General features: G+C 68.8%; 170 protein-coding genes and 10 pseudogenes. 71 read left to right on the forward strand and 109 right to left on the reverse strand.

Going from position 1 to position 182,625, the window contains the following annotated elements; all coding sequences use genetic code 11:
• The first annotated feature begins 169 nt into the window (after window positions 1–169).
• Entirely contained in the window at window positions 170–1,036 is an 867-nt protein-coding gene (locus tag ACIQI8_RS42270) for an alpha/beta hydrolase fold domain-containing protein (RefSeq protein WP_402363593.1), read from the forward strand.
• Window positions 1,037–1,748: 712 nt separating this feature from the next.
• Here ACIQI8_RS42270 and ACIQI8_RS42275 read toward each other — a convergent pair.
• The 4 genes from ACIQI8_RS42275 to ACIQI8_RS42290 all read right to left on the reverse strand — a co-directional run bounded on the left by ACIQI8_RS42275 (window position 1,749) and on the right by ACIQI8_RS42290 (window position 6,174).
• On the reverse strand, window positions 1,749–2,543 hold the full coding sequence (locus ACIQI8_RS42275) for a TetR/AcrR family transcriptional regulator C-terminal domain-containing protein (protein WP_402363596.1): 795 nt from the start codon (window positions 2,541–2,543) through the stop codon (window positions 1,749–1,751).
• 283 nt (window positions 2,544–2,826) lie between these two features.
• Window positions 2,827–4,419, reverse strand: a complete 1,593-nt coding sequence (locus ACIQI8_RS42280) for an FAD-dependent oxidoreductase (protein WP_402363599.1) — start codon at window positions 4,417–4,419, stop codon at window positions 2,827–2,829.
• Complete coding sequence (locus ACIQI8_RS42285; RefSeq protein ID WP_402363602.1) at window positions 4,416–5,321, reverse strand: alpha/beta fold hydrolase; 906 nt, start codon at window positions 5,319–5,321, stop codon at window positions 4,416–4,418. The genes ACIQI8_RS42280 and ACIQI8_RS42285 overlap by 4 nt, the downstream gene beginning before the upstream one ends.
• Before the next feature lie 19 nt (window positions 5,322–5,340).
• On the reverse strand, window positions 5,341–6,174 hold the full coding sequence (locus ACIQI8_RS42290) for an alpha/beta fold hydrolase (RefSeq protein WP_402363605.1): 834 nt from the start codon (window positions 6,172–6,174) through the stop codon (window positions 5,341–5,343).
• A 126-nt stretch (window positions 6,175–6,300) separates the two neighbouring features.
• Here ACIQI8_RS42290 and ACIQI8_RS42295 point away from each other — a divergent pair.
• The 3 genes and pseudogenes from ACIQI8_RS42295 to ACIQI8_RS42305 all read left to right on the forward strand — a co-directional run.
• A pseudogene (locus ACIQI8_RS42295) lies at window positions 6,301–6,549 on the forward strand (ABC transporter substrate-binding protein); the annotation flags it as partial.
• A 55-nt stretch (window positions 6,550–6,604) separates the two neighbouring features.
• A complete protein-coding gene (locus ACIQI8_RS42300) occupies window positions 6,605–6,787 on the forward strand; it encodes a hypothetical protein (RefSeq protein ID WP_402363608.1) in 183 nt (60 codons plus the stop codon).
• Window positions 6,788–7,128: 341 nt separating this feature from the next.
• Entirely contained in the window at window positions 7,129–7,572 is a 444-nt protein-coding gene (locus ACIQI8_RS42305) for an SDR family NAD(P)-dependent oxidoreductase (RefSeq protein WP_402364069.1), read from the forward strand.
• Here the strand turns inward: ACIQI8_RS42305 and ACIQI8_RS42310 are convergent.
• From ACIQI8_RS42310 to ACIQI8_RS42330, 5 genes and pseudogenes are all read right to left on the reverse strand, one after another.
• A pseudogene (locus ACIQI8_RS42310) lies at window positions 7,541–7,821 on the reverse strand (hypothetical protein); the annotation flags it as partial. The gene ACIQI8_RS42305 and the pseudogene ACIQI8_RS42310 overlap by 32 nt on opposite strands.
• Window positions 7,822–7,974: 153 nt before the next feature.
• A complete protein-coding gene (locus tag ACIQI8_RS42315) occupies window positions 7,975–8,421 on the reverse strand; it encodes a hypothetical protein (RefSeq protein WP_402363611.1) in 447 nt (148 codons plus the stop codon).
• Window positions 8,422–8,546: 125 nt separating this feature from the next.
• A pseudogene (locus ACIQI8_RS42320) lies at window positions 8,547–9,425 on the reverse strand (haloalkane dehalogenase); the annotation flags it as partial.
• Window positions 9,426–9,450: 25 nt separating this feature from the next.
• Window positions 9,451–9,855 carry a pyridoxamine 5'-phosphate oxidase family protein gene (locus tag ACIQI8_RS42325; protein ID WP_402363614.1) on the reverse strand — a complete coding sequence of 135 codons (405 nt, stop codon included), beginning with the start codon at window positions 9,853–9,855 and terminating at the stop codon, window positions 9,451–9,453.
• Window positions 9,852–10,544: an NAD(P)-dependent oxidoreductase gene (locus ACIQI8_RS42330; RefSeq protein WP_402363617.1), complete on the reverse strand. Its 693-nt coding sequence runs from the start codon at window positions 10,542–10,544 to the stop codon at window positions 9,852–9,854. Before ACIQI8_RS42330 ends, ACIQI8_RS42325 begins: the two co-directional genes overlap by 4 nt.
• A gap of 76 nt (window positions 10,545–10,620) precedes the next feature.
• Here ACIQI8_RS42330 and ACIQI8_RS42335 point away from each other — a divergent pair, with 76 nt between their 5' ends.
• Window positions 10,621–11,277: a TetR/AcrR family transcriptional regulator gene (locus ACIQI8_RS42335; protein WP_402363620.1), complete on the forward strand. Its 657-nt coding sequence runs from the start codon at window positions 10,621–10,623 to the stop codon at window positions 11,275–11,277.
• Window positions 11,278–11,300: 23 nt separating this feature from the next.
• Here ACIQI8_RS42335 and ACIQI8_RS42340 read toward each other — a convergent pair whose 3' ends face one another.
• The 4 genes from ACIQI8_RS42340 to ACIQI8_RS42355 all read right to left on the reverse strand — a co-directional run bounded on the left by ACIQI8_RS42340 (window position 11,301) and on the right by ACIQI8_RS42355 (window position 14,196).
• Window positions 11,301–11,498: a hypothetical protein gene (locus ACIQI8_RS42340; protein ID WP_402363622.1), complete on the reverse strand. Its 198-nt coding sequence runs from the start codon at window positions 11,496–11,498 to the stop codon at window positions 11,301–11,303.
• 55 nt (window positions 11,499–11,553) lie between these two features.
• Entirely contained in the window at window positions 11,554–12,303 is a 750-nt protein-coding gene (locus ACIQI8_RS42345; protein ID WP_402363625.1) for a hypothetical protein, read from the reverse strand.
• A gap of 169 nt (window positions 12,304–12,472) precedes the next feature.
• A complete protein-coding gene (locus tag ACIQI8_RS42350; RefSeq protein WP_402363627.1) occupies window positions 12,473–12,988 on the reverse strand; it encodes a hypothetical protein in 516 nt (171 codons plus the stop codon).
• 485 nt (window positions 12,989–13,473) lie between these two features.
• A complete protein-coding gene (locus ACIQI8_RS42355) occupies window positions 13,474–14,196 on the reverse strand; it encodes a hypothetical protein (protein ID WP_402363630.1) in 723 nt (240 codons plus the stop codon).
• A gap of 331 nt (window positions 14,197–14,527) precedes the next feature.
• On the opposite strand from ACIQI8_RS42355, the gene ACIQI8_RS42360 reads away from it, so the two are divergent.
• From ACIQI8_RS42360 to ACIQI8_RS42370, 3 genes are read left to right on the forward strand one after another with little or no spacing between them, the layout of a single operon-like run.
• Window positions 14,528–14,656: a hypothetical protein gene (locus ACIQI8_RS42360; RefSeq protein WP_402363636.1), complete on the forward strand. Its 129-nt coding sequence runs from the start codon at window positions 14,528–14,530 to the stop codon at window positions 14,654–14,656.
• 54 nt (window positions 14,657–14,710) lie between these two features.
• Window positions 14,711–15,214: a helicase associated domain-containing protein gene (locus tag ACIQI8_RS42365; protein WP_402363639.1), complete on the forward strand. Its 504-nt coding sequence runs from the start codon at window positions 14,711–14,713 to the stop codon at window positions 15,212–15,214.
• Window positions 15,211–15,819 carry a hypothetical protein gene (locus ACIQI8_RS42370; RefSeq protein WP_402363642.1) on the forward strand — a complete coding sequence of 203 codons (609 nt, stop codon included), beginning with the start codon at window positions 15,211–15,213 and terminating at the stop codon, window positions 15,817–15,819. The genes ACIQI8_RS42365 and ACIQI8_RS42370 overlap by 4 nt, the downstream gene beginning before the upstream one ends.
• A gap of 2 nt (window positions 15,820–15,821) precedes the next feature.
• Here ACIQI8_RS42370 and ACIQI8_RS42375 read toward each other — a convergent pair whose 3' ends face one another.
• From ACIQI8_RS42375 to ACIQI8_RS42390, 4 genes are all read right to left on the reverse strand, one after another.
• On the reverse strand, window positions 15,822–16,298 hold the full coding sequence (locus ACIQI8_RS42375; protein ID WP_402363645.1) for a hypothetical protein: 477 nt from the start codon (window positions 16,296–16,298) through the stop codon (window positions 15,822–15,824).
• 123 nt (window positions 16,299–16,421) lie between these two features.
• Window positions 16,422–17,378, reverse strand: coding sequence for an ArsR/SmtB family transcription factor (locus ACIQI8_RS42380; RefSeq protein WP_402363648.1), 957 nt, complete (start codon window positions 17,376–17,378; stop codon window positions 16,422–16,424).
• 988 nt (window positions 17,379–18,366) lie between these two features.
• Window positions 18,367–18,663, reverse strand: a complete 297-nt coding sequence (locus ACIQI8_RS42385) for a nuclear transport factor 2 family protein (protein WP_402363651.1) — start codon at window positions 18,661–18,663, stop codon at window positions 18,367–18,369.
• 186 nt (window positions 18,664–18,849) lie between these two features.
• On the reverse strand, window positions 18,850–20,613 hold the full coding sequence (locus ACIQI8_RS42390) for a SpoIIE family protein phosphatase (RefSeq protein ID WP_402363654.1): 1,764 nt from the start codon (window positions 20,611–20,613) through the stop codon (window positions 18,850–18,852).
• A 325-nt stretch (window positions 20,614–20,938) separates the two neighbouring features.
• On the opposite strand from ACIQI8_RS42390, the gene ACIQI8_RS42395 reads away from it, so the two are divergent.
• The 6 genes and pseudogenes from ACIQI8_RS42395 to ACIQI8_RS42420 all read left to right on the forward strand — a co-directional run.
• Window positions 20,939–21,379: a hypothetical protein gene (locus ACIQI8_RS42395; protein ID WP_402363657.1), complete on the forward strand. Its 441-nt coding sequence runs from the start codon at window positions 20,939–20,941 to the stop codon at window positions 21,377–21,379.
• A gap of 443 nt (window positions 21,380–21,822) precedes the next feature.
• Window positions 21,823–22,041 carry a hypothetical protein gene (locus ACIQI8_RS42400; RefSeq protein ID WP_402363660.1) on the forward strand — a complete coding sequence of 73 codons (219 nt, stop codon included), beginning with the start codon at window positions 21,823–21,825 and terminating at the stop codon, window positions 22,039–22,041.
• Between the two features lie 949 nt (window positions 22,042–22,990).
• Window positions 22,991–24,844 (forward strand): M1 family aminopeptidase, encoded by a 1,854-nt coding sequence (locus ACIQI8_RS42405; RefSeq protein ID WP_402363662.1) that lies wholly within the window; start codon window positions 22,991–22,993, stop codon window positions 24,842–24,844.
• An 82-nt stretch (window positions 24,845–24,926) separates the two neighbouring features.
• Window positions 24,927–25,013 (forward strand): annotated as a pseudogene (locus ACIQI8_RS42410) (MarR family transcriptional regulator); the annotation flags it as partial.
• Between the two features lie 61 nt (window positions 25,014–25,074).
• Window positions 25,075–25,293, forward strand: a complete 219-nt coding sequence (locus ACIQI8_RS42415) for a hypothetical protein (RefSeq protein ID WP_402363665.1) — start codon at window positions 25,075–25,077, stop codon at window positions 25,291–25,293.
• A 109-nt stretch (window positions 25,294–25,402) separates the two neighbouring features.
• A pseudogene (locus tag ACIQI8_RS42420) lies at window positions 25,403–25,528 on the forward strand (IS5/IS1182 family transposase); the annotation flags it as partial.
• Between the two features lie 393 nt (window positions 25,529–25,921).
• On the opposite strand, the gene ACIQI8_RS42425 reads toward ACIQI8_RS42420, so the two are convergent.
• Both ACIQI8_RS42425 and ACIQI8_RS42430 read right to left on the reverse strand, forming a co-directional pair.
• Window positions 25,922–26,854 carry a UTP--glucose-1-phosphate uridylyltransferase gene (locus tag ACIQI8_RS42425; protein ID WP_402363668.1) on the reverse strand — a complete coding sequence of 311 codons (933 nt, stop codon included), beginning with the start codon at window positions 26,852–26,854 and terminating at the stop codon, window positions 25,922–25,924.
• A 114-nt stretch (window positions 26,855–26,968) separates the two neighbouring features.
• On the reverse strand, window positions 26,969–27,193 hold the full coding sequence (locus ACIQI8_RS42430) for a hypothetical protein (RefSeq protein WP_402363671.1): 225 nt from the start codon (window positions 27,191–27,193) through the stop codon (window positions 26,969–26,971).
• Between the two features lie 147 nt (window positions 27,194–27,340).
• On the opposite strand from ACIQI8_RS42430, the pseudogene ACIQI8_RS42435 reads away from it, so the two are divergent.
• Window positions 27,341–27,769, forward strand: a pseudogene (locus tag ACIQI8_RS42435) (ATP-binding protein); the annotation flags it as partial.
• A 27-nt stretch (window positions 27,770–27,796) separates the two neighbouring features.
• Here the strand turns inward: ACIQI8_RS42435 and ACIQI8_RS42440 are convergent.
• The 10 genes from ACIQI8_RS42440 to ACIQI8_RS42485 all read right to left on the reverse strand — a co-directional run bounded on the left by ACIQI8_RS42440 (window position 27,797) and on the right by ACIQI8_RS42485 (window position 38,085).
• A complete protein-coding gene (locus tag ACIQI8_RS42440; protein WP_402363674.1) occupies window positions 27,797–28,297 on the reverse strand; it encodes a GNAT family N-acetyltransferase in 501 nt (166 codons plus the stop codon).
• A 524-nt stretch (window positions 28,298–28,821) separates the two neighbouring features.
• On the reverse strand, window positions 28,822–29,154 hold the full coding sequence (locus ACIQI8_RS42445; protein ID WP_402363677.1) for a 4Fe-4S dicluster domain-containing protein: 333 nt from the start codon (window positions 29,152–29,154) through the stop codon (window positions 28,822–28,824).
• Window positions 29,151–30,755, reverse strand: coding sequence for an FAD-dependent oxidoreductase (locus ACIQI8_RS42450; protein ID WP_402363680.1), 1,605 nt, complete (start codon window positions 30,753–30,755; stop codon window positions 29,151–29,153). The genes ACIQI8_RS42445 and ACIQI8_RS42450 overlap by 4 nt, the downstream gene beginning before the upstream one ends.
• 38 nt (window positions 30,756–30,793) lie before the next feature.
• Window positions 30,794–31,609: an ABC transporter permease gene (locus tag ACIQI8_RS42455; RefSeq protein ID WP_402363683.1), complete on the reverse strand. Its 816-nt coding sequence runs from the start codon at window positions 31,607–31,609 to the stop codon at window positions 30,794–30,796.
• Entirely contained in the window at window positions 31,606–32,361 is a 756-nt protein-coding gene (locus tag ACIQI8_RS42460; RefSeq protein ID WP_402363686.1) for an ABC transporter ATP-binding protein, read from the reverse strand. The genes ACIQI8_RS42455 and ACIQI8_RS42460 overlap by 4 nt, the downstream gene beginning before the upstream one ends.
• Window positions 32,345–33,706, reverse strand: a complete 1,362-nt coding sequence (locus ACIQI8_RS42465; RefSeq protein WP_402363690.1) for an LLM class flavin-dependent oxidoreductase — start codon at window positions 33,704–33,706, stop codon at window positions 32,345–32,347. Before ACIQI8_RS42465 ends, ACIQI8_RS42460 begins: the two co-directional genes overlap by 17 nt.
• Window positions 33,703–34,758 (reverse strand): aliphatic sulfonate ABC transporter substrate-binding protein, encoded by a 1,056-nt coding sequence (locus ACIQI8_RS42470; protein ID WP_402363693.1) that lies wholly within the window; start codon window positions 34,756–34,758, stop codon window positions 33,703–33,705. The genes ACIQI8_RS42465 and ACIQI8_RS42470 overlap by 4 nt, the downstream gene beginning before the upstream one ends.
• 58 nt (window positions 34,759–34,816) lie before the next feature.
• On the reverse strand, window positions 34,817–35,548 hold the full coding sequence (locus tag ACIQI8_RS42475; RefSeq protein ID WP_402363696.1) for an ABC transporter ATP-binding protein: 732 nt from the start codon (window positions 35,546–35,548) through the stop codon (window positions 34,817–34,819).
• Window positions 35,545–36,435, reverse strand: a complete 891-nt coding sequence (locus ACIQI8_RS42480; protein WP_402363699.1) for an ABC transporter permease — start codon at window positions 36,433–36,435, stop codon at window positions 35,545–35,547. Before ACIQI8_RS42480 ends, ACIQI8_RS42475 begins: the two co-directional genes overlap by 4 nt.
• Before the next feature lie 870 nt (window positions 36,436–37,305).
• Window positions 37,306–38,085 carry a hypothetical protein gene (locus ACIQI8_RS42485; RefSeq protein ID WP_402363702.1) on the reverse strand — a complete coding sequence of 260 codons (780 nt, stop codon included), beginning with the start codon at window positions 38,083–38,085 and terminating at the stop codon, window positions 37,306–37,308.
• Between the two features lie 209 nt (window positions 38,086–38,294).
• On the opposite strand from ACIQI8_RS42485, the pseudogene ACIQI8_RS42490 reads away from it, so the two are divergent.
• Window positions 38,295–38,712 (forward strand): annotated as a pseudogene (locus tag ACIQI8_RS42490) (serine hydrolase); the annotation flags it as partial.
• A gap of 1,131 nt (window positions 38,713–39,843) precedes the next feature.
• Here the strand turns inward: ACIQI8_RS42490 and ACIQI8_RS42495 are convergent.
• Window positions 39,844–40,821, reverse strand: coding sequence for a cupin domain-containing protein (locus tag ACIQI8_RS42495; RefSeq protein WP_402363705.1), 978 nt, complete (start codon window positions 40,819–40,821; stop codon window positions 39,844–39,846).
• Between the two features lie 46 nt (window positions 40,822–40,867).
• On the opposite strand from ACIQI8_RS42495, the gene ACIQI8_RS42500 reads away from it, so the two are divergent.
• Window positions 40,868–41,728 (forward strand): NAD(P)H-binding protein, encoded by an 861-nt coding sequence (locus ACIQI8_RS42500; protein WP_402363707.1) that lies wholly within the window; start codon window positions 40,868–40,870, stop codon window positions 41,726–41,728.
• A 696-nt stretch (window positions 41,729–42,424) separates the two neighbouring features.
• Here ACIQI8_RS42500 and ACIQI8_RS42505 read toward each other — a convergent pair.
• Entirely contained in the window at window positions 42,425–43,369 is a 945-nt protein-coding gene (locus ACIQI8_RS42505) for an alpha/beta fold hydrolase (protein WP_402363710.1), read from the reverse strand.
• Between the two features lie 116 nt (window positions 43,370–43,485).
• On the opposite strand from ACIQI8_RS42505, the gene ACIQI8_RS42510 reads away from it, so the two are divergent.
• From ACIQI8_RS42510 to ACIQI8_RS42520, 3 genes are all read left to right on the forward strand, one after another.
• Complete coding sequence (locus ACIQI8_RS42510) at window positions 43,486–44,466, forward strand: helix-turn-helix transcriptional regulator (RefSeq protein ID WP_402364072.1); 981 nt, start codon at window positions 43,486–43,488, stop codon at window positions 44,464–44,466.
• 674 nt (window positions 44,467–45,140) lie between these two features.
• On the forward strand, window positions 45,141–45,614 hold the full coding sequence (locus tag ACIQI8_RS42515) for a hypothetical protein (RefSeq protein ID WP_402363713.1): 474 nt from the start codon (window positions 45,141–45,143) through the stop codon (window positions 45,612–45,614).
• Window positions 45,615–45,878: 264 nt separating this feature from the next.
• Entirely contained in the window at window positions 45,879–46,217 is a 339-nt protein-coding gene (locus ACIQI8_RS42520; protein WP_402363716.1) for a hypothetical protein, read from the forward strand.
• A 98-nt stretch (window positions 46,218–46,315) separates the two neighbouring features.
• Here ACIQI8_RS42520 and ACIQI8_RS42525 read toward each other — a convergent pair whose 3' ends face one another.
• Both ACIQI8_RS42525 and ACIQI8_RS42530 read right to left on the reverse strand, forming a co-directional pair.
• A complete protein-coding gene (locus ACIQI8_RS42525; RefSeq protein ID WP_402363719.1) occupies window positions 46,316–46,762 on the reverse strand; it encodes a hypothetical protein in 447 nt (148 codons plus the stop codon).
• An 832-nt stretch (window positions 46,763–47,594) separates the two neighbouring features.
• Complete coding sequence (locus ACIQI8_RS42530) at window positions 47,595–47,792, reverse strand: hypothetical protein (protein WP_402363722.1); 198 nt, start codon at window positions 47,790–47,792, stop codon at window positions 47,595–47,597.
• Here ACIQI8_RS42530 and ACIQI8_RS42535 point away from each other — a divergent pair.
• The 4 genes from ACIQI8_RS42535 to ACIQI8_RS42550 all read left to right on the forward strand — a co-directional run bounded on the left by ACIQI8_RS42535 (window position 47,791) and on the right by ACIQI8_RS42550 (window position 49,566).
• Window positions 47,791–48,339, forward strand: coding sequence for a carbon-nitrogen hydrolase family protein (locus ACIQI8_RS42535; protein ID WP_402363725.1), 549 nt, complete (start codon window positions 47,791–47,793; stop codon window positions 48,337–48,339). The two genes, ACIQI8_RS42530 and ACIQI8_RS42535, sit on opposite strands and share 2 nt — an antisense overlap.
• 6 nt (window positions 48,340–48,345) lie before the next feature.
• On the forward strand, window positions 48,346–48,588 hold the full coding sequence (locus ACIQI8_RS42540) for a hypothetical protein (RefSeq protein ID WP_402363728.1): 243 nt from the start codon (window positions 48,346–48,348) through the stop codon (window positions 48,586–48,588).
• 36 nt (window positions 48,589–48,624) lie between these two features.
• Window positions 48,625–49,113, forward strand: a complete 489-nt coding sequence (locus ACIQI8_RS42545; protein ID WP_402363730.1) for a hypothetical protein — start codon at window positions 48,625–48,627, stop codon at window positions 49,111–49,113.
• 75 nt (window positions 49,114–49,188) lie between these two features.
• Window positions 49,189–49,566 carry a hypothetical protein gene (locus ACIQI8_RS42550; RefSeq protein WP_402363733.1) on the forward strand — a complete coding sequence of 126 codons (378 nt, stop codon included), beginning with the start codon at window positions 49,189–49,191 and terminating at the stop codon, window positions 49,564–49,566.
• Between the two features lie 4 nt (window positions 49,567–49,570).
• Here ACIQI8_RS42550 and ACIQI8_RS42555 read toward each other — a convergent pair whose 3' ends face one another.
• The 3 genes from ACIQI8_RS42555 to ACIQI8_RS42565 all read right to left on the reverse strand — a co-directional run bounded on the left by ACIQI8_RS42555 (window position 49,571) and on the right by ACIQI8_RS42565 (window position 51,000).
• Complete coding sequence (locus ACIQI8_RS42555) at window positions 49,571–49,783, reverse strand: hypothetical protein (protein ID WP_402363736.1); 213 nt, start codon at window positions 49,781–49,783, stop codon at window positions 49,571–49,573.
• 59 nt (window positions 49,784–49,842) lie between these two features.
• The gene (locus ACIQI8_RS42560; protein ID WP_402363739.1) at window positions 49,843–50,394 is read right to left on the reverse strand and encodes a hypothetical protein; all 552 of its coding nucleotides are present in this window, start codon (window positions 50,392–50,394) and stop codon (window positions 49,843–49,845) included.
• A 294-nt stretch (window positions 50,395–50,688) separates the two neighbouring features.
• A complete protein-coding gene (locus ACIQI8_RS42565) occupies window positions 50,689–51,000 on the reverse strand; it encodes a site-specific integrase (RefSeq protein ID WP_402364075.1) in 312 nt (103 codons plus the stop codon).
• A 598-nt stretch (window positions 51,001–51,598) separates the two neighbouring features.
• On the opposite strand from ACIQI8_RS42565, the gene ACIQI8_RS42570 reads away from it, so the two are divergent.
• Together ACIQI8_RS42570 and ACIQI8_RS42575 are read left to right on the forward strand one after the other, a co-directional pair.
• Window positions 51,599–52,252 (forward strand): hypothetical protein, encoded by a 654-nt coding sequence (locus ACIQI8_RS42570; protein ID WP_402364078.1) that lies wholly within the window; start codon window positions 51,599–51,601, stop codon window positions 52,250–52,252.
• A gap of 190 nt (window positions 52,253–52,442) precedes the next feature.
• Window positions 52,443–52,634 carry a hypothetical protein gene (locus ACIQI8_RS42575; protein ID WP_402363741.1) on the forward strand — a complete coding sequence of 64 codons (192 nt, stop codon included), beginning with the start codon at window positions 52,443–52,445 and terminating at the stop codon, window positions 52,632–52,634.
• A gap of 175 nt (window positions 52,635–52,809) precedes the next feature.
• Here ACIQI8_RS42575 and ACIQI8_RS42580 read toward each other — a convergent pair whose 3' ends face one another.
• From ACIQI8_RS42580 to ACIQI8_RS42615, 8 genes and pseudogenes are all read right to left on the reverse strand, one after another.
• Window positions 52,810–53,985: a zinc-dependent alcohol dehydrogenase gene (locus tag ACIQI8_RS42580; protein WP_402363744.1), complete on the reverse strand. Its 1,176-nt coding sequence runs from the start codon at window positions 53,983–53,985 to the stop codon at window positions 52,810–52,812.
• Window positions 53,982–54,917 (reverse strand): SRPBCC family protein, encoded by a 936-nt coding sequence (locus ACIQI8_RS42585; protein ID WP_402363747.1) that lies wholly within the window; start codon window positions 54,915–54,917, stop codon window positions 53,982–53,984. The genes ACIQI8_RS42580 and ACIQI8_RS42585 overlap by 4 nt, the downstream gene beginning before the upstream one ends.
• A gap of 91 nt (window positions 54,918–55,008) precedes the next feature.
• Window positions 55,009–56,184, reverse strand: a complete 1,176-nt coding sequence (locus ACIQI8_RS42590) for a glutathione-independent formaldehyde dehydrogenase (RefSeq protein WP_402363750.1) — start codon at window positions 56,182–56,184, stop codon at window positions 55,009–55,011.
• A 301-nt stretch (window positions 56,185–56,485) separates the two neighbouring features.
• A pseudogene (locus tag ACIQI8_RS42595) lies at window positions 56,486–56,716 on the reverse strand (hypothetical protein); the annotation flags it as partial.
• A 937-nt stretch (window positions 56,717–57,653) separates the two neighbouring features.
• Window positions 57,654–57,920 carry an NUDIX hydrolase gene (locus ACIQI8_RS42600; protein WP_402363753.1) on the reverse strand — a complete coding sequence of 89 codons (267 nt, stop codon included), beginning with the start codon at window positions 57,918–57,920 and terminating at the stop codon, window positions 57,654–57,656.
• A 46-nt stretch (window positions 57,921–57,966) separates the two neighbouring features.
• Complete coding sequence (locus ACIQI8_RS42605; RefSeq protein WP_402363756.1) at window positions 57,967–58,416, reverse strand: hypothetical protein; 450 nt, start codon at window positions 58,414–58,416, stop codon at window positions 57,967–57,969.
• 222 nt (window positions 58,417–58,638) lie between these two features.
• Window positions 58,639–59,247 carry a CGNR zinc finger domain-containing protein gene (locus tag ACIQI8_RS42610; protein ID WP_402363759.1) on the reverse strand — a complete coding sequence of 203 codons (609 nt, stop codon included), beginning with the start codon at window positions 59,245–59,247 and terminating at the stop codon, window positions 58,639–58,641.
• A 52-nt stretch (window positions 59,248–59,299) separates the two neighbouring features.
• On the reverse strand, window positions 59,300–60,154 hold the full coding sequence (locus ACIQI8_RS42615) for an MBL fold metallo-hydrolase (RefSeq protein ID WP_402363762.1): 855 nt from the start codon (window positions 60,152–60,154) through the stop codon (window positions 59,300–59,302).
• A gap of 904 nt (window positions 60,155–61,058) precedes the next feature.
• Between ACIQI8_RS42615 and ACIQI8_RS42620 the strand changes: the two genes are divergently transcribed.
• Window positions 61,059–61,601: an EF-hand domain-containing protein gene (locus tag ACIQI8_RS42620; protein WP_402363765.1), complete on the forward strand. Its 543-nt coding sequence runs from the start codon at window positions 61,059–61,061 to the stop codon at window positions 61,599–61,601.
• Window positions 61,602–61,750: 149 nt separating this feature from the next.
• On the opposite strand, the gene ACIQI8_RS42625 is transcribed toward ACIQI8_RS42620, so the two are convergent.
• From ACIQI8_RS42625 to ACIQI8_RS42640, 4 genes are all read right to left on the reverse strand, one after another.
• Entirely contained in the window at window positions 61,751–63,229 is a 1,479-nt protein-coding gene (locus ACIQI8_RS42625; RefSeq protein WP_402363768.1) for a hypothetical protein, read from the reverse strand.
• Between the two features lie 754 nt (window positions 63,230–63,983).
• A complete protein-coding gene (gene lpdA / locus ACIQI8_RS42630; RefSeq protein ID WP_402363771.1) occupies window positions 63,984–65,396 on the reverse strand; it encodes a dihydrolipoyl dehydrogenase in 1,413 nt (470 codons plus the stop codon).
• Window positions 65,397–66,107: 711 nt separating this feature from the next.
• Window positions 66,108–66,617 carry a winged helix-turn-helix transcriptional regulator gene (locus ACIQI8_RS42635; protein ID WP_402363774.1) on the reverse strand — a complete coding sequence of 170 codons (510 nt, stop codon included), beginning with the start codon at window positions 66,615–66,617 and terminating at the stop codon, window positions 66,108–66,110.
• Window positions 66,618–66,728: 111 nt separating this feature from the next.
• Window positions 66,729–67,097: a hypothetical protein gene (locus ACIQI8_RS42640; protein WP_402363777.1), complete on the reverse strand. Its 369-nt coding sequence runs from the start codon at window positions 67,095–67,097 to the stop codon at window positions 66,729–66,731.
• A gap of 596 nt (window positions 67,098–67,693) precedes the next feature.
• Between ACIQI8_RS42640 and ACIQI8_RS42645 the strand changes: the two genes are divergently transcribed.
• The 3 genes from ACIQI8_RS42645 to ACIQI8_RS42655 all read left to right on the forward strand — a co-directional run bounded on the left by ACIQI8_RS42645 (window position 67,694) and on the right by ACIQI8_RS42655 (window position 71,641).
• Window positions 67,694–68,224: a SigE family RNA polymerase sigma factor gene (locus ACIQI8_RS42645; protein ID WP_402363780.1), complete on the forward strand. Its 531-nt coding sequence runs from the start codon at window positions 67,694–67,696 to the stop codon at window positions 68,222–68,224.
• Window positions 68,221–69,006 (forward strand): hypothetical protein, encoded by a 786-nt coding sequence (locus ACIQI8_RS42650; RefSeq protein WP_402363783.1) that lies wholly within the window; start codon window positions 68,221–68,223, stop codon window positions 69,004–69,006. The genes ACIQI8_RS42645 and ACIQI8_RS42650 overlap by 4 nt, the downstream gene beginning before the upstream one ends.
• 127 nt (window positions 69,007–69,133) lie before the next feature.
• A complete protein-coding gene (locus ACIQI8_RS42655; protein ID WP_402363786.1) occupies window positions 69,134–71,641 on the forward strand; it encodes a non-reducing end alpha-L-arabinofuranosidase family hydrolase in 2,508 nt (835 codons plus the stop codon).
• 467 nt (window positions 71,642–72,108) lie between these two features.
• Here the strand turns inward: ACIQI8_RS42655 and ACIQI8_RS42660 are convergent, their stop codons facing one another.
• The 3 genes from ACIQI8_RS42660 to ACIQI8_RS42670 form a co-directional block, all read right to left on the reverse strand.
• Entirely contained in the window at window positions 72,109–73,965 is a 1,857-nt protein-coding gene (locus ACIQI8_RS42660) for an RICIN domain-containing protein (protein WP_402363789.1), read from the reverse strand.
• A gap of 135 nt (window positions 73,966–74,100) precedes the next feature.
• Window positions 74,101–74,232 carry a hypothetical protein gene (locus ACIQI8_RS42665; RefSeq protein ID WP_402363792.1) on the reverse strand — a complete coding sequence of 44 codons (132 nt, stop codon included), beginning with the start codon at window positions 74,230–74,232 and terminating at the stop codon, window positions 74,101–74,103.
• A gap of 277 nt (window positions 74,233–74,509) precedes the next feature.
• A complete protein-coding gene (locus ACIQI8_RS42670) occupies window positions 74,510–76,699 on the reverse strand; it encodes a WD40/YVTN/BNR-like repeat-containing protein (RefSeq protein ID WP_402363794.1) in 2,190 nt (729 codons plus the stop codon).
• An 885-nt stretch (window positions 76,700–77,584) separates the two neighbouring features.
• Between ACIQI8_RS42670 and ACIQI8_RS42675 the strand changes: the two genes are divergently transcribed.
• Window positions 77,585–79,345, forward strand: coding sequence for a S8 family peptidase (locus tag ACIQI8_RS42675; RefSeq protein WP_402363797.1), 1,761 nt, complete (start codon window positions 77,585–77,587; stop codon window positions 79,343–79,345).
• 580 nt (window positions 79,346–79,925) lie between these two features.
• Here ACIQI8_RS42675 and ACIQI8_RS42680 read toward each other — a convergent pair.
• Window positions 79,926–80,264: a MerR family transcriptional regulator gene (locus ACIQI8_RS42680; RefSeq protein ID WP_402363800.1), complete on the reverse strand. Its 339-nt coding sequence runs from the start codon at window positions 80,262–80,264 to the stop codon at window positions 79,926–79,928.
• A 1,019-nt stretch (window positions 80,265–81,283) separates the two neighbouring features.
• Here ACIQI8_RS42680 and ACIQI8_RS42685 point away from each other — a divergent pair.
• Window positions 81,284–81,643, forward strand: coding sequence for a hypothetical protein (locus ACIQI8_RS42685; protein WP_402363803.1), 360 nt, complete (start codon window positions 81,284–81,286; stop codon window positions 81,641–81,643).
• A gap of 116 nt (window positions 81,644–81,759) precedes the next feature.
• Here the strand turns inward: ACIQI8_RS42685 and ACIQI8_RS42690 are convergent, their stop codons facing one another.
• From ACIQI8_RS42690 to ACIQI8_RS42705, 4 genes are all read right to left on the reverse strand, one after another.
• Window positions 81,760–82,068, reverse strand: coding sequence for an SCO5918 family protein (locus ACIQI8_RS42690; RefSeq protein WP_402363806.1), 309 nt, complete (start codon window positions 82,066–82,068; stop codon window positions 81,760–81,762).
• A 49-nt stretch (window positions 82,069–82,117) separates the two neighbouring features.
• The gene (locus ACIQI8_RS42695; protein ID WP_402363808.1) at window positions 82,118–82,522 is read right to left on the reverse strand and encodes a CBS domain-containing protein; all 405 of its coding nucleotides are present in this window, start codon (window positions 82,520–82,522) and stop codon (window positions 82,118–82,120) included.
• A gap of 46 nt (window positions 82,523–82,568) precedes the next feature.
• A complete protein-coding gene (locus ACIQI8_RS42700) occupies window positions 82,569–84,062 on the reverse strand; it encodes a DEAD/DEAH box helicase (RefSeq protein WP_402363811.1) in 1,494 nt (497 codons plus the stop codon).
• A gap of 360 nt (window positions 84,063–84,422) precedes the next feature.
• Complete coding sequence (locus ACIQI8_RS42705; RefSeq protein WP_023586116.1) at window positions 84,423–84,626, reverse strand: cold-shock protein; 204 nt, start codon at window positions 84,624–84,626, stop codon at window positions 84,423–84,425.
• A gap of 971 nt (window positions 84,627–85,597) precedes the next feature.
• Between ACIQI8_RS42705 and ACIQI8_RS42710 the strand changes: the two genes are divergently transcribed.
• Window positions 85,598–86,212: a hypothetical protein gene (locus ACIQI8_RS42710; RefSeq protein WP_402363815.1), complete on the forward strand. Its 615-nt coding sequence runs from the start codon at window positions 85,598–85,600 to the stop codon at window positions 86,210–86,212.
• Window positions 86,213–86,563: 351 nt separating this feature from the next.
• Here the strand turns inward: ACIQI8_RS42710 and ACIQI8_RS42715 are convergent, their stop codons facing one another.
• The 3 genes from ACIQI8_RS42715 to ACIQI8_RS42725 form a co-directional block, all read right to left on the reverse strand.
• Entirely contained in the window at window positions 86,564–87,913 is a 1,350-nt protein-coding gene (locus ACIQI8_RS42715; RefSeq protein ID WP_402363818.1) for an RICIN domain-containing protein, read from the reverse strand.
• A 475-nt stretch (window positions 87,914–88,388) separates the two neighbouring features.
• Window positions 88,389–89,489 (reverse strand): TolB family protein, encoded by a 1,101-nt coding sequence (locus ACIQI8_RS42720; protein ID WP_402363821.1) that lies wholly within the window; start codon window positions 89,487–89,489, stop codon window positions 88,389–88,391.
• A gap of 814 nt (window positions 89,490–90,303) precedes the next feature.
• Window positions 90,304–91,575 carry a YncE family protein gene (locus tag ACIQI8_RS42725; RefSeq protein WP_402363824.1) on the reverse strand — a complete coding sequence of 424 codons (1,272 nt, stop codon included), beginning with the start codon at window positions 91,573–91,575 and terminating at the stop codon, window positions 90,304–90,306.
• A 446-nt stretch (window positions 91,576–92,021) separates the two neighbouring features.
• Between ACIQI8_RS42725 and ACIQI8_RS42730 the strand changes: the two genes are divergently transcribed.
• From ACIQI8_RS42730 to ACIQI8_RS42740, 3 genes are all read left to right on the forward strand, one after another.
• The gene (locus ACIQI8_RS42730; protein ID WP_402363827.1) at window positions 92,022–92,444 is read left to right on the forward strand and encodes a DUF4259 domain-containing protein; all 423 of its coding nucleotides are present in this window, start codon (window positions 92,022–92,024) and stop codon (window positions 92,442–92,444) included.
• A gap of 453 nt (window positions 92,445–92,897) precedes the next feature.
• Window positions 92,898–95,030 carry a glycoside hydrolase family 2 TIM barrel-domain containing protein gene (locus tag ACIQI8_RS42735; RefSeq protein WP_402363830.1) on the forward strand — a complete coding sequence of 711 codons (2,133 nt, stop codon included), beginning with the start codon at window positions 92,898–92,900 and terminating at the stop codon, window positions 95,028–95,030.
• Between the two features lie 262 nt (window positions 95,031–95,292).
• On the forward strand, window positions 95,293–95,646 hold the full coding sequence (locus tag ACIQI8_RS42740) for a hypothetical protein (protein ID WP_402363833.1): 354 nt from the start codon (window positions 95,293–95,295) through the stop codon (window positions 95,644–95,646).
• A 68-nt stretch (window positions 95,647–95,714) separates the two neighbouring features.
• Here the strand turns inward: ACIQI8_RS42740 and ACIQI8_RS42745 are convergent, their stop codons facing one another.
• The 6 genes from ACIQI8_RS42745 to ACIQI8_RS42770 form a co-directional block, all read right to left on the reverse strand.
• Window positions 95,715–96,161 (reverse strand): hypothetical protein, encoded by a 447-nt coding sequence (locus ACIQI8_RS42745; RefSeq protein WP_402363836.1) that lies wholly within the window; start codon window positions 96,159–96,161, stop codon window positions 95,715–95,717.
• A gap of 263 nt (window positions 96,162–96,424) precedes the next feature.
• Window positions 96,425–97,018: a hypothetical protein gene (locus tag ACIQI8_RS42750; protein WP_402363839.1), complete on the reverse strand. Its 594-nt coding sequence runs from the start codon at window positions 97,016–97,018 to the stop codon at window positions 96,425–96,427.
• 27 nt (window positions 97,019–97,045) lie between these two features.
• Window positions 97,046–97,312 (reverse strand): hypothetical protein, encoded by a 267-nt coding sequence (locus ACIQI8_RS42755; RefSeq protein WP_402363842.1) that lies wholly within the window; start codon window positions 97,310–97,312, stop codon window positions 97,046–97,048.
• Between the two features lie 274 nt (window positions 97,313–97,586).
• Window positions 97,587–97,679, reverse strand: coding sequence for an LPXTG cell wall anchor domain-containing protein (locus ACIQI8_RS42760; protein WP_402364080.1), 93 nt, complete (start codon window positions 97,677–97,679; stop codon window positions 97,587–97,589).
• Between the two features lie 388 nt (window positions 97,680–98,067).
• A complete protein-coding gene (locus ACIQI8_RS42765; RefSeq protein ID WP_402363845.1) occupies window positions 98,068–98,292 on the reverse strand; it encodes a helix-turn-helix domain-containing protein in 225 nt (74 codons plus the stop codon).
• On the reverse strand, window positions 98,289–98,867 hold the full coding sequence (locus tag ACIQI8_RS42770) for a Uma2 family endonuclease (RefSeq protein WP_402363848.1): 579 nt from the start codon (window positions 98,865–98,867) through the stop codon (window positions 98,289–98,291). The genes ACIQI8_RS42765 and ACIQI8_RS42770 overlap by 4 nt, the downstream gene beginning before the upstream one ends.
• A gap of 389 nt (window positions 98,868–99,256) precedes the next feature.
• Here ACIQI8_RS42770 and ACIQI8_RS42775 point away from each other — a divergent pair, with 389 nt between their 5' ends.
• From ACIQI8_RS42775 to ACIQI8_RS42785, 3 genes are all read left to right on the forward strand, one after another.
• The gene (locus ACIQI8_RS42775) at window positions 99,257–101,368 is read left to right on the forward strand and encodes an MMPL family transporter (protein ID WP_402363851.1); all 2,112 of its coding nucleotides are present in this window, start codon (window positions 99,257–99,259) and stop codon (window positions 101,366–101,368) included.
• Between the two features lie 233 nt (window positions 101,369–101,601).
• Window positions 101,602–102,855, forward strand: a complete 1,254-nt coding sequence (locus tag ACIQI8_RS42780) for a sensor histidine kinase (protein ID WP_402363854.1) — start codon at window positions 101,602–101,604, stop codon at window positions 102,853–102,855.
• Window positions 102,852–103,523, forward strand: a complete 672-nt coding sequence (locus ACIQI8_RS42785) for a response regulator (protein WP_402363857.1) — start codon at window positions 102,852–102,854, stop codon at window positions 103,521–103,523. Before ACIQI8_RS42780 ends, ACIQI8_RS42785 begins: the two co-directional genes overlap by 4 nt.
• A gap of 103 nt (window positions 103,524–103,626) precedes the next feature.
• Here ACIQI8_RS42785 and ACIQI8_RS42790 read toward each other — a convergent pair whose 3' ends face one another.
• The gene (locus tag ACIQI8_RS42790) at window positions 103,627–105,012 is read right to left on the reverse strand and encodes an FG-GAP-like repeat-containing protein (RefSeq protein ID WP_402363859.1); all 1,386 of its coding nucleotides are present in this window, start codon (window positions 105,010–105,012) and stop codon (window positions 103,627–103,629) included.
• A 298-nt stretch (window positions 105,013–105,310) separates the two neighbouring features.
• Window positions 105,311–105,889, reverse strand: a complete 579-nt coding sequence (locus ACIQI8_RS42795; protein WP_402363862.1) for a DsbA family protein — start codon at window positions 105,887–105,889, stop codon at window positions 105,311–105,313.
• A 631-nt stretch (window positions 105,890–106,520) separates the two neighbouring features.
• Between ACIQI8_RS42795 and ACIQI8_RS42800 the strand changes: the two genes are divergently transcribed.
• Window positions 106,521–108,902, forward strand: a complete 2,382-nt coding sequence (locus tag ACIQI8_RS42800; RefSeq protein WP_402363865.1) for a Helicase associated domain protein — start codon at window positions 106,521–106,523, stop codon at window positions 108,900–108,902.
• A 95-nt stretch (window positions 108,903–108,997) separates the two neighbouring features.
• Here the strand turns inward: ACIQI8_RS42800 and tpg are convergent, their stop codons facing one another.
• The 5 genes from tpg to ACIQI8_RS42825 all read right to left on the reverse strand — a co-directional run bounded on the left by tpg (window position 108,998) and on the right by ACIQI8_RS42825 (window position 113,692).
• Window positions 108,998–109,558: a telomere-protecting terminal protein Tpg gene (gene tpg / locus ACIQI8_RS42805; protein ID WP_402363868.1), complete on the reverse strand. Its 561-nt coding sequence runs from the start codon at window positions 109,556–109,558 to the stop codon at window positions 108,998–109,000.
• A 3-nt stretch (window positions 109,559–109,561) separates the two neighbouring features.
• Window positions 109,562–111,667, reverse strand: a complete 2,106-nt coding sequence (gene tap / locus ACIQI8_RS42810) for a telomere-associated protein Tap (protein ID WP_402363871.1) — start codon at window positions 111,665–111,667, stop codon at window positions 109,562–109,564.
• Window positions 111,668–111,939: 272 nt separating this feature from the next.
• A complete protein-coding gene (locus ACIQI8_RS42815) occupies window positions 111,940–112,443 on the reverse strand; it encodes an AAA family ATPase (RefSeq protein ID WP_402363874.1) in 504 nt (167 codons plus the stop codon).
• 144 nt (window positions 112,444–112,587) lie between these two features.
• The gene (gene cutA, locus ACIQI8_RS42820) at window positions 112,588–112,935 is read right to left on the reverse strand and encodes a divalent cation tolerance protein CutA (protein WP_402363877.1); all 348 of its coding nucleotides are present in this window, start codon (window positions 112,933–112,935) and stop codon (window positions 112,588–112,590) included.
• Window positions 112,936–112,954: 19 nt separating this feature from the next.
• Entirely contained in the window at window positions 112,955–113,692 is a 738-nt protein-coding gene (locus ACIQI8_RS42825; protein ID WP_402363880.1) for an SDR family NAD(P)-dependent oxidoreductase, read from the reverse strand.
• Between the two features lie 84 nt (window positions 113,693–113,776).
• On the opposite strand from ACIQI8_RS42825, the gene ACIQI8_RS42830 reads away from it, so the two are divergent.
• Window positions 113,777–114,418, forward strand: coding sequence for a TetR/AcrR family transcriptional regulator (locus ACIQI8_RS42830; protein ID WP_402363883.1), 642 nt, complete (start codon window positions 113,777–113,779; stop codon window positions 114,416–114,418).
• 284 nt (window positions 114,419–114,702) lie between these two features.
• On the opposite strand, the gene ACIQI8_RS42835 is transcribed toward ACIQI8_RS42830, so the two are convergent.
• The 5 genes from ACIQI8_RS42835 to ACIQI8_RS42855 all read right to left on the reverse strand — a co-directional run bounded on the left by ACIQI8_RS42835 (window position 114,703) and on the right by ACIQI8_RS42855 (window position 119,866).
• Window positions 114,703–115,326, reverse strand: coding sequence for a GTP-binding protein (locus ACIQI8_RS42835; protein WP_402363886.1), 624 nt, complete (start codon window positions 115,324–115,326; stop codon window positions 114,703–114,705).
• Window positions 115,307–115,705, reverse strand: coding sequence for a DUF742 domain-containing protein (locus ACIQI8_RS42840; RefSeq protein ID WP_402363889.1), 399 nt, complete (start codon window positions 115,703–115,705; stop codon window positions 115,307–115,309). The genes ACIQI8_RS42835 and ACIQI8_RS42840 overlap by 20 nt, the downstream gene beginning before the upstream one ends.
• Window positions 115,702–116,133 (reverse strand): roadblock/LC7 domain-containing protein, encoded by a 432-nt coding sequence (locus ACIQI8_RS42845; protein ID WP_402363892.1) that lies wholly within the window; start codon window positions 116,131–116,133, stop codon window positions 115,702–115,704. The genes ACIQI8_RS42840 and ACIQI8_RS42845 overlap by 4 nt, the downstream gene beginning before the upstream one ends.
• Window positions 116,130–118,628, reverse strand: coding sequence for a nitrate- and nitrite sensing domain-containing protein (locus tag ACIQI8_RS42850; protein ID WP_402363894.1), 2,499 nt, complete (start codon window positions 118,626–118,628; stop codon window positions 116,130–116,132). Before ACIQI8_RS42850 ends, ACIQI8_RS42845 begins: the two co-directional genes overlap by 4 nt.
• A 404-nt stretch (window positions 118,629–119,032) precedes the next feature.
• Window positions 119,033–119,866: a PIG-L family deacetylase gene (locus ACIQI8_RS42855; protein ID WP_402363897.1), complete on the reverse strand. Its 834-nt coding sequence runs from the start codon at window positions 119,864–119,866 to the stop codon at window positions 119,033–119,035.
• Between the two features lie 887 nt (window positions 119,867–120,753).
• Between ACIQI8_RS42855 and ACIQI8_RS42860 the strand changes: the two genes are divergently transcribed.
• The 3 genes from ACIQI8_RS42860 to ACIQI8_RS42870 all read left to right on the forward strand — a co-directional run bounded on the left by ACIQI8_RS42860 (window position 120,754) and on the right by ACIQI8_RS42870 (window position 123,247).
• A complete protein-coding gene (locus ACIQI8_RS42860; RefSeq protein ID WP_402363900.1) occupies window positions 120,754–121,605 on the forward strand; it encodes a MarR family transcriptional regulator in 852 nt (283 codons plus the stop codon).
• A gap of 365 nt (window positions 121,606–121,970) precedes the next feature.
• Window positions 121,971–122,519 (forward strand): SigE family RNA polymerase sigma factor, encoded by a 549-nt coding sequence (locus ACIQI8_RS42865; RefSeq protein ID WP_402364083.1) that lies wholly within the window; start codon window positions 121,971–121,973, stop codon window positions 122,517–122,519.
• Window positions 122,516–123,247: a SecDF P1 head subdomain-containing protein gene (locus ACIQI8_RS42870; RefSeq protein ID WP_402363903.1), complete on the forward strand. Its 732-nt coding sequence runs from the start codon at window positions 122,516–122,518 to the stop codon at window positions 123,245–123,247. The genes ACIQI8_RS42865 and ACIQI8_RS42870 overlap by 4 nt, the downstream gene beginning before the upstream one ends.
• 81 nt (window positions 123,248–123,328) lie before the next feature.
• On the opposite strand, the gene ACIQI8_RS42875 is transcribed toward ACIQI8_RS42870, so the two are convergent.
• A complete protein-coding gene (locus ACIQI8_RS42875) occupies window positions 123,329–124,264 on the reverse strand; it encodes a GlxA family transcriptional regulator (RefSeq protein WP_402363906.1) in 936 nt (311 codons plus the stop codon).
• A 126-nt stretch (window positions 124,265–124,390) separates the two neighbouring features.
• Here ACIQI8_RS42875 and ACIQI8_RS42880 point away from each other — a divergent pair, with 126 nt between their 5' ends.
• Entirely contained in the window at window positions 124,391–125,434 is a 1,044-nt protein-coding gene (locus tag ACIQI8_RS42880; RefSeq protein ID WP_402363909.1) for a saccharopine dehydrogenase family protein, read from the forward strand.
• Window positions 125,435–125,466: 32 nt separating this feature from the next.
• Here ACIQI8_RS42880 and ACIQI8_RS42885 read toward each other — a convergent pair whose 3' ends face one another.
• Window positions 125,467–125,787 (reverse strand): hypothetical protein, encoded by a 321-nt coding sequence (locus tag ACIQI8_RS42885; protein WP_402363912.1) that lies wholly within the window; start codon window positions 125,785–125,787, stop codon window positions 125,467–125,469.
• A gap of 172 nt (window positions 125,788–125,959) precedes the next feature.
• Here ACIQI8_RS42885 and ACIQI8_RS42890 point away from each other — a divergent pair, with 172 nt between their 5' ends.
• Both ACIQI8_RS42890 and ACIQI8_RS42895 read left to right on the forward strand, forming a co-directional pair.
• The gene (locus ACIQI8_RS42890) at window positions 125,960–126,082 is read left to right on the forward strand and encodes an aldehyde dehydrogenase family protein (protein WP_402363915.1); all 123 of its coding nucleotides are present in this window, start codon (window positions 125,960–125,962) and stop codon (window positions 126,080–126,082) included.
• 171 nt (window positions 126,083–126,253) lie between these two features.
• Complete coding sequence (locus tag ACIQI8_RS42895) at window positions 126,254–127,060, forward strand: ABC transporter ATP-binding protein (RefSeq protein WP_402363918.1); 807 nt, start codon at window positions 126,254–126,256, stop codon at window positions 127,058–127,060.
• On the opposite strand, the gene ACIQI8_RS42900 is transcribed toward ACIQI8_RS42895, so the two are convergent.
• Genes ACIQI8_RS42900 through ACIQI8_RS42925 form a run of 6 tightly spaced genes read right to left on the reverse strand, consistent with a single transcriptional unit; the run spans window position 127,057 to window position 135,549 of the window.
• Complete coding sequence (locus tag ACIQI8_RS42900) at window positions 127,057–128,532, reverse strand: class I adenylate-forming enzyme family protein (protein WP_402363921.1); 1,476 nt, start codon at window positions 128,530–128,532, stop codon at window positions 127,057–127,059. The genes ACIQI8_RS42895 and ACIQI8_RS42900 overlap by 4 nt on opposite strands.
• Window positions 128,525–130,069, reverse strand: coding sequence for an NAD(P)-binding domain-containing protein (locus tag ACIQI8_RS42905; protein ID WP_402363923.1), 1,545 nt, complete (start codon window positions 130,067–130,069; stop codon window positions 128,525–128,527). The genes ACIQI8_RS42900 and ACIQI8_RS42905 overlap by 8 nt, the downstream gene beginning before the upstream one ends.
• Before the next feature lie 49 nt (window positions 130,070–130,118).
• On the reverse strand, window positions 130,119–131,471 hold the full coding sequence (locus ACIQI8_RS42910; RefSeq protein ID WP_402363926.1) for a cation:proton antiporter: 1,353 nt from the start codon (window positions 131,469–131,471) through the stop codon (window positions 130,119–130,121).
• A gap of 18 nt (window positions 131,472–131,489) precedes the next feature.
• Window positions 131,490–132,851: a cytochrome P450 gene (locus ACIQI8_RS42915; RefSeq protein ID WP_402363929.1), complete on the reverse strand. Its 1,362-nt coding sequence runs from the start codon at window positions 132,849–132,851 to the stop codon at window positions 131,490–131,492.
• 50 nt (window positions 132,852–132,901) lie between these two features.
• Entirely contained in the window at window positions 132,902–133,972 is a 1,071-nt protein-coding gene (locus ACIQI8_RS42920) for an alpha-hydroxy acid oxidase (protein WP_402363932.1), read from the reverse strand.
• Entirely contained in the window at window positions 133,969–135,549 is a 1,581-nt protein-coding gene (locus tag ACIQI8_RS42925) for an FAD-dependent oxidoreductase (protein ID WP_402363935.1), read from the reverse strand. The genes ACIQI8_RS42920 and ACIQI8_RS42925 overlap by 4 nt, the downstream gene beginning before the upstream one ends.
• Window positions 135,550–135,611: 62 nt before the next feature.
• On the opposite strand from ACIQI8_RS42925, the gene ACIQI8_RS42930 reads away from it, so the two are divergent.
• Window positions 135,612–137,129, forward strand: a complete 1,518-nt coding sequence (locus ACIQI8_RS42930) for an aromatic amino acid ammonia-lyase (RefSeq protein WP_402363938.1) — start codon at window positions 135,612–135,614, stop codon at window positions 137,127–137,129.
• Here the strand turns inward: ACIQI8_RS42930 and ACIQI8_RS42935 are convergent.
• From ACIQI8_RS42935 to ACIQI8_RS42945, 3 genes are all read right to left on the reverse strand, one after another.
• Window positions 137,035–138,363 (reverse strand): sensor histidine kinase, encoded by a 1,329-nt coding sequence (locus tag ACIQI8_RS42935; protein WP_402363941.1) that lies wholly within the window; start codon window positions 138,361–138,363, stop codon window positions 137,035–137,037. The genes ACIQI8_RS42930 and ACIQI8_RS42935 overlap by 95 nt on opposite strands.
• A complete protein-coding gene (locus ACIQI8_RS42940; protein WP_402363944.1) occupies window positions 138,360–139,040 on the reverse strand; it encodes a response regulator transcription factor in 681 nt (226 codons plus the stop codon). The genes ACIQI8_RS42935 and ACIQI8_RS42940 overlap by 4 nt, the downstream gene beginning before the upstream one ends.
• 453 nt (window positions 139,041–139,493) lie before the next feature.
• The gene (locus tag ACIQI8_RS42945; RefSeq protein ID WP_402363946.1) at window positions 139,494–140,180 is read right to left on the reverse strand and encodes a GAF and ANTAR domain-containing protein; all 687 of its coding nucleotides are present in this window, start codon (window positions 140,178–140,180) and stop codon (window positions 139,494–139,496) included.
• A 296-nt stretch (window positions 140,181–140,476) separates the two neighbouring features.
• Here ACIQI8_RS42945 and ACIQI8_RS42950 point away from each other — a divergent pair, with 296 nt between their 5' ends.
• The 4 genes from ACIQI8_RS42950 (at window position 140,477) to ACIQI8_RS42965 (ending at window position 143,414) form a co-directional block, all read left to right on the forward strand.
• A complete protein-coding gene (locus ACIQI8_RS42950; RefSeq protein ID WP_402363949.1) occupies window positions 140,477–141,394 on the forward strand; it encodes an NADP-dependent oxidoreductase in 918 nt (305 codons plus the stop codon).
• Between the two features lie 114 nt (window positions 141,395–141,508).
• On the forward strand, window positions 141,509–141,811 hold the full coding sequence (locus ACIQI8_RS42955) for a DUF1778 domain-containing protein (protein ID WP_402363952.1): 303 nt from the start codon (window positions 141,509–141,511) through the stop codon (window positions 141,809–141,811).
• Window positions 141,808–142,197: a fic family toxin-antitoxin system, toxin component gene (locus tag ACIQI8_RS42960; protein WP_402363956.1), complete on the forward strand. Its 390-nt coding sequence runs from the start codon at window positions 141,808–141,810 to the stop codon at window positions 142,195–142,197. The genes ACIQI8_RS42955 and ACIQI8_RS42960 overlap by 4 nt, the downstream gene beginning before the upstream one ends.
• Window positions 142,198–142,580: 383 nt before the next feature.
• On the forward strand, window positions 142,581–143,414 hold the full coding sequence (locus ACIQI8_RS42965) for an NAD(P)H-binding protein (RefSeq protein ID WP_402363958.1): 834 nt from the start codon (window positions 142,581–142,583) through the stop codon (window positions 143,412–143,414).
• A 239-nt stretch (window positions 143,415–143,653) separates the two neighbouring features.
• Here the strand turns inward: ACIQI8_RS42965 and ACIQI8_RS42970 are convergent.
• Window positions 143,654–143,856, reverse strand: a pseudogene (locus ACIQI8_RS42970) (MFS transporter); the annotation flags it as partial.
• A gap of 143 nt (window positions 143,857–143,999) precedes the next feature.
• On the opposite strand from ACIQI8_RS42970, the gene ACIQI8_RS42975 reads away from it, so the two are divergent.
• The 3 genes from ACIQI8_RS42975 to ACIQI8_RS42985 all read left to right on the forward strand — a co-directional run bounded on the left by ACIQI8_RS42975 (window position 144,000) and on the right by ACIQI8_RS42985 (window position 145,299).
• Window positions 144,000–144,638, forward strand: coding sequence for a glyoxalase (locus ACIQI8_RS42975; protein ID WP_402363961.1), 639 nt, complete (start codon window positions 144,000–144,002; stop codon window positions 144,636–144,638).
• 93 nt (window positions 144,639–144,731) lie between these two features.
• The gene (locus ACIQI8_RS42980; RefSeq protein WP_402363964.1) at window positions 144,732–144,986 is read left to right on the forward strand and encodes a hypothetical protein; all 255 of its coding nucleotides are present in this window, start codon (window positions 144,732–144,734) and stop codon (window positions 144,984–144,986) included.
• Between the two features lie 190 nt (window positions 144,987–145,176).
• Window positions 145,177–145,299 carry a hypothetical protein gene (locus ACIQI8_RS42985; RefSeq protein ID WP_402363967.1) on the forward strand — a complete coding sequence of 41 codons (123 nt, stop codon included), beginning with the start codon at window positions 145,177–145,179 and terminating at the stop codon, window positions 145,297–145,299.
• Between the two features lie 269 nt (window positions 145,300–145,568).
• Here the strand turns inward: ACIQI8_RS42985 and ACIQI8_RS42990 are convergent, their stop codons facing one another.
• Window positions 145,569–146,342 (reverse strand): maleylpyruvate isomerase family mycothiol-dependent enzyme, encoded by a 774-nt coding sequence (locus ACIQI8_RS42990; RefSeq protein WP_402363970.1) that lies wholly within the window; start codon window positions 146,340–146,342, stop codon window positions 145,569–145,571.
• Window positions 146,343–146,914: 572 nt separating this feature from the next.
• Between ACIQI8_RS42990 and ACIQI8_RS42995 the strand changes: the two genes are divergently transcribed.
• Window positions 146,915–149,128, forward strand: coding sequence for an MMPL family transporter (locus ACIQI8_RS42995; protein ID WP_402363973.1), 2,214 nt, complete (start codon window positions 146,915–146,917; stop codon window positions 149,126–149,128).
• Between the two features lie 17 nt (window positions 149,129–149,145).
• On the opposite strand, the pseudogene ACIQI8_RS43000 reads toward ACIQI8_RS42995, so the two are convergent.
• A pseudogene (locus ACIQI8_RS43000) lies at window positions 149,146–149,238 on the reverse strand (arsenite S-adenosylmethyltransferase); the annotation flags it as partial.
• A gap of 61 nt (window positions 149,239–149,299) precedes the next feature.
• Between ACIQI8_RS43000 and ACIQI8_RS43005 the strand changes: the two are divergent.
• Both ACIQI8_RS43005 and ACIQI8_RS43010 read left to right on the forward strand, forming a co-directional pair.
• The gene (locus ACIQI8_RS43005) at window positions 149,300–149,758 is read left to right on the forward strand and encodes a MarR family winged helix-turn-helix transcriptional regulator (protein WP_402363975.1); all 459 of its coding nucleotides are present in this window, start codon (window positions 149,300–149,302) and stop codon (window positions 149,756–149,758) included.
• A 548-nt stretch (window positions 149,759–150,306) separates the two neighbouring features.
• Window positions 150,307–150,600 carry a DUF1330 domain-containing protein gene (locus ACIQI8_RS43010; RefSeq protein WP_402363977.1) on the forward strand — a complete coding sequence of 98 codons (294 nt, stop codon included), beginning with the start codon at window positions 150,307–150,309 and terminating at the stop codon, window positions 150,598–150,600.
• A 333-nt stretch (window positions 150,601–150,933) separates the two neighbouring features.
• Here the strand turns inward: ACIQI8_RS43010 and ACIQI8_RS43015 are convergent, their stop codons facing one another.
• The gene (locus tag ACIQI8_RS43015) at window positions 150,934–152,055 is read right to left on the reverse strand and encodes a fatty acid desaturase family protein (protein ID WP_402363980.1); all 1,122 of its coding nucleotides are present in this window, start codon (window positions 152,053–152,055) and stop codon (window positions 150,934–150,936) included.
• Between the two features lie 7 nt (window positions 152,056–152,062).
• The gene (locus ACIQI8_RS43020) at window positions 152,063–153,118 is read right to left on the reverse strand and encodes a ferredoxin reductase (protein ID WP_402363983.1); all 1,056 of its coding nucleotides are present in this window, start codon (window positions 153,116–153,118) and stop codon (window positions 152,063–152,065) included.
• Window positions 153,119–153,205: 87 nt separating this feature from the next.
• Here ACIQI8_RS43020 and ACIQI8_RS43025 point away from each other — a divergent pair, with 87 nt between their 5' ends.
• On the forward strand, window positions 153,206–154,345 hold the full coding sequence (locus ACIQI8_RS43025) for a PucR family transcriptional regulator (protein WP_402363985.1): 1,140 nt from the start codon (window positions 153,206–153,208) through the stop codon (window positions 154,343–154,345).
• A 147-nt stretch (window positions 154,346–154,492) separates the two neighbouring features.
• Window positions 154,493–154,831: a thioredoxin family protein gene (locus ACIQI8_RS43030; protein ID WP_402363988.1), complete on the forward strand. Its 339-nt coding sequence runs from the start codon at window positions 154,493–154,495 to the stop codon at window positions 154,829–154,831.
• A 144-nt stretch (window positions 154,832–154,975) separates the two neighbouring features.
• Here ACIQI8_RS43030 and lexA read toward each other — a convergent pair whose 3' ends face one another.
• Window positions 154,976–155,662 carry a transcriptional repressor LexA gene (gene lexA, locus ACIQI8_RS43035; RefSeq protein ID WP_402363991.1) on the reverse strand — a complete coding sequence of 229 codons (687 nt, stop codon included), beginning with the start codon at window positions 155,660–155,662 and terminating at the stop codon, window positions 154,976–154,978.
• 174 nt (window positions 155,663–155,836) lie between these two features.
• On the opposite strand from lexA, the gene ACIQI8_RS43040 reads away from it, so the two are divergent.
• From ACIQI8_RS43040 to ACIQI8_RS43060, 5 genes are all read left to right on the forward strand, one after another.
• Window positions 155,837–156,289 (forward strand): hypothetical protein, encoded by a 453-nt coding sequence (locus ACIQI8_RS43040; RefSeq protein WP_402363993.1) that lies wholly within the window; start codon window positions 155,837–155,839, stop codon window positions 156,287–156,289.
• A gap of 117 nt (window positions 156,290–156,406) precedes the next feature.
• Window positions 156,407–157,774: an alkaline phosphatase PhoX gene (locus tag ACIQI8_RS43045; protein WP_402363995.1), complete on the forward strand. Its 1,368-nt coding sequence runs from the start codon at window positions 156,407–156,409 to the stop codon at window positions 157,772–157,774.
• A 380-nt stretch (window positions 157,775–158,154) separates the two neighbouring features.
• Window positions 158,155–158,280 (forward strand): hypothetical protein, encoded by a 126-nt coding sequence (locus ACIQI8_RS43050; protein WP_402363998.1) that lies wholly within the window; start codon window positions 158,155–158,157, stop codon window positions 158,278–158,280.
• A gap of 18 nt (window positions 158,281–158,298) precedes the next feature.
• Window positions 158,299–158,487, forward strand: coding sequence for a hypothetical protein (locus ACIQI8_RS43055; RefSeq protein WP_402364001.1), 189 nt, complete (start codon window positions 158,299–158,301; stop codon window positions 158,485–158,487).
• A gap of 314 nt (window positions 158,488–158,801) precedes the next feature.
• The gene (locus ACIQI8_RS43060; RefSeq protein ID WP_402364004.1) at window positions 158,802–159,305 is read left to right on the forward strand and encodes a MarR family winged helix-turn-helix transcriptional regulator; all 504 of its coding nucleotides are present in this window, start codon (window positions 158,802–158,804) and stop codon (window positions 159,303–159,305) included.
• Between the two features lie 9 nt (window positions 159,306–159,314).
• Here ACIQI8_RS43060 and ACIQI8_RS43065 read toward each other — a convergent pair whose 3' ends face one another.
• The 7 genes from ACIQI8_RS43065 to ACIQI8_RS43095 form a co-directional block, all read right to left on the reverse strand.
• Window positions 159,315–160,502, reverse strand: coding sequence for a PP2C family protein-serine/threonine phosphatase (locus ACIQI8_RS43065; RefSeq protein WP_402364007.1), 1,188 nt, complete (start codon window positions 160,500–160,502; stop codon window positions 159,315–159,317).
• A 49-nt stretch (window positions 160,503–160,551) separates the two neighbouring features.
• Window positions 160,552–162,306: a PP2C family protein-serine/threonine phosphatase gene (locus tag ACIQI8_RS43070; protein ID WP_402364010.1), complete on the reverse strand. Its 1,755-nt coding sequence runs from the start codon at window positions 162,304–162,306 to the stop codon at window positions 160,552–160,554.
• Window positions 162,303–163,376 (reverse strand): SpoIIE family protein phosphatase, encoded by a 1,074-nt coding sequence (locus ACIQI8_RS43075; RefSeq protein ID WP_402364013.1) that lies wholly within the window; start codon window positions 163,374–163,376, stop codon window positions 162,303–162,305. Before ACIQI8_RS43075 ends, ACIQI8_RS43070 begins: the two co-directional genes overlap by 4 nt.
• Window positions 163,373–163,816, reverse strand: coding sequence for an anti-sigma regulatory factor (locus tag ACIQI8_RS43080; RefSeq protein ID WP_402364086.1), 444 nt, complete (start codon window positions 163,814–163,816; stop codon window positions 163,373–163,375). The genes ACIQI8_RS43075 and ACIQI8_RS43080 overlap by 4 nt, the downstream gene beginning before the upstream one ends.
• Entirely contained in the window at window positions 163,816–164,235 is a 420-nt protein-coding gene (locus ACIQI8_RS43085; protein WP_402364016.1) for an STAS domain-containing protein, read from the reverse strand. Before ACIQI8_RS43085 ends, ACIQI8_RS43080 begins: the two co-directional genes overlap by 1 nt.
• Window positions 164,232–165,128: an STAS domain-containing protein gene (locus ACIQI8_RS43090; RefSeq protein ID WP_402364019.1), complete on the reverse strand. Its 897-nt coding sequence runs from the start codon at window positions 165,126–165,128 to the stop codon at window positions 164,232–164,234. The genes ACIQI8_RS43085 and ACIQI8_RS43090 overlap by 4 nt, the downstream gene beginning before the upstream one ends.
• 133 nt (window positions 165,129–165,261) lie before the next feature.
• A complete protein-coding gene (locus ACIQI8_RS43095; protein WP_402364022.1) occupies window positions 165,262–166,434 on the reverse strand; it encodes a PP2C family protein-serine/threonine phosphatase in 1,173 nt (390 codons plus the stop codon).
• A gap of 198 nt (window positions 166,435–166,632) precedes the next feature.
• Between ACIQI8_RS43095 and ACIQI8_RS43100 the strand changes: the two genes are divergently transcribed.
• Window positions 166,633–167,067: a MarR family winged helix-turn-helix transcriptional regulator gene (locus tag ACIQI8_RS43100; protein ID WP_402364025.1), complete on the forward strand. Its 435-nt coding sequence runs from the start codon at window positions 166,633–166,635 to the stop codon at window positions 167,065–167,067.
• Window positions 167,068–167,395: 328 nt separating this feature from the next.
• Here ACIQI8_RS43100 and ACIQI8_RS43105 read toward each other — a convergent pair whose 3' ends face one another.
• On the reverse strand, window positions 167,396–167,605 hold the full coding sequence (locus tag ACIQI8_RS43105) for a DUF6000 family protein (RefSeq protein ID WP_402364028.1): 210 nt from the start codon (window positions 167,603–167,605) through the stop codon (window positions 167,396–167,398).
• Window positions 167,606–168,107: 502 nt separating this feature from the next.
• Window positions 168,108–168,311 (reverse strand): cold-shock protein, encoded by a 204-nt coding sequence (locus ACIQI8_RS43110; RefSeq protein ID WP_124004789.1) that lies wholly within the window; start codon window positions 168,309–168,311, stop codon window positions 168,108–168,110.
• A 525-nt stretch (window positions 168,312–168,836) separates the two neighbouring features.
• Here ACIQI8_RS43110 and ACIQI8_RS43115 point away from each other — a divergent pair.
• A complete protein-coding gene (locus tag ACIQI8_RS43115; RefSeq protein WP_402364031.1) occupies window positions 168,837–172,673 on the forward strand; it encodes a S8 family peptidase in 3,837 nt (1,278 codons plus the stop codon).
• Window positions 172,674–172,762: 89 nt separating this feature from the next.
• Window positions 172,763–173,764, forward strand: a complete 1,002-nt coding sequence (locus ACIQI8_RS43120) for a helix-turn-helix domain-containing protein (protein WP_402364034.1) — start codon at window positions 172,763–172,765, stop codon at window positions 173,762–173,764.
• A gap of 190 nt (window positions 173,765–173,954) precedes the next feature.
• Here ACIQI8_RS43120 and uvrA read toward each other — a convergent pair whose 3' ends face one another.
• Both uvrA and ACIQI8_RS43130 read right to left on the reverse strand, forming a co-directional pair.
• Complete coding sequence (gene uvrA / locus ACIQI8_RS43125; RefSeq protein ID WP_402364037.1) at window positions 173,955–176,423, reverse strand: excinuclease ABC subunit UvrA; 2,469 nt, start codon at window positions 176,421–176,423, stop codon at window positions 173,955–173,957.
• Window positions 176,424–177,003: 580 nt separating this feature from the next.
• On the reverse strand, window positions 177,004–177,417 hold the full coding sequence (locus ACIQI8_RS43130; RefSeq protein WP_402364089.1) for a DUF6193 family natural product biosynthesis protein: 414 nt from the start codon (window positions 177,415–177,417) through the stop codon (window positions 177,004–177,006).
• Between the two features lie 249 nt (window positions 177,418–177,666).
• On the opposite strand from ACIQI8_RS43130, the gene ACIQI8_RS43135 reads away from it, so the two are divergent.
• Both ACIQI8_RS43135 and ACIQI8_RS43140 read left to right on the forward strand, forming a co-directional pair.
• Window positions 177,667–178,440 carry a class I SAM-dependent methyltransferase gene (locus ACIQI8_RS43135; RefSeq protein ID WP_402364040.1) on the forward strand — a complete coding sequence of 258 codons (774 nt, stop codon included), beginning with the start codon at window positions 177,667–177,669 and terminating at the stop codon, window positions 178,438–178,440.
• Between the two features lie 36 nt (window positions 178,441–178,476).
• Entirely contained in the window at window positions 178,477–178,761 is a 285-nt protein-coding gene (locus ACIQI8_RS43140; protein ID WP_402364043.1) for a hypothetical protein, read from the forward strand.
• Between the two features lie 106 nt (window positions 178,762–178,867).
• Here ACIQI8_RS43140 and ACIQI8_RS43145 read toward each other — a convergent pair whose 3' ends face one another.
• The 4 genes from ACIQI8_RS43145 to ACIQI8_RS43160 all read right to left on the reverse strand — a co-directional run bounded on the left by ACIQI8_RS43145 (window position 178,868) and on the right by ACIQI8_RS43160 (window position 181,100).
• Complete coding sequence (locus tag ACIQI8_RS43145; protein WP_402364046.1) at window positions 178,868–179,719, reverse strand: class I SAM-dependent methyltransferase; 852 nt, start codon at window positions 179,717–179,719, stop codon at window positions 178,868–178,870.
• Window positions 179,720–179,813: 94 nt separating this feature from the next.
• Window positions 179,814–180,389 (reverse strand): HutD family protein, encoded by a 576-nt coding sequence (locus ACIQI8_RS43150; protein WP_402364049.1) that lies wholly within the window; start codon window positions 180,387–180,389, stop codon window positions 179,814–179,816.
• Window positions 180,367–180,489 (reverse strand): hypothetical protein, encoded by a 123-nt coding sequence (locus ACIQI8_RS43155; RefSeq protein WP_402364052.1) that lies wholly within the window; start codon window positions 180,487–180,489, stop codon window positions 180,367–180,369. The genes ACIQI8_RS43150 and ACIQI8_RS43155 overlap by 23 nt, the downstream gene beginning before the upstream one ends.
• 227 nt (window positions 180,490–180,716) lie before the next feature.
• A complete protein-coding gene (locus ACIQI8_RS43160; protein WP_402364055.1) occupies window positions 180,717–181,100 on the reverse strand; it encodes a hypothetical protein in 384 nt (127 codons plus the stop codon).
• A gap of 423 nt (window positions 181,101–181,523) precedes the next feature.
• On the opposite strand from ACIQI8_RS43160, the gene ACIQI8_RS43165 reads away from it, so the two are divergent.
• Window positions 181,524–182,309 (forward strand): SDR family NAD(P)-dependent oxidoreductase, encoded by a 786-nt coding sequence (locus ACIQI8_RS43165; RefSeq protein ID WP_402364057.1) that lies wholly within the window; start codon window positions 181,524–181,526, stop codon window positions 182,307–182,309.
• The last annotated feature ends 316 nt before the right edge of the window (window positions 182,310–182,625 follow it).

A 182,625-nucleotide genomic window follows, 5' to 3' on the forward strand; every position in this document is an offset into this window, starting at 1 on the left:
GAGACCGTCATGGGATGTGACGGGCGCGGTCGGAATTGCTGGCCGGACGTATCGCTCGGGGCCCGGACGGACGATGTGGTCGATCGACGCAGCGGCCCACCGTAGCGCAATAACGGCAACGATGTAACCGTTATGATGGTCGGCGAAGCGGATAGAAGGAGAGCCAGACATGAGCAGTCCCCAGATGCACGTAGTCGCCACGTTCATGCGGTTGGCCCTCAAAGGCAAGGCGGCCCCGGACCCGCTGGTCGCGTCGACGGAGCCACCTCGTCCGCCCGCCAAACTGGTAAAGCGGCACGACGTGGGATCGCGCCGCATCGACGGTTTCGAATGCCACACCGTCAGCCCGCGCGGGCGCCGGGCGCAACGAGCGGTCGTCTACCTGCACGGTGGCGCCTACATCAGACACCTCTCGCCCCGGCACTGGCAGTTGATCTCGCAGCTCGCGGATGCCGGTGCACGAGTCGAGGTGGCGCACTACGGGCTGGCGCCGAAGTACACCTACCGTGACGCCTATCCCTTCGTCACTGCCGTCTACCGCGACCTGCTCGGCGACCTGGAGGCCGGCCAGGTCACGATCATGGGCGACTCCGCCGGCGCGGGCTTGGCTCTGGGCGTGGCGCAGAGCCTGGCCGGCTCGGGTCTGCCCCAGCCGGCCCGAGTAGTACTGATCTCCCCCTGGCTGGATATCACTCTGACCAACCCTGCGATTCCCGAAATCGAAGCCCGAGATCCGTTCCTCACCACCAGCAGCCTGCTCGCGGCCGGACGTAGTTGGGCCGGCGGGGACGACCCCGCCCAACCCCGGCTCAGTCCCGTCAATGGCCCGCTTGCCCCCCTGGCGCCCATCGACGCCTACATCGGCACTCGCGACTTGTGCTACCCGGACGTCCGGCGCCTGGAAGAACGGGCTGCCACGGAAGAGGCGTCCGTGAATGTCATCGTGTGCGACGGCGCGGTCCATGCCTACCCACTCGTCCCCGCCCCCGAGGGGCGTACCGCGGCCCGCGCCATCGTGCGGTCCGCCGCCTCCTGAGCGGGTTGAGAGGCAATCATCTGCCGACGTCGGGCGAGCACTGGCACCGCTGTTCCTGGGCGGTGTTGCACACCGGCCAGCAGTCGGCCACCGCGGTCAGCTGGCTCTGGCGACCGAGTGGCGGCTCAGCACGGGTGAGGTCGTGTGGCTCACGACCTCGGTCCAGATCGGTTTCCCACTAGGCGCGACTGTCTCAAGCGCCCTCGGTCTCGCCGACCGCCGGCCTCCGCACCTGGCGCTGGCTGCATGTGCTCTGGGCGCCGCCGTCTCGACCCTCGCGCTCGCGACGGTGGCCGGGCCTGGGGGCCGGAATCGCGCTCCGGCCGCTCACGGGCGCGAGCCTGGCCGCGGTGCGCTTCGCGCGTTCCCAGTCTCCGGTCGGCGAACGCAAACTGGCCGCATATACGGCGGAAGGCTTCGGCTCACGTCGGTGCGTTGGTGGTTCCGGGAGAGCAAGCCCCAGGCACTGGCCCGCTGGGCTGGCCTCGACGGTTTGCACGTGTCCCGGCATGCGATGTGGACCGTCGAGCCGCCAGCCGCTCTCACTCGCTCCCGGCCACCGGCTGGGACGCTGAACGTGTGCCCGCTGCTCCGCCGACCCTCGCGCACGCATGCTTCACACAGCATGCCGCGATCAGCGTAGACCGCTGCGGCTCGGCCCCGGCATGCTGTGTGGCTTCGGCACCGCCCGGTAGGAGGCCCGAACGACGTCTCAGCTGCGGGCGGCAAGCCTGGCTTCGACGCCGTCGAGAAGTGACTGCAGTCCGAAGGACACATACGGGCGACGGGTGGCTGCGAGGGCGGCGCCCATCGCGAACGTGACGACACTTTGGGCGGCTTGCTCGGCGTCCCGCCTGGTGAGGCCGGCTGCCTGGCAGACCGCGAGCAGGTGCTCGTCATGGCGGTCCCTGGCCAGGCCGTCGAGAGGCTGGACGGTCATGGCGGCCAGCAGCCAGGGGTGCCTGAGAAGCATCGACCGCAGGTTGTCGGCCATGGCCATGAGGACCGGACGCCACTCGACGCCGTCGAGAGCGGAGAGATGTGTCTGCCCCCAGACGGTGTCAGCGGCCAGCAGGAGCACATCGTGTCGGCTCTTGACGTGCCAGTAGAGTGCCGCTGCGGTGATGCCGAGACGGCTGCCGAGTCTTCGCATGGTCAGACTTTCGATGCCACCCTCGTCCAGAAGGGCGATGGCCGCCTGGACGATCTGCGCTTCGTCCAGGGCGTCGCGGGGCATCCCCGCGGTAGTCGCCATGGGGCTGCTCACGGCACCTGGCCATCGCGCCGAGGAGGAAGGTGTGTCGTGCGCGTCTCCCTGGAGGGCGAGGGTGAGGAGGGCGTGGTCGCGGGCCGGGCCGTCGAGCAGCCAGTCGATCTCGGCGAGCGGATGGGGTGTGTCCGGCGAGCGGTAGGGCGTGCCGTGCAGGAAGACGGCGCGGATCCCGGCCTGGAGCAGTCCCTCGACGGCCGCGTCGGCGTGCTGGGGCGACAGGGCGCGTTGTGACACCAGTCGCCCAGGGTGGTGGTACCGCAGTTGAGCTGGTTCAGGGCGCCGGCGAAATTGCCGATGTGCATGGCGGCCGGGGTGTAGTGCAGATGAGCGTTGACCAGGCCGAGGATCAGAACGCGGCCGGACAAGCCGACGACCTCGGCGTAGGGCGCCTGGACGGTCTCGCCGACGGCGGCGATGGTCTCGCCGTCGACGAGGATGCCGGCATGCTCGCCGTCCGGCCCATCCGGCCCGTCCAGCTTCGTCGTGACGACCCGCGCGCCGCGCAGCAGTATGCGGCTCATTCAGTGGCCCGCGGACCGGGGGAGGTGTGGCTCGGCTGGGACATGGTGCGGGTCCTTGCCTGTGGCGTCATTGCCTGCACGGCGGCTTGTGTGGTGGTGAGGAAATTGGACGTGGCGATGTGTCCGATGTAGCCGTCGGGACGGATCAGCAGCAGCGTGTCGTCGGTCAGGCCGTAGGCCTTCCGCAGCGTGCTCTCGGGGTCGGAGAAGGCGCGGCCGTCGCCCGCGGCCGATCCGACCGTCAGCCGCTCCAGCTGAGCGCCCGTCGTCGGCCAGTCGAGGAGTTCGAGGTCCCGGGCGGCGCCGGGGCCATAGGCGATGGCGGTGAAGTGCGGCCCCTGGAAGAGGGTGAACAAGCGGGTCTCGGCGCCGTCGGCGCCGAGCAGCCGGGCGTCCGGGGCGCGGTCGCCCACGCGCAGCGTGCTGGTCTCGCCACTGTCGCCGGGGGCGAGGGGGCCGCCGTAGTAGGTCAGGGAGAGCTGCTGCTCGTCCTTTCCGCGCTTCATGCTGGAGGGGTCGAGCTTGGCGATGCCGCCCCACTTCTCCGTGGACAGTCCCAGGACCCCGGCGGCGATCGGCTGCCGCTCGGCCTCGTAGGTGCTCAGCAGGGCCGGGTCGGCTCCGGCGAGGACCTGGCCGAGCTTCCAGCCGAGGTTGTAGCCGTCCTGCATACCGGTGTTCAGGCCCTGGGCACCGGCGGGGGTGTGGACATGCGCGGCGTCGCCGACGAGGAAGACCCGTCCGCGGCCGTAGTGCTCCGCAAGACGGATGTTGGGCCGGAACACCGACGTCCAGTGGATCTCGTGCAGCTGGATGCGCCGGTTGCGGGTGTGGGAGTGGATCCGGTCGACGAGGGCGCCGATCTCCTGGGGCGGCTTCTCGTCGGGCGTGAGCCGGATCATCCACTGGAACATGTCGCTGTGGGGCAGAGGGCAGGCGGCGATGAGCTTGCCGCCGAGGCCGGGCCACATGTGCCACCGGTTGCGGGCCAGGCCACTTACGGAGGCATCCACGATCAGCACGCGGTCGGCCTCGTCCGTCGTCCCCAGGAAACCGATGTCGAGCTGCTTGCGCACCGCACTGGAGCCGCCGTCGGCCCCCACGACATAGCGGGCGACGATCTCCTCGACCCCGTCCGCGCCCACCACCGTGGCGACCACCGTGTCCTCGTCCTGCGTCAGCTCAGTCAGTTCCTTGCCGAACTCGATCTCGCGGCCGAGCTCACCGAGCCGGGCGTGCAGGGTGCGGTCCGTGCGGAACTGCGGGATCAGCCAGGTGTTCGGGTACGGGACGTCCGGGGTGGCCTCTTTTTCGGGGAACATCTTCCACGGCACACCGAGGGGTCCTGCATGCAGCCCGAGCCTGGGATAGTCGCCGCCGCCGGCCAGCACGTCATCGAGAGCGCCGAGGTCCTCGAGGACTTCGAGGCTGCGGGGCTGGATGCCCTTGGCGCGCGAACCGTCGAAAGCGTGGGGGGACTTGTCGATGATCCGGACGTCGAGTCCGCGGCGTACGAGGTCGATCGCCAAGGCGGAGCCAGATGGGCCGGCACCGATGATTAGTACGTCGATGGCCTGCGGCCTCTTCATGAGTCGAGCCTTTCGGTGCGTGCGGACACGAACGGGACGAGCTGGTCGGCGACGTCGCGAGGTCGTTCGAAGGGGGCCATGTGCCCGCATTTGTTGATTACGTGATGTTTCTGAGGCTTCAGCAGAGCACGTGCCGTGTCGAAGTGCGCCAGCGGCGTGACGTTGTCCTCGTCGCCCCACAGCAGCAGCGTCGGAATGCCCAGGGCCCCCGTCCGCCGGAACAGGTCGTCACGGCCGGTGAAAGGCACGTGCTGCAGGGTGTCGAAGAACGCGTAGAGCGAGCCCTCGAAGCGGAAGGCGTCGAGGACCATCTCGGTCATCTTCGCGCCGAGCTCGGGGTCGCGGACGTTGTGTCCCATGTGCCCCTGGAGCAGCTCAAGGCCGCGCCGGCGGGCGATGAGGCCGGCCAGCGCGTCGTTGCGCAGCAGCCGGTCGGGGGAGGTCAACCGCGGTTTCGCGAGACCGGCAGGTCCCACGATGGTGAGCGTGGACAGCGATGAGCGGTACTGGGCGGCGTACGTCATGCTGACCAGCGCACCCATGGAGGTGCCGACCAAATGCAGGGGCCGCGCCGTCAGGCCGAGACGGTCCGTCAGCTCGGCCAGCTGCCGCGCGAACAGCGTCTCGTCGTAGCGCGCCCGCACCCGGTCGGAGTAGCCGCGACCATAGGCGCTACAGGCCAGCGTGCGCAGCCCGCGGGCGTGCAACTCCCCGACGAGGCCGTCCCAGTAAAACAGCGGGATGGTCAGACCGCCCGCCATCAGGACCACGTCCCCGTCCTCGGGCCCCGTCAACTCGTAGTGGGTGACGCCGTCGGACAGCTCGATGAAACTGCCGCGCAGCGCCCCCCGCGAGTCGGCGGTGAGCTTGCGGTCCTCGCCCGAGGCGACGAAGTACTTCATGGAACGGGCCTCCTTGCCCTCAGTTCACGGGGGTGTCGGCGCGGGAGCCGAGGAACTTCGCGATCGCGTCCGCGACCCACTGCGGTTCCTCCTCCGGCAGCAGATGTCCGCCGTGGGGGTGGACGAGCTCCTGGGCGCCGGGGATGTCACGGGTGAAGTGCTGGCCGTCGATGCTCGCGCTGCGCAGCACCAGCGTGGGCACCGTGATACGGGGGATCTGCGCGCTGCGGTCCGGCTGGTCGGTGTTGCAGAAGTCGACGAAGGCCGAGCGGTTGCCGGGGCGGCTCATGAGCTGATGGGCACGGTCCACCATGGCGTCGTCCACGATCTGCGAATGCGGCCCGACGGCCTCGCGCAGGCTGCGTTCGAGTGCCCCGCGCGGCATCACCCGCCTCAGCAGGGGTCGCAGCAGCGGGTTGCGGGTCAGGCGCATCCCCGCGGGCACCGTCTTCTCCGGGTAGCCGGTGGCATTGACCAGGACCAGGCCGGTCAGCCGCTCCGGATGATCCAGTGCGAGGTTCCAGGCGATGTTGCCGCCCAGAGAATTGCCGGCCACCGCGTAGCGCGGCACGCCCAGCGCCTCCAGGAAGCCGGCCACCGTCGCGGCGTACACCGGGATGCGGTAGTCGCGGTCCTTGCGCGGGCCCGTCAGTCCGAACGCCGGCAGGTCGGGACGGATGACATCGAACGCATCCGACAGCAGATCCGTCGCGCGGTCGAAGTGCTGCAGGGATGAGGCGCTGCCGTGCAGCAGGACGAGTGCCGGGCCGCGCCCAGCACGCTTGTAGTGGATCCGCAGGCCGTCCACCTCGACGAACCGGGAATCAGGCTGGGGCTCAGACCAGGTACTCATAATGGATACACTGTTACCGATAAGGCGGTCGTGTCAAGTGGAAGTCGTGCACGTCACGACCACGGGGATCTTGAGCGAGGAGACGGGCGCCAATGGAGTAGCCCCCGATCCCGCTACTGAAGTTGCGTGAACTGGCCGATCTCCCCCACCGTCCAGAAGGCCTCCTTCGACGGCTGGTCCGTGCGCACCGACGTCACTCCCACCGGCGGACTGCGGCCCACCTGGGAGTACCCCAACGCCCACCTCGACCAGTTCTCGCGCTTCATGGCCGCCCGCGGCGAAGCCGAACGCTGGCGGCACACCTTCAACCTCTACTTCGGTGAGGTCCAGGGTGCCCCCACTCCTGGCTGGCTCGGCCTGCACCCCGGCCAGTAACCCACGACGCCACACCGCTTCGCGGCCGCCGAAGGCCCAGCACTTCGTCCGCGACGTGACCTTCGACGAGGACGCCTGCCGCGCCCGCACCGGCAGCCTGCCCCGGGCCCTCGCCACCTTCCGCAGCCTGGCGATCAGCCTCGTCCACCTCGCCGGGTGGAGGAACAACGGCGCCGCCCACGACCATCACCGCAACCATCCCGCCGACGCCATACGCGAACTCGGTCTCACCGGATGAGCACGCATCACGCCTGGGGCCAGAGCTGACACCGAGACCGGGCTCAGCCCCTGGCAGGATCTCGTGTTGCTCGACCTCACCGAAATTTCTGCGGCGAGCCGCCCAACGCGTTCCACGAACGCACCGTCAGGCGTTGCTGCTTCCCACCGACACAATCATGTCCGAACCCAGCGCTTTCCGGGACGCACCAGCGGGCCTAGAGCCAATGCCGTTGCTTTACGGGTTGGCGGGTTGGGGTCGTTTGATGCTGACTGCAGGCGTCCCGGTGCGGATGGGCTGGGGCCAGGTGTGGTGCTCGGACCGTTTGAGCCGGTAGTTGGACATCGGCCTGCTCCGAGGACCTGTTCCAGGCGAACGACCGCATTGCACGACAAGCCGGCGACACGACCATCCTGATCAACAACGGGGCCATCTACCCCAAAGGCGACCTGCTGACGGCGCCGGCCGAAGACATCACGGCGACCATCGCCACCAACCTGCTCGGCCCGATCCATCTGACCCGCGCGCTCGCCCCCGCGCTCCGCTCCGCCAAGGGCGCGCTCGTCAATATTGGCTCCGTACTCAGCTGGTTCGCCATCGGCAAGGCCCACAGCGTCTCCAAGGCCGGTCTGTGGATGGCAACCAACGCCTTCCGACTCGAACTCGCGCCCTCCGACGTCGCCGCCGCGATCTTCGACGCCGTCGAAGCCGGAGACCACGAACTCATCGTCGACGAGCTGACCACACAGGTGCACACCGCCCTCTCAGCACCGGTCACCGCTCTCTACCCGGCTCTCGCGCAGTAGCCGGAGCTTGAACGCGCCTCGCCGTCGTGATGAGGGAGAGGCCGGTTCCGGCGAGGCATCCGTCATGAGGTGCGGCCGGCACCGGATCTTCCTCATCCCGTGCCGGATGGTCTGGATCAGACGTTCCGGGGTCGTGAACGCTGTGTTGGTGAGCCAGTCGCGTCGCAGCAGGGACCAGATGCCCTCGACCGCATTGAGGCCCGGTGCATAGGTCGGCAATTGGCAGACGGGAAGCCAGTCCTGTCGGGCGATGAACTGCCGCATCCCGTGCGGTCGGCCTTCTCACAGATCCTGAGATCGAGCGGACCGTCGACGCGTTCGGCCGACCGGTCCGCCCACCGCTTCTGGGCCCCGGTGTCCTAGCTCAGACACCAGCCGCAAAGTAGCGATCCGCCTCTGGGGTCAGCTGTCGCCGGGTGCCGCTGCTAGGTTGAGGGTCTTGTGCACGACGCCGCCCGACACTTTGACGGCGACGGCGATCTCGCGGATTGACTGGTCTTCGGCTCGGCGGGCGAGGATCACGCGCTGTTTGTCGTCGTCCACGACGGGGCGCCGGCCTCCGACGCGACCGCGTGCGCGGGCGGATTCCAGGCCATTCTTCGTTTTCGTCACGATGTCGCGGCGTCGGTCTTCGGCAAGGGCGAGGGCCAGGTCGAGGATGAGTGAGCGTTCGGTGTGCTCGCCGGTTGTTATGCCGTCCAGCACCTTGACCGCGGTGCCACGCTGGAAGGGGTCGTTGAGGACGATCAGTGTCAGCTCTCGGAGTCGGCCGTGCTGGGGTCCGAAGTCACCTGCATGAGACCGTGCGTTGATGGAAGAGTCATGTCGGCATGGCGTCGTTGTCGTCACGCGTGTGGGGCGTCCGACAGGTCCCGTTCGCTGCGTTGGATGGTGAGGGCGATCGCGGCGCGTACATCCGTCAGCGGCAGCCCAGCCGGCCGGGGGACGATCGGCACCATCGTGATCGAGGACACCTACTGACCCGCCAACCCGTGGCGGTCGGCCCAGGTGTTGATCGCCGCGGCCAGCTCCTCGGGGCGGTCCTCCGGGGAGTGGTGGCCGGCGAGGCCGTGACGGGAGACCTCCAGGCCAGCGATGTTCTCCTCGCACCAGGCCACGGCCCCTTGGTCGGTCATCGCGCCCGGGCCCGGCTCGAACGCGGCGAGCAGCTTGGGGACTTCGGGGCTGGCGGCCAGCCAGGCGGCGTAGCGCTCGACGCGGGCCACGATGTCGGCGGGCTCGGCGTCCAGCGGCATCATGCGCGTCCACGCCAGTACCGGGCGGCGGCTGTGCGGGGTCGGGAAGGGGCGGCGGTAGACCTCCAGGTCGGCAGGGTCGAGCGGGGAGGCGAGCGTGTCCGGGAGCCCTTCGATGAGCATGGACTTCTCCAGGATCATCTCCTCGCCCACCCCGGGGGTGCGCAGGAGGATAAACAACTCCCGCCCGGCCGCCGGGAATTCGTTACCGACCAGCGGCTTGACGATTGTCTCGGTGAAGGCGAGGCCGCGGACGCGGCCCGGGAGGCGGGCGGCGCGGTCGAAGGCGAGCGCGCCGCCCCAGTCGTGGCCGACGAGGACGGCCTCGGCAAGGCCGAGGGCGTCGAACCAGACGTCGAGGTAGCGGGCGTGGTCGTCGAAGGAGTAGGCGAGGTCGGGCTTGCCGGAGTCGCCCATGCCGATGAGATCGGGGGCCAGAAGGCGGCGGCCGGGCGCGGCCACACCGGGCAGGACGTTCCGCCACAGGTGGGAGGAGGTGGGGTTGCCGTGGAGGAAGACGAACGGCAGCCCGTCGGGGTCGCCGGACTCGCGGTAGTGGAGAGTGGAGTCGAGGACGGGGAGGTTGGGCACGGCGGTGTCACTTCGCTTTCTGGACGGGGATTCAGAGGTTGAGGCTCAGGACACGGTCGACGGCGATCTCGACGACGACCAGGTCCAGCAGGGCGGGCGGGACCGCGCGGTAGCGGACGGTGTAGCGGTGGACCGCCTCGGCCAAGCGCGCGGGGTCGTCGGTGACGGCGGCCCGGCCTTCGAGGGTGACCCAGCGGAAGCCATCCGCCTGGCAGAGCGCGACACGGGCCGTCGGGCCGCCCGCCACCACGTTTTGGGCCTTGCGCGCTCCCGCCCGGGTGGTCACCCGGACAGGGCCGGTGGCCGCGTCGAAGGTGAAGCGGACAGGGGTTACGTGCGGGGTGCCGTCGGGGCGGAGGGTGGTGAGGGTGGCCGTGTGGGGGCGAGTAAGGAACGCCCGTGTGGCGGCCGGGAGTTCGACGGTCGCCCGGCTCACTTCTTCTTCACGCCCTCCTTCCAGATCAGCTTGGCGATGTTCGGCTTCACAGCCGTGGTGATGACGCCCATGGCCGCACGGACGTACCGCCGCTCCTCCAGCTCGCGCAGCATGCTCGCGGCGAGGTCGGCACGGGCGGTGAAGACGCCGTCGGCGCTGGTCTCGGCGGTGTGGTAGTCCGTGACGACGGGGTGATCGAAGAGGCCCGAGGGCCGGACGAGGGTCCAGTCGAGGTCCGTCTGACGGATCACGGCCTCCATGCGGCGCACGTCCTCGTGGAGGGTGCGGCCGAGGCGTCGGTTCACCAGGGGGTCGAGCACGTGGTTGAAGAAGTGCGCGCCGGTGGGACGCCAGTTTCGGTCGGCGATGCTGGAGCTGACGGCGAGCAGCCGCTTGATGCTGTGGCGGGGCATGGCTCCGGTGATGGCCGTGGCGCTCGCCGAGTACGTGGTGATGGTCTCCTTGCTGAAGCGCGCGCCCAATGCGGACAGGACGGCGTCCGTCCCGCCGATCGCGGCGTCGACAGCCGCCGGGTCGGTGGCGTCGGCGACGGCCACAGCGAGGCCCGGCCGCGTGGGGAGGGAGCCGGGGCGGCGGGTCACGGCGACGACCTCGTGGCCGGCGGCGAGGGCCTGGTCGGTGAGGTGGCGGCCGGTCGGTCCATTGGCGCCGAAGACTGCGATACGCATGGCGTCGGGTCATCCCTTCATGTGGTTACCGGAACGCCCTTGACTGTGCCGATAACGAAAAGCAGGCTCAACGCTGATGAATAACGCCGCCCCTGCCCCCGCCCGCACCCGAGGCCGCCCCTGCGGTAACCCGCCGACCCGCGAGTCGATCGTCTCGACGGCCCGGGCGCTGTTCCTGGAGCGCGGCTACCGGGGCACCACTCTGCGCGCGGTAGCGGGGGCCGCCGGGGTCGACCCGGCGCTGATCGCGTACCACTTCGGCTCGAAGAAGAGCCTGTTCGCGGACGTGATGCAGTTCCAGTGCGCCAATGCGCTGGCGGTGGACGACGTCCTCGGCGGTGACCCGGCCACCCTCCCCGACCGCTTGATCGACGCGGTGACGGACCTGTGGGAGGACGCCGAGTTCGTACAGCTCACCGCCCAGGGCGAGGAGGCGGCCGAGGTGATCCGCGAATACCTGGAACGCGAGCTGCTGGCCCGGCTTGTTGAATTTCTCGGCGGCCGGGACGCAACCGCCCGCGCCACGGCCGTGGTGACGATCCTCGGCGGCCTCATCTACACCCGCTACCTCAACCCCCTCCCCACCCCCGCCGCCCTCACCCCGTCCGAGACCCGCCACATCCTCACCCCGGCGCTGCGCGCGGCACTGACCCCGAGGCCGCGCACCGCGGCAACCACCCGAGCGGCCCGTCGGGGCTCACCGACCTCCGCTGGAGGCGCCGTCCGGCCTTGACGACCTCAGCACATCCGGTGCGGCTACCCCTGTGGGTAGCGGTGCAGGGAGGTTTTCGGGATGCCGGTCTTGGTGCTCATTTCCCCGTCGCTGCTGCCCCGGGCCTTGAGCAGGCGCGCATACTCGATCTTGTCGGTGGGGTGGGCGACAGGGCGGCCGACGCGGCGGCCGGCTGCTTCTGCGACGGCGCGGACGTGGGCAAGCCCCACCGTGTCCTTCAAGGAGCACCTCGTCCAGGCCCGCTCCCCCGGGCCGTCCCCTCGATTCCGGGTGCCGTCATCGCGCGAGCCGGGCCGTGTGAGACCGATCATGCTCCAGCCTCCGCATCTCGACAGCCGGGCGCGGCGGAAAGCGCACGTCGTTTGACCCGGGCGCTCCGGTGGGCATGCAGCCGCAGCGCAGCCCAGCGAAGGGAGGACATGGCACCGGCGGCACCCAGGACGCCGAGGAACTCCGGCAGCGCGGCAGTGAAGATGCTCCTGCCCGGCCCACCTCTCGGCGAGAACTGCCGATGCCGGTCCGGCGGCGGGTGTGCTCGGAACCCAGCCGCTTGAGCTTGCGCCGTACCCGCTCCCCGTACGCCGCCGGACCCGGCGCGCCGGCCAGCACGGCTGCCTCCGCCCACGTATTGGGCTGCCAGTGCGCCCAGGCCAGCGCCACCCTCCGTTCCCGCGGGTCCAAAACATCGAGAATCACGGCCAGCCGCGGGTCGTCCAGCGCCGCGCCGAGCGCCAGATCCTCGACCGATGGGCTGGCGGTCACCAGGTCATGCAGGGTGAAGCCGTCCGCGCCGAGCAGGGTGTCCAGCAGCAGCACCCTTCGATGGCCGGCCTTGCGACGCCACAGCGGGACCAACTGCCGGTGGCTGCGGTGGATCTGGGCCTGCAGCCAACCCCATCCGCCGCGCACGATGCCCTTCTCCACCGGCCAACTGAGCAGTGTGGTGTCCGCGGCTTTCCGCCATTGCGGCCCGGTGCGCCGCGCCAGGAGCAGAGCGGCCTCATCGAGAAGCGGGCCAGGCTTCATGGCCGGGATGTTTACCTCGCGCTCGGACCACATCCGTTGGGGACGGACATGTCGATGCGTACGGGTGTCCCGTCCACGTGCTCGGCTGCCGCTCCGCATCCGCCAGTGCCGAGCATGGCCCACTCGCCGCACAAGGCTTGCGGACAGGCCCTGTTCTCAAGAGCCGGGGCTACCACCAGGGGGTGCAGGTGATGCCGCTGACGGGCGAGGCGCTGGTTATCTGGGCGCAGACACGGAAGGCCCGACTCGACGAGCTGCTGGTCGGGTAGGCCGCGGTCGTGAGCCTGGCGCCGCTCGCGGTCGTGGTGAACGGGCCGCACTGGATCCACGACCTCTTGTTGGGGTCGTTGGTGACATCCATCCAGACCCATCCGATCGCGCTGGGGCCCCAAACGCTGGAGCTGGTGGTCAGGACGCCCCACCCCATCTCTCTGCCGCCGACGTTGCCGGCCTGCATCGCGTACGAGGCCACGGCCCACGGCCTGCCTCCGAAATCGGCGATCACGGCTCCCGCCCCACCGACACCGCGACCGCTGAGACTGTCCGGGATGTCGGTGAAACCCTGTGCCCCTCCCGTGCAGTCCGACGGCGCGGCCTGAGCTGCAGCGGAAGAACCCGCCACAAGCCCTGCTCCGAGCACGAGCGCGGCCGTGCCCACGCTGAAAATCCGGCGGATGCTGCGCATCTCTTCTCCTTGGTCGAAGCTGTAGCGGCCGGAAGGCCCCCGAGTCAGCGCCTCGAACCGTAGACCGTGCCTGGGACGTCGCGTCCCTGACAGATGTCAGGGTGGTGAGGGTGCGTGCCGGGCGGCGGGGTGCGGGTGACCGTCGGGGGCAGGCCAGGCTGTCAGCCGAGTGGGGCCCTGGTCGACGGGAGTTTGACCCCGCCGGTTGGCCCAGGTCCGGCACGGTGTCCACTCGGCCGGGACGTGATGCTCGGGAGGTCGGGGATGCGGCTGGCGCAGGCCGCGCACTGACGGTAGACGAGCCGCTCGTTGACGAGCCACGCGGCCGGGTCCCCCGTGTCGTCGACGTCGACCAAGACCGGTCTGGCCTCCCCTTCCAGCCCGACGGACGGTTGAGATGAAGGTTGGCGCCGCGCTGGCCGCACCCGCATCCCGGCTCGCACAGCGTGCCGTCACCGTATAAATCTTCCGTTTGACGCGCAGTATCAAAGAATCCCGACCGAGTCGGCGAACCAGTGGCCGAGGAGATCGATCCACGTCCAGCCCTTGGCCGCGCCACCCGCGCCCAGGAACAGGCAGGCAACGACGACGCCCACGACGACTGGCGCGCCGGTCTCCACCACCACGTCGTCGGGTTCATCGACGATCAGAACACCGACAGATAGGGCCAGGATGAGGGTGATGGCCAGCGCGGCGAGAGCGACAACGGAGTACAGCACGAGCTTCCAGACGGCCGGGCCGGGCGTGGCCTGGACGCCCGCAGCGAAGCCCGAGGCCACCGTCAGCGCCACCAGGAACGGGGCCAGGAACGGAGCCAGGAACAGAGCAGTGGCCGAGGCCCACTCCCTGATGTCACTGCGCGAAGGAATGAGCAAAGGAATGAACGAAGCCACGCCTTCCAGCGGAATACTCATGAAGGACAGGGTCCTTGTCTCCTCAGTGCCTTGGCCCTTCGTCGTGCGGTGTGCGGCCCGGGTGACCCCTACGGTGACCTGCATTGCCGCCCCGGGAACGCCCTGCTCGGGGCTCGGGGACGGCTCGTCCCGCAGTCGCTCCACCTGGCCGCGCAGCACATGGACTTCACGCCGCAGCTGCCGGACCTCGTGCTGCCGCTCGGTCAGCTCGCTCTCGATCTGCCGGATGTAATCCTGGGCGTGCGCCAGCTGCCCCTGCTGCCTGGCGGCCGTCGCGCGCACCTCGTCGCACACCGTCTCGGCAGCCTCCGCTCGCCCAAGAACGTGGTCGAATTCCCGCTGCAGTTCACTCAGCCGACCGGCAAGCTCTGTCAGCTCCGCAGCGGTTGCCCGGCGCTGCTCCTCACTCCGGGCGTACTCATCCTTGACCCGCTCGGCCTCCTCGATCCAGTACCGCGCACGAGTATCCGGATGAGGGCTGGCCTTCTGCGCCGCGCGGCGCAGCGCGGTGAGCTCCGTGAACTCTTCCTGCGGCAGCGGAAATCCTCGGCCCTCCAGGAAGGCCCCGAACCCCTCGACGAAGTCGGCCGGAGCGACCCGATCGCCCCTGAGGTATCGCGAGACCGTGGACGGCGAAAAGTTCGCGGCGAGGGCGAGAGCATTCTGTGTGGCGGCCCGCGCCTACTTCGCCGACCACTGGACACTGTGCGCGCCCTGGGACGCGATGGCGCTGGACCGGTCGGTGGGACAGTGACTGTCCATCCGCCGCGCCGGCGCGTTGGCCAAACACCTCGAGTAGGACGCCGCGTTGAAGGCGATCGACCCGGACTGGAATCCAGAGGGGCCCACGGACTGGCAGCGGCACTACGCCGCCGTGCGCGAGATGCTCGTCGAGGAGAGCGTGCTCGCCTACGTCGAACCCGGGGTCACTGTGCACGGGATGGATGTCGGCCGGTGGCTGGAGCGACAGCGCAGGCACGACGTCTGGCACGCGCTGAGAGACGGGCAGCGCGAACGACTGGAACAGCTCGGCCTCGCACCACTGCCTCCGCAAAAGGAAGCCCTCGCGCCGGGCTCCACGGGTGGTCCTGGTGCGTTCGAGCGGGGCATTGAGGCCCTCCGGCAGTACAAGAACCGCGAAGGTCACCTGACCGTGCCCAGAGGCCACAAGGAGCGGCTTGAGGACGGCACCGAAGTCCAGCTCGGTGTATTCCTCTCGAACAACAAGTCGAGGCGCGGCAAGCTCACCGCCGACAAGCTCCGACTACTCGCGGACCTCGGGCTGGCATGTGCAGAGGAAGCAGCTGCGTGAACACCGGGGACAGCTCTGAGGAGCAGCGCGTGCAGGCGGCCGTGCGGCGGCACCGCCGGCACATGGACGCTCTCTGGGCGGAGAAAGCCATCTCGCACGTCCTTGCCGCCCCGCAGGTACAGCGTGCAGGAGCGGAAATCCAGGAGGCGGAGACACGGTTCGGCCTGGAGCTGCAGGCCCTCCTCCAGCCCTTCCAGGACCGCTACGAGCAGGCAGTGCGTGACGGCGACACAGCCGTGCTCGCCTTGATCTGCCCGGGCGAGCACGGTCGTTGGGGTCGGATCTGCGTCCTGGACGAAGGCTACGAGACGTCGTTGGAGGAACCCCACTGGGGGCACGACGCCGAGGGCCGGCCCATCGTGTGCCTGGTGTCCATTGACAATCAACTTAGTCCACACGCGCAGGGCGGCGGTGACTGGAGCGGAATCAAGGAACTCTGGATGGCCGACGAGCCGACTCACGACGATTTCTTCGGAGCGGCGAGGGACTGGAAACGGCGCATCAGCCACCGCGCCAGTCCCCAACCCTACTCAGACGTCGTAGCCTTCGGCCCGCAGTGCTGCGACAACCACACCACGCCCCTGGATACGCCCAACCTCTGCTGATGTCACGGCCAGGTGATCGAGGGACTGTCGAGGCTCAGAATGACGCCGCCCGAGCTGTTGAAGGCCCTGAACTTCGTGTACGCCGACAGCCTCGTGAACTTCGAGGCGTCGGCGAACACATCGGGAGACAAGGTCTCGCTGCACGACCTGGCGCTGGTGGAGCGCACCAGCGCACCCGTTGCGGCGTCCACGAGATAGACGCGGTAGCTGGCGCACGACGAAGGATGGGCGTCGACGAAACTCCAACCGTCGAACGTCGTGCCCGTGCCGAGATAGATGCAGGGCGTCACATTCCAACCGCCCGACGTGTAGGGAGTCCGGCATTGCGCCTCCTCCGTGGCCGGTCCCATCTGTTCGTGCCCGGCGCTAACGGCGGTGGGATAGGCGGCCGCGGTCAGCGCACCGGCGGCGGGAGCGCCCAGCAAGGTGCCCGCGGTCAGCACGACGGAACCAAGGGCAGCGGCGAGATGAGTCTTCATGCAGTCTCCAGGGTGGGATGGGCCGGTTGCGGCTCCACATCCTGGGCAGCTCGGCCCCCTGCGGCCCACCTCTTAAGTCACGGCTTAAAGGGGCCGGGACGGCAGGCGCGGTGTCCTCGGGTCTCACGGTTCCGTCAGGGCTCCGGTCCGCAGCAGGGCCAGCCCGAGTGGGGTGATGAGGTGCAGCACAGATCCGCCTCGGCGGCTGGTGGTGATGAGGTCCGTGTTCCGCAGCACTGTCGCGTGCTGACTGGCCGCTGCGGCCGTGACGTTGAGGCGGCGGGCCAGTTCGCTGGTCGTGCAGCCTTCCACGGTCACATGCAGGGCGGCGGCTCGCGTGCGCCCGAGCAGAGACTCCAGATTCCGCACGGCGGCGCCGTCCGCTTCTGCCGGTTCGGTACCGGTCAGCGACCTACGGAGAGCCGGCACGGTCAGGCGGGGTGGCTGGGCCGTATCGAGCGGGTCCCACAGAAGGCTCACTGGGTGTTTCGAGAAGACCATGGGTGTGATGATCAGTCCCCTTCCCCGGAGACGTACCTCGACTTGGCGCGGGTAGGGAGCTTCGAGCACCGGCGGACGCCAGCGGACCAGTGGTGCGCACACCGAACGCAGCAGCAGATCGATACCTCCCTCCAGCATCAGGTTCGCGCAACGGGCGGACAGCGCGACCAGTTCGGCTCGTCCTCGATGCCAGTAGGGCTCCACGGTCAGTCGATGACAGGCACGCACGGCCTCGGCGAGCTCCCGCCGCGCGTCACGGTCGCCCTCGGACACCCGTCTGGCCCATGGCAGGTGTCCGAGGTGGAAGTCGAGACCCTCGAACTCGCGTCGCAGCCGGGACACCGGGGCGTGCAGCAGGTTGTCCACAGCGTGGTCCAGCGAATGCACATCACCCATCAGGGCCAGCAGGTCAAGCCCGGGACCGCGCACGGGAACCAGGGACGTCAGGGGGCGCGTAGCCGCCCCCATGCGGCCCGCGACCGCTGACCGCCACGAGCGGAAGTGCGGAAGCTCCCGGTTCTCTTTCAGCAGCTCCAGGCTGTAGTAGACCTCCGCCGCGACGCCGATAGTCGCGGCCACCCGTGTACGGGCAAGGTCTTCCGCCGTGAAGTGAATGCGTAACACCGACCGGCCCCCTGCCATCGAAGTAGAGCGCGTGAGCGCACCCGCAGCATGCCCCAATCCGCCGCGCCCGAGCCGCCAAGCCAGGCAGCAGATGGTGGACGGCGTCGGCCAGGAGGCCGCTCATCGAGAATGACAGCTCCCGGCCCTCCTTGATGACGGTGGATGGCAGATGCACAACCGCCCCGATCACGGCGGTACCGGCCGGTCAGGCGGCGCGAGGTTGTGGACGCCTAGGTTCGGTGTCAATCGCCTAGATTGGATGTCAGGGCGACTGGTTTCACTGTCCAAGGACACGGGCCGAGCCGCTCTCGGGCCTCGCTCGCGGGGCGGTCCGCTGATGAGGATTCTTGAAATTGGCTCTGTCCGCAGTTCCGTGAATCCCCAGGTCAGCGAAGTGAGCGAGGGATCGTTTCGCCAGAGTATGTCCCGGCATGGCGAGCAATACGGTCGAGGCTGTGCTGTTTCCCGGGATCGATGTGCGAGTGGAGCGCAACAGCCGCTCCTCCGACGTCCTGGTGGTGGAGGCGGTGTCCACCGCTCGCCCCGGCCGATTTCCGGACTGCCGGAAACAGGCGAGGCGCACGCACAGCTCGTGTCAACGCGGCCTGGATGAAAGGCCGTTGGGCTCTCACCGGGTCATCGTCCGGCTGCGGGTCCACCGGTACTTCTGCGACCGGAAGAGCTGTTCCCGCAAGACGTTCGTGGAGCAGGTGCCGGGCCTGTCCGAGCGGCACCGCCGTCCAGCACCGGGCTGACGGGCTGGCTGCGCTCGATCGCGATCGAGCTCGGCGGACGTCGGGCCGCGCGATTGTGCCGCCGCCTGCGGCTGGTCGCGGGCCGGACCCGGCTGCTGAGGCTGCTGACGGCGCCGGCAGTGCCGGACCGCGCGCCGCGGGTGCTGGGGGTCGACGCAACGACCTGGCCCACATGTTCGAGGACGAAGTCAACAACCCCTCCAAGTCAGCGCCTGCTGCCCCCGCCACCGTGCAAGGCGAACCGGCGGCCGGGCCGGGACGCTCCTTAACCTGACGAAATGGGCGCTCAGATGTGCGGTGTCGCCGTCGACGGCGACGATGTGGTCAGCGGTCATGTGGCGACTAGACACGTTCGTCGGTACAGGCAGCATCCGCTCGTTCAACGCGGTCTCCACCATGGCCCGCCCGGTAAGCGCAGCCCCCATCGGACCCTGGTCTGGTACGCCGCAGTCGGGCGGCCCGGGCCCGCACACACCCCACGCCACACACCCTGCACTGGACTGACCACCCGGCCGACTCCGGCGGCCTCGGCGAACGATGTCGAGATCGTCTGCATCCCGACGAGACCCCCTGGCTCAACCACATCGAGGCCAGAGCAGGCCAGTCTGATCCGCCGCTACATCATCTAGCGAATCCGCCATGCCGACTGAGGAACTTCGACGGCCCCCTCCTCACTCGATCTGCCTCCCGCGCGGGTCGGGCGGGTCATAGGGAAGGGGGGTACGCAACGCGATCATGGCGACGTCGTCATCGTTGTCGCTGGGGCGGACTTGGTCCAGCAGCAAGTCGCAGAATGAGTCGAGGGGTCGGTGGGCGAGGGAGGCCGCGTGTCGGCGCAGCCGGTCCAGCCCATGATCGATGGAGTGGTGCGGGGATTCGACCAGTCCGTCGGTGTAGAGCAGGAGTGTGGCCTGGGGTGGCAGGACGGTGACGGCGTCGGGGCGAGGTCTGGTGACTCCGGTGCCGAGGAGTATGCCGTGAGCTTCGTCGAGGTAGCGGGTCTGACCGTCGTGGGTTATGAGCAGGGGCGGCGGGTGGCCGGCGTTCGTCCAGGTGAGGCGCCACAGTGTGTCGTCGCCGAGTGTGAGCCTGGCGAGGATCATGGTCGCCATGGGTACCTCGGCTATGTGCATCACTGCCTCGTCGAGCTGAGTGACGACGGCGCTGGGTGTGGCCTCGGGTTGGGACCAGGCGAAGGCGCGCAGCATGTTGCGGACCTGTGCCATGCCGGCTGCGGCGTCGAGATCGTGCCCGACGACGTCGCCGATGGCCAGTGCGTGGGCGTGATCGGCCAGAGCGAAGGCGTCGTACCAGTCGCCGCCCACGGATGAGGCGTCCGGAGCGGGGACGTAGCGCGCGGTCATTTCCAGTCCGGGCAGGACGGGAAGCTGGGGCAGCAGGTGGCGTTGCATGGTCTCGGCGACTTTGCGCTGGCGCTGGTACAGGCGCGCGTTGTCCAGCGCCAGGCCCGCCCGGCGGGTGAGGTCCTCCAGCAGCGGCAGGTCGGCAGGGGTGAAGGCGTCATGACGCTGGGCTCGGCCCAGAGTCAGGGCGCCGAGTACGTCGCGCAGTCCGCGAATGGGTGCGATGGCGGCGGAGTGCATACCTGTCGCGGTGAACAGGCGCTGCTGTTCGACCGCGATGCCGGAGTCGGGAGGACCTTGGTAGGTGGCGGGGCCGGCGAGGGAAGAGGCGGCGCCCCGCAGGGCTCGTGACAGGGGCATCGGAGACTCCGCCGGCAGCGGAGGCATCGGGCCCTGCAAGTCGTCCCGTTCGACGAGCATGCCGTCCTTGTGCCCCATCACGAGCACGCGTCGCACTTCATCACGTTCGGTGAGCAGGTCGAACACGGCCCAGTCCGCGAGCCGGGGCACGGTAAGGGTCGCTAGTCGGTGCAGCGCCTCGTCCGCGTCCAGGGTGGATGTGAGGCGCGTGGTCGTCTCCGCCAGCAGGGTAAGGCGGTCCAGCTCCGTCAGCGGCGCGGAGTACCCGCCGTCGCTGTGGCGAACGTTCGGCTGCTCCGGCGCGTACAGCATTGCCAGTGCACCTGTCCCGCCCGGACCGGGTGAGTAAGGCGTGACCAGCCATGACAACTGGACGAGAGTGCCGTCCCCCCGGGCGAACCACTCGGCCTCGCCATGCCTGGTGTCCCCCGTGAGGAGCGCCTTCCTGATCCGGCAGCGCGTGCGCGGCACCGAGTGTCCGTATCTGTCTCTGTGCAGCAGGTCGTGAAAGTCCTGGCCGACGAGTTCTGAGGCTTCCCTGCCAAGCAGGCTTTGGGCCGCGCTGTTGACCGCGACAATGAGGCCATCGTCATCGACCGCGAGGGCGGAGGCTCGCAGGCTTTCCAGCGTCCCGTTGAGCTGGGCGCCAGAACGCGCCTGATGGCCGGGCAGGGGATGACTTCCCCGGCCGGGAGCGGCGACGCCGTCCATGTCCCTCCTCTGTTCAAGCCCGAAACCAGCCGAGTACCCCAACCGGACTCCCCCATGCACCGAGCGCTCGTCTCCCCTACTGCGACTGCTCGAACACATCCTGGTGGCACAGGAGGAGGCCGTCCTTGCAGTCCCGGGTGCCGGTCGCGAGAGATGAGGAAGACCCGGGGGTACTTTCCTGCAGGGGCGGGTGCGGAAGCACAACGAGGGGCCGGTGACGCTGTTCAGCCAAAGGTCCTTTAGGGGGCAGAGAATGAGGATTGTTGCAGTTCATGGGGTAGGTAATTACTAGTCTGGCCATGGGCTCGACACGGCGGCCGAAGCCTTGGCAGGGATTGGGCGGAAAGCTCTGTCGAGCGCTGCGGCCCTGCCACGGGACCAGACTCAAGGGGAATGCGAACTGTCGGTTGCTTACTACGCAGATCTGCTCAGCGGTGCAGCCAGCCAAGGCCAAGAAGACCTGGAGTCTCTCGACGATTATGAACTGGCCCTTGTCGCAGCCTGGCTGAAAGAGTGTGGCCTGCCGGACGCGACAGCAGCCGGGCGTGCCACAGCCCCCCTGCGTCAGGCTCTGGCATGGCTGGCCAAGACCCGCGGTCTGGGTCAGCCAGCCACCGAATGGTTCGTTGCCCTTTTCTTCCGTGAAGTAGCCAGCTATCTGCGCAATCCCGCGCGCGGGCAGGTCCGCGCCCGAGTTGCCGAGATTCTGGCTGCCCGACAACCACAGGTCGTGATCGCCCACTCACTCGGCTCCGTCGTTGCGTAGAAGACTCTCTGGGAGCACCGCGAGCTGCGCGTCGACTTGCTGGCAACCCTCGGCTCGCCGCTGGCTCTGTCGGTACGCCGTCTTCCCCCCGACTGCAGCCCACGCCCATCGAGCAGCGGGGCCAGCGCCCTCCAGGCGTGAGCCGCTTGGTGAACCTGGCCGACCCTGGCGACCTCGTAGCCCTTCCCCCTAATGGCATCGAGCGCTCTTTCCACGACGTCGACCAGGATCAGCCCAAGACGCAGGCAATCCACCTCTTCGACCTTCACAGGGTCGTCAACTATCTCGCCACTCCACAACTGCGCGGCCCCTTGGAGGAGTACGCATAGCTGAATCCCGGTGCGATGCCCGGCCGACATCAGCCCCGGCGAGCCAGCGGGGCGACTGCTGGGTCTGCCGCAGGTTTGGGTGACAGATTGAGGTTGCGGACGGGCTGTAGGAGATTGCGAAGCCGAGCCCACGGCGGCCCTGAGCCGGGGCTGCCCTTTCTCTCCCTGCACACCACCGTCGTCCTGCTCACCAGCTTCGCCCTCGGCCTGGTGGCGGGTGGTCTGACGGCGCTCAGCGGAGCACCCGGAGCGGGTTCGGGACTGGCAGCTGCCGGCTCGGCTGTCCCCGTGCTGCGCTCGCTCATCGGGCCACCCGCGGGCGCATGTCGGTGAGAGACCATGCCATGCCGCAGGGGCTACTTCAGAGAGCCGTCGGCATTGCCCGACGTGTTCGCTTCTTGATGGGGAGCGGAGGCGGGCAGGGGAACGGAGAACTATACGGCTTTACCTTCCTCGGCGAGCAAGGTATCCCAGGTCGAGGCCAGTTGGAGCAGGGCAAGTCCGCGGCCCGACTCGTCATCGAAATCCTCCATGCCGAGCCACGAGGTCTGCGTACGGGCTGACCGCCGGGGCGCCGCGTTCCTGGCGAAGCCACGGGCGGGAATTGGCGACGGTTCGAATAATCCGCTCCACCAGTTTCGTACGCATGAACGCGAGGGTGAGCGGCGGACAGTGAAGGCGGATGCGCCGAAGGCCGGGCCGGGCCGCGTCATCGACGGCGCCGCGAATGTCGCCCTGCGGGCTCCCATCGTTGACCTGGTCCGCGAGCGGGAGGCCGGCGGTGACGCAGTCACCCGGCCGGGCGGGCGGCCGCGCCGCGCTCGCCGCCGACCGGCCACCCCCGACTCTCCCTCACGGTCACCGCCGGTCCGGTCCACTGTCGGGTCAAGGCGCTCCTGAACAAGCCCGCCTCACTGGCCGCCTGCTTCCCGGCGCCTTGACGGGGCCTCTCCTCGCCTGTGTGGTCCTGTCGGCCACGGCTTCCCTGGACGCTGCTGCCGATCTTCACAGCGGCATCGAGGTCGCCCAGGGCGAGAGCGGCCATCCGACGGGCCACGGCCGCGCCATCTCACGGCACACGACGCCGGCGACTGATCCCGGCCCACCAGATCCACGCAGGGTGAATCGGCCTCCGAACTGGTATGCACATCCCCATCGCACCTCCCATGTGGCATGCTCCCGTCAATAGATCCACGCAGCCCACGGTCACCCGCCGACGCACCCCAGCCGGTGGGTGGCCGCCGAGCAGACCGGGATCCCGGTCGCCCCAAAGGAGTTACGCGTGAGAACCACCCCCCACAGATCCGTCGCCGCGCGCGCCCTCGCCGTCGCCGCGCTGGCCGCCGTGTCCCTGCTCCCCGTCCACCCGGCGTCCGCCGCCACCGACGTCGCCGCGGCCTGCACGCCGACCCAGGCGGTCGTCAACGGCGGTTTCGAGAGCGGCACTTCGCCCTGGACACAGTCGTCCACGAGTGTGATCACCAGCCGTTCCGGCCAGTCCGCGCACGGCGGTGCCAGCTTCGCCTGGCTCGACGGCACCGGCGGCACGCACACCGACACGCTCTCGCAGAGCGTGACGATCCCGTCCGGCTGCAGCACCGCCACTCTGTCGTTCTGGCTGCACATCGACACCGCCGAGACCACCTCGTCCACGGCCTACGACAAGCTGACGGCCAAGATCGGCAGCACTACGCTGGCGACCTACTCCAACCTCGACAAGGCCACGGGGTACGTGAAGAAGACCCTCGACGTGTCGTCGTTCGCGGGGCAGACCGTCACCCTCGCCTTCACCGGTACCGAGGACTCCAGCCTCCAGACCAGCTTCGTCCTCGACGACATCGCCCTCGACACCTCCGGCGACACCACCCCGCCGGCGGACTCGACACGGACGCCGGCAGCGCCCTCGTACACGGTGAATCTGAGCAGCAACACCTCCGGCACCGTCTGGACCGGCCACGAGACCGCGACCTTCACCAACGCCTCCTCGACCGCGCTGAGCGAGGTGTACCTGCGGCTGTGGGACAACTACCACGGCACCTGCGCCGCGATGCCGATCACGGTCACCAACGTCAGCGGCGGTACGGCCGGTTCACTGTCGGTCGCCTGCACGGCGCTCCAGATCACCCTGCCGACGCCTCTGACGCAGGGTCAGTCCGCCACGATCGGTTTCGATCTGGGCATCACCGTGCCCAGCGGCGCCGACCGGTTCGGTCATGACGGCGCGTTCAACAACATCGGCAACGCGCTGCCCGTGCTCGCAGTGAAGGACGGTTCGGGCTGGCACCTGGACCCGTACACCAACAACGGCGAGTCGTTCTACTCCCTGGCCGCCGACTTCAAGGTGACGCTGGACCACCCGAGTTCGCTCCTGGTCCCGGCCACCGGCACCTCGACGGACACCCCGGGCTCCAGCGGGCGCACCGTCACCACGGCGACCGCGACGAAGGTCCGTGACTTCGCCTGGGCGGCAGGCCCGTTCAGCAAGATCTCCGGCACCTCGGCAGCCGGGACGGCCATCAACATCTACTCCGTCTCGGGCATCAGCTCCTCCGACGCCCAGTCGATGCTGAGCACGGCCAAGACGGCAGTCGACGCCCACGCCGGCCGCTTCGGGGCCTACCCCTACAGCGAGTTGGACGCCGTCATCGACAACAACTACTGGTTCGGCGGCATGGAGTACCCGGGCTTCGTCCTCGACCTCGTCAGCACCACCGCGCTCACCCACGAGATCGGCCACCAGTGGTGGTACGGCATCGTCGGCGACGACGAGTACAACAACCCCTGGCTGGACGAGGCGTTCACCGACTACGCCACCGACCTCGCCCTCGGCAAGACCGGCACCAACTGCTGGAACAGCGTCTCCTGGGCCTCCTCAGCGGAGAAGATCACCAACTCCATGGCCTACTGGGACGCCCACTCCTCCCGGTACTCCACCGTCGTCTACGGCTACGGCAAGTGCGCCCTGCACGATCTGCGGCGGCTGATCGGTGACACGGCGATGACCAACCTGCTGAAGAGCTACGCGAGTTCACACTGGTACGGCGTCTCTACCACCGCCGAGTTCAAGGCAGCGGCCCAGGCGGCGACCAGCACGGATCTCACGTCCTTCTGGAATACGCACCGTATCGACGGCTGAGCCGACGAAGGTCAGCCGACCGGGACGAGGAAGGTCAGCACCGAGCCGTCCCCCTCGATCAGGGGGGCGAGCACGGTGTTGAGCCCTGACCAGCCGTGAGGCCGTCATCAAGCGGTGGGAGGGCGCGCTGCGCGAGAGGGTGGGCAGTCTCGGCGCCGAGACCCCGGCAGCGGACGGCGGAACTCGCCGACCGTGAGCCGGTCCGGGTGGACTATCCACAGAAGGAACTCATGGCGAGACTCCTGGCGGACACCTGCGAGATCTGCGGAAACAAGGGCAACGTGCAAGTACACCGCGTCCGCGCCCTCGCCGATCTTGCACATGTCGGATGGCAGCCTTCCGACTGGGCGCGCGTCATGCTCCATCGGCGACGTAAAACCGTCGTGGCCCCTGACATCGGCCACGACCGTATCCATTCGGAAAGGCCAGCCAGACCACTCACGCCGTAGTCACTGGAGAGCCGGATGACCGGGAACCCGTCATGTCCGGTTCGGCGGGAGGCCGCGCGGAAGGGGACTCGCCCCACGGTGAGCATCTTGCCGCGCGGCCGACCCAACGTCGTGGCTGTCCGACTACCGCAGACTCAGCCCCCCTTATGAGCGCCATCCCCACAACTACCTGGCCTTCCGCGGTCTTGCCGCCGCCCTCTGCTGCTACAAACGGTTCGTCCGCCTCGCCACGTAGGACACGGTCTAAAACTGACGATCATCGTTGACACGTGGGTCCCCGATCACTACAGAGATCCACATGTCGAGGTCAACCCCACCGCCCCGCCGCTTGAGCCTGGCGGTGGTACGCCACGTCGAAGAGGTAACCGCGAACGTCGCGTTGTCCTGCCGGTACTGCAGGATCAACCAGCAGGCGTACTGCACCTGATACCGCCGATACCTGGCCGAGGGAGTCGAGGGCCTACGCACCCGTTCCACGGCGCCGCCACCGCCGACCGTCTACTGCTGCCAGCCGCCGAGAGCGACGGCATAGCCGACGCGGACCTGGTCCTGTCAGCCAATGAGCTCGCCCTGAATGCCGCTCGCTACCACATATCGCCGTGGCCGGGCGGCCGAAGGGAGCAGCGGATCAAGTGGTGGTGTTCTCCGTACCGGATGCGGAGTTCTCGCCGTCGCCGAGTTCGCGGGCCAGGTGGTGCAGGATGGGCCCGTACTCGGGGTGCGCGAGGGCGAAGGCCATCTGGGCGACGAGGTAGTCGGCCGGGTTGCCGGTGTCGTACCAGCGGCCCTGGATTACCTGGCCGTACACGGCGCGGCTGGCGGCGTAGGCGTTGATGGCGTCGGTCAGGTAGACCTCACCGGTTTTGTGCTCGTGCCAGCGCCTGGTCTGTTCGCGCAGTTCGTCGATGATGCCGGGGGTGATGACGTAGCCGCCGATGGCTGCGTACGCCGAGGGGGCGTCGGCGGGCTTGGGCTTTTCGACCAGGCCGGTGATGCGGAGCAGGCCGTCGTCGAGGTCCTCCTTGACCACGGGCACGCCGTAGCGCTGGGAGTCGCTCTTCGCCATGGGCAGCAGGGCCAGGACGGGGCAGTTGGTCGCCTCGTACGCGCGGACCAGCTGCTGAGCACGGGGTACATCGGCCACGAACACGTCGTCGGGCCAGAGCACCAGCATGGGCTCGTCGCCGAAGTTACGGGAGGCGTTGAGCACCGGGGTGCCGTTGCCGTACGGGCCCTGCTGGTAGAGGTAGGTGATGTGGCCCCGGCGGGCCAGTTCGGCGACCTCTTCCACCGCGTCTGCATATGCGGTCTTGCCGTCCGCGCGCAGCTGCTCGACCAGAGCGGGGTTGGGCTGGAAGTGGTCCTGGATCAGAGACTTGCCGCCGGAGACGACGATGGTGATGTCCGTGATGCCGGATGCCACCAGTTCGCGCACCGTGTGCTCGATCACCGGCTTGTCGCCGACCGGCAGCATTTCCTTCGGGATGGCCTTGGTCAGGGGCAGAAGGCGGGAGCCGAGTCCGGCGGCGGGGATCACAGCCCTGCGAATCGTCGGGGGCATCAGGTCTCTCTCGGTCGAACGGCACGTCGCGCCGGCCGGCGCGACGTACTGCGACGCTACCAACGCTCCTGCCCCCGGCCGGGCGGCAGCCGCTGATCCTGTTCCCGGTGGTGCTCACCGGCACAGGAAGGAACCGGTGTACTTCGTCACCGCGAAGTACCCGTTGGTGGCGATCGCCTGGATGACCTGAGCCCGCACCCGCTTGCGCAGTTCTGTGAAGAAGTCCTCGGTGAGCCGTTCGTCCTCCTCGGCGGAGGCGGAGCACTGGTTGTGCCCGACCTCGTAAAACCACATGAAGGGCTCGGGATCGGTAAAGTGCAGTTGGTCCTGCCAGGTCACCTTCTTCACCTGCTCGAAGGCGTCCGCAACGCCACAGGCGTACCGACACGGTTGGAAGGTCTTCTTCCAGGGGCCTAGTCCGCTGCCAGGTCAGTGACAGGCAGTCAGCCGGTGGACCAGGCACGCAGTTGTGCCGCGGCCTCCGCCCCCGCCGTGATCCACACCCTGGCCACCTGCGAGTGGGTGAAGAAGGCCCAGCCCCTCTGCCTGATCGGTGCCTCCGGCACCGGCAAGTCGCACCTGCTGATCGCATTGGGTACCGACGCCGCGATGGCCGGCTTCCGGGTGAAGTACATCCTGGCGACGAAGCTCGTGAACGAGCTGGGCTACATGGAACTCGACCGTCATGGCGCCGAGTTGATGTTCCAGGCGTTGACGGAACGGGAGGAGACCAAGGCCCTCGCCATCGCCTCCAACGAGTCCTTCAGCGGCTGGACCAGGACGTTCACCGACCCCAGGTTCTGCACCGCCATCGTCGACCGGCTCACCTTGAACGGCACGATCATCGAGACCGGAACCGACTCCTACCGCCTCGCCCCCACCCGGAGCAAAGCCGAGCAGTCAGCAGCCACATGAGTCCGCTACTGCGCCTGGAAACCCCCCTCATACCAGGACTGATGGCCGGTTCAACGAGTACACCGTGACAGGGTTTCCCGACAGTTCGTCCTTACGAAGAGGGGTGAAACCGAGCCTCTCAGCCACCCGCACCGAGGCGGTATTACCCGGCCGGATCATGGCGGTGAAGTAGTCCGGGTCCAAGACCGCGAATCCCCACTCCCTGCATGCGCGAGCCGCCTCGGTGGCATAGCCGTGACCCCACGCTTCGGCCTTCAGGGTCCACCCGAGTTCCACTTCGCCGAACACTTCCCAAAAGTTCAGGCCGCACCGGCCGATGAACTCCCCGCTGGACTTCAGCTCGACCGCGCACAACCCGTGCCCACGTTCAGCCCACTGGCGCTCGATCAACTCCAACCGCTCCAGAGCCTGCTGGTGGGAGTAGGCACCGACGAACTTGTTCACGCGTTCGTCCTCGTGGAGTGCCACGAACACGTCGGCATCCTCGACCCGCAGAGGCCGCAGCAGGAGCCGTTCAGTCTCGATCATTCGACCAAGCCTATCCACCCAGGAATTCGTGGGGGAAAGCGGTGCCGGACGGTCTCGGATCCGGGCTGCAGACGGGAGGTGATGATGCGGGGGTCGATGCCGCCGGCACGATCGACTTCCATACGACCGGCCTTCCCTCCGAGGATCCTCTGTCATGCCCCCGGTGCACCTGACTAACCGTCAGGTGTTGAGAGGTCTCGCACGGTACGAGCCAGGCCGCTGCTTGAGCAGCAGGCGATGGCTGATCATCAGCGGGTATCCCACCAGCAGGGCCGGTTGGATCAGGGGCAAAGTCACGTCGGCGGATGGCCAGTCGTCTCCGGTTGGGCCACTGCCCGGGATGCTGAGGCGTGGCGACACGCGGACGCGTCGACGCGCGCCACATCCACGTACAACCTGCGGTTCAGCGGCACCGGGGTGCTCACGTCAGCATGTCTACCAGGCAATTCGGGAGCCGATCGTTGCTGGTGCATGACTCTTCCGGACGGACGTCACGTCGTCGACGCCAGGCTCGGCGCCGGTTCTCAGTCGGGGTATCGGGGCCCTACGGCCGTGCGGGCGCCGAGCGCCCTTCCCCTCCCCCAGCCGAGTTCGCGGCGGTATCCGCCGAGGAGGCCGGACTCCTCCAGCTCCCGCACGTCGTGGAATCGCGAACCGGGTGCGACGGCGGTCACCAGTGGCGCGACGAACAGCGCGTCGGTGGGGCAGTACGCCTCGCACTGGAAGCAGGTCTGGCAGTCGTCCTGCCTCGCGAGCACCGGAACGCCGTCCGGGCCGCGGTCGAACACGCGCGTGGGGCACACCTCGATGCACAGGTCGCAGCTGATGCAACGGTCCGGTTCGACGATCTCGATCACGCGGCTCGACCTCCCGCCACGACCGCCGTGCGCGGCGCGGACTCCGGACGGCTCCACACCTCGTCCAACCCGCCCGTGAGCAGCCGGTAGTGCTGGGCAGGGTCCCGTTCCGGCCGGTCGATGCGCTTGTGCATGCCGCGCGACTCGGTCCGTTGCAGGGCCGCGTGGTACATCCATCGCCCGTGGGCCACCATCGCGGCCGCCTCCCTCGCGCGGAACACCTCCTCGCCGCTCGCGCCCAGCCCCTCGCGCACCGCCGACCACGTCTCGTGCAGGGAGCGCAGGGCCGGGCCCAGTCGGTCCGCGTGCCGCAGGTAGTTCAGGTCGTACGGCAGCACCTGCCGCTGGACGTCGGCGACCACCTCGCGATGGTCGACGGAGACGACGCCGGTCGGCCGCAGGCCGGCCGTGCCCACCGGTCGCAGCCGGCGGCCGGGGCGGGCTCGCCGGGTGGCGAAGTCGGCGGCTCCCCGGCCCGCCCAGCTGCCGGAGGAGGCGGCCCACGCGGCGTTGTGGCTGCCGCCTCCGGTGAACCCGCCGCAGATCAGCTCGCGCGTCGCGGTGTCGCCGGCCGCGTACAGGCCGGGGACGTCGGTCGAGCAGTCGTGGTCCGCGATCCGTACCCCGCCGGTCCCTCGTACGGTGCCCTCGGCCAGCAGGGTGATCTCGAACAGGTCGGTGAATGGATCGATCCCCAGCCGGTCGAAGACCAGGAAGGTGTTCGGCTGTCCCTTGCGCATGGCGCGCTGGTCGTCCGGTGTGGCCCGGTCGAAGCGGGCGTAGACCGGTTCATGCAGCAGCGCCCGGGCGATCGCGGACCGACCGCCCTGGCTGGCCGCGCCTTCGAGCACCGAACCGTCGGCGTGGTAGAAGTTCGCCCAGGAGTAGTAGGCGGTCTTGGTCAGTGACGTGCCCTTGGGGGCGATGGCGTAGGCGTTGGAGAACTCCATCCCGGACAGCCGCGCTCCCGCCTCCACGGCGAGCAGCGCGCCGTCCCCGGTGTTGACGTCGCAGCCGAGGGTCTTGGACCGGAAGGCGCAGCCGCCGGCGGCGAGCACCACCGCGCCCGCCTCGATGCGGACGCTCTCACCGGTCCTGCGGTCAAGTGCCCGCGCGCCCGACACGACTCCGTCGGCATCGGCCAGCAGCTCCAGCGCCGGGGTGTGGTCGAGGATGCGCACACCCAGACGCTGTACGCGGGTCCGCTGCCGGCGCATGTACTCGGGGCCCTGAAGGTCGCCGCGGAGCTGCCGGCCCCGGTCGTCCACGGGGAAGGGGTAGCGCTGCACCCGGGCGAGTTCGTCCATGCGAGCGTGGGTCTCGTCGAGAACCCGTGTCATCCAGTCCCGGTCGGCGAGGTGGCCGCCGAGGCCCTCCCGGGCGGCCATGGCGGCCTCGCGCAACTCGGGGACGTCGTCGACGTACCAGATGCCGGTGCCCACCGAGGCGGTCGCGCCGCTCGCACCGGTGTAGCCCTTGTCGGCCAGGACGACGGTGGCGCCGGTCTCGGCGGCCTTGATCGCGGCCCAGGTACCGGCGGGGCCACCGCCGACCACCAACACGTCGGCGGTCAGGGTCTGTTCGGAATCGGGACTCGTCATGGCATGCGTTCCTTCCCGGGGACGGGGACGGTGGGGAGTCAGGGCTTGAGGCGGCCGCCGGCGAACAGGCTGGCGGACCACGCCGAGAGCGCGGCGGCGAGGGACCAGACCGTGAGCAGGGCCCAGACCGCGCCGACGTCGCCCTGGCCCAGGAAGCCGATCCGCTCGACCTGGACCAGCCAGAAGACCGGGTCGAGATGGCTCAGGACGTCCCAGAGGGGCGGGAGTTGGTGGACCGAGTAGAAGACACCGCCGAGGAAGCCCAGCGGCAGCAGGAGGATCGACTCCATGGAGTAGACGTGGTCGAGCGACTTGGCGAGGCTGCCCGCGATCACGCCGACCTGCGCGGCCACCAGGAGCACGCCGAGGGTGCCGAACAGCAGGACGAAGGGGCGGGCGACACTGCCGCCCCCGGTGAGTGGCAGGGCCACGGCCACGACTCCCGTGCCCACGACGGCGCCTCTCGCGACACCGCCGCCCACCAGGGCCGCGTTGATCTCCCACCAGCGCAGCGGACTGGCGAACACGTCGTGGATGTACCGGTCGCGCCGGGCCTCGAAGAGACTGGTCGTCCCGTTGAAGAAGCCGACGTTGACGATCGCCTGGGCGAGCAGGCCGGGCACGATGAACCGGCCGTAGGAGACGCCGTCGACCGTGTCGACGTGCCCGCCGAGGGCGGAGCCGAAGACGATGACGAACAGCACGGTCGACAGCACCGGGCCGATGACGCTGTAGCGCCAGATGGTCAGGAAGCGCAGGACCTCGCGCTCCAACAGCCACAGGAACGGAGACCGTTCGGGCCGGAAGGGCTCGTCGTACGAGGGAAGGGCCGCCTGTTCCGGGGTGCCGGTCACGCCACCTCCTCCCCCGTGATCACCCGGTCGTAGACCTCCGACATGTCCCGCGCCGCGTAGCGGCTGCGCAGGGCGGCCGCGGAGCCGCGGTCGACGATCCGGCCGGCCCGCAGCAGCGCGATCTCGTCGCACAACGTCTCCGCCTCCTCCAGGTAGTGGGTCGTCAGCAGGACGGTGGTGCCGGCCGCGTTGAGGGACTTGACGAGCCGCCAGATCTCCGAGCGCAGTTCCACGTCGACGCCGGCCGTCGGCTCGTCGAGGATGAGCAGGCGGGGCCGGTGCATGAGCGCCCGGGCGATGACGAGCCGGCGCTGCATGCCTCCGGACAGTTCGTAGGCGCGTGCGTCCGCCTTGCGGTCGAGACGGAACACCGCCAGCAGTTCGTCGGCGCGCCGCACCGCCGCCTTCCGGCCGATGCCGTGGTAGCCGGCGTGGTAGACGAGGATCTGCCGGATCGACAGGAAACGGTCGACGTTGATCTCCTGCTCGGCCAGGCCGAGCAGCCGGCGCGCCTCGCGGCTGCGATGGTCGTGGCCGAAGACGGTGAGCGTGCCGGTGGTGGGCCGGACGATGTTGCACATCGAGCCGATCAGCGTGGTCTTGCCCGCGCCGTTAGGCCCCAGCAGGCCGAAGAAGGCTCCGTCGGGGATCTCCAGGTCCAGCCCGGTGACCGCGGTGAAGCCGTCCTCGTACGTCTTGCTGAGCCCGTGGACGCGCAGGGCCGGCGGTTCGCCGTCAGTGGCCGGACACATGTGTCCCCGCCCGGTGGAACTGGTTGGCCGGCACCGGCAGTCCGTAGTGCTCGCGCAGTGTCGTGCCCTCGTACTCCGCGCGGAACAGGCCCTTGCCTCGCAGGATGGGCAGCACGTGCTCGATGAACGCCTCCAGGCCCGAGGGGAGGGCCGGCGCCATGATGTTGAAGCCGTCGGCGGCACCGCCCTCGAACCAGGTGATGATCGCGTCCGCGACCTGTTCGGGCGTACCGACGAACTCGAAGTGGCCACGACCGCCGCCGAGCCGGGAAATGATCTGACGTACCGTCAGTTTCTCTCGCACGGCGAGCTCGATGATCAGTTCGGAGCGGCTCTGCGTGCCCTCCAACTTCGGTCGCGCCAGGATGAAGTCAGGGAGCGGGGCGTCGAGTTCGAACACCGACGGCTCGGTCTCGAAGACCGCGGCCAGCTGGCGCAGCCCGTACTCGGGTACGCGCAGTTCGTCGAACCGCCGCGCCAGCGCCTGTGCCTCCTCCTCGGTCGATCCGATGTACGGGACGATCCCCGGCAGCACGATCACCCCGTCCGGATCACGGCCCGCCGCTCGGGTCCTGGCCTTGATGTCGGCGTAGAAGGCGGCCGCCCGCTCATAGGTCCGGTGGGCGGTGAAGATCGCCTCGGCGTGCCTGGCCGCGAAGTCCTTGCCGTCCTGCGAGGAGCCGGCCTGCACGAGCAGCGGATAGCCCTGAGGCGGACGCGCGACGTTGAGCGGGCCGGCCACCGAGAAGTGCCTGCCCCGGTGGTCGATCCGGTGGAGCCGGTCCAGGTCGGCGTAGCGCCCGGTGACCTGGTCCGCCACGACGGCCTCGGACTCCCAGCTGTCCCACAGCGCCTTGGCGACGTGCAGGAACTCGTCGGCGCGGGCGTACCGTTCGGCGTGGGCCGGGCGGTCCACGAGGCCGAAGTTGGCCGCCTCGTCGGCGCCCGCCGAGGTGACGATGTTCCAGCCGGCCCGGCCACCACTGACATGGTCGACGGAGGCGAGGCGACGGGCGAGGTTGTAGGGCTCGTTGTACGTCGACGACACCGTGGCGATGAGGCCGATCCTGCTCGTCGCCTGGGACAGGGCGGTCAGCAGCGTCAGTGGTTCGAGCTGACCCGGCGGCCGGAACTCGCCGGTGCCGTTCAGGGCCGGGCCGTCCGCCAGGAACAACGAGTCGAACTTGGCGCTCTCGGCCAACTGGGCGAGCCTGACCCAGTGTTGGAGGTCGAAGTCGGCCCGCGGATCGCTGTGCGGGAGCCGCCAGGCGGCCTCGTGATGGCCTGCCTCCATGAGGAAGGCGTTGAGGTGGAGCCGGCGGCGCCCGGCCCGCCCGAGGCTCATGAGGTGACCTTCAGCTTCGAACTGTCGTAGCCGGCCGGGAGGAGGTTGTCGGTGATCGAGGCGACGTCGACCGTCTTGGTGATCTGGCCCGCCTCGAGGAAGGCGTCGGCGAGCTTCTGCTCCGCCGCGATGTCCGACTTCTCCACCGGTGTGACCCGGTTCTCGAACGTTTCCAGGGAGGCCTTCGCGTCGGCAAGGGGGATGCCCTCCTCCTTGGATATCGCCTCCGCGTACTTGTCCTCGTGCTTGATGGCCCAGGCGAACTCGTGGGCCAGTCGCTTCAGGACGTCCGTGAGGGCTGCCCGCTTCGTCTTGTCGTTCAGCGACTTCTCGCTCGCGACGTAGTAGCTGCTCGTCTGGTCGATGGGCGGCAGGCCCTTGGCCAGGATCCGCGCACCGCCCTTGACCGCGATCGCCGACTGGGGGTTCCAGATCGACCAGGCGTCCACCTTGCCGGTGTTGAACGCGGTGGCGCCGGCGGCCGGGTCGAGGAAGACCAGCTTCACGTCCTTGGGACTGAGACCGACGCTTTTCAGTGCGTTCAGGGCCAGGCCGTGGGCCGAACTGCCCTGCGGGACGGCGAGCTTCTTGCCCTTGAGGTCCCCCAGGGTCTTCAGCGTCGAGCCCTTGGGCACGATGATGTTCTCGTTGGCCTGGTCGGGCTTGAGCGAGCGGTTGACGGCGACGACCTTGAAGCCGAACTCCTTCGCTGCGCCGGTGATCGGCGGCACGTCGCCGACGCTGCCCAGGTCGATGTCGCCCGACGCGGCGGCCTGCACGAGCGGCGGCCCGTAGGTGAAGCGGGCGAACTTCACCTTGTAGGGCGCGTTGTCGAAGACGCCGGTGATCTTCGCCAGCTCCTGGCTGCCGTCGCCTCCGTTGTCCCCGATGGTGAAGGTGTAGTTCTTCCACTCGGGGTGGGCGTCGGCGCTCGATCCGCTCACGTCGCTCAGCGGTGCTGCCGCCTCCGTCTCCGTTCCGCAGGCGACGAGGGGGCCCGCGAGGGCGAGCAGGCCGAGGGCGCCGACTGTCCGGGAGATTCTTGTGGGCATCGTTCTCACATGCTTTCTGTGCGGGGACGGGAGGAAGCGGGGGGTGACTTGCGTGGATTCAGTGCTGGTTGGCGAGGCCGAGGTCTGCAAGGAGTGCGGAGCGCAGCTCCTCGCGGGCGACACTCGCCTCGCGGTCGGCGGCCGTGAGGTCGATGACGTGGGAGGTGCCGATGCGTCCGTCGCTCATGACGACGACGCGGTCGGCCAGCGCGATCGCCTCGTCGACGTCGTGGGTGACGAGCAGCATGGCCGCGTGGTGTTTGCTGCGAAGCGCCCGTACGAGGTCGTGCATGCGCAGCCGGGTGATCGCGTCGAGCGCCGCGAACGGCTCGTCGAGCAACACGAGTTCGGGCTCCGACACCAAGGCCCGTGCGAGCGAGACCCGTTGGGCCTCGCCGCCGGAGAGCTCTTTGGGCCAGGCCCTCTCGCGGCCCGACAGTCCCACCTCGGCCAGTACGTCGAGGGCGCGCCGGTCGGCGTCCGCCCCGTGCAGGCCGAGAGTGACGTTGCGCAGTACTCGCTGCCACGGCAGCAGCCGGTCGGCCTGGAAGACGATCGCCCGCCTGGCCGGGACCTCCACCCGCCCGCCGGCTGGACGGTCGAGGCCGGCGAGCAGGCGCAGGAGGGTGCTCTTGCCGCAGCCGGAGGGGCCGAGCAAAACCACCAACTCCTCGTCGGCGATGGTGAGATCGAGCTGGTCGAGGACGGCCCGGTCGCCGAACCGGCGCACGACCTTCTCCACGACGGCACCGGCCTGCTGCCGGGGCTGCGTCTGGGCAGTGGTGCTCATGACGCCTCATAACTGGGACGCCACCGCAGCAGCACCCGCTCGAGAACCCGGACGAACTGGTCGGCTAGCAGACCAAGGAGCGAGTAGATGACCAGCCCCACGAAGACCTGGCCGGTCTGGAGATAGGTCTGCCCCTGGGTGATGAGAAAGCCGAGGCCCTTGTCGGCGTTGACCGTCTCGGCCGCGACGAGGCCCAGGACGCTGTAGGCGAGCGAGAACCGCAGGCCGACCAGGAATCCCGGCAGGGCCCCGGGAACCAGCACCCGTGTCACCAGGCGCCAGTTGCCCGCCCCCGTCGTCCGCGCCATCTCGATCAGCCGCTGGTCGACACCGCGGATCGCGGCGAAGAGGTTGACGTACATCGGGACGCCGGCGCCGAAAGAGATCAGCAGCACCTTCGTGAGCTCGTCGATGCCGAACCACACGATCATCAGCGGCAGCACCGCCAGCAGCGGGATCGTGTTCAGGATCTGCACGACACCGTTGAACAGGTACTCACCGCTGCGCAGCAGCCCGCCCAGCACCCCGCTGACGATGCCCACCGTCAGACCGACGGCGAGTCCGATACCGGCGCGTTGCAGCGAGATGGCCAGGTCCGGGCCGAGGACGCCCTGTTGCCACAGGTCGACGGCGGAATTGACGATCGAGGTCGGCGCCGGAGCGTAGGTCTTCTTCAGCGCTCCCGCTCTGGCGAGGATCTCCCAGGCGATGAGGATGACGACCGGGGTGGTGTAGATGCCCAGCGGCCAGCGCAGCCGCTCGCGGAGTGTGCTCAGCGGGGTCCGGCGACGGGCGTCGAGCGGCAGGAAGACCTCGCGTCCCGCCGTACCCGTGGCTTGTGCGGCCGTCGGGGCGACGACCGGCCTCTTGATGCTGACCTCGGTCATACGAACGCCCCGATACGGTCGGTGAGTTCGCGGATGGTAGGAGGCATGAGGAGATCTCTCCTGAGGGATGGGGCGCGGGCGAGTTGTCGGGTGAAGGCCGTGCGACCGTGCCGGTACAGCGCGCGCTGTCCGGATGGCCTGCACACGTCCCGCCGCAGGCACGTCACTTGCACGACGCAGGAGTGAGCGGGAGCAGGGAGACAAGAGGGGTCGGCAGAAGGGCGGTCGCCCGCCAAAACCGCACTCCGTCAGGGAGACATCGCCACGGAGGAGGGTCCGCACCGCCTTCTCGGCGGTACGCCTTCCCCCCGCGACGGCCGCGGCCGAGGGCCGCTCAGCGGATCAGCGATCCGCCGGGGGAATCAACGACAACAGAACGCGCTGGAGACGTGCGCCAGGTCGATGTGGCGCCTCCGGGTCAAATCCACACGCGGGGTCATAGCAGGTGAGTTGAGCAGAGACCTGCCCCGTCGGTCAATGAATTCCGGACAGGTCTCACAATGCGGAAACATGGATACGGTCCCGGCCCGCCGCGGCCGGTTGGCACCGTGTCACCTGTGTGAACAGCCGGCCGCCACGCCGCATCCCTCGGGCAGGATGTCCCCGTGCTCATCGTCATCGGCGGCCTGCCCGCCACCGGCAAAACCACGCTGGCCCGGCTCCCGAGAGCGTCGCCGCCCCTGGTCCGGAGTCTCGGGATGACCGTGAACCCGCGTGCACCAGCCGGGCGTTGGACGGGGTGGACGTCGCTACGAACGCCGGCCAGGTCGAGGCCGAGGCGAGAACCCGCGTGTGCGGTGCGCAACCCCGAGGCCGCGTCAACGGCCAACGCCGGCCCGTACGTTGCGTACGAGGCCGGCATCGTCGGCGCTACTTCAGGTTGAGCGTGTCGCCGGCCGACACCTTGCGGGAGGTGGTTGTGGTGCCGGGGAAGTACCAGCGCCAGTTGCCTGCCGAGGTGACGGTCACCTTGGTCGTCAGTTTCCCGACGGTGCCCGTCGTCACGGTCTTGACCGTGCTGTAGTGCGCGGCGCCCTTCTTCCTGAACTGGAGCTTGACCTTCTGCCCGGGGTACCCGTGGTACTTGAGGTCTTCCCAGTTGGCCCGCGAGAGCTTGCCGGTGACGGTCACCTTGGCGTTCTTGGCAGCCTTCTCGGGTGCGATGACCGTGGTGAGCTGGACGGCCCGCTTGACCTTGTAGTCGGCGATGTCGTCGGAGATCCAGTAGTCGCCGTCATTCGCCTTCACGGTGGCGTTGACCTGCCAGACACCGGCGACCGTGTTGGAATTGATGTCGTCGCTGTCGGCGATCCAGCCGGGGTCAATGGTCAGCGTGGCCCGGCACACCGATGTCGTCGCGCTCTTCTTTGTGCAGGAAGAGTCGTCGTTCCAGGTCGCGAAGGTGTAAGCGCTCGTCTTGTTGAAGGTGCTCACGTCCGTGAGGCCCTTCGCGCCCGAGTTGTCCTTGACCGTGATGTCGACCGGGTAGCGGATCGTCTTCGCGACGCCAACGATGACGTTGCCGCCGCCGTTGACGACGGTCTTCACCACCCGGACGTCACCCCGCCCCTCCGCATGCGCCCCGGTCGCCGTCGTAAGCACCAGGACCGCCGCGCCGCCGGCCGCGGCCCAGGCCGTTCTGCCCCTCATGATCCTCCCCTTGTCGTGTGCGTGCCAGGAGAGGCTATGCGATCAGCCAGTGCAGCCATCACAGGGCAGCACCCGTGACGCGGTGCCGAACGGGTGGCTGTTGACGCGCACGGTCGGCACCTCGGGCCACCACGATGCTTGCATCCCCCTCGCGGGTTTGGGAGCCGTGGTGCCGATCCGGGCGGGCCCCCGACTTCGTCGCCTGGGCCGCCTGGAAGACGACGTTCGGCGGGGTCGGCGGCGCGCTGGTCTCCACACCCGCCGACCTCACCCGCTTCATCACCGCGCTCGTCCACGGTCATCTGCTGCCCGCGGACCAACTCGCCGACGCGGCGGACGGTGGCCGCCGACCCAGACCGGCTCTGGCCCGGCGCCCGTTACGGCCTCGGCCTCATCGCCTCCCCGCTGCGCTGCGGCGGCCTGAGGTGGGGACACGCGGGGACCGTGCCGGGAGGTCACCGCGCGCTCACCGCGGTCGGGCCGGGCGGACGGAGCGTCGCCGTCGCGCTCAATCAGGTGCCGGACACCCTCCAGGCCGGACAGGACTGCCAGGAAGTGGCCCAAAACGCCCTGTGTGAAGGGCGGTCTTCCGCAGGAAGACATCCAACAGAAGGGGAACATCAGTGATCCGCCCAGCCCGCTCATGCTGCCCGCCACGGCCCTCCCGGCCCAAGCAGCCGCCTCCGACTCCCTCGCCTGTACTGAACTTGATCGGGTGATGTCGGGTTGTTCGCCGGACGGTGCGCAGGTGGCCTCGGTGGTCCTGGTGCGGTGACCACCCCCTGGCTTCCGCTTGCAGCACCTCTCAGTGCAGTACCAGGTGGCACCAGCGATCTGCTATCTCGGCCGGCATCTCGATGGCGCTGGAGGCGAACGGAGTGTCCGGCTTGTGAGATTCGCGAACACTGGGATCGATTGGCTGCCGCTGAGCAGGCGTGGCTCACGGAAATGTGGCCGGGCTGCGTGCCTGATGGCCCACCACCAGGCGAGGTCCTGCCACCGGAGGACGGGCGCCTGGAATTCTGGATTCGTGATCCCCTCTTCGGTCCGGTGCACTGACATCCAGCCACGCTCGGTTTCCTCTTCCTCGCCGCGGCGGGTGTCACATTCACCCGCCGCGCCATAGGAGCTGGACTACGCCACGAGGCGCAGCCACGCATCTGATCGGGCCATCACCTTCCTCGGGCGTCGGGTCTCCCGTGCATGCCGCCGAGGATCCCGTCGTCCATATCCAAGGGGGGTGTCTGGGAACGGGTCAGAGGCCGGAGGGTCGCGTAATCAGTAGGTAGCTACTGAGCAAAGAGGGGCGACAGTTTTCGAGACGGCCTGGGGCGGGGACGGCAGAACAATGAGAGACCGTCAGGCTCAGGGTTCGGCCGGCTAGTGCCTGCCGTATGGCCGCGGGAGCTTCGCGAACAGCGCCGCGGGGAGATGGATGTGCTCGGTATGTGCTGGTAGGCGCCCAGGCGGCTGGTGGTGGCACGCCGCGCGATCGGTGTGTGGGGCGCCAAGCTACCGTGTACGGCATTGTCATGCCATGCCGTTTGCGCAGCTCAGAGTGGGTGTAAGGCTATGTGATGCGCTACTGCGACGGTCGTCGATGCACGTCTCTGGCGTGGTGTGTGGGCCCTGCTTGCATGCCCTGATCGATGAAGGACCCATTCCGGGCCAGCTCATACCCCTCGTGCGGGATGAGCGACCCGCGCGGGGCCGCCTGTACGTCTGTGACACACGCGTGCCCAGAGCGACCGCTCCGGCTCACCGTTGAGCATCCGGCGCCCGGACGCCGCCAGAGGGGTGCTCCGGGCCGGCGGGCTTACTCTCGTCCCTGCCCCGGGCGGCGGCTCGGTGCTCTGTGCGCCACCGTCCCGGGGAGCGGCCGTGGCGGCGCCGGAACGCGGTGGCGAAGGCGTACTCGTTGCTGTAACCGACGTCTGCGGCGATCACTGCGAGGGTGTCGTCGGTGCCGATCAGCGCGTCCTCGGCGCGCGTCATTCGCAGCCCGGTCAGATACCGGGCCGGTGGAACGCCCACGACGCGGCCGAACTGCGCCGCGAAGCCGGCCCGTGACAGGCCCGCCAGCTGCGCCATTGCCGGGAGGGTCCAGTTGTGGGCGGGGTTGGCGTGCAGTGCCTCCAGCACGCGCCGCAGGTGCGCGGAGTCGAGCGCCCGGTACCAGCCGGGTGCGGCCTCCGCGGTCTGCCACCAAGCCCGAAGCGTGTAGACGAGGTTCACGTCCAACAGCCGGTCGAGCAGCACCTGCTGCCCTTCCGCGTCCTTCGCGGCTTCCGCCGCGAGCAGTTCCACTGCTGCCCGGTGGGCCGGGGTCTGGTCGGCTGCGCGCACGATCGCGAACGGAGGGAGACTGCGCAACAGGGCCTCGCCCACGCTTCCGGAGAGCACGTACGCGCCGCACATCACGATGGCCGACGCATCACCCACAGGCCCCGGCGCCGATCCGGCCTCTCGTGCCTGCCCGATCGGCACCGCGTCGGCCCCCGGCGCGCTGACCAGCGCGTAGGGAGCACCCGCAGTCGCCAGCAGCACATCACCCGCCTCGACACGGGCGGCCTCCTGGCCTTCTCGCTCGACCCAACCGGATCCGTGGAGGAGGAGGTGCGCGGTGAGCGGACGGGTGCCGGCAAACTGCAATCCCCACGGCTCCACGCGATGCAGCACGGAGAACACCGCGCCTTCCGCACGAGCGCGCGACAGCTCGTTGCTCAGAATGTCCACCCCACCCAGAGTAGACGAACACGAATGTTTCCAAGCGTTACAGGCATTGGATGACCTGCTGCGGACTCCTATCGTCGGTGGCATGTCTACTCATGTCATCCTCGGCGGCACCGGCAAAGTCGGACGCCGCCTCACTCGGGCCCTTCGCGAGGCAGGCCACACCCCGCGCGCGGTGAGCCGCAGCACACCGCTGCGATTCGACTGGCGAGACGAGGCCAGCTGGCCGACCGTACTCGACGGCGCCGACGGCGTGTTCATCATCGGACCCGGGTCCGCCGCGGACTGGAGCAACACACTCGGCAGATTCCTCCACGCCGCTGTTGATGCCGGCGTTGAACACGCCGTACTGCTGTCGGCGCGAGGAGTCGAATTCCACCCGGGCGGAGCCGTGGACACCGCGGAAAAGGCACTCCAGGCCGGCCCGCTGGCGTGGACGATCCTGCGCCCCACCCACTTCGCGCAGAACTTCACTGAAGCGATGTTCACCCCGCTCGACGGACAGATCATCGCCCCGGTCGCCGACGGCGCAGAGCCCTTCATCGACGTCGACGACATCGCCGAGGTCGGCGCGGTCGTCCTCGCCGGGCGCGGCTATGACGGCCGCGTGCTCGAGCTCTCCGGTCCCGAGGCAATCACCTTCACGGAGGCCGCCGAGACGCTCGAGCGAGTGACCGGAACATCGGTGCGCTTCTCCACCGAGAGCGACGACGAGCACATCGCCCGGCTCCGGGCGGCCGGCACCCCCGACGGGTACGTCCAGTGGCGGATGGCGATGCTCCGCGGCATCCGTACCGGTGCGGACGCCTACCTCTCCACCGGCGTCGAGGAGGTTCTGGGCCGTCCTGCCACCGGTTTCGCCGACTGGGCCGCCCGGGAAGCCGTTGCGGTGACGGTGACCGCGCCCTGATGACCGCGGCGGGTGGGCCACAGGTCCGGTGGGGTGGGCGGCCCTGTCCGAAGTGAGGCCCCAGCTGCTCGACGGCTGTCTCACCGGCACCGGTCTGGCCCTCGACGCGTGACCAGCTGGGCATCTGCCACCCGCACGCATGATCAGGAGCATCGCGTCGCCTGGAGGAGGTTCCCGCCCGACGAATCGAGTGAGCCCATGAGCGACGACGTCCTCTCTGTCATCCCGACCGACCCGCACTGGCAGCCCGCGGCTGAACGTACTGCGTCGATCGTGGAGGACCTGGCCCCCGGGCTCCCGGCGACGTCGACGTCGAGATCGACGTCACCTGGCACGACACTCACCGTTGTCGACTGTGGTCAGAATCTGCAGAAGATCGGTTGCCCCCACTGCGGCACCTCGATCGACACCGAGTGGTGGGGGCGACCTACTCGAAGCCCACTGCGACGACGGCTTCGCAACCCTCGCCGTGACGGTCCCCCTGCTGCGGCACCGCGACCTCGCTGGACGCACTGGACTACGACTGGCTCTGTGGCTTCGCTCGATTCGAGATCGCCAGCTGGAACCCCCGAGCGCGCCTGATTCAGCGACGAGGAACTGAACGCCATCGGGGACGCACTCGGACATCCAGTGCAGCAATCAGGGCCCACACCTGAAACACCTCAGCCCGTGAGACCCGACATCACGAGTTCAAGTTCAGTAGCCCTGCCGTTCCAGCCATTCCGAAATCACCTGGTTGGTTTCTTCTGGCATTTCCTCCTGGATCCAGTGACCGCAGTCCAGGCCGACCACGTCCACGTTGGGCACGAACTCTGCCAGTCTTTCGAATCTCGGGATCGCGAAGTCCTGGTCACCGTAGATCATGAGGGCGGGCTGCTTGATGATCGGGTCCACGTCCGCCAGCAAGCGCCAGTTGCGGTCGAGGTTCCTGTACCAGTTGATGCCGCCCGTGAATCCAGACGTCTCGAACGCGGACACGTAGACGGCCAGATCACTGTCGCTCATGATGGGCTCACCGAGTGGTGTTTCCGCCTTGGCGAGGTTAATAAATGCCATGCCCGGCTCAGGGGGTGCGGGGGGCACGTTCTTCCGGTAGAGGTTGCGGAGGAACTGGGAGGGGTTGGCATCAAATGCGGCGTCCGCGACGCCCGGTTGCCGGTTGAAGTGGACGAAGTAGAAGTCGCCGCCGAGGAAGGTTTCCATGACCTCTATCCACGGCATTTCTCCGCGCTCCTGGTAAGGCAGGCTCAGGTTGATCACCTTGTTCACCCGGTCAGGGTGCAACAGGGCCAGTCCCCAGACGACGAACGCACCCCAGTCATGGCCGACGAAGGTGGCGTCCTCGTAGCCGTAGTGGTCCAGGAGCGCGACGAGGTCACCCGTCAGGTGTTCGATGTCGTAGTCCGTCACCTCGGTCGGGCGGGATGAGTTGCCATAACCCCGCTGGTTCGGCGCGATGACGTGGTAGCCAGCCGCTGCGAGGACGGGCATCAGGTGACGCCAGGAGAAGGCGTGCTCCGGCCAGCCGTGGCAGAGCACGATGGGCTTGCCCTTGTTTTCTCGGCCTGCCTCGAAGACTTCGAGCTCCACACCGTTGACCTGGATGAGGGTGGGCTCGGGAAATTCTGCTTGATTGAACACTGCATTTCCTCGCTGGGGGTGTTCGCTGGCGGTCGACCTCCTCGATGAGGCCATGTCGCCATCGTGCTCCCCAAACCGGTCACCCCATGACCGGTTTTTCTGAGAGTTTTGTCAGTATGCGATCCGATCGGCTGGTGGCCATACTCCTCTTGCTCCAACGGCGCGAGCAGGTGACAGCCGCGGAGGTCTCCCGAGAGCTGGACGTCTCCGAGCGCACCGCCCGCCGTGACCTCGACGCCCTGGCCATGGCCGGGGTGCCCGTGTACTCCGTACAGGGCCGAGGTGGCGGCTGGCGCCTGGTGGGCGGTGCTCGTACCGACCTGTCCGGGTTGACCGCCAGTGAGGCACGCGCCCTGTTCCTGGCTGTCGGTCCGGCCTCGGATGCGACGCCGGCGATGAAGGCAGCTCTGCGCAAGCTCGTCCATGCTCTACCGAAGCCCTTCCAGGTGCAGGCCGAGGCAGCGGCGGCGTCGCTGGTCGTAGACCCGCAGCGATGGGGGGCGAGCCGGATCGAGCACCAGCCGCCTCGCTTCCTCGACGAACTCCAGGACGCGGTGATCAACGGCGTCCAGGTGTCGCTCGGCTACGTCGACAGCAAAGGCGTCGAAACCCGGAGAACCGTCCAGCCGCTGGGCATCGTCGCCAAAGGTCCTGTGTGGTACCTCGTCTCCAACACCGAGACCGGCCGACGGCTCTTCCGGATCGACCGCGTGTCGTCGGCCGACCCGACCGGCGACCCTGTGCACCGCCCCGGGGACTTCGACCTAGCCGAAAGCTGGAATGAGATCGCCAAAGAGGTCGATCGCAAACGCATGCCGCTGGAGGTCCAGGCGGTATGCACACCCGACGGGATAGGCATACTCCGGATGGCGCTCGGCGACCGGCTCAACGTGGGAGGTTCCACGGCCGACGGCCGCATCGAGGTCGTGATCCGCGGCCCCAATGAGTCCATCCTCGCCGGCGAGCTCTCCGGACTGTTCGAATGGGTCGAGGTGACCGGCCCGCCGGAGGTCCGAGACCACCTGGCCTTGATCGGCAACGCCCTCGTCGAACGATACGGCCGGCCGTGCACCAGCGGAGACCTTCACCCGTCTTGAAGCGGACGAGGCAGAGCTTCGAGAACAGTTCCCCTCGAGAGGGTGGGTTTGTCCGTTCCGGCAATCGCCTGGTCACGAGTCGGCGGGTCTGCCGACCTGGCTCGCTGCGGGTGGACTGGACCGTCTCGTGCCAGGTCAGCATCGCCACGCACTCGGCGCGCTTCCGGGGTCAAGGTCGCGACGGGCGATGCAGGTTGTGGCGGCGGCTGGCGCCTCGTAGGCGAGGATTCGCCTGGCGGTGCTCGGCCAGGGCGTCTACGGCCGTCGACATCGACAGCCTGCCACGGGCCCGCGGGCTCAGGGCCTGTGTCACATCCTCTTTCCGCAGGTCACAGCGGCCTGAAGCTAGGTGGTGATCGGGTTTGCCGTGCGGTTGAGCATCGTTGGACGCCGAACCGAACGGCAACCAGAGGGATGGGCAAGGCGGCTGAGGGTGGCCGGGACCGTCCCGGTTCGATGGTCTCGTCGGGTGAGGCGGCGGGTCATCACACTGCGGCCACGAGGCCGTCACGTCGGCCTTCACCGCCTCGGCCCGAGCTCTCGCCCGCCGCATCAGCCACCAGCGTCGTGAATGGCACGCAACAGACACGGTGCCGACGGCGGTTATGAAGCTGTTTCCAGCTTCCCGGCAAGGGGCCGGAACCGGTGGTGGGGCTGGGTTGCCTTGAGGGAGCATGAGCGCATTTCTGCCCCGGCGCCGTGCGGAGCGGCGTGGCCTGCAGTTGTGGCCGGTCGGCCCGGTGCTGGCCCTGACCTTCACCGCAGCGCTTCTGGTGGCGGCCGTGGTGTTCTACGCCGGCTGGGATCTGCTCGGTGCGCGGGGGTTGAAGGCCGAGCGGCGCCTGGACTCCCAGACGCTCTTCGATCTGGTGAAGCTGTCCTTCGGTGTGGTGGCCGGTGCCGGCGCGCTGGTCGCCCTGGTGGTGGCCTACCGGCGCCAGCGAGTGGATGAGGACGGTGCCCTGCGGGAGGCGACGCGCCTGCACACGGAGCGTTTCACCACTGCGGTCACGCAGCTCGGTGACGACTCCGCCGCGGTCCGGCTGGGTGGGGTGCACGCGCTGGCCGGCCTCGCCGACGACGCGCCCACCCGCGGCCTTCGGCAAACCAGTATCGACGTCTTGTGTGCGTATCTCCGCCTGCCCTAGACCGCGCAGGCTGACCTCCCGGACGATGATGCGCCGGCCCGGCACGCCTACCTGGCCCTGCGGGAGGTACGGCACACGATCATCCGCCTCATCCGCGACCATCTCCGCCTGGAGGCCGACCACCCCCACTCGTGGCAGGGCCACGAATTCGACCTCACCGAAGTCGTCTTCGACGGCGGCGACCTTTCGGAGACGCACTTTTGCGGGGGCACGGTCGACTTCCGCGGGGCGACGTTCTCCGCTGGCACAGTCGACCTGCGAGGGGTGCGGTTCTCTGGCAGCACGGTCACCTTCAGCGGGGTGCGGTTCTCCGGCGGCAGGGCCGACTTCATCGGGGCGAGGTTCTCCGACGGCAGCGTCGACTTCCGCAGGGCCCAGTTCTCCGGCAGCACGATCTACTTCTACGAGGCCCAGTTCTCCAGCGGCACGGTCGACTTCAACAGTCCGGCCGACGTCAGTAGCCCGTTCCATTTGGGCAGCCTGCTCGGCTTCGGCAGCGCGACCGGTGTTGCGCCAATTGGCCTGGTTCCGTCCGACGGAGCGGCTGTGCCCTCTCGGCTGATCCTGCCTCCGGCGTGGTACCCCGGCAGCGGTGCAGCCTAACGGGCTCGCACAGATCGTGGCTCCGAGCTGAGCTGAAGCACGACAGGTGGCACAAAGGGGCGGGCGTGTTGTCACCGAGGTCGGCGGCCCCTCTCCCTCTACGGAGAGTCTTGACCGCTGGCCCCGCAGTCGTGTCCCCCGGCGGGCCGATGCGGCCGGCGCTCCGGAAGCCGTGTGATCGCGGCGCTCACCGCCAGCCCGAGCGTGACACCGACAGCGGAGCCAACACTGTGCGCCCACGCATCGTCAAGGGAGCCGGGCAGGACGGCTCTTGTGAGCCGGCCGGCAGCCGACAGAACGGTCAGCGCGGCCAGTGCGGCCGTCCAGCGGTACCGCACCCCGTCCATGACGTCGCCATAAAAGAGGAGCAGCAGTGCCATGCCGAACTCCTCGTCCCAGCCCACGGCGGTGAGCCCGGCCCCCGCCAAAAGCGCGAACAGCCACAGCCCCACCAGCTGCCGGGCGAAGGCTGGCGGCTGCCGTCCTGCACCACGCGGGGACCAGAACAACCGTGTTATGCGCCGGACGATCACGTACCTCGGCATGACTCGCGTCCCGCCCCCTGGGTATCCGACTTCTTCCCGCGCTCAGTAGTGGGACACACAGCAGCACGACACGGTTGTGGTGAAGTTCGTCCCGGGAAGCCAGAGGCCGCCGGTCTTCGCCTTTTGAGACAGAAGGGCTACCGAACGAGCATGCGGTAAACCGCGCGCCGTGCCTGTGACCACCAGGCCGCTCCAACCGGTCCGGTACACCGGATCTCCTGCCCCGCCCACCCCCCTCTCCACGCCACAACACCGCTCAGCGGCCACGTCACCACCTGCGCTCCGGTCCACGACACAAACCGCTCCACCCGGCCACAGACAGAAACTTCACCGACACCAACCACACACCAGCCTGCACGACGAACGCGTCCCGATCACCGAAGACGGACCGCAAACACTCTCAGGAGCCTGTTCGCGATGCCCGACCTGGGCGGGCCCTTCACCGATGAGGAACTCGGTCTCACCGGCGATACCGAGGACGATCTGCTGTGACCGGGCTGCTCCGGCCAGGACAACGTGGGAAGTTCACACCACGGCATTAGTCAGGCGGCTGCCCGCCTGTCTGATGGCATCGGGACGTTCGGCTCATCCCGCGAGGGTCCGTTCTGCCCGCCGTCGCCATGGTTCCTTTACCGCCGCGGGGACTGCGGGCGTGTGCTCACGCCACCCCGCCCGTCCCCGCCTGGGCCCGGGAGCTGCTGTCCGTGTCAGGGTGATGGATCCGGGTCGGCACTGCGCTGCCTCCGGACGCGGGGCGCTGGCCAGAACGTCGCCTTCCCGCGCTGCCCGCCGTCACCCGGTCGGGAGTCCAGTGTGAGCGAAAGTGCAACGGTCAGGCCGCTGTAAGGATCATCCGGGGCTGCAACCCCGGGACAGCGGCCTGCAGTTCAGGGGCGACGGTGGCCAGCAGGCCGCGTTCGTCGATGAGGAGGCACGCCAGGCGATACCCGGTGACGCGGATGGCGGCGCCGCCATGCGTAGGCTGCTGTCCATGGCTGCCTCGTCGTCGCATCGCGATCGCCCAGCCCATGATCAGTCACGATGCCCGCCGCAACGGCCTGACGGTCCGCCGGCTCATGCGTGAAGCCGCCGAAGCGGGCGCCCAGCTGATCCAGTTCCCCGAAGGCTGCCTGTCGGGCTACGCCAAGGAGCAGATCAGCGACGGGGACCAGGTGAACTGGCCTGCGATCGAGGAGGAGTATCGCCACGTGGCGGTGCTCGCGGCCGAGTTGCAGCTGTGGGTGGTGCTGGGGAGCGCCCACCGGCTCACTCCACCGCACCGCCCGCACAACAGGCTGTACGTCATCAACGCCGACGGGCAGGTGGCAGGCCGCTATGACAAACGCTACTGCTCGCACACCGAGGTCCTGCGCTACTACACCCCGGGCATCCGGCCGAGCGTCTTCTCCGTCAACGGATTCAGGTTCGGCTGCGCCCTCTGTATCGAGGTCAACTTCCAGGAACTGTTCGCGGAGTACGAACGCCTGGGGGTGGACTGCCTGCTGCTGTCGGCCTATCCGGTCGATTCGGTCTTCGAGGTCAAGGCCCGGGCGCATGCCGCGATCAACAACTACTGACTGGCGATGGCCACACCGGCCCAGACCACCGCTCTCCTCAACTCCGAACTGATCGGTCCCGACGGCACCGTCCTGGCCCGGGCCGACGCCACGACCGAGCTGATCATCGCCGAGTTGGACCGCCACGCACCCGAATTCGACATCGCCCTCAACAAGGCACGCCCCTGGCGAACCAGCGCCCGCCAGGGCGACATCTACCGCAGCCGCCACGTCTGCGACCCGCGCAGCGACGACCTGACCGGCTTCTGACATACAGCCAGCATCGCGAGAGGGCACTATGGCACGATGCCTGACCTGCTGTGGGATGACGTCAAGAACATCTTCGACCCCGATGTGATGGGCTCGCTGCCGGACGTGAGTGTCGCAGATACCTCCATCGATGACTGGCAAGCCGTGCTCGACTTGGTGCGCTCACGGGGCTGGGCTTGCGAGTACTCCGAAGACGGTGGCGTACTGCGGCTGCCACGAGCCGAGGTGATGTTGGGTCGCGGTGTCGAGGCCAGCGTGATGTTGAGGATCTGGCCAGCGCCGGGAGTATTGGCGATCTTTCACCCCTATGCCGCCGACTCGATCGACTTCGATGTTGACCTTCGGGAGCTCCAGGGCCAGGTGCAACTGAACGTGCTGTGCGGTTTCCTGCGCGCGATCGGGCGTCGCTTGAGCAAGCCTGTGCTGTTCGCACCGGAGACTGATTCCGGTCACCCGGTGCTCGGCTTCGACGTCGACGCGGACCGTGTGGTCCTGCTGACTGCCCCGCACTTCACCAGCCCGTAGCAGTCCTCGTGGCGCGGAGCCTGTCGTCGCCCGCAGGCCGGGAGACTGGCAGAGTCGGGGACTACGTAGGCTGCAATGGTGATCGTCCGATGCATCAAAATCATCCAGCCCGGGACTCCGACGGTCGTGAGCGAGCATCCGGGCGTGCGGATCGGCGAGGAGTATCCGGTCCTCGAAGTGTGCGCCGCCCGCCCGCGAATTCTGTTTCGCCTTCCTGACCGCAGTGCGACGCGGGACGAAATCGACTCGCCCGGACTGTGGGACGCTGACATGTTCGAGATCGTGTCCGATCGGATGCCGACCTGTTGGGTCACCGGACTGGAGGACGGCCAACTGACCCTGGCGCCCCCGGAGTGGCAGCGACCAGGATTCTGGGAGGATTACTTCGAACACGTACCGGACGCGGTTGCCGAGTACGACCGCCTGAAGGCCCAGATCATCGCGCAGGCGTGATCGCCTAACCAAGGGCGGCGACTCCTTCTTCCCCTCGGCCGGCTTGGGCTCGCAGGCGGTCGGCCTGCTGTTTCTTGTCGGCGATGCGCTTGAGGCTCTCCTGCAGGCCAGCGACCTCGCCGAGCCACTGCATCCGCTGGGCTTCTCCAAGGCGCTGGCGGGTGTTGGTCTCGATCTTCAGAAGCCGGGGCTCCTGGGCCAGGTCGAGGCGGAGCACGGGGCACCTGACACAGGCTTCTCCGAACTACGCTTGCAGCATGACTCTTGGGGCGGCATTCAGCGTTGCCAGAGGAACGCGGCCTCGCTGCAGGGCTGGCAGTTGAAGAGGTAACCACGGCCCCCGCCGCCGAAGTTCGCGGAGGAAGCGTAGTCGTAGCCCTCCTTCAGTTCGGCCGTGAACGTCATGCGAGTGGTGCACGAGGGACAGTCGGGTGTCTCGTCACCCTGGAGCCAGTCAGGCTCGCCGCCCAGCCGTCCGAGGACCGGCCCCTCCGTGGGTTCGTCAGCGGGATGGAGACGCAGAGCGGTGACCGCGTCCAGGAGCGTCTCGCCGTCGGCCGGGACAATGGCCGGGGTGAGTTCACCGGAAAACAGGCAGGCGCGGTTGGCGCCGGCAGTGGCGTCCCAGTCGTCGCACATCCCGGGATCGTTTTGGCAGAAGAACACCGCGACCACGCCGATGTCGAGGGGCAGATGGGCGAGGAACTGCATGGCTCCATCGCACTCGCGGCACCTCGGCCAAACGAATTCACCCGGGACGAGCGGGACTCCGCCGGTGCGCGGAGTGGGCGCGTCTGCAGTGGTCTCCCCGTCGTAGATCAGCAGCATGGCCACAGACTAAGGTCAGTTCCTTGGGCTAGGGAGCGGGGTCGGGTTCAGTGCGAGCGGCGATCTTGCCGAACGTCGGCATGCCGAGACTGACCACGGTTCGGCGGGCTACTTCGGCGTCGAGTTGAGTGTGCTTGCCTGTGCGCCAGCGAGGCTGACTTTCAGACCCTCGACTTCGCCGAGCCAGCCTTCCCAGCCTCCGAGATGCGGGCGATCAGGTTGTCGCGGATGTCGGCCCGCCGTGCCCGTTGGGCCGGATCGGGCCGAAGGAGTGAGCATCGAACACAAGCGTGCTCATGGATACAAGGGACCCGAAAGCACGCGCGCAGGTGCAGATGCACACCTTCCGCTTCTCGAAGTGGGCGAGGAAAGCGTCCCACTCCTCCTCGGCCGGGATTCGGTACTCTCCGCCGGGACGAGAGGCGCGGCGGCGGGCGATGAACGCCCGGGGGCCCCGATCGTCTCGGCAGGGTAGACCGCCTTGTACGCCATTGTCGTGTCGATGCTCCTGTGCCCGCAGATCACCTGGGCGATATGCGGCGGCAAGCCGTTCATGATGGCATCCGTAACGGAGTTTCGCCGGAAGCCGTGGGGCGAGAAGGACAGTGCCTCGCCTTCGGCGTTGGTCAGCCCGGTCGCGGCCAGCGCATTGATCAACAGTCAACGGATCGCGGTCGGTGTGAATGCGCGGTGCTCGGAGCCGATGCCGCGCTGGAACAGCAGCGGCATCGGCGGGTTCCAGAGCTTCTCGCGGACGTCATAGGCGGCCACCAGCGGAACCATCCCGCCGGGGCCGCGCGGTCGAGCAAGGCACAACTCAGCTGGCTGCAAGCAGAGTGGGAGGCCGCCTAAGAGCTGGACACCGGCCCGCAGCGCTACGTCCAGCACGCGGATGAGAACTGCCAGGCATCCGCAGCAACACCCCCTCACCGGCACAGCCGATCTGTAAGGCCTGCCGATCAGTAAGGCCTGCCGATCTTCAAACCTGCTGATCAACAAAGGTCTTCCGCACACGCGCGGGAGTCTGTCGGCGGGGCCCGTGATGAGACAGACGGGCGCGAGGCGTTGGGGCGCTCGCGGGGCGGACTGACCAGCAAGGTCCATCTGCTGTCCGACGACCGGGCCCGCCCGCTGAGCTGGCTGACTTCGCCCGGTCAGCGGGGGTGACAGCCCGAAGTTCGCGCCGGTACTGGACGGCTTCCGCATCCGGCGCCGCGGACCTGGCCGCCCGCGCAGCCGGCCGGACCGGGTCCGCGGCGACAAGGCGTACTCCAGCCGCGACAACCGCGCCTACCTGCGCAGCCGCGGCATCAAAGCCACCACCGCGAAGCCTGACGACCAGCGCGCCCACCACACACGCCGCGGACGCTCCGGCGGCTGGCCCCCGGCCTTCGACAAGACCCAGTACCGCCACCGCAACGCGGTCGAGCGCTGCATCAACACGTGGAAGCAGTACCGGGCCGTGGCCACCCATAAGACAAACGCGACTACATCTTTAACGGCACCCTCACCGCCACCGCGACCGTCATCTGGCTCCACGACACCGTCCAAGAGCCATCAGAAACGCCCTCGGCCGACCGCTGCAGCCACCCAAGTGGCCGTACCCGCCGGGTGGAAGGCCCACAGTGTGGCATGGACGCTGCCGGAGCCGCTGCTGACCACGCCCGCGCCGGGACCCTATCTGCGGCCGGGCTGGGCGGGAGAGCCGAAATGGGATGGGTTTCGGGCGCTACTCTCCGTCGACGCGGGCCGAGTGATACGGCGCTCGATACGCGGCACCGAGATGGGGCCGACGTTTACGGAGGTCGTGGCCGGGCCCGCGCAGCTGCGGACGCGACCGCGCTGGACGGCGAGCTGATCGTATGGGACACCACGGGCCGCCTCGCGCTCGAGCAGCTGCAGAACCGGTTTGCCCGGCGCGGCGGTGGTGCGGCCCTGGCAACGGCGGAGGAGTGGCCGGCCCACTTTGTCGCGTTCGCACTGTTCGGCTGTCCGGGACGGCCACGACCGGGTGGCCGTCCCTGCGGCGCAGGGCCGGCCTGGAGTCCGTGTTCACCGCCCGCCAGCTGTCGGCGGCGGGGGCGCCGTGCTCGTCGACCACCGAGGCCGACGTCGTGCGCGAGTGGCTGACGTGGGCGTCGGTCGGGATGGAGGGGGTGGTCTTCAAAAGGCTGGACGACACCTACTGCCCGTCGGTGAGGGGCTGGCAGAAATACACAGACGCGATGAATTGCAGTTGATGCAACATCCTGCGGTGCGCCGGAATCGTCGTTTCCGCTGATCACTCCCCCAGCCCGTTGCCATACGGCCTGCCCATCTCCCACGGCGGCCTCCTGGACGCCGCCGCCAAGGAGGCGCCCATGGGGACCAAAGGATCGTGCCCTCCGACGTGGAATGCCGCCAGAAAGTGGTCTCCTACGGTTTGAGGACGACCTTCTCGCAGCGATCCTTCTTGTTCTTGAACAGGTCGTAGCCGGTCGGTGCCTCGCTCAGGGACAGGCGGTGAGTGATGACCCGGGTGGGGTCGATCTTGCCCTGCTCGATCATGCCCAGCAGCGGTTTCATGTACTTCTGCACGTGGCACTGTCCGGTCCGCAGGGTCAGTGACCTGTTCATCCAGGCACCCGCCGGGAACTTGTCAATCATCCCGCCGTAGACGCCGATGACCGAGACCACGCCGCCGCTCCGGCAGGACATGATGGCCTGGCGCAGCGCGTGCGGCCGGTCGGTCTCGGAGCGGACCGCCTGCTTGGCACGGTCGTAGAGGTGGACGTGGGAGGCGCCGTGCGTGGCCTCCAGGCCGACCGCGTCGATGCACTTGTCGGGGCCCCGGCCGCCGGTGAGTTCGAGCAGGGCGGACCGTACGTCGGTGTTGTCAAAGTCGATGGTGATGTAGCCCTGGGCGGCGGCCATGTCGAGGCGGTAGGTCTCCTTGTCGATGGCGATGACCTTCTCTGCGCCCAGGACGCGGGCGCTGTCCATGGCGAACTGGCCGACCGGTCCGGCGCCCCAGACGGCGACGACGTCACCTTGCCGGATGTCGCACATGTCGGAGCCCATGTAACCGGTCGGCAGGATGTCGGACAGGAAGAGCACCTGCTCGTCGCTCAGATCCGACTCGATCTTGAGGGCATTGGCGTCGGCGAGCACCACCCGCGCGTACTCGGCCTGGCCGCCGGCAAAGCCGCCGGTGAGATGGGAGTACCCGTAGATGCCGCACGTGGGATGGCCGAACATCTTCTCCGAGATGCCAGCGTTGGGGTTGGTGTTCTCGCAGCACGAGTACAGCTCCGCGCGGCAGGACGCGCAGGCGCCGCAGGCGATGGGGAAGGGCACCACGACCCGGTCGCCGACGCGCAGTGCGCCGTCGCTGATGCCGGGGCCCACCTCGACGACCTCGCCCATGAACTCGTGGCCCAGGATGTCGCCCTTCTCCATGGTCGGCACGTAGCCGTCGACCAGATGGAGGTCGGAGCCGCAGATCGCCGTCGAGGTGATTTTCACGATGGCGTCGCGACTGTTCAGGATCGAGGGGTCGGGGACGTCCTGCACCTCGACCGAGTTGCGTCCCGTCCAGCAGGTGGCCTTCATGACAGGGCCTCCTTCAGTTCGTCCTCGGTCAGTGGCCGGGCCGGGTGCTGCGGGAACTCGCCCCGGGCGCGCTTGCCGCCGGGTGCCCCGTCGGAGCGGACTACCTCACCAATTTCCGCGATCTGCTTGAAACGGCGCAGGTCGTCGTCCAGTTGCTGATGCGGCTCCTCGCCGAAGTAGCGCGCAGCCGCCTTGCCCACCGCCCCGCCGGGCAGTTCGTAGCGCAGGGACACCCGGATCTCCGTGCCCTGGCCGCCCGGGGCCGGCACGAAACGGGCCTCGCCGGAGTTGCCGATGTCGGCATCGCCCACCGACCGCCACGCGATCAGTTGGCCCGGGACCTCCTGAGTGATCTCGGCGTCCCATTCGACTGTCCTGCCGAACGGCGCGTCGGCCTTCCAGTGACTGGTGCGCGGGCCGGTCACGTGCACCTCGTCCAGGTGCACCATGAAGTCCGGCAGTCGCTCCAGGTCCTTCCAGAGGGCGTACACATCGTCCGGTGATCGGGTGACGGTGGTGGCCGCGGTCAGTTCCATGGGGGTGCTCCTACGAGTGCGGGTCACGGCCGCGTAAACGTCCGTTGCGGTGAGGGCGGTGACCGCAGCCGTCGCGGCGACGGTGCGTCCGAGGCCGCGACCGTTGTGGTTCTTCAGGGCCCGTCCGAGCATCGTCAGGTCCATAAGGTCGCCACCGACCCGACCCCAGAGCCAGACGGGGTGCGGCCGTCCCAGCAGCCCGGTCGCCGCCGCCAGTTCGCGTACTCCGACGGCCGTCGTGGCCGATCGGTGCCGGGGGGCGTCGCCCACGCCCAGGGCCCGGGCGAATCCTGCCGGGGCGACGACCTGGGGCACGCCCAGGAGCGCACTGGCCCAGCCGAGGCCACGGACGAGCGGATCGTCTCGCAGGCGGGAGGTGGAGCGGGTGTCTGTCATCAGTGCTCCTGACGTGCGGGGGAACCGGGGCCGGACCGGGGTCGTCGCCCGCCCGGTGTGGTGCCGCAGCGGGCGGGCGACCCCGGCCTCCTTACCGCTTGTGACCGTTGCTGTCGCCGTCGGGATGCAGCACCACCTTCGTCCAGCCCTCGTCACGGGCATCGAAGTGCTCGTAGGCGGTGGAGGCCTCATCCAGACTGAGCTCGTGGGAGACGATGAAGCTCGGCGTCGCCTTCCCACCTGCGATCAGGTCCCGCAGCGCCCGGTTGTACTTCTTCACCGGCGCCTGGCCGGTCCCCATGCGCTGGCCCTTGAACCACATCAGCCCGAAGTCGATCGGCACCTTGCCCTGTGCCTCCCACTCGCCCTGCGCCTCTTCGCCACCGGGGTCCTGGGGCAGGAACACGCCCACCACGCCGATGTCGCCCGTGAACCGGACCGAGTCGATCAGTCCGTTGAGCGTGAGGCTGGCATCCTCGTTTCCCTCGTGATCGTGTGCCTGGTACCCGACGCACTCACACCCGTTGTCGGCGCCCAGACCGAGAGTGGCTTCCTTGACGACCTCCGCCGGGTCCTGCTCGGCGGTGTTGATGGGGATGGCCCCGATCTCCTCCGCCTTGGCCAGCCGGTCGGGCTGGTGGTCGGCCACCCAGACGCGGCCGGCGCCCTTGAGCACAGCGGAGTAGGCCGCCATCAGCCCGACGGGACCGGCCCCGAAGACGATCGTCTGGTCGCCCGGCTTGACGTTGGCCATCTCGGTGGCGTGGTAGCCGGTGGGGAAGATGTCGGCGAGCATCACGTAGTCGCTCTGGCGCTCGGCAGCGTCCTCGCCCAGGCGCAGCGCGTTGAAGTCGCCGTACGGCACGCGCAACAGCTCTGCCTGGCCGCCCTGGTAGGGGCCCATGTCGGCGAATCCGTAGGCGGCTCCCGCCAGGTCCGGTACCGGCTGCATGGTCAGGCAGTAGTTGGTCAGCCCTCGCTCACACTGCTTGCAGAAGCCGCAGGCGATGTTGAAGGGCAGAACCACATACTCGCCGACCTGGACCTTGCGCACGGCCGAGCCGACCTCCACGACCTGGCCCAGGTTCTCGTGCCCCAGCGTGCGGCCGGATTCGAACGAGGTGCGGCCCTCGTACATGTGCAGGTCGGAACCGCAGATGTTCGTGGTGGTGATCTTGACGAGGATGTCGCAGGGGTGCTCGATCTTCGCGTCCGGTACGTCCTTCACCGTGACCGTTCGCGGTCCTTCGTATACCGCTGCTTTCATGATGACTTCCCTGGATCGTCCTGCATGGCGGTGATGGAGACGGCGCAAGGAGCCTGGCTCTCGGCCATGCGAGGCCGGAGTCCATGATGTCGGCACGCCTGCGCGAGCCGTTCGCCTGGATCAGGGAGAACGGTTGTTTCACCCGGTCCGCCGGGCGGAACCTCGGTGCCCCGGCGGCGTGCGGTGCGGGTCACCGCCAACCGGCGGCTGAAACGCCGCGTGTCCTGAAAATCGCAGCATTTTTTCGCCAGGTCGACGGCCATCGATCGGAGACGGCATCTCCGGCGTCGGTCGCCCGCTCATCACCGTCGGCGGCGAGCATGCGACGACGCTCCTGCTCACGCTCGGAATAGGCGGTCACCCGGATCGCCTCCCTACTCTCCAGGCCCGACCCCAGCGCGCCGCCGGCGGTGGCGACCGAGGCGACGAACCAGGCCAGCGTCCAGTACCCCGCAGCATGCAGCGGCGTTCGCGTCATAGAGGCGAACACCTGGCCGTTGAGGATGAACAGCGCCCACACGAAGTTGACGACACCAGCCCCGCATAGCGGACGAGCGACCGACACCGCGAGGACGGCCACCGCCCACAAGATCCCGTACCTGGGGGTGACGTGTGGCCTCGGCGGAGGCGGGGTGGATGCGGGCGTTGTAGGAGTGGGCTCCGCGGGCCGCAGGATGATCCTGCGCAGCGATGGTGCAACTGGGGACCGGTCCTGGGAGCAATCACTAGAGTCGACGCTCCCGCTCGGGCTGGATGGCCTGGTCGGTCTTTCGGATGGACCACTTGCCCCCTGGCGTCAGTGGCTGCCCGCGATGCTGCTTACGGCCGCGGTGTCTTCATGGTTTCTCTTCGCGGCTTCAGGTACCTCCGACTGGTGGTTGATGTATCCACCCATCTGCCTCGCCCTGGCATCGTGGATCGTGAGCTTGCGAGAACGCCGCGCGGTGAGCAGGGAAGGGGCCGTGAAGGAGCCCGGTTGAGGCCGGTGGCACCACGGCGCCGACACAGGCCAACTAGCACTGCGATGGCCACCTATCACTGAGCGTCACAGCTGCCGTAAGGCACACCACCCTCTGGAATCGAACGCATGAACGATCTGCCACCGGACCCGCCGCACCTCCGCGCGATCCTGGCGCACCTCGAACAACAGCTCGCCACCAACGAGACCACTCGCGACCTACCTGCGCATCCAGCGGGATGCCGCCCCGAAGGCACTCGCTACAGCCGAGCGCCAGTCCTCACCCCAGCCGCCCGTTGGCGCATCTAAAAGTGAGAGCGAGGCCGACCGCACCAGGTGGTCGACGTGTGCCGTCACCGGTCTCGGTTCAGTGGAGACCTATCGCCTGCCACAGTACGGTCGTCGACCAGGAGTAGCGCCAGGGGATCGCAGGCAGGAGGAATCCCCCCTCATGGACTGCCTTCACGGCCTCGTCCATCGGCCACCACATGAGCTTGAAGTCCTGGTCGGTTTAAGTGAGTTCCTGTGCGCCGAGGGAGAGGTCACGGGCCTCAAACAAATGAACTCGCGCAGAAGACCCGAGAGTGATCACGTATGCGCCGAGTGGTTTCCACTCCTCTGCCGTGACCCCTGCCTCCTCACGGAGTTCACGGCGGGCACATTCAAGCGGGGATTCGCCGGGCTCGAAGCGACCGCCGGGGAGGAACAGGAATTGGCCCCCGTGGCCGGGGAAGTTGGCGGTCAGCAACGCTACCAGGCCCTTCGCGTCGCGGGCCACAACACGGAGGCGTCACGCGTCACTTCAATACTCATACCGGGTGAGCCTAACGGTCAATCGTGCACCCAAGGGGCGTAGGCACATTGAAGACCGCTGAATGAGCGATACCGCGGCCGTGATAGCCGTCGTCGCCGTAGGCGTCTCGTTGGTCGGCGCACATCATGACCAGCCATCGCCCGTGGGAGGACAGCCCGTCGAGTAGCCGCCCGATGTACGCGTCGGCGTAGGCGAGTGCCGCAGCCTGCGAGTCGATGCTGTCGGAGCCGCTGTTGAGGTAGTGCCCGTAGGGGACGTGTGTGGCGGAGATGTTGACGAACAGGAATAGCAACTGGCGGCCGCCATATCGGTCGGCAATCTCGAGAGCCTGGTCGACTTGGTAGCGGGTGGAGTCGGGCTCAGGTGAATAGAACTCGGGCCGCCAGTGCGCCTCGTGGACCATCGCCGGCCGCACCGAGCCAGGTGGCGTTTCCCCGGAGAAGTAGGTGACTCCGCCCACGCAAACCGTGCGGCAGTCGTACAGGGCGGGTCCGTCGAGGACATTCGGGGCGTCAAATACAAATGTCTCGAGGGGAACCTCCTTGAAGACCGGCGGGCGACATTCCCACAGGCGCTTCGGTTGCTTCGGCTGTGGTTGCTTCGGGGGCGTCTCCGGTCTGTGACCGGTTTCTCGGAGGCATCAGGACTTCGAAACCGCGTTGGGTTCCGTCTACTCGGTGTTTCACGCTTCGGAAGCCTTTTTCCGTGCTCTTGAGGCCCGAAGGTTGTTTGGGTTCCCGCAGGACCGAATGCTGTGCCAAACTTGGCTGTTGTTGCGCGTCCGGTCGTAGAAGGTGGCAACACAGACAGGATTGGGGCAGATCTTCAGCCGGGCCCAAGTTCCTTCTTGCTGTGCAAGATAGCATTCTGCCAGGATCGCTGAAGCAATCCAGTGCCAGCCATCTCCGCTGGGCTTGGAAACATACCGTGGTCCTGGAAGGGTCTGAACCATAACCGGAGCTGAGGCAAGTCTTTTGAGTGCACCGGTGTCAGTATCGTCCGGTACTCCGGAGACGAGCTGGCGGAGTTCGTCTCGTAGCTCTCTCAGTGCTGGCAGGTCTTCCTCGGACAATGACGGGCGCGTCACATTTATCCCGAGAGGCACTTCCAGTGCCTTGGCCGCCGCAATTACCCACGCTTGGGCAGATGGCAGATCGTGGAGCAAATCGTCATAGAGGTGTTTAGGGCCCGTCCAGCCATCAGACACTGAGTTCAGGACATCTTGGACGAAAGCAAGCCCGCCTGGGGCCGGTGTAAGTCCGGCGATACGCTCAGTAGCGGTCCATTGCATGGATTGACCCTTTCTTTGCTCGGCTCAATGCTCCGCACACTCAAGCTCGCCTCTATCTGTAGAGGGTCTGAGCTCCCGACCACAGAGCACCAGGGTTCAATAGTTCAGGAAACCGCTCCAGCATCGCGTTGAAGAAGCTCAGAGCATCGTCATGCGCGGGCAGGAGTTCCTCGACGGTGTTCAGGTACGTGCGGGTGCCGGCGATGACGCGACTTGCGTCGTCGTCGAGGGCCTTGTCCTTGTGGCCGCTGACGATCCAGCGGGCTTCGAGGGCCGCCACGATGTCGATGGCCGAGCGCCAGAGGTCCCGACCACCGTCTGCCGACTCGCTGAGGTACTGGTGTACGCCGTTGTAGATCACATCACCGGCCACGACAAGGCTGAGATCAGGTATGTGAAGCACGGTCGTGTCGTCGGTGTCACTGTGGCCGACTTCCACGATGACCAGATCATGGCCTTCGAGCTGGAATCGATTGTTCGGCACCGTCTCAGCCTCGACCGGGGTCGTTGGGATCTGGTCCGGGAATGCACGGTCCCATATCGCGGCTCGGGCATCGGCGGAGGCGTGCCATTTCATCAATGCAATGGTCCCTGCCGAGGCAACCACCTTTGAGCCAGGGAATCGCTCGACGAGTGGACCGGCGCCGAACCAGTGGTCTCCATGCCCGTGAGTGACGAAGATGTGGGTGAGCTTCTTGCCGGATTTCTCGATCCAGTCCCCGACGGCGGCAGTCTGGTCGTTCGTCATCGGTGGGTCGACGAGTACGGCGTCATTCTTGCCGTAGATCAGAGTCGTCGAGAGTGGCGAGAACATGCGGCGGTCCCCGTTGGGAACGAGTTCCTTTACCGCCTGGGGAATCGGTTCCGAAATGAAGATTTCGTAACCGAGGGACTGGCTTGCAGACATGATATGCCTTTCAGCTTCAAGTGGGACGAACGAGATTTTCAGTCACGGCACCCAAGGTATTAATCGAGGTCCGGAGGCGGGGAAAAATGCTACGGCGTCCTGGAGTATGACTTGCGTGTCGGCGGACTCTGGAGCGAGTCGCAAGTTTAGGCTTCGTCTTTTTTGACGCCGGCCCACCCGTGGGCCGGCGAAATGGCCGGGTGAGGCGGGCGATGAACTGCCGACTGCAGGAAGGCAGTTACAGCCGAGGAGCACCCCTCTACCGGTTGCCCGGCAGGTGACATCTGGGCGCTCGCGACTCCTCGCACCATCCATGACATCACTGTAACTGGTTAGCTAGTGTCACGCAAGGAGGCTGCTGCGGATGGTGGGGGAAAGGGCGTCGGTGCCGGGGAAGCCGTCCGCTCCACCCTCGTCCAGCACCCAGGCGTGTTCGGTCTCAACGGCGCCCAGCACCTCCAGCAGGCGAGTCGCGTGTTCCTGGCCCTCATCCCGGCCCGTCTGGACTCCCTGACCGGTCGGGGACTGGTGTGCGTAGTCGGTCGGGGATGCCCAACTCTGTGGAGATGTTCGCCCCGCTGAGCACGATCACACTGCCGGCTCTCAGCTCGTCGACGATCGGCTTCGGGTCGGGTGGTGTTCGGCGGCGGCTGGTTCACCGCGGGGGTCCGGCTCAGGCTGGGGCGGATGCGCATGCAGCCGGGGTACGGATTGTCGGCAGCCCTCGGCGGGCGTGGGTGATTGAAGGAGAACTGTCGTGCACCTACTGCAAATCAGCGCCCGGCGCACTGGGCTAGCACGTGGGAGCGCGCGTGGCTGCCGCGGTGAGCGCGAGCGCCGTTGCGGGCCGGCCGGCCGCAGAAAGCATGTCCCCAGTACCGCGAGTGAAGTAAGGAGACATGTGATGTCCAGCGAGTTCCAGCGGACCAAGCTCCAGGCCATGTTCGAGGCGTTCGACGCGGACGGCAACGGCTATCTGGAGGAGGCGGACTTCGTGGCCCTGGCGGACCGCTGGGGCCGGCTGCCGCGAGTGAGAGAGGGATCCGAACTCGCGGCGCGTGTGGATGGCGTGCTGAAGGGCTGGTGGCAGCACTTGTCAAAGACCGTGGACACGGACCGGGACGGCCGGATCGACATGGACGACCTCCTCGCCATGGTGGACCTGCTGCCGACCATCCCCGAGGCCGTCACCGCCACCGCCGACACCATCTTCGACGCGGTCGACGAGAACGCCGACGGACGCATCTCGCGCGGCGAGCACCAGCGTCTCGTCGACACCTGGCACGGGCGGCCCGTGGAGACCGGCGACGCCTTCGACCGGCTCGACCAGAACGCCGACGGCTACCTCAGCCGCCCCGAGTTCGCCGCACTGTGGACCCAGTTCTGGACCAGCGACGACCCTGCCGAACCCGGCAACCTGATGTGCGGCCGGTTCGGGGCCAGGTGAGGTAGCGGCGGCTGCTGTTCAGGGCCACCCGTCGCGGGCTGCCTGCCAGGTTGAGGGCTGCCCCCACGATCTTTAGACCTGGTCTGAATAGGTGCGCCTGCCCGCGGCCACGGGTACGCAGGCCGACACGGTCACCGCAGTCACCGCCCTTACCCGACGCGAGGGGCGACGTAGGCACGGAGAGCGCCCACCCGCTCCACTGGCCAGGTTCGCGCGTAGGCGGGCGGTCGGTTTCCCGGAAGGACAAGTACTGCCACGGGGGTCCGGTGGGCGGCCCGGGTCAGTGCGGCCGCGGTGGTGCTGGCGTCGTGGCCGCCGGTCTGTGCCGAGTCGCAACCGGCGTAGAAGGCGATGGGTACGGCCTCGTATCCGCTGAGCAGGCACGGCGGGCGTACGCCCAGCGTGTGGAGGGCCGAGGCGGTACGGGACCAGTCCTCACGGTTGGCGGCGGAACTGTGCACAGTGTGTTCCAGGACGATGTACTGCACCGTCAGATGGCATGCCAGGCCGGCCGCCACCAGGCTGACGGCGAGGGTGCGCGCGGTCCCCCGCGCCTGGGCCGTCACCAGGTGAGCGAGGCCGTGGGCGACGGGGATGGCGAGCAGGGCGTAGGCGGGCAGCAGGAAGCGGGGTGCCGCGTAGCCGATGAGGAACAGGTAGGGGACGGCGGCCGTGATCGCGCAGGCCAGCGGGAGCAGGACGGGCAGGGCTCGCCGGGCGCGGACGGCGGCCACCGCGCCGAGCGCGGCGAGGACCGGCAGCGCGATCCACCACAGGGTCACCACCGGGTTGGGGGTCGGCACCGTGCACGGCCGGCACAGGGTGTGCCCGCCGAGGCTGCGCAGCTGGTCGGCGACCGCCAGGTGCCAGCCGAGGCCGCCCTGGATGCTGGAGGCGTCGGAAAGGCGTTGCGCGAGGCCGCCGTAGCTCGTGTACGCCTCGATCACCCACTCGCCTGCGCCTACCAGAAGTCCGGCGACCAGCACGGCAAGGAGGCGGGGTCGGCGCAGGGCGAGGACGAGCAGGGGCAGCACCACGTATACGGCGTCCATCGGGCGCATCCACGCCATCAGCGCCGCGCCCGCGAACACACCCCACCACGCTGCCCGGTCTGCTGCGTTCGTCCGGACCCGAACGACACAGCCGACGCAGGCCAGGGCACCGACGGCGACCCAGTAGTTGGGCATGGCCTGCGGGCCGTAGAACACCGTCACCCATAAGGAAGCGAACAGGGCACCCGCCAGGGCCAGGACGCGCGGCATGACGTGAGCCCGCCAGACGCGCAGGGCGAAGTAGAGAGCCAGACCGGAGAGGAGTGCCAGGTAGACCCGCAGAAGGGTGGTGGAGTCGGACCACGACGCGATCGGCGCTACAAGCAGCGAGATGCCGCGGGCCCGGGGTGCGCTGAAGAAGGCGGCGGGAACGTGGCCGCTGACCTGGCTGACGTAGACCGTCTCGTCCCAGCCGAGACCGAGATTCGGTCGTACGAGGAAGAGCTGGGCGAGCGTGAAAGCGGCCGCGACGGCGGCGAGCCAGGGTTCGCCCCACCGGTGCCGGGGCCGGGCGGTCCGGGGTGGGAGGCCGGTACGAGGAGCACTGATCATCGCGGCGTCGAAGCCGTCGGCCATCTTTCACCTCTCGTCGTCACACGCCGCAAAGCCGCCTCCTCCTACATCTCGCAGGAGGAGATCTCACAGTCGGCCCGTCTGTTAGAGGCAGGTGAGAGCTGCATGGTTCCGACAGGTCGGCGACTCTGCCCAGAGACTCGCCGGCCACGAGACACGAACAAGTCAACCGGTTACACCGCACACCAAGTCGGGCTACCTCACCGCGACCCGGGCGTTCTTCCGCGACCTGCAGGAATGGGAGTGGATACCCGCCGGTTCGACCCCATACGAGCGCTGACGACGCCCCGCACCATCGCGGCGATGCTCGGGCCGACCCGATGGTGGTAGCCGACGACATCTGGGCCAAACTCACGCTCCGCGTCGCAGCGACGTTTCCACCCGAACAGGCGGCAGAGGCGCACCAGCCCTTTGAGACGGGCGGTGTACGGGGGTGCCCGTACTGCTCTTCTGAGCCAGGCCGCGGCATCGGCCACCAGGCATCGGGGCGCGTGAGTGCGGCAACGGCTGCAAGAGCGCACCAACCAGGTAGCCGCGGATACCCACCTGGTCGTGGTCACGCTGGGGTCGCCACGGACGGCCCGCGTTCTTGGAGACGCCTGAACCAAGGACATCTCGTCGTTGGGCCTCTCGAATGCCTCCGAGTAGCCCCGCCCCCGGGTCGCCCCGCACCAAAGGATCAGGGCCCTCGGAAGCTCGAGGGCGCGAAGCCGTCCGAGTCCCAACGGGCCCTGTTGCCGCTGCGGCGAGCATCCCTCTACATGTTGATCATGTGGCCGGCGAGGCCGTGGACGGCTTCTTTGACCGCTTCGCCGAGGGTGGGGTGGGCGTGGACGTTGCGGGCGACCTCGTGGACCGTGAGGTCCCACTGCTGGGCCAGGGTCAGCTCGGGCAGGAGTTCCGTCACATCGGGTCCGATGAGGTGACCGCCGAGGAGCTCGCCGTACTTGGCGTCGCTGATCAGCTTCACGAACCCGCTCGCGTCGCCCAGGCCATGGGCCTTGGCGTTCGCGGTGAAGGGGAACTTGGCGACCTGGACGTCGTACCCCTTCTCCCGGGCCTGCGCCTCGGTGTAGCCGAAGCTGGCGATCTGGGGCTGGCAGAACGTGGCGCGCGGGATCATCGCATAGTCCAGCTCCATGGTCTCCGCGTCCGCGATCGTCTCGGCGGCGATCACGCCCATGGCCTCGGCGGCGTGCGCGAGCATCAGCTTCGCGGTGACGTCGCCGATGGCGTACAGGTGCGGGACGGAGGTGCGGCACCGGCCGTCGACGTCGATCGCGCCGCGCTCGGTGACCCGTACGCCAGTGTTCTCCAAGCCGTAGCCGGTGACGTTCGGCGCGAAGCCGATCGCCTGCAAGACCTTGTCGGCCTCCAGGACCTGCTGGGCGCCGTCCTTGCCGGTGACCGTGACCCGGACCCGCGAACCGGACTCGTCGATCGACTCGACGCGGGTCGAGGTGAGGACGTCGATACCCAATTTCCGGTACTGCTTGGCCAGTTCGGCGGAGACCTCGGCATCCTCCAGTGGGGCGATCCGGTCCAGGAACTCGACGATCGTGACCTTCACGCCGTAGTTGTGCAGCACGTAGGCGAACTCGACGCCGATGGCGCCGGCGCCCGCGATCACGATCGACTGCGGCAGGTCCTCGGCGAGGATCTGCTCCTCGAAGGTCACCACACGCGACGTACGGCGGGTGCCGGGCAGTAGCTTGGGGCTCGCCCCGGCGGCGACGATGCAGTGATCGAAGCCGATGGTGCGGGTGTTGCCGTCGTAGTCGGCCACTTGGAGCGTGTGCGGGTCGAGGAAAGTGCCGCGACCGCTGATTTCCGTGATCTTGTTCTTCTTCATCAGGTAGTGAACGCCCTTGACCCGGCCGTCCGCGACTTTCCGGCTACGGCGGAAGGCCTCCCCGTAGTCGAAGGAGACCTCACCCTCGACCTTGATGCCGAAGGTCTTCGCCTCGCGGGTGAAGATGTGCGCGAGCTCGGCGTTGCGCAACAGGGCCTTGGTGGGGATACAGCCCACGTTCAGGCAGACGCCTCCCCAGTACTTCTCCTCGACGACCGCGACACGCTTGCCCAGTTGTGCGGCTCGGATGGCGGCTACGTATCCGCCGGGGCCCGCGCCGAGTACGACGACGTCGAAGTGCTCATCCTGCTCGTTCATGGACTGCTTCCCTTCCACTGGGGTGGCCCACCCCCTTGGCGAGGGGCGCACTCACTCCCGATCGAACAACCTGTTCATCGACACGCCGGCGACGGCATCCGCCGGCTCCCGCCACGGGAAACCGGTGGAGACGACCGTATGGTCCACCATGTCGCCAGCGGCTTCCCGGACGTCAGCTTCAGCGCCCCGGCGCGGTGATCCATGCCCGGACAGCCATCATCAAATAGCGGGCCGGCGACCCGTCGACCTCGTGCACCCCGGACTCGGCCGCACCGAGCCGGAGAGTGTCGAGGCCGAACGCGGCGACCGGGCCGTACTCGCGGTCGCCTACAACCGGCTGCCCTCGTCCGGCGGCATCACCCCGCTCAACCGGTCAGCAGCGCACGCTGTCCAACCCGCCTTGCAGAGCCGTCACGGACGGGCGCCTGAAGCCCGCCGGAACCGCCCCCGATGCCCCAGCCGCTCTGGCGCTGATCGCCGAGCACGCCGTCGACCTGCTCCTGTCCACCGAAATCCAGCGGGTACGCGTCTGCGGCGCGGACGCATGCTCCCTGCACTTCGTGGACCGCTCCCCCGCCCTCAACCGCCGCTGTGCTCCATGGCCAGCCGCGGCAACCGCTCAAAGGTCCGCCTCCACCAGACCCGCGCCAGACGGAGTGAGCACACCCGGCCGGCTGAGCCTCAACAGCTGCCGGCACTACCGCGCTCAGTTCACTCGGCGGGCCTCAGACGAAAAGCGGGTCCGGGAATGCTCTCGATGGCTTCCGGCTGCACGGTGTGGCCCCGGTCGCAGCGGATCTGTGCGTCGACGTGCGCGCCGCAGCCACGGTGCCTGGACAGCACGGCCGGGCCCTCCGGGTCGGCGCGATAGCGGTCGCCCCACTGCAACAGCCCCATCACGGCCGGGACCAGATCCACACCCTTGGACGTGATCACGTACTTCGGCCGACTCCGCGAGCCCGGCTCCTTGTAGGTCTCGGCGGCCAGGATCCCTTCCTCCACGAGCATCCGAAGCCGCACCGCGAGGAGGTTGCGAGGACAACCGAGAACGCGTTCGAACTCGCTGAAACGGGACGAGCCGTAGAAGACCTCGCGCAGGATCAGGATCGTCCACTTCTCGCCCACTACCTCGAGGGTCCGGGCGATCGAGCAGTTCGACGCGTCCCGGTCGAGACGGGGGTCCGTGCCGGCGTCCTGCAGAGCTTCGGTGGTTGCGTCCATGGGATGAGTCTAACCCATCTGAGTTTACTTTCATATACTCAGCCAGTATGGTCATGATCGGCACGCCAGCCCTGCCGCACACCAGAAGCAGCAGCGGGGCCGCCCGAAGAATCACACCGACCACCGAGACACCCCCGCAGAAAGGCGATCGCCACCTATGGGCAGCAGCGCGATCCCGAACGCCCGCTGCTGCTCGGCTCGTTGAAGTCCAACATTCCACGTGGGCAGCGACCAGTACCTGCTGAGGCGGCGTACGTCCCCCTTCGTCAGGCCGGCGCCGAGGAGGGGAGTTCGGATGCCGCGTTCCCGTCCGGCACGGATGCCCGGCCGGAAGCGGTCCGCGGCGTCGTCGGCGTTGGTGCCGGTGGCCACCATGTCGAACCCGTCCTCGTGGGCGAGCGCGGTGATGGTGTCCAGCACCTCGGCCTTGCAGAAGTAGCAGCGGTCGGGATCGTTGGCCCGGTATCCGGCGCGAGCCAACTCGCCGGTGTGCGGGGCGAGATGGGTGCACCTCCAATGCGTCGGCGAGGCGACGGGCGCGGGAGAGCTCGCCGGACGCCAGGCTTTCCGACACGGCTGTGACGGCCACAACTCGCTGAGGTCCGAGCGTAGGTGGGGTCGACGGCTGAGTGGGTCGACCGTTCTGCGGTGGGTTGTCGAGTTTCGGGGGCGAGAACGACCGAGCGACGTCCGTGTCCGCCGGCGTCGGGCCGTTGGAGAAAGCGGCGGCAACCTTCTCGCCCTCTGCGGCAACTAGGAGCCGGAAGGCCGACTCGAACTACCGGATGGACGGGCATGAGGGCAACGAAGCACGCCGCGCCGCAACCGTGGCGCAGGCGCGGAATGGTCACGAGCATCCCCTTGGCGCTGCTCGTCGGCGCCGTGCAGCCGGATGTCGCGCAGCCGACCGACGTCCGGTTCGCCCGACCTTGACCAGCCCGCCGGCCCGCCTGCACCGCCCCACCACCATGCACGACCGCCGTTCGAATCCCGGGCTGGGCACTGTTAGGCTGCGCTCCCAGTTGTTGAACGCGCAACTAACGCGCACACCATCGCAAGGAGAGGTCGACCGGGGGATGGTCCTCGATGACGCGTCCGTGGAGTTCCACGAATTCTTCGAACGCCACTATGCCGAGCTCGCCCGTCTGGCACACCTGCTGACCGGCGAGGCCGACGCGGCGGACGACCTCGCGGCGGATGCCCTCGTCGCCCTGTGGCAGCGCTGGGACCGGTTGCAGCAGGCCGACCACCCCCTCGCCTACGCCCGCGGTGTGGTGGCCAACCTGGCCCGGGGACGGATCCGCAGCATGGTGCGGGAGCGACGCCGGATCACGCTGTTCTGGTCCCGCAGCCCCGAGAAGGTGGAGGGGCCGGACGCGGCCGCCGTGCTGGACGTCCGCGCGGCGCTCGCCCGGCTGCCGTTCCGCAAGCGCGCCTGCGTGGTGCTGCGGCACGCCCTCGACCTGTCGGAGAAGGACACGGCGGCGGCGCTGGGCATATCGGTGGGAACCGTGAAGAGCCAGACCTCAAAGGGAATGGCCGAGCTGGAGAAGCTACTGGGCGCGCACGCGGCCGGGGACCTGGTGCCAGGGAGGAGGAACCGGTGAACGAGGAAATCGACCGTCGGCTGCGCGAGGCCGCCGAGGCCCACCGGCCCGACCGCGCGCGGATGCTGGCCCGGGTGGAACGCGGCATGGCAGGCCCCGCCGTCAGGCACCGCGCGCGACCGTTCGCGAGGTCCGGGACCAGGGTCGCCCTCGCCGCGCTCGCCGCCGGCGGCATCCTGACGACCGGCGGCCTCGCCGTCGCCGCCATCGTCGCGTCCCCCACGCCGTCGCCCATCGTGACCACGCCTGCCGCCCCGTCCCCGACCGTGAGCTCCCCGCACCCGACATCGGCCCGCCCCACCCCTGTCGCGCCGCCCCCGGCCACCACCCCGGGCAGCTCGCGCCCGACTCCGTCGGCCACCAGTCCCTCGCCGACCGCCGGCGAGAACCAGAACGGGCCGCTATGGTCGGCCGGCTCGCTGGATCCGAAGAGCACCGTCTACTGGACCCAGAGCAACCTCGTCCTCAAGACGACCCAGCCGCTCACCTCGCTCACGGTCGAGATCCGGATCGTGCAGACCGGCAAGGCGAAGAACACCGGCACCTGGCAGACACTGCCGAATGGTGACTTCACCCTCACCGTCCAGGAGACCGGGGGCGCGCTGGTCTACCGCTGGGTCCTCAAGCCGGGCCTGACGGTGCCGGCCGGGAGCCATGAGTTCGCCGCGCAGTTCAACAACGGCCCCGGCGTGCGCAAGGCCACGGGCGACGGCTACCGCGTCGACGCACAGGCCTCGGGCGGCTCCACGTCGGTCCGGGGAGGGTTCGTCCCGACGCGGTGACCGCCGCTGTGCGGCAGGGCGACGGCGACGGCCCCGAGAATGCTTTTCGATCGCGGCAACCATTGTGTGCGTGGCGGCAACTGAGAGGCATCCGGGGCTGGATCAAGTCCCGCTGTGCCAGAAGGACATGTCGTTGTCAGATCAGAACCGTTCTCATCGTCGCCGCCCGGCGACCCGCCGCGTGATCGCCGCCTCCGTGGTCCTCGCCGCCGCGGGCGCCGCCGTACCGCTGGTCGCCCTGGCCGCCCGCTCGCCGGAGGCCGCCGCACCGGCCACCGCCGCCGAGGCGGCGGCCGGCAGTGGCCGGTACTTCGGCACGGCTGTGGCCGCGGGCAAGCTCGGCGACTCCACGTACTCCACCCTGCTCGACCGGGAATTCAAGATGATCACCCCGGAGAACGAGATGAAGTGGGACGCCATCGAACCCTCCCGCGGCAACTTCACCTTCTCCGTCGCCGACTCGATCGTCAGCCACGCCTCCGCGCACGGCCAGCGCCTGCGCGGCCACACCCTGGTATGGCACTCCCAACTGCCCAACTGGGTCAAGTCCATCACCGACGCCGACACCCTGCGCAGCGTGATGAAGAACCACATCACCACCGAGATGAACCACTACAAGGGCAAGATCTACGCCTGGGACGTGGTCAACGAGGCCTTCGCCGACGGCGGCAGCGGAAAGCACCGCAGCTCCGTGTTCCAGGACGTGCTGGGCGACGGCTTCATCGAGGAGGCCTTCCGCACCGCCCGGACCGCCGACCCCTCCGCCAAGCTCTGCTACAACGACTACAACATCGAGAACTGGTCCGACGCCAAGACCCAGGGCGTCTACAAGATGGTCAAGGACTTCAAGTCCCGCGGTGTGCCCATCGACTGCGTCGGCTTCCAGAGCCACTTCGGAAGCAGCGGCCCGCCGGCCAGCTTCCAGACCACGCTGTCCAACTTCGCCGCGCTCGGCGTGGACGTGCAGATCACCGAGCTCGACATCGCCCAGGCGTCCGCCACCGCCTACACCAACGCCGTCACGGCGTGCACGAACGTCGCACGCTGCACGGGCATCACGGTCTGGGGCATCCGCGACAGCGACTCCTGGCGCACCGGTGAGGACGCGCTGCTGTTCGACGCGAGCGGCAACAAGAAGGCCGCCTACAACGCCGTACTCACCGCTCTGGACAGCACCAGCAGCACCGAGAGCACCGGCAGCGCCGGCGGCAGCGCGCAGGCAGCGGACATCACTTCCGGCGCCGTCTACACGCTCTCCAACGCGGCCGCCGGACGCGTTCTCGACGTGCCCGCGGGACAGAACGACAACGGCACCCCGCTCCAGGTGTGGGACGCCAGCGGCGCCTCCAACCAGCAGTGGAAGGCCACCCAGAACAGCGACGGCTCCTACACGCTGACCAACGTCGCCAGCGGCCGGGTACTGGACGAGCCGTCCGGCCGGACGGCCAACGGGACGAAGCTGACGGTCTGGGACGCCAACGGCGGGGCCCACCAGCACTGGAAGGCCAAGCGGAACAGCGACGGCTCCTACACGCTGACCAACGTCGCCAGCGGCCGAGCGCTGGAGATCCCCGGCGGTCAGACCGCCAACGGCACTCCCGTCCAGATCTGGGACACCAACGGCGGCGGCGCCAACCAGCGCTGGACCTTCCAGCCGACCGCGGCGCCGACGACCACCGCGTCGACGACCGTGGCGCCGAAGAGCGACACCGAGACCTGTGCTCTTCCCTCGACCTACCAGTGGACCTCGACGGACGCACTGGCGCAGCCGGCGAACGGCTGGTCCTCGCTGAAGGACTTCACCGCCGTGACCTACAACGGCAAGCACCTGGTCTACGGCTCGGACTACTCGGGATCGTCCTACGGCTCGATGGCGTTCAGCCCCTTCACGAACTGGTCGGACATGGCGTCGGCCCGCCAGACCGGCATGAACCAGAAGGCGGTGGCGCCCACGCTGTTCTACTTCGCGCCCAAGAAGATCTGGGTGCTGGCATACCAGTGGGGTCCGTCGACCTTCAACTACCGCACCGCCAGCGACCCCACCGACCCCAACGGCTGGTCCGCGCCGCAGCCGCTGTTCACCGGCAGCATCCCCCGCGCCGACTCCGCCACCGGCCCGATCGACCAGACCCTGATCGCCGACGACCAGAACATGTACCTGTTCTTCGCCGGTGACAACGGCAAGATCTACAAGTCGACCATGCCGATCGGCAACTTCCCCGGCAGCTTCGGCTCGTCGTACACGACCGTCATGAGCGACACGGAGAAGAACCTCTTCGAGGCACCGCAGGTCTACAAGGTCCAGGGCCAGAACCAGTACCTCATGATCGTCGAGGCTCGCGGTGCGAGCGAGCGGCGCTACTTCCGCTCCTTCACCGCCACCAGCCTGAACGGTCCCTGGACCCCGCAGGCCGCCACCGAGTCCACCCCCTTCGCCGGCAAGGCCAACAGCGGCGCCACCTGGACCAACGACATCAGCCACGGCGACCTGATCCGCACCAACCCCGACCAGACCATGACCATCGACCCCTGCAACCTGCAGTTCCTCTACCAGGGCAAGACCCCCAACGTCCCGTCGGGCACTTCCTACGACAACCTGCCGTACCGCCCCGGCATCCTCACCCTGAAGCGCTGACCCTCAGCCCGCCGAAGACGAAAGGCGCCCCCATCGAAGAGATGAGGGCGCCTTTCGTGTTGAGTGCTGCACCGCTACCGGAATCAGGTCCGTTGGAGCCGGGCAGTGCGGGGCGCCGGCGGCGGGAGGAGACGCCCCCAGGGCGGGCAGGCCCTTCCCGAAGGCGGGGTGTCCGCGGTTGTCCTGCAGCAGTCGCTGCGACCCTCATCGACACCGCCGCCGACGCGATACGGATGCCCCTCGGTTCCTGCGCCGGGCGGAGAAGAAGCTGAAGAAGGCCCACAAGAGCCCCCACGCCGAAGTCACCGACGCCCGCAGCGCGTACCAGGCCGGCCAAGTCCGTCCACGGCGCGGGCTGGACGGCATTCGTGAACATGCTGGAGGACAAAGCAAGGAAGCCGTGCCGCGTAGCGGCACGGCTTCCTGTGGGGAAGGCCAGGATCCTCGCCGTCAAGGCGAGGAGCATGTCACTTGAGCGCTGTACCGCCCGAGTTGTGATAGGCGATCGTCTTGTTGATCAGGTTTCCGCCGTCGGACTCGACGGTGGTCTGTTCGTCCTGCCCGGGACCGAAGAACAGGCCGGCGATATGGGCGTCCGCGACCTGGTCCATATGGGCGAAGAACCAGTCCACCTTGTCGTCCTTGTAGTGGTTGCGGGTGTTGTTCTGCGCCATGTTGCCCACGGGGATCTGCCACAGGACCATCGGCTTACCGACGGACTCGGCCATCGTCTTGTAGAACTTCAGCGAGGTGGCGGCCTTCTGGTCGGTCCAGAACTTGTCGAGGCCGCCGTGGGCCGACTGCGCGTACCAGCCCGCGTCGCGGTCCGACACATCGCTGACCAGGAAGTCGGCGTTCTTCGCCCCGAGGTCCGCGTAGTCCTTGATGCACTTCTGGAGATTGCTCTCCCAGTCGAAGCAGGAGAGGTGCAGCCCCACGCCGGCGTTCGGCGCGTACTTGCGCGTCATCGAGATCAGGCACTGGGCGAGTCCGGCGGCGCTGTTCTCCTGCGATCCGCAATCCGTCGGATTGGCGGCCGAGACCTGCGCGGGAACCTCGTGCAGATTGCCGAGCGACCGGGCGAAGCCCCAGAAGTCGGGCTCAAGGTCGATCATGTCGTGCGACTTGCCGATCTTCTGGAGGAAGAAACGGTAGTCGTCCAGGTATCGGGTGAGCAGGTCACGCCTGTTGATGGCCTTGACCTCGCCCGGGCCGTCCCCCTCGCCTGCCGCATCCCCGAGGTCGCGCAACGAGTACCAGGTCCAGAACATCTTCTGCGGACGCGAACTGCCCTTGTACGTCGCCTGGGACACCACGTCGTCCCGCCAGGTCACGTACGTGCCGGGCGCCGTGGTGCTGCCGTTCCAGCAGCCCCACCAACTCGACCACGCGTCCTTGCACTTCGCTGCCGTGTAATACTCCGACGAAGGCGCGGGCTGGCTGTGCACATAGGCGTAGCGCGCGTCGAACGGCGCGGCGGTCGCCGAGGCGTCGCTCATCGAGCCGCCGATGAGCACCGTGTCACTGCCCATGAACCGCTTCGTCGAGCTGCCACCACCACCCGCGGGCGACGAAGGCGAAGCCGCGGGCGACGGTCGCGTGTCGCTCGGAGTCGGGCTTGCGGGAACGCCGCTGCCCGGCGCGGTGGGCGTACCGGCGCCGCCGACACTCCCGGCCGGGACGAGTTGCCACTGCTGATCGGTGCCGCTCCGGTCGCGGTTCTGGACGACGCCGCCCCCGTCGGCCTTGGCGGCGTTGCGGACACCGACAGCCATGCCACTGAAGCGATTGACCAAACGCACGTAGCCGTTCGACGACTTGGCCAGTTTGAACTGCTGGTTGGTGGCGTTCAGGTCTTTCCACTGCACGATGGCGGAGCCGGCGGTCTTCGACCAGCCGAGGTCGTCCAGCACCTTGCCGGAGGTCCGGTTCTTCAGCCGGTAGTACCCGTCACCCGCGTCGATGAACCGCCACTGCTGATTGGCCCCGCCGTGGCGAGCCCACTGCACCACCGCCGCGCCGTCGTTCTTGGCGGAGCCCTGGTCGTCCAGCACCTTGCCGCTGTTGCGGTTGACCAGCACGTACCACTTCTTCAGATCCAGGGTTTTCTGGTCCGCCGAAGCCTGGCTGACCACGACAGCCGAGCCCGCCACGACCACCATGGCGAGACCCGCCCAGAGCCCCCGACGCGCGAGCAACCGACGCCCACGATGCTTCGGACGACCACCGCGCGCGCCGCCGTCGGCACGGTGGCCGCCGCCGCGGGACGCCACCGATGACGTGGGGGGATCGGGGACATGTCTGTGCTCTCGTTCCAGGGACATGCCTGTGCTCTCTTTCAACTGTTGCATCTGACCGGCCCGCTTGGCCGGACAACACTGAGTGGTCAGAGAGACCGAAAAGGTTGCCGCGAAGATCCACAGAACTTTTTTCTGCCGGCCGGACGGTCACCCTGAAGCTCAACGGCGTCGAGGAAAAGCGACACCGTCCCCGCCCGTCCACGAAAGAACAGCGAACTGCAACGGCTGGTCGCCGGGCTCCAGGACCGTCAGCTCGCACACCGTGATCGACCAGGCGATCGGCGTGGTCATCGGGGTGTCGTCGATGCCATAGGTGTCCCAGGCGGGGAACGGTCCGGGGGCGGCAGGCTCTCACCGTCGGCCATGAGGCAGTCGGTCAGCGCCGCATGTAGTGCGTCCCGGACTGTCGGCGTCGCGTGCGGCTTGCGAGGGTAGAGGCTCTCCGTCCCGTGCCGGGGGCACACCCGAGATGGGGTCGTCGGCCGTGCTGCTCATGTCTGACTGAGGTCCCTCAGCGCTGTGAAGGGGCCGCAGGTTTTGCCTGCGGCCCCTGCTTTGGGCGCCTGGGTCAGGAAGGGTCGCCGTACTGGAGGCCGCGTCCGTTGGTGCCGACATAGACGCGGCCGTACGTGTCGGGGTCGCCGGTGATGACACCGACGCTGCCTATGGCGCCCCATTGGTGGGCCTTGTCGTTGACGCGGAGCCAGGTGGCGCCCTTGTCGGTGGAGCGGAAGACTCCGGTGACGTTCTTGATGGTGCCGATCAGGTACAGGGCCTGGTAGCCAGTGCCCGGCTTGGCCTTGCCGAAGCCGAGGGCGGAGGCGGACTGCACCGACCTGAGCGTGGTGAAGGTGCTGCCGCCGTCGGTGGAGTGCAGCAGCCCCTTGGCGCCGCCGGCGATCCAAAGGTCACCGGCGATGCCGGGGACGGCGGTGAGCCGGCCGGCGGGCAGGTTGCGGGCGCGGGCGGTGAAGGTCGCGCCGCCGTCGGTGCTGGCGTAGAGCGTGCCGCCGGAGAGTGAGTAGAACGTCTTGGCCGAGGAGCGGTCGGCGACGACTACGGCGTCGGCGCCCAGGCCGCCGACCCTCGACCAGCTCGCCCCCTTGTCGGTCGAGCGGTACGGGGCCTGACCGGCCTCGGTCCAGATCATGGTGGAGCCGTCCGCCGCGAGCGCGACATGGCCATCCTGGGCACCGGCCACCGGCTCTGTCTTGAAGCCGTTCCAGCTGCGGCCGCCGTCGGTCGAGTAGGCGCCATCCTGCGTGCCGCCACGGCCGACGCGGACCATCAGCGCGGGCTTGGACTGCGCGAAGTCGATGTCGGTGCTGTTGGTCATCATCGGGTTCTTCAGCCGCCCGGAGGGCACCTTGGTCAGGGAGCCGTGCCGGAAGCCGCCCTGGTCGCCCATGGAGGTGATGACGGTGGCGCCGCCGGGCGGGGCGATCGCGTCCATCAGCGCGGTCTCCTCCAGCCCGCGGGCCCCGCTTCTCCAGTGGCTGGTGCCGCCGCTGTCGGAGGCGTTGGCGTCCTTGCTGCGCCAGATGCCGTTGCCGGTGCCGTACAGCACGTGCCCGGAGTTGAAGGGATCGATGGCCAGGGCGGTCATCCAGTGCCCGGTGTGCGTGCCGACGTAAGGAGCTGCGGAGGCGTTGCGCACCGACTTGTCGGCCAGTGCCTTCCAGGTCGCGCCGCCGTCGGTGGTCCGGTAGATCTCGTCCTCGGGCCACCAGCGGTCGAGGGTGGTGACCATCACCGTGGACGGCTTGCGTGGGTCGACGGCGAGCCCGGAGAATCCGTAACTGCCCTGGGACGGGGAGATGTTCTTCCACACCCCGCCGGCCGGTGTGTACTTCCACACCGAGCCCGCTGTCACGCCGTTGGGTCCCAGGTTGTCGGTGTACGTCAGGTACAGCGAGCCGTCACGGGAGAGCGCCCCGTGCTGCGGCAGCTGGCCGGTCGGCTGCCCGGAGACGGCCTGCCAGGTGCCGCCGCCGTCGGTCGAGCGGTACAGGGAGGTGGACCTGTCGTTGACGCCGACGTAGACCGTCTTGCTGCCGGCCGGGCCGTAGGTCACGAACGAGATGCCCGCACCGCTGCTCGCCCCGTCCTTGACAGGGAAGGAGGAGACCTGACGCCATGTCACGCCGTGGTCGGTGCTGCGCCACAGGCCGTTCTTACGGGTGCCCAGCAGCAGGGTGCCGTTGTCCGCGGGGTCGACCACCAGCCGTTCGCCCGCCCCGCGGCCGTCCTCGTTGCCGCCCAGCTTGAAGGGCAGATCGGTGCGCTTGAAGGTGCGGCCCCGGTCGGTGGAGCGCAGGATCGCGCCGTTGCCCGCCCAGTCGTTGGTGTAGGTCCCCGCCGAGAGGTAGAGCCGCTTGGGGTCGACGGGGTCGGTGGCCACCGAGTCGATGCCCAGCAGGTTCCAGTCCTTCTCGCCGATCCAGTCGGTCAACGGGATCCACTGCTCGGCCGCGGCGTCCCAGCGGTAGGCGCCACCCATGTCGGTGCGCGCGTACAGCAGGCCCTTCTCCCGCGGGTTGAACACCAGCCCGGTGACATACCCGCCACCCACCACCTGGGCGTTCTTCCACACGTACGGCCCAGCCGCGACCGTGGTCTTCGCGCTGCTGGCCTGCGAGTCGTCCTGGGTGAACACGAGGTATGGCACGACGGCGGCGGGCACACCGAGCAGTACAGCGGTGGCGGTCACGCGGCGGCGATGACGCCCGCGGCGCCCGCCCTTCGTGTTGTTGCTCATGGGGGTGAGGTGCTCCTTGAATGCTGTCACTGGAGGAACGCGGCCACCGGAACTGGCCAGATCCGCTCCCTTGTTGCCACAGACTCCTCACAGGGTTGCCGTGAGCTGGGAACTTTTTCAGGTCACTCCGCGGGGAGGTGGACGTTGACCAGCGTTCACGATGGCGTTGGGCCCTCGGCGTCGACAGCCTCGGCCAGGCGGCACCCTCATCCACGCCGACCATGGGGTGCGGTTCGGCCGCTGGGCCTTCGCCGAACACGCCGGATCCAGCAGGCTGGTGGCCTCGACAGGCTCGATCGGCGACTGCGCGGACAACGCGCTGCTGGAATCCTCCGGATTCTCTGCGACGGAGCCTTGGCCGCAATCGTCGCGCCCTGCGGCGTCACTGTCCTGACGACGCGTATAGCCGCATCAAGATCTACTCATTGGCCCCTTGGCCCGTGCCTCGGCTGAACCCCCTCCAGGCGCACGGCCCCAGCCGAGGTTCAGTCGCTCGCTCTTCGAGCTCAGCCTTACCATCCCTTGCTTACTCACCTGCTTGATCGCCTTGGGCACCTCCTCCGGCACGAGAGCAGATTGGTCATCAATGGCCAGACCGTGAGCTGCTGCACGGCTGGGGCCATGCCCTTGCGACGCGAGTCCCCCACCGGTCGACTCGCCGAGATCGCGGTGGATCCCGGCCCTCGATGCCCGCAGGACGTCTCTTTTCAGCCATGCCTGGACAACGTCCCTGTACGGAAAGGTACTTCCGTACAGGAGCATGCACCTGACATCTTGCACCCACCACTCGTTTCGTACGGCCTGGCCGGTGCCCTCAGCACGGCCGGGCCGTCTCCGGAGGACGCATTGATACCCCACATATCCAGCCAACCTAGACGCACGCTGGTGCTGGCGGCCACGCTCGGCGCCGCCCTCGCGTTCGGCACCCCGGGAGCCCTCGCGGGCACGCTCCCCGTCGTCCCCTCCACCGCGCCGGCCGCCAAGGCCCACGTTCCGGCCGCCGTGCCGGCTTCCCAGAGTGCGGCCTGGGTGGCCGGGACGCGTGCCTACCTCGTGATCACTGCCCCGGGTGACAGTTCAGCGGTCCGCTCGGCGATCGCGGCCAACGGCGGCACCGTCTTCTCGAGCTTCGACGCCATCGGCGTGATCGTCGCCCACTCGGCGTCCAGCGGATTCGCCGCCACCATGCGCGGCGTCACTGGCGTGCAGCAGGTCGGCGCCACGCGTACCTCGGACGTCCCGGCCGACGCGTACACCCCGGCGCTCCCGGCAAATCCGGCTCAGGCCTCGACCCCGGCCGGAGAACCGGTCCGGGCCGACATGAGCCAGATCAAGGCCGACCAGGCCTGGGCCGTGAACCCGGGCTCCGCCTCCGTCACGGTCGGCATCCTGGACACGGGTATGGACGACCAGCACCAGGACCTGGCGCCCAACTTCGACGCGGCCGACTCGGTCTCCTGCGCCTACGGCAAGCCCGACACCCGTGCCGGCGCGTGGCGGGACGTCGACACGCACGGCACCCACGTAGCGGGCACCATCGCCGCGGCCAAGAACGGCAAGGGCGTCGTCGGCGTGGCCCCCGGGGTGAAGATCGCCGCGGTCCGGGTCGCCGAGCCGGGCAACTCCTTCTTCTTCGCCGAGAACACCATCTGCGGCTTCGTCTGGGCCGGTGACCACGGCTTCAAGGTCACCAACAACAGCTATTACACGGACCCGTGGCAGTTCAACTGCCCGGACAACATCGACCAGGCCGCCATCATCGAGGGCGTCAAGCGCGCCCAGGAGTACGCCGAGAGCAAGGGCTCCCTCCAGATCGCCGCCGCGGGCAACGAGAACTACGACCTCGCCCACAAGACGACCGACTCCGCGAGCCCGAACGACTCGACGCCGGTCACCCGCACCATCACCAACGCCTGCCTCGACATCCCGACCGAGCTGCCGGGCGTGGTCACGGTCGCGGCCAACGGCACGGGCGTCACCAAGGCCTCGTTCTCCAATTACGGTCAGGGCGTCATCGACGTCGCGGCGCCGGGCAGCAACGTGTACTCCACCGTCCCCGGCGGCGGCTACGGCAGCAAGAGCGGCACCTCGATGGCCACCCCGCACGTGGTCGGCGTGGCGGCACTCATCGCCAGCGCCAACCCGGGCATCACCCCGGCGCAGCTCCGCGCCAAGCTGGCTGAGCAGGCCAACGACATCGCCTGCCCCTCGGACAGCCGCTGCACGGGCACGACGGCCAACAACTCCTTCTTCGGCGAGGGACAGGTCGACGCCCTCAAGGCCGTCGGTGCCACCCCGCCGCCCGGCAAGTACTTCGAGAACCTCGCGGACTTCGCCATCAACGACAACGCGACCGTGGAGAGCCCGATCGCCGTCACCGGTGTGACCGGCAACGCGCCGGCCACCCTCAAGGTGGGTGTGGACATCAAGCACACCTACATCGGTGACCTGAAAGTCGACCTGGTGGCGCCGGACGGCACCGTCTACACGCTGCACAACCGCGCCGGCGGCAGCGCCGACAACATCGCCCAGACCTACACCGTGAACGCCTCCTCGGAGGTCGCGAACGGCACCTGGAAGCTGCGCGTCAACGACAACGCCGCCTCCGACACAGGCAAGATCGACGCCTGGAACCTGACCTTCTGACGCAGGGTCTGTCCGCGCTGACCGTACGGTCAGCGCGGACACGGTCGCGCCCCCTGGCCCTGAGGAATGCCGGCGGGCGCCATACCCGCCCGGACCGGGGAGGCGAAGGCTCCGGCCGAACGGCGAGATGAAGTTCGCTCAGCACCCAGCGGGGCGTCGGCCGAGGCGAGGGTTCCAGCGGCCTCGCCTTCGCCTTCCTCGCGGATGACGTGCCGTGGTGACCGTCGGGATGACGATGTCCCCTTCGCCACCGCTGAGCAAGCGGGGACGGCCTCCCGCCAACCGGGGGTCCAGGCTCGCCAGGCCGACCTCGTTGCACCCAGTGGGTACTGCCCGGCGCACCTAATCCGTGGTCAAGGGCGTTCGGATGGAGCGCAAGCTTCTGGGGATGTTCGCCCTGGTCCTTGCGGCACAGCACAGCACGACTCCCACACCAGGAGCATGGGCTTGGGGGAACTCCGAACCACGACAGCTGACGCAGACGCCACACGCCCACACACCGCGTCACCAGAGAAAGCGATCACGTCGAACGCCAGGACCGCGGGTACGGGGGTGCCCGCCGATGCCGACGGGCCCCGTCTCAGGCGGTGGTTGTCGGGTTCGCCGATTCTGCGGCGCGGCGGTATTCGGCGTTGATGCGCTGGGCTTCTTCGAGCTGGTCTTCGAGGACGATGATGCGGCAGGCAGCCTCCACGGAGGTGCCGTGGTCGACGAGTTCCCGCGCGCGGGCGGCGATGCGCAGCTGGTAGCGGGAGTAGCGGCGGTGGCCGCCCTCGGAGCGGAGCGGGGTGATCAGGCGGGCTTCGCCGATGGCGCGGAGGAAGCCCTGGGTGGTACCGAGGAGTTCGGCGGCCCGGCCCATCGTGTAGGCGGGGTAGTCCTCGTCGTCGATACGGTCGAACGAGTCGTCTGCTGTCATCTGCACCTCTCTGCGGAACGTGTCGAGGGGCCCTGGTGCTCATCGCACCAGGGCCCCGAAGGAACTCCTACACCATCTGTCGGCCCTTGTACTGCGCCGACCCTCTGTTTCCGCAGACCCGACCGGCACGCTGCCGGGGGTGCGGGGATCGCGGTTGCTTGACCGGAGACCACCTCACTATCGATGTCCTGCGGTACCCGGGTTCAAAATGTCGGCCCGGGCGATCCTGATGGCGCTCGGCTCCTCCGTTCTTCCCTCTGGGATCAACTGCTTATCTAACGGGTACTGCGTACTGCGGGTGATACGAACTGCTCTGCGGCCTGTGACAGCGCCGCCCTTCGGCAGCCAGCCCCGTCGCCCGTCCTGCGTCTGCTCTGGCTTGGAACCCCACTGCCGAACCTCCCGGTGCGCGCGTCCGCAGCCGACGCCTTCACCGAGGTACCGCTCACTGAGTGCACTGCTGGGTACTGCGAACTGCACTTGCGGGTACTGCCACCGCGTCGACCGCGGTCCTGCTCACGGCGGCCCCTGATCACTGCGGGCCACCCGGTCCGGGGGTCAGTCCCGTCGCCGTCCTGCAACCGCTCTGGCTTCGGAACTCCACCACCGCACCGTCCTGCAACCTGCACCTGCTGGTACTGCTCTGCCCGGCAGTTCGTGTCTGCCGGGCCCTGCTGTATCTCTGGGCTACGAGAGAACCATAACCACACCGCCCCGAAGATGTCTACTCTGACAAACACAGATTTCCGCGCGCTCGACGGAGAGTTAATCGCCCTCGACCAGGGACCGGACCAGGAGGAAGCGCCGTCAGCGGCTGGTCAACGGGCCACTGGCGGGGAAATGAGACACGGCAGGGCAGAACGCGCACGCGAAAGTACCCGCGACTTCCTCGGAGGTCTCCGACTCCCGATCGCGGCCGAGGATGCCGACACCGTGGTCCTGGCCGTCTCGGAGTTCGTCACCAACGCCCTGCGTCACGGCGGCGGAGCGGCCGGGGGTCAGCAAATACAATCCTCGCCATGTCGAAGCCTGACGAGCTGCTCGTTGATGTCGCCACCACGGTGGAGTCCGGGCAGAGCAACCAGATGTCCCTGACCGTGGTCACCGGCGGCACTGTCATCACCGGCCGGCTGGCTCCCGAAGCCGTGTGGAGGCGCAGGGTGTCAGAGGTGCTGACCGATTCCGCCCGCCTGGGAGAGTTCTCCGCCGTGTTCGACACCCCCGCGAAAGACGACGGGCCACCCACACACCTGCACTTCCACGTCGCCCGAATCCTTCAGGGCACGGTGGGGATCCCCGAGACGGGCGGCATGTACCGGGTCGCGATCGACGACGTCAGCGCCTGGACCGTTGGCGACTTCAGCTACTCCGACCACTGACACCCCGGTCGCCGAGCAACCACGGCGACGCGAACCCGTCACAGCAGTGGGCCCGGCCGACTTGCGTCGGCCGGGCCCACTGCTGGTCAGGTGTCGGCGTGTGCCTGTCGCGTCGGTCAGACAGGCGTAGGAGTGCCGAGCACCGCAGATGCCTGCCGGAGCGGGCCGAGGATGCCTGCAGGTACGGTCTCGGGGAGGGCGCGGCAGGTGAAACCGAGCTTGGTCATCGCCCGGACGACTTCGTCGGCGCTGAAGTCGCGGCGGTCCTGGCGGGTGATGACCTGGCCGACCTGCTTGACGGGGTAATGCCGACGGCCGATGATCACGGACTCAGCCATGACCTGCTCGGGCTTGATGCCCTTCATCGATTCCAGCACACCGCTCTTGGTGAGCTCGAAGGGGAAACGGGCGATGACGCAGCGCATGGGGCCTCACAGGGAGAAGAGGAGAACGGTCCGACCAGGGGGAGGCGGATCAGCGCGAGAGGGCGAGGACGCCCAGACCGCCGCCTTGGTTGTCGTCCCCCGGCAGGGCACCGAGCCGACGTGAGCGCATCGCGTGCTCGGCTTCGGCCATCGTCATCACGGCTGAAGTGAATGACCGGTGGTCGCCGAGGATGTCGCGCAGGCGGACGCGGTCCGTGTAGGCGGAGTTGTCGCGCACGGCGGTGAGTTCGGCCCGGGTGACCAGGCCGGTGCACTGACCGTCCTGGTCGCAGACGACCAACCGGCCCGTGCGGGCGGCGGCCATGACAGACAGCGCCACCTCGACGCTCATGTCGTCCCAGACCTGCGGTCCGGACACCTCCACGATCTCATACGGTGTCCTGTGCACAGGGCCGGGGTTCGCCGGGCGGGGCTGCGTCTGAACCAGCGTCAAAAGATTCCTCCTGCAGAGATGGGTCAGCTTCCTGATCACGAGGGTTCTAGGCCGCCGCGCCGACGACGGACTGGCGTACGGGCCCGCGCCGCGCACCCGACGAGGGGCGGCGTCGGCCCCGGGAGGAGGCGCTGCGCTTGGGGCGTTCGGCCACCGGTGCGGTGATGACGACCGGGATGCCGGACGGAGCTTGGGCACCGGTGATGCGGTTCAGTTCAGCCTCGCCGGAGCGGACCTCGGTGATCTGCGGCCGGATGCCGGCGTCCGACATGAGGCGGACCATGCCGCGTCGCTGGCTGGGGGTCACGAGGGTGACGACGCTGCCGGACTCGCCGGCGCGGGCGGTACGGCCGCCGCGGTGGAGGTAGTCCTTGTGGTCGGTCGGCGGGTCGACGTTGACGACGAGGTCGAGGTTGTCGACGTGGATGCCGCGCGCCGCCACATTGGTCGCCACCAGCACGCTGACGTGCCCCGTCTTGAACTGGGCGAGTGTGCGGGTGCGCTGCGGCTGCGACTTGCCACCGTGCAGCGCGGCGGCCCGGACCCCGCTCTTGAGGAGATCCCGAGTCAGCCGGTCGACGGCGTGCTTGGTGTCCAGAAACATGATCACCCGGCCCTCGCGGGCGGCGATCTCGGTCGTCGCGGCGTGCTTGTCAGCGCCGTGGACGTGCAGGACGTGGTGCTCCATCGTCGTGACCGCACCGGCCGACGGGTCGACCGAATGCACGACGGGGTCGGTGAGGTAGCGGCGCACCAGCCGGTCGACGTTACGGTCCAAGGTGGCGGAGAACAGCATCCGCTGCCCCTCCGGCCGTACCTGGTCCAGCAGTGCGGTGACCTGCGGCATGAAGCCCATGTCGGCCATCTGGTCGGCCTCGTCCAGCACCGTGATGCCCACCTGGTTCAGACGGCAGTCACCGCGGTCGATGAGGTCCTTGAGCCGTCCCGGGGTCGCGACGACGACCTCGGCACCGCCTCGCAGCGCGCCGGCCTGCTTGCCGATCGACATCCCGCCCACCACGGTGGCCAGCCGCAGCCTGACGGAGCGGGCGTACGGGGTGAGCGCGTCGGTCACCTGCTGCGCCAGCTCGCGTGTCGGTACAAGGATCAGTCCCAGCGGCTGGTGGGGCTCGGCACGCTGTCCGGCCGTGCGGGCGAGCAGGGCGAGGCCGAAGGCGAGGGTCTTGCCGGAACCGGTGCGCCCGCGGCCCAGGACGTCACGGCCCGCAAGGGTGTTCGGCAACGTCGCACCCTGGATCGGGAACGGTGCGCTCACACCCTGCCTGCCGAGTTCGGCCAGCAGTTGCGCGGGCATGTCGAGATCGGCGAAGTCCTGGGCGGCGGGCAGCGCGGGGGTGATCGTCTCAGGGAGCGCGAACTCCCCCTGCACCGCCGCGGGTCGGCGGCCGTACCCGCCGGAACGGACAGGCCCACCGGAACGGCGAGGTGACGACGAGCCGTAGCGGCTGCCGCCCTTTCCTGCGTCGGCGCTGCCATTACGGGTGCGGGCGGAGCGGTCGTTCGTACGTGTGCGGTTCATGCGGAACCTTCCTCGATGTGGCACATATCAAGGAATTCCCGCGGCACTGGGCAGCACGGAGAACTACAGGTATGGACCGATGACAATAAAGCAAAAGGCAAAAGAAAGCAGATCTGGCCGACGGAAATCCACGTAGGCACAGATGCTGAAATAGGTGGCGTGGCAGAAACGCACAATCGGGGCGTCGACTGCGGTGCGGCTCTTCGAGTTGCGTGTGCATCTCTCAAGGATGGGCCGCACGTGGTGGGGCTGGGGATTTCTCCGAGGCGTCCCGCAGGTGAAACCGCTGCGGGGAAACGCGTGTAGCTGGGGCCCGCACCCCGAGGGATGCGGGCCCCAGCTACAAAGCGCTCGTCAGCGTCAGGCCGGAACGATGTTCTCGGCCGTCGGGCCCTTCTGGCCCTGCGCGATGTCGAAGGTCACCTTCTGGCCTTCGAGCAGCTCACGGAAACCCTGGGCGGCAATGTTCGAGTAGTGGGCGAACACGTCAGCGCCGCCACCGTCCTGCTCGATGAAACCGAAGCCCTTTTCCGCGTTGAACCACTTCACGGTACCAGCAGCCATGTCATATCTCCTTCGGGGCAGTACATCGGAATCCACACTGTGCGGACACCGTGTCGCCGCAATGACCCCGCCCGGAAAACGACCGGAAATACAAAAGCGCTCTCCCCGACCGAGGCCGAGCGGGAGCACTTGAAGTTTCGGGAACCAAAACTGCAACTGAGATCAACACTAGCACGCTGCCACGGCCCGCGCCGACTAACTAATTCCGCTCCGCCCAGGGCCACAAAAACTCTCGCTGCATGGTCTGGCAAACTCTCACCTCGCAAGCACAGTTATTGAATCACTCACAGTGCAACGTTCCGGAAAAAGTGGAGTCGCCAGCCGCGACCAGGGCGCCCGACCACGGGGAGGTACGTGACTGTCCGCAACATCGAAGTCGACAGGATCACGCCCTCTGCGATGCAGCACGAGTGCGTCACTGAGCTCGTCGGGTTGTCGTCGGGCGGTGAGTGAGGGTGAGTCCGGTGCCGGCGAGGCAGCCGTCGATGAGGTCGGACCGGAGTTGGCTATGACGCGGGCCCCGACGCAGGGTGCGTTCGATATGCTCGTCGTCGGTGAAGGCGGTGTTGGCCAACGGACCGCGCCGTAGATCGTGTCGGCGATGCCGGGGACCCTGACCGTGGTGGTCAGGCAGCGGAACATCTCCCGGGCGATGGCTCATTGCAACAGCCGGATGACCTCCTTGTTCGTCCGGCCGACGGCGGTCTGCCGTGCGACGTGCTCGCTGCTGCGGGAGTCACTGCACATGCTGACCAGGGCAATGCGTTAGAGAGCCGCGTTCGCTGCACGGTCCCCGCCACACGAGAGACGGAGATCAGGTTCCGGCGGCCGGACAGAACAGAGGGAAGACAGCCCAGCAGGGCGTCAGTCAGTGCCTGGGCCACGACCACCGGAACCTGAGTAACAGCATCAATGTCAGTGCCGTCTGCGATGATCCCGCACGGTCCAGGAAGACAACGGTGGGAGGGTTCATGTCCTTCGGCTTCAAGACGTCATGGCTCGCGGTGCGCGACGCCGGGCCGGATGAGGTCGCCGATGCCCTCGGCCTGCACCACCGCCAGCACATGGACTGGGAGATGGGCACCGAACTCGCCTACCGGCACGGTGTCTTCGTCGCCAGACCCGTCCCGCAGTGGACGCTTGCCCACGGCAGGATCCATCTGACGCCCCCACAGACAGACCCCTCGCGCCCGGAATTTCCCCAATGGCTGCAGGCGCTGGCCGCGCGTGTAGGGGACCTCCAGTACTTCGCCACCGACCGTGTCAGCGAGTACCACGCCTGGGCCAAGGTCGAATCCGGTGAACTGACCCGCGCCTACTGCTACATCGGCATGAGCGGTGACGTTCCCCTGCGCCGGGGAGAACCCACCGCCGTCGAAAGGGAGCTCAACGTCGGGCTGGTCGGCTGCGAGGAGACCCAGCACGACTGGACAGACGCCGAATGGGACGCCTGGCACGAGGCCATGCCCACGGAAGGGGACGTGATGCGTATCGCCGCCCAGTGGAGCGTCTGCCCGCCACTGATCCACGACGACTCCGTCACCGCACCCGGGATCCACGGACTCCCACCCGGCGTCGAGCCCTGACGCGCACTCTGACGAAACGAAGCCCCGCCGCGCCTGTCCAGCCCTCCGGCTTCACACCGCAACAACAGCCCCAGACATCGCCCAGGCCAGGCCGCCGAATGTCGATCACACTCAACCGGCCATCCTGCCCGACAACAGCACACCCCCTTACCATCCCCACCCGCGCATCAGAGCAGATCAGAGCTTGCTCCCTACGGTCCGATTCCGTTTCGCTCGGTGACACTCCGGGGTCATTTCACGGTACTGGCCACGTCGTAGCGGGTGGCGGGCCGCTGGTCTTTCCGGTCAATCGGCCCTCTGTCGCCGTGAGTTGATGGAGCACAGGCCGCCGCTTCGTGCCACGCCCATCGACTACTGGTCAGCGGCCAGTACGTAGGTGTTCAGCACCCCCACCGTGGTCAACGGCGTGGGCGAGCCCTTCTCGTACTTGTCGACCGCGAGGTAGTTCGCCTTCTTGCGGGCGGCCGGTGCGCAGTAGTTCTGTGCCCGGTTCTGCAGCTTGCCGTTGTCGGAGCTGATGGTCGCGTCGATCGGGACGTCCCGGAAGTGGTTCATCACGAACAACGGGTGGAACGCCTTCGAGTCGACAGTCAGCGGCCGGTCGGCGCCCCACCGGCTGTAGCAGGACCAGTCCGAGTTCCCGATCCCGGCGCCCATCGACCAGTAGTTCTCCACGGTCCATTCGCGCTGGTACATCACGCCGAAGGTGTCCCGGGTGCTGTACCCGTTGGAGATGTCGCCCGCCCGGGTGCGGTCGCTGAAGATCAACAGCTGTTTGCCGCGCGCGGCGAGGTCGGCCATGGTGGGCCAGCCCGTGGTGGCTACCCCCTCCTGGTCGGGCCGGTACAGCACGTCGGAGAGTCCGCTGACGGTGGCCAGGGAGGACTTGAGGACGCTGGAGGAGGTGTAGTCCTCCAGGAAGACGGTGGCGAACTGTCCCGGGTTGGCCTTGAGGAAGGTGACGATGCGCTGGATGTCGGTGGCGAGCGGGACGGGCCCGCTCACGCCGGAGCAGCTGTTGTGGCAGAGCACGGCGGTCCCGTCGACGGTGTAGGCATCGAGCATGAATCCGCGTACGCCGTCGGAAAGTTGGCCGCTGATGCCGCGGTCCTGGTTGGGGAAGAGGTTGACCGGGAACGAGGCGAAGTTGCCGTCGACACCGTTGGCGAAGGCGTTGTGGGCGGTCAGGAAGGTGACCTGGTCCAGGGAGCGGGTGTCGGCGGAGGGGATCGCTGTCGTGGCCGGTGGTGCCGGAGTGAGGTACCAGCGTGCGAGGTCGCCGGCCGCGCCCATCTGTACCGCGGTGGAGCCGGAGACAGCGGTCAGGTACGTCGTGGTGCCCGGGGCGCTGATGGTGTACGTGTGGGATCCGGCGTCGGCGATTGTCCAGAGGGCCGCAGTCGTTCCGCAGTCGGCGGTGACCGCAGCGGAACCATTGCGACTGAGGCAGGTGCCGCTCTGGTCGGTGTTGCGCAGTTCGTAGCCGCCGGCGACGGCGGCGGGGGTCCATTGCTGATGGTCTTCGTTGCCCTTGGGGTTGTGCGCGACGACCGTGCCGCCGCTGTCGGCGGCGTTGAGGCCGGTGACGAAGCTTTGTACGTACACCGTCCCCGTTGGCTCGGCGACCGCCTCGCCGACGCCAGCCAGCGGGACGACCAGGGCGGCCAGCGCGGCGCCGCACACAACTCTTCGATTGCGCAACGTACTTGTCCTCTCGCACTTCGATCGACGACATGACCGGGCCATGACACACCATGCGGGGGTTCGCGCACCAGGCTCTGGCAGGACCTCGGAAGCCAATGGGCCTCCGCTTCCTTTCCCAGGAGCCCGCACGAGGTCTACTGCCGTCACTGTGAGGGTGCGGCGGGCGTCAGCAACGTGGGTGTCAATGGGGGCGGTTATGCTCCTGCGCCGTTGCACTTGGGCGCCTCGGGCAGGCCGAGGCTGACGCACAGATCCTCCTTGGCAAAGCGCAAGGGGCGGCCGACGGTGCCGTCGTCGATACCGATTTGCCGGCTGACCTCGGCGGAGGAACTGGAACAGTTCGAGAAATACCCCTACCCCGACTCCCGCACGGTCGCGGGAGTCGGGACTGTCCTTGAAAGCTTGCTCCGTTGCGAGTCCCCCACCGCTTCCGCGCGGGTGCGGCACGCGCAGAGCGCGCCAGCAGGGGCGATCAGGACAAGCGGCGGACGAAGACGTCCGACTTGCCGTTGGTGTCGCCGGGCACGATGTCGTCGGCCGTGGACTGGAAGACCACTTCGCGCCCACCGGCGCTGACCGCGTCGGTCCCGGCCGAGGCAGGCTGGTTCGAGACGGTCTCGTCGGTGCCCATCTCCAGATCGCGCAGCGCGAGCGACGGTCCGGTCGTGTCGTTCGGGGCGTACAGGAGATAGCGGCCGGTGGGATCAATGGCCACGCCTCGCGCGTTCGGCACCGGTTGGTCGGTGCCCGAGCTCACGTCGTGGACGTAGGTGTCGGAGCCCGAGAGGTAGACGACCTTGCTGCCGTCCTCGCTGAGCTGGACGAGGGTCGCCGCCTTGGACGGGCCCTCGACCGGGCCGGAGGTGGTGCCGTCGGTCCGGTCCCACACGAAGACGTCCTGCGTCTTGCCGTCCTGGTAGGCGACATAACGGGCGTCGCCGCTGATGGACGGCAACGACGGGAGGGTGTGGTCGAAGCTGGCGATGACCTGCTTGGTGTTGTAGTCGGCGAAATCCAGAACCTCGATGCTCTGGCTGGACGACTGTGGCTGGTAACGGCGTTCGACGAGAGCGATGTAGCGCCCGTCCGCGCTCAGCGACGGCTGGTTGCAGCTGTACCAGCAGTTCACGGAGATCTCGGATGCCGTCCTCACCTGAACCTCACGGATCCGATTGTTGTTGAACCACACGTGCGGATAGGCGAGATATTCCCCGTCCCCGCTGATCACCGGGGGCTGGAGTGGGCTCTGGTACCCCATCCGCTTGGTCTGCCCCGTCCCCAGGTCGCGGAGGAACACCCTGTCGCCTGCCGTCGTCTCACCGGGTATCAGGTTCGTCGCCGACGACGCGAAGACGATACGGCGGCCGTCGGTCGTGATCGAGGCGCCGACGGAGTTGCCGTCGGCCTGGGTGCCGTCGTCCGCGACACTGATCCTCTCGACACCGACACCGGCGTCGCCCGCGGTGCCCATGATCCCGGCCGAGGCCGCTCCGTGCGGCACCACCGTGACCCCGCACAACACGACCACCACGGTCAAGACCGCCCGCACACCTCTGGCGGTGCCCACCCTCATGCTTCCCCTCATCTTCCCCCCGTAATAAGACACAGTCTCTTCCCCCAGTTCCCCACTGGAGGCTCACCAGCATGCAACCCTGATGACGCTGTGGGGTCAAGGCGTCACACGACGCATTGAGAGGCGTGGATCCGGCCATGCGAGAGCGGTCAGCTTCGCAATGGCCCCCGACGACTCACGCAAAGCCATGGATCCCGATGAGAGATCGGCCGGAAAGACCGGCAGGCTCATCGAGCGACGAGCGGAGACGACGAGATGGGATGGCGCTGATGCCCGGGCGGTCGGGTAAGTCGGCCTTGGCCGTCGAACCTCTCCACCCGGTCGAACTCCAGACGAAGCGGGCCGACGAACAGCCCCGGTGATTTCCCAGATTCTGTCCGCAATTCCGGACCCTGCCGGTGATGTTCCGCGAGTGCTGGCAGCCACTTCGGCCACCGCTTCAGCGACGACAGCCGAGCGGCGCCGAGGCCGGCGACCACGTCGGCTGCATCACCGCAGCCTTCTCCTTCACCGAGTACCGGCCTGGGCCTCGGAATCGCCGGGCGAGCAGGCCGACGACCCGAACTACTCGGTTATGAGGCCAGGCATGCATCCGCCTGCAACTGCGGCTAGCGGCAGGCCGGTTCAACGCCTCACCTCGATTTCGAGCAGGGCACAATCAAACGATGAGGTCGGTGCACCGCAGCGCCTGCGCGAGACTGTCGAGGTCTTCCGCCTCCCGCAGAGGGCGGAATGAGCGCGCCCGAGACGACGCGGGAACGGACGACGGTCGCCGTCGCCCGCCCCCGCCGCGCCCTGCCGCGCCGGGCGGCCGTCAGCTGCCGGTGCCGGTCCAGTTCGCCGCCACATGGCCGAGCCGGATCCGCTGCGGATGATCGCCCACCGGCACCGACAGGACCTTCTGTCCGGTGGCGAAGTCGATCGCGGTGATCTGGTCGGCGCCGCTCTCAGAGATGACGCAGTCCTTGCCGTCACCGCTGACCGTGGCCCAGTACGGCTTGGAGGCGCTGACCAGGGGGCCCTCCTGGAGGGTGGCCCGGTCGACCACCGTCGCGTAGTCGTCCATCGTGCCGGCCACGCACAGCTTGGCCCCGTCGGGGCTCATCGAGAGGCCGTGGTGGCGCGAGTCGTTGACGAACGTGGTGCGGTCGTCGCTGGTCGCCGGGTTCTTCGGGAGGGTCTTCGTCCGGGTGATCCGGTCCGAGGCGAGGTCGTACTCGAAGAAGCCGTTGAAGAACGACACCTGGAAGTACAGCTTGGACTCGTCCGGCGAGAACACCGCCGGGCGCACGGCGTCCGAGTAGTCCGTGAGTCCGATGGCGTCCAGCCGCTGCCGCATGTCGATGATCTTGACCTGCTTGTAGGTGGTCGCGTCGACGACGGTGATGTGCCGGTCGCCCTTGGTGAAGTCCTGCCACGGGGCGTCCTGCGAGGTGTTCACGTCGCCGATCGCCATGTTGTAGATGTACTTGCCGTCCTTGGTGAAGATGTTCTCGTGCGGCTTGTCGCCGGTCTTGAACGACCCGAGCTGCTTACCGGTGACGATGTCCAGGACATGCACGGTGTTCGAGATCGACGCCGAGACCGCGACCCGCTTCCCGTCGGGTGAGACGGCCATGTGGTCCGAACGGTAACCGGACACCGGGAAACGCCAGTTGATGTTCCCGGTGGCCAGGTCGATGGAGACGACATCGGCGAAACTCGGCCGCGACACGACCACCGACGCGCCGTCCGGCGTGGTGTACATGTCGTCCACGAACTGGTCGTGGCCCTCGCCCACCCCGCTGCGGATGGCCATGAAGTAGATCCACTTGATCGGGTCGGCGTTGATCTCCGCCATCCTGGCGGCCTTGTCGGGAATCACGTTGATCCGTCCGACTTTGGCGAAATCACCGCCGGACTTGACGACGTCGGCGGTGCCCTCCCAGTTGTTGCCGACGAACAGGACCTCGCGCAGGGCTGCGGCGGCCGCGGTCGAAGCGTCGGCGTCGGTGGAAGCGGCGGTGGCCGCGGTCGCGGGGGCGGCTACGGTCAAAACGAGGGCGGCGGCTACGGAGCAAAGGTGCCTGGATCTGAAGGCAGGCATGCTGCTCTCTCCTCTGAGTGGCTGAAGGCGTGGGGGCAGGGCGGAAGAGCCGCCCGAAACTGAACACCGATGCGTTCAGAGTTACTTACTGGAAAGTAAGGAGAGATGCCCTCCGCCACAAGACTCCGTACACAACAAAATCCGCGGCACGCGAACACAGGCCGACAAGGCAGGGCCAGCCACGGACAGCCTCCACAGCACCCACCGGCTACTACGACGGGCAAGCCAGCCCAACAGCCACAGGCCGAGCGCCGGGGAAGACTCCCGGACACGGCACCGCGGCAGTTCGGCGACGAGCCCGGCTACGGCGCGACCACGGTCGCGTCGCCCAGCGAGGCGGCCGGCCTGCCGAACGCGCCGGACTGCTGGCGGCTTGGTGGCCATCTGTGGGGTTGTCAGTGTCTGCTGAAATGCTGGCTTCGTCCGCGGGAGCAATACCAGGAGCCGTGCATGGAACGTGGGGAACAGGCCCCTTCGACAGCGATCTCGCTGCCGACTTCATCGATGAACTCGACGGGCTGCCTTCGCAGAAGGTCATCGAAGTGCTTGAGCGAGTATTCCAGCGAGTCACGGATTCCGGAGCACGCGTGGACGGCGGCGACGGCACCGAAGCAGTTGCCGCTGCGGCTCTCGTTGCCAGCACAATCCCGGGCAGTGGGATTGTGATCGACCCTGATGACGGACCCAGAGAACCTCTGCCGGAGCTTCCGTTGGCTCTCCGCTCGTCAGCAGTGCTCGCTCTGCAGTGTGTACTCCACGATGGATCGCAACTGCTGACCGGCTGGGTGGACAGTGCCGACGCCGCTCAGTGGCGCAGCGAAGTCCAACGGATCGCGGAGACCCTGGGACCGATCGGTCACAAGCGGTAACCGCGCCACAAGAATTGGACCGAAGCCCCTTCAGTAGCAACGCCTGTCCGCCGTTTTGGGCGTCAGTTGGTGATCACTGGGCCTCGCAATGTTCACGAGAGACAGCGAGACGCTCATCGGATGACGTCGTCCCGCCTCCGCGCCTGCCCGTCGATCCAGTCTCAGCGGGCGCGGGCACGCCGTCGCGCTCCATCGGGGGCTCGATGGCCAGAGTCTTGATGTTCATATACGTGGACGTGGCCTAATTGCATTCTCTTCTCCGGTTACTCGGCTGATTTATAGCCACTGTTGGGTTGTTCAGCAGATCGCCTTCCTCTAGCTTCCTCACAGGCTGGATCACGCTGTAGCTCAAAGTTCACGTATATGACCTCGTAAGAGAGGTTCGGACCACCGTGCACGAGGCGGAGGCACGTGCTGTACGAGCCTCGGCCCCCACTCTCGGGAAGGCACCCCATGAACGAATTCCCCAGCCGTCGTCAGGTGCTCGGCACCATGGCGGGGGGCGCGTTGGCCACCTTCGCCGCCGGTGGCACGGCCGCCGCCGCACCGGTGGCCGCACAGACGTACACCCCGCCTGCCCTTCGTACCTGGCTGAGCCTCAACTCCGGGTGGCGCTTCCATCAGGGTGACGTAGCAGGTGCGCAGGCGCCTGCCTTCGACGACACGGCATGGACCCCCCTCAGCGTTCCACACACCTGGAACGGCCAGGACGGCGCGGACGGGGGCGGCAACTACTACCGGGGGGTCGGCTGGTACCGCAGACGCGTCACTGTCCCGACGGACCTGTCGGGGAAGATGCTCTTCCTCCAGTTCGCGGGGGTCAACCAGGTCGCTGACGTCTGGATCGACGGCACCCTCCTCGGCCGGCACGAGGGCGGCTATTCGCGTTTCCGGTTCGGTGCCACCGCCCAGATCACGCCGGGTCGCGAGAGCATCCTGGCGGTGAGGGTGACCAACGCGAACAACCCCGACGTCGCGCCCCTCAGCGCCGACTACACCTTCCAGGGAGGCATCTACCGCAACGTCAGCCTGTACGCGGTCGACAAGCTCGCGATGCGGATGCTCGACTACGCGGGCCCGGGCGTCTACCTGCGCCAGCGCAGCGTGACCGCCGCCTCCGCCACCGTCGACGTAAAGGCGAGCGTCTTCAACAACAACAGCACCAGCCGCTCGCTGGTGGTGCGCGCCATCGTCACCGACACCACCGGCACGATCGTGGCCGACCGGAGCAGCGCGCCGCAGCCCATCGGGGCCAACTCCGGCCTGGACGTCCTGCAGACGATCACCATCGCCAACCCCCGCCTATGGAACGGCTTGGCGGACCCGTACCAGTACAGCACCCATGTCGAGGTGCGCGACGCGACCACAGGCACGGTCACGGACGTGGTGACCGAGCCACTCGGCCTGCGCAGTTTCAGCCTCGACGCATCCTCCGGCTTCACGCTCAACGGGCGTCACCTGAGCCTGCACGGCGTCAACCTCCACCAGGATCGCGCCGGCGTCGGCTGGGCCGTGAGCGACGCGGACCACACGCAGGACTTCGCTCTCATCAAGGAACTCGGCGCCACTGCGGTGCGCTTGGCGCACTACCAGCACGACCAGAAGGACTACAACCTCGCGGACGCCGCAGGTTTGGTGGTGTGGGCCGAGATCCCGTTGGTGGACGCGATCACGAACTCGGCGGCGTTCACGCAGAGCACGAAGAACCAGTTGCGCGAGTTGATCCGCCAGAATTACAACCACCCCTCGATCGTCTTCTGGGGGATCGGCAACGAGCAGCGCACCGACAACACCGCCACGAACGCGCTGCTGGACGAACTCGCCGCGCTTGTCGCGATCGAGGACCCGGAGCGCATCAGCACCTACGCGAACAACCTCGGCAACGACGCCCAGGTCGCCGGACACGCAGACACCACCGCCTACAACAAGTACTTCGGCTGGTACGGCGGCTCCTACAACGACCTGGGAGGCTGGGCCGACAGCCTGCACAGCGCCGAGCCGCAACGTACCTTCGCCGTCTCGGAGTACGGGGCGGGCGCGAACACCACCCAGCATGCGCTCAACCCGTCGGCGCCCACCCCCGGCGGCTCGTTCCACCCCGAGGAGTACCAGGCGCTGCTGCACGAAGCGTCCTGGAAGCAGCTCGCCGCACGGCCATTCGTCTGGGGGTCCTTCGTCTGGAACATGTTCGACTTCGCTTCCGACGGGCGCAACGAGGGCGGCCAACCGGGGATCAACGACAAGGGGCTGATCACCCGCGACCGGTCGACCCGCAAGGACGCCTTCTACTGGTACAAGGCCAACTGGGCTGCCACACCGACCCTTTACATCACCAGCCGCCGCTGGACCGTTCGGACCGCAGCGTCGACGGAACTGAAGGTCTACTCGAACGCCGCGGAGGTGACCGCCACGCTCAACGGCACCTCACTCGGCAAGCGAAGCAGCGCGGACCACATCTTCAAATGGACCGGGATACAGCTGCGCCCAGGCGTCAACACCGTCACGGTGACGGCCTCCATCCAAGGCGCGACACATACCGACACCGCCACCTGGACCCTCACCTCGAACGGATCAACTGACGGCTGACCTCGGCCACGAGCCGGGTCCCGGCCCTCGTGCGATCTCGAACGCGCCTCGCTGCTCGATGCGGCTTGCTTGAGTGGTCTGGCCGTGATGTTCCTATGGGGTGCCTGGCTCCCCGCCGATGGAACCGGCCACGGTACGGGACCGGTGGAGGCCTTCGCCGTGTCCATGGCGGGATTGGTAGCTTTTTCGCCTCGGCTGCGCTGCCCAGGTGATGGTGGCGGTCTCCGGACGGCCGGCCTTCCTGCTGGCGAGGGAGAAGGCCATGGGGGTGAGACCGCGGTCCGTCCGGTCGGGTGTTCCTGTCTCGGCAGGCACCAAGGCGTCCGTCTATCGCGATCACGCGGACTCCTCTGCGCAGTTGCGGCGCTATGAGGTCTGCATCGACGGCAAGCGCGTCGGCCGGCTGCGGCGCGGGGAGTTGGTCGCCATCCCCGTCGCCGTGGGCTCGCATTCCGTCCAGGAGAGGATTTCCTGGTGCTCCAGTGGTGAAGTACCTGTCGAAGTCGGTTCGGGTGAGCGAGTAAGTCTGATCTGCCGGGCCAAGCCCGGCGCACGCACCGACCTGGGCGGCGTCATCCGTCAGCGGGACGGCTTCCTACTGCTCCGCGAGGTGTGAACCCGCTCTGCGCGATACGGCAGTTCAGTTCACCACTTCCGCGAGAGCCAGAGCGTTGGACCGGCTGGTCAGGGTGCGGTTCCCGGGTCCGTCCGCGGCCAACTCCCAAGCACCGAAGCGAGACGGTCCTGAAGCACCGGATCTTGCACTTCGACGGTCAGGCGATACGCGATGGGGCCGATCTGCCATCCGGCGTGATGGTCGAAGTGCGGATACGGTCCCGCAACGTTGTGCGCGAGCTTGCCGACCAGCTCAGCGAGCCCGAAGAGCAGGTGCTCTGCGATTCGGTCCTCGCTCCCCAGGTTGCTTCGGCGGACGCGATCGAACAATTCACGACCGCGGCTCCACTGCGTTGGATCGGCTGCCATCTCCAGAGCTGCGTCGATCTCGGCAGTCGTTCCCAGACTCAGCGAAGCTGCCTCAAGGACCTGTCCAGCCCATGTCACTGGCTGTGGCTGCCGCTCGAACAAGGTGCGTCCCCACGCGTGAATGCCGCTCGCTCCGTCGCTGCTCACTTCACGATCATGACAACATTGCGGGCCAGGATCAAAGGAGTTGGGGCCGCTCAGAGCCGACGAGTCAGATGTCGGTAGTTGGCATGAGGGTGTCCAACCAGACATCGAAGATGACACGCGTGCTGTTGGGGCCGCCCTCCAACCACCACGTGCTCACTGAGGCAATGTCATCAGTGACCTCTTCGATCGTGCAGTGGATGCTGGTCGGACAAGGGTGACTCGAAGGCGCCTGCAGACCTCCGCCGAAATATCCGGCCCTGCGGTTAACGGCGGCGGTCCCGTTTACGCTCGCTGTGCCGCAGTGCGCGACGCTGCTTTCCCGGCAGGGTGGCGGCCAATTCGCCCACCAGGGCGACATCGTGGGACGTGCCGTCCTGGCTGCCGCGGCACCACCAGACCGGAGGGTCGACCGCGTCCGTTTCGCCCTGGTACCAGTCGCCTGTGGTCCCTGCGGGACGAGGGTGCATTCCGATCTTGTGTTCCCAGCAGAGGGGCCAGACCTGCCAGAGCAGCTCCATGATGGTGGCCTGCGCCGCATCCGCGACCACGGCCAGAACCGTAGTCGCATCATCCGGTTCTGGCGGATCGCCCTCCTCCAGGTCACACACATTCACCGCGTTTCCGTGCCAACGGCCGTCTGGCATGGCCACGTAGACCTGGCCCCTGTCGATCCCGCTCGGGGGCAAGGGCTGCCAAGACGGCGCAGCCATCAGTATCAGCGGGGCCTGGCCCGGCAGGGTCGCCATCAGGTCGCGATTGACCACAGCGAGAGCAACCTCCAACTTCGGCCACTGTCCCGGCTCCACCCGCCCGGGCTCTGGACCAATGCTGGAATTTGAATTCGAGAGGTACTTCACCACGGCATCATCCCAGCCAGCCGTCCTTCACCGGTCGCCGACGGTGTTGCCTCTGCCCCACCGCGCCGGTGTATCGAACAGGTCATGGCCGCCCTCACCGCTGAGCACAGGAGCGTGCCTGCCGTCGTCGAACCCCTCAACCGGGCCGGCTCGTCGGCGGTCGTCCCATCGATCCATCGCAGATAGAAACTGGAACTCCTCGTTGATATCGACCTCACCGGCGTGCCACACCACACTGGTCACAGAGCCGACGATCTGCGCACCGGCAGCAAGACGGGCCTGGACCGCCGACACCCCGGGAGGCTCCCGGTGGCGGACCGGGGCGCAAAGGCGGACATCGCTTACGTTCTGTGCAAGGGGTGGCCCAGCTCTGGGGTATGCACGCGCTGCTGAAATTCCACGCTGCGGGCTACCGGCGGGAGGTGGTCGACTTGCAGCGGTGCTTCGGCTGGCAGTTCCCAGCCGAGGCGCTGCGTACGCCGCGCGCTGACGCATCACGCGTCTCGGTGTGCGAGTGCGTTTGGGTCGGCCGCGCTGGTGGCAATTCCGCTACGGCGTCACAGAGACGTCACCTGTTCCTCTTGCCGAAGAGGAACAGAGCGAGCCCTACCAGCACGATGAATCCGAGAGTGAAGAAGAGCGCTGATTGCCCATCCTGCAGCTACGGTGGGGCAGATAGAGACCACATCAATCCTGCCCTCTTTTGTTGCTGATCAGCCCCGGAGGCAGGCAAAGGGCACCACCCGCAATGAGCAACCATCCGAACGCTCCTGCCGGGCCGCCGGAAGAGATAGCCACAAGAAGTGCGCCGCAGACGAGAACCAGCATGCCGAAGAGCAGGACCTGCCGCCCTCTTCCTGGTCGGATCATCTCATTCTCTCCGTTCGAAAGGGCGGGTTCTGGAGCAGGGCAATACCTGCTCCAGAACCCGCCATTGACCCGTCCGCTGAGGATGGTCGCGAACGCCTGTCCCGCCCACACCGTCAACCGGCGTTCTCCCAGCCCATGGCTTCCCAGGAGAAGGGCGAAACCCTTCTCCTTCGAGCCGGTCAGAACGAGGACAGGCTCTGCCCCGAGCCCGCCGTGAAGGTGACCGTCAGCTGGCAGTCCAGCGCCGAGGCGATGCGTTCCAGGAGTGCCAGGGTGGGCAGGTCCCGCCCGGATTCGATGCGTGAGATCGCAGCCTGCCCGGTCCCGGCTAGTTCGGCCAGGCGTGTCTGGGACATGCCGCGCTGCTTGCGCCAGGACCGTACGAGAGCGGCGGTGTCGTTCACCGTCCGGCGTCCGCGCTGTAGCGGGGCAGAGCAGTGGTGTCGATCTTCCAGCCGGTGACTGTGACGGTGTCTCCGAAGGTGTAGTGCTGCCTGTTGTCATACGCGGGCTCGCCGGTGCGGCGTGCAGGCGCCCAGTGGTGGACGGCGGTCCCGTCCCGGGGGTCGACGATCAGGTAGTGCGGCACGCCCATGGCCGGATAGTCGCGCAGTTTGCCCTCGTAGTCGTTGCCCGGGTTGGACCGGGAGACGATCTCGATCACCAGGTGGCAGCGGCGCGGGTCGATGGCATCGCTCTCGGCCAGAGCCTCCTCCTCGTCGATCACGACGAGGTCGGGCACCCGCAGGATGCCCAGTGCCGCATCCTCCATGTCGGTTTCGAGCATGAGGACCAAGTCCCTACTCAGCTGGGGCTCAAGCTGAGTACGCAAGCGGTGGGCAACGAGCTGATGCTGCTTCTTCGGGCTCATCATCATCAGCAGCTGGCCATGGCTGATCTCCGGCCAGGCCAGCGGCTCAGGCCTGTCGAAAGTCTCACGGAACTCCCGAAGATGCCTGTAGATGCTCTGCTCTGTCACATCTCCACCGTACATGACGAAATCATCATGACGCGCGAGGCCCGAGCAGCCCCGATCGGCCCGGCACACAGCCGAAGACCAGGATCTGAGGCCCACTTCCCGGTCTGATCATCTCATTCTCTCCGTTCGAAAGGGCGGGGGGGCCGGGCCTCTCGCGCCCTCCCGGCCGGGGATTGATTTGTGCTGCGCCTCGGTGGCGGGCGGTCGCGCGGTTTCCCGCGTCCCTTCCGGGGCGGCGCGCCGTCCGCCGACTACTCCCTGGGGAGTAATCCGCACCTGCCGTCGCCCGCGGCAGTACGCGTCACCTCGCCCTCCCGCCCGACGAAAGCCGTGGTTCTCACCGGAAGTCTGGGGACCGAAGCAGACGTCATCCGGAGGGAGTTCGGTCAATGAGGGCCGCAGAGAAAACCGCTACGACGAGGCTGGGGTCGGTACGCAGGCGAGCCGTTCCATGGGCGGTGCTCGGGCTGTGGATCGCCGTGTTCGCGTTCGTCGCGCCGTTCGCCTCGAAGCTCGGCAGCGTGCAGCACGACAAGGTCACCGACTACCTGCCGGCGAGCGCGGACTCGACGCAGGCGGCGAAGATCGAGGACAAATTGCCCGGGGGTGAGACCACCGAGATGGTGCTCGTCTACCACCGGGACGGCGGCCTCAGCGCCGCCGACCGGAAGACCGCGGCCGGGCAGGTCGCGGAGATCAGCCGGCAGCACAAGCTGATCGGCGGTACTCCCGAGGGGATTCCGTCCAAGGACGGCACGACCCTGATGTACCCGGTCGCCAGCAACGACCCCGGGGCGGACGAGGAGAAGCAGGACAAGCTCGTAACCGATGTTCGCGAAGTCGCCCAGGGTGAAGGCGGGTTGAGCGTCGATGTGGGCGGCACCGGCGCGCTGGGCACCGACTCGGGCGCGGTCTACGACTCGCTCGGCGGACCGCTGCTCTACACCACCGTCGCCGTCGTCGCCATACTGCTGATCCTGATCTACCGCAGCCCTGTGCTGTGGCTCGTGCCCCTTGTCGTCGCAGGGATCGCCGACTTCATGTCGATGGGTGTCGCCTACGGCCTCAACCAGGCCTTCGGCACGGCCGTCTCAGGGCAGAGCTCGGGGGTGATGACGATCCTCGTGTTCGGTGCGGGCACGGACTACGCGCTGCTGCTCGTCTCGCGCTACCGGGAGGAGCTGCGGCGCTTCGAGCGACCGTACGAGGCCATGGTCGCCGCCCTGCGCGGCTGCGGGCCGGCCGTGCTCGCCTCCTCCGGCACCGTCGCCGTCGGACTGCTGTGCCTGCTCGCCGCCGATCTCAACAGCAGCCGGGGAATGGGCCCGCTCGGCGCCGTCGGCGTGCTGTGCGCGCTGATCGCGATGATGACCCTGCTCCCCGCCCTCCTCGTAGTGGTCGGACGGCGGGTGTTCTGGCCGCTCGTGCCCGCCTTCGGGAGCACGCCCAAGCAGCGGCGCAGCCTGTTCTCGGCGATGGGCAGCTCTGCCGGACGCAGGCCGCTGACCGTACTCGCGAGCGGTGCCGTAGTGCTCGGCGCCCTCGCCCTCGGCTCATTCAACCTGCCGGGGCCGCTCAAGCAGGAGGACTCCTTCGTCAACAAGCCGGAGTCCGTCGTAGCGATGGAGACTGTTGCCAAGGCCTATCCCGGGCAGGGCAGTCAGCCCATTGACGTGATCACCCCGCAGGGCCGCGCCGACGAGACTCTCGCGGCCGTCCGCGGCACACCGGGCGTCGGCAGCGCGGAGAAGGGGCGTACGGGAGACGGCTGGACCGAGATCTCCGTCTTCGCGAAGAGCGCGCCCCAGTCGGCGGGAGAGACCGCCACCATCAAGTCCCTGCGGCACGAACTGAAGGGCTCCTACGTCGGCGGGGACAGCGCCCAGCAGATCGACCTGGAGGACACCAACGCCCGGGACACGAAGATCGTCGTGCCACTCGTCCTCGCCTCCGTGATCCTGATCCTGATCGTGCTGCTGCGGAGTCTGGTCGCACCGCTGCTCCTGGTGGTCGCGGTCGTCGCGGTGTGGGGCGCCGCCCTCGGGATCGGCGGACTGGTCTTCGAACCGCTCCTCGGCCTCAAGGGCACCGATCCGGGGCTCGGACTGCTGTCCTTCGTGTTCCTGGTCGCCCTCGGCGTCGACTACGGCATCTTCCTCATGCACCGGATGAGGGAGGAGTCCCTGGCGGGAGCGGACCCTGCCACGGCGGCACTCACCGCACTGCGCACCACCGGCGGCGTCATCGCCTCCGCCGGACTCGTCCTCGCCGCGACCTTCGCCGTGCTGACGAACATGGGCCTGGTGCAGCTGGTCCAGCTCGGCTTCGTGATCGCCGTCGGCGTCCTGCTCGACACCTTCCTCGTACGGACGTACCTGGTGACCAGCGCCAGCGTCGCCCTGCGCCGGAAGGTGTGGTGGCCGGGAGTGCTCTCACGGGAACCCGAGCCGGCCGGACCGGCCGAGCCGCCACGGGAGCCGGAAACCGTCGGCGCCCGCTGAGCACGCTGATCGAACGTCTCGAGCCAACGCGCTGATCGAGCACGCTGATCATGCACCTTGATCCGGCGGGCCCGCCCGGGTGCCTCTCCTTCCGGAGGGGCGCCCGGGTTCCCGCACGAGTACCGGAAGATGGAGCCGTGGAAGAACGGGGAACGACCACAGGGTTGCGCGATCGCTCGGCGGCGGAGACGGCGGCCGGTGTCGGCGGGCGGTCCGGTCGCCTCGAGCGCATCATGTCCGCCATCAACCGCGAACCGCTGACCGCTCCGCATCGCACCCGCAACGACGCGGTCCTCGCGCTGGGCGTCGCCGTGCTCGCGGTAGCCATCGCGCTGATGGGCGGCGAAGGGATCCCGCCCGGCCATCTCAGCTGGAAGCTGCTGCTCGCCGGGTACCTGCCTCTCGTATGGCGTCGCCGCCGTCCGGTGGTGGCCCTGCTCGCCGTGGTGGCCTGCATGGCTCCGTACTACGCCTTCGACTACAACCCCGCCCCGCCCGCCCCCGCGATCGTCCTGGCGCTCTACACCGTCGCGGCGACCGGCACCGTACGCCGCACGCTGCTCACCGGTGTCGCCGTCCTCGGCCCGACAGCCATCAGCAACGGCCTCACCAACCAGGACGAGGCGCTGGAGTCCCTGGAGATCTCCGGCTGGATCATCGCGGTCCTCGTCATCGGTATCGCCGTCCGCTACTACCGCCTGTACGTCGCCTCCATCGTCGAGCGGGCCGAACGGGCCGAACACACCCGGGAGGAGGAGGCCAGGCGCCGCGTCGCCGAGGAGCGGCTGCGGATCGCCCGTGACCTGCACGACCTGCTCGCCCACAGCATCACGCTCATCGGCGTGCAGACGTCCGTGGCGGCCCATGTCCTCACCGCCGATCCCGAGCGCCTCGACCGCAAGGCCGTCGCCCAGGCGCTGGACGACATCGCGGGGACCTGCCGGACCGCCCGGGGGGAGCTGCGTACGACGCTGGAGGTGCTGCGGGCGCATGACACGGTCGACGGAGCGGGCGTGGACCTGGGAGCGGGGGCCGGTTCCGTGTCCGGTCCTGTTCCCGGGGCCGAGGACACGCGGGGGCCGCTGCCCGGGATCGACGGACTGGCCGGTCTCGCGGAGTCAGGCCGGGTGGCCGGGGCCAAGGTCGAACTGTCCGTCCGCGCGGACGGGATACCGCCCTCCGTGGGCGCCGCCGCCTACCGGATCGTGCAGGAGGCGCTCACCAACGCCGTACGTCACGGTGGCCGCGAGGACCTCACTGTGCGGGTGGATCTGTGGACCGCGGACGGCGCACTGCGGGTGAGTGTCAGGGACGACGGCTCGGGCAGCGGGGTGGGCCCGGCCGACGGCCCGCCGGGGTTCGGGCTCGTCGGAATGCGGGAGCGGGCCCGCAGCGTGGGCGGCACACTGGACGCCGGTCCGGGGCCCGCCGAGGGCTTCGAAGTGACCGCCACACTGCCGCTGTCCCGGGAGAACGAGCCTCGATGACCATCCGCGTACTGCTGGCCGACGACCAGACCCTCGTACGGGCCTCCTTCGCGATGCTCGTCTCCTCAGCCGGGGACATGGAGGTCGTCGCCGAGGCGGGCACCGGGCGGGAGGCCGTCGGGCTGGCCCGGTCGGCGCGGGCCGATCTCATCGTGATGGACATCCGCATGCCCGACCTCGACGGGATCGAGGCGACCCGGCTCATCGCCGCCGACGAGGATCTGGCGGGGGTGAAGGTGCTCGTCCTGACGACGTACGACACCGACGAGCACATCGTCGAGGCACTGCGCGCTGGGGCGTCCGGCTTCCTCGTGAAGGACATCAGGCCGGCCGAACTCCTCGACGCCATCCGGACGGTGGCCGCGGGTGAGTCCCTCCTCTCGCCCGGTCCCACCTCGCGCCTGATCGCCCGCTTTCTGCGCGCGCCGTCCACCGCGACGACAACCGCGGTGGACGGGCCGAGCGGACTGTCCGAACGGGAACGGCAGGTGCTCACGCTGGTCGGCCGCGGTCTCAACAACTCCGAAATCGCCGACGCGTTGGAACTCAGCCCACTGACCGCGAAGACCCATGTCAGCCGGATCATGGGCAAGTTGGGGGCACGGGACCGGGCACAGCTGGTGATCGTGGCGTACGAGTCGGGACTTGTGACGCCCGGGACTGTCTGAGTTCGGACCGACTCCGGGTCGGCTTCGGCCCGCGTTCCGGCGGTCTGTGCAGACGTCATACCGGGCCGGGCCGGGCACGGCCCGGTATGCGGGATCGCTGCCGTCATCGTTGCAGGGCGGCTCCCAGTTGCGCGCCCTGCGTGGGGGCGGCCAGCGTGCCCGGACCGAAGCTCACCGATCCTTCGGCGGTGACTCCCGTCGCCGTAGCGGGAAGGACCCACACCGAGCCGGAGCCGCTGTTCTCACCGGGTGCGCCTACCACCACGTACCCGTCGAGGATGGCGGTGCTGCCGCCGAAGCGGTCGCCGGCCTCGGCCGTTCCCGGTACCCCGGCGGTGTTCTGCGTGAAGGCCTGGGCCCCCGCGCCGGTGAGGCCGGCCGCGCCGCCCTTGAGGACGACGAACATGCCGGCGTCCTGCGTGGTGCCGACGTCCTCGCCGGGCACGCCCGCGACGACGTCGGCGTACCCGTCGTGGTCGATGTCGCCGACCGCCACGTCGCTGCCGAAGCGGTCACCGCTCTCGCCTGTGCCCGGCACATCGGAGGAGTCCTGGCTGAGGAGGGTGGCGCGGGGCGCGAGGCCGCCCGAGGTGCCGCGCACCACGCCGACCAGCCCGCCGGGGCCCGAGGCACTGCGCCCGAAGACCACGTCCAGGCGTCCGTCACCGTCGATGTCACCGACGCCGACGCTGTCCACGGACACGGTGTCCGGTGCCGCGATCGCCCCACCGGCCACGAGACCGTCGTGCGTTCCCCGGAACAGACGCAGCCGGGGCACGGCCGTGCTGGAAGAACTGCTGCTGACCACAAGGTCGGTGATGCCGTCACCGTCCAGGTCACCGGACGCCATCGCGTACAGCCGGGCGTCCGCGCCCGCGAGGGCACTGGAGCGAGCCGCGCCGCTGGAGCGGTCGAACGGGCCGTACAGCACACGGTCACCGGTGACCAGGTCGAGGTGTCCGTCGCCGTCGAAGTCCCCGGCACGGGTCGGTGAGGTCCCCTGGACGATGGCGGTGGCGGTGGCCAGTCCGCCGACACTCCCCCACAGGACGGTGTAGCGGCCGACGTTCTGTGCGTCGCCGATGTCCTCGCCGGGGGAGGAAACGACCAGGTCGGTGAAGCCGTCCGCGTCGAGGTCCGCCGCCGTGAGGTGGGCGCCGAAGCGGTCGCCGGTCTCCGCCGTGCCCGGAACGCCGTAACGGTTCTGGCTGACCAGCTGGCGCTTGACGCCGTTGGGGCCCTCCGCCATGCCGTAGTCGACGGCGATGTACCCGGCACCCGCCTTGCCGTTGACCGTGGCTCCCGGCGCGCCGATGGCGACGTCGGCGTATCCGTCGCCGTCGAAATCGGCACGGGCGGACGCGGGGTCGACGGCAGACAGGTACTTCGGCGAGGTGTCATGGGCCTGGGGCGTGGCGTACGCCGTCCCCGTGACGGCGGCGAGGGCCATCGCCGCGATGACGGGTAGGTGGCATCTTCGGGTAGGCAAGGCGAACCCCTCACAGTTGGCGGGTGAACGACGGGTTTCGACGCACGGCACCCGACAAGACCCTCCGGGGGCACAGTTGGTTGTACCGCCTGCACGTCACGAGCGCCGACGGACAGACGGACAGACGGGCCAACCGGCCCTGGCGGAACTCTGGTTGGGCGTACGAGACACAATCTGGTGGCCGCCCTGAACGCTCACGACGGCCAACCCATGGTCAAGCCATGCAGGAACCGCCGCGCCTGGCCTGGCCTGGCCGGCGGGTAGGCGCTGACGACCTTGGGTCAGTGAGGGCAGCGGGTCAAAAGGTGGTCTGTTCCCACTCCGCCGGGTCGTCATGGATCTGCTGCAGCAATCGGGCGAAGACACCGCTGCCAAGGAGGCCGTTGTACTCCAGCGGGATCCGCTTGCCGTTGATCTCGGCGGTGGGCGTGCCCGGCCCTTCTGGTTCTTCGGCTCCCCCGGCCCGTTCATACGCCCGCTCGGAGGCGGTCACGAAGGAGCGGTACTTCATGCTCTTCACAGCCGCGTCGAACTCCGGACCGCGCAGACCGTCCACCTCGCCGGCCAGTTCCAGCAGATAGGCATCGGTATAGCCGTCGACGCTCTCCTCGGGCTGATGGGCGTAGAGCACCTCGTGGTACTCCACGAACTTGCCCTTCTCCATCGCCGCGCGCAGCGCGTTGACCGCCCTCTTCGACCCACCGCCCCCGACCCGGTCATCCAGGAAGGAGGCCAGGGTGTACTCGGCTCTCGCCCGGTGGACGAGCATCGCTTCCCGCAACTCCGAGGAGCCACCGGTGGTCTCGAACTCCTCGCAGAACGGACAGCGCGGATCCTCATATAGCCGCACCGTCACCTTGGCGTCCGGATCACCCACCAGGATGGTGGTGCCGTCCTTGTGAAGCGACTCCGGCAGTTGTTCCGCGCTTTCGAACCTGGGCTTTGCCTCCGCCGCCCGCTGCCCGCACCCCGCCATCATCAACACTGCGGCTGCCCCGAGCACAGCCCACCGACCCCCACGCACCATGCGCCGATCCCCCTCCCCAGAGAACAGCGCGACCCTAGATCATCAGCCCGCGGAACACACAGCCGATTACCCGCACGCACCGGGAGCCGTGGATGCTCCTGCCCCGGCACCACATCCGGTCCAACTCCCCGGCCCTACGGCCAGGTTGACGCAATCCCAGTCCTCCCAGCCGGGGGAGAGTCGGGGCCCAGGTAGCGGGGTCCGGCCTGAGTGAGCCGTCGCCGGTCCATGGACCGACCGAGACGTGCTTGTTCGCCTCGACGCTGTGCACGGGGAGGGTCGCGCCATCCCCAGTTGTCGTTCTTCGCGGGCGACATAGGCGCGGGCATGCTTGCGGGTTCCGCGCCGATAGCGCTTCTGCGAGAGGATCAGCAGCGATCCGACGTGGCTGGACCGGGTTCCGGGGCCAGGACGGCCACCAGGAGCCCGCTTTGGAGCGGCTGCACGACGTGTGGTGTGACATGCGAGAAAAGGAGGACCGGTGACCGGGATCAAGCTGCGCGACCATCAGGTCGAGGCCGTGGCCGCCATCGTGCGGGGTCTGGACATCCCGCCCGGGGGGATCCCTGCGAACGGTCTGCGTGGGCAGGTGCACGCCGCGTGCGGGACCGGGAAGACCATCATGGCCGCAGCGTCGGCGAAACGGCTTGCGCCCAGAGGACGGGTTCTGGTGTTGGTGCCGACGCTGGACCTCCTGGCGCAGACGGTGAAGGCGTGGCATGACACAGGGCGGTCGGGGCCGGCGGTCGCGGTATGTTCGCTCCAGGACGACCCGGAGCTGTGGAACCTCCGGGTGCGTTCCACCACGAACCCTGTGCGGTTGGCGCTGTGGCACGGCTCCGGGCCCGTGACCATCTTCGGGACGTACGCCAGCCTCGGTGTCCTGGCAGAGGCGTTCGAGGGCGCCTACGGGCAGCAGTTGGCCCCGATGGACCTCACGGTGGTCGATGAGGCCCACAGGACGTCGGGGTCGATGGGTAAGGCGTGGGCCGACGTCCACAGCCAGGCTGTCATCCCCTCGCACCGCCGCCTGTACCTGACGGCTACGCCCCGGATCTGGGAGGAACGGCTCAACCGCGAAGTCGCCGAGGGGGTACGCGACCCGCTGCCGCGCGAGATGGCGGCTTCCATGGATGACGAGAAGGTCTTCGGGCCGGTCCTGTACAAGCTGTCTCTGGCGTCGGCCGTCGCGCGGGGCCTTCTGGCCCGGTACCAGATCATCGTGCTGGAGCTGAAGGATCCTGTCGTCACCCCGGAGCGGCTGATGGGTGAAGGGCGGCGCAGCGAGGAGGTTCGGGGCCAGCGCCTGGGAGCCTTGCAGGCCGCGCTGCTGCACACGATGCAGCAGCACGACCTCCAGACGTGCATCACCTTTCATCACCGTACGATCGAGGCCCAGGCGTACGCGGAAGGCCTGGAGCGTGTGGCGGCGAAACTGCACGCGGATCAGCCCGAGGCCTACCCCGCGAGGATCTGGGCGGACTGGCTGTGCGGGGAGCATGTCCCCCAGCACAGGCGGCAAGTTCTCGGCTCGTTCGGATCCACGGCGCAGCGGGCCGTGCTCTCGAACTGCCGAGTGCTGGGTGAGGGTGTGGACATCAGGGCCGTCGACTCCGTAGCGCTGCTGGATCCCAAAGGCGCGCCGCACGACATCGTCCAGGCCATTGGCCGGGCACTACGGCAAAAGCCCGGCCAGGGCAAGCTCGCGTCCTTGATCGTGCCGGTGTTCCTGCGGCCGGGAGAGCAGCCCGAGGACATGTTCACCTCCGGCTCCTACCGGCCTTTGGTGAAGGTTCTCGAGGGTCTGCGGGCCCACGACGAAGAGGCCGTGGAACTGCTCGCCATCCCCCAGGAGCCCCAGAAGGACGTCGCGCAGCCTTCCGTGCGCATCGGTAGGAAACCGGAGGAGGGCGAGGAGGAGTCCCGCCTACTGCTGCGCTTTGCCGCCCCCAGAGATCCGGTGATGGTCGCGGACTGGGTGTCGTTCAACGTGATCGACACCGAGAAGCAGGACTGGGCGCGCGGCTGGGCCGCCTTGAAGAAATTCACCGAGCGGGAAGGGCACTCCCGGGTCCCCTACGGGCACAAGGAGGGTCCGACGCCGCTTGGACAGTGGGTCGCGGAACAGCGACGCGCCTACGGAGCCGGGCAGATGACCGGCCTGCGAGCCCGCCGCCTGGAGCAGCTCGGCATGGTCTGGTCCGTCGCCGACGAGCGCTTCCAGGAGAACCTTGAGGCGGCCCGCGCGTATTACGACCAGTACTGGACACTCTGCGCTCCGAGGTCCGCGACAGCGCTCGACCGGCCGGTCGGGCAGTGGCTGTCCAACCTCCGCCGCCCCGGCGCCCTGGACGGACACCCCGAATGGGACGCCGCGTTGAGGGCGATCGATCCGGACTGGAACCCGCAGTGGCCTGCCGACTGGCAACGCCACTACGTCGCCGTACGCGAGTTGTTGCGTGACGAGGAACAGACCGACGTCCTGCCCGGCGTCACCGTGCACGGGATGGACGTCGGACGGTTTTTGTTGAAGCAGCGTCAGCACACTGTCTGGACAGGGCTGATGGATGGGCAGCGTGAGCGGCTGGAGCAGCTCGGCGTCGTACCGCTGCCACCGGAGCCGGAAGCGCCCGCGAAGAGTCCCCGGAGTGCCCTGAGCGCATTCGAGCGCGGTATTGCGGCGCTGGCGCAGTACAAGGCCCGAACCGGATCCGTGACAGTCCCCCGGGCACATGTGGAGCAGTTGGAGGACGGCACCGAGGTCAAGCTCGGAGTGTTCCTGTCCAACAGCAGGACCAGGCGCGCCAAGCTCGGTGCCGACAAGCTCCAGCAGTTCGCCGACCTCGGACTGGACTGGACTTGATGCGAGCCGGCCCGACATTCCGTTGGATCAGTCTGCGCTGAGCAGGTGTCAGGGAGCCATCCCCGCCCTCGCGTTGACGCGTGGCCGGAAAGGGTTCAGTAGTCCAGGTCCAGATAGTCGATGTCGTTGATTTCGACGTCCGAGAGCCCCATCGCGCGGGCCCCGCCGTCCTGGAAGTAGATGTCCTTGAACCCATCAGCGATGATCTGCCGCATCTCCTGGTCACCAGCCCCTGCGTTGCGGGCGTCGAAGAGGCGTTGGGCGTAGGCGGGTGGCAGGTGGACGGTCAGGCGCCGGAAGCGGCCGTCATCGGTCGTGCCGATGGGGGCGGTGTACCCGAACCGGGCGCGGGTCTCCACCGTGATTCCGCCCGAGCTCGCGGCCTCCTGCCGACGGCGCCTGCGCACCTGTGGCTGCCACCGCCGCCGTACCGCGTCGTCGATCTTCGCCGCGACGTCGGCGCGGGCGTGCTTGCGAGCGCCCCGCCGGTAGCGGTTCACCGAGTCGGCCGTCACGCCGATCTCGGCTGCGACCGCGCGGGCGCTGCCGAGTTGTTTGAGCAGGTAGCCGATCTGGCCTTTGAGGGTCTTGGGCGGCTGTCGGGTGAAGCTCTCGCGGTCGGCCCGTTCGATCGCGTCGACGATCTCTCCCGCCATTGCCTACTCGCCTTCGTCCAGGACGGCGTCGCCGCCCTTGATGTGCCGGGCCGGGTTGAGGCCCTGCTCCATGAGGTCGACCGCCCACGCCATCGGCTGGACTCCCTCCAGCTTCGCCAGGCCCGGCGTGGGCCCGAGGCGGAAGGCGCCCGGCTGCGGCTTCCCGGACGCCGCGTACGGCAGGAAGGCGAGCGGAGACGCGCCTGGTGAGGGGTAGACGACACAGTCGGACAGTACGGCGAGCGGGTACAGGCCGGTCAGCTTCACCATGTTGTTGAGCTTGCGGTGCATGTTGACGCGGGCCTTGGAGATGACGGCGGCGCGGATGTCGGGCCGCCAGGTCGGCCGCTCCAGCGCCGGCCACCGCTCGCCCTCCTTGTACTTCACGCCCTGCGGGCGCTCGCGCAGCTTGCCCACCCCGCCCTTCACCGTCGCCTTGATCGCGGCCAGCACGGCGGCCATCGCCGGGTCGGCCCGCTTGTGCTCCTCCATCGCCACCAGGAACTGCTCGTCGGACAGGTCCCGGGTCACGCCGAGGTCGGCGAGGGTGTCGACGTAGGCGGACTTGAGGCGGTCGTGCCAGGGGTCCAGGTACGCGCCGGTCTCCCGGCGCAGGTACGCCTCGATCGGGTGGACGTTGTGGCCGAGTTCCTGGGCGTAGGCGACGGTGTGTGTCTGGTACCAGGCCGGTCCGGTCGGGCGCTCGCCGGTCGGTGTGAACGGCGAGGGCAGGCGCGGGTCCAGCTCGATGTGGGAGAGGTCGACCAGCCAGGAACCGGGGATCTTCGGGTTGAACTGTGGGGTGTGGAAGTGGTCGGGTGCCGACAAGCCCACGACCAGACGGGCCGCCGCGGCGAGGAACGCGGTGTTGAGGTCCAGGCCGACCGCGTACGGCAGCGTGCACTCCTCACCCGACAGCAACTCCACCGGCCGCACCCACTGGTAGGCCTCCTCGTTCAGGAACCCGCCGCTCCAGCCACTGTTCACGACGACCGGGTGCTCGGGGGTGGCCTCCGGCGGCGCCGGATCCATCGGCCCGGTCCCCAGCGAACCTGGGTTGTGGCCGGACACCCAGTTCCCGCTCGCCGGGTCCTGCACCGCCTTCGTCGGCGGACGCATCGCCGTCATCAACTCCAGCCCGGACACGGCAGTCGACCCGCGCGGGGTGATGACCCGGGCAGCGTAGGTCCCCAGGACGCGCGCGATGTCGGCCGCCTCCATCTCCGCGACGCCGGGCCAGGACCGTTCATCGAGAGCGTCCCAGGACAGCAGTGCCAATTGCACGCACTGGCGGTCACGGCCCTGCGCCGTACGGTAGATCCGTGCCCACGGGCCGAACCCGCGCTGGGTGAGCTGCCACTTCGCCTTCGTGACCTGCTTGACCACCGGGTGATCCTCCGGCAGGCGCAGCGAGCGGCGTTGTTCACGGCCCTCCAGGCGCTCCGGCAGCCCCAGCTTCACGGCAGCCGCCGCAGTCAGCACGATCAGGGGGTCGGAGTCCTTGCCGTGGCGGTTGAGCTTCGCGGCACCCAGTCCGGCGTCACGCAGTGTCCACTCCACCAGCTCCGGGATGGTGGTCGCCGGGCAGTCCAACACGATGCCGTCGATGCCATAGGCGCAGCCGTCACCGTCCAGCACCGCAAGGGGGCCGTGCGGAAACCGCGGGTCGACGGCCGCCTTCGCTGCGGCCGGACGCCGCGACGAATACGTCGGAGGACGGACCGGGCGCTGCGGTGCCGCTGGTGCGGTGGGTGACTTCACCGGTGTGACCGTCGCCGTCTCGGGCTCGGTCCGACCGGTCGCCCCAGGGGCCGGTTGCGGCAGGGGCCCGGTAGCCGGGGCGGAGGCGGGGGTGTGATGGGCGGGGTACTTCGCCGCCCATCCGGTCAGCAGCCGCTGATACGCCTCCAGACGCGGCGACTTCGGCTCCGAGCGGCCGTTCTCGTAGTTCTTCACCGACTGCGTCGTCGTCTTCAACGCCTGCGCCAGGCGGGCCTGCGTAATGCCGGCAGCCTCACGCAGGCGAGCACGCTCTGCCGGAGACGGGAGCTGCGGCTCCTCCTCCAACAGGGCGTCGACCGACGCGAACAGCTCTTCCTCGGATGCCATACGTGTCCACCTCCGCCCCGACAGTAGCAGCCATTACCCCTCCATTTAACTCACTTCCTTGCCCCGATCGGGTTGTTTGCGCCCTGTCGAACCAGCTTTCCCGGGACAGCAGTTGGTTGCCCGAAGCAGGTCCACTAGTCCCGGCGCACCAGATCTCGTATCGCACCCGGGGGCGAAGGAGGCGGCTTCCCGGCGGCGCCCACTCCCCCCGTTGGGCTCTCCAATGCCTCGGCAGTCAAAGGCAGTTGCCTCTGCCGGAAGGTCGATGTCCGTCAGCGGCGATCGAGATGACTGAGGAGCGAAGCAAGTGTCGTATGCGGGTCTTGGCCCGCTGTGTCGATGACGATGCGCTCCCGGTTCCACGGCTCGTAGTCACGGCTGAGGACCTGCTGCCAGTCGGGCAGGGGGAGGTCGGGGATGTCGATCGATCGCGTGGCCACACGCTCCCGATGCTCGTCCAGGTCTGAACAAATGACTTCCACTTCGACGATGGGGACGGCCGCTTGGGTCCCGACGTTCCGCCAGCTGTCCCGTGTGACGGCGAGCGGATTCACGGATTCAGCGATCACGGTGAGTCCTTGCCGCAGCAGATCCCCGGCCAAGGCGTATCCGATGACGTAGCCGGCCGGACCGATGGGGTGTTGTGCCAGGCCGGAACGGACGATGGCCTGTTCGATGGTGTCGATGCGCAGGTGGACCGCGGCGATGCGTGCGGCCAGCAGTCGCGCCAGGGTGGTCTTGCCTGTGCCGGGCAATCCGCCGATCACGATGAGCATGTATTCATCCTGCCGGAGCCCGGATGGGTGCCGTGGGCGAGTTGGGGCGGGTCGACGGTCTGCCGGAGCACGCGGAACGTGTGCTCGATACCGAAGCGACACAGGAAAGCCTGCTGGCAGCGGTTGGTCAGGTTCTCCGTCGCCTCACGAGTGACGCTCGACCAGATGAGCTGCCAGCTGCCGATACCGGACAGCCGTCGTCGTCGGCAGGAGCTGGAGCTCCTCGCTGCTACCGAACTCACTGGCGTGCCAGAACCGACCGATGACCGGGCCGATGCCCTGCGCACCGGCGGCAAGACCAGCCCGGACCGCCGGCCGGGCCGGCGCCACCGCCCGATGGTGGGACGGTGCCGCCGTGGACACACTCGGACAGTCAAACACCACCCGAGAACAGCCTGGCCCCGCCCACCCAACAGTCACCCCTGGCGCACTGGGCCTCGTACGACACACCCGCGCGGTCGGGATGCCCCCCTCGCCTCGAGGGACCCTCATGCGCACCGTCGACCGGGAGTCAGGCCCGGGTGTAGCCGCCGTCGGCGAACAGTTCGGCGCCGGTGACGAACGACGAGGCGTCCGAGGCCAGGAAGAGGGCGGCCTCGGCGATTTCCTCGGCGTCGGCCAGCCGCCCCAGTGGTACGACGGCCTCGGCGAACCCGTCGGCGTCCGCCCCCGCGGCGGCCAGCAGGCCAGGGGTCCGCGTGGGTCCCGGGCTCAGCACGTTGACCCGGAAGCGGCGCTCCCGTGACTGCCGGGCCCAGTTGTGGACGAGGTTGCTCAGCGCCGCCTTCGAGGCGCTGTAGACCTCAAGGTGCTCATTGGGCCGCACGCTGTTGCTCGAGCCGATGACCAGGACGGAGGCGTTCTCCGCCAGCAGCGACAGCGCCTTCTGAACGGTGAAGAGGGGGCCCTTGACGTTGACGGCGAGCGTCAGGTCGACGTTTGCCTCGGTGTGGGCGCCCAGCGCGGCGTCCGCGACGATTCCCGCGTTGGCCACCAGCACGTCGATGCGTCCGGCCTCCTCCCGCACCCGCGCATAGAGCGCGTCCAGGTCGGCGAGGACCGAGACGTCGGACCGTACGCCGGTGGCCGCAGGGCCTATCTCCTTGACTGCCGCTTCGAGGCGGTCGGTGTCCCGGCCGGTCACGAAGACCCGTGCGCCCTCCCGGACGAAGCGGTGGGCGATGGCCAGCCCGATCCCGCTGGTCCCTCCGGTGATCACGGCCACCTTCTCGTGCAGCACGCCTGCCATGTCGAACCCTTCAGTTGTGGAATGGATCGTCCACAATGTAGGCAGTAATGGACGATCGAGTCAAGAATGGATTACGCTCAGACCATGGCCAGACCACGCGCATTCGACGAACACCACGTCCTGGAACGGGCCCGGGAACAGTTCTGGGCGACCGGCTACGCAGGAACCCGGATGGACGACATCGCCCAGGCGACGGGCCTGGGCAAGGGCAGTCTGTACGGCGCCTTCGGCGACAAGGGCAAGCTGTTCCACCGTGTGTACGGCGACTGGTGCACCGCAGTCGTCGAGGTGGCCGAAGAGCGGCTGGCTGGCGGCCCGGATGCAGAGGCCTTGGCCCGGCTGTCGGGATACGTGCACCTCATGGCGGAAAACACCGCCTCCGACACCGAGCGCCGCGGATGCCTGTTGGCCAAGGGCGCGGCGGAACTGGCCCAGCACGATCCGACGGTCGCCGAACGGTCGGCCGAGACCATGACGGCACTGCTGACCCTGCTGCGGACGGAGATCACTGCCGCCCAGCGCCACGGCGACATCGACAGCGCTGCGGACCCGGAGCGGTTGGCGGCCCTCCTGCTCACAGTGGTCCGCGGCATCGAGGCGGTGGGCAAAGCCGGCTTGGCCCCGGAGACGCTGCGGACCATCGCAGACACCGCACTGGCGGTCCTGCCCAGGCCCGAGGGACAGAACCGCGGCGCCACCGAGCACAGCCCGGCCCCCGGGAACTGACCTGGCGCCATCACGGCCACATGATCCGGTGGACGGTGTCCAGTCCCGATGAGCGCCCCGATGAGCACCCTGGAACACTCACCGAGATACGCGGGCGCCCCAGCCGTAGGCCCGGCAGCCATCGCATGACGCGCGTTGCCCATCACCAGACCGGCGACCACCGGGGGGGTGTCGGCGATGGAAACGGCGTCCATGTCCGCGGCGGCTGCGTCTGTGGTCGCCGCCGGGTACGCCGTAGGGCCCGACGAAGTGACCAGTGTGCGCCGAAAGTTGTACCAGATCATCTAGAGGGACGTAGTGGACTGACTGGTCATCAGGTGCTCGACGAGCGCCAAGAGCACATCGCGGCTGTCCGTCCGGTCGCGGGCGTCGCAGAGCACCAGCGGCACCTGGGGGTCCAGCGCGAGTGCTGCGCGGATCTCCTCCGTGGTCCTGTCCCGGACACCGTGGAAGCAGTTGACGCCGACGACGAAGGGGATGCCTCGGCTCTCGAAGAAGTCGATCGAGGCGAAACTCGACTCAAGGCGCCGGGTGTCGACCAGGACCACCGCGCCCATCGCCCCGTTGACCAGGTCGTTCCACATGAACCAGAAGCGCTCCTGACCGGGGGTGCCGAAGAGGTAGACCACCAGCTCGGCACTGATGGTGATCCGCCCGAAGTCGAGTGCGACGGTGGTCGTGAACTTGCTGTTCAGGCCTTCCAGGTCGTCGACACCGACGCTGGCCCGGGTGAGGTACTCCTCGGTGTGCAGCGGCGCGACCTCGCTCACCGAGCCGACCAGAGTCGTCTTCCCGACTCCGAACCCGCCGGCGATCAGGATCTTCACCGCCAGGGGGGCGGTGTCCGCATGGTCCGCCGTGTGGTCCCAAGTACGGCCAGGCGCGTGCTCAGAGCTTGCGTAGTCCATCTCTCACCGCCTCGAGGATCGCCATGTCAGAGAGTTCGCCCCGCTGTGTGAACGGCCGTGGCGAACGGGCCCACACCTGCCCGGAGTCGACCAGATCACCGATGAGGATCTTGGTCAGCACCACCGGGAGACCCAGTTCGGCGGAGACTTCCACGACCGCTTTGGACTCCCGGCACAGCGCGAGGATCGTGCGGTGCTCCGGTTGCATCCTGCGCACCGCGAGCGTTGCCTGCGTGGCGCCCTCGGGCACCGTTGTCACCAGGGTGACCAGTGTCAGATCCGCCCGTTCAGGGCTCGTACGGCCGCTGGTGATGGTGTAAGGACGGACCAGTTGTTCGTCGGCGTCATCGTCGTCGAACACCTCGGTCCAGTGCCTCATCCGGCTCTCCCGGACTCATCGGACGGCGGAGTACGCGCGTCGGCGCCGAGCCGCCGGCCGACCTGCTGCACCAGGGTGTGCATCGCCACGCTCATCAGCTCGGCGTCGACTTCCTGGGAGGCGACCACCGCCAGGTGGGTGCCGCGGCCGGCGGAGATGACGAACAGCCACAGCCCGGCCATCTCCACGATGACCTGGTGCACGGGGCCGCCACCGAAGAGCTGACCGGCGCCGCGGGCGAGGCTCTGCTGTCCGGTGGCGATCGCGGCGAGCCGCTCCGCGTCCGAGCGCTCGATGGTCTGCGAACGACTCATCACCAGGCCGTCGTCCGAGAGCAAAATGGCGTGCCGAGTACCCGTCACCTGGTCGACCAGGCCGTCCAGAAGCCAGTCCAGGTCCACGTTGGTCGCCGTCGTTCGCTGCGTCATTCTCGATCATCCGTCCTGGAAGAGCCGTGCCGGTCGGGCGAGGCGGGCCCTTCACCGCTGCCGTCGCCATCACCATTGCTGTTGCCATAGCCGCGACCGCGGCCGGTGTCGTAGCCCGTGGCGTAACCGCCGCTGTCACCAGCGCCGTCGCCGAAACCCCCGTGAGCGCCACCGCCGCCGAAGTCGTCGCCGAAGCCGCCTGTGCTGCCGCTGTCCGCGCTGTCGCCGCTGCGGGCCAGCCGGGACTGCCGCTGGAAGGCGCCGATCGTGGCCCCGGACCTGCCGGGCCGGTCGGGGATCGTCCAGGGGGCCGGCTCGTCCAGACTCTCCGGCTCCACCGGGATCTGGAGTTCGGGCGCCAGATTGGCCTGTCGCACCCGCTGGGGCAGCGGGTCCGCCTTGGCCGGCAGCGGGTCCGCCTTGGCGGGCGCGGGCGGGGACGACTCGGTTGTGTCCGGAGTGCGCACAGCGGAGGCGGTGACGTTCGCCATCGCGTGCCCTCTGGCGCGGAAGGGCAACTGCCCTTCCCGGTACGGCGCCTGCCTGCCGAGACCGGTGTCGTGCGGGTGCGGCCTTGGACCCGTCGGGAGCGGCGGGCCTTCAGCGGGGAGCGCTACCGGCTCCGGCTCCGTGCCGGGCTGTTCCACCACCACTTGTTCCGGCAGCAGTACGATCACCCGCGTGCCGCCGAAAGCGGAAGGCCGCAGCTCCACCCGCAGGCCCAGGCCCGCCGACAGCCGGGCGACCACGTACAGACCGAGCCGTACGTCATCGGCCTGGGTCATCACATCGAGCTGCGGCGGCGCCTCCATCAGGGCGTTGGCGGCGGCGTACTGCTCGGGTTCCATGCCCAGGCCGCGGTCCTCGATCTCCACCGCGATACCCCTGCTGACCACAACCGCCCGTACCTCGACCGGAGTTGGCGGTTTGGAGAAGACGGCGGCGTTCTCCATCAGCTCCGCCAATATGTGCGCGAGCGGACCCACTGCCCGTTCGGACACCCAGGGCTCGCCCTCCACGTCGATCGAGATCCTGGCGTAGTCCCGCACCTCGCCCTGTGCGGCGCGCAGCACGTTCATCAGTTGGACCGGCTTGCGCCAACGGCGCTGCGGCTGGCCGCCGCCGAGGATGACCAGGTTCTCCTCGTAGCGGCGCAGCCGGGCGGTGAGGTGATCCAGGGCGAACAGGCCGTCCAGCAACTCCGGGTCCTCATGCGCGCGTTCCAGCTCGTCCAGCTTGCGCAGCTGGAGGCCGATGAGGAGCTGAGTGCGGCGGGCGATCCGCTGGAGCAGGCGCTCGAATCCACGGTGCTGTTCGGCCTGGCGCACCGCGGTGGACACGGCGCTGCGGCTGGCGGCGTTCAAGGCCCGTCCGAGCTCACCGAGTTCATCGGGGGTGGGTTCGACCAGCCGGACCTCGCGGTCCACGTCGACGTCGTCGCCGCGCTCCAACCGGGCCACCACGTCGGGCAGTCGCTGCTGAAGCTCCACGGCGTCCTCGCGCAGGGCGTAGATGCGTCGGCGCAGCGTGACGGTCAGGCGCCAGGAGGTGATGATGACCAGGATCACGGCGAGCAGGCCGATGGCGCTGACGATGACGAGGGTCTGCCCGAGCCGGCTGACGCTGTCCGCGGAGACCTTGTCGACGTTCGCGGCCCGCATGTCGGCCAGGCCCCGAAGCAGCGGGTAGTTGGCGTCTACCGAACTGCGCCATTGAGTGTGGATCTGGCCCAGTACCAACTCGCCCTGCGTGTGGTGGGGACCGGCGACGATGATCTGTTTCTCCAGATCCTGCTGGGTCGCCCATGACGTGGCGGTCGTCAGCTTTTTGAAGGTGGCGCGTTCGTCGTGGGTGAGGCTGAGGGCGACCCGTTGGAGCAGGTAGTTCTGGGCACCGACGGCATCGACGAACACGTCGAATTCGGTGACCGACAGGTGCCCCGTCTGCCAGTCGCGGCCGAGCAGAGCGTCCTCGCGTCCGATCATGTCGATGGCGCCGTACAGATCGACGCTCGTGTGCGCCAGGAGAGTCACGTCGGCGTTGCTGGTGCGGCCCAGCGCGGTGAAGACGGTGATCAGGGAGTCGACGGTGCCGTTGTAGTAGTCGAAGGCCGTCTTCGCGTCGGCTGACCCGGCGTCAACTGCCTTGCGCTGCAGCGAGATCTGATCAAGGTTGTCCGTGGTGCCGGCGAGGGCCGCGCTGAGTCCCTGTTGCCCGTGCGAGGTGCTCTCGGCCGCCACCGGACGGAAGTCCGCTATCGCCTTGTCCGTCACCCTGCGGGCAGCGACCAGCCGGCCACGGGTGATCGCGCCATGGTCGGCCTGTGCCTCCGCAGTCAGCCGCCGTTCCTTCTGAAGGGACTGGAAGAGAACGGACGAAGGCCGGCTCAGCGAGGCGGTCAGGTCGCCCTGGGTCCTCTCCGTCTGCCAGCGTGTGGCCAGTTGATACGTGCTCAGACCCCACAGGGGTGCGAGTGCGAGGCTGGGTACGACCACGAGAATGATCAGAACAGTGCGCAGCGGCAGCCGACGAGGACTGCCATCCGGCCCGACTGCCGCTGAGGGAAGGTCGGTTGACGTCGAAGCAGCAGCCGAAGGCTGGTCCTCCCCGGCTCTGAATCTGGTACGTCTGCCCCCGAGCCTTCCCAATCCGGTCACTTTAGGGACACTCCCCCCCACCGTTCGGCGCATCCATGAGGAAAAATCGCCAAATCCCGGCGACTGGATGGCCGATAGTAGCCACAATCCATCGCTGCCTGTAGACCTTTCGTCGCACTCTGCGGAACTGGCTTCCCAGGGCTCACTTCCACCACGTCCCGGTCACGCTCACCCGCCTGACGCATCGGCCAGTACGACCGCATGCGTCAGGCCCTGGTGGCGTTCTTCCGTGCGCGGTGGGATCAGCGCAGTCCGGCGAAGAGGTCGTTCTCGGGCAGGGCCGCGCCGGTGGGGTCCTGGACGCGGACGAAGGTCTCCGTGCCCATCAGCTCGCCGAACCTCTCCTTGCCCAGCTTGAGGAAGAAGATGTTGTCGCCCTGGCTGGCGTGCGCGGCCAGCGCGTCGAACTTCTGGCCGCTGAAGGCGAGGGTGTCCACCCATGTGGTGATCTCGTCGTCGGGGAGGCCGATCTTCGCCATCTCGGCGGCCTCCGCGGGATCCGGCGCCGGCAGGTCCTCGTTGAACTCGCGCATGGTCTCGCCGAACCGCCGCATCATCGAGCGGGGCATCGTGGTCCAGTACACCTTCGGTGTCAGCTCGGTCATCTCCAGCGCCGCCATGGTGATGCGGTGGGCCTGGATGTGGTCGGGATGGCCGTAGAAGCCGTTCTCGTCGTAGGTGACGACCACATCGGGTCGGTAGTGCCGCATGAGATCCGCCAGTCGTGCCGCGCCCTCCTGAACGGGGGTCTGCCAGAAGGCTCCGGGGGCGTCGTTGGTGGGCCAGCCCATCATCCCGGAGTCGGCGTAGTCCAGCATTTCCAGATCGCTGATCTTGAGGACGCCGCAGCTCGCTTCGAGTTCCTGGCGGCGCATCCGGGCGACAGCCGCCGGATCGTGGCCGGGATCGCCCGGCTTGACACCCCCTGGCCCGTCGCCACAGGCGCCGTCGGTACATGTCACGAGAACCGTGCGGATGCCTTCCGCCGCATACCGAGCGAGAACCCCTCCGGTCCCGGTGGCCTCGTCGTCGGGGTGTGCGTGTACCGCCATGAGCGTCAACGGCCGGTCAGCCATGAAACAGTCCTTCTGCAGAAGTACGTAGTGGTTCGAGCCAGCGGCGGGCGTGCCGCGCCCCGGAGCCCGGACACGGGTGGGGTGGACGACCTCGTGGTCGCCGTCTTCCCCGCCCGTGCGGTGCCGGTCTCACGGTCGATGCAACCGTCCCGACAGCACCGACTGTTCCCGGCTGGCCGTCTGAAGAGTGAGCCCCGGCAAAGGCACCCCACGAAGACACGACGCGAAGGTCCCTCACACGCCCGGTGTCCAGGAGCTCATCGACGTCCGGTGCCGCCAACCCGACATCCGGCGCGGGCAGGCGAATGATGTCCGCCGCACCGTCCGGCCAGGTCACCCCGATCAGCAGGTCATCGCCCTCCGAGCGCTTGTCGATCTGTGGCGGATCGGCCGATTCCGCGCCTCCGAGCAGGCCGGCCAGGCGGTCGATCCGGGAGACGAGACGGTCCGTGCCTGGTACGCGGGCGGTGGCGCCCGTACTGTCACCTGCGGCATCGGCCGAGCCCGCGAGGCCGACCCGGTGGGAGCAGGCCTTGCATACCCGGGCTACAGGACCCGCGACATCCAGGCCCCGGAGGACCGCGGTCTCCTTCGCGAGGAGGAGGACGAGCCTCGATCCTCCTTAGGTCCTAAAGCCGGTCGATCCCGTGACCGATCCGCGCCAACGACGCCCGGCCATAGCGTCGAGATGTGTCCGGCCGTAGGTGAACGGATCGCGACCCGTTCGGCCACGGACCCACCGGCACGATGGTGCACGCAGCACCAAATCCGCGACAGAGCTGAGACGTTGGACCAGAACAGGCTCTCGTACCGCGTTCCATCGGTCGCCGATGAGTTTCCGTGTGCCGGACGGTCCAAGTCGGCACACCTAGCAAAGGGAGAACCCGGTGAACACGACACGCTTGCACCCGACGACCAACATCGGCCGTCGCATGTTCGAACTCCTGGAGCCGATCTGCCTGGTCACCTTCACCGCCGACGAATGCAACGAGGAACTGACCGCACTGGGCCACCGCACCTACTGGGACGGCTACTTCGCCAGCCGCGCCGCCCCACTGGGACGCGTGCCGGCGCACGTCGTGCACGCGGCCTTCTACAGCTTCGCCGACGGAGAAGCCGCACGCCACATCCCCAGCGCCTGGGAGACCATCCCGCCCGAGGCCTCCGTCGCCGCGCGCGAGCGCGGCAGCGCGGCCTCCCTACGGCGCATCCTCGGCGACGAACTGACCCACTCCCCGGGCCTGGTGCGCGCCGCAGACCTGACCACCAAGGCCGCAACCAGCGCCCCCACCGAAGGCCGGGTGATGTACGCGGGCATGCGCACCTTGGAAATTCCCAGCGACCCCGTCGCCCGGCTGTGGCATTCCGCGACGATGCTGCGCGAGCACCGCGGCGACGGGCACATCGCCGCTCTCGTCGGCGCGCAGATCGGCGGCACCGAGGCCCACGTGCTCTCCGCGCTGGACATGGGCATCCATCCCCCGGAGTCGTTCGGACGCATCCACCACCTGCCCAAAAAGCGCCTGGCCGCGGTCATGGACGGCCTGCGCGAACGCGGACTCGTCGACGCCCACGGCCACTTCACCGACGCCGGCCGCGCCACCAAACAACGTATCGAAGCCCTCACCGACGAACTCGCCGCCCCGCCCTACGACGCCCTCTCCCCCGCCGAACTCGACGAACTGATCACCGAGCTCGAACCCCTCACCGCGGCGCTGGTGGCCGCAGGCTCGCAGTGACACTCAGAAACGGACGCGTATCCTCGTGATCGGAGAACTTGATCATGCCACGGGTGCCGCCCAGGGATGCCGGCACGGGGCATCGCCATCATTGCCGCGACGTCCTTGGCGGGCACCCGCACTGACCGGCCCTTGTGCGAGGCGCTTCTCGCACTCGCCTTCGGACGTGCCTTGCGAATCCTCAACCGCATCGTGCTGCGTCCCGCCGGGCACGAGCTTCAGCGCGGCGGCGGTGGAGGCCTCTTCGATCACGATGCTGCCGCAGCTCGCTCGTGCCCAAAGTGGCCTGGTCGAGAAAGTCCGACCGGCAGGGCAGTCGAACCTCCTTCCGTACCCGTCTTCTACAGGGAACGAGGGAGGGCATGATGAACGCCGACGAGGAACGCCAGTTCCGTGAGTTCGTGGCGGCGCGGTCCAGATCGCTGCTGCACACGGCATACCTGCTGACCGGGGACTGGGAGCAGGGGCGTGACCTGCTCCAAACCGCGCTTGCCTCCACCGCTAGGCGCTGGTCGCATCTGCGCGATCGGCAGCAGCCGGAGATCTATGTGCGCCGGGCGATGTACCACGCCCAGGTCGACCGATTCCGACTTCTCAGCTGGAGACGGGAGACGGTCACCGACACCCTTCCGGACCAGCCGTCCACGCAGGTCGGCGACTGGTCCGACACCGTGGTCCAGAGGCAGGACATCATGGCCGCGCTGAAGCGGCTGCCCAAGCGCCAGCGGGCGGTGATCGTGCTGCGCTACTTCGAGGACCGGCCGGACGCCGAGATCGCCTCGATTCTGGGCGTCGCCCAGGGGACGGTCCGCAGCCAGACCCACAAAGCCCTCACCTCCCTCCGCACCACTTTGGCCGCGGCAGAGCCCTCGGCATCCTCCTCCGCCGCGTCCGGAAGGGGCGTCAGCGCATGAATGACTCGACCCGACACTCGCTGAACGAAACATTGCTGCACGAAACATTGCTGCACGATGCCTTGCACGCCCATGTCCAAGAGAGTGGCGGTGCTGCCGCCGGTCCGTGTCTGGTCGGCCTGGCCGACGACGCATTGCGGGTCGCCCGGCGGCGTCAGCGGCTCGCCCGCGCCGGGATCGGCATCGTCGCGGCAGCCGCGGTCGCCACCGCCTGGGTGACCGTGGCGGACGGGGCGCCCCAGCGCGCGCACGTGGTTCAGCCCGCCGGAGAGGGCACGAGGGGCACCGAGAAAGTGGACCTGATCTCCATCCTGCCGGTCACCTCATCCACGGAGCACGCCTGCACCGACGGCAGCGGGGGGTACACCGTGCACGCGAGCGCTACCTACCCGGCGTTCTGCGTGCGCGCCGACCGGGCCAGTGGCATGACCGACGTCCGTGTCGCCTCCGCGAAGGCCGTCAAGAGCGTCGCCGACGGCTCCTGGCAGGTCGAGGTGACCCTCGGCCCCGACGACCGGACCCGTTTCGCCGCCCTCACCGGTTCCATCGCCGCCGCCCCGGCCCCGCGCAACGAGTTCGCGATCGTCATCGACGGCAAGCTCTGGGGCAAGCCCGCCGTGACCTCCTCGATCACCGGAGGCCGTCTCGAAATCGTCGGTGCCTACGTCGGGGACCTCACCAGCGCCACCGCGCACGACCTCGCCCTCCGGCTGAACATCGGTAAGTGACCTGCGCACGCTGTGACTTGCACCGGTAGTCGGTGCAAGTCGCACATCGCCTGAGGGCGGCGTCCCGGAGAAGGCGGTCCGTCAGGGACGGAAGGTGCGGCGGTAGGCGTCGGGCGGGACGCCGACGCTGCGGTGGAAGTGGCGGCGCAGGGTGGTTGCGGTGCCCATGCCGGTGGCCGAGGCGATGGTGTCCACGGTGGCGTTGGTCGTCTCCAGTAGTTCCTGGGCGCGGCGGACGCGCTGGGTGTGGAGCCACTGCAGTGGTGTGGTGCCGGTGAGGTGTTTGAAGTGGCGGCCGAGATGGCGCGAGCTCATGCGGGCCTGGCGAGCCAGGTCCTCCACGGTGAGCGGCTCGTCCAGCCTCTCCAGCGCCCAGGGAAGGAGCTCGTCCAGTGGGTGGTTGCCTGGTGTGGGCAGAGGGGTGGCGATGAACTGGGCCTGGCCACCGTCGCGGTGGGGTGGAACGACCAGACGGCGGGCGATCTTGTTGGCGTTGGCCGAACCGTGGTCACGGCGGACCAGATGCAGGCACAGGTCCATGGCGGCAGCCTTGCCCGCGGAGGTGAGGACGTCACCGTTGTCGACGTAGAGGACGTCCGGATCGACGGTGGCCGCCGGGTGGCGGCGGGCCAACTCTCCGGTATGGGCCCAGTGCGTGGTGGCGCGCCTGCCGTCCAGCAGTCCTGCCGCGCCCAGGACGAAGGCGCCCGTGCACAGTGAGGCCACGCGGGCGCCGGCCTCGTGAGCGGCGCGTACCGCCGCGACCAGTTCGGGGGTGGGTTCGCGGTCGGTGTCGGCCAGGCCGGGGACGATCACCGTGTCCGCGTGCACGAGGTGGTCAAGTCCGTGGTCGGGGTCGAGGCGGAAACGGCCGATGTGCACCGGAGCGCTTCCGCAGACGGAGAAGTCGTACCAGGGATCCACGAGGTGGGTCAGGTCGGTTCCGAAGATCTCGACGGCCACGGACAGTTCGTAGTGGAGCATGCCGTGGGTGACGGCCAGTGCGACAGCAGGCATGTCCGAAACTGTACGCGTCATGTCGTTTCCGACAGTCGTGCGCGGTGATGCCACCAGGACAGGATGTGAGCGTCAGGCTGCGGAGGTTCGACTCGCGGTGGGCTTCCAAGTGCACAGGAGAGTCTCGTGGGGTCAAGCCAGTCGGTGGCCGTGTTCGGCGCTTACGGTCACACCGGACGGTTCGTGGTCGCCGAACTGGTCACGCGGGGGTTCGTCCCGGTGCTGTCCGGACGCAACGCGCAGCCCCTGGAGGAAGTTGCCCGCCGACACCGGCTGGAGGCCCGGGTGGCATCGGCCGAGGATCCGGCTTCGTTGGACCGGGCCCTGGCGGGGACAGCGGCGGTCATCAACTGCGCCGGCCCCTTCGCCTCGACCTCAGGCCCCGTGATCGAGGCTGCCCTCCGCGCGAGCATTCCGTACCTGGACGTGGCCGCCGAACTCGAAGCCAACCTCGACACCTTCGCCCACTACGGCGAGCGGGCCCGGCAGGCGGGAGCGCTGGTCGTCCCCGCCATGGCCTTCTTCGGCGGCCTCGGCGACCTGCTGGCCACCGCCGCAATGGGCGACTGGACCGAGGCCGACGAGGCTCACATCGCCTACGCGCTCAGCAACTGGCACCCCACCGCCGGCACCCGGCTCTCGGGCTCGGTCTCCCGAGAGCGGCGCGGCAACCAGCGTCTGCGCTACAAGGGCGGCCGGTGGGAACATCGCACCGACGCCGCACCCACTTCGCAGTGGACCTTCCCGGAACCGGTGGGGCCCCGGCAGGTGATCGGCGAATTCACGATGGCGGACGTCGTCACCGTCGCCCGGCACCTGTCCATCCCCGACGTGACCACCTACATGAACGCCGAGGCGGTACGCGACGTCGCCTCTGCCCGTACTCCGGCCCCGACCGCCTCGGACGACACCGGGCGCTCCGATCAGACCTTCCTCGTCGATGTGATCGTGCGCTCCGGCGGAGCCGAACGCCGTGCCACCGCCGGCGGCAGGGACATCTACGCCGTCACCGCACCCCTCGTCACCGAGGCGCTGGAGCGCGTCCTGACCGGTCGTACCAAGGCCGTCGGCGTCGTCTCCGCCGGTGAGATCTTCGATGCCCCCGACTTCCTTCGCGCACTCGCGCCGCACGTCGCACTTCACCTGCACCCGCACAAGGAAAACGCCTGACTCGCCGGGCCGTGGCACAAGGCCTCAACCAGTCACAGGCCGGGGACGTCCCTGACCCTCTTGAGCACCGAACTGACCCCGTCCACCACTGCGTTGCGCCGCCCCTCGTGCGCCGCCCGATCCGCCGGCACCAGCCGCGTGGCGGTCTGCACGGCGTAGTCGTCCGGATCACCGAAAGCGGTCCGCGGGTGCTCCCCCGTCTCCGCGCAGTGCACCGTGACCTCCTTGACCGCCTGGAGCACGACTGCCCGGTCCACGCCCGGCTGCATGGCCAGCCGTACCTGGAAGCGCGCCATCCACTTCTCGCGGTCCTTCTCCCCCGCCGCATCCGTCGTCTGGTCCTTCTTCGCCACGCGCTCTCCCGGGTGATCTGCAACCGTCCGCCACGGAGTGGGACGCCAGATCCCCGGCGTGGGTTGCGGAAGCCAGGAGAGTTTCGGGTGGCCGACCCGGGCCGGCCGTGCCACGCCCGTTCGCGTTGGTTAGGGCTGCCGGACCAGGCCGCTGGGGTGGCAGCTGGACCAGTTGTCCGCGCTGCGCGCCCTGCCGAGGTCCCGGAACAATTCCTTCGCGCTCAGGCGCAAGGTAGTCCGGAAGCCGCTGGGCGTCGTGCTGGTGATCGTCCCCTGGAACTACCCGCTTCAGTGATGCCACCACCGTTTCTTCAGCCGCGTACTGGACCGCCGTCCCGGGCGCATCAACCCCTGCACCGTCTGACTCAGCGCCCAGCAGGACGTTGGACCCTCCTCCCGGAACCCCGGTCCTGACCAAGGATCCGGCACCACCTGGAGTTGCCGGATGCAGCACTACTCTGCTGGTGTGATCGAAACACGGGAGCCCCGCACCGTCGTCGCTCTGACGGATGTTGCTGTCCATCGCCGCACCACCGGACAGGAGATCGTCCTCGACGGAATCAACTGGTCCGTTCGGTCCGGCGAGCACTGGGCGCTGCTGGGGGCCAACGGAGCCGGGAAGACCACGCTGCTCCGGCTCGTCGGGGCCGTCATGCATCCCACCGCCGGCACTGTCGAGGTCCTCGGTGATCGCCTCGGTCGCGTTGACGTGCGCGAGTTGCGAGCGCGCGTCGGCCTGGTGTCAGCCGCCCAGAAGGTCCCGCCGGACGCCACCGCCCACACCGTCGTTCTCACCGGGGCAACCGGCACGGTGCAGCCACTGTGGCGGGCGTACGACACCGCGACCCGCGAGCGCGCCCATGAGCTGCTCGCCGAACTCGGATGCAAGGAGCTCGCCGACCGTCGATTCGGCGACTGCTCGGGCGGCCAGCGCGCGCGGATCCTCATCTGTCGTGCCCTGATGGCCGATCCGTCGCTGCTCCTGCTCGACGAGCCGTTCAACGCCCTCGATCTCCCGTCCCGGGAGGACCTCGTGGACGCCCTGCGCAGGCTGGCCGCCGACCGGCCCGACCTCGCCACCGTCATGGTCACCCATCACTTGGAGGAGCTGCCGCCCAGCACCACTCATGCCTTCCTGCTCAAGGAAGGCCGCGAACTGGCTTCCGGCCCGGTGGACAGCGTCCTCACCCCGGACAACATGACGGTCTGCTTCGGACGTCCTGTTCATGTGGCCCGTCACGAAGGACGCTGGTACGCACGCTCGGGCCGCTAGGGCGGTGGCGGGCTCGCGGGGGTGGTCCCGTCAGCGACGAGCCGCCTCTTGTCAGGCTTGCCGGCCGGTGTCAGCGGTACTTCGTCGATGAGGGTCAGGCGGGTCGGCGCACTCGCCTCCTCCAGGTCCGCCGTCACCAGGGCGCGCAGTTCCCGTAGTTCCGGGACGCGTCCTGGCGCGGGCACCACAAAGGCGTGCACGGCTTCGCCCGTGCGGTCGTCTGGAACTCCGACGACGTACGCCTCCGCCACCGAGGGATGGGTGGCGAGCAGCCGCTCGACGGGACCCGCGTAGTAGAGGTTGGCGTTGACGATGATCACGTCGCGTGCACGGCCCGTGAGCCACAGCCTGCCTTCGCTGTCGAGGCGGCCGAGGTCGCGGGTGCGTACCCATCCGTCGGCGAAGATCTCCGCGGTGAGGGCGGGTTCTCGCCAGTAGCCGGTGCTCTGGCCCGGGGTTCGCACGAAGAGTTCGCCTTGGGCGCCCGGCGGGACGGGGGCGCCGGAGGCGTCCCGGATCTCCAGCTCGACGGGCGGCACGCCCAGCGAACCCGGCACGTCCCGCGGAGTCGCCATGGAGATCATGCCGGTCTCGGTCTGGCCGTACCCGTGGAAGACGACCGGCCCCAGGACGTCCAGTGCCTCCCTCAGCCGTCCCGGCTCCAGCGGGGATCCGGACACCATCAGGGCGCGCAGGCTGCGAAGGTCCGCCGGTGACTGCCGCTGGTGAGCCGTGAGCTGCGTCAGGCGTGCCACGGTGATCACGCTCGCCGTCGCGCGGTGACGCTCGATACTGCCGGGGAAGCCCGGCTGCTCGGCCGTCACCAGGGTGCCCCCCGCGGCCAGGGCGAGGAGCCCGTATTCCATCATCACCTGGCTCGCGAGGGTGCCGAACACCAGGAAGCGGTCGAGGCGTTCGGCGAGTTCGCGAATGGCGGGAGGCCACTCCTGCGGCCGCAACGCCCAGGCCGCCGTCATGGCCTCGTAGGTCTGGGCGCATGCCTTGGGGAGACCGGTGCTGCCGCTGGTGTGGATGAGCCGGGCGACGTCCCCCGGGTGGGCCAGGGGCGTGGGCCGGATGCCGTCGTCCTCGGCCGTCAGCAGGTCACTGAGCGCGAGGGCCTTCCCCGATGGTCCTGTGTCGGCGTCGTACGACCCGTCGGTGAGTGTGAAGTCGGCGTCCGCGAGCACGTGTTGCCGCTGCCGCGCGGTCAGACCCGGCCTCACCCCGACGACTCGGGCACCGACGGTGTGCGCCGCGATGATGGCGGCGAACGCCTCGGGGCTCACGCCGAGGAGCATGCCGATGCCGTGCCCGCGGGCGACGCCGTACGTGCGCAGGGCCTTGGTCGCACGTCGTACCGTCGCGAGCAGCCCGGTCCCGGACACCAGCTGGTCGCCGTGCTCGAACACCGGGCGCTGGCCCGCCGCGTCGAGCAGGTCCAGCAGGCGGCCGGGGAACTGCTCAGTCAAGGCATGCCTTGACGAACGCGGCGAGTGGCTGCTGGTGGACCGCCGGGATGTCCCACTCGTTCTCGAGGTTCTCCGCCAAGTGGTGGGTGGCGTCGAGGAGTCCGTCGCGGTAGTGGCGTACGACGGGGTGGAGGTAGCTGGAGTCCATCGCGTGCTCGACATCGTTCTCGGTCACGCGCGGGAGGGTGACGTCGAACGGGTCGCTGCCGTCGTGATCGGCTCCGTACTCCAGGTCGACGACGAACCGGTGTCCGGCGGGTCCGAGGCCCCCGTCGACGGCGTACTCCAGCGGAACCTCCTCCTGGCAGACGGCGTCGTCGCCGTCCACCGTGATCACGTCGCCGAGAACTCCGAACTGCTGCCACAGGGCCGAGGACCGGTTGACGCGCGCCACGACGGCGTCGGCGATCTCTTCCGGCGTCGCGGTGAGCGGCCGGGCCGGCCAGGGTTCGCGGTGGTGGCGGGCGCCGAGGATGCGGTACAGGGCGCGCGTCCCGTAGCGGAAGCCGTGGATGAAGCCGCTGGTGCCCTTCTTGAAGTCGCGCTGTTGCGTCAGCGTGCCGGCGAAGTGGAGGTCGGGTACGTTCACCGACTCGTAGGCGGAGTTCTGTTGTGGGAAGCGTCCGTCGATCACGAGGGTGGGTCGGCAGGCCGGGTCGAAGACGTCGGCGTCGAATCGGAAGCCGGCGCACAGGATGACGCGGTCGTAGCGCAGTTCACGCAGGCGCTCCGTGGTCCGGGCGTAGCGGAAGACGACGCGGAAGGTGCCGTCGGCCGTCTTCTCGATGTTCTCCACCGTTCCGTCCAGGACGGCGTTCTGCGACTTGAGTTGGTAGCTGTCCAGGAAGTTGTTGTTCACCGCGCGCAGATGCCCTACGAAGTGGGTCTTCCAGGCCATTTTGAGGGAGTGCGGGCCCGCGACGTGGATGACGGCGGCTTTCGCCATGAGGGCGTCCGCGGTTTCGAAAGCGGAGTTGCCCTTGCCGATGACCAGCACGCGCTGATGGGCGAAGGTCTGCGGGTCCGGGTCGAACTCGTCGTATCTTTCGGCGAGTTCGACACCGGGTATGTCCGGCTCGTTGAGCCGGGAGACACCGGTCGCGACGATGAGCCGCCGCGCCTGCCAGGTCCGGCCGGCCGTGTCACGGACCGAGAAGTGATCCTCCGAACGGGAGACGTGGACGACCTCCGTCCCGTACTCGACGCGGACACCGGTGCGGTCCGCGAAGTCGCCCAGATAGCGGACGAGATCGTCGGCGTGGGGGAAGTACTCCTCGGCGTACCGGGTGAACAGCAGGTCCGGGTCGTCGCTGAGCAGCGAGTTCCAGTCCATCCGCAAGTTGAGTTCCGGGTCGGTGTACCCGGTGTTCACCTTGTTGATCGATATCAGCTGTCGATGTCTGGGGAACCGGGTGAAGAACGTGCCGGGCCCCTCGCCGCGTTCCAGGACGACGTAGTCCCGGCCGTCGCGTTCCATGAGAGCGGCGAGTTGGAGCCCGGCCGGTCCGGCACCGATGATCACGTAGTCGCGCACCATGGCCGGGACGTTAGTGCCGCTACTTCAGAAGGCTCTGAGATTGCGCGGTTCAGGCGGGTACGGAGTCCTCCTCGGCCGATGAGGGGCCGGCGGTGTCGGAGGCGGCCGCCTGTTCGGGGCGGGCCATGCCGCGTTCGAGGCGCTCGGGCAGGGCCAGGCGGTACAGCGGCACGGCGCCCGCGGTGGTGATCACCGCGACCAGGACGAGCATGGAGAAGACGTCCTTGGTGATCATGCCCTGGGCGAGGCCGATGTTGATGAAGATCAGGATCATGAGGCCGCGGGCGTTCATCAGTCCGCCCACCGCCCAGGACTCGCGCCAGTTGAAGCCTGTGCCGCGCATGGCGAGGGCGCAGCCGACGTACTTGCCGATGAACCCGGCCGCGAAGATCAGCAGGAACGGCCCGATCATGTCCCAGCCGGCGACCCCGCCCAGTTCGGTGTTGAGGCCGGAGAAGGTGAAGAAGACCGGCAGGAGCAGCACGCAGACGATGTCCATCATGCGGCTGTGCAGGGCCTCGCGGAAGACCGGGTCGCGGGGCATGGCGAGTCCCGCGAGGAAGCCGCCGAAGACGGAGTAGATGCCGATCCAGTCGGTGAAGAAGCCGGACAGCAGGACGATGCCCACGACGACGTACATCTGGTCGAAGCCGAACTGGCCGGTGCGCGCCACCTTCGCGCCCATCGGTCGCAGCAGTCGCGATACGACGGTGAGCATGACGACGGTGAAGACTATGGTGAGCCCGATGGTGCGCAGGGCGTGCGGCAGGCCGGCGCCGGAGTGCATGGCGGAGAGCACGGCGAGGAAGCACCAGGCCGCAGCGTCGTCGACGGAGGCTCCCAGAAGGGTCATGCGGCCGAGGGAGGAGTTCTCCAGTCCGCGCTCGTAGAGGATGCGGGCGAGCATCGGGAAGGCGGTGATGGACAGGGCGCCGCCCAGGAAGAGGGCGAACTCGAAGGAGCTCACGTCGGGTCGGGAGAGCTTGTCGTAGAGCAGGTAGCCGGATGCCGCGCCGAGCAGGAGCGAGGGGACGATGCCGGACAGGGCGAGCACGGCCGCGTTCTTGGTGTCCGTCCGGCCGTTTCCGGCCGTGTGGTCGAAGCCCGCGCCGACCAGGAACATGAACAGGGTCAGGCCGATGGTGCTCAGGACGTAGAGGATGGGTTTCACCTCAGGGGTGAAGACGGCCTTCTGGGCGTCGGGGAAGAGGGCGCCGAACAGGGTGGGGCCCAGCAGGACACCGGCCACCATCTCGCCGAGCACGCGCGGTTGTTTCACCCACAGGGCCAGGCGGCCGCAGACGGCGGACGCGGCGAGGATGACCACGACGGCGGGCAGGACCCGCAGGACGAGTTCGAGGTTCTTGTCGGTGGTGGCTGCCAGGAAGGTGGTGGGGGGCACGGCGGGCTCCTGTGTTCGTCAGCGACGTGTGGGGAGGTGCGGCGGTGACGGGCGGTGCTGTTCGTCGCCGCTGTGTGCCGGGGGAACGGGGCACCCGCCGATCGGATGCTCCTCGAAGTAGCGGCCCGCCAGACGCTGCCGACGGGCGTGCAGCACCATGACCGTCCCCAGCACCAGTTGCCGCAGGCCCCGTGTGACGTCCTCCACGCCGTTGCGCAGCCGCATGTACCGGCGCAGCACCTTGACGCGGCCCGGCGCGGGGGTCATGTCCCGGGGAATGAGCAGACAGGGTGCGCGGTGCGGTATGGACCGCGTGTGCGGGGCCGTCGAGTCCAGGCGGTACCGGCGCAGCACCTCCCGTACCGCGGCGCGCAGGACGAGGGGGGACATCCGCCAGGCCGGGCAGGGGCGGTTGGCCGCCATGCCGTAGGGGATGTGGTGGGCGTCCTTGGTGGACAGGGAGGCCCAGCGGTCCGGGTCGAACGTGTCGGGCCGGTCGTATCCCGTGGCGTGGTAGCCGGGGTAGCTGAAGCACACCACGGTGCCGGGCGGCAGCACGGTGTCCTCGTCGAGCGGGATCTCGCCCGTGGTGATGCGGTGCGCGATGCCGAACAGCGGATACAGCCGCATGGTCTCGTCGAGCACCCGCGTGAGGTAGCGGTCGTCCTCCCTGTCGTCGACGACGCGCTGCTGCACCTCGGGGTGACGGGCCAGGGCGAGCAGGACGTGCGCGGTGGCCTCCGACAGCTGCACGACGGCGGTGTTGAACATCGTGCCCTGGAGGTAGTGGACCTGTTCCGCGGCGGACAGGGTCGTCGGCAGCGGGTGCGGCACGTCACCGGCGGCGACCCTGCCGCGCAGGTACTCGGTCAGCCGGGCCCGCCGCCTGGGGTGGCGCAGTCCGGTGCACTTCAGGGCGGTGACGACATCGTCGGCGTGTGCGGTGATCAGATCGCGGGCGTGCGGCGGGCACGGCTCCTGGAACACCAACTCGTAGCAGAACTCCGCCCAGGCGGGCATCACCAGGTCGCGCAGGCGGACAAGGCCGGCGCTCCGCTCCGGAAGGTCGTCCAGGGCGCGGGAGACGGCTCGTGCGGCCGCCGCCATGAGGTCGCCCGAACTCCCGGCCAGAATGTGCCGGGTCGTCGCGGCCACGTCCTCGTAGCGCTCACCGGGTTCCAGGTGCTCCTGGTGCACCTCGGGTCCCGGCGACAGCCAGTACCAGAACAGGTCGGAGAGTCCCGCCCCGGCGCTGCGCCCGTTCGCCGCCGGGTGGGCGTAGACCCGCTCGAACACCTCAGGACCGTGAACGGAGTTGGGCAGTGTCACCGTGCGGTCGCCGTTGACCTTCTCGAAGATGCGTCCCCGCAGCGCCACCACCGCGCGAGGCAACCACCACGTGTCCCCCGGGGCCCGCCTGGCCGCGCTCCTCACCACGTGTCCCCCTTGCGGACGACCATGTCCCTCGACAGATCGGCGTTACCGCGTCCCCCGCACAGCGCGAGCGTGTGGTCGTACTCGTCGCGCAGTACCGCCAGCACCTCCCGGACCCCTGCCTCTCCCCCGCCGGCCAGACCCCACAGCACCGGACGGCCCACCCCCACGGCGGTGGCGCCGAGCGCGAGGGCGACGGCGACGTCGCTGCCGCGGCGCACCCCGCCGTCCACCAGTACCGGTACACGGCCCGCGACGGCGCGGGCGACCGCCGGCAGACAGTCCAGTGCGGCGGGTACGGCGTCGCACTGACGGCCCCCGTGATTGGAGACGATCACCCCGGCCGCACCGTGTTCGAGCGCCGCCGGCGCGTCCGCCGGATGCAGGATCCCCTTGGCCAGGACGGGAAGTCTGGTCATGCGCGTGACCTCCTCGAAGTCCCGCCACGTCGGGGTCGCGGACATGGGAATGTCCGTGAGGGCGCCGGGCGCGGCGCCGGGCAGGTCCCGCATGTTCTGCGCGGCGTACCCCGCGGGCAGGTCGGTGAATCCGTTGCGGAGATCCCTGGTGTGCCGGCCGAACACCGGCGAGTCGACGGTGACCACCAGCGCGGTGCAGCCCGCTCGTTCGGCGCGCCGTACGAGCGCTTCGGTGACCTCACGGCGGGGGTGGAGGTACAGCTGGAACCACACCGCCGGATCCGGGGTCACCTCGCGGGCCGCGGCGACGACGGCGTCGACCGCCACGGTCGCGGCCGTCCCCGTCACGAGGACGGCTCCCTCGGCCGCGGCGGCACGGGCCGTGGCACGCTCGCCGTCCGGATGCATCAGCCGGTGGAACGCGGTGGGCGCGACGATCACCGGCGAGGCCTCAGGGGCACCCGGCAGGCAGGCGGTGGTGTCTCGTTCGGCGTTGCCGCGCAGTGTCCGGGGCAGCAGCGCGTACCGGTCGAAGGCCTGCTCGTTGGCGACCAGGACGCGCTCCTCGCCCGCCCCGCCCGCCGCGTAGTCGTAGTGCACGCGGTCCAGCACCTTGCGTGCCGTGTCGTGCAGGGCGCGCAGTGTCACGGGGTCACCGGTGCGACGGGGTGGAGATGGTCGGCGAGGAACGCGCGCAGCGGGGCGCGGTGGAACTCCTCGCTGTCCCACTCGTTCTCCAGGTTCTCCGTGATGTGGTGCTCGGCGACGAACTCCCCGGCCCGGTACCAGCGCACGACCGGGTGCAGGTACCGGCCGTCGAGGCCCGCCCTGTCCTGTTGCGACTTGCGCCCCGCGGTGACGTCGAAGGGATCCACCAGGTCGTGGTCCGCGCCGTACTCCAGAGTGATCACCGCGTGTGCTTCCACCGGCCCGAAGTCTCCCCCGCGCACGGCGTCCGGTACGTGGCGGACGGGAACCTCCTCGGCGTAGCGCAGGCTGCCGTCCTGGGCGACGAGCAGCAGGTCCCCCAGGACGGCGAACTGCTGCCACAGGGCGGAGGACCGGTTGACGCGGGTGATGACCGCGTCGGCGGCTGTCTCGACAGCGTCGCCCAACTCCGTCACCGGCCAGGGCTCGTCGTGGTGGCGCGCACGCAGCGCACGATGAAGGGCGCGGACCGCGTAGCGGAAGCCGTGGATGAAACCGGTGGTGGACTTCTTGAAATCGGGTCCCTGGGTCAGCGTCCCGGCGAAGTACAGGCCGGGCACGTTGACCGACTCCCCCACCGGCGTGAGGGCGGGGAAGCGGCCGTCGACGATGAGGTCCGGAGCACAGGTGCCGTCAAAGATCGAGGTGTCGAACCGGAAACCGGTCGCGACGATCACCCGGTCGTAGTGGAGGTCCTTGACCACCTCGTCGACCCGCTCGAACGACACGGGGACACAGAAGCCGCCGGCTTCCCTGCGGATCTCCACAACCCTGCCGTCGAGAAGCGCGTTCTGCGACTTCAACTGGTAGGTGTCCAGGAAGTTGTTGTTGACCGCGCGCAGGTGCCCCACGTAGTGCGACTTCCACGCCAGACGCAGGGACCCCGATCCGACGAGGTGGATGACGGCCGCACTCTCCATCAGGCTGTCGGCCGTTTCGAACGCCGAGTTGCCCCGGCCGATGATCAGGACGCGCTGGTCGGTGAAGGACTCGGGGTCGGGGTCGAACGTGTCGTAGCGTTCGGCCAGTTCGATGCCCGGGACGGCCGGCAGGTTCGGCTGGAAGACGCCGGTGGCGACGACCACGCGCCGGGCCCGTCTCACCGCACCGGTGTGGTCGGTGACGGCGAAGTCCCCCTCGTCACCGTCGCGGGACACCCGCGTCACCGTGGTGTCGTACCGCACTCGCACCCCCGTGCGGGCGGCGTAGTCGGACAGGTAGCGGACCATGTCGTCGGCCGCGGGGAAGTAGCGGGGACTGTAGCGGGTGAACAGCAGCTCCGGATCGTCGCTCAGGAGCGAGTTCCAGTCCATGCGCAGCCGCAGTTCCGGATCGTCGTATCCGGTGTGCACCTTGTTGATCGAGATCAGTTGGCGATGGCGGGGGAAGCGCGTGAAGAACGCTCCGGGGACGCTTCCGCGCTCCAGGACCACGTAGTCCGCGCCGTCGCACTCCAGGGAGGCGGCGAGTTGCAGTCCCGCGGGTCCCGCTCCGATGATCAGGTAGTCGTGCGCCATGGCCCGGAAGCTATCCACCGGATTTCAGAACGCTCTGAGATTCCCCGCCTAGGTTCTGGGCCGTGCTCACCACCACGGACACCGTCTCGCTGACCGGCCCGCTGGATTCCGCCGTCCTGGCGCGTGCGGCGCTGCCGCTCACCGTCACGGTGGACGCGCGCACCCGCACGCGCATCGACCACAGCCGACGGCTCTTCCGCGCCCTGCGGCACGGCGAGGGCGGCGAGGAGAGCCCCATCTACGGCGCCACCACGGGGTTCGGCGCACTGGTCGGCTACGCCGGCCGGGCGGACGAGGCAGACCAGTGCGACAACACCCTGGCGCATCTCGGCGCCGGCCAGGGCCCCGACCTTCCCCCGGCGATCACGCGCGCGGCCCTGCTGCTGCGCGCCCGGTCGCTCGCCCAGGGCTTCTCGGGCGTGTCCGCCGAGGTCGTCGAGCGTCTCACCGCCCTGTTCGCCACGACGTTCACCCCCGCCGTGCCCCGCTACGGCTCGGTGGGGGCGAGCGGCGACCTGATCCCGCTCGCCTACGCCACGCAGGCGCTGCGAGGCCGCGGGCACGCCTATGTCGACGGCCGTCGGATGCCCGCCGCCGAAGCCCTGACCGCCGCGGGACTGCGCCCCCTCGCACTCGACGGCCGCGACGCGCTCGCCCTCGTCAACGGCACCCCCGTCACCACCGCCGCCACCGCCCTGGCCCACCACGCCGTCCGCGCCGCACACCGTGCCCTGTGCGACCTCACCTGTCTGCTGGCCGACCTGCTCGGGTGCGACCCCGGTTTCCTCGACGAGGACCTGCTGCGTGCCTACGGACATCCCGGCGCGGCCCACGTCGGAGCACGGATGCGCCACGCTCTCACCGGTGCCACACCCTCCGGCACCCGGCCTCTGCAGGAGCCCTACAGCATCCGCTGCGCCCCGCAGCTGCTCGGGGCAGCGGAGGACGCCCTGCGGTACGTCGACGGCGTCGTGACCGCGGACCTCGGCGGCATCAGCGACAACCCGCTGTTCTTTCCCGGCGAGGACGACACCGGGCCGGGAAAAGTGGTGCACGGCGGGAACTTCTTCGGGCAGCCCGCCGCGTTCGCCGCCGACCTGCTGGCCTCCGTCACCGCTCAGCTGGGCAACCTCGCGGAGCGCCAGCTCGACCTCCTGGTGGATCCGGCACGCAACGGCGGCCTCCCGCCGATGCTCGCCACCACACCGGGTCAGCAGCACGGACTGCAGGGCGTGCAGCTGGCCACCACCTCCTTCGTCGCGGAGATCCGACGCGCGGCGACACCGGCCGGGATGCAGAGCCTGCCGACCAACCTCCACAACCAGGACGTCGTCCCGTTCGGCACCCAGGCCGCCCTGCGCTCCTACGACATGGCCGAGCTGCTCGCGCTGCTGATCGGCTCCCTGGCCGTCGGGCTGCGCCAGGCCGCGTACGTCGGAGCGCGCGTGCCCACCGCGCCCCGGTGCCGGGAACTGCTCGACGCCCTCACCGAGACGATTCCCGCGGTCGAGGAGGATCGTCCACTGGATGCCGACGTCCGGGCCGCGGCACGCCTGCTCGCCACGACCGGCCTCGCGTGACCGCCCGCGCCGGGTCCGGGGCGGCCGACGGAAGTTCCGGGAGCCGGATGGTGAACCGGGCGCCGCGCCCCGGGCGGCCCGTGGCCACGACCGCACCCCCGTGATGCGCCACGACCTCGCGCAGCAGCGCGAGGCCCAGTCCGTAGCGCCCGCCCCCCTCGCCCCGGTGGAACCTCTCGAACAGCCGCTCCGCGTCGGCCGGTTCGAACCCGCTCCCCGTGTCGGAGACGGTCAGCTCGACCTGTCCGCGATCGTGCGCGAGGTGCACCTCGACCCGTCCACCGTCCGGGGTGTGACCGATCGCGTTCACCAGCAGTTCGCCGACGGCGCGGCGCAGCGCCGACTCGACACCGCGGACGATGAGTGGATACGGCGGAGCGTGCACGTCGACCGTGAGGCCGCTGCTCTTCACGTGGTCCGACTCGTCGGCGACCACCGACCGCGCCAGCCCGACCAGTTCCACCGGACGCAGCTCCGACTGCCGTGCCGGGTCCGCGGCGAGACTCGCCGACAGCAGAAGGTCGTCGAGCACCTCACCGAGCCGCCCCGCGGAGCCGACCAGCCGCGCCAACCCCTCACGGTGCCGGGCCGGCAGGTCGGCGGCGGCCGCCTGCCGCGACAGTATCTGCGCCCGCGTGTACACCTGGGTGATCGGGGTCTGCAGCTCGTGACTGGCATCGGCGACGAAGCGGCGCTGCCGGGCGAGCGCCTCGGCCAGCGGCGCGACGGCCCGGCGGCCCAGCACCGCGCCGGTCACCGCGGCGGCGATCAGGCCCACCACCTCGGCGACGCCCAGCGCCGACCACAGATACCGTCGGTCGGCGAGCTGGTAGCGCATGTCGAACACGGCCTGCACCACGTCGCCGTCCGCCCTGGCCTGTGTACGTACGAGGTAGACCGTGCCGTTGCGCCGTACCGTGCGCTCCAGCGCCGCCCGGTCTCGGCGCACCCGTTCCATGTCGGTGCGCACCGGGAAGCCGGCCGGAGCGTTCGCGAGCGGCATGGCATCGGGCGCGTACAGCCAGGTGCACACCGGAGGGCTCGACAGGTCGCCGTGTGCCGCGCCGTAGCGCAGCTCCCGCTGCACCTGCTCGCTCTGCGCGTGTGTCATGGCCGCCTGTGCCACGCCGCCGACCATCGTCACGAGGAGGGTGATGATGCCACCGGTGATCAGGGAGATGCGCAGGCGGGCGCGCCGCACCGCCGCCCATTCCGCGTACGCCGACGCCCTCACAGAGCCCCCAGGCGGTAGCCCAGGCCACGGACCGTGCGCACGACCTGCCGGCCCAACTTACGGCGCAGGTAGTAGACGTAGGTGTCGACGATGGACGAGGCGGGCGCCTCATGGAAGACGGCCCGGCGCAACTCCGCCCGCGAGTACACGGTCTCGGGACGGGACGCCAGCACCCACAGGAGCTCGAACTCCCGCGCCGCGAGCGCGATCCGCTCCCCGCCGGCGAGTTCCACCTCCCGGTGACCGACGAACAGGATCGCCGAGCCGATCCTGAGCAGATCGGCCGTCTCGAGCGCCCGTCGGCGCAACGCCCGTAGCCTGGCGCTGAACTCATCGAGCTCGAAGGGCTTGACCAGGTAGTCGTCCGCTCCGGCGTCCAAGCCGTCGACCCGGTCGTGCACCGTGCCCATGGCGGTCAGCAGCATGACGGGTGTACGGACCGCACGGGACCTCAGCCGGCCCAGCAGGTCGAGGCCGTCCAGTCCTGGAAGGCGCCGGTCGACGACCAGTACGTCGTAGCGGCGCGCCAGCCCGAGATGCAGGCCGTGCTGACCGTCCACGGCGACATCGACCGAGTACCCCTCGTCCTGCAGTACCTCGGAGAGCATGACACCCAGTTCCCGGTCGTCCTCGACCAGCAGCAACCGCCAGGGGTCTTGCCCACGAAGCTGCGCCACAGACCCGTCTCCTCGCTGCCGTAACCGGTCAACGCTCCCTGTATGACGCCGAGTTCCGAGTTGGGGAAGGCATGACCGAACGCGAATTCGGTCGACGGAGTCAAAGTAGCGCGATCGATCGTCTGACGGACCCGCGCAGATGCAGTCCGGCCAGGGCGGGCGGCTACGGGCGGAAGGGGCGCTGCGTCGACTCAGCCGAGTCGGGCGGCGAGCGGTGCTGCGGTCGCCTCCACACGGGGAAGGAGCCGCCGGTGGTGCCCTCACGCAGCGCCGGGGTCATGCGCTCGGTCCAGGACAGTCCGGAGCGCATGGGACTGGATCGGGCTCGCGAGGTGTGGGCCTGATCAAGCTGGGGACTTGAAGGGCAGGCCGGGTCAGGTTTCCATGGGGCCGGCTCGGCCAAGGCTTCTCCGGTTCAGACCCGAGCCGGGGAAGTCGCCTGGTCAGGCCACGTCAGGTAAGACTGCCGTCCTCGCAGATCCGGCGGGCGACCTCGCGGAGTTTGATGTTGTTCTCCTGCGAGGAGCGGCGCAGCACGTCGAAGGCCTGGTCGTCGGTGAGGTGGTGGCGGCCCATGAGGATGCCCATGGCTTCGCCGATGAGGTGGCGGGTGGCGACGGCCTTTTCCATCTGGGCCTGGGTGCGGGCGTTGGAGTAGGCGACTGCGGCGTGGGAGGCCAGCAGCCAGCCGGCCGTCTCACTGTCCTGCGTGAACGCGCCGGGTGTGCGGGAGTAGAGGTTGAGCGCGCCGAGGTTCTCGTCCTCGGTGAACAGCAGAAAGCCCATCATGCTGCCCACTCCGAGCTTGCGGGCCTGCGGGGTGTAGGCGGGCCAGCGCTGTTCGCTGGCCAGATCCCGGATGCGGAGGACCCTCTCACTGTTCGAGGGGAGGGCGGCGTCGAAACACGGTCCCTCCCCCAACTCGTCCTGGAGCCGGTCGCTGACGACGGCGACCTTGTCGGTGGGAGCAAGGGTCTCCACCCGCTTGCCGCGCAGCACGAGAACGCCGGCCGCGTCGCACCCCTCCACCAGCTCGGTGGCCGACGCGGTGATCCGCTCCAGCGTGCCGTCCACCGTCTCCTGCGCCAGCAGCTCCCGCGACATCGACGCCATCTGCAAGGCGAAACCAGCCCAGTCCACTTCCACGTCCTCCGCTGCTGAACCCGCCCCCGACGGGCTTTCCACTCACCCTTTCACGACTTCTCCTCAATCACATCGCAATGTGACGCGACCGGGAAGAGCTGTCCGTGAACGACCATCGACGGCAGTGCCACCGCGCCCCCGGGGGGTGCCGGTCCGCCGACTCGGTGTGCAGGCTCAATCCCGAAGTGGCCCACGAATCTGCCCTCGAAATGGACCACAGTCCTGGGCTACTCCGCTCCTAAAGTCGGGGAGGTGACGACCGGCGAGCAACAGTGACCGAGGAGACGACTTTCATGAAAGCGATCGTGGTGACGGACCGTGCCGCGGGAACGGCCGGGATGACGCTGGTGGAGCGGCCCGAGCCGCAGGCCGCGATAAACGATGTCGTTGTACAGATCCATGCGTCGGGGTTCGTCCCGACAGAGATGGAGTGGCCATCGACCTGGGTCGATCGCGCCGGCCGTGACAAGACACCGTCGATCCCCGGCCACGAGCTGGCCGGAGTGGTCACCGCCCTCGGCTACGGCACGACGGGGCTGTCGGTCGGGCAGCGGGTGTTCGGCCTCGCCGACTGGCACCGGGACGGCACCCTGGCGCAGTTCGTGGCGATCGAAGCACGCAATCTCGCGCCGCTGCCCGGCGACGTCGACTTCACGGTAGGCGCGTCCCTGCCGATTTCAGGCCTGACCGCGTGGCAGGGGCTGTTCCAGCACGGCCGCCTTCAGGCGGGCCAGACCGTCCTCGCCCATGGCGCGGCCGGGGCGGTCGGGACGATGGTGACCCAGCTCGCACGTGAGGCCGGCGCCTACGTCATCGGCACCGGACGCGGCGCCGACCGTGCGAAGGCACTCGACTTCGGCGCCCATGAGTTCGTCGACCTCGAGAACGACGCGCTGGAAGAGGTCGGCGGCGTCGATCTCGTCTTCGATGTCATCGGCGGCGACATTCAGAAGCGGTCCGCCGACCTGATCAAGACTGGCGGAACGCTGGTGTCCATCGTGGGCCCGGTCGAAGCGCGGCCCGCTTCCGGCCTGGCGGTGGACTTCGTCGTCGAGGCCGACCGTGCCGACCTGGGTGAGATCGTGCAGCGGGTGCGGGACGGACGACTGCGCACGAACATCGACCACGTCGCGAGCCTCGACGATGCCGTCGCCGCGCTCAACCCGACCGAACGACGCAAGGGAAAGACGATCATCCGCGTTCGCCCGTGAGAACACGGGCCCCTCAGGACGGTTCGGCGGACGCGTTTCCTCCCACGGCCGGGGCTGGGCCGGTTCGCGTCGAGTCCAGGACAAGCGCCTGGTACCACTGGTACCGTGACTACCATGCCGGACGCCAAAACAGCCATGAACCTGCGCTTCCCCGACCCCGGACAGCGGGCCGCGATCGCGGCAGCGGCCAAGCAGGCGGGAGTCAGCATGCAGGAGTTCATCCTCTCCGCCGCCTACGACCGTGCGACCGCCGTGGAGAGGCAGTTCCTCGACGGTTTCCAGGCGTCCATGGCCCGCAGCGGCGCGGCTTTCGCGGCCGAGCCCAGCAGTACGGACCCCAGCACCGAGCAGCGGGCGGCCGAGCAGGAGGCGCGCCGCGACCTTGAGCAGCACCAGGAGCGGGGCCACGCCGCGTGACCCAGCCGGAACCACCGCTCCGCCCGCTCGACGTCACGTTCCTGCTGCACGCCGCCGAGTTGCTCGACGGTGATCCGCAGGTCGACGACCTCGGACCGCTGTACGCCGCGGTCGCCCGGGTCAACGCCCGGGCGTTGGAACACGACATCTACGGGTCTCTGCATCTCAAGGCCGCCGCGCTGCTGCAGACCCTGGCGAAGCTGCCGTGCCTGGAGCACTCCAACGAAGCCTTCGCCTGGCATGCGACCGAGGCCTATCTGATCCTGCACGCGCGACAACTCGACTACCAGCCCAAGGCGGCCGTCGCCCTCGTGCGGGACGCCGCCTCCGGTGTGCTCGGCGTCGCCCGACTCGCCCGCCAGCTGCGCGACTGGACCGTCACCTGATCCAGAAGTGCGGTATCGACGGGGAGCCGCCACACCACCGGGGGCACGAGCGGCGGTGGCACCGCACATCGCCGTACGGTACTTTCCCGAGCGTCGAGCCGACCGGATCCCCTTCGCCGCGAGAGGAACAGTGACGGGTATTCACTACCGTCGGCCAGGTTCTCCCGGGTTCGCGCATGCCCGCTGCCGCATGAAATTGAGGGGCTGCGGAGACGGCTCGCCTGGTAGCGTCCCCGCGCGGCGGGGCTCGGTGCTTGGTGCCACGGCGTAGGCGCTGACGCACTCGCAGCTGGTCGGGCACCTCTTTGATGCGGTTCGCGGCGCCCGCGCGGTGGCATCGCCGGCCGGTGTCGCCTTCACCCGTTGCCACAAGGAGTCTCTTGATGATCGTCGTCTCGGCCGCTTCCGGTTCCCTGGGGCGGCTGGTCATCGACCAGTTGCTCTCCCGGGTCCCCGCCGACCGTGTGGCCGTCGCGGTACGTGATCCGGCGGCCGTCGCCGACCTCGCCGACCGCGGTGTCGGCGTAAGCCGTGGTGACTACGACGATCCCGCGAGTCTGCGCACGGCGTTCGACGGAGCGCAGCGGCTGCTGCTCATCTCCTCCCCCGTGCTGGCGCCTGCGGATCGCATCCGCCAGCACCTGGCCGCTGTGGACGCGGCACGGACTGTCGGCGTCGGCGCCGTCGCCTACACCAGTTTCCTGGGCGCTGACCGTGGCGCGGGCGGCATGACCGAGGCACACCACGCCACAGAACAGGCCGTGCTACGCAGCGGTCTGCCCTGGACGGTGCTGCGGCACCCCTTCTACAGCGAGGCGTTCCTGGGGGCGAGCCTGGCCTCGGCCGTTGACTCCGGCGTCCTGTCCGACCCCACCGGCGGGCGCGGTCTCAACACGGCGTTCCGCTCCGATCTCGCCGAGGCCGCCGCACAGGTACTGACCGGCGGGGACCAACACCTGGGCCGTGGCTACGACTTCACCGGACCGCTGTGGACGTATCCGCAACTGGCGCACAGCATCGAGCGGGTCCGTGGCACGGCAGTCGTCCTCCGCGAGGAGTCGGAGCAGGCACCTGGCGCGATGGGCTGGCTCCATGGGCTGGTCCGGTCCGGCGCCCTGGAACTCCAGACCGGGGATCTCCAAGAAGTCCTCGGTCATCCACCTACCTCTCTGGACCAGGCCGTGGCCCGACTCGTCGCGCCTGCCGCGAGTCCGTGACCAATCAGGCCTCCTCGCGCCTGACCGGCACAGCTCGCTGGTCGCGGACCGTACCCCCGACCTCCTCGACCTGATCGTGACCGTCCTGCCCGGCCGGCGTGCAGCTCACAGCGGGGAGCGGTGCGGCGGCGCCGACGGGTGCAGCGCACCGCCGGGTGCAGCGCACCGCCGGGTCGGCACCGCCGCAGTGCCCTGCTTCCCGTGATGACGAGAGGCCAGGTCCTGGGGCCCGGGATGTATCGCGTGAACGCCCAGAGCGCGAGCCCGAGGCAGCTGAACGCGGCGCCCAGTGCGCATACCCGCCCCAGCCGGCCAGAGTGTAGAGCGAGGTCGCGGCGGTGACACCGATGGCGCTGCCGATGGATTAGAGAACCATGTATCCGCCGATCAGTCGGCTGCCCGCGTCCGGGTGCATCGCATAAAGCAGGGTCTGGTTGGTGACGGTTAGACATGAACGTGATGTGCTCGGTCCTGACGGCCATGGCGGTCAGCAACGCGAGGGTGTCGAATCGTTCGGGCCAGTACGGTGGGACCGGTCAGGATTCGAGAAGCGTTGGCCGCCGTGCGGCCCCTAGCGTGATGGTCATGGCAACCACCGCTTCCACCACAGCCCACACGTTCCTCGCGTCAGTCACCCTTGAGGTCGCCGACCCAGAAGCCGCCCGCCGCTTCTACACCGCCTTCGGCGTGAACACCCACATACGCCTGCAAGCTTCCCAGGCACCCTCCACCGGATTCCGCGGCTTCACCCTGGCCCTCACAGTCTCCAGGCCGACCAACGTAGACCACTTCGTCGACGCCGCCGTGGACGCCGGCGCGACGGTACTGAAGCCCGCCGCGAAGTCGCTGTGGGGTTACGGCGGTGTCGTCCAGGCCCCCGACGGGACGACCTGGAAGATCGCGACCTCGGCGAGGAAGGACACCGGCCCTGCGACGGGCGAGATCGACGAGGTCGTTCTACTGCTCGGCGTCGAGGACGTGAAGGCCACCAAGCAGTTCTACGTCGCACAGGGCCTGAGCGTCAGCAAGAGCTTCGGCGGCAAGTACGCCGAGTTCGCCTCCGGCCAGTCCAGCCCCCTCAAGCTGGCGCTGTACAAGCGCCGAGCCCTGGCCAAGGATCTCGGCGTCCCGGACGACGGCACCGGCGCGCACCAGGTCATCCTCGGCAGCACCAACGGCACCTTCACCGACCCGGACGGGTTCGTCTGGGAGAGCGCCGCGTAAAGCGCGCGGAGCCTGGATCTCTTGCCAGCGCATTCCTGTGGCACCCCCCTTGCTGAAGGTTCCGTGGGACAAGCTGGCGCCGAGAGCCCAGGGATGCCCGAGGCGCTGGTGACGATGCTGGTGCTGTCGGTTGCGCCAAAGGGCGCGGGCGGTCGACGGCAGCAACGGGACGGCGGCATGGACCTGACGGCACAGGACCTACGATCTCTGGCGAGCAGCGAGGTTCGGGAACGGGCCCCGAGGTTCAGGAAGAACGGCCGGAACGATATCCGCCTCTTCGTCCTCTCCCTCCTCTTCGTCGACGAGTTCGGCAATCTCAAGAGCGCCCAGCCCAAGAACGTCTGGTGAGCACTGATAACCGGCTGCTCCTACCTCGGCCGGCGTGACCCCGCCCGGGTGAGACGGTCCGTGGTGGCAGGTGCTCGTGCGCTTCGCCAAAGAGCCGACACCAACTCCCGTGCAACCAAACCTCTTGCTTCGCGAGTATGAATCAGTGGCCGCTTCAAGCGGCACCGGATTCCGGCGATCAGGAGGAGAAGTGCGTAAAGCCGTACTCGGGTTGTTCGTGGCACTGGCGGCTGTGCTGGTCGTAGTACCCCTCGCCGGCGCCAGCCAGACCGAGACCGTCGCCTGCTGCGGCGGCACGACCGGCTTCCCGTAAAGCACGCGCCGTCAGCCCAATGTTGGATGAGGGCCCGTCAGCTTGCTTGCGGGCCCTATCCCCCGTTCGCTGCTCACCGACGCGCCGAACTCCCATCCGTCGGAACCTGCGCCGACGTCGAACTCGCCTGCCAACCAGAGTTCCTCGATCTCGTCCCAGTCACCGCGGCGTCCGTCAATCCGCAGGGGTGCGGTGCTTGGCGTTGTGCATGCCGTAATGCAGGCCATGTGTCCTCGGAACGCACGCGAAATGACAATCCGTCGGCTCTTCTACGGCGCTGTGAAGAGCGCCGGGAAGCGTGGGCCCAACCACGGCTTGCGGCCCCAGACAACGACCTTGGCGCGGGCCATGACGGTGGGGGCGGTCCAGCGGCCGAGGGCGAGGAGGAGGAAGGCGACGGGATCGATGGCGATCGTGCAATCGGGGCGTCGGGGCGGGGTGTCGGTGACCGTGGGCACGCCGTCCGCGAAGGTGACAGCGAAGCGGTCGCCGCCGGTCCGCACCAGATAACACGCCCGGTGGTTGGCCGCGCCGGCGCTCACCACACGCGGCATGGCCAGTCGCATGAAGGGCAGCGTGAACCTGACCACGTCCCGGTCGACCATATGCGGCCCGCGCAGCGCGACCGCGATGTCGTAGCCGTGCCCGAGCAGGTGGGTGAGCAGGTACGAGCCCAGGGTGGCCAGGTCCATCGGCCCCATGGGCGTCAGCACCGCTTCCCGCGGGCTGCGGCCGGCCGCGGCCACGACGAAGGCCCGGGCCGTGTCCGCGATCTCCGCGCCGAGGACGGCAGGATCTCGCTGCGGGAAGGCGGCCAGGGAGGCGCGGTTTGCCGCCGCCAGTCCGGCGGGCGTCCCGTCGCCGTAGGGACGGTTCTTGCCCGCCCCGATGTCCGCCATCAGCTTCCCCGCCAGCGCGAGGTGCGCCGCCGCCTCTCCCACTGTCCACTCGGCGCCCGGCAATGGCGTCCGCGGGTCGGCACCCGGCCCCAGCAGCGTCGCGATCCGGTCGGCGGTGGCGACAATGGCATCCTCGGGTGTCATGGACGCGATCGTGTACGCAGCCGGACGACCTGTCCAGTGTCCGGCCGGGCCCGCTGGAAAGAGGGCAGTCCACGTTCATACGCCTCCTCCCCCGCAGTCTTCCGTCGGATCTGCGTTCACCCTGAGGTCGGAAAGACACGAACCTCCCGCGAGGCGCGGGACCGGGACCGGGACGGACACCATCACGAGCGAGACGACAATCCGCGAATACGGCGAACGCCGTTGCACCGGTCGAGTCCGGAACCGGTGAGGCCCGCTCGTAGAGCGCCAACTCTCTGAGGCGGACACTCCGGACCCCCGCCGCGTACGAGCGGGGACTGGCTGATTGCCCGCTGGTCCGGGAGCGACACGGAATCGGCCCGATTACCGCGAAGCGTCTGCCGTGGCGGCGACTGCGAGGGAGCAGCAACGCGGCCGGGCCCTCGGGGACGACAAGGTCTCACGTCCCCGCCGTCGCCACTCGAACGGCCCACCCTTATCGCGGCTCCGGGACGGCGAGCCGACAGTGAGGGGAACGCGCACTCTGGGCCCGCCATCGGCCGACGGCTGATCCCATCAGTCCGGGAGAACTCATGTCCGTCTACTTGTACCGCCTTGCCCGCTGGGCGTTCCGACGCCGGCGCACCGTGCTCGCCGTGTGGATCCTCGCCGCGGCCGTGGCGATCACCCTCTCGGTCGTGGGCGGCGGCAAGACCGACAACACCTTCACGGTCCCCGGCACCGAGTCGCAGCAGGCCACCAATCTGCTCAAGAAGAAGCTGCCCGCGCTGAGCGGTGGCCAGACCCAGGTCGTGTTCGCGACCCATGGCAGCACCAAGGTCACCGACCCGTCCTACAAGGCCGGTATCGAGGCCGCGGTCAAGAATCTCAAAACGGTGCCGCAGGTGGGCCTGGTCACCGACCCGTTCGAGTCGAAGTCCATCTCCAAGAACGGCCATGTCGCTCTCGGCTCGGTGCAGTTCAACGCGCAGCCGCCCGACGTGAAGACATCGACGCTGGACGCGGTGAAGGCCGCGGTCGTGCCGGCGCAGGACGCCGGTGTGGAGGTCGAGTACTCCGGCAGTGTCTACCCCGGCTGGGAACTGAAGATCTCCGAGGTGCCGGAGATGGTCGGCATCCTGGTCGCCTTCGTGATCCTGACCATCACCTTCGGTGCGCTGGTCGCCGCCGGACTGCCGATCCTCACCGCGATCATCGGCATCGTCGTCACCCTGATGAGCATCAGCGCCCTGGCCTCCGTCATGACGATCGCCTCGACCTCGACGACGGTGGCGACGATGCTCGGACTGTCCTGCGGCATCGACTACGGTCTGTTCATCCTGGCCCGGCACCGCAACAACCTGCTCACCGGTATGAGCATCGAGGACTCGGTGGCCCTGGCCGCGGGCACGTCGGGCAGCTCGGTGGTCTTCGCCGCGCTGACGGTGATGATCGCGCTGTGCGGGCTGTCCGTGGTCGGAATCCCCTTCCTGACCGTGATGGGCCTCGCCGCCGCGGGAGCGGTGCTGGTGGCACTGCTGATCGCGCTGACCCTGATGCCCGCGATGCTGGGCTTCGCGGGGAACAAGGTGGCGAGGTTCATCAGTACGCCGCTGCGCCCGGGGCACCACGAGAACGTCGCCCAGATCGCCGCGACCGAGCCGGAGCGTACGTTCGGAGCCGCCTGGGCACGGTTCGTGGTGCGCTTCAAGGTGCCGCTCCTGATCGGCGGGATCGCCGTCCTGGTCGCGCTCGCCGTGCCCTCCACCAAGATGGAACTGGGGCTGCCGAGCGGATCCTCGCAGCCGAAGAAGAACACCGCGCGCAAGGCCTACGACCTGATCACCGACAACTTCGGGCCGGGCTTCAACGCCGCGCTCCTGGTGGTCGCCGACGGCGTCCCCAATGCTGACGCGGCGGCTCCGATCACCACCGCGCTGGCCAAAGTCCCCGGTGTGGTGTCCGCCGCACCGATGGCGGCCGGCAATGACGTGACCGTGATCCGGGTGATCCCCAGCACTGGCCCCAACGACCAGCAAACCACCCATCTGGTCAATCGGATCCGGGACGAGCGCTCCACGATCGAGGGGAACACGGGTGCGGCCATCCTGGTGGGCGGCACCGCGGCCTCCAACATCGACGTGTCGAGCAAACTCTCCTCGGCGCTGCCGGTGTTCCTGGTCGTCGTGGTCGGTCTGGCTTTCATCCTGCTGACGCTCGCGTTCCGGACGATCCTCATTCCGATCAAGTCGATCGTCGGCTTCCTGCTGTCGGTGTTCGCGGCCTTCGGTGCGCAGGTCGCGGTGTTCCAGTGGGGCTGGGGCGAGCGGCTGTTCGGCATCCCGCCGAGCGAAACCATCAGCTTCCTGCCGATCCTGATGCTCGCGATCATCTTCGGTCTCTCCAGCGACTACGAGGTGTTCGTCGTCTCCCGCATCAAGGAGGACTTCACCAAGAACGGAGACGCCCTCAAAGCCGTGGAGCGTGGCACCGGCCTCGCTGCACGCGTGGTGACCGCGGCCGCGCTGATCATGTTCAGCATCTTCGTGGCCTTCATGTTCACCGACGATCCGACCGTCAAGGCCATCGGATTCAGCTTCGCCGTCGGTGTCCTCCTGGACGCCTTCGTGGTCCGGCTCACCCTGGTGCCCGCTCTCATGGCCATCGTCCGCGCCAAGATCTGGTACCACCCGAGATGGTTCGACAGATACGTCCCCGACCTGGACATCGAGGGTGACCGCCTTCAACACCGGGTCGGCACGAGCGATTCCCCTCCGCCCGCCGACGAACCCACAGCGGTCCACTGATACGCGCCTGGCTCCCCCGCGTTGCCGGTGGGGCCGACGCGGCGAGCGGCAAGCAGTACGTCGATGCCGCCGCCGGAGCCGGGATGCAGGACGCGTTCGCCTTCGTGGTGGTCGGCCGGCGAGGTCGACCAGTTACATAGACTATGAATATAAAAAGGCTATGCTTTGAGCGTGAGTCGTCAACACACCGCTCCTGGCACGTCCGCCGCCATCGGGGCAGCCCTCTACGGCCTGGCCACCAGCGCCGCGAGGCGCCTGCCCCGGGACATGAGCCTGACGTCCGCCGCCACCCTGGCCACCCTGGACCGGACCGGCCCGCGACGCGTCACCGATCTGGCCGCGGTCGAGGGCGTCACCCAGCCCGCGATGACCGCCCTGGTCCGGGTGATGGAGGGGTCCGGCCTGGTCGAGCGGCGGGGCGACGCGTCCGACAAGCGGGTCACGCTGGTGTGCCTGACCGAGGCCGGCGCGTCCTATGTCCGCGCGCGGCGCCAGGCCGGCGTCCACGCGTTCGAGCGGCTGATCGGCGACCTCACCGGCGACGAGGTCGAGGCACTGGTGGCGGCCCTTCCGGCGCTGAAGCATCTGGCAGAGCTCGAATACCAGGACCGCGAAAGGCCGAAGCAGTGACCGAGCAGCCGGTCAGCGGGGTCGAGGCGAAGGCGTTCCCGGTGGCGCGTTCCGAGGCGCCGCTGCTGGCCCCCACCCTGCTGTTCATCGCTCTGGTCGTGGCGACGGTCGCCAGCCTCGGGACGCCGCTCATCACCAGCGTGGCGACCTCGTTCCACGTCTCGCTCACGCCGCGGGTCCGGACCCGGATCGCCGACCCCCTCCTCCCGGCCGGCAGCGCCGTCGTGGGCGGTGGCGAGTTCGCCGTGTTTCGCGGCGGCCCGGGCGAACCTGGCCAAACTGTTCGCGGCGATGGGCGTGCTCGGCTTCGGCGTCGGCGGTTTCTCGGCCGCGATGCCCGGCGTCATCCTGGCCGTCACCCCAAGGAGCGAGACGTCGAGCGCTATGAGCTTCAACTGCGTCCTCCGCAGCGTCGGGGACTCGCTGGGCAGCGCCATCGGAGGCCTGATCCTCGCCGCGGGCACCGGCCCCAGCCTCGCTCCCGCCCGCCGGCGCTCGTCCGAGACCAATCCGTACGTCAGATGCACTCATCCCATACTGGAGGTTCCATGCCCAAGGGCTACTGGGTCAGCGCCTACCGCACCATTTCAGACCCTGAGAAGCTGGCTGCTTACAACCAGCTGGCCGCTCCTGCCGTCAAGGCCGCGGGCGGTCGGGTCCTCGTCCGTGGCGGTCGGGTCGTGGCGCATGACGCCGGAATCGCCGAGCGCACCGTCCTGATCGAGTTCGACAGTTTCGAGCAGGCCGTCGCGGCGCACGAGAGTGCGGCCTACCAGGAGGCGTTGGTCGCCCTCTCCGACGGCGTCGAGCGCGACTTCCGCATCGTCGAAGGCATCGACTGACCGAGGTCCGGTCACCAGGCAGGCCGAGCACCTAGCCGACGGCCCGGACCGTGCCCCCTCCCCCCCCGGCCGCCTCCCGCACGATGGCCCCCAGCCGCTGACAGTCCTGCGGCAGCACGCTAGGGGCGATACCGGCGGCGCGGGCCGCGATCAGCGGCACCGACCGGCCACCTGCCCCTGTCTCCGGCGCCAGCGGCGCCGGAGACAGGTACCCCCGACGCCCTGCTCGCTGATCCGCTGCACGACCCGCGCGGTCACCACCAGCTCATCACGCTCCACCCGCACATCGGCCAGCTGCTTGACCAGCGCCTCTTCCAGAACCAGGACCGGGACTCAGGCCGCGACGAGCTCCTGCTCACGGTCCGGCGTCGTGGCCGCCTTGGGCTTCTTGTTCGGGAGCGAGAGCCGGAAGACCTTGTGCCACGCGGAGAACACCTGCTTGGGCAGTGGCCCGGTGACGTACTCCAGCTCGTACTTCTCGAACAGCGCGCGCACCTTCACCGCGACCTCGGCATACCGGTTGCTCGGCAAGTCCGGGAACAGGTGGTGCTCGATCTGGTGGGAGAGGTTGCCGGTCATGAAGTGCATGGCCTTGCTGCCGCTGATGTTCGCCGAGCCCATCATCTGGCGCAGGTACCACTGGCCGCGCGTCTCGCCCTTGATCGACCGGCGCTCGAAGACCTGCACGCCCTCGGGGAAGTGCCCGCACATGATCACCGAGTGGGTCCAGAGGTTGCGGACCAGGTTCGCGGTGAACGTGGCGGCGAGCGTGGGCAGGAACGACGGGCCCGACAGCAGCGGGTGGATCACGTAGTCCTTGAGCACCTGCTTGCGGATCTTGCGGCCCACGGCCCTGGCCCGCGCGCGGAACTCCGGGTTCTTGCGGCGGCGCTTGTTCAGGTTCTTGCCGAGCTCCAGGTCGTAGGCCGCGATGCCGTACTCGAAGAAGCAGGCGTTGAGGAAGTTCCACAGCGGCTGACCGAGGTGGAAGGGGTGCCACTTCTGGTCCTCGTCGACGCGCATGATGCCGTAGCCGAGGTCGTTGTCCTTGCCGATCACGTTCGTGTACGTGTGGTGCAGTTCGTTGTGCGAGTGCTTCCACTGGTCGGCCGGCGAGACGTGATCCCATTCCCAGGTGGTGGAGTGGATCTTCGGGTCCCGCATCCAGTCCCACTGGCCGTGCAGGATGTTGTGCCCGATCTCCATGTTGTCCATGATCTTCGCCACGGACAGACCGGCGGTGCCGATCACCCACGCGGGCGGGAAGAGCGAGAACAACAGCACGCCCCTGCTGACCAGTTCGAGCTTGCGCTGCGCCGAGATGACCTTGCGGATGTACGCGGCGTCCTTCTCGCCGCGCTCGGCGATCACCTCGTCGCGGATCGCGTCCAGCTCGCGGCCGAGCTCCTCGATCTGCTCCGCGGTCAGGTGGGCGGTGGGGTCGATGGCGGTCAAGGTGCTCCTACCGTTCGATGTCACAGGGGCCCGCGGCGGCGGACACGCAGGTCTGGATGAGGACGCCCGGCTCGGCCTCGGTGATCTCGCCGGTACGCAGGTCGCGGACGGCGCCCGCCTTGAGCGGTGAGACACAGCCGAAGCAGATGCCCATGCGGCACCCGGAGGGCATGAGCACTCCGGCCTCCTCGCCGACGTCCAGCAGAGGCGTGTTGCCGTCCGCGTCGACGGTCTTGCCGGTGGCGCTGAACGTGACCTCGCCGCCGTCGCCGGCGGTGACGATGCTGGGGCGGAAGCGCTCGGTGTGCAGGCGCTCGGGGACGCCGTGTTCGGCCCAGTGCTTCTCGGCGGCGTCGAGCAGGCCCGCCGGCCCGCAGGCCCAGGTCTCGCGCTCGGCCCAGTCGGGCACGAGTTCGTCGAGACGGGCGATGTCGAGCATGCCGTCCGTGTCGGAGTGCACCTCGGTGAGCCGCAGCTTCTTGTCCGCGACCAGGTCGTGCAGTTCGCTGCGGAAGATCACGTCCTGCGGCTGTGGCGCGCAGTGGACCATGACGACGTCGTCGAACTCGGTGTCGCGCAGCATGCCCATCACGGGGGTGATGCCGCTGCCGGCCGTCAGGTAGAGCACCTTGGCGGGCTTGTCCTGCGGCAGCACGAAGTCACCGGTCGCCTGGTCGAGTTGGATCAGCGTGCCCGGTCTCGTCCTGCGGACCAGGTGGTTGCTGACCTTGCCGTCCGGGATCGCCTTCACGGTGATCGTGAAGCGGCCGTCCGAGCGGTTGGTCGGCGAGGTGAGGGAGTAGGCGCGCCACAGGCGCACCCCGTCGACGTCGACCCCGATCCGCACGTACTGACCGGCCGTGTGGCCGCGCCAGCCCCGTCCCGGCCTGATCACGACGGTCGCGGCGTCACCCGTCTCGGGGTGTACGGCCTCGACGCGCCCACGCAGGTCGGCGCCCGCACGCAGCGGGCTGACCAGGTCGAGGTAATCCGACGGCAGCAGCGGCGTCGTGACCATCTCCAGCAGTTTCCACGCCCTGCTGCGAAGGGCAGTACTCGTCATGGCTCCAGCTTGCTGCGCCGCAGGGCGTAAAGTCCTGACCGCAGGACGTGAATCTGGTCGGTCGAATTGTTCGCAGGGAACAAAAACGTGAGCCATGCAATCCAGAGGGCCAGCGAACTGGCCCTGGATGAGACGACGGTCACCGCACTTCGGGCGGCGCTGACGAGCACCGCCGATGAGGTCGTCGAGGCGATCATCGACGAGGTCCCCTCCTACGCCAACGCCCTTTCGGGCCGTATGGGCGTCACCATCCGCCGAGCCGTCCGCACCGCCCTGGGGAACTACCTGGACCTCGCGAGCGGAAATGCCACGGGCGGCGACGCCGGTGACGCCGCCTACGAGCTGGGCCGCGGCGAGGTGCGCGACGGCCGTTCGATGGACGCCCTGCTCAGCGCCTACCGCGTCGGCGCCCGCGTGGCCTGGCGATGCCTGGCGGCGGGTGCCGTACCCGCGGGTCTGCCCGCCGCCGAGGTAGCCAAGTTCGCCGAGCTGACCTTCGCCTACATCGACGAGCTCTCCGCCGCGAGCGCCGCGGGCCACGCCGACGAACTGGCCGCGCGGGGCAGGGCCCAGGAACGCCACCTGGAACACCTGGCCCGCGACCTCCTCGCCGGCGCGAGCCCGGACGTGCTGCTCGCCTCCGCTCAACGGGCCGGCTGGCAGGCCCCGGTGTCACTGACGGCGGTCCTGCTGCCCGCCGCCCAGGCCCGGCCTGCCTACCGCGCGCTCGACCCGAGCACCCTTGTCCTCGACGATCTGCCGGACGCCACCGGTGTGCTGCTCGTCCCCGACGCCGACCGACCCCATCTCCTGCGGCAGCTGACCGACCGTACCGCCGTGGTCGGCCCGGCCCGGCCATGGACGCGAGCGTCCGCCTCGTACGCACGAGCCGTACGCGCCCGCTCCCTCTCCCCTGACATCCGCGACACCGAGGACCACCTGCCCGAACTGGTGCTGAGCGCCGACGCGGACGCGTTCGCAGACCTGCGTGCCCGTGCTCTCGCACCGCTGCGAGCCTTGCCTGCCGCGACCGCACGGCGACTGGAGGAGACGTTGCGGGCGTGGCTGCTGCACCAGGGCAGGCGGGAGGAGGTGGCGGCGGCGTTGTTCGTCCATCCCCAGACGGTCCGGTACCGGATGTCGCAACTGCGGGAGCTGTTTCCGGATCTCGCGTCGCCCCAGCGGGTGCTTGAACTGACGCTGGCGGTCGGCCTTCGGGTCCACTGAGGCGCATCTCGACCCTCCACGACCGCGGCCGGACCGGGTCACTGCCTCCCTTCCGACAGGTCAACCGGACGGCCGACCGGGCCGGACCGGCACACCGCGCGCGGGATGATGGGGACGCAATGACGGAACCAGAGGCCGGGAGCTTCCATGACGAACCGGGTGCACCGACCCCGCGAGGACGCAGAGTTCGATTTCATCCTCGGAATGAGCGGAGTCCCGGTCCTCGCGTACTTCACCGGCACATGGCCCAAGGCGATCGAGCCCTGCCGGGTGATGGACCTCGTCATAGGCGGCATCGCCGACGACTACACGGGCCGCCTGACGGCGGTCCGCGCCGACATCACCCGCTGTCCGGCCGCAACCGAGCGATACGAGATCACCGGAGCACCCTCCTATGTCCTGCTCAAGGAAGGAGAGGCGGTCGCGCACGGCGCGGGGCCCATGACCATCGCCGAGGTAAGGGAGTTCCTGGACGGCCACCTCTGAGCGTCCGCTGCGGCTGGTGCGCGGCACGGTCGAAGCCCGGCATCCGCGCCGCACGGTTGCAGGCAATGTGGCGTGTGATCTTGGACCATGTCGCCGCCATCCGCCGCGAGCACGGCCCCCAGGCCGCCACCTCGGCGGACCGAACTAGAGCAGCCTCAGGACACCGACGACCTTGCCCAGGATCTGCGCCTCATCGCCGGGGATCGGCTCATAGGCCGAGTTGCGGGGCATGAGCCACACCCGCCCCTCCTGTCGACGAAGCACCTTCACGGTTGCCTCGTCTTCCAGGAGCGCGGCGACGATGTCACCGTGGTCGGCGCTGTCCTGGCGCCGGACGGTCACGATGTCGCCGTCGCAGATCGCGGCCTCGATCATGGAGTCGCCCGAGACGGTCAGGGCGAACAAGTCGCCGTCACCGACGACTTGGCGGGGCATGCAGTAGACGTCCTCGACCATCTCTTCCGCGAGCAGCGGCGCGCCGGCGGCGATCCGTCCTACGAGCGGTACGTCGACCGGTGCCTCGCTCCGGCTGTCCAGGTCGGGTGCCCATGACGGGCGGACGCGATAGGCGCGGGGCCGGTGCGGGTCGCGGTAGATGATGCCCTTGCGCTCCAGGGCCATCAGTTGGTGAGCGACGGAGGAGGTGCTGGCGAGGTCGACGGCCTTGCCGATCTCCCGCATCGACGGCGGATAGCCCTGCTCGCCGACCGCCTGACCTATGTAGCGGACGATGGCCGCCTGTCGGTCCGTCAACTCTCCCGCTGCCGCTCGGATGCCTGGCGGGCGGCCCGAACGTTTGGGTGCGGTGTTCTCCATCCGAGGCCCCTCCATCCAAGATCGTCTGAAAGGACCCTATCTCGCTTCTCACGGTAAATGGAACATCTTCTCGAATCTGTGGCAGTCCGCGATGAGCCGTGAAAGGAGCGGACGTATCTGGTCGAGAGGCGTCACGGCGTCGCGATGCCTGTCAACGGCGCCAGTACGGCGGGCTGCCATCATGCCGAGATGGCCCACGACATAGTGTTCTTCCTCGCTCCCGACGACGGGGCTGCCGCTGCGACGCGCCTTCGGGGACCTGCTCCGACCCTTCAGACGGTGACCTGCCGTTTCATTGAGCCGGACAGTGCCATCGCCGAGTGGGACATGTACTTCGAGGAGCCCTCGGTCGAACTCCCGTCGCTTGAGCGGCTCCTTGATTGGCCGTGGCCGGAGTGGGTCACTGCCCCGTTGAACGATGGCGTCGAGGTGTTCGCTCTACCGCGGCGGTTGACCCGGGCGTTGGCCGGCGCCGGCTCCACCGAGTTGGAGGAGCTGGCAGGTCGCTGGACCACAAGGCTCAGATCCGCTGACGGGGACGATATGACCGACGATGATCTGCTGGCGGTTCTGCAGGGAGTTGCCCGGCTCGCGACGTTGGCGGTGAGCACGGGTGGTGGCCTGTACAGCTGGAGCTTCTGACATCCCCCGAGGTCGAGGGATGTGACACGTGCTACGCGCGTGGTTCCTCAGACGCGTGCCGGGTGGTAGACACAGCGAAGTCACAGTTCCTGTCCGCCAGCAGGAGGGTTGTCCCGTATGTCTGCGACACGCCGTCAGATCCTCGCCCGCTCCGGTGCCCTGGGAGCGGGCATCGCGTTCAGTGGAGCACTGTCCGAACTCTTCGCCGGAACCGCCGCCGCACAGGGCATCGGTCACACCGGCTACGGCCCCCTGGTCCCCGACCCGGACGGCCTGCTCGACCTCCCGAAAGGCTTCCGCTACAAGGTCCTCTCCCGTGAGGGTGACCGGTTGCGCTCCGGTGAGGGCACGGTCCCCTCCAACCACGACGGCATGACCGCTCTGCCCGGTCGGCACGGCCGGGTCCACCTGGTCCGCAACCACGAGAACCGCCCCACCGCGCGGTTCTCCGTCCCCACCATCGCGGGCCTCACCTACGACCCGGAGGGCAAGGGCGGCTGTACGGCCCTGACGCTCGACGGCCACAACAACGTCCTGTCCGAGCGGGTCGCCATCGCCGGCACCGCCGTCAACTGCGCGGGCGGACACACCCCTTGGGGCACCTGGCTCACCTGCGAGGAGACCGAGGACACCGCCGGCACGAACGGCTACACCAAGGACCACGGCTTCGTCTTCGAGGTCGACCCCGCCGACCCGCACCGCACCGGCGCCGTGCCGCTGACCGCCATGGGCCGCTTCCAGCACGAGGCCGTCGCGATCGATCCCAAGAGCGGCACGGTCTACGAGACCGAGGACGCCTTCCTCAAACCCTTCGGCCTCTTCTACCGGTTCCTGCCGAACAGACCGCAGGGCGGCACCGGTTCGCTACGCGCGGGCGGCCGGCTGCAGGCGATGCGCGTGCCGGGCGTGGCCGACCTGTCCGCCGTCCAGGAGACCGGCACCACCTTCCACAACATCGAGTGGGCCGACGTGCCGGACCCGCTGGCGGCGCAGACGCCGATCCGGCTCCAGGACTTCGGACCCAAGGGCATCACTCACGCGCAGAAGCTGGAGGGCTGCTACTGGGGCGGGCGGTGCGTGTACTTCGTCTCGTCGTTCGCGCACAGCGCGGAGGGCTCGGCGGCCGACCACTTCGGCCAGATCTGGCGCTACGACCCCGCCGCGCGCCGGCTGACCCTGGTGATCGTCTTCGGCCCGGACACCGACGTCCAACTGCCGGGCGAGTCCCCGGACAACATCTGTCTCGCCCCCAGCGGCGGCCTGATGGTCTGCGAGGACGGCAACGGCGCGCAGCACGTCTTCGGCGTCACGCGCCGCGGTGAGGTGTACGCCATGGCCCGTGGCCGGCAGAACATCGGCACGCCCCAGGCCCCGGAGTGGGGCGAGTTCGCGGGCGTCACCTTCTCACCCGACGGCGACACGATGTACGTGAACTGCTACACGCCGGGCACCACGTTCGCCGTCACGGGCCCCTGGCGCAGGTAGCTCCACACGTGCGGGGCCGCCGCGACCACGGCGGCCCCGCACGCCCGACCGAGCAGGGCGAGCAGGGCGAGCAGGAATGCCATCCGCCGCCCGGTGAGGGAGCAGACCAGTCCGCCGTGGGCCCTCCTTGCGCCGTCATTTCCGCATAGTGATCATTCACGCGCGTCGCGCGGCAGCCGTTTTGCGCACTCGCCTGAGTGGCCGGCCCCGCCCTGACAGTCCGCGGCGCCCCCGGGACGTTCCGCGCCGACCGCCCGGCGGACGGAGGCCGTGGGCAGCCGTCGGTGAACGGTTCGACATCCGCAGCCGATCGCCACCCTGCGGAGGCTGAAGACGGCGCTCGCTGCGACCGGTGTCACGGCGGTGCAGTGGGACGCGTGGTGAGCGGGGACCAGCTCGTGACGGACGCGGTGGCCGTCCGCATGGTCGTGCCGGAACTGCGCGCGCATGGCTTCCGGTTCGTGAAGAGGTCCCAGTTGACCGGGACGGCGAGCACTCACGGGTGACCGGCTTAGGCTGGAGGCATGAGCGACGACAGCGACGACACCTATTGCCTGATCGACGCCACCCGACCGCCGCAGGCCGACGGCCCGCCGTACGCGGAGTGCATGCTGTGCCGTGAGCCGACCGAGTACCCGCAGTCCTACAAGGGGATCACGCTGTGCCCTGTGTGCGAGTGGCAAGAGGCTCAGCGAACGGCCTGCTCGGGCTGACTCCTTCCGAGAAACATTCGCGACGGGCCGACCGTTCCGGGGAATCTGCGCGACGGCGGCGAGCTCCGGGGAAGAGCTGCTGAGCAGTCACCGTTGCGCCAGGGAACCAGATCGTTGCCTTCGGTGTCGGCCACGCCGATCAGTCGTTCCAGCCGGCGGCCCAGGCTGCAGTCTCGGTGACATGTCGTCCGTCCCCGGTCCGGGTACCCCTACGATGTCTCGGCTGACGGTGCTTGATCGGCGGCTCATCGGGTACCGCGCTTGAATGAGGGTGATATCCGTATGGGCAGGCGATTGCTGAAAGCGATGGGTTCGTGAATCGTCTCGGCGGCTTCGGCGACGACCGGGCGAGCACGCCCGGGGACGATCCCGTGTCGCTCGCGCTCGAGATCGCCGATGCCGTGGACGGTCTCGCGAACCTGTGGGCCGTGGCCAGTCAGGCGGCGAGTCTCCGGTTGTCACCGCATCAGCTGCGGGCGTTGCGGATCCTGGAACTGGAGCCGGGGCTGAATCTCACCACTCTGGCGGAAGGCATGGAGATCGGGCCGCCGACGGCCAGTCGACTGTGTGATCGCCTGGAGGCGGCGGGGCTGCTGGAGCGGGTGCTGCATCCCCACAAGCGGCGTGAAGTGCAACTGCACCTCACCGGACAGGGCCGCCAGGTACTGGACGAGGTGGCGTCGCACAGGTCGTCCGCCCTCAGCGCGGTACTCGCGGCGATGGAACCGGCCGAGAGGGAGGCTCTGGGGCGGGGTATGCGCGCTTTTGGGTCCGCGCAGGGCGGTACTGGCCCGGAAACCGGCAGTGGCGCCTGGTGACAGCCAGGGTCAGTCGCCTCGGCCGTTCCAGTCGAGAGCGACGACTGCGGCGTCGGACATGAGGTCGCCGCCGCCACGGTGTTCGACCAGACCGGCGACGACCGCCCGCGCGGTCTCGTGCGCCGGTACGGCACGGGTGGCGCCGAGAATCTGACGCAGCACCTGCTCACCGAAGAGATCTCCCGCAGCGGAGCGGGTGCCGTGCACCCCGGTGCTGACCGCGATGAGGCGGTCCCCGGGTTCGACCTGGAACGTCTGTTCCTCGTAGAGGCTCTCCTCGAACATGCCGAGAGGCATCTGCGTATCCAATTCGATCCGTTCAGTGCGCCCACCGCGGTGGCGGAACAGGTGCGGAGAGCCCGCGTCCACCGCGCGCACCTCACCGGTGGCCAGGTCGAACTGGAGCAGCAGCGTGGATGCGTACGCCTTTCCGCCGTACCGCGAGTAGACCGCCTGGTCGGCCAGGGCTGCCTGGTCGGCCAGGGTGGTACCGGCTCGGCGGGCGTTGCGCAGCGCGCCGACCGTGAGACTGGTGAGAAGGGACGCCTCGATGCCCTGGCCCATCCCGTCGGTGACGGTGAGGATGAGGTGATCGGCGGAGGTGGTCCAGTCGAAGTTGTCGCCACCGATGGCGTAGGCGGGTTCGAGGTGGGCACCGATGGTGTACTCCTCGCGAGCGCAGCCGAGGCCGGGCAGGAGCTGCCACTGCATCTCGGCGGCCAAGGTGAGACGTCGGGTGCGTCGGGCCTGTAGGTAGAGGTCGGTGTCACGTCCGGCGGCGACGACTTCGTGTCCCAGTGCCGTGGCGACCTCCTGGAGCTGGAGCACCGTGTCGGGGGCCGCGGCTCCAGGGGGCAGGTGTACCGAGAGCACGCCCAAGCGGTCGCCGCGCACGCTGATAGGCAGATGCACCCGGTGACCGGCGGGTTCGTGCAGAACTTCGACGACCGGACTCTGGTGGAGGAAGGCGCTGCCGGCCGGGCCGTCGTGGGCGGGAAGGGAGTCGGTGGTGTACGGCAGGTGGGACACGGGCTGCAGGACGGTCAGCCCGTAGTCGGCGAGCAGGAGTGTCACCTCCTGGGCACCTGTCCGCTCGGCGAGGATGCGGCGGGTCACGTCGACCAGGGCGTGGGGCGCGGCCGCGCGCAGTTCCGCTTCCACCGAGGGACGCGCTTCAAAGGCTTGCACCAGATCCACCCTCTCACCTTCTGCTCGCCACGCTACTGCCACAAGTGTGGCGGCAGGTCTACAGGTCCGGTTCCCGCTCGGCCAGGGGCTCCATGTGGCACAGCAGCAGGCAGACGTCGTCGTCGCGCTCGGACTCGTACAGAAGGGGCTTGAGCAGTGCGTCGGCTGCGGCGTCCACGTCGTGTTCCAGGTCCGCCGTGGTCAACGCACCGACGGCCTGGCCGAGGCGTTCGATGCCCACGTCGATGCCCTGCGCTCTGCGCTCGACCAGACCGTCGGTGTAAAGGAGCAGAGACGAACCTGGCTGCAGAGCGACCCTCATGTCCCTGTAGGTGTACGGCAGGGGAATGCCCAGCATGACGCCCGGCTTGTCGTCCAGCGCGTGAACGCCACCGTCGCTGCCGCGCACGACGGCGGGTGGGTGGCCTGCCGAGGCCCAGACGATCTCCGGTTGGCCAGGACGGAAGCGGACGATCATCGCGGTGGCATACAGCTCCGGCTGCTGATGGCGGAGCATGCGGTGCAGGCGGGTGAGGATCTCGCCCGGGCTGTTGTCCTCGGCCGCGTAGGCGCGCAGCGCGGTGCGCAGCTGGCCCATGACAACGGCCGCGTGCAGACCGTGCCCCGTCACGTCGCCTATCACGGCCAGCGTGCTGCCGTCAGGCTGGCGGAACGCGTCATACCAGTCGCCGCCGATGTTCAGGCCCCGTGTGGCGGGAAGGTACCGCGCGGCCAGGAGGAGGCCGGGCACGGTGGGCAGATCCGTGAGCTGAGCCCGTTGGAGGGCCTCGGCGGTGTCGCGGGACTGCTCGTAGCGGTGGGCGTTGTCCAGAGCGATACCGACGCGGCGGGTGAGTTCGACGAGCATCACGGAGGTGTCGGCGTCGAACCCGGATTCTGGGGCGGTCAGGGTGAGGACGCCCAGCAGGCGGTGTGTCGTGAGGGGGATGGCCAACAGGGCCCGGTGCGGGGACAGGCTGGAGGGCGGGAGGTCGTCCACGCCGGGCAGGTCACCGGGGTGGACGGCGGCGTGCTGGGGACGACCCGTGCGGGCGGCGGCCACCGCGGCCGCCGAGTGATCCCGTGTCCGAGCCGGATGGTCGGTGTCCTGATTCGCGGGTTCCTCGTCGAAGAGCCAGACGTCGACGCTCTCCGTGTAGTCCGGTACGAGCATTCCGGTCAGGGCGCGCAGGATGGCCTCGGGACTGAGGGATGCCGAGATGGCCGCGCTGGCATCGGCCAGGAAGGTCAGCAGGCGACGGGCCCGCTCCGCCTGCGCACGGGCGGACCGCTCGGCTTCGAGAAGCTCGCGCTGGACCAGGGCCGCGGCCTCGAGGTCGTGATGCAGTGCCAGGACACCTTGATTCGTCTGGTGCAGCTCCTCCCGGTGGAGCCGGACGAGACCTTCCTGCTCGTCCAGGAGCCTCAGTACGGCCGCGGTGTTCTCGTCGGCACGCAGCAGCGCTTCGGGCAGCGACATGTCCGCCTCCACGTCCTCCTGGGCAGGCGGCCTGGCCAGCTGACAGGTGAGGGTGGGCTCGTCGCCGGGGCCGGACGAATGGGAGTCCACTGGCAGCACCGTGACGTCGAGGCGCGCGGGGTGGGCGGCGTCGGTCTGCCGGACCCGGAAGCGGAGTTCCCACTGCCCGTGGCGGTCCAGGCAGCGCAGCAGCTGGGCCGTCAGCAAGGTCGTGAAGCGGGCGCGTTCCAGCGGAGGCGCTCCGGCAACCGTGATGATGTGATCGAGGGCGGCGCGGGCCTCGGCGGCGTCGGCGGTCGACGCGATCTTCCAGACCTTCGGGGGTGGGGTCATGGCAGTAGGTCGGATGGGTCGGGGGCCAGTACGGCCACGCTGGTGTCGTCACGCAGCGGTAGCGCCGCGCTGCTGCCGTCGCGCAGGACCACCGCTGCCACCACAGCCGGGTCATGGGTGTGCAGCCGGGCGTCGCGCGGGGGCGTCCAGCGGCTGGGGAGTCCGTCGCTGTGCAGGATGAGCAGGCTGTCCGGCTGCCAGGCCGCCCGGTGCTGGGGAACGGTGGCGGGAAAGTGGGCTCCGACGATGCCCGGGTGCGAGACGAGGGGTTGCCAGGTGCCCGCGGAGCGGAGCCTGGCGCCGATGTTGCCGACGCCGGCGAAGGCGAGTTGCCCCGTGGTCTCGTCGAGCTGTGCGATGCCGATGGTCGCGCCTCGAGTGGGCCGCAGCGCGGTGTGCAGATGCCGCAGGATCTCGGCCGGCGGCAGGTCCGCTCGTCGGCGCAGATCCTCCACAGCGGTGGTCGACGCTTCGGCCGCCTTGCCGCCATGACCGAGTCCGTCGGCGAGCATCAACGTGACCAGTGAGCCGGAACGTACCCAGGTGAAGGCGTCCCCGGAGTGCTCGGCATGGTCCAGGGGGACGTTGATGCTCCCCGCCCGGACGCCTGTGCGCGCGGGAATCGCCCCGGCGCGGCGCGGGGACCGCGCTCGTGCCGTACGGATGCGGGCCACCGCGACAGTGCCTCGTTCGCTACTGCTGTGCAGGTCGAATGCATCGGATGTACGACGGCAGGTGCCCAGGCCCGCGCCCAGCGAGGACGTGGCAGTGGTGTAGCCGTCCCGCAGCGCCGCAGGGACGTCGGCGATGCCCGGCCCGTGGTCGAGGGAGGTGATCTGGACGCAGGGCGCGTCGGCGGCGAGGGTGGCGGCGGGTCCGGTCAGGTTGATGACGATGCGGCCGCCGACGGCGTGCTTGACGAGGTTGGTCGCGAGTTCGGTGGCCACCAGCGCCGCGGCCGCCATGGAGTCGGTGTCCAGGCCGGCGGTGGCGCAGGCGGCCTCCGTGGCGACGCGCACGTCCCGGACCCTGGTGCTGTCCGCAACCGTGATGTCCCAGGCCCTGCTCATGGCGCACCTGAGCGCGGCGGGTGAAGACCCGCGGCCCACTCGGTGACGGTGACGGTGGTACCCAGCCCGGGGCGGCTGTCCAGTGCGAAGTCCTGTACCAGCCGTTTGGCACCGCTGAGCCCCATGCCCAGTCCGGCGCCGGTGGTGTAGCCGTCGGTCATGGCCAGAGCGATGTCCCTGATGCCCGGGCCTGAGTCGACGAAGGCAAGCCGCAGCCCGTGGCGGTCGCCGTCGCGCAGCGTCGTGATCTCCACGTGCCCGCCACCTCCGTGGACGAGGGTGTTGCGGGCCAGTTCGCTGGCCGCGGTCACCAGCTTCGTCTGCTGTACCAGGCCGAATCCGAGGTCGGCGGCCGCTTGGCGTACATGCTGGCGCACCCAGGCGAGGTCGGCGTCCGAGCCGATGGAAAGACGGGTGGTCGAGGCGAGTGGGGCATGCATCACGCACCCTCTTCCGGGCGAGCGGGCCGGACGGTCGAAAGCGTGCGGCCCAGGAGGGCCATGGCCCCGTCGACATCCAGGGCCGTGTCCAGGCCGGGCAGGGTGAGTCCCAGCTCGACCAAGGAGATGGCGACTGCCGGGCGCATGCCGACCAGCACGGTGCCGGAGGCTAGGAGACGTGCGCTCGCGGCGATCTCGCCGAGGACGCGGCCGAGGAAGGAGTCGACGATATCCACACCGGAGATGTCGATCACGACACCGCCCACGGGTAGCGGACTGTTCGCGATGCGGTGGGTGATGTCCTGCTGGAGTTGTTCGGCCGCACCGTCGTGCAGATCTCCGTGCAGGGTGATGAGCAGCAGGTCTCCCAGCGTCAGTACCGGCACGGGTGCCGGATGAGGGGCGGCGAAGTCGGTCACCGTGGCAACGCTCCGGCGACTTCGCGGGGCGAGACGGCGATGCCCTGCCGGGTGAGCGCGTAGGCCAGGGCGTCGGCGAGTCCGGCCCGGGTGAGGATCGAGCCGAGGTCGATTCCGAGGTGGACGATGGTCTGCGCGATGGCGGGACGGATACCGGAGACGATGCACTCCGCGCCCATGAGACGGGCGGCGGCGACTGTCTTCATCAGGTGCTGGGCCACGAGCGAGTCGACGGTCGGCACACCGGTGATGTCGAGGATGGCGTACTGGGCCCGCCGGTCCACAATCGCTTCCAGGAGACTCTCCATCACGATCTGGCTGCGGGCGCTGTCCAGGGTGCCGATCAGCGGAACGGCCACGATGCCTTCCCACAGCTCGATGACGGGCGTGGCCACTTCCAGCAACTGCTCGCGCTGCCGGGCGATCAGTTCCTCGCCGGCGCTGACCGTCGTCTCCATGACCACGAGCCGGAGTGTCCCCATCAGGACCGTCAGATCCAGCAGACACGCGTGAGCGCGCTCGTCGGTGAGGTCCTCGAACTCGGCTCGAAGCAGTGTGGTGACGGGTTCGCGCAGTCCGGCGACCTCGCTCATGAGCTGTGACGGACTGATGCCGGCGAGGGCTCGGGAAGCGGACATCCGCCTGAGCTGCTCTCTGACGGTGTCGAACCCGGGCGCCACGACATCCTCGAGCCGTCCGGTCCGGGCGACTTCGGCCAGGGCGTCCACCACGGCCTTGCATGCCTCTACCGCCTCGTCCCGGGAGACGGTGAAGACCGTACGGAAGAGAGCGGCATCCGCCCAGCGCTGGGCGATCTGCTCGCGGCGTCCTTCCAGGAAGCCGCTCAGCTCGCACGTCACCCCGCGGTCCGTGTCGCTCTCCGTCACGTGCATCTTCTCCCTGCTGTGAGAGTCTGTGGTCGGCTCCTCAGTGAACCATCAGGCAATTATTGCCACATGGCAAACATTAGCGTGCGACTTCGGGGCCGGACAACTCGCCATCCCCGCAGGGCTAGTGAGCTGCCGGTCAGCGGCCCGGCCCCCTTCCACGCCAGTCCAGGCACACGATCAGGGCGTCGTCGTCCGGTGCGGCCTCGCCGCGGTGACCGGTCAGTTCCCGCAGGAGGGCGCGCGGCACCTCGGCGGCAGGCAGCAGCCGCGTGGAGTGGATCGCCCGGGCAAGCGCCGCGTCCCCATAGGTCTCACCCCTGGGAGAAGAGACCGCATGGACGCCGTCGCTCACGAACACGAGCCGGTCACCGGGCTCGGCGTGGAAGTCCTGCGCCACGTAGTCGGTCTCCTCGAACATGCCCAGGGGCAGTTGGGCGTCGAACGTGACCCGCTCCACGGCGCCTCCGCGCAGCCGCAACAGCTGAGGGGAGCCCGCGTCCACGACCTGCGCCCGGCCTGTCATCAGGTCGAAGTCGAACATGAGGACGGAGAGATAGCAGCGCCCCTGGTAGTGCGCGTAGAGAGCCTGGTCCGCCAGTGCCGCCTGGTCGGCGATGGGAATGCCGGCCCGCCGCGCGTTGCGCAAGGCGTTGATGGCGAGATTCGTCAGCAGGGACGCCTCGATGCCCTCGCCCATGCCGTTGGTGACGTACAGCGTCAGATGGTCCGCGGTGGCGGACCAGTCGAAGTTGTCACCGAAGATGCCGTAGGCGGGCTCCAGTTGCGCCCCGAGGTCGTACTCGGGGCGGGAACAGGACCGGCCGGGCAGCAACTGCCACTGCATCTCGGCGGCCAGAGTGAGCCGGTCCTTGCGCCGCGCCTGCAGGTAGAGGTCGGTGTCCCGTTCGGCGACAACCACCTCGTGTCCCAGCACGTCGGCGATCTCGGCGAGTTCGGACTCCCACTGGCGTGCCGCCTCGCTCCCGGAAAGAGTCAAGGACAGCACACCGAGCCGATCGCCACGGACACTGACCGGCAGATGGAGACGCGTCCGGCCGCCGTGCCCCTCCTCGCGATACGGCCGCTGCGAACCGAAGGCCCGGCCGGCCGGGCTGTTGTGCACCGACACCGGCTTCAGGGTGTGCGGCAGCACCGAAACGGGCTGCAGAACGGTCAGGCCGTAATCGGCCATGAACAACTCGACCTCCTCGGCTCCGTACTGCTCGACCAGTACGGAGCGCGCGGCATCGAGCAACTCGTGGGGAGCCGCTGTGCGCAGGGCGCGCTCAGCGGCCACAAATCTCTTCATGAGAGGAAATACACCAATCTTTCGTCGGAAGAAACGGGCACCTCGTGCGTGAGGCCGAGATCTCGAAAGGCCCCCCGGGCTTCAAAGCCGTCTGCGTCCGGAGCGCGTGCCTAGTACGCTGACAGCCACCCCAGCGCCTGCGAGAGTGTGACTGTGACTGCCTTCCGCCGCCGCCCAGAGCCCGACGAGGTCGCGCGTGTGACCACGACGGCCGTCGAGCTGCTGGAAGTCGTGTGGGGTCGCGCTTCCACCGCGCCCACCTCCGCATCCCAGCTGCGCGTACTCCACATCCTTGAACACCACGACGGCATCAACCTGCGCACGCTTGCCGAGACCCTCGCGTCGACCCCGCCGTCCACCAGTCGACTGTGCGACCGGCTGCATGCCGCCGGATTCATCGAGCGAGTGGTGAGCGCGGAGGACAGGCGAGAGGTACGGCTGCACCTCAGCGTCCGGGGCCGCGCGTTCCTCGCCGACCTGCGCGCCCGCAGGGAGGCCGAGCTGCGGAAGGTGCTGGCGGACATGCCCGACGGCAAGCGGACCGCCCTGCTGGAGGGTCTGGAAGCCTTCTGCGCCACGGCGGCCACGCAGATACACAGCGACACCCCGGCCTCAGACAGCAAATCCGCCTGAGTCGGGCTGGGCGGCATCAGTGTCACCGCCGCGCCTCTGGCGCGGTGACCAGCACACGGAGTCATCGTCTCCGCCCACCGGAGCATCACACGTCCTTCCCCGCACCCATCCGACACGGTTACCTTGTTGTCCAACGGTCATTGTTGTCAAACAACAACAATGCGTTCGGTTACCCCTGCGGAAACACGGTTACCCCGTGATGCCACGTTCTGCATCGCCTGTGCTCCATATCTCTCCAACGGAGGCACCGGAAACGAATCGGGGCTGTCATGGCGTGAGCCGCCGCGCCGGATGAGGGACACCTCACCCCGACGCCGTCGCCGCGGACTCAGTCCGTCCTGGAGGTGCCGTCATCGCCGCGGACGTGGGGCGCGTCCTGGAACCGCTGCCGCCACAGGCCGGCCGCCTGGAGGAAACGGCCGGCACGGTCGCTGTGCAGGACGGAGTAGGTGCACGCCAGGGCACCCATGGCTGTCGGCTGGTCGTAGGCGAGGTCGGGCCATAGCGGCGGCAAGCCACGCCGCGGTGCGCCGCTCACGCCAGCGGCCCTCGAAGAGGGGCGTCGGTAAAAACCCTCGCAGCTGAGGACGTGGAGCGGGATACGCCTGCAGGGCCCGGAGACGGGAGAGTCGCGACGCGGTCAGTGCTCTCGCGCCGGATCAACGGCCGCGGAACGCTACGGTCGTGGGCCTGGTGTCGGCGGCCACGATGGCCGTCGTGTGAGCGACGTGCAGCTCGGTGCGGTGCAGCCGGGCGAACAGGGGCGCGCTGATCACCCAACGGGGTCGGCAACGCCCTAGTGCCCCGCATCGCGGCGGTCGCCCAATGAGACCTGCTGGCCGCCGAGTTGCACGACGCGCCGGCGCAGCGTCTGACCGGGATTGAGGAGGTCCGCAGCAGCCGTGACGGTCGGCGCCGACTTCCGGCCGCAGGCACTTGGCTCCGCAGCCGCCCCACTCCAGCCGGGGCGGGTCGGCCCCCGTCGCGCCGGACGCATCAGGGTCCGGGAGCAGCTGCTCCCGGACCCTGATGACGAGAGATCAGGCAGGCGTGATGTTCTCCGCCTGCGGGCCCTTCTGCCCCTGGGTGATGTCGAAGGTCACCTTCTGGCCTTCCTGCAGTTCACGGAAGCCGGAAGCGTTGATGTTGGAGTAGTGCGCGAAGACGTCAGCCCCGCCGCCGTCCTGCTCGATGAAGCCGAAGCCCTTTTCGGCGTTGAACCACTTGACGGTTCCGCTGGCCATGCCGGTCCCTCTCATTCGCTGTCAGGAACCGCACCACGCGGCCCCGGAGGTGATCGCCCTGGTCCAGCCACCGCACAGCAAAACGCCCGCGCAACAGCGCGGGCAGGTACTGCGAACCACGACATCTGAGGATGACGCTACACGGCAAAGCCAGCCTCCACCAGAGATCAACAGCTACACAGAGCACCGTGTCCGCCGAACGATGTCGAACGGCCACCTCAACCCGCCGGATCGAGCCACGTGCGGAGCGTGCAGCCGAGGCGCTGAGTCCCCCGTCGTGCCGGCAGCCCGCGGGACATGCCCTGCGGACTCGTCCAGCGGACTCCGGCGTCCGTAACGGGTGCCGAAGGAACGGGATGCCGGGCCCTCGTGGCGGTGACCGCGACCACCGCCGACCGGCCGTGCCGGCTGGCGCAGTTGGGACATGTCGCAGTCGCGACATCGTGCGCCCGTGACATGGTCATCCGCTCGGCAGATTCTTTCGAACAGCGCGAGATCGGGCGTTGCACGAAAGGTGTGTGGCTGATGGCATGGATCCGTCTGACGGCGGCGATATCAACGGCATTGGTGCTGACCACGGGAGGCCTCTCGTCCGCCTCCGCGCGGGCGTCCTCCTCCGGCACAGTCAAGGCGGAGGATGTCGCCAAGTCGGCGTCCACCGTACGGCTGGTGACCGGTGACCAGGTGACGGTGAGACCGGGCGGCGACGGCCGGCGCACCGCCTCGGTGGTACCCGGTCCGGGCCGCCGGGGCATCGTCTTCCGCACGTACGAGCAGGACGACGGGACAATGACCGTACTCCCGTCCGACGCCGCGGAGTTGGTGGCCTCCGGGAGGCTGGACCGGCGTCTGTTCGACGTCACCGGTCTCATAGCCCAGGGATACGACGAGGCCGGTACCTCGGCGCTGCCGCTGATCGTCTCCCCCGAGCCGGGCGGCGCGGCGACCGGGACGGCGGCAGGCCGCAAGGCCGCGGCAACGACCGCGGACCGGCTCTACGCGTTCAACACGGCATCCGTGCCCGAGCGCCGGCTGGAGAGCATCGACGCGACGGCGCTACGGGTGGACGACGGTGACCTGGGCGCGTTCTGGAAGACCTTGCGCCCCGCGGGTACGGCCCGGCTCGCCCAGACCCCCCGGGTGTGGCTCGACGGCAGGGTGGCACCGGCGCTGGACCGCAGCACGGCGCAGATAGGCGCACCCACCGCCTGGAAGGCCGGTTTCGAGGGGCAGGGCGTCAAGGTTGCCGTCCTGGACACCGGTGTGGACGCCGGCCACCCGGACCTGGCGGGCCGGATCGCCGAGACCAAGGACTTCTCCGGCAGCGGCAACGTGACCGACCACTTCGGGCACGGCACCCACGTCGCATCGATCGTCGGCGGCAGCGGAGCGGTGTCCGACGGCACCCGGCGCGGGGTCGCGCCGCGAGCGGACCTGCTGATCGGCAAGGTGCTAGGCGACGACGGGTACGGCTCCGAGTCGCAGGTCATCGCCGGCATGGAGTGGGCGACCGCCGAGCACGCCAAGGTCGTCAACATGAGCCTGGGTTCGGACGCGCCGACGGACGGCACCGATCCGATGAGCCAGGCCGTCGACACCCTGTCCGCCACCGGGCAGATACTGTTCGTCGTCGCCGCGGGCAACGCTGGTGACCAGGGTGCGTCGACCATCGGCTCCCCGGGTGCGGCCGACGCCGCGCTCACCGTGGGTGCCGTCGACCGGGACGACTCCCTGGCACCCTTCTCCAGCCGCGGCCCGCGGCTGGGCGACAAGGCCGTGAAGCCGGACGTGACCGCACCCGGCGTGGGCATCGTCGCCGCCCGCGCCTCGGGGACGGCCATGGGCACCCCGGTGGACACCTACTACACCGCTGCGTCCGGTACGTCGATGGCGACACCGCACGTCGCCGGCGCCGCCGCCCTCCTGGCCCAGAAACACCCCGAGTGGAGCGGGGCGCAGCTCAAGGACGCGCTCATCAGCACCGCCCATCTCGTGTCCGGGACCAAGGTGACCGAACAGGGCGGTGGGCGCATCGACATCAGCGCGGCCATGGGGGCCCTGACCGCCACCGGCTCCCTCACCCTGCCCCCGCTCCAGACCGCCGACGCGGGCGGACCGCGGCGGGTGGCGACCCTGCACTACACCAACGAGAGCGACCACCAGCTCGACCTCAAGCTGTCCGTCTCACTGTCTCGTGACAACGGTGTCGCCCTCGCCGGCGGGGTGATCGCCCTGGGCTCCGGCGCCGTCCGTCTCGCCCCCGGGGCCTCGGCCGACGTACCGGTCCTCGCGGACGGCGCGCACGCCGCGCGCGGCTCCTACTACGGCTACGCCACCGCGACCGGACCGGACGGCACCGCGCTCGCCCACACCACGCTCTCCCTCGTCGTGCACGCGCCCCTGCACCGGCTGACCGTGATCGCCAAGGACCGCGACGGCAAGGTGATCCCGCAGGCCGCCCCGACGATCTGGGGTGCCGACGGCTTCGCCCAGTACACCAGCCTTGAACCGGCGGTAGCGGTCGTCGAGGAGGGCACCTACCAGGTCAGCTTCGGCACCCTGGACAACGCGGCCGACGGCCAGGAACTGCGCGAGGTGATCGACCCTCAGGTGCGGGTCACCAAGGATGCGACCGTCACCCTGGACGCCTCGAAGGTGACGGAAGTGAAGATCCGCACCCCGCGCCCGTCCGAACAGCGCGGAATCCTCAGCTATCAGACGTACCGTCAGATCGACGGGAACGGTCTCATCCAGGGCGTCATGTACTTCGACATCGCCAAGCGGATCTACGTCAGCCCCACCGCGCAGGTCACGGACGGCACCTTCGAGTTCGCCTCCCGCTGGCAGCTGACGGCCCCACAACTGACCGCCAGGCCACAGGGCAGTTCGAGTTCCTTCACCCCCTACTACCTGCCGACGTCACCGGTGTTCGACGACAAGGGTGCCCAACTGACCGCCGTGGACGCCGGCGCGGGCACCGCCGCCGACCTCAAGGCCGCCCATGTACGCGGCAGACTCGCCGTGATCCGCTACGACTTCGGTGACGACACCGCCCTCGCGCGGGCCGCCGCCGACGCCGGCGCCAAGGCTCTGATGTTCGTCGTGCCGGAGGGCTTCTACCCGTGGACCCGCTGGAGCCCGGACGGAACACGCCTCGCCCTGCCCGTCATGCGCGCCGGCAATGCGGAGGGCAGCGCGCTCCTGAAGCGGAGCGCGCGGACCGCCACCCAGGTCCGGTTCACCGGAACGGTGCGCAGCCCCTACCTCTACGACGTCATGCAGGTGTCCCGTCAGCGCGTCCCGCAGCACCTCGTGCACACCGTCTCCGGGCACGAGAGCGCGGTCGTCCACACCACCTACGCCCGCACCGGCGCCTCCGGCTGGGCCAGTGAACAGCGCTTCGCCTGGCGGCCCTATCAGGACACCGCGTGGAACCAGTACACGCGCAACGTACCGGTGGGCCGGGAGCGCGTGGAGTACGTGACGGCCGGCGACACCCTCTGGAACCACGTCGTCCACCACGACACCGTCCTGGACCAGGACTTCCCGCTCCAGGTCGGCATGCGGGAGGCGACCCGCACCTACCGGGCCGGACAGCAGGCCACGGAGCGCTGGTTCAGCGCCCCCGTCCGCCCCGCCGTCCCGCACGGCGTCGACGGCTGGCCCGCCTCCACCCGGTACGGCAACACCCTCTCCCTGTACGTGCCCGACTTCACCGACGCCGCCGGCCACTGGTCCTTCGCGGAGAGCGACAGTCTCGGCGGCATCGGCACCCGTGCGTCCGGTACGGGCGACACGTCCGTCGCCGATCTGTACCGGGAGGGGAAGCGGGTCGCCCATTCCGACACCGGCGCGTGGGGCGCGTACGAGGTTCCGGCCGGGCGTGCCGCCTACCGCCTGGACCTGACGACGGGACGCGACTCGGACGACTGGCGCTTCGGCACCCGCACCGAGACGTCGTGGTCCTTCGGATCGGACACCACCACGAGCCCCGCGCTGCTTCCGCTGCTCCAGGTGGACTACTCGGTTCCCGTCGACGCCGAGAACGCCGTAGGCCGGCAGCGCACCCACACCCTGGGCTTCGGCGTCCGCATGCCCGACGGCCTGCCCGCCCCGCACGGCGTGAAGCTGAAAGTGGAGACGTCCTACGACGACGGCAGGACGTGGGTGACGGCCCGTACCTCCTCAACTGCCGCAAAGGGAACGGGCGGACGCTTCACGGCGACCGTCGAACGGCCGTCCGGGGCGCGAGGCGACGCCTATGTCACACTGCGGGTCACAGCGACGGACGACGCCGGGCACAGCGTCCGGCAGACGGTCGACCGCGCCTTCCTCCACCGGGGCTCCGCCACGCGGCACTGACCCGGGGGACAGCGAAACGGGAAACGGCCGTCGCCGGTGCCGTGCGCACCGGCGGCGGCCGCCGCACGAGGCACAGGAGGGGACCGGCGATGCTGGAAGCGGCAGGGCTGACGGTCGTCGAGGAGACGGTGTACCGCCTCCTGGTCGGAGCGGTCACGACGTCCGCGCACGAACTGGCGGAACAGAGCGAGCTGCCGCACGACACGCTGGAGGCGGTACTGACAGCCCTCACGGGCAAGGGTCTCGCCAGCCCCACCGACCACGTGCCGCCCCAGTACTCCGCCGTGCCTCCGGACGTGGCCCTGCTGCCCCGCCTGCAACGGCGTACCGACGAACTCGACAAAGCCCGCAGCACGGTCACGGATCTGCTCGACCTGTACCGCGACACCCGGCGCCGCCAGGACGCGGGCCAGCTGATCGAGGTGATCACGGGCGCCGAGTCGCTGCGGCAGCACCTCCGGCAGATGCAGGACAACGCCCGCCACGAGATGCTCTGGTTCTGCAAGGCCCAGTACGTCGCGATGCCGTCGGGCAGCAACCGCGCGGAGTACGACGCCCTGGCCCGCGGGGTGCGCTACCGCGTCCTGTACGAGCGGGCGTTCTTCGACGACGACCACGCCGTGGACAACGTCATCGAAGGGGTGCAGGCAGGGGAGATCGCCCGAAGTGTGCCCCACCTGCCGCTACGCCTGGCCGTCGCCGACCGTGCCATCGCCATCTGTCCGCTGGTGCCCGGCGGCCCCCAGGGCTCCCCCGGTGAACCCACCGCGGCCCTGGTCCGTGAGAGCAGTCTCCTTGAGGCGCTCACCTCGCTCTTCGAGCGCTACTGGGAGACCGCGGTCCCCCTGGACCTCAGCGCCGCGGGCACGATGGCGGACGCCGCCGACGGGCAGGCGGCCGACCCGCTGTCCGGCACCGACCGCCGCATCCTCTCCCTGCTGGTGGCGGGCATAGCGGACAAGGCCATCGCCAGTCAGATGGGGCTCAGCCGGCGCACCATCCAGCGTCACATCCAGCGGATGATGACCCTCGCCGGGGCCACGACCCGCATGCAGCTCGCCTGGCAGGCGGCCCGCCGCGGCTGGCTCTGAACGGCCGTCGCCGGTGCCTCATCCGACGCCGATGGGGCCGCACGTCAGGGTGCCGGGTACGGCGCGGTCGTCGCTGATCCTGAACCGGGTCCACAGCGCGGCATCCGCCACAAGCCGGAACCCAGCATGCGAGGAGAGCGGCCCCACGCCCCGAACCCCACCGACCGGTGCTCAGCCCCGCGCGCCGTCGTCAGGAGCGTGCGAGCCGAGCCGCGAGATAGGGCGCGGTGGCGCTGCGACGGGACCTCGCCACCTTGGCCGGCGCCCCCGCCGCGACCACCCGGCCGCCCGCGTCGCCGCCGCCCGGCCCGAGGTCGATGACCCAGTCGGCGGTCGCGATCGTGTCCAGGTCGTGCTCGACGAGGACGACCGTGTTGCCGGCGTCGACGAGCCGGTGCAGCTGCCGCAGCAGCAACGCGATGTCCGAGGGGTGCAGCCCCGCCGTCGGCTCGTCGAGCAGGTAGAGCGCGTGCCCGCGGCGGGCCCGCTGCAGTTCGGTCGCCAGTTTGATGCGTTGCGCCTCACCACCGCTGAGTTCCGTCGCCGGCTGGCCCAGCCGCAGGTACCCCAGTCCCACCTCGCGCAACGTCTCCAGACTGCGGGAAGCGGCCGGGACCGCGGACAGGAACGTGGCAGCGGCATCGACGGACAGCGCCAGCACCTCCGCGATGTTCTTGCCGTGGTAGGTGACTTCCAGCGTTTCGGCGTTGTACCGGGCGCCTTCGCAGGTCGGGCACGGCGCGTAGGTGCCGGGCAGAAAGAGCAGTTCCACCGCGACGAATCCTTCGCCCTGGCAGGTCTCGCACCGCCCGTCGGGCACGTTGAAGGAGAACCGCCCGGCCGAGTAGCCGCGCGCCCTGGCCTCGTCCGTCGCCGCGTACAGCTTGCGCACCGCGTCGAACATCCCGGTGTACGTGGCCAGGTTGGACCGGGGGGTGCGGCCGATGGGCCGCTGGTCGACCAGAACCAGCCGGTCGAACGACTCGACCCCCGACGCCTCCTGCACGTCGACCTCCAGCTGGGCCTCGTCGGGCTCCTCGGGTGCGAGCCCGAGGTGGCCGCGGACGACCTCGGCCAGGACCTGCGTCACCAGCGTCGACTTTCCGGAACCGGACACGCCCGTCACCGCCGTCAGGACGCACAGCGGTACGTCGACGGACACATCGTGCAGGTTGTGGCGGGAGACGCCGCGCAGGTGCAGCCAGCCGTGCGGCGTGCGCGGGCGGTGATCGAGCGGCTGGGCGCGCCCGAACAGGTACTGGCTCGTGGCCGACTCCCCCACCCGCTCAAGACCGGCGACCGGCCCGCTGTACAGCACGCGTCCGCCGCCCTCGCCCGCGCCGGGGCCGATGTCGACCACCCAGTCCGCCCGCCGTACGACGTCCATGTCGTGCTCCACGACGAACAGGGAGTTGCCGGCCGCCTTGAGGCGGTCCAGTACGTCAAGCAGCGGTTCCGCGTCAGCAGGGTGCAGGCCCGCGGACGGTTCGTCGAGGACGTAGACAACACCGAACAGCCCCGAGCGCAGTTGGGTGGCGATCCGCAGGCGCTGCGCCTCGCCGGGCGACAGGGTCGTCGAGCGGCGCCCGAGGCTGAGATATCCGAGGCCCAGGTCGAGCAGTACGTCGATCCGCGCGACCAGATCACCGCAGATCCGGACCGCGACCTCGGTCGTCTCCCCCGACCGGGCGGTCGACGTGGTGGCATCGGCCTCGGACCGAACCGCGACGGGCCGCAGCAGCGCAACGGCCTCGGTGAGCGGCATCGCGTTGATCTCGGCGATGGAACGACCGGCGAAGGTCACGGCGAGCGCCTCGGGCCGCAGTCCACTGCCGTGACACTCGGGGCAGGGCACACTCCTGACGAACCGGAGCGCCCGTTCGCGCATCTTCTCGCTCTTGGAGTCGGCGAGGACGTGCATGACGTGCTTGCGGGCGCTCCAGAACGTGCCCTGGTAGCCGTAGTCGACGCGGTCCTCCTCCGGCTCGATGTACACGGAGGGCTGCTCGTCCGTGTACAGCAGCCAGTCCCGGTCCTTCTTCCTGAGCCTGCGCCACGGCCGGTCGATGTCGATACCCAGCCCGTTCACGACACTGCGCAGGTTGGCGCCCTGCCAGGCGCCCGGCCAGGCGGCGATCGCCCCCTCGCGGATGCTCAGCGAGGGGTCCGGCACGAGCAGGTCCTCGGCGACGTCGTGCACGACACCCAGTCCGTGGCACTCCGGGCAGGCCCCGGCCGCGGTGTTGGGTGAGAACGATTCCGCCTCCAGCCGTTCGGCCCCGGGCGGATAGGTACCGGCGCGGGAGTACAGCATCCGCAGCAGATTGGACAGCGTGGTGATGGTGCCGACCGTCGAGCGCGAGCTGGGTGACCCCCGCCGCTGCTGCAGGGCGACGGCCGGTGGCAGTCCGGTGATCTCCTGCACGTGCGGTGCACCGACCTGTTGCAACAGCCTTCGGGCGTACGGTGCCACGGACTCGAAGTAGCGCCGCTGGGCCTCCGCGTAGAGCGTGCCGAACGCGAGCGAGGACTTGCCCGAACCGGAGACGCCGGTGAAGGCGACCATCGCGTCCCGCGGAACGTCGACGTCGACGTTCCGCAGGTTGTTCTCACTGGCGCCCCGGACATGCACGAAGGAGTCGGTCGCGTCCTTGTTCACCGTCCCTGCTTACCTGATCAGGCCTCGCACCGCGCGGCAGGCGCCGTCACCCGGCCCCGCTCACACGAGCGTCGGGAGTATCCCGGATCCCTTTTCGCCCAGCAGGCCCTGCACGGGGCGGATCCCGACGCGCCCACGGAGATCGCGCGGCGCATGGCCCGGCTACTTCCCGCTCGGCTCGCCGACACGTCTGGCAGGGGGCGACGGTTCGACGTCGAGGTGGTCACTGCTGTCCCTTCCCCTCCTCTCGGACCGAGTCGTCGCCGCTCATACGACGGGAGTGACCGTCGAGCTCGACGACCGGCCGGACGCAGCGGCCATGGTGGCGAAGATGCTGGTGAGCGACTACCCGTACTACGCGACCGTGCGCCTTGCCCTGTCGCCGGCGCAGGCCCGCCGGCTGGTTCCGCCGAACATGGGCAGCTGCCGGGCCGACGGGCCGGACACCACGTACGTCACCATCGGCGCACCACGGAGCGACGCCACAGGCACCCTTGACGAGCCGTCACAACCCCACGCACTGCACGAGCTCGCCCGGCCCTTTGTTGATCGCTCAGTCGAGAGGCATAGCCCCAGAACGTCATGCGTGCTCGTCCGCGTGGGCTGTGAGGACGGGCTCGGGGCCGGTGGGCAGGAGTTCAAGCAGGAGGGCCACAGCCTCCTCGGCGGTTTCGACGTCGCCGATCACAGCGACAGGACTGCGTCGGCGAACCGTGAACCGTCCGTTGTCCAGGGGCTCGATCGATCCGGCCTGCACAGTCCAGGGATAGCTGGTGGAACTGCTGAAGAGCAGGGCGAAGTGGCTGGTGAACGGATACAGCCGCCGGAGTCGTGGTTGAGCGGCGGCAGCCTCCAGCAGTGGGACGATGCGCGGATAGGGGCGCCCGGGCATGCGGAGTTGATGTACCGCCTGCTTCCACTGCCAGCTCAGGAGCAAGGACTGCCAATGAGCCTCGACAACGTCAGCCGGCCCACGACTGCGCGCCGCAGCCATGTCCGGCAGAACTGGTCTTGGAGGTAAGGGCAGTTGCCGATCACGGGTCTCGTCATGCGCGTCCACGGTCCCAGTGTCTACGACGACGCCCCCGCCACCTGGCTTCTGCCGCCGCCGGTCGGACCCACCCGGACGTCCCCCTGGTGGTCGACCGACCTCGCGCCCCCACACTGACTCGCTGAATCATGTCCGAGACGTCCTGCGCGACGGCCCGACCGCAATCGATGTCGAGAGGAACCGGTGACGGTCATGTCCGACCTGTTTGACTACGACGCGGAACTGCGCCTGCACAACCAACTCTTCCGCACCGCAGCCCGCGTCGGCTCTCACGACCGCGTACTCGACATCGGCTGCGGCACAGGCCAGTCCACACGCGAGGCCGCCCGCGCCGCCGTGGACGGAAGCGCGGTGGGCATTGACGTGTCCGCGCCCATGCTCGAACAAGCCCGCCGGCTCAGTGCCGACCAGGGGCCGGCCAACGTCACCTACCAGCAGGCGGACGCCCAGGTCCACCGGTTCGCGCCGCCGCCTTTCGACCTCTGTATCAGCAGATTCGGGACGATGTTCTTCACCGACCCGGTCGCCGCGTTCACCAACATCGGGCGCGCCCTGCGTCCTGCGGCGCGCCTGGTGCTGCTGGTCTGGCAGGAACGGGACCGCAACGAGTGGGCCACCGCGATCCGCCGGTCCCTCACCGCCGTACCGGCCGCACCCGACGGCCCCGACCCGTTCTCACTCGCCGACCCGACCGTCACGGAAGACATCCTGGCCTCGGCCGGCTTCACGGACATCACCTTCACCGACGTCCACGAGCCCGTCTACTACGGCCCGGACAGCGCCGCCGCACTCGATGCCGTGCTCCGCCTCCGGGAAGTCAAGGACCTCCTCGCCCACCTCGCCCCGGCGGCGGCCGACCACGCGCGCACACGACTACGCACCACCCTCGACACCCACCTCACCGACAGCGGCGTCCACTTCGACTCGAGTGCGTGGATCATCACAGCCCGCCGCGACCGACGCTGACCACCGCCACCACACCCATGCTGATAGCTTCGCGCCGTGATCGTCTATCCGCTCTGGCACGTCGTCCACCACAATGAAGCCGGCAACGACGGCGCGACCATGCACGTCGATGAAACCGGTGTGTTCTGCGACGAGGCGGACGGCGACGACGTGAAGCTACTGGGCATCTACTCCACTCTCGACAGGGTCGAAGAGCGTGTGCGTCAGGCTCGACTGCTTCCAGGCTTCCGTGAGGAACCGAAGTGCTTCCACTTCGACGCCTACGAGCTCGATGAGGACAACTGGATCGAGGGGTTCGTCCGAGTTCCGCCGGGCGAGTAGGCCGATGGGCAGGTCCCCGGTGGAATGTCGGGGGCTATGAGGGAGCAGCGAACGTCGCGGGCGTTGCGGCGGAGGCCGGGCGCTCCCGCTCGTACGTGGTTCTGTCCTATCGGCGGACTGCCGAAATCAGCCCGCCCGGCCCCTCCTCGCGCTGCGGCGGAGTACTCATCGGGCGGCCGTAAGCGGCAGCGCGCTCGCGCAGGGTGTGGCTGCCGGCCTCCCAGCCGTGCCCGGACAGCCAGCCCACCGGATCGTCGGGCATCTCCGAGACCCACATGGACGCCGGCGATCCCGGTACGGCATCCGCGCCGAAGCGCTCGATCACGCCGCGCGAGCCCAACGTCAGCCCCATCCGGCTGCCTGCCGCCGACTGCGCGCTGATCCGGGCCAGCAACAACTCCACCGCATCCCCGGGCAGATAGATCAGCAGACCTTCGGCGATCCACACGGTCGGCTCCGTCGGGTCGTGCCCCGCGGCGGCCAGCGCGCCGGGCCAGTCCTCCCGCAGATCCACCGCGACGGTGACCCGTTCGCAACGCGGGACGGCTCGCTCCTGGCGCAGTACCGAAGCCTTGAAGGCCAGTGGCGCGGCGGTATCGACCTCGAACAGCCGGGTGCCCTCGGGCCAGTCCATCCGGAAAGCCCGGCTGTCCATCCCGGCGCCAAGCAGCACGACCTGCCGTACGCCGGACGCGCAGGCCTCCTGCAGCAAGTCGTCGAGGAACTTCGTCCTGATGACGATGGAGAACGCCACGCCCAGCCGACGGCGTCGCGCGGCCTCGTCACCGGGCGGCGGCGAGGAGGAGAGCCCCATGCCACCAGCGGTGGCGAAGGCCTGCGCCAACGGGTCTCGGAACAGCGCGTTCGCTCGCTCCGTCTCCAGCGCCCGCACCTTGGCCACCCCCACCGCCGTGGCCCACACTCCCGACGGCTGCACCCGCTCCTGCTCATCAGTCACCGCGTCAGCCTAAGGGTTGTCCGTAAGCGAACTCCGAGTGGATACACCGCCGCGTGGGCGCCGCTTCCGCGACATGGGTCGTAGCCGACCTCAGTTACTTACCCTCAGTTGTCCTCGTGAAGGTGACGAGCGCGGCAACGCCAGTCACCTTGAGGGTCTCCTCCTGAACGTCGTCGGTGATCAGGGCTCCGTCGAAGCGATCAAGGGCCAGGCCGGACGTCTCGAGAACAGCGGAGCCGTCCAGGACCACCACGAGCAGCGTCGACTCCGGCGCGGAAGCGGAGACGGCTACCCGATCACGTACGATCTCGACGCGCGCGGCGGCCCGTCCACGCCGGACCATCACGTTGAAGTCGACGAGCGGACCGCCGAGCAACCGGCAGTCGGTGGTGGCCTCTCCGGGGAAGGGGAAGGGCGCGTACTGCTCGGCCACGGTGTGGGCGGTGCCGTCGACGGTCAGCACCATGCCAGGGCCCTCGACCAGGGTGATGATCCGGTCGACACCTTCAAAACGGGAGAACGGACCAGGCTCGGCCACGTCGGCGAGACTGACCCGCCACACAAAGTCCGACATCCCCGCCTGGTCAGGTGCCGAGGCGACTTCACGGGTCAGGCCGCCCCCGTTCTTCCAGGGCACCGCAGGCCGCTCATCCGCTCTCAACACGCGCACCGCAATCTCCCACCACTTCTCGTACGAGGTCCACGTCGACGGCCGCGTCTTCGACGCGGGCGTCGAGCGCCTCCATGAAGGCCAGTACGTCCGCGCTCATCACCTGGACCGGCAGGCACCAGCATAAGGAGGCCGGAGTTCTGCAACGGCGAGCAGCATCACACGGGCCCCCAGCACCAACCATCGAACGCGTGGGGCCCGCCCCGCAGCCCGGGCCCCACGTTCGCACCCCTCCGCTTGAGGACGCGGCGCCGCTCCAGCCGGTCAACTGGACTCGGCCTTCCGCACTTTCACCGACCGGGAAGCCGACGCCAGTCGGCTAAAGGATCACTCGACCTCTCGCCGCCCATCCGGAACGACCGCCCGCTGGTCCTCCTCGGATGCGTGCGGCTTCGCCGATCCGGCCTCAAGTTCCCGCTGCCTGGCGGCCAGTGCCCTCGCCAGCACCTTCGCCCGGAAGGGGTTCTCCGTGCTGAGTGCCTTCGCGACCTCCACGGCCTCGTCCAACAGCGCCAGCCGTCGCTCCGGCAACTCCCGCACCAGGGGTGAGCCGCTCTCCTCCACCAGGACGTACGCCAGCTTCGATCCGTATACCTCTGAGTCGACCTGTGTCAGAAGACGGTAGATCCACAGTCCCTCGGTACCCCGCACCACCCTCCGGTTGGCGCTGAGCAGCCTGACCTTCGCCAGCAAAACCATGTCCTGATCCATCGATCCCCTTCGTCCCGTCACCCCCCGACCAGGGCTGTCACACGGCGAGACAGCACGGCGAACGCCCCGGCAGCCGTTGACGGATGCCGGCACGTCGGCCGAAGAGTGGATGACGATGATTCTGCGGGCGCGGCACTACCCGGAACAAGACCGAACGGGCGTGCGCTACGTCCTACCGAAAACGTCGCTGAACAGGCATGATGGACCTGACACTCACTCAAACCCGGTCGCATCCCCCTCGAACGGGCTTGGGTCAGGTGAGACGTTCCGCCTGTGCCGTGCACGGTGCCGTACACGTTTCGACGGTGATCGAAACCCTGGAGATCGTCCTCCCGTGACACCTACGGTGAGGGGTCGCCAACCGCAACAACTACCAGCGTTTCGCAGGCCCGCACGGGCGAGTATTTAGGGGGAATCGAGTTCATGGTTGCTGATGAGCGTGTGTCGAACGGGCTGCTCGCAGGCAGGACGGCGCTGGTCACTGGTGCTTCCAGCGGTATCGGCGCCGCTGCCGCGCGGCTCTTCGCCGCAGAGGGGGCAGCGGTGGTCGTGATGGCGCGACGCGAGGAGCGGCTCAAGGAGTTGGTCGAAGAGATCGAGGCGGCCGGTGGTAAGGCCGTCTACCAGGTGGGTGATGTGGCGCTCGTCGAGGATGTGAAGCGAGCGGTTGCCGTGGCCGTGGATCGCTTCGGAGCGCTGGACGCGGCGTTCAACAACGCGGGATCCGCGGGATCGGAGATCCGTCCGCTGCACGAACTCGCCGAGGACGACTACGACTTGGTGATGGACACCAACGTGCGGGGCACCTGGAACTGTCTGCGCCAGGAGATCCCCGTCATGCTCGCCGGCGGAGGCGGCGCCATCGTGAACACCGCCAGCAGTGCCGCAGTCATCGCCACCGGAGCGCCCGCTCCTTACGTCGCGGCCAAGCATGCGGTGCTCGGTCTGACCAAAGCGGCCGCGGCCGAGTACGGAGCCCACGGGATCCGCGTCAACGCGTTGGTCGTCGGGACCACCAGGACCGAAATGATCAGCGGCGCGATCGAGGCGGTCCCGGAGCTGGAAGAGGCGTTCGTCGCTCGGCAGGTGCAGAAGCGCATGGCCGAGCCCGACGAGATCGCGCAGGCGGCACTCTGGCTGCTCAGCAACCGGGCGTCCTTCGCGACGGGAAGTTTCGTCGCGGTGGACGGTGGCATTCTCGCCACCTGACCGGAGGAGGACAGAAGGCCGTCGGACACGGCACAGGGACGTCAGGGACCCAGAACAAGTCGTGGGGGGGGGGGGGGGGGGCCCGGCCCCCCCCCCCCACCCCCCCCCGGGGGGGGGGGGGGGGGGGGGGGGGGGGGGGGGGGGGGGGGGGGGGGGGGGGGGGGGGGGGGGGGGGGGGGGTGTCCCCCCCCCCCCCCCACCCCCCCCCCCCCGCCCCCCCCCCCCCCCCCCCCCCCCCCCCCCGCCCCCCCGGGGGGGGGGGGGGGGGGGGGGGGGGGGCCCCCCACTGCTGGTCAGGTGTCGGCGTGTGCCTGTC

This window comes from Streptomyces sp. NPDC092369 (assembly GCF_044755245.1).
GTDB lineage: Bacteria > Actinomycetota > Actinomycetes > Streptomycetales > Streptomycetaceae > Streptomyces.

Coding starts and splice junctions, on each gene's coding strand:
- ACIQI8_RS42510 (WP_402364072.1), top strand. CDS start 43,486: ATGCGATCCGATCGGCTGGTGGCCATACTCCTCTTGCTCCAACGGCGC.
- ACIQI8_RS43090 (WP_402364019.1), bottom strand. CDS start 165,128: ATGCACGTGACGGAGAGCGACACGGACCGCGGGGTGACGTGCGAGCTG.
- ACIQI8_RS43075 (WP_402364013.1), bottom strand. CDS start 163,376: ATGAGCAGGGCCTGGGACATCACGGTTGCGGACAGCACCAGGGTCCGG.
- ACIQI8_RS42335 (WP_402363620.1), top strand. CDS start 10,621: ATGAATAACGCCGCCCCTGCCCCCGCCCGCACCCGAGGCCGCCCCTGC.
- ACIQI8_RS42480 (WP_402363699.1), bottom strand. CDS start 36,435: ATGACCGAGGTCAGCATCAAGAGGCCGGTCGTCGCCCCGACGGCCGCA.
- ACIQI8_RS43115 (WP_402364031.1), top strand. CDS start 168,837: ATGGCATGGATCCGTCTGACGGCGGCGATATCAACGGCATTGGTGCTG.
- ACIQI8_RS42285 (WP_402363602.1), bottom strand. CDS start 5,321: ATGAAGTACTTCGTCGCCTCGGGCGAGGACCGCAAGCTCACCGCCGAC.
- ACIQI8_RS42330 (WP_402363617.1), bottom strand. CDS start 10,544: ATGCGTATCGCAGTCTTCGGCGCCAATGGACCGACCGGCCGCCACCTC.
- ACIQI8_RS43030 (WP_402363988.1), top strand. CDS start 154,493: ATGACGAACCGGGTGCACCGACCCCGCGAGGACGCAGAGTTCGATTTC.
- lexA (WP_402363991.1), bottom strand. CDS start 155,662: ATGGAGGGGCCTCGGATGGAGAACACCGCACCCAAACGTTCGGGCCGC.
- ACIQI8_RS42990 (WP_402363970.1), bottom strand. CDS start 146,342: ATGACACCCGAGGATGCCATTGTCGCCACCGCCGACCGGATCGCGACG.
- ACIQI8_RS42660 (WP_402363789.1), bottom strand. CDS start 73,965: ATGTCCCTGGAACGAGAGCACAGACATGTCCCCGATCCCCCCACGTCA.
- ACIQI8_RS42975 (WP_402363961.1), top strand. CDS start 144,000: ATGGCAACCACCGCTTCCACCACAGCCCACACGTTCCTCGCGTCAGTC.
- ACIQI8_RS42375 (WP_402363645.1), bottom strand. CDS start 16,298: ATGAAGACTCATCTCGCCGCTGCCCTTGGTTCCGTCGTGCTGACCGCG.
- ACIQI8_RS42515 (WP_402363713.1), top strand. CDS start 45,141: ATGAGCGCATTTCTGCCCCGGCGCCGTGCGGAGCGGCGTGGCCTGCAG.
- ACIQI8_RS43120 (WP_402364034.1), top strand. CDS start 172,763: ATGCTGGAAGCGGCAGGGCTGACGGTCGTCGAGGAGACGGTGTACCGC.
- ACIQI8_RS42440 (WP_402363674.1), bottom strand. CDS start 28,297: ATGATCGAGACTGAACGGCTCCTGCTGCGGCCTCTGCGGGTCGAGGAT.
- ACIQI8_RS42720 (WP_402363821.1), bottom strand. CDS start 89,489: ATGAGGGTGGGCACCGCCAGAGGTGTGCGGGCGGTCTTGACCGTGGTG.
- ACIQI8_RS43080 (WP_402364086.1), bottom strand. CDS start 163,816: ATGCATGCCCCACTCGCCTCGACCACCCGTCTTTCCATCGGCTCGGAC.
- ACIQI8_RS42905 (WP_402363923.1), bottom strand. CDS start 130,069: ATGGTGCGCGACTACGTGATCATCGGTGCCGGACCGGCCGGGCTCCAA.
- ACIQI8_RS42460 (WP_402363686.1), bottom strand. CDS start 32,361: ATGTGTCCGGCCACTGACGGCGAACCGCCGGCCCTGCGCGTCCACGGG.
- ACIQI8_RS42700 (WP_402363811.1), bottom strand. CDS start 84,062: ATGAACCGCACACGTACGAACGACCGCTCCGCCCGCACCCGTAATGGC.
- ACIQI8_RS42560 (WP_402363739.1), bottom strand. CDS start 50,394: ATGCTGCTGATCTACGACGGGGAGACCACTGCAGACGCGCCCACTCCG.
- ACIQI8_RS42610 (WP_402363759.1), bottom strand. CDS start 59,247: ATGCAATGGACCGCTACTGAGCGTATCGCCGGACTTACACCGGCCCCA.
- ACIQI8_RS43045 (WP_402363995.1), top strand. CDS start 156,407: ATGTCTGCGACACGCCGTCAGATCCTCGCCCGCTCCGGTGCCCTGGGA.
- ACIQI8_RS42585 (WP_402363747.1), bottom strand. CDS start 54,917: ATGACAGACACCCGCTCCACCTCCCGCCTGCGAGACGATCCGCTCGTC.
- ACIQI8_RS42835 (WP_402363886.1), bottom strand. CDS start 115,326: ATGGACTACGCAAGCTCTGAGCACGCGCCTGGCCGTACTTGGGACCAC.
- ACIQI8_RS43020 (WP_402363983.1), bottom strand. CDS start 153,118: ATGACGAGTACTGCCCTTCGCAGCAGGGCGTGGAAACTGCTGGAGATG.
- ACIQI8_RS42350 (WP_402363627.1), bottom strand. CDS start 12,988: ATGCGCAGCATCCGCCGGATTTTCAGCGTGGGCACGGCCGCGCTCGTG.
- ACIQI8_RS42415 (WP_402363665.1), top strand. CDS start 25,075: ATGGCGAGACTCCTGGCGGACACCTGCGAGATCTGCGGAAACAAGGGC.
- ACIQI8_RS43165 (WP_402364057.1), top strand. CDS start 181,524: ATGGTTGCTGATGAGCGTGTGTCGAACGGGCTGCTCGCAGGCAGGACG.
- ACIQI8_RS42425 (WP_402363668.1), bottom strand. CDS start 26,854: ATGCCCCCGACGATTCGCAGGGCTGTGATCCCCGCCGCCGGACTCGGC.
- ACIQI8_RS42840 (WP_402363889.1), bottom strand. CDS start 115,705: ATGAGGCACTGGACCGAGGTGTTCGACGACGATGACGCCGACGAACAA.
- ACIQI8_RS43135 (WP_402364040.1), top strand. CDS start 177,667: ATGTCCGACCTGTTTGACTACGACGCGGAACTGCGCCTGCACAACCAA.
- ACIQI8_RS43160 (WP_402364055.1), bottom strand. CDS start 181,100: ATGGATCAGGACATGGTTTTGCTGGCGAAGGTCAGGCTGCTCAGCGCC.
- ACIQI8_RS42615 (WP_402363762.1), bottom strand. CDS start 60,154: ATGTCTGCAAGCCAGTCCCTCGGTTACGAAATCTTCATTTCGGAACCG.
- ACIQI8_RS43130 (WP_402364089.1), bottom strand. CDS start 177,417: ATGGCTGCGGCGCGCAGTCGTGGGCCGGCTGACGTTGTCGAGGCTCAT.
- cutA (WP_402363877.1), bottom strand. CDS start 112,935: ATGAGGGTCCCTCGAGGCGAGGGGGGCATCCCGACCGCGCGGGTGTGT.
- ACIQI8_RS42705 (WP_023586116.1), bottom strand. CDS start 84,626: ATGGCTGCTGGTACCGTGAAGTGGTTCAACGCGGAAAAGGGCTTCGGT.
- ACIQI8_RS42450 (WP_402363680.1), bottom strand. CDS start 30,755: ATGACGAGTCCCGATTCCGAACAGACCCTGACCGCCGACGTGTTGGTG.
- lpdA (WP_402363771.1), bottom strand. CDS start 65,396: ATGAACGAGCAGGATGAGCACTTCGACGTCGTCGTACTCGGCGCGGGC.
- ACIQI8_RS42845 (WP_402363892.1), bottom strand. CDS start 116,133: ATGACGCAGCGAACGACGGCGACCAACGTGGACCTGGACTGGCTTCTG.
- ACIQI8_RS43110 (WP_124004789.1), bottom strand. CDS start 168,311: ATGGCCAGCGGAACCGTCAAGTGGTTCAACGCCGAAAAGGGCTTCGGC.
- ACIQI8_RS43070 (WP_402364010.1), bottom strand. CDS start 162,306: ATGACCCCACCCCCGAAGGTCTGGAAGATCGCGTCGACCGCCGACGCC.
- ACIQI8_RS42485 (WP_402363702.1), bottom strand. CDS start 38,085: ATGAGGGGCAGAACGGCCTGGGCCGCGGCCGGCGGCGCGGCGGTCCTG.
- ACIQI8_RS42995 (WP_402363973.1), top strand. CDS start 146,915: ATGTCCGTCTACTTGTACCGCCTTGCCCGCTGGGCGTTCCGACGCCGG.
- tap (WP_402363871.1), bottom strand. CDS start 111,667: ATGGCATCCGAGGAAGAGCTGTTCGCGTCGGTCGACGCCCTGTTGGAG.
- ACIQI8_RS43155 (WP_402364052.1), bottom strand. CDS start 180,489: ATGAGCGCGGACGTACTGGCCTTCATGGAGGCGCTCGACGCCCGCGTC.
- ACIQI8_RS42530 (WP_402363722.1), bottom strand. CDS start 47,792: ATGGGCTGGGCGATCGCGATGCGACGACGAGGCAGCCATGGACAGCAG.
- ACIQI8_RS42870 (WP_402363903.1), top strand. CDS start 122,516: ATGAATGACTCGACCCGACACTCGCTGAACGAAACATTGCTGCACGAA.
- ACIQI8_RS42620 (WP_402363765.1), top strand. CDS start 61,059: ATGTCCAGCGAGTTCCAGCGGACCAAGCTCCAGGCCATGTTCGAGGCG.
- ACIQI8_RS42680 (WP_402363800.1), bottom strand. CDS start 80,264: ATGACAGCAGACGACTCGTTCGACCGTATCGACGACGAGGACTACCCC.
- ACIQI8_RS42645 (WP_402363780.1), top strand. CDS start 67,694: ATGGTCCTCGATGACGCGTCCGTGGAGTTCCACGAATTCTTCGAACGC.
- ACIQI8_RS42470 (WP_402363693.1), bottom strand. CDS start 34,758: ATGCCCACAAGAATCTCCCGGACAGTCGGCGCCCTCGGCCTGCTCGCC.
- ACIQI8_RS42830 (WP_402363883.1), top strand. CDS start 113,777: ATGGCCAGACCACGCGCATTCGACGAACACCACGTCCTGGAACGGGCC.
- ACIQI8_RS42955 (WP_402363952.1), top strand. CDS start 141,509: ATGCCGGACGCCAAAACAGCCATGAACCTGCGCTTCCCCGACCCCGGA.
- ACIQI8_RS42635 (WP_402363774.1), bottom strand. CDS start 66,617: ATGGACGCAACCACCGAAGCTCTGCAGGACGCCGGCACGGACCCCCGT.
- ACIQI8_RS42465 (WP_402363690.1), bottom strand. CDS start 33,706: ATGAGCCTCGGGCGGGCCGGGCGCCGCCGGCTCCACCTCAACGCCTTC.
- ACIQI8_RS42580 (WP_402363744.1), bottom strand. CDS start 53,985: ATGAAGGCCACCTGCTGGACGGGACGCAACTCGGTCGAGGTGCAGGAC.
- ACIQI8_RS42740 (WP_402363833.1), top strand. CDS start 95,293: ATGGGGGTGAGACCGCGGTCCGTCCGGTCGGGTGTTCCTGTCTCGGCA.
- ACIQI8_RS42525 (WP_402363719.1), bottom strand. CDS start 46,762: ATGCCGAGGTACGTGATCGTCCGGCGCATAACACGGTTGTTCTGGTCC.
- ACIQI8_RS42690 (WP_402363806.1), bottom strand. CDS start 82,068: ATGCGCTGCGTCATCGCCCGTTTCCCCTTCGAGCTCACCAAGAGCGGT.
- ACIQI8_RS42535 (WP_402363725.1), top strand. CDS start 47,791: ATGATCAGTCACGATGCCCGCCGCAACGGCCTGACGGTCCGCCGGCTC.
- ACIQI8_RS42270 (WP_402363593.1), top strand. CDS start 170: ATGAGCAGTCCCCAGATGCACGTAGTCGCCACGTTCATGCGGTTGGCC.
- ACIQI8_RS42390 (WP_402363654.1), bottom strand. CDS start 20,613: ATGGACGGCGTCGCCGCTCCCGGCCGGGGAAGTCATCCCCTGCCCGGC.
- ACIQI8_RS42815 (WP_402363874.1), bottom strand. CDS start 112,443: ATGCTCATCGTGATCGGCGGATTGCCCGGCACAGGCAAGACCACCCTG.
- ACIQI8_RS42725 (WP_402363824.1), bottom strand. CDS start 91,575: ATGCCTGCCTTCAGATCCAGGCACCTTTGCTCCGTAGCCGCCGCCCTC.
- ACIQI8_RS42775 (WP_402363851.1), top strand. CDS start 99,257: ATGAGGGCCGCAGAGAAAACCGCTACGACGAGGCTGGGGTCGGTACGC.
- ACIQI8_RS42965 (WP_402363958.1), top strand. CDS start 142,581: ATGATCGTCGTCTCGGCCGCTTCCGGTTCCCTGGGGCGGCTGGTCATC.
- ACIQI8_RS42825 (WP_402363880.1), bottom strand. CDS start 113,692: ATGGCAGGCGTGCTGCACGAGAAGGTGGCCGTGATCACCGGAGGGACC.
- ACIQI8_RS42545 (WP_402363730.1), top strand. CDS start 48,625: ATGCCTGACCTGCTGTGGGATGACGTCAAGAACATCTTCGACCCCGAT.
- ACIQI8_RS42655 (WP_402363786.1), top strand. CDS start 69,134: ATGTCGTTGTCAGATCAGAACCGTTCTCATCGTCGCCGCCCGGCGACC.
- ACIQI8_RS42670 (WP_402363794.1), bottom strand. CDS start 76,699: ATGAGCAACAACACGAAGGGCGGGCGCCGCGGGCGTCATCGCCGCCGC.
- ACIQI8_RS42685 (WP_402363803.1), top strand. CDS start 81,284: ATGTCGAAGCCTGACGAGCTGCTCGTTGATGTCGCCACCACGGTGGAG.
- ACIQI8_RS42865 (WP_402364083.1), top strand. CDS start 121,971: ATGAACGCCGACGAGGAACGCCAGTTCCGTGAGTTCGTGGCGGCGCGG.
- ACIQI8_RS42855 (WP_402363897.1), bottom strand. CDS start 119,866: ATGGCTGACCGGCCGTTGACGCTCATGGCGGTACACGCACACCCCGAC.
- ACIQI8_RS42475 (WP_402363696.1), bottom strand. CDS start 35,548: ATGAGCACCACTGCCCAGACGCAGCCCCGGCAGCAGGCCGGTGCCGTC.
- ACIQI8_RS42550 (WP_402363733.1), top strand. CDS start 49,189: ATGGTGATCGTCCGATGCATCAAAATCATCCAGCCCGGGACTCCGACG.
- ACIQI8_RS42280 (WP_402363599.1), bottom strand. CDS start 4,419: ATGAAGAGGCCGCAGGCCATCGACGTACTAATCATCGGTGCCGGCCCA.
- ACIQI8_RS42925 (WP_402363935.1), bottom strand. CDS start 135,549: ATGGCGCACGACTACCTGATCATCGGAGCGGGACCCGCGGGACTGCAA.
- ACIQI8_RS42590 (WP_402363750.1), bottom strand. CDS start 56,184: ATGAAAGCAGCGGTATACGAAGGACCGCGAACGGTCACGGTGAAGGAC.
- ACIQI8_RS42950 (WP_402363949.1), top strand. CDS start 140,477: ATGAAAGCGATCGTGGTGACGGACCGTGCCGCGGGAACGGCCGGGATG.
- ACIQI8_RS43010 (WP_402363977.1), top strand. CDS start 150,307: ATGCCCAAGGGCTACTGGGTCAGCGCCTACCGCACCATTTCAGACCCT.
- ACIQI8_RS43095 (WP_402364022.1), bottom strand. CDS start 166,434: ATGAAGAGATTTGTGGCCGCTGAGCGCGCCCTGCGCACAGCGGCTCCC.
- ACIQI8_RS43040 (WP_402363993.1), top strand. CDS start 155,837: ATGGCCCACGACATAGTGTTCTTCCTCGCTCCCGACGACGGGGCTGCC.
- ACIQI8_RS42345 (WP_402363625.1), bottom strand. CDS start 12,303: ATGAAGCCTGGCCCGCTTCTCGATGAGGCCGCTCTGCTCCTGGCGCGG.
- ACIQI8_RS42540 (WP_402363728.1), top strand. CDS start 48,346: ATGGCCACACCGGCCCAGACCACCGCTCTCCTCAACTCCGAACTGATC.
- ACIQI8_RS42290 (WP_402363605.1), bottom strand. CDS start 6,174: ATGAGTACCTGGTCTGAGCCCCAGCCTGATTCCCGGTTCGTCGAGGTG.
- ACIQI8_RS43055 (WP_402364001.1), top strand. CDS start 158,299: ATGAGCGACGACAGCGACGACACCTATTGCCTGATCGACGCCACCCGA.
- ACIQI8_RS42780 (WP_402363854.1), top strand. CDS start 101,602: ATGTCCGCCATCAACCGCGAACCGCTGACCGCTCCGCATCGCACCCGC.
- ACIQI8_RS42980 (WP_402363964.1), top strand. CDS start 144,732: ATGCCCGAGGCGCTGGTGACGATGCTGGTGCTGTCGGTTGCGCCAAAG.
- tpg (WP_402363868.1), bottom strand. CDS start 109,558: ATGGCGGGAGAGATCGTCGACGCGATCGAACGGGCCGACCGCGAGAGC.
- ACIQI8_RS42625 (WP_402363768.1), bottom strand. CDS start 63,229: ATGGCCGACGGCTTCGACGCCGCGATGATCAGTGCTCCTCGTACCGGC.
- ACIQI8_RS42665 (WP_402363792.1), bottom strand. CDS start 74,232: ATGACCACGCCGATCGCCTGGTCGATCACGGTGTGCGAGCTGACGGTC.
- ACIQI8_RS42735 (WP_402363830.1), top strand. CDS start 92,898: ATGAACGAATTCCCCAGCCGTCGTCAGGTGCTCGGCACCATGGCGGGG.
- ACIQI8_RS42875 (WP_402363906.1), bottom strand. CDS start 124,264: ATGCCTGCTGTCGCACTGGCCGTCACCCACGGCATGCTCCACTACGAA.
- ACIQI8_RS42710 (WP_402363815.1), top strand. CDS start 85,598: ATGTCCTTCGGCTTCAAGACGTCATGGCTCGCGGTGCGCGACGCCGGG.
- ACIQI8_RS42785 (WP_402363857.1), top strand. CDS start 102,852: ATGACCATCCGCGTACTGCTGGCCGACGACCAGACCCTCGTACGGGCC.